A 193,618-nucleotide genomic window follows, 5' to 3' on the forward strand; every position below is an offset into this window, starting at 1 on the left:
TGATTCGGCGGGTAGGGCCTCGCGGGCGGCAACCGAGGGCGCTGCCGGTGTCTGCGCCTGTTTGACCGCCGTCGCGGATCGGGTTGCGGGCACCGCAGGCAGAGGGGCCGGTGCGGGAGCCGGTGCAGGCGTGTTATGCGCCGTTTTCATATCGATGGCGCCGTACGCGCTTTGCCCGGCCGGCGTTTCGGAGCGGGTGGTGGCGTTGTCGCCGTGCTGGGAATAGATCACGCCGCCGGCCACCAGCGCCAGCGCCACGGCGCCCAGCGTGACGGTCTTCGACATATCCCAGCGCTGCTCGCCGGTGCCGGCCAGTTCCTCTTCTTCGGGCACGCTCGGGTAGGGCGAGGGTGTGCTCAAGGCTTCGCGGCGTGCGCCGAACGGCAGGCGCATGCCGCTCGCGAACGATGCCGACTTCGTGGCGGCGGAGGTTCCGCCATGATCGGCGCCGCAATGCGGACAGGTATCGGCGTCGCTAGACATGGCGTTGCCGCAACGCCTGCAGGTCACTGAATCGGGGGATGAGGAGAAAAAAAGACGGGCCATGCCAAAAACCTCCCGGGACACAAGGGTTGTCCTTTCCGCTTGCGTGTCCGGTTTAATCGGACAAAATGATGACTCTCGTATGATGAAAATGCTTCGGACTCCCTAGGCTGGACATGCACCGGGGGAGCCGGAACCAATATGTGACATCTCCCGAGCCGCGTCAACACGTCCGGGAACGGCCGCGCAACACCCGCGCGATGCCGCCTAAATGCCTGCTTTGGCCTCGCCGGTCTAGGCGCTGGCGAACAGGTAAAAGCGGCCGGTGGTTTCGTCGGAAGGAGGCTAGGTTCTGTCCGAATATGGCGCTTCGCCGGGGTCCAAAACAGGCCGCCATGACGCTGGATTACGGCCGAAGCCTATTAATTTTGAGGTGTTTACGCCGATATACACTCTTGGCAATAAATTTGAGACAAACTCGCAATTTGATAGGATGTAAGCGCGCTGCGAGGGCCGCGTGCAGTAGTGCGAAAACGATCAAAAATACAAATGACTCACCATCCGATGCGCGCCGCCTGAGATCGGCAGTTCACCCCGGCGTCGGGCCTGGACAAGGGACATACCGATGGACATGCCGTCTAAGGGCGAGAATGTGCAGCTCATACGGATCACCTGGCCGTTTCTGGTCGTCATTCTTGTCCTCGTTTCGCTCGCCATTTTCAGTATCGACATCATGTCGTCGGTACGGGCGTATATCGGCGGCGAAAGTATCTGGTCGAAGGGCCAGAAAGACGCGGCGTTCTACCTGAACCTGTATGCCGAAACCGGCTACGAACGCACGTACGAGCAATATCTGACGGCCATGAAAGGTCCGCAGAACCTGCGCACGGCTCGTCTGGCGCTCGACCAGAAGCAGCCCGATCCGACGACCGCGCGCCGCGCGCTGATCGCGAGCGGCGTGCATCCCGACGATGTCAGCGACGTAATCTGGACGTTCCACATGTTTCGCCACGTCAGTTATTTCGAGAAAGCGGTCGACTACTGGACGCGTGGCGACGCCGAGGTGGAGAGGCTGGAACGTGTGGCGAACGAGCTACACGCGCGGGTCGCGGCCGGCGCGTTGCCAATGTCCCTGGTAGCCGCCTATAAAGCGCAGATATTGACCATCAACGAGACCATCGCGCCGCTGTCACGCGGTTTCTCCGAGGTCTTGAGCAGTGCGTTTCGCAAGACGGCTTCGCTGCTGCTGACCGTCGATCTGGTCGCCGCGCTGCTGCTCGTGTGCCTCTCGACCGTGCACGTGCGGCGCCTGATCCAGCAGCGCGGGCGGGTCGAAGCCGCGCTCAAGCAGAGCGAGGCGCGCGCCAAGGCGACGCTCGGTTCGATCGGCGAAGCGGTGATCGCGACGGGGCCGTCCGGGCATATCGAGTTCATCAACCCGGCGGCCGAGCGGATCGCGGGGCGTCCCGCCAGCGATTGTCTCGGGCGGCCGCTGGCCCAGACTTTCAGGCTGCTGCACGCTGATAGCCGCCAGCCGCTCAACCCGATCGAGGAAGCGCGTGCGGGCGTGCGCCATGACGGCGAAGCCGCCGAAATGCTCTTGCAGCGGCGTGACGGCGCCGAGATCCGCGTGCAGGCGGTGACCTCGCGCATCAGCGCTTCCGCCTCGAGCACGAGCGCGGCCGCCACGGAATCCGGCTTCGTGGTGATCCTGCGCAACATGACGCGCGAGTACGAATACATTGAAAGCCTCGCCTGGCAAGCCACGCACGACGGGCTCACGGCGCTCGTGAATCGTGCGGAATTCGAGCGGCGCCTGCAGCACGCGCTAGGTACGCGCTGGAGCGATGTCGCGTCGTGGCTGCCGGCCGCATCGGCGCTGCTGTTTCTCGATCTCGACCGCTTCAAGGTGGTCAACGACACGTGCGGCCACGCTGCCGGCGACGCCATGCTGCGTGAAGTCGCGCTGCGTTTCGAAGCCAGCCTGCAGCCCGACGACACGCTCGCGCGGCTTGGCGGCGACGAATTCGGCGTGCTGCTGCAAGGCTACGACACCGCCGGCATCCAGGCGGTCGCCGAACGTCTGCGCGCGTGCCTGAACGACTTCGTCTTCGACTGGGAAGCGCAGCCGTTCACCACCAGCGTGAGCGTGGGCGTAGTGGACCTGCGCAATACGGAAATGAGCGTGGAGGAGGCCATGCGGCTCGCCGATATCGCGTGTTACATGGCGAAGGAACGCGGCCGCGACCGCGTGCAACTGGCGGACCTGGGCGATCGTGAACTCGCGCGCCATGCGAGCGAAGTATCGTGGGGACGGCGGCTCAAGCAGGCGCTCGAACACGATCACTTCTGCCTCTACGTGCAACCCATCGTCGCCGTGGGCGACGGCGTGCCCGCCTCCACGGACGGGCAGCGCGCCGAACTGCTGCTGCGGATGATCGACCCGAACGTGAGCAACGACGTGATTGTGCCGAGCCTGTTCATCCCTGCAGCCGAACGTTACGGGCTGATGACAGCCATCGACCGGTGGGTTATCCGCAACGCCCTCGATACACTGTCACGCGCCCGCCACAAGCGTTTTAGCGAATACGCGATCAACCTCTCGGGCGCCTCGGTGGGCGACGAACGGTTCCTCGGATTCGTGCGCGAGCAGTTCCTGCGCACGGGCGTGTCCCCTGGCATGATCTGCTTCGAAATTACGGAAACGACCGCGATTGCCAACCTGGCGTCGGCGGCGCGGTTCATGCACGAACTGAATGCGCTCGGCTGCCATTTCGCCCTCGATGACTTTGGCGCGGGCATGTCGTCGTTCGGTTATCTGAAACATCTGCCGGTGGAGTACTTGAAGATCGACGGCAGTTTCGTGACCGACATGGTGCTCGATCCGGTGAGCCGCGAGATGGTCGCGGCCATCAACGAGATGGGCCATTCAATGAAATGCCGGACCATTGCGGAATACGTGGAAAGTGAAGGAATCCTGCGGGCGTTGCATGCGCTCGGGGTGGATTATGCGCAGGGGTATTACATCGGAAGGCCGATGCTCTGGACAGAGCCAGCCGTTCTGCCAATGGCCAAGGAGGCGTGAATGGGGAGTGGGTTTACAAGAGAGGGCGACCTCAAAAATACAGCAAGTTACCCACTTTGGTTACAGGAAGTTTTGTTGGAAACCGGCGCTGCAAAAAGCCGTGTGTCGAGTCATCCGCTGTTTCCGGCCTTGCGTGACGGCCAGCTCGGTCCGCGTGAAATGCGTGCGTTCCTGATCAACGGCTGGCCGGTTATCAACCAGTTTCCGCAGTACATGGGCATGAACCTGCAGAAGATCGGACCCGAAGAAACGTCCGGTTCGCGTCTGGCGCGGCGGTATCTGACACGCAACATTCGCGTCGAGCAGAATCACGCCGATTATTGGGTCGACTGGGCCGCGGCCCACGATGTCACGCGAGAGGATCTGCAAGCCGGCGAGGCGCCCGCGCTTGCGTTTGCACTGAGCCACTGGTGCTGGAAAAGCAGTAGCGCGGACCCGCTGCATTCGGCGATCGCAGCCACGAATTTCGCCGTTGAGGGCGTGACCGGAGAATGGTCGACGCTGCTGCTCAGCCGCACCACGCTCGAGCTCGGCTACCCTGAATCGATCCGCAAGAAGACGCTGCGCTGGCTCAGGATGCACGCGCATTACGACGATGCGCACCCGTGGGAAGCGCTCGATATCGTCGCCACGTTGCTGGGCCAGACGCCGCGTGTAGCAGACATTCGCCACGTCAAGCGCAGCATCCAGCGCAGTTATGAATACTTCGAGGTCAGCCTGAACTGCTGCCTCGAAGGTTGAGCACTCGCCGCCTTTTACTTCGATAACTGCAGTTTGCCGTCCAGCCGCCGGTTCAAGCCGAGCGGATTGGCGGTTTTCAGCGCATCGGGCAACAGGCCTTCGGGCATGTCCTGGTAGCTCACCGGCCGCAGGAAGCGGTCGATGGCGAGACTGCCTACCGAAGTGGAACGGCCGTCGGCGGTGGACGGGAAGGGGCCGCCGTGGACCATGGCGTGACCAACTTCCACGCCGGTACCGAAACCGTTCACAAGAATCCGCCCCGTACGGCGCTCAAGCGCAGGCAGGAAACGGCGAGCATCGGCGTAATCCGCTTCGTCGATATGCAGCGCCGCCGTCAACTGGCCTTCCAGTTGTTCCACCAGGTCGAGCACGGTTGCCAGATCCGGGCAGCGCACGATCAGCGAAGCCGCGCCGAAAATCTCCTCATGCAATTCCGGATTAGCGCGGAAGGCTTCCGCAGTGGTCGAGAACAACGCCGCCTGGCCTTGTGTCGCCCCTTTCGCCGCGCAGCCGCGTGCGAGCGTCTTGACCTCGCCATGTTCCGCGGTTTTGTTGACCGCCGATTCGTAGGCTTTATGAATGCCTGGCGTCAGCATCGTCGCAGCGGGTGTTTCGCTCAACGCGGCAGCGGTTGCTTCGATGAACGTATCGAGTTCAGGACCGTCGATGGCGAGCACCAGACCGGGATTCGTGCAGAACTGGCCGGCGCCGAGCGCGAGCGAGCCGGCGAAGGCCTTGCCGATTGCCGCGCCGCGATTTTTCAGCGCGTGCGGGAACAGCAGGACCGGATTGATGCTGCTCATTTCGGCGTAGACCGGAATCGGTTCGCGACGTGCTGCCGCGAGCTTCATCAACGCCGTGCCGCCGCCGCGCGAGCCGGTGAACCCGACCGCCTTGATGCGCCGGTCCGACACCAGACCTTGACCAATATCGCGGCCGCTATCGAAGAGCAGGGAGAACGTGCCTTCCGGCAAACCGCAGTCCGCCACTGCTTTCTGCACGGCGCGTCCGACCAGCGCCGATGTGCCCGGATGCGCCGAGTGCGCTTTGGCGATCACCGGACAACCCGCGGCAAGTGCGGACGCCGTGTCTCCGCCTGCAACCGAGAACGCCAGCGGGAAATTGCTCGCGCCGAACACGGCGACGGGGCCGAGCGGCACGTAACGCAGACGCAGGTCGACGCGCGGCAGCGGCTGGCGCTGCGGTTGCGCCGGGTCGATGCGCACGCCGAGAAAATCGCCTTCACGCACGACGGCCGCGAACATCCGCAACTGGCCGACGGTCCGGCCGCGTTCGCCTTCAATGCGTCCGCGCGGCAGGCCGCTTTCGGTCACGCAGCGTTCGATCAGGACATCGCCGATATCGAGGATGTTCTGCGCGATCGTTTCCAGGAATTTCGCGCGGGTTTCGAGCGGCAGTTCGCGATAGATGTCGGATGCTTGCCAAGCGAGCGCGCAGGCTTGTTCCAGTTGCTCGAGCGTCGCGCCGCCGAAGGCGGGCGCAAGCGCTTCGCCCGTGGCTGCGTCGATGCCCTTGATCGAGCCGTTCGTGCCGCGGACGGTGTGTTTGCCGATCAGCAGATCGCCAGAAATTTCCATGATGGTTCGAATCCTGTGGGTGTAATTAAAGTGTCCGGATTGCCTTACTTGCCCCAGCTCAGCACGAGCGGATCGAGGCGGCGCGCGACTTTCATCAGGCCGGCGCGGGTTGACGGATGCATGGCCGCGAACGGATGGCGCGTGGTGTCGGAATGGATCACGCCGCCTTCCTTCATCAGCGCCTTGCAGGCGGCGAGCCCGCATTGGCGGTTCTCGTAGTTGATCAGCGGCAGCCATTGCTGGTAAAGCGCCGCGGCGCCTTCCGTGTCGCCGCTGGTATAGGCGTCGACGATCTTGCGAATCCCGTCCGGATAACCGCCGCCGGTCATGGCCCCGGTCGCGCCGGCATCGAAATCCGGGATCAGCGTGATGGCTTCCTCGCCATCCCACGGGCCGACAACCGCATCGCCGCCCAGTTCGATCAGTTCGCGAAGCTTCGACGCCGCCTGTGCCGTTTCGATCTTGAAGTACGACACGTTCACGATTTCCTTCGCCAGCTTCGCCAGGAACGAGGCGGAGAGCGGCGTACCGGCGACCGGTGCGTCCTGGATCATGATCGGGATGCCGATGGCGTCGGACACGCGGTCGAAGAATTCATAAATACCGCGTTCGCCCACGCGGATGGTCGCGCCGTGATACGGCGGCATGACCATGACCATCGCCGCGCCTGCGTCCTGCGCGGCGCGGCTGCGTGCCACGCAGACATCGCTGCTGAAATGCGTGGTGGTCACGATCACCGGTACGCGGCCAGCCACATGTTCCAGCACGGTTTTCTGCACCGAGGCGCGCTCGTCGTCGGTGAGCGCGAATTGTTCGGAGAAGTTGGCGAGGATACACAGGCCGTGCGATCCGGCCTCGATCATGAAGTCGATCGCACGTCGCTGGCCATCCAGGTCGAGGCGTCCGGCGGTGTCGAAGATGGTCGGCGCGACCGGAAACACGCCGCGGTAGATCGGGGTGGCCATAGAAAGTCTCCATTGTGATTTGGGGGAACTATAGGGGCTGGCAGAAGGCGCTGTATAGTGAAACCTTTCCATCTAGTGATCGCTTTTGCGACTCACCCTACGGTTTGACTAGCACGCCATGAAAACGACGCTGGACGTATTAATGGGCCGCTTGCGCATGAAGCAGCTGCAGTTGCTGATTGCGCTCGATGACCATAAATCGCTGCACAAGGCGTCGAGCGCGATGTCGATGACTCAATCGGCGGCGAGCAAGGCGCTGGCGGAGCTCGAGTCGATGCTGGAAGCGCCGCTGTTCGAGCGCGCGAAGAAAGGACTGGTGCCGAACCAGTTCGGTTTTTGCGTCATCCGGTATGCGCGCTTGCTGGCTGCCGACCTGACTTCGCTGTGCCAGGAAGTCGCCGATATCCGCTCGGGCACCGGCGGCCGTCTGGCGGTTGGCGCGATCATGGGATCGGTGCCGGATCTGGTCGTGCCGATCCTGAGCGAGTTGCAGGCGCGCAACCCGGGCTTATCGATAGAAATCGTGGAGGACACGAGCGCGCGGATGCTGGCGTTGCTCGATGAAGGGCGGCTGGATCTGGTTGTCGGCCGCTCGATCGTCAGCGATGAACCCTCGCGTTATCACTATCAGCCGCTTGGGGACGAGCCGTTGTCGGTGGTGGTGGGTTACGACCATCCGCCGTTTGCGGCTGGCGAGCTGACATTTGCCGATCTTGGCGGGCATCGATGGGTCACGTATCCGAGCGCCATGCCGATGCAGGCGCTATTGCAGCGCGAGATGGATCTGGCGGGCGCGCAGGTGCCGGTGAGCGCGATTTCGACAGCGTCGACCTTTGTTACGGTTGCGTTGCTTCAATGTAGTGCCGACCTGGTTTCGGTGCTGCCGGCGGGTGTCGCCAGGCTGTTTTGCAAGCATGGCATGCTGCGCACGCTGCCGATCGGATTCAAGTCGAAGTCGCAGACGTTCGGGATCGTGACGCGGAAGGTGGGGGTGTTGTCGCCGTCGGCGCGGCAGTTTGTCGAGCGATTGATGGACGTCAGCAGGTCCATGTCGCTGGCGCTGGCAACCGGGGACTGACGCCCGCCAGCCACGGGTAAAACCAATCGGGCCACTCCCGGCATTGGGTCGTCCTATACCGTCCTATACTTTAGGCACTCGCGTCGAATGCCCGGACCGAGCGTTCCGGTCAGTTCAAGCAGCCGGCATCAGCACTACCCCCAGGCGCCGATCGGGCGCACCACAGCTTAGGGATCTCGGGCATGAGCCAACTCACCGCCGGCGCCCTGAAGGGCCTTGCTACCGCCTTGCGTCAGCAGCAGAAGCCGCTTACCGAACACTGGATGCAACTCGTGTTTGGTGACGCCGACGTAGAGCATTCCGACGATCTCACCTACCGGCAGCTTGCCGACCACATTCCGCGCATCTTCGACGAAATCTGCCTCGTACTCGAATCGCAGGATATGGATTCGCAGGAGCACGCAATAGAGCAGGACGCCCGCCAGCACGGAAAATGGCGCTGGCAGCAGGGTTATCGTATTGACGAACTGGTTCGCGAACTCGATTTGTTGCGCCAGGTCCTGCTCGCCGCCATTGGCGATTACGCGCAGAATCATCCTTCGTTCGACCGCAAGCGCGAGGAACGTGCGCGTCTGATCACCGATCAGGCGCTCAGTTTCGTCACGCTCACCTCCATTCGCGAGGCCGTCGGCGAACGCGACCGGAAACTCGACGAATACACCCGCATGCTGGAGCGCGCGAATCAGGAACTGACCTTGCGGCAGCGGCTGATCAGCGACCTCTACGAAACGCGCATGCAGGTCGCCCGGCGCGTCGCGCACGATCTGCGCAACTTCCTGAACGTATTCGCCACCGCGCTGCAATTGATCGGCCGCTCGCAGGCGAAAAACGACAGGGCGCTCGCGCTCGCGAAACGGCAGGTCGCCGACATGGCCACGCTCGTCGATGAAATGGGCGAATACTCGAAAGTGCTTGGCGACGATTCCATCCTGACAGTCGAGCGTTTCGACCTGGCCGAACTCTTCGACGAACTCACGCAGCTCTGCCAGGCGTCCGCCGCAGCGAAGGGGCTGGCGCTGAAGGGACGCGTGGATCCGGCGTTGAGCATGATCACGTCCAACCGCCTGAAGATGAAGCAGATCGCGTTGAACCTGCTGTCCAACGCCATCAAATACACCGCGACGGGCGAGGTGGAACTGGCGATGGTCACGTCGGGCGCGAAGCACTGGACGCTACGCGTGTCGGACACCGGCATGGGCATCAGCGAAGAGGATCGCGAACGGGTATTCGAGGAATTCGAACGCGCGGCTTCCGACGAAATTCCCGGCACCGGACTCGGACTGGCGATTGTGAAAGAACTCGCACGCGAACTGCACGGCGTGATTCGGTTTGAATCGTACAAGGGCCGCGGCAGCGTGTTCGAAGTGCGCTTTCCGTTGGTGCTCGAAATCGATGGCGCGGCTTCGGTGATCTGAGGCTTCGCGGTGACACGAGCCGCTGCCCGATGTCACCGCGTTCGTTCAGGCCTGAACCGTTTCGAGTTCCTTCGCTTGAGTCTTGCTGTCTTCACGCGCAACTGCTGCGTGCACCAGCGGCAACAGATCGCGGCCATAGCCCAGCGCATCTTCCAGCGGATCGAAACCGCGGATGAGGAACGTCGAGATACCCAGGCGGTAATACTCGATCAACGCTTCGGTTACCTGCTCGGGAGTGCCGACCAACGACGTGGAGTTGCCCGCAGCCTTCGTCAGCGCGGTGATGCCGGTCCATAGACGCTTGTCCACCACGGTTCCCTTCGCCGCTTCAGCAAGCAGGCGTTGCGCACCGACGTTCTTCGGTTCGCTAGGGCGCCGCGTGAAGTTAGGATTGCTCTTCACCACTTCTGTCGCGCGTTCGAGGATCGATTCCGCGCGTGCCCATGCAGCCTCTTCCGTCGAGGCGATGATCGGCCGCAGCGAAAGGCTGAAGCGGATGGCATGCTCGCGTCCATACGGCTTGGCGGCAGCACGCACTCGTTCAACGGTCTCGGCGACTTGAGTCAGCGACTCGCCCCAGAGCGCGAAGACATCGGCATGTTTGCCCGCCACCTGGATCGCAGCTTCCGACGAACCGCCGAAATACACCGGCAAATGCGGCTTTTGCACGGGCCGGACGAGCGACCGGTGACCCTTCACGCGATAGAACGCACCTTCGTGATCGAACGGTGTTTCGCTCGTCCATGAGCGCTTCACGACATCGAGGTATTCATCGGTGCGCTTATAGCGGTCGTCGTGGTCGAGGAAGTCGCCGTCGCGTTGCTGCTCCGTATCGTCGCCACCGGAGATGATGTGCACTGCCGTGCGCCCCGCGCTGAAATGATCGAGCGTGGCGAGCTGGCGCGCGGCGAGTGTCGGTGCAACAAATCCCGGCCGATGGGCGAGCAGGATACCCAGGCGCTTCGTCTGCTGCGCCACGAACGACGCAATCTGAAAACCATCCGGCGATGCGCTCGAATGAGCAATCAACACGCGGTCGAAGCCGCCGTATTCATGCGCCTGAGCAACGGCGGCAATGTACGGCGGATTGACTGCGGGACCGTGCGGCAAGTGGATCTCGCTCGATTCCTGATGGCTCACATAACCGATGAATTCAACGCTCATAGTGGTGCTCCCTTAAGAGATTGTTTGGCTTGAAGCGTGGCAAATCCTGCCCGTCCGAATGCGCCGAGCAGCGCGTCGTTTTGCGGTGTATGAATGCGCGAGCACAGTACGTCGCGATGATGGCGTTCGAGCGCGTTGTTGCGGCTCAACCCCGGATTGCCGCTTGCCTCGACCGCAAGTTCGACCGCGGTGATGGCGTTCTGCGTGACGAGGTACTTGATGGCGGGCGCTTCGTGCAGCGGAATGTTGCCGTGCGCACCGGCATCCAGCAGCACGCGATTGTTGAGCAGCAACGCATCGATACGGCCAAGCGCCTGCTGGAAGCTGCCGAGACTCGAGAGCGGCGCGCCGAGATTGGCGGGCTTGCGATCCTCGGCCCAGTGTGCAAACCAGTCGCGCGCAGACCGGGCGACGGCGTCATAGATCGACGAGAGCAGCACGTTCATCCATAGCGTGGTGAGCGGGTCCATGCCGCTCGCGGCAATCTCGGGAGGATTCAGGTCGACTGCATGAGCCGTCGGCACGCGCACGTTCTCGAAGATCACTTCGTGACTGCCGGTTGCACGCATGCCGAGATGATTCCAGGGCTCGCCGAAACGAATGCCAATTGTGTCGCGATGCACGAGGAACGTGCCCACGCGCGGCGAGCTTTCGTCGGTGCGGCCCCACACGGCAAACCATGTCAGGCCAGGACTGCCGGTTGAATAGATCTTGCTGCCGTTGAGAATCCAGGCGTCGCCGTTGTCAGTCAGACGCCCGATCGTGCCGGGCAAACCGCCGCGTGACGGCGAGCCCAATTCCGGTTCTACGCGCAACGAGTTGATGAGCGCACCGTTTTCCACCGCGTCGCGCGCGACTTGTTCCTTTAGTGCCTGCGGCCAGTTTGGGTTGGCCTGCAGGCGCAGATGATAAAGACACTGCATCACGAGGATCAGCGCGGTCGACGGCTCTCCGCGCGCAACAGCGTGGATCACTTTGCGCACTTGCGGGAGCGTCGCCTGTCGGCCGCCTAGCGCTTGCGGAACCGTCAACGCGAGCAAGCCGGCGCTTCGCAGCCGCGCGAGGTTATCGTGGGGAAAGATCGCGTGACGATCCAGTGCGCCGGCACTCGCAGCGAAATCCTGCGTGAGCGCGGCGAGCCATTGGTCGGCGGCGGCGCTGTCGAGATCGGCGAGGGCGTCGATAGCGCTCGGGTCTTGCAAGGCAGTGTGCGGGTGCCGTACGGTCATCGGAAGGTCCGGGGATAACAGGTGTTAATGCGCCGTGAACTGGGTGTCGAAACTCGGTGTCACGTCGAGCGTCGTCTTGATCACGCCTGCGCGAACGTAGAGATCGGCGGTGCGTTGCTGCTCGGCGATCACGGCGCTGTCGATTGCGATCGGCTTTAATTGCGCCCGTTGATAGACGACCTTCAGCACATCAGCCGGCAGGTGCGTGACGCGCGACTGAATGGTCGCGACCTCGTCAGGATGCGATAGCGCCCATCGCTGACCGGCTGCTACACGACGCAGGAAGTCATCGATTTGCACGCGTTTGGTCTTGATCGATTCGTCAGTGGCGGCCTGAAAGCTGAGTCCCGATGAAAGTCCCACACCGTTCGCCACGCTGCGGTTGTTATCGCGCAATTCGCCGAGCGCGACATACGGGTCCCACGTCGACCATGCATCGACGTTGCCGGACTCCAGCGCGGACTTGGCATCGGCGGGTTGCATGAATTCCAGCGTGACGTCGGAGAGTTTGATCCCTGCGCGTTCAAGGGTCGCGATGGCGAGGAAGTGGCCGATGGAACCGCGCGTCGTCGCAATGCGTTTGCCCTTGAGATCCGCCGCGCTCTTGATGGACGATCCGGCCGGCACGAGGATCGCGAGATCGACCGGTTGCGAGCGGGTGGCCGCCACCGCACGCACGCGCGCACCTGCGGCATAAGCGAAGATCAGTGGGGCGTCGCCGAGACCGCCTACATCGATTGCGCCTGCATTCAAAGCTTCACCGAGCGGCTGCGCGGCGGGAAAGTTGAACCACTCGATCTTGTACGGCACGTCCTTCAACTGGCCCGAGGCTTCAAGAATGCCGCGAGTCTGCAACTGCTGGTCGCCGACTTTCAGAACAGGGTCGGCTACCGAAGCGAGAGAATGAAACGCGCTGAATGCAGTGAATGTAGTCAGTGCGCCGATCAACAGGAGACTGCGTCGTTTCATGAATCGTCCATGCTGGATAAAGGATTCACGATACGGTTCGCCGCGGCATTAGACAAACGCATTGTTCTGCTTTGCTAAGCGCTTGAATTGGAATGACGCGGCTCGGTGCGGACCGCGTCAGACTGGGTGCGTCAGATCACGAAAAAGCCATGCGTGCCGTCACGTTCGAGTTGCGCGACGAGGCCGTATTCCCATTCGAGGTACGCGTTCATCGCTTCGTGCGGTGCGTCGGTGCCTTCATACGGCCGCCTGTATCGATCGATGCGCGGCGACGCCAGATGGGTCTCGCCTTTGGCAATCGGCAAGCCTGCCGCGATCCACGCAGACGTACCACCTTCGAGCAGCAGCACGGGCTTAGATGTCAGCGCCGCCACTTCGGGCCCGGCGAAGGCAGCAAGTGCGCTCGATCCGCACGTGACCACGTATTGCTTCGCGTCCGGCAACGCGGGCAGGTCGATGGCGAGCCGCGAGCGCACCGCCCACCATGCGCCGGGAATGTGTCCCTTTACGTGGTTGGCGCTCGGCGTGCAGTCGAGCACGATGGTCTGGCTTGCTGGGTCGTCGAGCAGGGTAGCGAGGTCTTTTGCGGTGATCGTAGGCGTTGGTGCGGGTTGCGGTTTTGCGCCGCGCCACGGCCCTTTTTCTGTTAACGCGGCGCTCGTTGCGGCATCAATCACATAGGTGTCGATATTCATCTGCGCTAGCCATGACGCCGTCATGTTGGCACGCACGCCGTCGTCGTCGAAAAGGACTACGCGAGCACCGCGAACCGGCGCGAACATCTCCGTTTCCTGAACGAGCTGGCCGCCCGGCGCGCCTTGAAAACCCTTGGCATGGGCTTGTTCGTATTCCGTGGGCGTGCGGACATCGAAGCGATAGGTGGTACGCGATGTGTCTTCTGCCCAGCGTTGCGCTTCTGCGAGCGTCGTACGTTTCACGCCTGCACGATCGGCCACCGCACGAGCGGATAAACGCGACTCGGTGTCTGTGCGTCCATCGTCCACCGCGAACTGCGTTGCGCTGCCGTGGGCAAGCGACTGACCCGCAAGCAGCCAGCCGATCGTGCCGTTGCGCAGCGCAGCCACCGGGTTAGGAAGCCCGGCATTCACCAGCGACTGCGTGCCGATGATGCTGCGCGTGCGCCCCGCGCAATTCACGATCACGCGCGTCTTGGGATCGGGTGCGAGCGCGCGGGCGCGCAATACCAGTTCAGCGCCCGGCACGCTGATGCTGCCGGGGATGTTCATCGTCTGATATTCGTCGTAGCGGCGCGCGTCCAGCACGACCACATCCTCGCCGCTTTTCAGCAACGCATCCACTGCTTCCGCCGATAACGCCGGTGTGTGCTGCTTCGCTTCCACGAACTCGCCGAATGCCTTGCTCGGTACGTTGACGTCGCGGAACACTTCACCGCCCGCGCGTTCCCAGCCTTGCAGACCGCCTTCGAGCAACGTGACATCGGTGTAGCCGAGCGCTTCAAAACGCCGCGCCGCACGTTCTGCTAGTCCTTCGCCGTCGTCAAGCAAAACGATCGGTACACTTTTGCGCGGCAGCTTCGTAAAGGCGTCGAGTTCAATCTTCGACAACGGCAAGTTCGCCGCAAACAAGGGATGACGTTGCGCGTGCGGATCTTCTTCGCGGACATCGAGGAACGCGATTTCGCGCTTTGAAAGCAGGGCGTCGCGCACGTCGTTGAAGCTGCGCTGGGGGGTGGCGCTCATGAGTCGAGTCGTTCCTTCGAGAGGTTCCAGAGGTTGGGAAGCGTGTCGTTCGTATAGCCGGAGACGAATGGTTTCGGTGGGCCATCGGCGGGATAAACGTGTCGCGAGATGCCGCCGATGTTCGCACCGTACACGTGAATGCTGATCGATACGCGGTCGTCGAACGCATTGCTCACGCGATGAATATCGCCAATGGACGGTGACACCGCCGCCACTGCGCCACGTTCGAGTAGCTTGTCTTCACCCGATGTGACGAGCGTGCCGTGTTCGTCGTGTACATAGGAGCGCGCGACTTCCGCGCCGCGTAACACGCCGACGAGACCCCACACGGTGTGATCGTGAACGGGCGTTTGTTGCCCCGGCCCCCAGACAAAGCTGACGACCGAGAAGCGTTGACGGGCATCGGCGTAAAGCAGGAATTGCTGATAGCGATTCGGCGATGGTTGCGCGTAGGTATCGGGTAGCCAGTCGTCCTCGGCTATCAGCTTGCTTAGCGAAACCGCGCCTTGTTCGAGTAATTGCGCTTCGGGCAAATGGTTATCGACGAGTTGCGCAATCTCGCTTATAAACCCGCGCAATTTTTCATGACTCATCGTGGGTGAAGGTTCAAGCCGCGTGCGCAACACGTGAGGTCAGTTCACGCGTGGCCGGAATCAACTCGCGGCCATAATCGAGCGCATCTTCTAACGGATCGAAGCCGCGAATCAGGAACGTGGTCACGCCGAGCGCGTGATATTCGGCCAGCGTCTCGGCCACTTGTGCTGGCGTGCCGACGAGTGCCGTCGAATTCGAACGGCCGCCTATCTCCTTGGCCACGCCGGTCCACAGGCGATCGTCGGCGCGCACGCCGTCGCCTGCAGCAGCGAGCAGGCGACGGGCGCCTTCGCTTTGCTGCGGCGTTGCTTCACCAAGACCTTGCTCCGCGCGCAGCCGCCGCGTTTCAGCAAGGATGTGTTCGGCGCGTTCCCACGCGGCCTTTTCGGTCGCCGCGAGAATCGGTCTGAACGATACCGAGAAGCGCACGTTGCGTCCGTGTTTTGCGGCTTCGGCGCGAACTCGGGTGACCTGTTCGCGCACCTGTTCCTTCGATTCACCCCACAGCGCATAGACGTCCGCATGTTTGCCCGCTACTTCGATAGCCGGTGCCGACGCGCCGCCGAAATAGATCGGTACGTACGGTGCCTGCTTGGGTTTTACTTCGGAGAAAGCCTGTTCGAAGCGGTAATAGCGGCCTTCGTGATCGAAGGGTTCGGATTCGGTCCACACGCGTCGCAGGATCTGCAGATATTCGTCGGTGCGGGCATAGCGTTCATCGTGCGAAAGATAGTCGCCGTCGCGGCGTTGCTCGACGTCGCTGCCGCCCGAGATGAAGTGAACCGCGAGGCGCCCGCCGCTTAGCTGATCGAGCGTGGCGAGCTGGCGTGCGGCTAGCGTCGGCGCGACAAAACCGGGCCGGTGTGCGAGCATGAAATGGACGCGCTGCGTGACGCCGGCTGCGTAGGCAACGGTCAGCATGGCGTCGGGACTGGTCGACTGATAGGGCACGAGAATGCGGTCGAAGCCGGCTTTTTCGTGGGCCTGAGCGAAGTTGCGCGTGTAGTTGATATCGATAGCCGGACCGCGCGCCAGATGCGTCTCCGACACTTTTTGCTGCTGGATCATGCCGATGAATTCGACGCTCACGAAAGACACTCCTCGTTGAATCACGCTGTGAGGCAGTGCGTGAAGAACGCTTCGTGACGCCTGCCGATTGCTTCAAAGGCTAACATCGGCTTATGCAAATCTTAAATATCAAAACGAGCTAAAGATATGGGGCGGGCGTCATTGGGGGAGAGTGAAATGAACGGGCGGCGTTCTCCGGCGCCGGACAGCGACCGTAGTTTGTGTCGACGCGGACGGGCTTCGACGTCACACCAGGCGCATGGTGAGTCGGGCAGGGAGTTCAAACAGGCACGTGATGTTGATGTAATAGGGCGCGACAGCATAAGCCGCGCGATCATCGCCCACGACTTAGCTCGTTCGACAGCCGCCATCCTAAAGCCCGCACCTCGTCGCTGTTACGAACCCTTGCTTGAAGATGAACTCGACTTCGCACTAGCCGGCGACCGCGCTCTCCACCGGCTCGTCGTTTCCTTACCCACAACTTCATCCATAGCCACGGCAATCAGCTCGACGCGTTGCTCGCGAGTAAAACTCGCGTACGCAACGCCATCCACCACGCCATGTTTTTTCAAAAGATGAATCGCGGCCGACCGGTTCGCCTTCTCGAGTTCCAGGTTTTCCTGAGCCTCCAGCAGCGCCGTCGTCAAACTCGCAACCGATGCCTTTTCCTGCGCGACATCGAATTTCATCAGGTCCATCTTGACCTCGATGTCCGGCGGTATCGCCGATACCCTGGCCTGCAACTGCGTCAGTTCGCGTTTCAAATCGCCTTCGCGGCGAAGTGCACGCTCGAGCTTTTGCGCCATGCCGGGGGCCGACCGCCCGTTGCCGCGAAAGAGCGTGGTGAAGGTGTTTCCGAGAATTCCCATACCGTTATAACCTCGAGGTGATTGTTCATCAGCGAGTGCGTCCTGACGTCCGCGGGAGGGCACTCGACGTGAGAACCGAGTCTCACTTTGGGTATCTACGGCATCTTCAGACAAATCTTTAGGCTTTTTATGGACCGCATAATTAACGGTATTTTTTACACGTTAAAAGTGTCGGAGGAAGACGAAAAAACGCCCGATAATCAACGTTTATCGGGCGTTCTATTACAGCAACCGGATCGCTGCTTTAACAACGATCCGGGCAGTCGAATCGCTTCAGGCGACCGCTTCCTCGGCTGCCGCTTCCGCCGTTTCCTCGACCGAATTGCGGATCAGGTAATCGAACGCGCTGAGCGAAGCCTTGGCCCCTTCGCCGACCGCGATCACGATCTGCTTGAACGGTACGGTGGTGACATCGCCGGCCGCGAATACGCCCGGCACCGACGTCGCGCCTCGCGCATCTACAACGATCTCGCCATGACGGGACAACTCGACCGTGCCTTTGAGCCATTCCGTATTCGGCACCAGCCCGATCTGCACGAACACGCCTTCCAGTTCAATGTGCTTCGCTTCGCCTGAACTCAGATCCTTGTACGAGAGGCCGTTGACCTTCTTGCCGTCGCCGGTGACTTCGGTGGTTTGTGCCTGCGTGATGATCGTGACGTTCTTGAGGCTGCGCAGCTTACGTTGCAGCACGGCGTCGGCACGCAGTTCCGTGCCGAATTCGAGCAAGGTCACCGCGCTGACCAATCCAGCCAGATCGATTGCCGCTTCAACGCCGGAATTGCCGCCGCCGATAACCGCAACGCGCTTGCCCTTGAACAGCGGGCCGTCGCAATGCGGACAATACGCCACGCCGTGATTGCGATATTCCTTTTCACCCGGCACGTTGATTTCGCGCCACCGTGCGCCCGTGGCAAGCACGATCGTCTTTGCTTTCAACACGGCGCCGTTAGCGAGGCGCACGTCGTGAATCTTGCCTGGCACAAGCGCTTCGGCACGCTGCACGTCCATGATGTCGACGTCATAGCTCTTCACGTGCTGCTCGAGCGCCGTGGCGAATTGCGGTCCTTCGGTCTCTTTCACCGAGACGAAATTTTCGATCGCAAGCGTATCCTGCACCTGACCGCCGAAGCGCTCAGCCGCCACGCCGGTCGAGATGCCCTTGCGCGCCGAATAGATCGCCGCCGCCGCGCCAGCGGGGCCGCCGCCGACGATCAGCACATCGAATACGCCTTTCTTTTCCAGTTCCTTCGCAGCCCGTGCGCCGGCGTTGCTATCGAGCTTGGCGAGGATTTCCTTCACGCCGGTGCGGCCCTGACCGAAGACTTCGCCGTTCATATAGACGGTCGGCACGGCCATGATCTGGCGCTGCTCGACTTCGTCCTGGAACAACGCGCCGTCGATGGTGACCTGACGGATGCGCGGGTTGATAAGCGCCATCACGTTCAGCGCCTGCACGACTTCCGGGCAGTTCTGGCATGACAGCGAGATATACGTTTCAAACTGATAGTCGCCGTCGAGCGCGCGGATCTGTTCGATCACCGCGTCGTCGAGTTTGACCGGATGACCGCCTGTCTGGAGCAGCGCCAGCACCAGCGAGGTGAATTCATGGCCCATCGGAATGCCCGCGAAACGGATGCCTGTAGGCTTGCCCGGTTCGCCGATGGAAAACGAGGGCTTGCGTTCTGAGTCGTCGCGCTTTTCGATCACCGCAATGCGGTCCGACAGCGTGGCGATTTCATGCAGCAGGCCTTGCAACTCAACCGATTTCGGCGAGTTGTCGAGTGAAGCGACGATCTCGATCGGCCGGCTGACCTTTTCCAGATACGCTTTCAACTGAGTCTTGAGGTTGGCTTCCAGCATGGCGATTCGAGTCCGTGTGACGAGGGTTTTTATCAAGGCGAGGAATGCGAGGCGAGCGTCATCCGGACCGCAAGCGGCCCGGACTTACAACGCTTTACAACTAGGATCTAAAGCAGCGAGGATTTAAAGCTTAGATCTTGCCGACGAGGTCGAGCGACGGGGTCAGCGTTTCAGCGCCCGGCGTCCACTTGGCGGGGCACACTTCACCCGGATGAGCGGCGATGTATTGCGCTGCCTGAACCTTGCGCAGCAACTCGCCAGCGTCACGGCCGATGCCGTTGTCGTGGATTTCGCACAACTTGATCTCGCCTTCCGGGTTGATCACGAACGTGCCGCGCAGGGCCATGCCGTCTTCTTCGATCAACACGTCGAAGTTGCGCGAGATAGCCAGCGTCGGATCGGCAATCATCGGATACTGGATCTTAGCGATCGTTTCCGACGTGTCGTGCCATGCCTTGTGCGTGAAGTGGCTGTCGGTCGACACGCCATAGATCTCCACGCCCAGCTTCTTGAATTCTGCGTAACGGTCGGCCAGATCGCCGAGTTCCGTCGGGCAGACGAACGTGAAGTCAGCCGGGTAGAACACCAGGACGGACCACTTGCCCTTCAGGCTTTCGTCGGTCACGGTGATGAAGTCGCCGTTGTGGTAAGCATTGGCTTTGAACGGTTTGACCTGGCTGTTGATAATCGGCATTGCTATGTCCTTGTGTTGAGGTGTTGAGGCGGTTAAGGAAGTGAACGAAGTATGCGGGTAATCCCGTAATTAGGAAAATCGAATGAATCAATGAGGCCGATGCGAAACGCCTATCAGGCGTCGCGCGGCGGCATTCTAGCAAGTCCGCCGGATTGAGGCATACGCGTTGCGCGCCTTGAGCGGCGTCCATCACACGAACAGGAGGGTGTATGAAAATCGGCATCATTGGCGCGGGTAATATCGGGCGGGTGCTGGCGCTGCGCTGGGTCGAGCATGGGCATGAGGTGCTGATCGGCAACTCGCGAGGGCCGGATACGCTTGGCGACGTCGCCCGCGAAACCGGCGCGAAGCCGGCCGAACTCGCGGATGTGGTCCGCGGCGCGGCGGTGATCGTGGTCACGATTCCCGAAAAGAAAGTGCTGAATCTGCCCGCGGGCTTGTTCGACGACGTGCCGGAAACCACGGTTGTGATCGATACGGGCAATTATTATCCGCGCGAGCGCGACGGCCGTATCGAGGGCATCGAGTCCGGGATGATGGAAAGCGCTTGGGTCGCGCAGCAGGTCGGGCGGCCTGTGATCAAGGTGTTCAACAACATCTACGCGGATCATTTGCGCAATCTTGGCAAGCCGGAAGGCACGCCGGGGCGGATTGCGTTGCCGGTATCGGGCGATAACGCCGATGCCAAGGCGGTAGTCGTTCAACTGGTCAACGAAGTGGGCTTCGATGCCGTCGATAACGGCGGTATCGAAGACTCCTGGCGTCACCAGCCCGGTACGCCGGTCTACACGAAGGACTTCGACAAGGAGGGTGTGAAGGCAGGCTTGCAGAACGCGGAACGAACCCGCACGCCGCAGTGGACCGGCACGGACAAGAGCCCCGGCAGCTTCGATCACCCTGCATGAAACAACGCGGCGACGGGCCCGTCAAAGCCCGCCGCCGCGTATGTCAGGCAGACGCGATCAGTCCAGCGAGATACCGTCGAAACGGTGTCCGCCGAGCGGGCTGATCTCGTAACCCTTGACGTCCTTCGTCATCAACTGAAACGCGTTGGCGTGCGCAATCGGCGTGTAAGGAACCTGATCCTTGAACACGACCTGCGCCTCCTCGTACAGCTTGGTGCGGGTTTTCTGATCCGTGATCAGCCGTGCTTTGCCGAGCAGATCGTCGAATTGCTTGTTGCACCACTTCGCCACGTTGCTGCCATGCACCGCGTCGCAGCCGAGGGTCGTGCCGAGCCAGTTGTCCGGGTCGCCGTTGTCGCCCATCCAGCCGTAGAGGATGGCGTCGTGCTCGCCGTCAACCTTCGCGCGCTTGTTATATTCGGCCCACTCGTAGGTCACGATGTTCGCCTTCACGCCGATTTTCGCCCAGTCCGACTGAATCAATTGCGCCATCAGGCGTGCGTTCGGGTTGTAACCGCGCTGCACGGGCATGGCCCATAACGTGATCGAAAATCCGTTCGGAAAACCCGCTTGTTTCAGCAGGTCGTGCGCCTTCGCAGGATCGTAAGGCGCGTCTTTCAACGCCTTGTTATACGACCATTGCGACGGCGGCATCGGATTCGACGCTATGGTCGCGGCGCCTTCGTAGACGCTCTTCAGGATGGCGGGTTTGTCGACGGCCATGTCCAGCGCGCGTCGCACCAGCACGTTATCGAGCGGCTTGTGCGTGGTGTTGTAGCCGACGTAAGCCACGTTGAAACCCACTCCCGACAGCACCGCGAGTTTCGGATTGCTGCGGGCTGTCTGGATGTCGGCGGGGCGCGGGAAGGCCGTCATCTGGCACTCGCCGCTGGCGAGTTTCTGCATGCGCACGGCGGCGTCCGGCGTGATCGCGAACACCAGTTTCGCGATATGCACGTCCTTCTTGTTCCAGAAGTCCGGATGCGCGTCGTAACGGATGGTCGCGTCCTTCTGATAGTCGCGGAATACGAACGGCCCCGTGCCCACGGGCTTCTGGTTCAGGTCCTCCGTCTTGCCGGCCTTCAGCAACTGATCAGCGTATTCAGCCGAGACAATGGAGGCGAACTCCATCGCGATGTTGCGCACGAACACCACGTCCGACGTATGCAGCGTGAAGCGCACCGTGTAGTCGTCGAGTTTTTCAACCGATGCAATGTTCTTGTCATAACCGAGGTCGCTGAGATACGGGAAGCTGACCGGATGCGCCTTCTGGAACGCATTGTCCGGGTCGATCATGCGTTTGAAAGTGAAGACGACGTCGTCGGCATTGAAGTCGCGCGTGGGTTTGAACCAGGGCGTGGACTGGAACTTGACGCCGTGTCGGAGATGAAACGTGAAGGTCTTTGCATCTGCCGACTCGTCCCATGTCTCGGCGAGACCCGGCACCAGATCGAGCGAACCGCGCTTGAATTCGACGAGCGTGTCGTAGACTGCGTGCGCGCCGGCATCGAAGTCCGTGCTGGTGGTGTATTGCGCCGAGTCGAAGCCCGCCGGACTGCCTTCTGAACAGAACACCAGAGTCTTGCCTGCCGCGTGGGCCGTGCCGGCGAGAACGCCGAAGGCGACAAGCACACAAGCCGCGGTGCGGGCCAGCTTGCGGGCTGGAGTGAAGAACGAGTCGGTCGGCAGGCTTTTATGTGGCATGTAGGGTTGGGAAAGGTTGAAGGACGGGGCTCGAAGGCGGATAGGCGCGCCTAAGTAATCGCCTACTTTACCAATCAGGGAATTTTGGACGAAGCGATACGTTCTTCTTTCGATATGCCGGAATCGACTAGGTTAGCGGCAGTCCCAATCCGCTTCTCAACCCGCGGGCTGCAAATATTTCCCGGCCGTTTTAACATGTCGGACCAGGCGCTCCCGCTTCTTGCTAAAGTTGCCGATTAAATACCGGTATGCGGCTCACGCCCTTCTATGCAGTACAAGAGAACATGAAAAACGTTTCTGATTCACCGGCAGCCACTGCCGAAGCAGCCCACGAAGAATGCGTCGAACTCGTGGCGAAGGCCACGATTCCCACGCGTTACGGCGTTTTCGAGTCGCATGTGTACCGCGTAAAGAGCACAGGCGCCGAGCATCTGACGCTCGTCATGGGCGACGTCGCCCATGGCGAATCCGTCCTGTGCCGGCTGCATTCCGAGTGTGTCACGGGCGACGTGTTCGGCTCATATCGCTGTGATTGCGGCGAGCAGTTGGACCTTGCCATGCGTTATATCGCTGCTGAAAATCGCGGTATTTTGCTGTATCTGCGCGGTCATGAAGGCCGCGGTATCGGGCTGGCGAACAAGATTCGCGCGTATGCGCTGCAAGAGCAGGGCTACGACACGGTCGACGCCAACCTGCATCTCGGCTTGCCTGACGATGCACGGGAATACGATTCGGCCGCCGCCATCCTGCGCGCGCTCGACGTGCGTTCGGTGCGCCTGATGAGCAACAATCCGTCGAAGTTCGACACGCTGCTCAAGCACGACATTCCGGTGTGCGAGCGCGTGGCGCTGGCTATTCCTGTGCGCGAGGAAAACGAGCGCTACATCAAGACGAAGCAGGTCCGTTTTGGTCATTACTTCGACGAAAACGAGTAACTCCATTTGCGCGGGCCTCCCGTGAGGATGACCTTGCGCGCTATTCCACGCCTTTATCCATGTTGCTCGCGATGAGCCGCGACCGCTTGCCGCGTCGCGCGATCTGCTCGCGTTATGCCGGCGTACCTTTGCCGCGCCCTCTGCATGTGCACTGAGACGTGCCCGGTTATCCGGCGATGCTTCTCGCCACTTTCCGATCGGGCATTGAACTCAGCGTAGAACAGGTTCAGCGCGAAAACTGAACCGCCTTTCGCGCAACAAAAAACAACATTTTTGTTGCGTTACCCCGTCAAATAATACAACATATATGTTGTATTATGGCTTCCGCTCAACGATAACCGGAGGCCTATGAAATACAGCGAGTTCAGAAAGTGGCTCAAAAACCAGGGCGCAGAATTCAAACCAGCCAAAGGTAGCCACTTCCGGGTAATTCTTAACGGCAAGACAACGATTTTCCCGGACCACGGCAGCAGGGAGATGGGAACGGGCTTAGTGAGCAGATTAAGAAGCAGCTTGGATTGAAGTGAGGTGGTGGCCCCCCGAGGGGTTGCCCTCACACATTCGTTGTAGTTGGCGGGTCGTAAGATCGTTGCAATGCAGGACATCGCACTTCGGTTTTGAAGTGTGAAAATTATCGGAGAATCAAATAGCCATGTTGTCTTATCCAGTGAAATTGGAGCTAGATACGAACAACACGTATCTGGTGACTTTCCCGGATATCCCCGAAGCCGTATCTGTCGGAGACGATGAAGGCGAGGCGCTACTTAATGCACTGGACGCACTGGAAAGTGCTATCGAGATCTATTTTGACGATAAGCGGGAGGTTCCGCCGCCTTCAAAACCGAAGAAGGGACAGCCTGTCGTGACGTTGCCGGCACTCGTTGTTTCCAAGGTTTTACTCGCCAACGAAATGATCCGTCAGGGTGTCAGGAAGTCGGAGCTCGCACGTCGCCTGGATGTACATATGCCGCAGGTCGATCGGCTGCTCGATCCGCGGCATTCTTCCAGGCTGGACGCTATTGAAGCGGCGTTCAACAAACTCGGCAAGCGGTTGGAAGTATCCATCTCATAGCCAATGGCTGCTGGAATTCAGCTCCGGGGCACATTGACGCTTCCTGGGCTTTTTGTCAGTCCGCGCCGCATGGGCGCGCGCTGGGGGGGAGCAAACCCACTAAGTTGATCGCAAGCGGAGGTATCTCAGGCCGCGTCGTGGAAAATGATGCCCACCGTATGCCGGTGCCCCGATCTCAGCCGGCTGACCCCATGCCTCAGATTCACGCGATATGCCCCGCGTGTCCCGTTCACCGGCCGGTTATGCACAGCAAAAATCACGGCGTTCCTTTGCGCTAACGGCACGACTTCGGCCCGCGATTGCATGCGCGGCCGCTGCTCGGTCATGACAAACTCTCCGCCTGTAAAGTCCCGTCCCGGCACCGACAGCAAGATTGCGAGCTGTAGCGGAAAAACGTGCTCGCCATACAGGTCCTGATGCAGGCAGTTGTAATCGCCTTCGCCGTATTGAAGGATCAGCGGCGTTGGCCGCACCTGCCCGGCCGCATGGCACCGGTCGATGAATTCGGCGTGGTCCGGTGGATAACGCGTGTCGATACGCATGATCTCGTTCCATCGATTCGCGATCGGGACCAGATGCGGATAGACCGCTTCGCGCAAGTTACCGATCACCTCGGGCAATGCATAACCGTAGTACTTGTATTCGCCGCGCCCGAAGCCGTGTCGCGCCATGACCACGCGGCTTCGGTATAGCTCGTCGTGAGAGTAGAGCGCTTTCAACGAGTCGCATTCCGTGGGCGTAAGCAAATGCGCGACCGTTGCGCAGCCGAATTGATCCAGCTCTTCTTCAACCGTGTGCCAGTCGATGGCGCTCACGCGCGCTTCTATACCGGTAGCCAGGACATCCATAAACGGTTTCTCCATGCAGGTTCGAATGATCCAGTGTCTGCCGGTCAGCGTGTGAGAACACTCCGGATATTGCGTTCACATTGGCGCACTATAGTCAGGAGGAATTTTTTACTTGAAGTTGAAGTTAAAGGTAATAGTTACTTGTCGCGGGTTACTTAATCGATTTATGTGGTTGTACGCGGATAGCGCGGGGTGAACCTGTGGCAGGTTCAGTCACTGGTGGCGAAGCGTGTGGGTATCGGTGTTCGGAGAGGTCGGGCTTCAAACATCCTCCAATCTGGCGAGCACCGTGCTATCAGGTGCCAAAAACTTCTAGCCTGCACGCTAGGGACACTAACTTGCCGATGGTTGGAACGCGTTTCTTTGCTTCGTTTCTTTGCGCGTTTGCAAAGTCAGAAATGACGTGCCGCCACGCACAGTGGCTAATAGTGATAAAGAAATCAGCTAACTCACGCAGACCACTAAGGCCAAAAGCAGCAACCCGGCATCAACCCCTCACCGCTAACCCCAAAACCACCAAACCCCGTCCACCGGCGCGAGCGAAAACCACTCCTCAGTGTTCCAAAGGCGGCGACTGCACGTCGGCGGCGTCGCGCGATGCCGCGTCGCGCAGCCGGATGATGGTTTGCCTCGACGTACTGAGCACCCGTGCGATTGCCGTCACGGTACTGCCCGCAGCCAGCGCTTTCAGCGCTTGCTGCCGCTGTGAATCGGACAAGGAGGCAGGACGCCCCTGCTGCGTGCCGACCTTCTTCGCAATGGCTGCCGCGTCGAGCGCGCGGGCGCGTTTTGCATCGCGTTCCAGTTCGGCGGCGAGCTGGAGCATGCGGATGGGCGAGTCGTCGCCGCTCGTGCAAAGATCGGTTTTGCCCGCATCGAGGCAGATAGCGTGCGCCTGTCTGGCGGCCAGCGTGGTGAGCGTCGAGACGGCGTCGCTGATACTGCTTCCCAGGTAACCGAGGCGTGCGATCACCAGTGTGTCGCCGGGCTTGAGACGGCGGATTGCCCGCTGAAGCGCGGGGCGTGACGCGGCGCTGGCGGCATGGCTGCAGTGATCGACCAGCACGGAACCCATGTCAACCAGAAAACCGGCCGCGTCGATTTCGAACAGGTCGTTGTCACGAACGTCCGGGTTGCCGCCGGTATTGATGTACACGATGAGGGTCACGAGGCGCGCTCCGATAGTGCCTTCGCCCGGCTCGCCGGCAGGGCACGCCGGTCGGCGGTGGCATGCTCATGGTAGCAAAGCTGCCGGCTGCACTGCCCGGCAGCGTCCTGAATACGTCCAGAACAAATGCCGCGTGAATATAATGAGCGCCGCCTATTCCCCTGCAGATAAAACCGGATGATCCGGTGTCGCCGCGGAGCGTCCGCCCGACGGCGGCCCACCCTCTGGCTGGACCGCTTCAAAGCGCGTTTGGTCGAAACGGTGTAGTGGTATCTTTCACCATCGAAGCACCTCGAACCGAGGCCCCTGGAGTGAGCGAAACTACAACATCAACGGTGCCGCCGGAGAGCAATGACGGGCCGGACGCAGCCCATCGCTCGAGTTCGCTGGATTTTCCGGTGGTCGGGATCGGTGCGTCCGCAGGGGGCGTGCAGGCGCTGCTGCGCTTCTTCGAGAACGCGCCGGCCGACATGGGCATGGCGTTCGTCGTGGTGCTGCATCTGTCGGCGAAGCATGTCAGCAGCGCGGACAAGGTCCTGCAGCACGTGACCCGCATGCGCGTGTCGCAGGTCAGTGGGCCAACGCCGATAGAAGCGAACCACGTCTACGTCATCGCGCCGGGCAAGAGCCTGACGATGACGGATGGTTATCTAAACGCGCGCAACGCCGAGCCCATGGCGGGCCGGCCGGTCACCATCGACCGGTTCTTCAGGAGCCTGGCCGAGGCGCATGGCCAGCACGCGATGTGCATCGTGATGTCCGGGACGGGCAGCGATGGCGCAGTCGGTATTGCCAGCGTGAAGGAGCGCGGCGGCGTGACGCTGGCGCAGGAGCCGAACGACGCCGAATACGCCGAGATGCCGCAGAACGCGATCCTGACTGACCAGGTCGACCTGGTCATGCCCGTGGTGGAGATGCCGCAACGGCTGCTGGATATATGGAATAACGCCAAGCGCATCGCGCTGCCCGAACTGGAACCTGCTTCGCTTGTGACGAACGAGCGGGCCGACCGCCACAGCGAAGCTGAACTCGCATTGCAAGCCATTCTGTCGACCTTGCGCGTCCGCACCGGTCACGATTTCCGTTTCTACAAGCGAGCGACTATGTTGCGCCGGATCGAGCGGCGCCTGCAGGTCAACGGCGTACCGGACCTCATTGCTTACCGCGACCTGCTGCGGGATAACCCGCGCGAAACTGGCGCTTTGCTCAAAGACATGCTGATCGGCGTGACCAGTTTTTTCCGCGACAGAGAAGCGTTCGAGTCACTCGAACGCGACGTGCTGCCGGCGCTGTTCCACGGCAAGACCGAGGGCGATCAGGTGCGCGCGTGGGTCGCGGGGTGTTCATCGGGCGAAGAAGCGTATTCGCTTGCCATGCTGTTGTGCGAGCAGCGCGAAGCCTTGCGTTCCACCGTCAACATCCAGGTGTTCGCCACCGACATAGACGAAAGCGCCGTCGCACGGGCACGGGCCGGACTGTACCCCGAGTCGATCATGACTGATGTCCGCCCCGCCATGTTGCGGCAATTTTTCGTCAAGACCGACTCGCGCTACGAGGTGGTGAAAAGCGTGCGCGAAAAGATCCTGTTCGCCATGCACAACGTGCTGCGCGATCCGCCATTTTCTCGGCTCGACCTGGTCTCCTGCCGCAATCTCCTGATCTATCTGGATCGCGGCGTGCAGAACCAGGTGCTGGAGATGTTCCACTACGCGTTGTACCCCAACGGGTATCTGTTCCTGGGCAGTTCGGAATCAGCGGACTCGGTCGAAGACCTGTTCAGCGTGGTCGACAAGAAGAACCGCGTGTATCGGGCGAAGTCGGCGAAGCTGCCGAACCGCCCGTCGCTGAGCTCACCGTCGTTGCTGATGCAAGGGCGTTATACGCATGACGACGAGGCGGGGTCCGCGTTGGTTCCGGGGCGCCGCAATTTCTCGTTCAGCGCGTTACACCAGCGTGTGCTCGAGCAATATGCGCCGCCCAGCGTGATCGTCAATCGCGACTCGAAGATCGTGCATATGTCGGACAACGCGGGACGTTTCCTGCGTTATGTCGGCGGCGAGCCTTCCAGCAACATGATCGCCGTCGTGCTGCCCGAGTTGCGGCTCGACCTGCGTACGGCCTTGTTCCAGGCAGCGCAGACAGGCAATAGCGTGGAGGCGCGGCGAGTGAAGCTGCAGCGCGACGGTCACCCGTCCTACGTGAACATGACCGTGCGCCCCTTCCACGACGCCGCCGCCGACGCCGACTTTCTCCTCGTCTTGTTCGACGAGGTCCAGGAAGCGATGACGGAAACCAAGGTGGTCGCGGAGCATCCGGCGGGCAATGACACCGTGATGCAGCAACTCGAACAAGAGCTGCATTCGAGCAAGGAACAACTGCAGACTACGATCGAGCAATATGAAACGTCGACGGAAGAGTTGAAGGCGTCGAATGAAGAATTGCAGGCGATCAACGAAGAGTTGAGATCGGCGACGGAAGAACTCGAAACCAGCAAGGAAGAGCTGCAATCGGTCAACGAGGAACTCATCACGGTCAACGCGGAGCTGCAGGCGAAGATAGAGGAGACCGGCAAGGCCAATGACGACTTGCAGAACCTGATCACGTCTACCGACATTGCGACCATTTTTGTCGACCGCGCGATGTGCATCAAACGCTATACGCCGAGCGCGGCGACGGTGTTCAACGTGATAGGCGCGGATGTCGGGCGCTCGCTGTTCGACATCACGCACCGGCTGGTCTATCCGGAACTCGCCGACGACGTAAGCGCGACGTTCCAGTCGCTGCGCCTGACCGAGCGCGAAGTCGCCACCACCGACGGCCGCTGGTTTTTCGCTCGCGTGCTGCCTTACCGGACGGCGGACGATCGTATCGACGGCGCGGTGCTGAGCCTCGTCGAAACCACGGCGCGCCGTCGCGCGGAGGCGAGTGTGCGTGCAGGCGAAGAACGTCTGAGACTCGCGGCGCAGACGACCAACGACTTCGCGATCATCGTGCAGGACCCCGAAGGCTGCATCGTCAGCTGGAATGCCGGGGCCGAACGCGTGTTCGGTTATAGCGAAGACGAAGCTGTCGGGCAGAACATCGACGTGATCTTTATGGCGGAGGATCGGGAACAGCACATGGCGGCGCACGAACGCGAGGCCGCGCAACATGACGGCCGCGCCGACGACGATCGCTGGCATGTCGCGAAGGGCGGCCGCAAGGTGTATTGCAGCGGCGTGGTGACACCGCTGTCCGATCCGAAATTCACGGGCTTCGTGAAGATCGTGCGGGACCTGACGGATCGCAAGACGCAGGAAGATGCGCGTCAGTCGCAACTCGCTGAGGAGCGCGCGGTGCGGGCGCAAGCGGAGGCGGCGAACCGGCTCAAGGACGACTTCCTCGCCGTGCTCTCGCATGAGTTGAAGCACCCGCTCAACCTGATTCATGTGAAGGCGGAGATGTTGCCGCGGATACCCGAGGCACGTGGCGTACCCGCTATTCAGCTCGCGGCGGACGCTATTCAGCGGGCCGTGCTCGCGCAGGCAAAGATTATCGACGACCTGCTGGATCTGTCGCGCGTGCGCACCGGCAAGCTGGCGTTGAACCTTGCGATGGGCGACGTCGCGCACATGCTGAGGACCATTGCCGACGCGATCGAGGCGGACGCGGCATCGAGAGGCATCGTGCTGTCGTTCGAAGGGCTGGAGGAACCGATATGGACCAAGGTCGATCCCGTACGCTTCGATCAGATCGTGTGGAACCTGCTGAGCAACGCGCTGAAGTTTACGCCGCGGGGCGGTTCGGTTTCGGTTCTCCTCACGCACGACGAGGACGAGTTGCGTATCGATGTAACGGATACCGGGATGGGGATCGAAGCGCCGCTATTGCCGCATATCTTCGAGATGTTCTCCCAGGGAAGCGAAGCGCGTCGGAAGACGGGCGGTGGCATGGGCATCGGCCTGGCGCTCGTCAAGCAACTCGTGGAGATGCATGCGGGACGCGTGCTTGCGCACTCGGACGGTCCAGGGCACGGCACTCGGATGAGCGTCTGGCTGCCGCTGGTCGACGGCCGGCCGGCGGGGGAGCAGACGCAAGAAGAGCGTACCGGGTCGCTTGCCGGCGTGCGTTTGCTCGTTGTCGACGACGACTCCGAGACCGCGAGTGCATTTGCGGCCTTGCTGCAGCTCGAAGGCGCGCTGGCCGCCACCGCGCACAACGGCAAGGAAGCACTCGCGCTGCTCGAACGCAACCACGTGGACCTGCTGGTCTGCGACATCAGCATGCCGGGCATGGACGGCTATGAACTCATCGCTCAGGTGCGTGCAAATCCCCGGCTGGGCCTGTTGCCTGCTATCGCGTTGACAGGCTACACCGCAGGCGCCGACGATCAACGCGCACGCGCGTCGGGCTTCGACCTGACGCTCACCAAGCCGGTGTCGCTCGACACGCTGATTGCCGCCGCCGAGCAGGTGTTCTTCTGGCGCGGGGCACATGGCGGCGGCACGCATGAACATGGCTGAAGGTACAAACGCGTTGTTGCCCGATGTCTTCTGACTGAGCGCTTTCAGCCAGCGGCTCCAGCGAGCAGCGTGCGGCAATGACGTGCGATCTGCCGTTCTTCCTGCGTCTCGATCACCTCGAATTGAACATCGAGAAATTCGAGTCCTTCGCAGATGCGTTCACGCACAGTCTGCGCATGCTCGCCGATACCCCCGGTGAACACGACCCTGTCGAGACCGCCCATCAACGCGGCATAGGCGCCGATCGTCTTGCGTACCGCGGTGCAGAAGATATCGATGGCGAGCTCCGCATCTGCGTCGTTGCGTTGCAGAAGCGTCTGCATGTCGTCGTTCGAATCGGAGAGGCCCTTGAGACCGCTTTCGTGATTGATCAGATGTTCGAGCGCATCGGCATCCAGGGAACCGGTCCGCATGAGATACACGGACACGCCGGGGTCGAGGTCGCCGGTGCGGGTTGCCATCGGAATGCCGCCAGTGGGTGTGAGCCCCATGGTCGTATCGATGGAGCGGCCATCGCGGATCGCGCAAAGGCTGGCGCCGCTGCCAAGATGCGCGACCACGAGGCGCGGGGGAAGATCGCTGCCGAGCGTTGAGACGATGGACTCGTACGAGAGGCCATGGAAACCGTATCGAACGAGACCTTCGTCAGCGTAGTGTTTCGGCAGCGCGAGGTGAGTGGCCCGCGTGGGCATGGTCTGGTGGAACGCGGTGTCGAGGCAGGCGTAATGCGGCACGTCGCTAAAGATTTGCTGTGCCTGATCGAGCAGTTCAAGTGCCTGAGGCAGATGCAACGGTGCGAATGGCACCGCATCGCGTAAGGTCTGCTTGACCTCGGTTGTGATGAGCGTGTGTGCAGTCAGATGCGGACCGCCATGCACCACACGATGACCCACCGCGGCCAGAGGCTGGTCGAGATGCTCGTGCAGCGTGTCCGCCACGCGCCGCAACGCGTCGTGTTGCGACTCCATCACGTGGCTTTGCTTCACATCGATAACACCATCCGACGAGCGCATGGTGAGCGAGCCATCGTCGCGGCCGATGCCCTTCGCGCTGCCGGTCAGCCACGCGGTTTCGTCGCCGCTGTCCGGCACATACACGCCGAATTTAAGCGACGACGAGCCGCTGTTCAGCACCAGGATACCCAGTGTCATGGTCTCAGCCTTTCCATGCCCAGTTGCGGATTTCATCGCGGTCGATGCCTTCCGCATGCGCGTAAGCGATGCTGTCGTTGATCTGGTCCTTGAGCCAGTTCTTCGTATGCGCGCCGGTATCGCGAAGCCGCGGGACACGATCGATCACGTCGATACACAGCGAAAACCGGTCGACCTGATTGATGATCGCGAGCTCGAACGGCGTATTGATGTTGCCGCGTTCGCGATAGCCATGCACGTGCATGTTCTCGTGATTCGTGCGGTTGTACGTGAGCTTGTGAACCAGCGACGGATACGAGTGGAAGTTGAAGATGACCGGTTTCTCACGCGAGAAAATGGAGTCGAAATCGCGGCTGGATAACCCGTGCGGATGATCGGTGTCGGGCATCAGGCGGAACAGGTCCACCACGTTCACAAAGCGGATCTTGAGATCGGGGAAACGTTCCTTCAGGATCTCGACCGCGGCGAGCGATTCCATTGTCGCTATATCGCCGGCGCAAGCCATGACTACGTCCGGTTCGCTGTTCTGGTCCGTCGATGCCCAGTCCCAGATGCCGATACCCTTGGCGCAGTGCGCAAGCGCATGCTCCATGTCGAGGTACTGCAAGTGCGGCTGCTTGTCCGCGACGATCACGTTGATGTAGTCGCGCGAGCGCAGGCAATGATCCATTACGCTCAGCAGGCAGTTGGCATCGGGCGGCAAATAAATGCGCACGACTTCGGGACTCTTGTTCGTGACGACATCGAGGAAACCCGGGTCTTGGTGCGTGAAACCGTTGTGATCCTGACGCCATACCAGCGAGGTAATCAGCAGGTTCACCGAAGGCACCGGAGCACGCCAGTCGAGTTCCTTCTTCGCTTTCTCCAGCCACTTGGCGTGCTGGTTGAACATGGAATCGATCACATGCACGAACGCTTCATAGGTCGCGAGCAGCCCGTGCCGGCCCGTGAGCACGTACCCTTCGAACCAGCCTTCCAGCGTGTGTTCGCTGAGCATTTCCATCACGCGGCCATCAGGCGATAACGCGCCGCCGTCGCTGTCTTCCGGCTTGATCTCGGCAATCCAGCGTTTGCCCGATGCGTCATACACGCCATCGAGTTTGTTGCTGGCGGTTTCATCGGGACCGAACAGCTTGAAGGTGCTCATGTTGCGTTTGATGACGTCGCGCAGCCAGCTCGCAAGCACCGCGGTGGGTGACTGATACGTGCTGGCGGGATCGTTGACATCGAACGCGTAGTCGCGAATGTCGGGCAGATCCAGCGAGTGCCTGAGCCGGCCGCCATTCGCATGCGGATTGGCGCTGATGCGGCGGTCGCCCTTCGGCGCGATCTCTCTGAGTTCTTCAATCAGCGTGCCGTTCTCGTCGAAGAGTTCTTCGGGCTTGTAGCTGCGCATCCACGCTTCCACGACCTTCAGGCTCTTCGCGCTGGTCACCGGATCGAGCACCGGGACCTGATGCGCGCGCCAGAAATCTTCGACCTTGTGACCGTCGACCTCCTTCGGGCCGGTCCAGCCCTTGGGCGAACGCAACACGATCATCGGCCAGCGCGGACGTGTGGTGTCGCCGGTAGAACGCGCATGAGCCTGAATTGCACGAATCTCGCCGATACAAGTCTCCAGCGTCTCTGCCATCAGTTGATGCATGACGGCGGGATCATGGCCCGACACGAAGTGAGGCTTATAACCGTAGCCCGTCATCAATGCTTCGAGTTCTTTTTCGGGAATGCGCGCGAGGATGGTCGGGTTCGCGATCTTGTAGCCGTTCAGATGCAGGATGGGCAGCACGGCACCGTCCACCACCGGGTTCAGGAACTTGTTCGAATGCCATGAGGTGGCGAGCGGGCCGGTCTCGGCTTCGCCGTCGCCGACCATCACAGCCACGATCAGGTCGGGGTTGTCGAACGCCGCGCCGAATCCATGCGAGAGGCTGTAGCCGAGCTCGCCGCCTTCGTGTATCGATCCCGGCGTTTCGGGGGTGCAATGCGAACCAATGCCGCCCGGCGATGAAAACGATCGGAACAAGCGCAGCATGCCGGTTTCGTCGGCGCTGCGATCCGGATAGACCTCGGAGTAATAACCTTCCAGGTACGAGTTCGATAAGGTTGCAGGTGCGCCATGCCCCGGGCCGGAGATGAACATGACGTTCAGGTCGTCCCGCATGATCAGGCGGTTCAGGTGCACCCACGTGAACGACTGGCCGGGGTCCGATCCCCAATGTCCCAGCAAGCGGCGCTTGATGTGTTCCGTTTTCAGCGGTTCGCGCAGGAGGGGATTGGCGCGTAGATAGATCATGCCGACCGACAGGTAATTGCAAGCGCGCCAGTAAGCATCGATCTTGCGCAATTCGTCGGGGGAAAGGCGAGGGGAGCTGGAAGTTGCCTGTGTGTCCATGTCGTGTCCGTTGTATCCGTTGGGTGGAAGGGCGGTGTCACTCGATGCGGGTCACTGTCACTTGTGGTGAGGCATGCGTCCATTGTGCCGCGTGTGGCGGAATCACGGTCAGCTTCGACCATGACATGGATCAAAGGCAATGCTATGACTTGCCGCCGACGGTACGAAGCTGCAGCGCGGTGTTCCAGTCGATCGCACTATGCGATGCAATTACCCTCACGCCGCGATCCGGTCGAACGATGCCGACCCGCCGCGCACGGATTCGAGAATGAGCGCTGCGAGCTGCTGCACTGGCGGCGTCGAGGTGACCGATGCGCGCACCAGCGAAAGCGGCACCGACGGCAGCGCGGGCAAGCCGATGTCGCGGCCGTCGAACGCGCTCACCGAGGCGGGCAAGCCATAGCGGGTGCGCACGGTAAGGCCCAATCCGGCAGCGGCGGCAGCCCACAAACCGGAGAGACTCGGGCTCGTAAAAGCCACCCGCCAAGGGATATTTGCGCGGTCGAGCGCCTCGGTTGCTGTGCTGAAAAACAGGCAGGCCCGGTCGAACGCCACCAGCGGCACCGGCTCTGCCCTATCAGGATTCCACGGCAGGGTCGATGAACCGATCCAGCACATGGCAGGCCTGGCGATTTGCTCACGGCGGACCCCGTTTCGAAGCTCCGGCGCCGAAGCGACGGAATCGTCCCAGACCAGGGCGAGGTCGAGGTCGTTCGTATCGATGCGGCCGAGCAGTTCCGTATTGCGCGCCACCCGCGCCTCGATCCGCACCTTCGGATGCGCGCGCGAGAAACGGCCCAGTATGTCGGGCAGCATCACTTCGCCAAAATCTTCCTGTAGCCCGAGCCGGATCCAGCCTTCGAGGTCGGGGCCGCGCATGGCCACGGCGGCTTCGTCGTTGAGATCGACCAGCCGGCGCGCGAACCGGAGCATGGTTTCGCCAGCTTCGGTCAGCGCCAGGTTGCGCCCGGCTTTCTTGAACAGCGGCGCGCCCGATTGCTCCTCCAGCTTCTTGATCTGTGCGCTCACGGCCGACGTCGAGCGCCCGACGCGGTCCGCCGCTTTCGCGAAGCTTCCCAGCTCCATGCCGACCACGAAGGTCCGCAATGACGCGACATCGAAATTGGTTTGCGACATGGTTGATCGTCCTGTTTTATAGAATTGTTGTTTCGATATTACTTGATATTCAGGACAATCATAAAGCGCGACACTGGCTCCGTCAAAGGCATTCAAGAGAGAAAAAGCATGGAAACTCAATGCGCAGTCCCCTTGCCGGCAACGGTGCGCCGCGAACTGGGCGCTTCCCATCGATGGAAAGTGCTGGGCGTCGGCGTGGCCGCGAACGTCAGCTTTTCGGCCGCTGCCGCAGGCATTCCCACGACCGCCGTGTGGCTGCGGGCGGACTATCACCTCGGCAACGCAGCACTCGGGCTGGCGCTTGGCGCAATGGGGCTGGGCGTCGCGCTGTCGGAATTGCCGTGGGGCGTCGCGACCGACCGCTGGGGTGACCGGCCAATCTTGCTGACGGGATTGGCCACCACCGCTGCCGCGCTGTTCGCGATGATGCTGTTCGTCGTGCCGTCGCACGCGGCTGTCCCCGGCTTGTTGTGGCTGGTGATGTCGATGTGCCTGGTCGGGCTGGTTGGCGGAAGCGTGAACGGATCGAGCGGACGCGCGGTCATGCGCTGGTTTCAGGAAGGCGAGCGCGGTCTGGCGATGAGCATCCGTCAGACTGCCGTGCCGCTGGGCGGCGGCCTGGGTGCGTTAATCCTGCCCTGGCTTGTGTCCACGGGCGGGTTTCGCCCGGTCTATGGGGTCCTGGCGGCCATGTGCGCGGTGTCGGGTCTGCTCGCGTGGCAATGGTTGCACGAGCCGCCGGAGGCGCCCGTTGCGGCTCATCCAGGTCCGCGTGTTCCGCCCGCGCCCGCAGTCGGTCCGCTGCGTGACCGGATGATCTGGCGCGTCGTGCTGGGCATCGCCATCTTGGCCATTCCGCAGTTCGCGGTGCTGAGCTTCGCCACGGTGTTCCTGCATGACTTCGGGCATGTCGGCATAACAGGCATTACCGCCACGATGGTCGCAGTGCAGCTCGGCGCGATGGTCATGCGCGTGGGGAGCGGGCGGTTCACCGACAAGCGTGGCAACCGGCGTGCTTATCTGCGAGGGTCGACGCTGGTTGCGGTCGCTTCATTCGCGGTGCTGGCAACTGCGGTGGGCTCGGGTCATCGGTTACCAGAAGCGTGGCTCATTTCTGTCGTCGTCTTTGCCGGGATCTGCGTGTCCGCGTGGCATGGCGTGGCCTATACCGAACTCGCGACGATGGCCGGCAAGGAGCGCGCGGGTACGGCGCTCGGGATGGCGAATACGGCCGTGTATTTCGGCTTTTTCCTGACGCCGCTGTGCATTCCGCATCTGCTCGCGATCGGGTCTTGGGGCGTCGTCTGGCTCGTTGCTGCGGGTTGCGCGCTGTTTGCTTATCCGCTGTTTCCGAAGCCGGTGGCGCGGGTTGTGTGATCAGGGGGAGGGCGGTTTATCGTGTCCTTCCACCTTCGTTGGTTCCCATAGCCGACGATACGGATCGAACCATTCGCTGGCATCTTTCAACGCCGCGGCGGCGAGCCGGCAAGGACGCCGTTGCGCGTCGCGGTCGCGCACGATCAGTCCGGCATGCTCGAGCACCCTGAGGTGCTTGGACACGGCAGGGAGCGTCATGTTGAACGGCTCGGCAAGTTCCGACACCGATGCCTCGCCTCGGGCAAGCCGCGCCAGGATGGCGCGCCGGGTCGGATCGGCGAGCGCTGCGAAAGTCGAGTTGAGGAGGTCGGAAGTCACGAGGGTACCTGGCGGTTCGTTGGTTCCGTTAGTGCGTTAGTTAGTGCGCTAACCACTAGGTATGGTCGAAACAGACAACCGTGATGTCAAGGTACGGAAGGGGAGGAAAGCCGTACGCGTCTGAGGTGCGTGGGGTATTCGTCTACAAGTTAAAGCCTATATTTTACAAATACAATTTGTACCCTGTATTTGTGAAACACAAATTAAGGGCAGTAGATTGACGCGCTACGGTGTGCGCATGGATGATCCCGGGCAAGGTCCTGAAGAAACCGTGGGCAAAAGTCCGGTGGCATGCGGCCCGGCTCGATCCAAAAAGATCGCGCTCAAGCAGAGAAAACGGCTTGCCGCTACTATCCCGAAGATGAAAAACCTGCCAGCCCGCGCGTCTCGGACGCTTTCAAACCCTCTCTACGATTTCGTCGAACGGCATCCGCGGCTGTTCGTTTTGTCTGGTGCGGGAATTAGTACGGAATCCGGAATACCTTGCTACCGTGACACCGAAGGGCAACGGACCGGCCGTGCCCCCATCCTGCTGAAAGACTTCATGGGTTCAGCGTTCGCGCGCAAACGATATTGGGCACGCAGCATGATCGGCTGGCCGCTGGTTGCCGGCGCTGCGCCGAATGCTGCGCATGTCGCGGTGGCACGACTCGAGCGCCTGGGCATTTTCGAGCGGCTCGTCACGCAGAACGTCGATGGACTGCATACGAGCGCGGGCAATACGGACGTGATCGAATTACACGGCAATATCGGCCGCGTGCGCTGCATGGAGTGCGGTAACGAGACAACCCGCGCGGCTCTTCAGCAAACGCTGATAGCCGATAACCCGAGCTTTGTCGGCCTGGCCGCGCTGCCGGTGGCGGACGGTGACGCGCAACTCGAGGGTTACGACTTCAACGCTTTCCACGCGCCGTCCTGTACACGTTGTGGTGGCCTGCTCAAGCCGGACGTGGTGTTCTTCGGCGAAGGTGTGCCGCGGACCCGCGTGGACGCGGCGGCGGCCGCGCTCGACCAGGCCGATGCAATGCTCGTGCTCGGTTCGTCGCTGATGGTGTATTCGGGTTTTCGCTTTTGCGAGTGGGCCGCACGCGCCGGCAAGCCGATCGCGGCGGTCAATCTCGGGCGGACGCGGGCCGACGCGCTGTTGCAATTGAAAGTAGAAGCGCCGTGCGGGCCGACGCTCGATGGGCTCGCGAACGAACTGGAGCTGGAACGAAAGGCTTAGCTGTCGAGTTCCTGCTCGCGTCTCACCCGGGCTTCCTCTTCAAGCCGGATATCCTCGATCTCCTGCATCACACTTTCAAGATCCACCGGCGTGGTGTCGACTTCGACGTGACCCGTGAGTTTTGTATCGACGGTAAGCAGACCCGCTTCATACAGCGCCCACATTTCCTTGCCGTAGCTCGCCTTCAGCAACTCGGGCGCGAACTGGCCGAAGTAGGTCGCGAGATTATCGACGTCACGTTGCAGCATGGACGCCGCTTCGTTATTGCCGGCAGCATCGACCGCCTGCGGCAAGTCGATGATGACCGGACCGTCGGCGGCCAGCAGGATGTTGTACTCGGACAGGTCGCCGTGAATCATGCCGGCGCACAACATGCGCACGACCTGACTCAGGAGCAGTTCATGCAGCTCGAGCGCGCGCGCGTGGCTCATGTCCACGTCGTTCAGACGCGGCGCGACATCGCCTGCTGCATCCACCACCAGTTCCATCAGCAACACGCCATCCGTGCAGATGTACGGTTGCGGCACACGCACGCCGGCGTTGGCGAGCCGGAACAGCGCATCGACTTCGGCGTTCTGCCACGCTTCTTCCTGCATCTGGCGGCCGTAGCGCGTACCTTTTTCCATCGCGCGCGCTTGCCGGCTGTTTTTCACCGTGCGGCCTTCGCGGTATGAAGCCGCTTGCCGGAAGCTGCGCTGCTTCGCGTCTTTATAGACCTTCGCGCAGCGCGTGGAATCGCCGCTGCGCACGACGTAGACGGTCGCTTCCTTGCCGCTCATCAACTGGCCGATCACTTCGTCGATCAGGCCTTCTTCCAGCAGCGGCAGCAGTCTTTTGGGAGTTTTCATACGGCCACCGCATAGGAGATGACTTCGCGGAAGCCGCAAAGGGGGTGGCAAGCGTGGAGACAGGAAATTGGAATCATGGCGGATTATAAAGGCAACGCGGATTTGCCCGGGCAGAAGCGCTTGTACGCTCAAGCGACCGTCGCGATCTGCCTGCTGAAGAAGGCGGCTTTGCGCCGGGCGCCGATGCGCGCTACCTCGTGCACTTATATGCCGGATGCGTTGGCCTTAACCACGTCATCGTTTCGAACGCAGCGTGTGCGAGATTAGAGCGGCACTGCGTAAATGATGGGCTTCAGGCAGCGGGTTTTTCACGACGGGGCTAATGATCGCCACATCGTTCGGATAGGGATAGAAAAGAGAATTTTCAACGTATTTCCGTGCGAATTTCTATTGATTCGTGCGAGCTGATCATCCTGGATCGCACCCAGGCGATCCCGTCGTCACCCCCGTCGTCACCCCTTTTGCAGCATTGGAAATCCGGGCCAATGACCGCGTCTGGGCGGATCAAAAAAATGCTTCGATTTTGATACACGTCTCTAAAGACGGAGGGCAGTATTTGTCTAATCAATCCCTTATTACGTTAGATCGTTGTGACAATTCAACCCTTTCAGAGTCTTTAATTAGGATTTATTAGTTAGACAATATTCCGAATTACCGATTAATAATCAGACGTTACAACGTGTTACGTCTTTTTTACTGTCTCAAAACGTTTCGTCTGTGTAACATTCATTCCGGCAAGTAGGGCAGAACTATGTTCTTTTAGTTGCGGCGTTTTGGCGTTGCATGTAAGCGACCCTGCAAGTCCTTCCTCCTGATTCAATCGTTGCCGAGTTCCTCCAGGGCGCTTGGGGGAGAAGGTTTGCCCGGTTCAAGTCCATCGCTACGATCAGGCAGCCACTCAAAAATGAAATCACACCCCTTACTCAGTTACTCAATTTATTCAGTTGTGCTAGCGTTGGCGGCCTGCGGCGGCGGTGGATCCGGCGATCCCGCCAGCTCAGGTTCCACCGCAGCAACCAGCGGTGGCGGCGCGGGCACGACCGCGAGCGCGTCCAGCACAGCGTCCGGCTCTGCGGCAACCGGCTCTACCAGTGGGTCTGGTGCTACTACAACGTCGGGGACGACAGCAAGCACAACGACAGGCACCACGGGTTCGACAGCAGTGGCGAGCCCCGCGGCAGTCGTTTCACCCTCCACGGTGGCGACCGCCGCATTACGCATGGCGTGCGCTTCCCCGGTCACGGCCACGAGTTCATCGGCGAGCGGCGTCATCACGGTCGATACCCCAAGCGCCGACGGCACCCGTATGTTCGCCTCGGGCAGCACGTTCCCGCTTGCGATTACCGCCAGCCCTTCGAGCGCCGATACGCTCGCGTGGGCCGTCAACGACAGCCTCGGCAATACGGTTGCCAGCGGCAGTTTCCCCACGCCAGCCGGGGCGAGCACGACAACCCTCAGTTGTACATCGACGGTGGCGGGTTACTTCGCGGTATCGGCGACGCTTGCCAAGGCCGGCGGCAGTGTACAGACAGCCGGCACGCGCCCGACTGGCTTTGCGACCTTCGGTGTCCTGCCCAACGTGACGGCAAGCGTGCCCACACCGACCTATGCACATCAGGAGCAGCATCGTTTCGGCATGCAGGGTTTCAACGGCTGGACCGCGATGCTCAACGCGCTTGGCATCAGCTCGACCATCGACGACCGTGAGCTGTCCACGACGGAGCCAAACGGTCCGAACACCTGGACAGCGACGGCAACGACCACCGACACGGGTTATTCGTCCGGCCAGATCATGCGGCTGGTGCGGCTCGACGGCATTCCCGGATGGGACAGCCCGACAGGCGCGACCACCGACAGTGCCTATCTGCCGACGGATCAGGCGGGTTACCAGACGTACATGAGCCAGGTCGGTGCAGAAACTGAAGCGATGCGCCAGAAATACATGCCCGCGATGGCGAACAATTATTACCAGGTGACCTGGGAGCCGGACCAGACCTGGCTGGATACAAACGCGAATTTCGTTCAGCTCTACAAGCTGGTGCATGCAGGCTTGCACGCGACTGATCCGAACGCGGTTGTCATGGGTCCCACGGGCGCGTTTCCGTCGCTGACCACGGCGCGCCTCAAGACAATGGCATCGCTCGGTCTGGCCCAGTATGTTGACGGCATCGCGACGCATGGTTACTACGATGCGGGCACGTCGCCGTCGCATCCGCCGGAGCGTCTCGCGACCGATCCGAGTGCCGCGAACGCCGCGAACGCGCTGATGAACGAGATGCGCAACCTGCGCCAGGAAATGCAGGCGGATTATAAGTCGGGCATGAAGCTGTTCGTGACGGAAACGGGTATCAGCTATGACCTTGGCACGTCGTACGGTCCCAACTATCCAACGTCGAATGTCCTGTTCGCGCAGGGCGCGGTGGTGGCACGGACGCACATCATCCTGCTGGGCGAAGGGGCCGACCAAACCTATGTGTTCTACGGCGCCGACTATCCGGGCGAGCCGGGTTACGGCACCTTCTTCGATCTGAGCGATGCGCAAGGCGCCTTCGGCGCGACCAACGTGAGCCCGAAGCCCTCGGCGCTGGCGGTAGCGGCAATGACGCGCGTGCTCGACGGTACGACCACGCTCGGCCCCGTGAACGGCACGCCCTCGGGTGTCTATGCCTACGGATTCCAGCAACGCGGCACGGGTATTCCGATCACAGCGCTATGGACCCACAACAACGCTGTGTGGAGCGCGAGCGCCGGCTTCAGCCAGACCTATAGCGTCAGCTACAACCTCACGGTCGACGCTGCGGGAACGAGCGGCACGGTGCAAGTGCTGGACTGGATGGGCAACGCTTCGACGGTGGCCTACAGCAACGGCGTCGTGACGCTGAACCTGACCGAGATGCCGATGTACGTGGTCTCGAAGAATGCGAGCGTCGCGCAATCGAACTCGACAGTGCCGCTGGGGTATCTCGGTACCTGAAGTTTCGTTATGCCCTGAATGAAAAAACGCGGCAGCGAGGTCAACTCGCTGCCGCGTTTTTCATGGGTGCTCCCGCTTCAGCTTCCGAGTGCCGGGTCCGACATGCTGCTCTTGCCTGTCTCCACGTGTCCTGCGAGACGCCGCTTGAACGTGCTGTCCGAGTCTATGGTGATGCTCAGGTCGTACCAGCCATACGACGCGCGCAAGTCGAGATAAAGGTTTTCTGTGTCGCCGCCTCGCACCTGGCGCGTAATGACCGTGCCGGGCGTGTAAGCGTTCGACACGCTGAACGTGCAGCGCGACGTGCCCAGGTTCTTCAACCGCACTTGCAGGTTGCCGTTGGCGACGTCGTAACCCTCGACCACTTCCGGCAGTGCCTGCTTGTCGCTCCACCAGTGCTGCTGGACCGCCGTACCGGTAAAGCGGCGCAGGAAGCCGTTCGGACCGTACACGATGAAGTCGTACGTATTGGTCGCGCTCAGCGGGAATTGATCGTGCAGGCGCTTGCCGGCTTCGACCGTATAGCAGCTCGGCGCGGTCGTGCTATTGGCCGTGTACACGAGGAAGGTCGCGCCGGCATCGCCTGTGTTGATGAAGTCGAAGGTGACCCCGTTGCCCGAATTCGTGTGCGCGTGAACGAAGAATTCGTAAGGCAGCGCACGGGCGGGGCGCACGCCGGGTTCCTGTTTCGGCAGGGCCTGGGTCGTGGGTGGCACCGGCACATAGTCGGGATGACGAACCTTTTGCACGGGGGCGTAACCGCTCGTATCCGGCAAGGCGGGAACGGTGGCATTCGGGTTCTTGAAATTGAACGCGGAGGTCAGGTCGCCGCAGATCGCCCGGCGCCACGGCGTGATGTTCGACTCGGTAACGTTTGGCCCCGAGCCGAAACGCGTTTCGATAAATTGAATCACCGAGGTGTGGTCGAACAGTTCCGAGCACACATAACCGCCTTTCGACCAGGGCGAGACGACCAGCATCGGCACGCGGGTTCCGAGACCGTACGGGCCTGCCTGATAGCTGCTGCTGCCCGGGAAGATTTCATTGATGGTGCTGACTGTCGATTTCCCGTTAGCGGCAGACGACGGCGGGAACGGCGGCACGACGTGATCGAAGAAACCGTCGTTTTCGTCGTAGTTGATCAGCAGTACCGTCTTGCTCCATACCGCCGGATTCGACGTGAGGATCTGCAGCACCTGATCGACGTACCACGCGCCGTAGTTAGCCGGCCAGTTCGGGTGTTCGGAGAACGCTTCGGGCGCGACGATCCACGAGACCTGCGGCAGCGCGTTGTTTTGCACGTCGCGTTTGAGGATATCGAAATAACCGTCGCCGGCCGCGGCGTTCGTGCCGGTACGCGCCTTGTCATACAGCGGATTGCCGGGTTGCGCATTGCGATACTGATTCAGATACAGCAGCGCGTTGTCGCCATAGTTGCCGATGTACGCGTCGTTGGTCCAGCCCCATGAGCCTTGTGCGTTGAGCCCGGTGCCGACGTCCTGATAGATCTTCCACGAGATGCCCGCGCTTTCGAGCACTTCCGGGTACGACGACCAGCTATAGCCAACCTCGGCGTTATCGATCACCGGGCCGCCGCCGTTGCCGTCGTTGCCCACCCAGCCGGTCCACATGTAATAGCGGTTCGGGTCCGTCGATGAGTTGATCGAGCAGTGGTAAGCGTCGCAAATGGTGAAGGCGTCGGCGAGCTGGTAGTGGAACGGAATGTCCTGGCGCGTGAGATACGCCATCGTCGTCGTGCCTTTGTAGGGCACCCACTGGTCGTAACGGCCCTGGTCGTATGCACCCTTGCCCGAGGTCCAGTCGTGCGGCAGATCCTGGATGAACTGGTTGCCGAGATCGGACGCGCCCGGGTGGAACGGCAGCAGTTCGCCGAGTCCGCCGGCGAGCGGCTGGTTGAAGACCGGCTGGCCGTTCGGAAGCTGCACGGCGCGGGTATCGCCAAAACCGCGTACGCCCTGGAGCGTGCCGAAGTAATGATCGAAGGAGCGGTTTTCCTGCATCAGCACGACGATGTGCTCGACGTCCTTGATACTGCCGTGCTGGTTGTTCGCGGGTATCGCGAGTGCGTTGCGGATGCCAGCCGGCACGATGCCCAGTGCGGTGGCGGAACCGGCGGCCTGTGCGGCAGCCCTGAGAAAGTCACGTCGGCTTTTTAAGGTCATGGGTCTTTGTCGGTCGTGGGGGGAAGGCTTGATCGGGCTCGCCGGCCGCTTTCGGGTCATTCAGCCGCGTGTATGACAGGCGACAACAGGGGATCGGAAGCGGCGGCGGGCGGGGTTTCTTGCGTGAGACTGGACGTCGATGTTGCCCGCTGGGTTTGCTGCAAGGCCCAGCGTTGGATGTCCGATGATCCCGGTAAAGCGGACGCATCGGTTTGCTGCATGGAAGAGGGCGATGAAGAAGCTGTGGAGGCGATGGACTGCGAAGACGTGGATGCCGCGGGCTGGTCGTGGTCACCGCACGCGGCTAGCATCGTGCACGCGAGCACCGCGCCGCACATCCAGTCGATACTGATTAGTCTGCTGAGCACAGCGTCCTCTGGACGGATTGCGAGTCGACGCCACGCGCATAGGGATGGTGTCGGGAAAGGGCAACCCAGAGGATAGAAATTACACGTGTAGGATTTATTAAATAAGGCAAATAACTTCGCGGACGTAATGAACAAGTAATAAGTAAGCGAAATGAATCTATAGATAACGACACCGGTCATTCGGCAATCAGGGACGACATCCTGCCTCGCCGCGCTTGCCCATAGACGTTGCGTTGTCTACTGTTTGTCGAACACCGTGACTTCGCAGAAACCGGTGAATATGAAAAATTCGTTAAAGCTTGCGATTTACATGCCGTAAAGGAGAAGGTTATGGCGGCTGATTGACTGCCATCAGATGTCCCGCAACGGCGACTCCTGCGTGCTCGATCAAGGAACGCCGGCCGGACCATAAAAACATTGTTGCGGTCCGGTCGCGTCAGATCGTGCTTTCAGCGCGTTCCTCGTCAGCTGGACGGCACAGGGAGAACACGATGTTCACCGATACGGCGCAGCGGGTCTTGCAACTGGGCGACTATGCCGGGCGCCTTGCCGCCGCACGTGACCGGAGCTACGGGCTCGCGCGCGACGTCGAGAAGTCGCAGGCCGCACTGAATGTGGTGGCGCAGGATCCCGCAAGCGATGCTGCCCTCTGCCAGTACGCGGCCGATGCCCTGGAATCGTTGTGCGAGAACCTGGTGCGGCTGTGTGCGCTAACCGACCAGGCGTCGGCGAATGCAGGAGCGCTTGCAGCCTTGCCCCTGAAATTTTTCTCCGATAACGACGGCGCTGCCGCTGAACTCGACGCCGCGGTGCTGTCGCTCGCCGACGCAACCTTGACCGCCGAATCCCAGCTTGCCGAGCTCGCCCAAGTCGTGGCAGAGGCGTGCGGTGCCGTCGACGAAATGCGGCGGCCTGCTCAAATCGGGTAAACCCCAAATCAGGTTTTTTGACACGGTAATATCCGGGTATACGCGAGACGGAAACACGCTTCGCGTGCGTCTCCCTGCATTGCGCTCGTCCGGCGATCCCGGTTCGAACGCTTTGTCTGACGCACAAAACAGGAGGGTTCGCCGCGAGGCGGACTCGTCGTATCGGGACCGGCCACAAGCCGCTGCCGACACTTGCCTCGGGTATTACACATGTCCATTGCAACATCCCTATGCTCTCGCGCGCGAGGTTTTCGCCATGCGCGTTTCAACCGGTCTGCGACCCGTCGCGCCGTCTCCCCTTCGTCTCGTCTACTGACCCGTCTGCTCGGTTCCGATCCGGGCCTTCTGCGTTTTCACACCGCGCTTCGCAGTGCGATTGCCTGCTTGCTGACAGGTGTGGTGACGATCGGCTGGACGGTTCAGGCACATCGTCCGCCGACGCTGGCCGCGTTCGCGTTGCTGTTCGCGATGGTCGCGCCGCTGTTCCTCCGTGATGCCACGCCGCGTGGCTGGTTCCGGTCGCTTGCGGTTATCTATGGCACCGGGGGGGTGTGTTTCATCGCGGCGAGCGCGCTTGCCGCGTGGCCGCTCGCCGCCGACGCTGCGTTCCTTGCCGTGTTGTTCGCGGCGATGCTGGTCCAGGCATGCGGGCCGCGCGCGCTCGGCGGCGCGATGACGGGAGTCGTTGCGTTCTACCTTGGGCTCTATCTGCATCCGACGCTCGCGCATGGGTTCACGATGCTTGGTTTATCGATGGTCGCACTTGTGATTGTGGCGTTCACCGGCCGCGTACTCGTGCCGACGCGACCCGACGCTACGTTGCGACGCGCACTGACTGCCGTGATGCAGCGTGCCGCGACGGTGCTCGCCGATCGTCGTGCCGATGAGCCCGAGGCCATGCGTCATTTGTCGCTGTTGAACGAAGCTGCGCTGGCTGTTGAAGAGCAGCTTGGGTTGCTCGATTTCCCGGGCGCGCAGCGAGTGCGCGCGTGCCTGATCGATGTCGAGGTCGTGGCGGGCCAGCATGCTGTTGATTCCAGCCGGCTTGATCGAAGCGATGTCCGTTTGCGGATCGCGCTAAGGCGCCTGTCGCGTGCGGGCCGTGACGCGGTGGCTTCGACCGCACGCGCAGCGAAGACGGGCGTGAAACGACCAGCCGGCGCTGCGCTCGCATGGCGCGATGCCCTCGCATGGCTGCCTGCTTGCCGGGCGACGACGGCTGCGCTGATCGCCATGCTGATCGGCCATTCCGTGTCGCCGGAGCGCTGGTTCTGGGCGGTCATCACCACGTTCGTGGTGTTCCTCGGCACGCGGTCTCGGGGCGACACGATCCGCAAGACCGGCGAGCGCGTGCTTGGAACGCTCGCCGGCGTGGCAGTCAGCGCGGCGCTCATGGGAGCGCTTCATGGCATGCCGTGGCTGCTTGTTGCCGCAATGGCCGCGTGCGTGTTTGGCTGGGCGTACTTCATCCTGACGTCGTATGGACAGGGCGTGTTTTTCATCACCGTGCTGGTCGGGCTGGTCTATGGCGAATTGGGCTTTGCCATCGGGCCGTTGATTGAAATGCGCCTGGAGGAAGTGTTTGTGGGCTGCGTGGTGTCGATTGCGGTGGCTGTGTCGATGATGCCGCTGCGCACATCTCGTCACGTCGATACCAAAGTAACCGGCGTGCTCGATGCCCTCGATGAAGTCTTGCGCGTCTGCAATACGAGCGTTGAAGCCATGCATCCGCTCACGGCCATCCGCGCGCTCGACCGGCGCTGGCATGAGTTGCGGATTGCGTTGCGGCCGTTGCAGACGCAGCGCGTGTTCGCGTGGAATACGCAGGTGGAGCTCGCCGTCGGGCCTTTGTTTGCCTGCGTGCAGGCGGCGCGTGAATTGGCACGGGAGACTGCGCGCGGCGCGGCAGCCGATGAAGCTCGCGCGCGCCTGACCGGGGCGCTGGCGATGTTCGCGGCACGGTCCGGGCGCAACACTACGGAACCGGACGCGGCAGTCGCGGGCGGACTTGCTGCTGCTCGTTAGCGCTTAGGGTGCGCAATCAAGCCACCGCCGCTGCTATGCGCTGCCTCATCGATTCATCCGGATAACTACCGAATCCGGCGCGCACGTTGTCCTGCATATATTCAGGCCGTCCGGTGCCTGGAATCACGCACGTCACCGCCGGATGCGCAAGCACGAACTTGAGCAGCAGTTGCGCCCAGGTCGTGCAGCCGATCTCCTTGCTCCACGCGGGCACGGGCTGTCCCTTGAGTTTGCCAAGCAAACCGCCACCGCCGAACGGCTGGTTCACGACCACGCCAATCCCGCGTTCCCTCGCAAGCGGCAGCAAGCGTTGCTCGGCCGCGCGGTCATCGGCGGCGTAGTTGATCTGCACGAAATCGAGTGTCTCCGAGCGCATCACGGCTTCCACCTCGGCGAATGCGCCCGACGTGTAATGCGTTATGCCGAGATAGCGAATCCGGCCCTGTGCTTTCCATTCACGCAAGGTGGCGAGCTGCGTGCGCCAGTCGAGCAGATTGTGAATCTGCATCAGGTCGATGCGGGGTTGTTGAAAACGCCGCATCGATTCTTCCATTTGTGCGATGCCCGCGTCGCGGCCTTCAGTCCATACCTTGGTCGCGACAAACGCGCGGCCGTGGCCGCCGATGCGCGTCAGCACCGCTCCCGCGACCGCTTCCGACGATCCGTACATCGGCGATGAATCGATTACCGAGCCGCCGTTGTCGAACAGGATGCGCAGGACCTCGGCGAGCGCGGCTTGCGCTTGGGGGCTGTCACCAACGTCGAAGGTGCGCCAGGTGCCGCAGCCGACAACCGGCAGCGGTTCGCCCGTGGACGGAATAGGGCGTGTGTTCATGTGCGGCAGCGGTGCGACGGTAGAGGGCGTTTGTGCGAAGCCTGCCGGCAGGCTCAAAGGCAACAACGTGCCGCTGGCGGCAAGGAGCAGGAGGCGTCGACGACGGGCGTCGGCGGAAGTGGGGCGCATGAAAAGCCTCGCCATGACGGATCAGCTCACAGCATAGGCGAAGTCACGAAGATGCGTAGTTGCCGCGCTAACCGTCTCTCAAGGCTCTTGCGTCAGCACCTGCAAGCGAGACGCAAGGGTGGTCAGCAGGAGTTCTTCCAGTGGCATCGGCTCGGCGAAGTAATAACCTTGCGCCTGCGCGGCACCCATCTCGCGCAGCGCCGCCAGCGTTTCAGCGTTCTCCACGCCTTCAGCCACGAGCGTCAGGTCCAGCGACTCCGCCATCCGCACGATTGCCCGTACGATCGCGCTGCTGCGCGGACTGGTGGTCAGTTCGAAGATGAACGACTGGTCGATTTTCAGGCCGCTGAAGCGATACTGATGCACATAACTCAGCGACGAAAATCCCGCGCCGAAGTCATCGAGCACGACCGACATGCCGTGGTCGGCGAGACGCTGCATCGAGCGCCTTGCGAGATCGGGCTCGGCGACAAGCGCGCCTTCCGTGAGCTCCAGGCAGATCCGCGACGGCGCGACGCCGTGGCGTGCGAGCAGGGCAAGGACATCGTCGGCGAATTCCGGGCGCGTCATGCTGTAGCTCGAACAGTTCACATGCACCGGCGGCCAGTCCGCGTGTTCCGGCTTCGCGAGGATGGCCGCGACGCGCGTGAGCATGTAGAGATCGAGCCGCCCGATCAGACGCAAGCCTTCCACCGCCGGAAGGAATTGCCCCGGCCCGATCACGCGGCCGTCGGGCTGGCGCCATCGGATCAACGCTTCCAGCGCCATAAGCTGGCCGCTGTTCACGCAGACGATAGGCTGAAAATACGGCACCAGTTCGTCGTCGCGTTTGAGCGCATTACGTAACGCTCCTTCGCGTTCGACCTGATCGGACACCTCGCGCCGCAGCGCATGATTGAACACGACGAAACTATCGCGGCCACCGTTCTTCACGCGATACATCGCGGTATCGGCGTCGCGCAGCAGATCGGCCGGCTCTTTATGAAACTGGCTATCCGGACCCACGATGCCGATGCTGCACGACGAAAACACCACATGGTCGTCTATATGGAACGGCAGGTCGAACGCCGCCAGGATCCGTTCCGCGATAGCCACGGCGGCATCCAGCGGCGCACCCGGCGACAACACGGCGAACTCATCGCCACCGAGGCGCGCGAGCAGATCGTGCTCGCCCAGGCAGCTACGCAGGCGGGCCGCTGCCTGCACCAGCAGCAGGTCGCCGAAATGATGGCCGAGGCTATCGTTCACCACCTTGAAGCGGTCGAGATCGATAAACATCACGGCCAGTTGCTGACCTTCACCGTGATGACCCAGCCACGCTTCCTGCAGCCGCTGCAACAAGTGACTGCGATTCGGCAGGCCGGTCAGCGCATCGTGCGAATTCTCGTGCTGCAGCCGCGCGTTGGCCTGGTCGAGCTCGCGGGTGCGGTTCTGCACGCGTTCCTCGAGTTCCAGGTTGGCCGCATGCAGTGCTTCGGCAGCACTGCGTCTTGAGAGGGCGGTATCGATGTGGCGCGACACGAACGTCAGCAGTTCCTGGTCGCGCAACGAGTAACGCACCTGCGTGGAATAGCTTTGTACGGCGAGCACGCCGCGCACGACGTCGCCGTCGAAGAGCGGAATGCCCAGCCACGAGCGCAGCTTGATGCTTTCGCCCGCGCGTTCGATCTCACCCGTCTCTACCAGCCGCGTGGCTTCGGCGAGATCGATCAGACACGGACGGCGCTGCCTGATCACGTACTCTGTCAGGCCACGCCGGTTGCATCGAGGCGTGGGATGAGTGTTCAGCAGTTCATCGACATAATACGGAAAGGACACTGTCGCCGTCGTGCTGTCGACTAGCGCAATGTAGAAGTTTTGCGCATACAGCAACTCGCCGACAATGCCATGCAGGCTGCGGAAAAACTCCATCATGTCGCCGTGGCGGCTCGACAGCTCGGCAATCTGGAACAACGCGCCCTGCAGGTGCTCGGCACGCTTGCGTTCCGCGATCTCCTGCCGCAACGCCTGGTTCAGTTCAGATAACTCAGCAGTCCGGCGCGATACCGTTTCTTCCAGATCGGCGCGATGCAGGATCCGGTCGAGCGCCATGGCCACATGCCGGGCGACGACCAGGAAAAGCGCGCGATCCTCCACGCTGTAGACGCGCGAGATGTCGTAGACCTGCATGGCAATCATGCCGAAGACTTCGTCCGACGCATTCTTGAGCGGTGCGCCCATCCAGAATTCCGGGCGATCCCCCATGCAATAGAAACGGCCTTCCCGCTCGGCGGCGCGGATGCCGGCGGCGTCGATGAGAAGCGGCTGGCCCGTGGTCAGCACTTGCCCGGTCAGCGACAGCCGCGACGGATCGAGTGTGTCGTAGATCGCTGTTTCGCGCGCGAGGGTATCGATCACATCGACGTAATACGGGTACGTGATCTTGCCGCTCGATGGGTCGTAAAGCGCGAGATAGAAGTTCTCTGCGTCGATCAGCGTGGCGAGTTGCTGGTGCACGCCGAGCAGGAACGCCGATCGTTCGCGCATGGAGCTGGCGAGATAGGCGATTTCGTAGAGCACGCGCTGGGTGTTTTGCGCGCGCGCCAGGGCGTCGGTTTGCAGGGCTTCGCCCAGGCTGCGGGCGAGGTTGGCAAGCGTAGGACTTCCCGCGTGGGCGGCGGGCGCGAGCAGCCAGCCCAGGATGCTTTCGCCGCTGCCCGTCGGCCAGAGACACAGGCGGCGGGTCGTGCAAAAGGCGTGGAAGTTGTCGGCGGTGAGCATGGCGGGCCACACCTCTGCCGCGTCGCCCTGAGCCGTCAGATGCAGGTCCTCGCCGACCTGATACCACGCCCAGGCGTTTGTATCGACTTGCGCGCGGGCATTGCGCAACAGCACGTCGACTGCACTGTCCGTGACCGTCCACCTCGCCGGTTCAGCGGCCGCGCGTGCGACGGCCGCAGCGGTTTCATCGCTGCTGTCGTCGGCTATCGGCCTGGCATGGTTTGCAGGAGGGACGTTCATCGGTGCTCCGAGCCGAAGGATGCTCCGGCTCCTGATTCAATCTCGTTCGATGTCGATGCTATTGACCATTCATCCTGACACTGGAGGGATTGAAACGAGCCCGCTCCTTGGTTTGTGCGCGTGTAGACGGCTGATTGTTATAACGGCAGCGCAGCTTGGGGCTTGAGGGCTTTGCGTAAGCAATCCGTCCGTTCCACCCTTACCGGGCGTTTTTGGCGCGACGCATGACAAGCATCGTTCATGCGCCCGACGAACCGCATACCGTCGCGGGTCCCGACGCCATCGAGCGCCGTTCCACCGCGACGGAAACACCCAACAGCACGATACCACCGCATGCGAGCAGCGCACCCGTCCAGCCCGTGGCCTCGAGTCCGAAGCCCATCGCCACCACTACGCCGCCCGCCCACGCACCCAGGGCGTTTGCAATGTTGAAGGCCGAATGATTGAGCGCGGCGGCCACGGTCTGCGCGTCGCCGGCCACATCCATCAGGCGCGTCTGCACCGCCGGCACCACGGCGATGCCGAGTCCCATCGCGAACAGGTTGAGCGTCGCGGTCCATTCGTTTGCCGAAGAATACGCAAAAGCAGCCAGCGCGGCGGCGTTCCAGATCAGCATGCCGAAGATGGTCCAGAGCCGCGACTTGTCAGCCAGCACACCGCCGATCAGGCTGCCCGCCGTCATGCCGACACCCAGCGCGCCGAGCAGCAGCGGTACGCGCCAGGGCGCCACGTGGGTCACGTTCAGCAGCGTCGGCGTGATGTAGGTGTAGACCGCAAACAGGCCGCCGAAGCCGACCGCGATCACCGACAGCGTCAGCCAGACTTGCAAGCGCCTGAACACGCCGAGCTCGCGCCGCGGCGTGGCGCCGCCTGCGTGAATAGGCGGGAGAAAGATGCGCACGCCAATCATCGTAAGAATGCCGAGTGTGCCAACCAGCAGGAAATCCGCGCGCCAGCCGAGCCATTGCCCGAGCCAGGTTGCGAGCGGTACGCCAAAAATATTGGCGATTGTCAGGCCCAGCATCACTCGTCCCACTGCTCGCGCTCGCCGGTCGGGCGGCACGAGCGATGCCGCCGTCAAAGCCGCCACCCCGAAATAGGCGCCATGCGGCACGCCGGAAATAAAGCGCGCGATCAGCAGCATGGGGTAATTCGGCGCGAGCGCGCTCAGCAAATTACCGAAGGCGAACATCAGCATCAGGCCGATCAACATCGCACGGCGCGGGATCTTCGCGAAGAAAATGGTGATGAGCGGTGCGCCGATCACTACGCCGAGCGCATACGCGCTGATGATGTGGCCCATGGTGGGCAGCGACGTATCGAGGCCGTTCGCGATAACGGGCAGGATCGTCATGGACGCGAATTCGCCCGTGCCGATAGCCAGGCCGCCGACGGCGAGCGCGAGTTCGGCGGGACCCGCTCCATAGGGCGCGATCACGCGCGTGAGCGGGTCATTGGGGACATCGATAATGGACATTTTGGGAAAATTGTGGATTTTTGGCGGAGCGCAATGCAGCATTATCGCGAAAGAATAAGTCTTTCGCATCCACGAAGGCTCGAACGGATGTGCTGAACCGGGTTGGTGCGCTGCCGTAGCCGCTAGTCGTGCGTGAGAGTTCCGTGGGAGGACTCACCCTCGCTTTCGCCGCGGCCGCCTGCCGAGAAGCGTTCGCGGTAAGCCTGCGGCGTGACCCCCGTTGAACGCAGGAAGCTGCGCCGCATGGTTTCCTCCGATCCGAACCCACAACGCGCGGCCACCCGCTTGACCGGAAACGACGTATCGCCCAGCAGGCGGCGCGCCGCTTCCAGGCGCAATTGATCGATGGCGCGCGCCGGCGTGACCCCCGTTTGCGCGCGATAGTGCCGCACGAAGCTGCGCTCGCTCATGCCGGCGCGCTCGGCCAGTGTCGCGATCGACAGGTCGGCTGCCATGTTTTCCGCTATCCACGCGTGCAGATCGCCGAAGCGGTCACCCGCTTTTTGCAGCGACAGCGTCGCGCTGAACTGCGCCTGGCCGCCCGGCCGTTTCAGGAACACCACCAGTTCGCGCGCCACGTCGAGTGCGAGCGCGCGCCCGAGATCGTCCTCGACCAGTGCCAGCGCGAGATCAATGCCGGCTGTCACGCCCGCCGATGTCCACACCGAGCCGTCGCGAATAAAAATGGGCGCGGGATCGACGTGGACCGCCGGATAACGGTGCCCGAGTTGTTCGCAATGCGCCCAGTGCGTGACCGCGCGGCGCTCGTCGAGCAAGCCAGCGGCCGCGAGCAGAAACGCGCCCGTGCACACCGACGCTACTCGCCGGCACTGCGACGCGCGCTCCCTGACCCACGCCACTTGCGCCGCATCTTTCGATGCCGCGTGTACACCGCGTCCGCCCGCGATGATCAGCGTATCCGTCGCCTGGTCTGCAGTCGGCAAGGGCTGGGCGAACAGGCCGAGACCCGCGGTGCTCTGGATTTCCCCCGCGGCTGTGGCAACCACGCGCGCCGTATAGGGCGCGCTTGCGCCACTTGCCAGGGAGAGTTCGTTGGCGGACGCGAAAACCTGAAGCGGCCCGGAAACGTCGAGCAGTTGGACATCTGGAAACGCGAGGATATCGATACGGCGAGGCGTGTCATTCATGGTTCATGACTCGATTGGCGTGAAACGAGGGTTGATTGATGACTACGCCAAAGCGTAGCGGGGTATCGTCGGCACGTCTACTTCCTTTTAAGGCTCATCACCATGACATTGCATATCGGTTTCCTCGTCTTTCCGCGCGTCCAGCAACTCGACTTGACCGGCCCGCACGACGTCTTCGCGATGGTCCCGGGCGCAACCGTTCACCTGATTGCAAACACCCTCGATCCGGTCAAGGCGAGCAGTGGCCTCGTGTTGACGCCCACCATCACGTTCGCCGATTGCCCCGCGCTCGACGTGTTGTGCGTGCCGGGTGGGGTGGGCGTCGGCGACTTGATGGAGGACGACGCCGCGCTCGATTTCATCAAGCGCCAAGCTGGGGAGGCGCGCTTCGTCACGTCGGTCTGCACCGGTTCACTGGTTCTCGGAGCGGCCGGTTTGCTGCGCGGCCGGCGCGCGACCACGCACTGGGCGTTCCATCATTTGCTCGAACGGTTCGGGGCAATTCCCGTGAAAGAGCGCGTGGTTGAGGACGGCAATCTGATGACGGGCGGCGGTGTGACGGCGGGCATCGATTTTGCGCTGACGCTTCTCACTGGTTTGATCGGCGAAACAGAAGCGCAGGCAATTCAACTTCAACTGGAATATGCGCCCGCTCCGCCCTTTAATTCAGGTACACCCAATACCGCACCGAAGGCGGTAGTGGATCTGGTGTGGAATCGCGGTGAATCGGGGCGTGCTCAACGCACAGCAATAGTTGAGCGTGCCGCGGCGCGATTGAATTCGTAGCAGACCTGGCGCAGTGCCGACGCGGGTGACTCGGATCGACGGGCCTGCTTCTTACAGGAGACGGGTGTCATGTCATGCGCTCGGGTTCGTTCGATCACCGTCCTGGCCTCGCTCGGCATAGTGTTGGGCGCGACTCCTGATTCATTTGCTCAAAGCGCGGATGCGACGCCGGCCACGCCACCGTCGACGCCGGCGTTGACGTCCAAACAGGCGCAGAAGGCACAACGCAAGGCCGAGAGAAAAGCAGCGCGCGCGAAGAATTCGGCCGAACTGGGGCAGTTGGAGAAGAACGGGTATAACCCGGCGGCGGATCGTAACGACTACCCGGATAACTTGCGGAAAGCGGAAGACAAGGCGAACGGGCAATGAGTGCGGGGTAGCGGTTGTTGCTTGAAGCGGCGACGGACGCGTCTCCGCTTCAAGCCTTGATGCAGTTCAATGTGCTTCGCCGCGACCGGCCGGGCGAATCGGCGCGTTGTTGTCGAGCGCCTTGGGCTCAGGTGGCGCCACGTCTGCAGTCTGAGCGTACTGGAATGCCGCGATGGGGTCCCGCGCCTCTTGCACCACGCGTGCTTCGTGAACCTCGCGGGTTTCACGAAGCACGCGCGGTGCAAGAGGCGCGTGCGTGGGCGGATTCGCAATCGTGTGCGGTGCGCTGTTGCCCGTTGTCGACGTGCTACCCGTGCTTGCAACCGTGGCCGTGGCCGTGCGCGGGACCGGCTCGGCCTCGCGGAGCGGCGCTGGATAAGTGACAGCGCGCGGCGTGGTGGCGGCTATCTGAGCTGCCGCGCCTTCTGCGGCCTTCTTTGCCTCAGCTACTTTAATAGCGACATGCCTGAGAAATGCGCGCGAGTCGGTGTAGCTCGAATCGATGGCAAGCGCGTCCTTCGCGTAGCGCCGTGCACATCGCCATGAAGCTGTCGCGTCGCATGCGCGGGCGTGTTGCATCGCGGCATCGCGTGCGGCTTCGCGTTGGGCCAGGTCGTCGCGAAGCCGCTGGACGTCGGGGCTGCTGGCCTGATTCGCGGGCACGTTGGTCAGGTTCTTGCGCGCGGCGCTCAGGTCGCTCGTGGCCAATGCAAGGCGTGTGAAGTAGATGCTTTCGCCCGGGCTGCCCAAGGGCGGACGCTCCGTGGCAATGACCGGCGAGACGGGCGGTAACGACAGCTTCGGCAATTCCTTTGTAACGGGCGTGGACGGCTGCGGTGCGTGGCTGGCGATAGGGACATCGGCGACGGCGGCAGGGCTGGGGGCGGGCGGTATGGCGGCGAGCTTGGCTGCGGCGGGTGAGGGCGGTGTGTTGGTTGCAGGCGTCGGGTTCGGCGCGGTGGCGGCGCTTTTCGGGGCCGGCGCAGGGATTGTGTTCTGCGCGATCGTGACGGTCGTCGCGGGCGTCGAGCTCTTTGGTGGTGCTGCCGTTACCGAGCTTTGCGCGGTTGTGACGGGCGTTGAGCTCTTCGATGGTGCTGCCGTTACCGGGCTTTGCGCGGTTGTGACGGGCGTTGAGCTCTTCGATGGTGATGCCGTTACCGGGCTTTGCGTGGTCGTCGCGGCCATCGGGCCGGATGGGTTCGTGGAACCCTTTGAAACCGGTCCGGTAGCCGGACTCAGTGCGACCGTTGAACTTGCCGTGCGCATGGAGGCAATGGCATTCGTTACGTTCCTTGTGATCGTCGCGATCATCGCCATTGCGGGATTCGGTGCGTGTGTCGGTGCCGCAGCGATCGAGCTCGCGGGATTCGCTGCCGCAATGACCGTGGTCGCACTCGCCGGGGTTGCTGCTGCAATGACCGTCGTCGTGCTTGCCGGTGCAGCCGCGTTCGCGGCATTCTCAGGTGCTATCGGAACGAAGGCGGGCGTCTTCGCGGGCTCCGGTAGTGCAGCCAGCCGCTGAACCACGGGCGATCTCAGGCCGGGGGCATAAGTCAGCGCGAGCGCTATGGCGAGCAGCCCGCCGCTCGCCACGCCGAACGCCACGCGCCTGGCGATCCGGGCGCGTGCACGGGCTATATTCATCGCCGTGTCGACTTCCTCGGGCACGCTCGGATACGGCACGAGCATGCGCCCCGGCATCAGCATGACACTGCTGTTATTGAAGCCCACGGAGTTCAGTGCGCGCATTTCACGCGACTGATTCGTGCCGCAATGCGGGCATTCTTCTTCGCCGTGGGTCAGCGCATTGCCACAGCGAAGGCAAGTCGCATAAAGGACAGGCGTGCGAAAAGATAACAGGTTCATGCCGAACCCCTCGGGCAGGTGTCGATGCCGGTTCATGATGCGGCCGGATCGTTCGTATAAGAATAGTGCAATTAATTCAGAAGTTAGTACCCCGGTATGTTTTGTAGACCGCATTGATGCATATCGGCGACACTTGCATGCGCCCGCATCACGCTATATAGGGCCTCGCCCCGAGGTGCTTGTCCGAATCCGACTTGGGTGTGGCGGATAAGAGCGGAGATCAAGGCCAGGCTCTCAAATGGCAGAGGCGGCGCACCAGGAAACAGTGCGCGGCCTGGACATCCATCTACAAAGGGTTAGAACCTGTAGGCAACGTCGCCTGACAGCGTGAACGTACCCACGCTCGTGCCAACCGACTTGCGATAGGTGTGACTTCAAAACCATCGGTCGTCAGCGTGCCCAAGTTCGCATGGGTAGTGTTCACATAGGCGATCGTCCCGTCCGGGTTGTTCGCATTCACTTCACCCTGGATGAGTCCCGTGCCGATCGCGTTGTTGATCTTGATCTTGTAGAAGTCGAAGCCGAAGCCGGCCGTCGTATCCGGTGACAACTGGAAGCCGATGTTGTAGTTCTTCGTGCGTTCAGGCTGCAGATTCGGATTGCCGTTGGTCAACTCGCTGATGGACTGCGGCACACCGGGCTGAAACGGATCGAGCGGGTCGGATGCAGTCTGGATAGACAACGTCTTCGACTGCGAGTTTTCGACCAGCGTTGGCGCCCAGAAGCCACGGCTGTACGAGCCGTACATCGTCTACATCGAGATCGGCTGATAACGAAGCGCGAAGCGCGGCGAGAACGCGCCGTCGAAATCGCTTAGTGATCTTAACGACTTGAATGGCTGAACGTCAGGTTGCGAATGATGGACACGTCGACTTGGTAGTGGAGCGCCGCAATATTGCGTTCACCGGCCACCTGCTGCAACGCAGCCGGTGAACGGGTTGTCTACTGGCCGGCCTGCGTATGGTCGTAGCAGGCGACTCCACAGACCGGCCAGTAGACAACCGGCAGTCCCAGGAGATTTCCTTCTTCACATAGCAGAATTTTTCCATTCAACAGGGCTGAACTTTCAATACTCCATAGAAAGCGGATTTATTATGCTTTATAACAGGATGTTATTGGGCAGCAAAGAAGGCGGATTTATTATGCTTCATAACAGGATGTTATGAATCAGCAAATGTGAGTTCTATGAGCACTAATTACCGAGCGTCCTGAAAATCAAAGCGGACCATTATGAATGCCGTATGCTTTATGTAATTATTTGAAATACTCTTGTAATTTTAAAATGGTGTAATTCAAATGTGCATTTAGAGTTTCGTAAATACCGCTAAAATTTTTTTCAAACGAAGTCTTCCTTCTTTCATTTTCCCGCTTTCGACGCTGGCCTCTAGTCGGCGCTCGATCATCACTCGCCAGAGGTGCTGTGAAACCGTCTCAAAGGCCCGCCCAGTAGGCTTTTGCGCCATGCACTATCTGCCATTCGACGGCAGCTCATGGCGTGCCATGGAAAGCCGGAATGGCGGTTGCATCCCAATTGGCGAGTTATCAAAGGCGCGCGCGTATCCGTTCGAACATCCGCTTATTCTTTTAAAGCGACGCAAGCACAGCATTAGTTAGAGTATTCCCTCTAAACTTGGTATGCTGCCATCAAATAAAGTTTGACCGTGCATTTTGTCCTGCTATCGTCGCATCCCATGAAACGCCGGTGACAATCGCGCAAAAAGTTCAGAAGCCGTAGTGCGCTTCGTTCAAATTGTCTCCGGGTGTTAATGCCAGACCAAAATGAGCGAGTCGGATTTAATCTATCGTGGTTCTAGTCAGATGATCGTTCGGCGGGCGTGAAGTACCGCTGGGCGTCTCACAGCCGCATCCGTGTCATCGCATCAGGTTTGCGCGCTGCGGCATAAATTCGGAGTGCAAATCAAGGGTCGGAGCGAAGGAAGCGGTTGTCCGAAGTGAACGTTGGTTGCGGTATGTACGCGCACTGCAGTTACAGAAATGGACGGTTCACGCCGGAGGAGTAAAGGTGGGTACGAAAGTCGAAGGACAATTTCCGGCAGCAACAGCTCGTATGGGAAGGCCAGGGCGCCCGCGTGAGTTTGGGCGCAAGCAGCAAAACCCGGTACGCCGCTTTGGCGGTATCGCGGTTGTTCTGCTCCTGCACATCGTGCTGATCTATGCACTTATCAACGGCCTTGCCACCAAGGTCGTACAGGTTATCCAGCATCCTATCGAAACGAAGATCATCGAGCCGGTGAAGCCACCGCCTCCGCCGCCGTTGCCCACCGTGCAATTGCCACCGCCGAAGTTCGCACCGCCGCCGCCGCCGTTCGTACCGCCGCCGGAAGTGCAGGTGCAAACGCCGCCCCAGCCGACCATCACGCACCAGGCCGCACCGGTCGTGTCGGCACCCGCCGTGGCGCCTCCCGCACCGCCGGCACCTCCCGCGCCGAGCAAACCCGTGAGCGTCGAAGTCGGGGTTGTATGCCCGAACTCGGATCAGATCCGTTCGTCGATTCGCTACCCGAAGGAAGCGCAGGAGAACAACGTGACGGGTGATGTGTTGATTGAATTCGTAGTCGACGCGCAGGGCCATATTACGAATGAACGCGTTGCCAAGTCTGCAGACGATTCCTCACTCGATCGCGCTGCGTTCAACGCGGTCAAGCAGTTCACGTGCGTTTCCCAAGGCCAACCGGTCCGTGTGCAAGTTCCGTTCTCGTTTAACCTGAACTGAAACCCACTGGCTGTTCGGTACCGGTAGCGATTTATCAGTCTTAGTTTAGAAGTTGTACTAATGAACTTGGAGCAGGCATGAAAAAGCGTACTCTCGCCGCATTGGCGGCAACCCTGTTGTTCGCCGTAACCACGGTGGATACCTTTGTGGCACCGCACATGGCCCACGCGCAAGCTAGCGACGCGACCGCGTCGGCTACGGCACCCGCCACCGCAGCACCGCAAATGGCCGGCCCGGCCACAGACCAAGCGGTACCGCCGCCGGAACCGGCTACGTCCGAAACCGTCAACAACCCCTACGGCCTCGGCGCGCTCTGGAAGAACGGTGACTTTGTTGCACGCTTCGTGCTGATTCTGCTGGTGCTCATGTCGATGGGCAGCTGGTACATCATGATCACCAAGTTTTTCGAGCAGTTCCGTGCCAACCGCCGCGCGAAGAGCGCCGACGAGCAGCTGTGGACCGCGCCGTCGCTAGCCGAAGGCGCGAAGATGCTCGACGAAGCCTCGCCGTTCCGCTTCATCGCCGAAACAGCCATCGAGGCAGGCGAACACCACGACGAAGCACTGCTCGAAGCCGTCGACCGCAACACGTGGATCGATGCCTCGGTTGATCGTGCCATCACCAACGTATCGAATCGTCTGCAGGACGGTCTGGCTTTCCTCGGCACAGTCGGCTCGACAGCGCCGTTCGTCGGTCTGTTCGGTACCGTGTGGGGGATTTATCACGCGCTGACGGCAATCGGTATCGCCGGCCAGGCTTCGATCGACAAGGTCGCGGGCCCGGTGGGTGAAGCGCTGATCATGACCGCGATCGGTCTCGCCGTGGCCGTGCCGGCGGTGCTCGGCTACAACTTCCTGGTTCGCCGCAACAAGTCGGTGATGGAGCGTGTTCGTGCGTTCGGCGCACAACTGCACACCGTCCTGCTCGCCGGCAGCCGGCGCTCGGCGCGCGCTACGGCTCGCGAAGCAGCGCTGGCCCAATAAGCGGAGTTCGTCATGGCTATGAGCGTTGGGCAAGATGATGACGACGAGGTCATCTCCAATATCAACACCACACCGCTCGTCGATGTGATGCTGGTCCTGCTGATCATCTTTCTGATCACGATTCCGGTGGTGACGCATACGGTGCCGGTGCAACTGCCGAAGGAGACGATCCAGCCGCTGCAGACCACACCCAAAAGTATCGTCATTGCGGTCAACCGCGACGGCGATTTCTTCTGGAACGAGAAGCAGGTGGATGGGCCGACGCTGCTGGCACGCCTGAAAACCGTGTCGGTCATGACGCCGCAACCGGAAGTGCACGTTCGCGGTGACCAGAACGCGCGTTATGAATTCATCGGCCGGGTCATTACCGAGTGCGAACGCGCCGGTATCGCCAAGGTTTCGTTTATTACTGAGCCGCCTGCGCGCGGCGGCTAGCTTTGCATGGGATCGGACTAAGCGCTAAAGCGCCAAGTCCGATCGACAGGAGACGACTATGGGAATGAACGTATCGTCGGGCGGCGGCAACGCTGAACCGGATGTGATGGTCGATATCAACACCACGCCGCTGATCGACGTGATGCTGGTGTTGCTGATCATGCTGATCATCACGATCCCGATCCAGACGCACGCCATCAAGATGAACTTGCCGGTCGGCAATCCGCCGCCGCCAATCACGCAGCCGGAAGTGGTGCAGATCGATATCGACTTCGACGGCACCACGACCTGGAACGGCCAGCCGGTGCCGGATCGTGCGGCGCTCGAATCCAGGCTTGCACAGGTGGCCGCCGAACCTGTGCAGGCGGAAATCCATCTGCGGCCTAACAAGCTGGTGCCGTATAAGGATGTTGCAACGGTGATGGCGTCCGCTCAACGACTGGGCGCGACGAAGATCGGCCTGATCGGCAATGAGCAGTACATGCAATAGGGAAGTGGAATGCTAACGATCCATCAACGGTTCAAACGCGCCGTCATTGCGGCCGCTGTCGGAGGACTGTCTGCGCTTGTCGTGTTGCCGGTCACGTCTCATGCCGCGGACACCTTGCGGCCGGATGTGGCGAAGCCGCTGAACGCCGCGCAGGATCTGTATCGCGCGCACAAGTACAGGGATGCATTGACGAAAATCGATCAGGCGGCTGCCATGCCGGGCAAGACGCCGTATGAAAGCCTCATGGTCGAAGAGATGCGCGGCGCTGCAGCGGCGGCGGCGGGCGACAACGGTGTGGCCGCCCAGGCCTATGAAACGTTGCTGAGCTCAGGGCGCCTTGCCGGCGCCGACGAACAACGCACCACGGCGGCGCTTGCAGGCATCTACTTCGAGCAAAAGAACTACGCACAGGCTATCAAGGTCGCGCAGCGCTATCAGAAGTCAGGCGGCAGCGATCCCGATATGCGCACTTTGCTTGTGCAGTCTTACTACCTTTCGAACGACTGCGGCAATGTAGTGAGCCTGCTCAAGCCTGGGGTCGATGCGCAAGCGCGTGCCGGCCATGCGCCCGACGAGTCGCAACTGCAATTGCTCGGCACGTGCGCGCAGCGTGTAAAAGATGACACGACCTACCGCGGTGCGCTTGAGAAACTGGTCGCCTATCACCCGAAGCAGTCCTACTGGGACGATCTGTTTCAAGCGATACGCGCGAAGCCGGGCTATTCGTCGGTGCTCGATATCGACACCTATCGGCTGCGGCGTGCGACCGGTTCGCTCACTACCGTCGACGATTACATGGAGATGACCCAGCTCGCGATCGTGGCGGGTACCACGGCTGAGGGCAAGCAGGTGATCGATCAGGGGTTCGCATCGGGCGTTCTGGGCCACGACGCACAGGCGGATCGCGAAAAGCGGTTGCAGGCACTAGCCGCGAAGCGGGCGCAAGCGCCGGTTGATCCGGCGAACCCTGTAGCGCCGATCGACGTCGGCTTCAACCAGGTCTTCGCGGGGCAAGCCAAGCAGGGTTTTGCAGCAATGGAGGCGGCGATCGCGAAGGGTGGGCTCGATCACCCTGACCAGGCGCAGCTGCATCTCGGCGTGGCCTACTACGTGGCAGGCGACAAAGCTCGCGCAGTGCAAACCTTCCGTGCGGTGAAAGGCTCCGACGGTTCAGCCGACCTCGCCCGATTGTGGGTGATGGTGGCGTCGAAGTAACGGCATCCCGGGTCCAGCGTGTCCCACCCTGCGAAGTGCCGCCGAGCTATGCGTGCATTGAACCGGGCGGCGCATCCTCGCCGTATGGAACACAGATCTTCGACAGTAGACGGGGTTGGTTGCGTATGCAACCATCGCCAGGTTTTAGGCAAGTGCGAAAGTATCCCGACGATCGCATTGATTGAACCACGCATCGCGGCAACTAACCGGGCATATGGCACGTGTCTTAGGGAGGATGTTGCATCCGATAAAACATAGTTTGGTATACAAACTAATTTTGACACGGGATTCTGTCTTGCTATGGTTTTGCCACACGATAACAAGGCACAGGTCGCAGTTTCCATAGGAAGCAAAATTCGCGCGCTGCGCCAACGATTCAAGCGCACGCTGGATGAAGTGGCGACGAGTGCGGGGATTTCCAAGCCCTTTTTATCGCAGGTGGAACGAGGTCATGCAACGCCTTCTATTACGTCGCTAGTTGGCATTGCGCGAGCGCTAGGCGTCACGGTGCAGTACTTCGTCGACACGCCAACGGAAGACAAGTCAGTGCGTAGAGGAAGTGAGCTGAAGTACTTCGGGTTCGACGGAACCGCAAATCTTTTTGGATGGCTGACGAACTTGTCGGTCGGCGGCAAGCTGGAAGCGATTCTCGTCAGGATGCCGGTGGGACAGAACCCATCGGAAGTCACGACACATGCAGGGGAAGAGTTTTTATACGTGATGAGCGGCCAGTTGTCGCTCACGTTAGAAGGTACGACGTTTGTATTGCAGGCAGGTGACACCGCGCATTTCGAGTCCACCGTGCCTCACGCCTGGTGCAATACCGCTCGCGAAGAAGCGGTGGTTATATGGGTGGGCACGCCAAGATTGTTCTAGGTGCTTTTGCTCCGTGCTTTCGTTAAAAACACTATCTCTGTATTTGTAAGCATTACTTATGGTTTTATGTAAGGTTGATCTGATGGAAGGGGTGTTGTCCATCCATCATGCAAAGTAGTGGAAGTGAAAACAATTAGAAAGCGCTGCGCATTTCGTTTGTAATAAATAAGTAGTCCGATATTGAAGTATCTGAAGAGTCCCGTCTTCCTGTCTGTATTTGCAAGCTGGTGCGCTATTGACCCGTTTGCCGGGCAGTAGGAGCGCGGGTCGGCTTTAACGGAGCGCGGCGCAAGAACGCCGTATATCGAGTGGAGAGGTCCACAAGACCTCTCTTCACACACAGCTGTGGCCTTACTTACGAGCGGAAAGGGGAAAAATGAAACAAAGGGCATTGGCGCAGGCCATCAAAAGAATAGTCTGGGCTGAACTAGCATTGTCAGCCGCAATCGCCGTACCGGCGTTTGCGCAAAGCCAGCCGGCCACCACTGGTACGGCGGCGGGCGCAACGACAACGGAAAGCACGCCGGCAGCAGCGGCGGCGCCGGCATCGGGCACCGCTGCAACACCGTCCGCGGACAACAACACCGCGACACCGACTGCTGAAAAGGGCGTCCAGCAAATCAAGAAATTCGAAGTGACCGGGTCGCTGATCCGCAGCGCCGACAAGGTCGGCTTCAATGCGGTTCAGACGATTTCGCAGAAAGATATTGTGAACAGCGGCGCCACGACCGTCGCCGATTTTCTGCGCACGACCTCAGCCAACTCGGCGAATAGCTGGAGCGAAGGCCAGTCCGGCAACTTTGCCGCAGGCGCTGCGGGTATCGCTCTGCGCGGTCTCAGCGAAAAATACACGCTCGTGTTGGTGGATGGACAGCGCGTTGCGCCGTTCGCGTTCTTCTCGAACAGCGTCGACTCCTTCTTCGACCTGAACACGCTGCCACTGAACTCCATCGATCGCATCGAGATCGTGAAGGCCGGTGCCGTGTCGCAATACGGCTCGGACGCCATCGCGGGCGTGGTCAACATCATCACGAAGCACGACTTCCAGGGGCTGCAACTCGACGGCAGCTACGGCAGCGCCATCAGCCAAGGCGGCGGCGCGGGCACGACCAAATTCGGTGTGCTCGCCGGCTTTGGCGATCTCAACGCCGATCGCTTCAACGTGACGGCCGCCGCGAGCTACTACAAGTCGAACGGCTTCACGCTCGCTGACCGCGACGCGACGAGCGCTCAGGATTTCACCAATCAGCCGGGCGGCCATTCGTTGCTCGCGCCGTCGTACTGGAATATGCCCGACGGCAGCGTGCAGGCATTGAGCGGCTGTGCGAACGGCGGATCCGTTCATCCCGCAGGCACCAACTCGCTGACATCGGGATTGGCGGGCACGGTCTGCGGCTTCAACTCCGCAGAAAGCACGTCTATCGCGCCGATGACCGAGCGTTTGAACGCGAAGCTTCACGCTGATTTCAAGATCAACGATACGACGACGGCGTTCGGGGACTTCCTGATCAGCAGCAACAAGACCACCACCAACGACGGTCTGTGGAACAACGTTGTCGGCAATCCGCAGGTCCCCGCACTCGTGTGGAATCCGCAGACCAAGCTGCTTTCGCCGTTCAACTTCACTGTGCCGGCGAGCAATCAGTACAATCCGTTCGGGGTAGCCACGCCGCTCACGTATGCTTTCCCGAACGCGGTAGCGGAAGACACGTATTCCACCTACTGGCGCGCGTCAACGGGCATCAAGGGCTCGTTCAACCTGCCGAACGGCGAGTGGGATTGGGCGACGTCGGTCAGTCACTCGCAAAGCACGGTTTCGAACACCTATACGAACCAGCTCAACACCGCGGCACTGACCAATATTTACCAGAACGGGACGTTCGATTTCTCGAATCCCGCGGCTACGCCGAACGGCCTCAATGGGCTGTACATGGACGCGAACAACCTGGCTATCTCGAAGCTCGATACCGTTGACGCGACGCTGTCGACGCCGGACCTCTTCCATCTGCCGGCGGGTGACGTGGGTCTCGGGTTTGGTGCGCAGTTCACGCACCAGAGCGAAGTGATGAACCCGGGTTACGCATTTGAACAAGGCCTGGTCATTAGCCCGAATCTCCAGACGGTGAACGGCCAGCGCAACGTGGCCGCTGTGTACTACCAGGTGGACATTCCGATTGTGCGCGCCCTGACGTTCAGCCAGTCGGGCCGTTACGACCACTACAGCGATGTCGGCGGTGCGTTCTCGCCGCGCTTCGCGTTGCGCTATCAGCCGGTTCAGGCGCTCACGATGTACACCTCGTACAACCGCGGCTTCCGTGCGCCGACGTTCGTTGAGAACAGCAACTCGCAAACGATGGGTATTCAGGTGGACCAGGCCACCGGCCAGAACTACACGTCGATCACGGAGGGTAATCCGGCCCTGAAAGCCGAGCGCACGCGTAACCTCACCATCGGCTTCGAGCTGTCGCCCACCCGTACGACCGATGTCGGTTTGGATTGGTACAAGATTCGTGTCGATAACGTGATCGGCCAGGGCTCGCCTTCCCAGGTTGTCACCGACCCGGTAACGGGTGCCCTCCTGTACAAGGTCATCCCGTACCAAAACCTCGGCTATCTCGACACGAACGGTTTCGAAGGCACGTTCCGCCAGTCGCTGCCGACGAAGACCGGGACGTTCACCTTGTCCGCAGACTGGGCTTACGTGAACAGCTTCAAGCTCGGCACCCCGGGTGCGTCACCGATTAATGGTGCGGGTAACGACTACACCCTCACACAGCCGTTCGGCGGCAGCTTCCCGCGCTGGAAAGGCAATACCACCCTGGACTGGGCGTACAACAAGTTTGACGCAGCGTTGACCTGGCAGTTCACAGGTCCGTATGCGCAGAATCTGGTTGCCGGGGGGCCATCCCACGTGGGATCGTACAGCCAGTTCAACCTGATGATGACGTACACGGGCTTCAAGCACTGGACGATCTTCGGCGGCATCGACAACATCTTCAACCGTGCGCCGCCGTACGATCCGATCTTTGCAAACGGCACGCTGGATCAGAATGGCTACGACCAGTCGATATACACGAACATTGGCCGCTTCGCGCAGGTCGGCGCAACGTACAAGTTCTGATGTCGCTGTAGTTGTTTGACTGATGGAATGGTCGCTCCGGCGCGTGTCATGCGGCGCTGGAGCGACCTTGGTTTTGGGCGTACACAGATCGATCTTTCGACGCCTCACCGCATGACGCGCTCAAGGCCGCAGTCAACGCCGGGCGCGGAAGTAACGAATACCAGGAGTTTCCAGATGTTTTTCGCACCACCTCCTTATCCTTCGATCCGTCTTTGCCGTGCATCCGCGGCACTTGCTCTTGGCGGCGTCATGCTCGCTGGCGCCGTGCAGGCCGCAGTCGTTCCTCCCGGCGTGCAACTCGCCGCGAAGCAGGAACTGGTGCGCAACAACGGCACCGAAGTCGAGACACTCGATCCGAACGTGGCGGAATCGGTGCCGGCCAATACGGTCGCGCGTGATTTGTTTGAAGGACTGACTGCGACGCGTGCCGACGGCGAGACTGTCCCCGGCGTCGCGGAAAAGTGGGAAATGAAGGACCCGACCACGTGGGTCTTTCATCTGCGAAAGAATGCGAAGTGGTCTAACGGCGAGCCGGTTGTTGCCGGTGACTTTGTCTACGGATGCCAGCGCCTCGTCGATCCAAAAACGGCTTCGCCGTACGCAACCACCTACGGCATGTTCCTGCTGAACGGAGCAGACATTGTTGCAGGCAAGAAACCGGTGGCGTCGCTTGGCGTGAGCGCACCCGACCCGTACACGGTCGAAATCAAGACGCCCTATCCGGTGCCGTTCCTGCCCGACCTGATGTCGAATACGAACCTCGGGCCGGTGAACAAGGAGGCGGTCGACAAGTACGGCCACGACTGGACCAAACCCGGCAAGCTGGTCAGCAACGGCGCATTCACGCTGAAGGACTGGCAAGTGAACAACCGCCTCGTGCTGGCGAAAAACCCGCAATACTGGAATGCCGCTAACGTGCAACTAAACCAGGTCACGTACCTGCCTGTGGAAGACGAAAACACGGACGTGGATCTGTACAAGTCGGGCGGTGACGACTGGGTGAACCAGCTTCCCTCGGGCACCTATGCCCGCTACAAACAGGCGTACCCGAACGAGATGCGCGCGGCGCCCATGCTCGGCTTGCGCTATTACTCGTTCAACAACAAAGACCCGCTCCTGAAGGACGTACGTGTGCGCAAGGCGCTGTCCATGGTCATCGACCGGGACATCCTGGCTCAGCGCGTGACGGCCGACGGCCAGATCCCGGCGTATGGCGTGATCGTGAAGGGCGTAAAGGGCGCCGACGTCAGTGCGTACGACTGGGCCTCGTGGCCAATGGCGAAACGCGTGGACGAGGCGAAAAAGCTGCTGGCCGAGGCGGGCGTGAAACCCGGCACCAAGTTGCAGTTCGCCACCAACACGAGTGAATATCACAAGAAGATGGCGATCTTCGCGGCTTCCGAATGGAAGACCAAGCTGGGCCTGGATACGGAAATCCAGGCGATGGAATTCAAGGTGCTGCTCAAGAAGCGGCACGACGGCGACTACCAGATAGCACGCAACGGCTGGGTGGCGGATTACAACGACGCAAGCACCTTCCTCACGCTGGTTCAATGTGGTTCCGAGCAGAACGACAACCAGGCGTGCAACCCTAAAGCCGATGCGCTAATGCGCCAGGCGTCCAATTCCACCGACCCGGCCACGCGCCAGACATTGCAGACCGAAGCAGCCAAGGTGGCGATGGAAGATTACCCGATGCTGCCGCTGTTGCAATACACGCTGGTGCGGCTGGTGAAGAGTTACGTGGGCGGTTATTCCACGAAAAACCCGATGGACCATTACCGCAGCGAAGACATTTACATCATCAAGCATTGAGCGCGGTGCGCGGCCCGGCCACTCGACATGCGCACGGCGAGGGTCCAGCGCTACGTTTTCATCCGGACGCACGCGCCCGTTTTATTCTTCAGGCCTTGTTATGAACGAACCGCATCATCCCCTGAAAGACACACTGTGGGCGCCGGCAGCAAGCGACGATGAATAGAGGCTTTTTCACGCTGGGCTTTGCCGCATTGCTCGTTACATCGCAAGCGTTCGCCAGGCCATCGATCGCGCAATACGACGAACCGAAGTACCCGGCGAACTTCACGCATTTCGACTATGCGGACCCGGACGCGCCGACTAACGGCGACCTGAATTTCCAGAACTACGACGAACTGCAAAGCTACGATTCGATGAACCCCTTCCTGGTCCGCGGCGCACCGGCCCCCGACCTGAAGCACCTGATGTTCGATACGCTGATGCAGCGAAGCTGGGACGAACTGGCATCGGAGTATCCATTGATTGCGGACGACGTGGAGGTCGCCCCGGACGGCAAGTCGGCCACGTTCCATATCAATCCGAAGGCGCGTTTTTCCAATGGCGACGCGATCACCGCTGCCGATGTGAAGTATTCATGCGACACGTTGTCCAGCCATCAGGTTTCGCCGATCCACAACTCGCAGTTCGCCAACATCAGCCGCGCGACCGTGGTCGATCGCCTGACGGTGCGCTTCGATTTCAAGGAGGCGCGCCGCGATGCACCGCTGATCGCGGGTGATCTGCCGGTTTTTTCGCCGAAGTGGGGCATGAAAGCGGACGGCACGCGGCCGCCGTTTGATCAGATATCAAATGTGCCGCCGGTGGCAAGCGGCCCTTACCTGATCGAGCAGCGCAAGAACGACAAGCAGATCACTTACCGGCGCAACCCGGATTACTGGGCCGCTGACCTGCCGTCGCGACGCGGCATGTACCGCTTCCAGCGCATTACGTTCCGGCTCTTCACCGACTTCTACACGTCGCGGGAAGACTTCAAGGCCGGTCATACGGATATGCGGGTGGAGTATTCGTCGTCCGCATGGACACGCCAGTACGTCGGCAAGAACTTCAGCAACGGGTCGCTCAAAAGGGGTGAGTTCCCCGATGGCCCGGCGCAGATGCAGGGCATGGTCATCAACACGCGCAAGCCGCAGTTCGCAGACGCTCGAGTGCGGCGCGCACTGACGCTCGCCTTCGATTACGACTGGCTGAACCGGCTGACTTTCTACGGTCAATACCGCCGCACGGGAAGTTACTTCCAGGACTCCCCGTTCGGCGCGACGGGCGTGCCGGATGCGAAAGAGTTGAAGCTGCTCGAACCGTATCGCTCGATGCTTCCCGCCGCCGTGTTCGGCCCGATGCTGAAGCCGCCCGACACTTTGCCGCCACATTCGTTGCGTGCCAATTTGCGTGAAGCCCAGGTGCTTCTGAACGAAGCGGGCTGGCAGTATCGTGACGGTGCATTGCGTAACGCAAGCGGCACGCCGATGACCATCGAGATCATGGACGACCAACCCGGCATGGACAAGGTCATCCTGCCGTATATCCAGCAGTTGCAGACTCTCGGCATACATGCGCATCTGCGAGAACTCGACAGCGCGTTGTACGAGAAGCGCATGGACGCGTTCGACTTCGATATGACCACGTATATCTACGAACCGGTCACCATTCCGGGCGGCGAACTGACACGCCGATTCGGCAGCGCGGCAGCCTCGCAGCCGAGCTCGGAAAATTTCCCGGGGGTCCGCTCGAAAGCCGCCGACGCGATGATCGACGCTGCGTTGAAAGCGCAGACACTAAGCGATCTCGAGACCGCCACGCACGCGCTCGATCGCATCCTGATCAACGGGTATTACATTGTGCCGGAGTACTACTCGCCGGATACGCGCGTGGGGTATCGGGCGCGAATGGGTTTCCCACGGGTCTCGCCGCTTTCTTACTATGCGGAGGACTGGCTGGTCGACTACTGGTTCGTGAAGGCGCCGTCCGGTGCCACTACGGCTGCTTCAACACACTGAGATTGCCATGGCCGCTTATATCCTCAGACGTCTGTTGCTGATGATTCCCACGTTGATCGGCGTGGTCACGTTGACTTTTTTCGTGACGCAGTTTGTGCCGGGTGGACCGGTCGAGCAGATCCTGATCCAGATGCGCCATGGCGGGAGCCGCGGCGAGGCGGGCGGGGCCGGCGGGTATCATGGCAGCCAGGGAGTTGACCCGCAGCAGGTCGAGCAACTCAAGAAGCAATTCGGCTTCGATAAGCCGCCGCTTGTGCGTTACGCAAGCATGCTCAGGAATTACGCAAGCTTCAATCTCGGTCAGTCGTATTACCAGCATCAAAGCGTCTGGGCGGTGATCCGTTCGAAGCTGCCGGTGTCCATTACGTTGGGACTCTGGACCGTGCTGCTGACCTACCTCATTGCGGTGCCGCTGGGGATATCGAAGGCCGTGCGAAACGGCTCCCGCTTCGACACCGCCACGAGTGTCCTCGTGCTGACCGGCTACGCCATTCCGGGTTTCGTACTCGGCGTGTTGCTGCTGATGCTGTTTGGCGGCGGTACGCTGTGGCAGGTGTTCCCGATGCGCGGCCTTACCTCCGACGACTTCGACCAGCTCAGCATTGCCGGCAAGATACTCGATTATCTGTGGCACATCGCGTTGCCGGTGACGGCTTCCGTGGTCGGCAACTTTGCGATCGTCACGATCTTGACCAAGAACACGTTCCTCGAGGAGATCAGCCGGCAATACGTGCTGACCGCACGCGCGAAGGGCGCGCCGCAACGCGATGTGCTCTGGAAGCACGTCCTGCGCAACGCGATGATTCCGCTTCTGACCGGCTTGCCCGCGGCGTTTGTCGGCGCGTTCCTCAACGGCAACCTGCTGATCGAGACGTTATTTTCACTCGATGGCATGGGCCAGCTTTCCTACGACTCGGTGATCCGCCGCGACTATCCCGTCGTGCTCGGCTCGCTTTATCTGTTCACCCTGATTGGTCTCGTGACCAAACTCATTGCGGACGTCTGTTATGTCCTCGTCGACCCCCGTATCCAGTTCGACCGGCTGGACCGGTGAGCGAGTGAATGTGCCCGGAAGCGGCGCGCCAGCGAGTGCACCGGTACCGCCGCCGTCGGAGTCGCCCGGCCGGCGCGTGTGGCTGCGTTTCAAGGCGCAGCGCCTAGGCTATTGGAGCACGATCGTGTTCGGGGCGTTGTTCGTCATCAGCCTGCTGGGCGAGGTGCTGGCGAACAACAAGCCGCTCCTGATCCGCTACGAAGGGCATTATTATTTCCCGATCGTGAAGGACTATTCGGAGAAAGTATTCGGTGGCGATTTCCCGGCGCGTGCGAACTATCTCGATCCGTATATTCGCGACCGGCTGGAATCGAAGGGCAATTTCGCGATCTATCCACCGAATCATTTTCACTACGACACGGTCGACTATTTCGCGACCACGCCCAATCCCGCGCCGCCCTCGGCCGCCAACTGGATCGGCACCGACCAGTTCGGCCGCGACGTGTTTTCGCGCCTGCTGTACGGTTTCCGGCTCTCAGCCCTCATGGCGCTTGCACTCACGGTCTCGGGCGTCTTCCTGGGCGTCCTGACGGGCGCCGTGCAGGGGTTTTATGGCGGACGCACCGACTTGATCGGGCAACGCCTCATCGAGATCTGGAGTTCGATGCCGGATCTCTACCTGCTGATCATCTTTGCGTCGATCTTCGAACCGACCTTGTGGCTGCTGTTCATCCTGCTCTCGGCGTTCGGATGGCTCACGCTGTCGGACTACGTGCGCGCCGAGTTCCTGCGCAACCGTTCGCTCGATTATGTGCGCGCGGCACGCACGATGGGTTTGTCGAACTGGCAGATCATGTGGCGTCACGTGTTACCCAACAGCCTCACGCCGGTGATCACGTTCCTGCCGTTCCGCATGAGCGCGGCGATCCTCGCGCTGACCAGTCTCGACTTCCTGGGGCTTGGCGTGCCCGCCCCAACACCGAGCCTCGGCGAATTGCTCGCCGAAGGAAAAAACAATCTCGATGCGTGGTGGATCTCGGGCGCGGCGTTTGGCGGACTCGTGGTCACCTTGCTGCTGCTGACCTTCATGGGCGACGCATTACGCAACGCGCTCGATACCCGCACGCGCGGTTCCGCATTCGGAGGGGCGCAGAAATGACAGCCCCTCTGTTGCAACTCGACGGTTTGTCGATCGGTTTCGGCGACAAGACCGTCGTGCAGGACCTGAATCTCTCGATCGCGCGCGGTGAACGCGTCGCGCTGGTCGGTGAATCGGGATCGGGCAAGAGCGTCACGGCGCTTTCGATTCTCGGTCTCGCGGATCAGGCGCGCCAGACGGGGCGCATCCTGCTGGACGGCGAGGATCTCTTGCAAAAGACTGAGCAGCAGATGCGCGGTATCCGCGGCCGCGACGTCGCGATGGTCTTCCAGGAACCGATGACCGCGCTCAATCCGCTATTCACTATCGGTAAGCAGATCGCGGAGAGCCTGCGTCTTCACGAAGGTTTGCGGCCCAACGCTGCACGCGAACGCGGTATTGAATTGTTGAGGCGTACGGGCATTCCCGAACCGGAACGGCGTATCGACAGCTTTCCTCATCAACTTTCCGGCGGTCAGCGGCAACGCGCGATGATCGCGATGGCACTGGCATGCCGCCCGCGCCTGCTGCTCGCCGATGAACCGACCACGGCGCTCGATGTGACCGTGCGTCAGCAGATAGTGGAGTTGCTGATTGGCTTGCAGGAGCAGGAAGCGGCTGAGCGGGGCATGGCGGTGTTGCTGATCACGCACGACCTGAATCTGGTGAAGCGTTTTGCGCACCGCGTGGCGGTGATGGAGAAGGGCGTGCTGGTTGAAACCAATACGACCTCGGACTTGTTCTCGAATCCGCAGCATCCTTACACGCGCCGCTTGCTCAACAGCGAGCCTGAACGTGCTATCGATCCGATCGCTTCGAATGCGCGGCGGTTGCTCGAAGTGCAGGGTTTGTCCGTCGACTACCGGACCTCGGTGAAGGGCTGGCGCTCTGCGTTTTCGAAGTCTTCATTCCGCGCTTTGCAGGACGTCGGCATCACACTGCGACGTGGCGAAACACTCGGCATAGTGGGCGAATCCGGATCGGGCAAGTCCACGCTTGCGGCTGCAATCCTGGGATTGCAGCGCCCGTCGGAAGGGTTGATTCATATCGATGGGCAGCCTTTGTCCACGCTCAAAAGCACGAACTCGCGGCGAATGGTGTCGTCGCGGCTGCAGGTCGTGTTCCAGGACCCGTACGGATCGTTGTCGCCGCGCATGACGATCGAGCAGATCGTGGGCGAAGGGATTGCGTTGCATCGGCCGGAGGTGACGACGGCCGCGCGCCGTCAACGCATGGTAGCGCTGCTCGATGAAGTCGGCATGCCGGCCGACGTCCTGCCGCGCTATCCGCACGAGTTTTCCGGTGGACAGCGGCAACGTATTGCGATTGCGAGAGCGCTTGCGGTAGAGCCGGAATTGCTCGTGCTTGATGAACCCACCAGTGCGCTCGATGTGTCGATACAGCAGCAGGTGCTCAACCTGCTCACGCGGCTGCAGAAAAAGTACACGCTGAGTTATTTGTTCATCACGCACGACCTTGCCGTGATGCGCGCGATGGCGCACAGGGTGGCCGTGATGAAGGCGGGGCAGATCGTGGAGATCGGCGACACGATGGACATTCTGCGAGCGCCCGCGCATCCCTATACGCAGGCGTTGCTTGCGGCTTCAATGGTCGCGGGCGCGGCGGCATGAACGCGGTTTTGCCTCAAGCACCGTTAGTTCAGGATACCGGCTCGTCGCTTTTTTCGTTCACGGGACGTTTTACGTGCGGCGCGCTAAATGCACCGGGCTCTGGTGAGTCCGGCCCCGAACCCGGTTTGGCGTTCGACGCTGCGGGCTTGCCCGGGACGATCATCTTGCGCAGTTGCGGCGCGATGGACGTCGCTTCGAAACACAGCTTGATACCGAAGCGCGCGCGGTTGAGAAGGTGCGCCGTCGTCACCGCTCGCCAGAAGCGGTTCGGGTTGAAGCCGGGATAACGCGACTCCCGTTCGATCAACGCCTTGCCATCGGGCAAATGGACGAAGCAGCAGTGCTGAAACCATCGAAGGTCGCGATGCGTGTTGCCGGTCCAGTGCCGGCCGATGGCCTGATACGCGCCTAGCTCCACGATCTGCTGCCCTTCGTCGGCGAGCGTGTTGAGCGCGGCGGAAACAAACGATTCGTCGCCATGATGCTGGAGGCGCTCGATCTCGTCGACATAACGCTCGCAGTGCGCGCGTGCGCGCGGCACCAGCGTCCTGAGGAACGCGGGCGTGCTGAGGAGAAACTCGCCGCCATACCAGCGTGGATTGAGCAGATGCCGGCCGGCTACGATCTCGAGATCCTTGATGACGTTGGCGCTGCCATAAGCGGGAAACACTTGATCCGAGATATCGAACGCGCCGACTCCGGCGTCGGCACAGAGCTTGAGCAACTCGTCGCCCAAAGAACGGATGGCGACAATGTCGCTATCGAGCAGCAGTAGCAGCGTGTCGGGCGAGAGCATGTTGGCCACTTGTTCCAGCAGGTCGAGCTTGAAATGCGCCCCGTAGAATGCCGTGTTCCTTGGGACGTTGATGCTGGTGAGGAGTGTGTGAACGAGCGGGCGCCGCTCTTCCGGCACGGCGGAAAAGCATGCGTTGACCGCGTCCGGAGCGTTCGTGAAGACGTTGAGCCGGGGCATGCCTGCATGAAGCAAGGTCTTGTTTAAGCAAAGCGCCTGGCGGGCGTAGGACAGCGGATCTTTACTCGTGCTGTTGGGACTGGCCGTTGCGTTGACATCGACAAAGACCAGCGTACAAGGAAAAATTTCCATTCTTTTGTCGTCCAGCTCCTTAATCGAGAATTTGTTGCTGATTGGAGTCGGGTCATTTGAATAATCAACCGTTATAAGCATCGTGGAAGATACAAATACTATGTGTCCGCCAAAATGCCGGACATGTGAGACATAGATGACCGTATTAGCGTGATTCGGTTAACTCGCAATGAGGCGTGCGGATTTACATGCACGCATGCGTGCAAGGCCCAGCACGGCGCCAAGTCTTGAGGCAACCGGCCATGAGATGTAATGCGGGTTGCGGCACCATTATTAGACGGCAAGAGATACCGCGGTTTTGACTTAACAGTAAGCTTGACCGTCTTGTTTATGACAATGACGATATGTGCATTTGATCGAATCGCCGGCTTTCTTGATGCTTAGATAATCAAGAGGATTTTGGTGCGCGGTCTGGACCTTTACCGGACACGCGATTAAAAAGCTCCCGGAGTATTCGACGTAACAGTCGCCGATCGAAGGCTAACCCAGAACCTCAACCCCGGCCGCGCCGTGCTCGAATCACGTATCGCGAGTAAGCTTTAGCGGGAATTTCCATGCGGGCATGGTTTTAGCGAAGCAACCCTGACGCTTCGGCCCGCAACAGACCCACCTCATTCCGCGCATCAATACAACTGACTTTCTGACTGATAGACAGGAGCTTTCCATGATGAATCGAGACAACCCTGTGTGGCTTATCACCGGCTGCTCGACTGGCTTTGGCCGTGAACTGGCGAAACTCGTGCTGGAACGTGGCTGGCGCGCGGTCGTGACGGCCCGTGATCCGTCGAAGCTCGCAGACTTGGCCGAAGGCCACAAGGACCGTGCACTCGTGCTGCAACTTGACGTTACCGACCGCAAGCAGATCGCCGATGTCGTCGCGCAGTCGCAGAAACATTTTGGCCGTATCGACGCGCTCGTGAACAACGCAGGTTACGGTTATCTTGCGGCGATCGAGGAGGGTGAAGACGACGCTGTGCGGGCGATGTTCGAGACCAACGTGTTTGGCCTGGTCGACATGACGAAGGCTGTGCTGCCCATCATGCGCGCGCAGAAGAGCGGCATCATCGTGAACATTTCGTCGATAGGCGGGATCACGAGTTTCGCTGCCACCGGCTACTATCACGGCACCAAATACGCGGTGGAAGGTATTTCGGAGTCGCTGGCTATCGAAGTGAAGCCGCTGGGGATTGACGTGCTGGTGGTCGAGCCTGGACCGTTCCGAACCAACTGGGCGGGGCCGTCGATCAAGCAGTCGGCTACGCGCATTGATGCTTACGCGGAGACAGCGGGCGAACGCCGGAAGCAGACCGCGGCGCGCAGCGGCAATCAGGCGGGTGATCCGGTGCGTGCGGCGCAGGCGATCATTGATGCTGCGCTCTCCGATAATCCGCCATTGCGTTTGTTGCTTGGCAAGACCGCGCTTGAACTGGCGCGCAAGAAAGTTGCTTCGCTGACTCACGATTTCGATGCGTGGGAGAAGACGACTATTGGAGCCGACTTTCCGGAAGGCTCGAGCTAGACGAAGCTATTGCGCGACGCATGGCGTACGGGCGTGCGTCGCACAGGGATCTTTCCAATCCCTTGCGACAACTTGAAACCGTGGCATGGATCCCGGCCTTCGATATCCGCGAACAACCACGCACGAAAATAACTACGCGGATCACTTAGCCAACCCACCCGGAAATGAGGCAACCAGCACACGTGAGGCCGTGCTGGTATGGGGGTCATGGTGCTTGCCCGAGAGCGTTGGGGGCGAAGCGTGTTCGTGTCAGGATTCGCGAGAAGGAGGGGTTCAAACATTATCGAGTCTGGCGAGCACCGTGCTATCAGGTGCCAAAAACTTCTAGCCTGCACGCCAGGGACACTAACTTGCCGATGGTTGGAACGCGTTTCTTTGCTTCTTTTCTTTGCGCGTTTGCAAAAATGACGTGCCGCCATGCACAGTGGCTAACTGTGATAAAGAGAACAGCCAGCATAGACCGGCCACGGACGCAGAAAGCAGCAACCCGGCATAGACCCAGCCCCACGAGCGCCAGCAGACCCCGTCCAACCCCAAGTGCGAACGAAAACCAACCGCCGCTTCCGCGAACATTTTGCATAAGGCAAACTTATGGACATCGACGGAAAACGCTGCAGCTTTGCACAGCCCTCGCCCGCACGGGCATGCTGAAAACCAAGCGCGGCACCGCGCCACCCCGGAGCGCCCATGAGACGACCGCGTCACCCCATCGACCTGCGCGCGCTGCAGGCGTTCGTTGCCGTCTGCGATACCGGCTCGATGACCGCCGCTGCGAAGCAACTCGGCGTGAGCCAGAGCGCCATCAGCCAAGCTGTATCCGCGCTCGAACGCGAGCAGGGTACGAGTTTATTCGACCGCGACAGCCGTCCGCCGCGTGCCAACAGTGCCGGGCGTGCGTTGCTCGAACTCGCCGCCCCCTTGCTCGATCATGCGCAACGGGTGAGTGCGCGCATTGACGAGGCATCGGATGCGGGTAACGCTTCGGTGCGGCTTGGCTGCGTGGACTCGTTCGCGGCCACGGCCGGCCCGGAACTGATTCGCGCGCTATCTGGTTCGACGCGGCAGATGGCGCTGTGGTCGGGACTGACGCCGGGGCTGACGAAGCAGTTGCACGATCGCGAGATCGATCTGGCCGTGTGCACCCAGACTGTCATTTCAGATCCGCGTATCGTGGAGATTCCGCTGTTCTCCGAGGCGTTCGTGGCCGTGGCGTCGCGGCGTTTTCTGGCGTCGCGCCCGGCGGCGGACTGGCGCACGCTTGCGGCCAATCTTCCGTTGATTCGTTATACGGCGCGCTCGGTCATTGGCCAGCAGGTGGAGCGCTTCGCGCGGCATCTGGGCATCGACAGCCCGCGGCGTTATGAATTCGATGCCACCGATCCCTTGCTTAGCCTTGTTGCCGCGGGTCTTGGATTTGCGATCTCCACGCCGCTTTGCTTGTGGCAGGCGCGTCATTATCTTGACGAGATCGATGTGTTGCCGCTGCCTCCGGGCGGCCTCGCGCGCCGCGATTTTTTCCTGCTGCATCGCGAGAGCGAATGGGACGGTTTTGCGGCCGAACTTATCTCGCTGACGCGCGGCGTGCTCGACCAGCGCATTCAGCCGGCGCTGCAGCAGGCGCTGCCCAACCTGCCCGGCGATGCGATTCGATAACCGCTCATTGACCTGTGTTTCTAACTTTCATTTCGTCCGGAATCCACCATGACCGATCTCTACACCTTGCATCGCGGCGACGCTCCGCTGCTGATTTCCATCCCCCATCTGGGCACTGAAATTCCTGCGAGCCTGCGGCCGTTGTACACGGACATAGCGCTGAGCGTTGCCGATACCGACTGGCATCTCGACCGCCTGTATGACTTCGCCAGCGAGATGGGCGCGACGATTCTTGGCGCGCGCATCTCGCGTTATGTGATCGACCTGAACCGTCCATCGAACGATGAAAGCCTTTATCCGGGCCAGACGACAACCGGCTTGTGCCCCGGCGAAACGTTCCGGGGCATGCCCTTGTATCGCGATGGCGCGGCGCCTGATGCTGCTGAGAAAGCGCGGCGCGTAGTGACCTACTGGCAGTCGTATCACGATGTGCTTGAAGCTGAACTGGCGCGGTTGCGGGCATCGCATCCGAACGTGTTGTTGTGGGAAGCCCATTCCATTGCGAGCGTGTTGCCACGTCTTTTCGAGGGCAAGCTTCCTGATCTGAACATCGGTACGCAGGACGGGCGGACGGCGGCGCCGGGCGCCTTGCAGGCCGTCACCGATGCTGCCGCGCGTAGCGGTTACACCTGGATCGCCAACGGGCGTTTCAAGGGTGGTTACAACACGCGTCACTATGGTTCACCGGAGACGGGCATTCACGCGATACAACTCGAGATGTGCCAGTCGACTTATATGCATGAGACCGCGCCGTTCGACTACGCGCCCGAGGCGGCCAATAAGGTTCAGGTCACGGTGAAGGATATGGTGGGGGCAGCACTGGATGTGATCCGGGGGCTGTAGCCGCTCGCGAAGAGTGGGTTTGCTGGCGCTTTGAGACGGTTCTGCCAGCGGCCAAGCGCGATTTCCGACGATCTCTTAACATGATGCAAGCATCAACGATGCCGCCTGCCCGCGTCGCCGACTCGGCTGCGGCTCATCGGCTTCCAATGGAAATGAAAGGAGAGAGTATGGAATATCGTTTACTGGGCGAGACGGGCTTTAAGGTGCCCGTGCTGAGTCTCGGCACTGCCACGTTTGGCGGCAGCAATGACTTTTTCAAAGCGTGGGGCTGCACCGATGCCGACGGCGCGCGCAGCCTCGTCGACATTGCGCTAGAGGCAGGCGTCTCGATGTTCGACAGCGCCGACGTCTATTCGGACGGCATGGCAGAGGAGATTCTCGGCAAGGCGATTGCCGGACGCCGCTCGCAGGTGATCGTATCGACGAAGGGGACGTTTCAGTTCGGCTCGGAGGTGAACAGCGTCGGCTCGACGCGGCACCATCTGACCGAAGCCATCAATGGCAGCCTGAAGCGCCTGAATGTCGACTACATCGACATCTATCAGCTGCATGGTTTCGACGCGCTTACACGCGTGGAAGAGACCTTGCGCACCCTCGACGACTTCGTGCGCGCCGGCAAGATTCGTGTAATCGGCTGTTCGAATTTCTCCGGCTGGCACTTGATGAAATCGCTGGCGGTGTCGGACCGTGAGGGCCTTGCCCGGCATTCGGTGCATCAGGCGTATTACTCGCTGGCGGGCCGTGATTTCGAGCATGAACTGATGCCGCTCGGACTGGACCAGAAGGTCTCGACCATGGTGTGGAGTCCGTTGGGCTGGGGACGTTTGACCGGCAGGGTCCGTCGCGGCAGTCCGGTGCCCGCGAACAGCCGCTTGCACAAGACGGCGGACATGGGGCCGCCGGTTGCCGATGAATATGTCTACGGCATTGTCGATGCACTGGATGCCGTGGCGAAAGAAACGGGCAAGAGCGTGCCGCAGATTGCGTTGAACTGGTTGCTGCAGCGGCCGACGGTGGCGAACGTGATTGTGGGCGCCCGCGACGAGAAGCAGTTCCGCGAGAACCTGGGCAGTGTCGGCTGGTCGTTGAGTGCGGAGCAGATTGCAGCACTGGATAAAGCGAGCACGTTGCCGCTGCCGTATCCGTACTGGCATCAACGCGGATTTGCCGGCCGGAATCCGCCGCCGGTGTAGAGGAGGGGACGGGGCGTGGTTGGGTGAACACGCGGTTTTTCATACGCGGGGTTGCGAGCGTCGAGCGAGCAACCTTCCGTCCTTTCGCGGCTTAACGCAGTGATGCAACAGCTTTGTTTGCTACGCCGTTGCGCCTGATTTGCGTGAGTCGATCGCCGAGTTTCTCACGCGCCTGTTCGGTATCGTAATGCGTTTGGAGGTTCATCCAGTTTTGTGGATCGACGCCAAAAAACGCACCGAGCCGAACGGCTGTGTCGGCGGTAATGGCGCGTTTCCCTTGCACGATTTCATTGATGCGACGTGCCGGCACATCGATCGCTTTTGCGAGTGCGTACTGAGTGATGCCCATTGGGGCGAGCCATTCTTCAGCGAGGATCTCGCCTGGCGTATCGAGTGGAATTTCGCGAGTCATAAGTAATCCTAGTGGTAGTCGCAGATTTCGACCTGCGTGGCACTGCCCAACTCGAAGCAGAAGCAAACACGCCATTGATCATTGATGCGCACGCTGTATTGTCCCTTCCGATTACCCTTCAACGCTTCAAGAGTCAAGCGTTAATAGAATTGCGGTTTCTCGCCGCACCCTTTTAAACCAGCGCCACTTTCGGGATCACCTGTCCTCGACCGTCTCCCCACGCTCCGCAATCAGCCGCCCCAACTCGCGCGTGGACGGCACGCGGCGCATTGGATTCATGGAGCCGGATTCATCGTCGGCCAGGTTTTCTATCACCGCCAGCAACACCTTCCGCGCGGTCTTGATGTCGCGCTCGCTCAACCCCGCCACGCTGATCTCGTTGACTTCCTCGGCGAGCGGGATGAGCTTTTCCTTCAGTGCCCGGCCCTCGGCAGTCAGGAAGACGTGCACGTTTTTCTTGTTGTCGGGCATCTGCTGACGCTCGACATAACCCAATGCCTCCATGGCCTTGACGGCAGCAAAGGTCGTGGGTTCCATCACCCCCACCTGCACGCTCAACTCGCGCTGCGTCAAACCATCTGTCTCCCACAAGATCCGCAGGAACGTCCAGTGTCCGAACGAGACGGCGTGCTCGGCAAGCCGCATCTGCAGCGCACGCACCAGCGCACGCGTGGCGTCCTTCGCGAGGTGTGCCAGACGGTCGTTGGGTATCGCGTCGTGCCAGTGACGCAGCATCTCGGCGGTTTCGCGTGGCGCGCTCTCCACAGTTTTCTTTCGTGTCATGACAGTGTTTCCCAAAGCTCGAGGTAACCTCGACCGACATGATAGCCGGTAAAAACGAACCGGAAGAACCGCGCCACGGGGCAACCTCTAACGACCAGGCATGCCTGTGAAAACGGGAAAAGCACTGTATTCATGGTGTCTCGACGGCATGAATCATTGAGGACGGGAAACTAAAAATGTCCTAAGCGGAAGCCTGGTCCAAAGTCTATCTATCGGTTGAACCGGACGTGCCGTTCTAGGCAGCGTCGAGTTGCACGTCTAAACTTCATGCGAAAATTGTCGTTATAGACTGGATGAAGTTGCTCCCGGCCACCGTCGACAGAACTGGATATGCTGGCTCCCGCTAAACCCGACGACAAAAGAACCCAGCTTCATACGGAAAGATCGCCCGACGTCGCGGACGAACGATTCGACGGCCTCACTCGCCTTGCCAGACGTCATTTCAGCGTTGCTGTCACGCTGATCGTGCGAGTTGATGCAGAGCAGCAATGGCTTGCCTCGTGCGACGGTATTCCCTTTGCACAAACGCCTCGCGTTCTATCGTTTTGCGAACAAGCAACCGATAGCGACGACTTGCTCGTCGTGCCGGATATCCTTGCCGACAACTGCCTTCACGATCATCCGCACGCTATCCACCCCCCCTGTATCCGCTTTTATGCCGGATGCCCGCTAAGGACTTCGAACGGAGAAACGCTAGGCGCCTTTTGTTTGCTCGATACCACGCCACGCGAACTGGACGACGGACAGCGTGAATGCCTGAGGGATTTTGCCCGGCTGGCAACGGCCATCGTGGAACGCGATGACGTGGTAGCCCGATTGAAAGAAGACGAAGACGCGCTGCGTGAGCGCGAAAAAAGAATGGCGCTTGCCATCGCAGGCAGTGGCACCGGCATTTGGGACCGCAACATCCCGACGAATGAGATCCACTATTCCGAGGGATGGAAAGCGATCCTGGGTTATGCGGACTGGGAACTGACCAACCAGATCAATGACAGCTACAAACGCGTCCATCCCGATGATCTCGCTTACGTTCAGGCGACTATCCAGGCGCATTTCGATCAAAAGACGCCAAGTTATGAAGTCGAACATCGCATCCGGTGCAAGGATGGCAGCTACAAATGGATCTCGAGTCGCGGCAAGGTCGTGAGCCGTGACAGCGAGGGCAAGCCGTTGCGCATGATCGGCACGACCACCGACATCACGGCCATGCGCGCAATGTCCGAACGACTGCAGGAGACTGTCGACCTGATCACCAGCCTGACCAATGAAGTCCCAGGTCTCGTCTTTCAATACCGGTTACTGCCGAACGGCGAGTCGTTCTTCTCGTACGCAAGCGCGGGCATTAAAGATATCTACGAGATCACGCCGGAGCAGGTTGCCACGAGCGCGGCGGTGATCAACGAGATCGTTCATCTGGATGATCTCGCGGCTTATCGTGCTTCGCTGGAAGTGTCCGCGGCCACCCTGATGCCGTGGCACCTTGAATACCGTGTCCAACTGCCGGGACAGGGTCTGCGCTGGCGGCAAGGGGATGCACAGCCCCGGCGCCTGGAAGACGGCAGCACGTTGTGGCATGGCTTCATTACCGACGTGACGGAACGCAAGCGCATAGAGGTCGAACTGAAGGAGTTCGCGACTATCGACTTTATGACGCAGTTGCCCAATCGCCGCTATTTCATGGTCCAGATCGAGGCAGAGTTGGCGCGGATCCAGCGCGCTAAAGAGGGTTTCGCGGCCATTCTCATGTGCGACCTGGACCATTTCAAATCGATCAACGACACATGGGGGCACGCGGTCGGCGACCGGGCGCTCAGGCATTTCGCGACCATTCTGCGTGGTCAGTTGGGCGAGAAGGACATAGCGGGCCGTGTAGGCGGCGAAGAGTTTGCCGTGGTGTTGCCTGATGCCGATATCACCGAGGCAAGAGCCTTCGCCGAACGATTGCAACAACGGATTGTGGAAGCGTCGCTGGTGGAAGGCGATCGGCGAATTGCGCTGACGGTCAGCATCGGCATTGCCGTCATGAACGCGGCCGATGCAAGCGCCGACGCACCGCTTTCTCGCAGCGACACCGCTCTATACCGCGCCAAGGAGCGCGGGCGCAATCGCATCGAGTGTCATTGACCAGAAGTCCCACCTGTCGCGCTAGTCCCGGGCAGCATCCTCGCAAACGATACAGCCATTGACGCAAGCTCCTGCGCGACCGGCGTCAACGGAACACCGGCACGACGCAGCAGACACACGCGCGTACTCGGCGCGTGTTCCTTGATCGGCACGATCGCCACGTGCTCACTAAAGAACTGATGTTCCGCAAGACGCACAGGTTCGAGCGACAGATAGTCGCTGTTCGCCACGCAATGCAGCGTATCGAACACGGCCTCGGTGGTCGCCGCAATACGGGGCGGTTCAAGCCCTGCATCCTCGAACAAGGTGGACAACCGGTTGGCGACATCGCCTGCATGGCGAGGCCGCGTGCTGACCCACTCGCAGTGCTGCAGCGCCCGCAACGACCTCGCACGACCGAGAGGATGACCACGCCGCGCGATCACGGCGACCGGCGATTCAAACAGCGTGGTCGCATCCAGGTCGTGGATATCGGCTTCATGTGATACAAGCGCCAACGCGAAATCCAGGCTGCCGTCGCGCACCCACGAAGTCAAAACCCGCGACGTGGCGCTAGTCAGATGAACGTCGATACGCGGGCAACGCTCGCGAAAACTCGCTAGCAGCGCGGGGAATAATCGCATCATTGCCTCAGCCGCAGCGCCTAGCGAAACCTGGCCGGTCAACTCGCCGCGTAACTGACGCATCTCGTCTTCGGTTCTGACACACTCGCCGAGAATCACGTCGGCACGAATCCGCAAGCGTTCGCCGATCGAAGTCAGGCGCGCGCCGCGATGACCGCGCTCGAACAGCGGCCCGCCCGTGCTGGTCTCGAGCTTCCTCAACTGTTGCGTCACACCGCTTTGTGCGATCCCTAGCCGGCGCGCTGCCGCCCTGAGACTGCCCGCTTCAGCGACTGCGACGAATATGCGAAGTTGCGTCAAGGTCAGGTCCACGATAATCGCCCAGGTGATAGGTAAAAGTGATCATGATAAGTAAAACGGCCCTGTTTGGTGGCATTTTGCGCTCGTACCATGCAGGCGTGTTGTCCCCATCACCGTCTTGACCACTGAGTGAGCGCCGATGAAAACCTTCCCTTCGTTGCTGGCCGCAGCCTTGATCGCGGCCGTGACCGTCTCCACGCCGGCCTTCGCAAAAGATGCGAATGTCTTGCGGCTTGGCATCGATCCGACCTATCCGCCCATGGACGTCAAGATGCCCGACGGCCACGTGACCGGTTTCGACGTCGATCTTGCCGACGAGATCTGCCGCCGTATCGCGATGCATTGCGAATGGGTCGAAATGGAATTTTCCGGCATGATCCCGGCGCTTCAGGCGCGCAAGATCGACGCGATCATCTCGTCGATGGCCATTACCGAAAAGCGCATGCAGCAGATCGCGTTCTCGACCAAGCTGTTCCAGTTCAAGTCACGTTTGATCGCGAAGACCGGCGCGCCGCTGACCGTGAGTGCCGAGGGTTTGCGCGGCAAACGCATCGGCGTGCAGAGTGGCACGCAGTTCGAAACCTATGCGCAGAAAAACTGGCAGCCGGGCGGCGCGGAAGTGGTCGCGTATCAAAGCCAGGAAGGCGTGTTTAACGACCTGATGGCTGGCCGGCTCGACGCTGCGTTGCTGGGGTCGGTGGAGGCGGATAACGGCTTCCTGAAGACGCCGAGAGGGCAGGGTTTTGGTTTTGTCGGCGGGCCGCTCGAGATGGGCGACCATGGTACGGGCATCGGTCTGCGCAAGGACGATGTTGCGCTCAAGGCGAACATCGATCGTGCGATAACCAGCATGCGTGCCGACGGCACCTACCAAAAAATCTCCCGCAAGTATTTCGACTTCGACGTGTACGGCAATTAACAAGATTTTCAGGAGCATTCGATGCAAACCCAAAGCAGGCCGCTGGTTTCTACATCCATCGGCACGCGCCGCGAGTTCGTCAGTTTTCACTTCGGCACGCCGGGTGCGGGCGAGAAGATCTACGTGCAGGCCTCGCTGCACGCAGACGAAATTCCCGCGATGCTGACCGCCTGGCGTCTGAAGCAAAGGCTAATCGAACTGGGGAACGCGGGGCGCATTCGTGGCGAGGTGATCCTGGTGCCAGTTGCCAATCCGATCGGGCTTTCGCAACACGTGCTCGGACAGTTCCTTGGGCGCTTCGAGTTGAATAGCGGTCACAACTTCAATCGCAGCTTTCCGCTGCCGGCTGCGGCTACCTTGATCGAGCGGATCGGCGGGCAGTGGACGCAGGATGCCGACAGCAACACGCGTTTATTGCGCCGGGCCGTATGCAAGATGCTCGCCGAGGTAAAGCCCAAGAACGAGTTTGAGTCCTTGCGCCGCGAGATGCTGATCATGGCAGCCGATGCCGACGTCATCCTGGACCTGCATTGTTCGCTGGAAGCCACCATGCATTTGTACACAAGTCCTGCGAGCTGGCCGGCGGTCGAGCCGCTCGCACGTTATCTCGGCGCGAGTGGCGTATTGCTTGCCGCAGACTCGGGTGGCCAGTCATTCGACGAAGTGCATACGCAACTTTGGAACGAGGTTCGGGAGCTTCTCGGCCAGGGCACGCCGCTTGCCGCGCCTAACGTTGCGCTGACGGTCGAGCATCGTGGCCAGCGCGATGTGTCGTATGAATTTGCGCAGCAGGATGCCGAGGCGATTGTCGATTACCTCGTGTATCGCGGCGTGATTGAAGGCGAGCCACGCGAGTTGCCGCCGCTCAATCATCCTGCGACGCCGCTGGCCGGCAGCGAGCAGTTCATTGCACCTGCAAGCGGCGTGGTGGTGTATCGCGCGCAGGTCGGGGCGCATCTGAAAGCGGGAGACCCTGTCTTCGATATCGTCGATCCGATCACGGACGAAGTGACCACACTTACTACGAAGAACGACGGCGTCTTTTATATGCGTCGCGCAATCCGCTTTGTGATCGCAGGTGCGCCGATGGGGCGCGTAACGGGTGCGGTGCCGTTCAGAACCGGTGTGTTGATCGGGGCTTAAAGCGCCTTACTTGACCTAGCCAGCGCGCCCACGTGCCGATCCCCGGGAAGCAGAGATCCCGGCGCCGGCTTCAGCGGGCATGCGCATGAACATTGGATAAGAAGTAATGACAACGAGTGCGGTAACAATGAAGGCAGAGGCTAGTTGCCACCGTTCGGCATGCGCTCCCGGCGCCACGATCATGGTGACTTGAATCGTCCCCGCCGCAACTGTCACGCCGACTGCCTTCATCAATTGCTGAGCGGTGCCTTGGAACGAGGTAGCGGCAGCAAGCTTTGCCTTGGGTACATCGGCGAACGCTAGCGCTCCCATCGTGGCGAAGCTAAGCGAGCGCGACAATCCGCCAACGAGCAGCAACAGGAAAATGCCGCTGGCGGGCCAATCCTGCGACATGAACGAGCACGCCACGAGCACCGCCGCAAACGAAACGCTTCCTGCGCACAATACGGTCCGAACCGAAAACCGCCTTAGCGCAAGCGATGTCATCGGCCGCATGCAAAACGATCCTAGCGCGCTAGCAAAGGTAACGAGTCCGCTAGCGGTAGCGCTATAGCCAAAGCCGGCTTGCAACGTCAGCGGCACGAGAAACGGCAATGCGCCGGCACCGGCACGAAACAGACTCCCTGCGATAGTCGCCGCATGAAAGGTCGGAATAGCGAGCAGGGAAAAATCGACTGCCGGATCGTCGACACGGCGGCAATGCCTGACGGCCATCCAGAATATCAGCACGCCGGCGGCGACGCATGCGGGCGACGCAAACGGCGGCAGTACCCCGCGTCCGGCGCATTCGATCCCGATCATGAACAGCGTCAGCGACCCGCCGATCAACATCATTCCGCGCACATCGGGTGGTGCATGATGTTCGGGGGGCGAGGCCGGCAGCAAGCGCCAGGTCAGCAGCAGACCCACCATACCCACGGGTACATTGACCCAGAAGATGCTGCGCCACGAGAGCGCATCGGTGAGAAAACCGCCTAATGGCGGACCCATTAACGGGCCGATAAGAGCCGGCATCGTGAGCCATGTCGTCGCCTGCAACAGCTCCTCGCGCTTGACGCCACGAAACAGGATCAGACGTCCGACCGGCACCATCATTGCCCCGCCGAGTCCTTGCACGATGCGCGCTGCAATGAGCTCAGGAAGATTCGCGGCCGCGGCGCACGCCAGCGAGGCAAGCGTGAACGTTGCGATGGCCCACATGAAGACGCGCTTGGAGCCGAAACGATCGGCAACCCAGCCGCTAGCGGGAATGAACACCGTCAGCGCGACAAGGTAAGCGGTGATGGCGCTACTAAGGTGCACCGGGTCGACACCAAGATCGCGCGCCATGGCGGGTAGCGCCGTCGCGACGATCGTACCGTCCATGTTTTGCATAAAGAGCGCGCTTGCTACGACGGCAGCGGTGATGCGGAAGTTGGCTGATTTCACGAGGCGGCGAGCGTATTTCCGGTAAAGCCGACGACGTTCGTGCTTGCTCGTACAAGCAAGGCGTCGCGGGTTCGATCGATTGCGTGGCACCAGAGTCTACTTGAAGCGAGGCTGGCGATGTGAGAGCGTCGCCGTGCTGGTTTGATTACAAAAACCGTACGGGTTAGGCGCAAGCTTAGGGTTTCAGCGCTTGGTTTAGTTTTGGGCGCAGCTTTAAGCCGCAACTCGGCAATTGATTCGGGGCCTTAACGCAGAGCATCGCGGATAGGGCGAGATCAGGGTAATTACTATGAATAACACCGTGTCGCGGACCACACGAATAGGACTAGGATGGCGTATGAAACTCAATTTCCCGAATCCTAGCCGTTCCTACGACGACTCCAGGCACTGCGTGTGCTTCTGGGGGTATGACGGTTCGCGCGAGATCGCTTTTCAGATAGGCGACGCGGCGCTGTCGAGTTTCAATCCGCAAATGGGCTCGGGCGAATCCGCCGTGCTCGCCGCCTTCGATCTTTACCGCGAACGCATTCTGCTTAAAGCAGAGGACCTGTACGTACGCGGCTCACAAAATATCTTCAAGATATCCTGAGCGAGCGTAGTACGGCGGGCTAATGCCTGCCCGCGTTCGCTCTGCAGATCTATTTAGCCGCGTATAAAATCGCGGCATGTCCAAACCGATTTCTTCGCCACCGCAAAGCGAGCTGCAGCCGGGGTCAGAGCACGTGCTGCCTTTGCATACGCCTGGTACGGCGTCATTATTGCTGGCCGCGTGTATTGCGACGATTGCGTGGTTGTCACTCGCCGCGCAAACCGATATCACGGTGCACCGGATGTTGGCACGCGGCTTAAGCGTCTTCGATGGCATCGAACGCCTTAGCAGCTATCTGACGAATCTGACCGTATTTGCTGTAGCCCTTTCTTTTTCATGTGTCGCCGCGCTTGGCTGCTCATCGCTAGGACGTTTTTTTCGCAAGCCACCGGTGGTGACGGCGGTAGTTGTGTACATCGTGTTCGTCGGGCTTGCTTATAACCTGCTGCTACGCCATCTGTGGACGCCGTCGGGTTATCGGGCAGCACTTAACGAATGCCTGCATACCGTCCTTCCGGTGTTGTCGGTGATCTACTGGGTGTTGTTCGTGCCGCGCTTTCATCTGACCTTGCGGCAATGTCTGCTGTGGCTCGTCTATCCGCTAAGTTACTTGTGCATCACGCTTTGGCGCGGCAGCACGTCGGACTTTTATCCGTATCCCTTCATCGATGTCGGCGAGCTTGGGTATCCGCATGTGCTGCTCAATGCAAGCTTGCTCGTGCTGGCATTTATTACGCTGATGGGTCTGTTCATCGCCTTGAATCACCGGCGTCCGCACTAGGTTGTAGTCTGGCTGCCGCCGGTGGCATACGCAAGCAGGCTGTTACTTTGGGGCGTAGTGCATGTCGCCGTTCCCGAACGACCAGTCTTCGCGATTCACCTCGACCAGGCTGATCCAGACATCTTCCTTTCGCACGCCCGTCTTCGCGTGTATGCCGTCCGCCACCGCGCGGTAAAACGCCTTCTTCATCTCGATCGTCCGGCCGGTGTTCCACGTGACCTGAATGAATACGATCCCGGGCGTGTAGGTCACGCCAAGATATCCCTCTTCCGGATAGATCAATTCGTCCGGTGCATGACGGGTGATGATCTGAAACTTGTCGTTCTTGGGTACGTTGACGACATCGATCATTGCTTCGTACACGACGTCGCTGATCGCCTTAACCACTTCCGGCGATGTTGTCTGGGCGAGATTGATTCGAACGAGTGGCATGACTTGACCTCAGGCTTAAGTGGGGAATCGGGAAGCGCTGGCTACGACCTACGCGACGTGCTGGAAGACGGTGCAGTCGCATAGTTCACCATCGAAGAGTAGATCAGGTGAAAAATTCCTGCCTCGCCGACGCTGCGCCGCAGCCGCTTACTCGCCCGACTTCTCAACCTCTCGCCGATACGCGGCTGCAGTGGCGCAGCGTCTTCGCGGTGAGGTGCCTACGGTTTGACGAAGCGCAGTGTCATGCGGTCCGACTCGCCGATGGCAGCGAAGCGCGCGCGATCCGTATCGCCGCCCCGGTAGGTCGGCGGCAAGGACCACACGCCGTGCGGGTAGTCCTTCGTATCGCGGGGATTGTCGTTGATCTCGCTGCGCGCGGCGAGCTTGAAACCCGCTGCTTGTGCGTGCTGGATAACGTAGGCTTCAGTCAGATAGCCGGTGTCGATCATCTGCTGAACCGACGTACCCGGTACAGCACGATGCTCTTCCACACCCAGTACGCCACCGGGTTTCAGCACCGAATAAAACGCGCGCAGGTTGGCATCGACCTGACCGTCTTCTATCCAGTTGTGAATATTACGGAACGTCAGCACACGATCGACCTGCAACCCCGAAGGTAAGCCGCTGAATTGCCCCGATTGCAAGCTGCCGACAACAACCGTGCCGTAAATATCGGGCTTCGCAGCGAGCTTGCGTTCGAACGCGGCATTGCCCTTCGCTTCGCCCTCAGGCAACGCCCCTTGCGGTGGCAGGTACTGCGCTTCGTAAAGCGTGCCACGTCCTCGCAGATACGGCGCGAGGATGTCCGTGTACCAACCGCCGCCCGGCGCGATTTCCAGCACGCTTTGGGTTGGCGCCACGCCGAAGAATTCCAGTGTTTCTTTCGGGTGCCGGTAGACATCGCGTGCTTGCGCTTTCTCCCCTCGATACGGCGCCGCGATGGCGGTATCGAGCGACGTCGATGCGGTAGGCGTCGCGCAGGACGCTAGCAGCAAGGCTGCGGGCAGCGCCAGGAAAGCACGCCGCATGAGTCGGGGAGTAAGGAGCGTTTTCATGCGGGCCATTATCGGGCAAAGCGCGCCGCTTGTCAGAGCGCGTCGGTTTTACCCCGTGCTTCAAAGGCCCGCACGCGTAACCGGTTTAAAAATGGACCGCGTGCTCAAGCCTCAAAGCAGCGTCCTGACATGCCATAACTCGGGGAAAAGCACTACGTCCAGCATCTTTCGCAAATAAAGCGCGCCGCTGGTTCCCCCCGTGCCTTGCTTGAAGCCGATGATCCGCTCGACCGTCGTGACGTGGCGAAAGCGCCATTGCCGGAACGAGTCTTCGAGATCGACGAGTTCTTCCGCCATCTCGTAGAGTTCCCAATGCTGCGTCGGCTCCTGGTACACCTTGAGCCAAGCTGCTTCCACGCTGGCGTCGTGCGTGGTCGGCTGGGTCCAGTCGCGCTCCAGCCGTTCCGGCGCGATCGGGAAACCCCGGCGTGCGAGGAGGCGGATGACTTCATCGTAGAACGAGGGTGCTTCAAGTGTCGCATTTACCTCAGCGAGCACGGCCGGCCGATGCGCATGCGGCTTCAGCATCTGCACATTCTTGTTGCCGAGCAGGAACTCGATCTGCCGGTACTGATGCGACTGGAATCCCGACGACGATCCGAGATAAGGCCGCATGGCGGTGTATTCGGAAGGCGTCATGGTCGCGAGGACGCTCCATGCCTGCACGAGTTGATCGAGTATTCGCGAGACGCGTGCGAGCATCTTGAACGCGGGCGGCAGGTCATCGCGACGCACGGCAGCAAGCGCTGCATGCAACTCATAAAGCGCGAGCTTCATCCATAACTCGCTCGTCTGGTGCTGCACGATGAACAACATTTCGTTGTGATCGGGCGAGAGCGGATGCTGCGCCGAGAGGAGCGTGTCGAGCGAGAGATAATCGCCATAGCTCATCGAATTGGAGAAGTCGAGCTGCGCGTCATGCCAGCCTTCCGGCTTCGACGCAGCATCGCCTGCCGGCCCATAACCCATGGGACAGCCGCCCGTGCCTTCGCTTTCATGTGATTGTGTCATCGCGCGTTCTCCACGTGTGTCAGGTGACGGCGCCACGTTCGGCGAACTCAGGCGCACGCCACGCTTCGGTCGCAAGCACGTCGCGCAGTGTTTCAACGGCGTCCCATACATCCACATAGCGCGTGTAAAGCGGCGTGAAGCCGAAGCGCAAGATACGCGGCTCGCGGTAGTCGCCAATCACGTTGCGCGCAATCAGCGCCTGCGTGACCTCATAACCGTGCGGATGTTCGAAGCTAGCTTGCGATCCGCGTTCAGCGTGCGCCCGAGGCGTGACGAGCTGCAACGGAAATTCGCTGCAGCGCGTCTCGACCAGTTCGATGAACAAGTCACTCAGCGCCAGCGACTTGCGGCGCAGCGTTGCCATATCGGTTTGCCCGAACACGTCGAGACCGCATTCAACCAGCGACATCGAAACGATGGATTGCGTGCCGCACAAGAACCTGCCGATACCGTCATCGGGCTGGTACTCCGGGCTCATTTCAAACGGCTTCTTATGCCCCCACCAGCCGGAAAGCGGTTGTGAGAAAACGTTCTGCAGCCGCTTCGGCACCCAGATGAACGCGGGGGAACCCGGTCCGCCATTCAGGTACTTATAGGTGCAGCCAACGGCGTAATCCGCGCCGGCGCTGTTGAGATCGACGGGAACCGCACCCGCTGAATGCGCGAGATCCCACACGGCGAGCGCGCCCGCCTGATGGATGATGCGGGTCAACGCGGCCATGTCGTGCATCGCGCCCGTGCGGTAGTTGACGTGCGTGATCATGGCGACAGCCGTGTTCTCGTCGATAGCGCTGGCGAGTTCCGATGCATGATCGACGAGACGTAGTTCATAACCGCGATCCAGTTGCTCGATCAAGCCTTGCGCAATGTAGAGATCGGTCGGGAAATTCGAGCGCTCGGAAACGATGACACGGCGCTTCGGATCGCGTTCGTTGGCTACCCGCAGCGCTGCCGACAGGATCTTGAAGAGGTTGCTTGAAATGGTGTCGGTGACAACCACTTCGTCCTCCGCAGCGCCGATCAGCGGCGCTAGCTTGTTGCCTAGGCGCTTAGGCAACGCGAACCATCCTGCCGTATTCCATGAGCGGATCAGACCGTCGCCCCATTCTTCGGCAATGACGGCCGCGGCGCGCGAAGCCGCGGCCTTGGGCGGTACGCCAAGCGAGTTGCCGTCCAGATAGATCGTGTCGCGGCCGAGCGCGAACTGGTCGCGCAAACTGGCTAGCGGATCGTCGCGGTCGAGTGCCGCGGCATCGTCTCGATGGTTCATTAAAGCGTATCCCGGTAAGTCGTCGTAGCCGTTCTGGACGGAAATCCGCATTTCGCCGCCGGTCTGGCGGAGCGCGTGCACATGCCTGAAAGCTTAGCCGAGAACGGACCTTAATTGATTGCAAAACAAACGCAGCGCTTAGGGTCCTGTGCAATATTCTTCGATGAAAACCGGGCTTAAGCGCGATAAATTGATTGCGATCTGTTATGGGCGGAATTCGGGCGCGCTTACCAAGCCGCGCGTCAGGTCCGCTAAGCTGGTGCTGCTCGGCTGCAGCAGTGTTACTCGTTACCATGCAGCCAACCTCAGCTCGTTACCTGGACAACCGCACATGACCCAACACGTTCTTGCCTCGACCTTGACCGACTGCGTCGACAATCACTTCGACCAGGAGGTCCAGTTTCTTTCCGCGCTTGTGCAAAAGCCATCGGACAATCCGCCGGGCGATTGCGCGGGCCACGCCGAGATGGCGGCGCAATGGCTGGAACGGATCGGCTTCACGGTTGAACGCCATGCGGTACCGGCCGACGATGTCACCCGCGCCGGCATGATCAGCGCGACGAACCTGGTGATTCGCCATCGTTTTGGCGCGGGGCCGGTTATCGCGTTGAACGCACACGGCGACGTGGTGCCGCCGGGCGACGGTTGGAGCGCCGATCCATACGGCGCCGAGATCCGCGATGGGTTCATGATCGGGCGTGGTGCGGCGGTATCGAAGTCGGATTTCGCAACCTATGCGTTTGCGTTGAAGGCATTGATCGACAGTGGCGCAACGCTGGCAGGCACGGTGGAACTGCACCTGACCTACGACGAAGAAACGGGTGGTCTGATCGGGCCGGGGTGGTTGTTGAAGCAGGGCATCGTGAAGCCCGATTACGCTATATGTGCGGGCTTTTCTTATTCGATTACGACCGCGCACAATGGCGCGATCCACCTTGAAGTCACGGTGCGGGGCAAGTCGGCGCACGCGGCGCGACCCGATACCGGGCGTGATGCGCTCGAAGCCGCTACGGCGGTACTGAATGCGCTGTACGGGCATCGCGCGGCATTGCGCGAGATCCATTCGGCGACGCCGGGTATCGATCATCCAACACTGGTGGTTGGTCTGATCAAAGGCGGGATCAACACGAATGTGGTGCCTGACAAGGTGAGCTTGCGGCTCGACCGGCGGGTGGTGCCGGAAGAGAATCCGCAAGACGTGGTGCAGCAATTGAAGGCGCTGATCACGGCAGCCGTGGAGGGGATGCCCGGCATTAGCGTGGAGATAGAAGAGGTTCTGGTTACATCGCCGTTGCGTTCGCTTGCGGGTGCCGAGCGCTTGTCGCAAGCGTTACAGCGCGCGGCTTTGATCACGCTGCAGCGTGATATTCCTACCGAGGGTGTGCCGCTTTATACCGATGCCCGTTTGTATTGCGAGGCGGGCGTGCCGACGGTGATTTACGGCGCGGGTCCGCGGACGCTGCTTGAGGCCAATGGTCATCGGGCGGATGAGCGCGTCGCGCTCGGGGACCTAAGAGGAGTGACGAAAACGGTTGCTATTGCTCTTGCCGATTTGCTCGGACGACCCTAAGCGTTTCTTGGCTTCGTTTCTTTGTGCGCCAGCAAAGAAACGAAGCGCCGTCGGCGGCAAGACTAACGAAAATATATCCAGCTTAAGCCGGCCGTTGCGCCCGGCGATCGACAGCCCGAACCACCCGCCAGCATCCCCAGCCACTGCAATCAGCACGTCTTCAAAAACTCGAAGATAATCGCGCATGTCGTTATTCTGAGCCTCGCCGCGGCGCCCGGTCGCCACGAGGCGCGACAGATCGAACCTCATTTCGAGTCCAACCACTATGAAAACATCCGAAGAGACAAAGCATTCCTGGCTTTGGCTGGCCCTGCTTATTCCCTACGTCGCGCTGCTCTGGCTACCTTTCTATAACGATATCCGCCCCTCTTTACTAGGCTTCCCATTCTTCTACTGGTATCAGTTCCTATGGGTGCCGCTGACCTCGCTCATCATTTACTTCGTGTATAGAGGTGTCAAATGAGCGACCTTGTTCCGATCGATCCGGTAGCCATGACCGTCTTCATCGCGTTCTTCGTGCTGGTGACGGTAGTGGGATTTTTCGCAGCGCGCTGGAAACGCGGCGACCTGACGCAACTTCATGAGTGGGGTCTGGGCGGGCGCCAGTTCGGCACCGTGATTTCGTGGTTCCTAGTAGGCGGCGATTTCTACACCGCCTATACCGTGATCGCCGTACCCGCACTCGTGTATTCAGTGGGCGCATACGGCTTCTTTGCGCTGCCTTACACGATCATCGTGTATCCGTTTGTCTTTGCCGTCATGCCCAAGCTATGGAAGATCGCTCACGCGAAGAACCATATTACGGCGGCTGACTATGTGCATGGCGAGTACGGCGGAAAGTGGTTCCCGGCGGCTGTGGCGCTGACCGGTATCGTTGCGACCATGCCGTATATTGCGTTGCAACTGGTGGGCATGCAGGTAGTGATCAAGGGTCTGGGCGTGAGCGGCGAGATGCCCCTGATCGTCGCGTTCGTGATCCTCGCGCTCTATACGTACACCAGCGGCTTGCGCGCGCCGGCCATGATTGCGTTCGTGAAAGACATCATGATCTACATTGTGGTGATCGCGGCGGTGTGGCTGATTCCATCGAAACTCGGCGGCTACGCGCACGTTTTCGATGCCGCCGATACGTTCTTCAAAGCCAAGGGCGGTGCAACCGGCATCATCCTCAAGCCGACACAATTCACGGCCTACGCTTCGCTCGCGCTCGGTTCGGCGCTTGCCGCATTCATGTATCCGCACACCATGACAGCGGTCTTGTCGTCGTCGTCGGCTGCCACCGTGCGCAAGAACGCCATCTTCCTGCCGGCGTACACGCTGCTGCTGGGCTTGATCGCGTTGCTCGGCTATATGGCAATCGCCTCGGGCATCAAGGTGCAATCCGCATCCGACGTCGTGCCCGCGTTGTTCGGCAAGCTATTCCCGTCGTGGTTCGTCGGCTTTGCGGCTGCGGCCATTGCGATCAGCGCGCTTGTGCCGGCCGCGATCATGTCGATCGGTGCGGCGAATCTGTTCACGCGTAACCTGTGGCCGCTGATGGCGCGTGACATCACGCCCGAGAAGGAAGCCAAGACAGCGAAGCTGGTGTCGCTCATTGTGAAGTTCGGCGCGCTGCTGTTCATCGTGTTCCTGCCGACGCAATACGCGATCGATCTGCAGTTGCTCGGCGGCGTATGGATCCTCCAGATCTTCCCGGCCATTGTGTTCTCGCTGTACACGCGGCGTCTGAATACGCCGGGCCTGTTCCTCGGATGGGTCGTCGGGCTCGTGCTCGGGACCGGCATGGCGATCGCGCAGGGATTGAAGCCGGTGTTCGCGCTGCATGTGGGTGGAGCGACGTATCCGCTTTACATAGGGCTGATTGCGCTGGTGGTGAATATCGTGGTCGCGTTTGTCGTGTCGGCGGTTACGCCGCGTCGCGTACAGGTTCATCAGGTAACGTAAGAAGACATGCGCGCGTCATCGCCTTGAGCCATGTGCAAGATTTTTTTCGCATGAATCGAGCCGTTTTTTGCGGCGCTGACGCGCGCGGCCCTGACCTTTCTCTGACCTTTCGATGACATCTTTGTCATCAATCTTCCACACGTCGCCGGGCGCGCTAACATAAGGCAAGGGGACGACGCCTGGGCTCTCTGTCAGCGGTTTGCTGCCGGAAACCAGACAGCATGCGTCGTCCTGAAACCCGGAGGCCTGCCATGATTTCCCAGAAGCAAAATCCCGCAACGTTCCTGCGTTCGCGCGGCGTTGCGCTGTTGACTGCCATTGGCGTGGGCGCCAGCATCCTGTTCGTGTCGATGCATCCGGCGCATTCTTCCGAGGCCGCGGTCGCCGTAGCGCCGCCGGCGCTCGACGAACCGGTGAACGGAGCACACCAGGAAACCGCCGTGCTGGCCGGTGGCTGTTTTTGGGGCGTGCAAGGGGTCTTCCAACATGTGAACGGCGTGACGAAGGTCGTGTCGGGTTATGCCGGCGGTCAGGCACAGACCGCGCAATACGAAACCGTGAGCGGCGGCCAGACCGGTCATGCAGAGTCCGTGCAGATCACTTACGACCCGACGAAGATCACCTATGGAAAATTGCTGCAGATCTATTTCTCGGTCGCGCATGATCCGACGGAACTGAACCGGCAAGGTCCGGACAGCGGCACGCAATATCGTTCGGCAATTTTTCCCGCCAACGACATGCAGAAACACATTGCGCAAAGTTATATCGCGCAACTCGACAAGACACACGCTTTCCCCGCGCCGATCGTGACGAGAACAGACCCGCTCAAGGGCTTTTATCCCGCGGAGTCTTATCATCAGAACTATTTGACGCTGCATCCGGATGCGCCGTATATCGCGATCAACGACTTGCCGAAGGTCGAGAACCTGAAGCGCCTTTTTCCGACGGTCTATCGTGACAAACCGGTGCTGCTGAGCGTGACATCGCAACAATAAAAAAGCGGCGGTGGACTTAAAAATCCACCGCCGCTTTCGCTAAGACCAATGCAGGCTTACTGCGATGCTTGCGTCGTCTTGCGCAACTTCGCGACATCCCCCACCGCGACCGCCGGCGCACCGTTGTTCCATCCAGCGCGAATGAACGTCAGGACGTCGGCGATCTGCTGATCGTTGAGCACCGGCGCATAGTGCGGCATCGGATACGCGGCGGGAATGCCTTGTATCACGAGGTCGTGCGTGCCGTTCAGCGTGACGTTGATCAGCGACGAGGCGTCCTTCTCCAGCACGTTCGGATTACCCGCCAAAGGCGCGAGCAGCGGGGCGAAGGCTCGGCCATCCACGCCGTGGCAATGCATGCAATACGCGGTATAAACCTTCGCGCCTGCGTCATTGGCCGGATGCTGCAGCAGCGCCGTGGTGGCCTTTGGATCGTATGCATACGCCGGCGCATTCGTGCCGCCGGCCGGCGGCAACGACTTCAAATACGCTGACATGGCTGCCAGATCCTGATCGTTCATGCCTTGCGTGCTGTGGTTGATCACGTCTGTCATCGACCCGAACGCCGATGCATGCGCATTCGCTCCAGTCTTGAGGAACGTGGTCAGGTCAGCATCCGACCAGCGCCCGAGTCCGACGTTCTGCTCGCTCGTGAGGTTGGATGCAAACCAGCCGTCGAGGACACCGCCTGTGAGCCACGCGCCGCCGCTTTCATCGAGCGCCTTCTCCTGGAACGCAATACCGCGAGGCGTATGGCATGAACCGCAGTGGCCCAGGCCCTGGATCAGATACGCACCGCGATTCCACGCGACGTCCTTGCCGTCCTTGTCGCGATAAGCGCCTTTATCGAGGAACACCATGTTCCAGAATTTGAGCGGCCAGCGCATGTTCAGCGGGAATGGAATATCCGACGGTCGGTTCGCCTGGTTCACGGGCGCAACGCCTTTCATGAAGTACGCATAGAGCGCCTTCACGTCGTCGTCCTGGACCTTGGCATAGGACGGGTAGGGCATCGCCGGATAGAGGTTGTGGCCATCCTTCGCCACGCCCTGACGCAAGGCCTTCTCGAAGTCCTCCTCGCTCCATTTACCAATACCCGTATCCGGGTCGGGCGTGATGTTGGTCGTGTAGATCTTGCCCATCGGCGTGGTCATTGGCAGGCCGCCTGCGAATGGTTTGCCTTTGGGCGCGGAATGACAGGCCACACAATCGCCCGCTTTCGCGAGATACGCGCCACGGGCGACCAGTGGATCGTCGTTCGCGGCGGCATGAGCCAGCATGGGCAAGCTGAGCGTCAGCGCAAGGGAGGCTACAAGGTACTTGATCATTGTGTGTTCCCTCACGCGCTTTGCAGTTGACGGCCGACGGGCAACTGCCGCAAGCGCTTGCCGGTGGCAGCAAAAATCGCGTTGGTCAGCGCGGGCGCAAGAGCAGCCGTTCCCGGTTCGCCAATACCGCCAGGCGCTTCGCTGCTCTTCACAATATGCACTTCAATAGGCGGTGCCTGGTCGATGCGCAGCATCCGGTAATCCGTGAAATTGGATTGCTCGACGCGGCCATCCTTGATCGTGATCTCGCTATAGAGCGCTGCCGTGATGCCGAAGATAATGCCGCCCTGGATCTGCGCTTCGATGGTGTTCGGATTCACGACCATGCCGCAATCCACCGCACAGACCACGCGGTTCACGGCCACTTCGCCGTCGCCGTTCACGGTCACGTCCACCACCATGCCGAAGAAGCTGCCGAACGCGTGCATGACCGATACCCCGCGTCCCTGACCCTTAGGCGGCGTGTTGCCCCAACCAGCTTCGCGGGCGGCCACGTCGAGCACGTTCTGCGCGCGCGGCGTCTTGCCGAGCAGATCGCGGCGATACTTCACCGGATCGACCTTGGCTTGTGCCGCCAGTTCGTCCATGAAACTCTCGACCACGAAGGTGCCGCGTGTTGGACCGACGCCGCGCCAGAACGCGGTGGGCACGTCCATGGGCTCCTGGCGTACGTAGTCGATAAACTGGTTCGGGAGGTCGTAGGGCAGGTCGGCGGAGACTTCCACCGCGTCCGGATCGAGGCCGTTCTTGAACGCAGGCGGTGCGAACCGCGCGATCACCGACGACCCCACAATGCGGTGCTGCCACGCGACCGGGCGGCCGTTGGCATCGAGGCCGGCGGAGATGACGTCGTAGTAGTACGGGCGATACATGTCGTGCTGGACGTCCTCCTCGCGCGTCCACGTGACCTTCACGGGTGTGCCGACCTGCTTGCCGACCTTCAGCGCCTGGCTGATGAAATCGGTCTCCAGCCGGCGCCCGAAGCCGCCGCCGAGCAAGTGGTTGTGCACGGCGATCTTGTCGGCGGGCAGGCCGGTGATCTTCACGGCAGTGTCGACTGCACGTGTGGGCACTTGCGTGCCGACCCAGATATCGCAGCCATCGGCCCGCACGGACACCGTGCAGTTCACCGGCTCCATGGTGGCGTGCGCGAGGAAGGGCTGCTGGTACACGGCGTCAACGCGCGTCTTGGCGTCGTTGAAGCCCTTCTTGACGTCGCCGTCCTTGCGCGCCACCGCCCCGTCGCGCTTCGACGCATCGGCGAGTTGCTGGACCACCTTGGCCGTGGAAAAGTCCGCGCCGCGGCCTTCGTTCCATTTGATATCGAGCGCTGCCGCGCCGCGTTTGGCGGCCCATGTATGGTCGCCGATCACGGCCACGCCGTTGTCGATGTGAACCACCTGACGCACGCCGGGAATCTTCTTCGCGTTGGTATCGTCGACGGAGGCGAGCGTGCCGCCGAACACCGGGCTATTCACGATAGCCGCGTACACCATGCCGGGCACGCGGACATCGAGGCCGAACATTGCCGTGCCATCCACTTTTTCGGGCGAGTCGAGACGCTTGGCAGCCGTGCCGATCAGCTTGAAGTCCTTCGGGTCTTTAAGCGTCACGTTCTGCGGCGCGGGCAGTTTCGCGGCGGCATCCACGAGTTGTCCGTAACCAATGCGCCGGTTGCTCGCGGCATGCACGACTTCGCCGCGCTCCGCATGACACGACGCCGGATCGACCTGCCACTGCTGCGCCGCCGCAGAAATAAGCAGCACCCGTGCGGTCGCGCCGGCCTTTCGCATGGGCTCCCATGCGTAACGGATCGATGTCGATCCGCCGGTCAACTGGCCGCCGAGCAGCGGGTCCATGAAGAGCTTTTCGTTCGGTGGCGCGTGATCGATCACGACGCTGTCCAGCGGTACTTCCAGTTCTTCCGCGATCAGCATCGGGATGGACGTATAGATTCCCTGGCCCATTTCGACCTTGGGAATCACCAGCGTCACCTTGCCCGTTGCATCAATCTGCACAAACGCATTCGGCTCGAACACGCCGCTTTGCGGCGCTTCGTTGGCGTCACCGCCGATCACCGACTTACCCTTGGGCGCTTCGCCCTGGCTCGCGGCCGGCAGGCTGAAACCGAGCATCAGGCCGCCGCCTACCGCTGCGCCAACCGACACCCCCAGCTTTAAAAACGTTCGCCGGTTCAGGCCTTCGGGCGCGCGGCGGTTCTGGGCTTCCAGTAGTCCTCGCGACATGTCACGCCCCCTTGGCGGCTTGCTTGACCGCCGCCCGGATACGGTTGTACGTGCCACAGCGACAGATGTTGCCGGCCATGGCGGCGTCGATATCGGCATCCGAGGGATTGGGGTTCGAGGCGATCAGCGAAGCCGCCGACATCACCTGACCGGACTGACAGTAACCGCACTGCACAACGTCGAGCGCGACCCATGCGTCCTGCACTTTCTTGCCTGCGGGCGTAGTGCTGACGGCTTCAATGGTCGTCACCTTGCGCTCGCCCACTGCCGCAACCGGCAGCACGCAGGAGCGCACCGCCTGGCCGTCGAGATGAACCGTGCACGCGCCGCATTGTGCAATGCCGCAGCCGAATTTGGTGCCCGTGAGACCGACCAGATCGCGCAGCACCCAGAGCAGCGGCATGTCGGGAGGGGCGTCGACGGTGTGAGATTCGCCGTTTATGGAAAGCGTCGTCATCTGCAACTCCAGTTGTCGTGGGGATTTTTATGGTCTTTCTTAACTGAAAATCCTTATACAAGATTACGGCGATTCTTGCTGAGTTGCCGCCATGGCTCATGGCAGCGGGCCGGCCGATTTTCAGCCTTTCACCATGTCAGGAAAAAGTCGTGGAATAAACCGTTATCTGAAAGGGTTAGCGCTGGCATTGATGCCCTTCACGCCAGTTCTTCGAGGTGAATCACCATGTCTTCCAATTTAATTACAGCTCTGCGCGCGCGTTGTATGGCGGCTGCGGCGACATCCGTCGTCGCGATCGCCTTCGTTTCCGCCGGGGCCCCGGCTCGTGCGGCAGGTACTGCGAGCGGAGGCCCGGAAGCGCCGTTCCTCTCCGAAAACGACCAGGCGATGACGCGCATGATGGACGGCATGTCCATCAAGCCGAGCGGCGATGTCGATCGCGATTTTGTCGCGATGATGATTCCGCATCATCAAGGCGCCATCGATATGGCGCAGGCCGAATTGCGTTACGGACACAACGAGCAGTTACGCCGGATAGCGCAGGAAATCATTGTTGAACAGCAGCAGGAAATCACTGCCATGCGCCTCGCGCTCGGTCAGCCGTTGCCGCCCTCGGCACCGGCTCCGGACCAGGGGCAGGCACCGTCAAGAGCAGCCCCTTCCCAACCCATGTCCATCATGACAACCCCCATGCCGATGCGCATGAATCAGGAGACAAAATGAAACGAGCCACTCTATTTTCGAGCGCACTGACCGTCTTCGCGACAGCAGCACTAAGCGCCATCTCGCAGGTCGCCTGGGCAGGACAGGCACCGGGCCCGGCGTCTGCGCCGGACATAGCGATCAGCCACCATGACCGCGTCTACGCGGCCGAACAGTTCTCGAACACCGTCTCCGTGACGGATCCCGCCGATAACAAACTCGTGGGCGTGATTCGCCTCGGCGATCCTTCGCCGGGCAATTTCAGCCCCTTGTACAAGGGGCAGGTGCTTGTGCACGGGATGGGTTTCTCACCCGACCATCGCACGATTGCCGTGGTCTCGATCGGCTCCAATTCGGTTTCGTTTATCGACACGCAAACCAACACCGTCAAGCATGTGACTTATGTAGGCCGCGCGCCGCATGAAGCGTTTTTTACGCCTGACGGTAACGAGGTCTGGGTCACCGTGCGAGGAGAAAACTATGTGTCGGTTCTGGATGGACACACGTTCGAGGAGAAGACCCGCGTCATCACGCCGGCGGGTCCGGGCATGCAGATTTCCTCGCCGGACGGCAAGTACGGGTACATATGTTCGTCGTTCAATCCGGAAGTGGATGTGATCTCGGTCGCCGATCACAAGCTGGTCGGGAAGGTCACGCAGGTGAGCCCGTTCTGCCCGAACATTGCCGCGACGCCCGATGGCAAGCAGGTCTGGTTCACGCTGAAAGATACGGGGAAGACGCAGGTCTTCGACGCTCGTTCGCCATTCGCCACGCTGAAGGTGCTTGATACAGGTCCGATCACGAACCACGTGAACATCGTGCATAACGCTAACGGCACGTTTGCTTATGTGACGGTCGGCGGACTGAATCAGGTGAAGGTGTTCCGCACCGACGACTTCTCGCAAGTGGCAACCATTCCGGTCGGTAAACTGCCGCACGGCATCTGGCCGTCAGGCGATGGCAGCCGCGTGTATGTCGGTCTGGAAAACGCCGACGCTTTGACCGCTATCGATACCCTGACTAATAAGGTCATTGCTACCGTGCCGATCGGGCAAGCGCCTCAAGCGGTCACTTATGTTCCGAACGCGGTGCCTGAAGGCGACGGCACTCAAAACACGCAACCGCTCGGGCTCGCAGGCGAGACTACGCACCTGAGCATGGTGCCGGTCGGGGCGAGCCCGGCGACGGACTCGGCGCCTACCAGCGTCGCGTTGTTCGATCAGGGTTTGCTGCAGGTGTTGCAGGCATCGGCTACCGGCTTACAGCCGAAAACGCCGTACGTGCTAGGCCTTTCCGATAACGCCGATGGCAGCGGCAATATCGAATCGCTCGCAAGGTTCATGACCAACCCGGCAGGCTCGGCGATCGTCAATGCGATTGGGCAGATCCGTCAGGTAGTCGTGCCGGGGACCAACACGGCCGGCGACAAGCGGCGGTACCTTGTGATTGCTCCGCAGGTGTCGGGCAAGCCGGGTGCGCCTGTCCAGGTGCAGGCCCTCTAGGCGTTTTCGTTGTGCTCCAAGCAGTTTTTTCAGCCGCCGGATTTGATTCTCCGGCGGTTTTTTCTTGTGCGCTGATGTTTGTGTTAAGTGCTTGCGGTGTCGGTATCGTGCCTGCTTGCCTCGATCTATTTTCGATTTTTCAGGAATAAACCCGGTGAAAAAATGGTTTGCCCTTGTACCAACCCGTTAAACACACTGGAGTCGAAAATGAAGATACTTGCCTTGCTTACCGTGTCAGCCGCCGTCCTCGTTTCCTCGAGCGCTTTCGCGCAAGGATTGACCCGCGCTGAAGTTCACCAGCAACTCGTGGAAGCGCAGCAAAATGGTTCGGAGTACGTGACTGATGCTTCGTATCCGGATGTCAGCCCGGCGTTTCAAAACCAGCTCGCACATCGGCAGCAAAACGCGAACGCGTATGGCGGTGTTTCGGCCGGATCGAGCGTGAGCGCACCGCGTGTCCCAATGACGGGGACGCAAAGTCATGAAGCATGTGTCGGTCCTGTCAGCTTCTGCAATATCTATGCGGGGTCGTGAGCGATGCGGGCCAGATTGTTGGCAGTTTCCTTCGGGTCGGGCGCCGGTCGTGTGACTGGCGCACGCCTTTATTGTGAAGCAACGCGCCATGTCTGGTCACTGACGGCTCGATTGTTTAGGCAGGCATCTTGCGGAAGGCGATAGCAAAGCGGTTCCAGCTGTTGATCGCCGAGACAAGCAGCGTCAGGTCCACGATTTCCTCTTCGGTGAAATGCGGTTTGACGGCTTCCCAGACGGTATCCGGCACGTGATCTTGCGAGACCAGCGTAACTGCTTCGGTCCATTCCAGCGCGGCACGTTCGCGGTCCGTGAAGAACGGCGTCTCACGCCATACCACCACGGTTGAAAGCCTGCGGTCCGTATCCCCACCCTTGCGAGCGTCGGTCGTATGCATGTCGACGCAGAATGCGCAGCCATTGATCTGCGAAGCACGCAGACGGACCAGTTCAGCGAGCGGCTTTTCTATCGATGACTTACCGATGTACTCTTCCAGCGCAATCAACGCCTTGATAGCGGACGGCTTGGCTTTGTAGAAGTCGAGACGGGTTTGCATGATGGTTCCTTGTGGTTTCAACGATGCGCGTTGCGGCGCGACATGAGCAAGATTAGGCGTTTGACTGGACCTTATAAATAGCCGATTTTGGCTATTTTCAGGTAACCAGTGTTCGGGCCAATACTGTTGCTGGCGGGCGCGGCCCGCTAAGTGGCGGGCATCGTTGGCATAAGCGCGCTAGCCGAGGGTGGTCCGCTAGCTTAAGAGCCGTCCCGGCAATCTACAGCCCTTAACCCAAGCCATCCGTTAGTGAAATGCTTAGCGGAAAAAAACAGGATTCTCCAAAGAAACAGTACGATTTATTGATCTGGATCATTGAACAGTCAAGCTCATTATTTCGGCATGTTGAATCATCTCAATATTGATTAATAATGCGCGAAATCATGTGAATCTTAGCGCTCGGCAAATCGGCTTAAGTGCTTTAAGCTGGCTCGTCAGTGCAGTCGCGTAGGCATAAAAAATCAACTGCAGCTTAATACTGCGGACACAAAAACCCGATCGAGGACACAACGGTGGGCATACGCAGCGTCGTCATCACACTAGTGCTGCTCGCAGTTTCAAGCCTGGATGCATTCGCTGCTGGCGAGGCTCCGGCGGAGAAGGCACCTGACACTATGCAGGCGCGCGTGCTTGGTTGCGCGGCTTGCCATGGCGCGCAAGGCGAAGGCACGAGCAACGACTATTACCCGCGGCTCTCAGGCAAACCCGCGGGCTATCTCTACAACCAGTTGCTGGCCTTCAGGGATGGTCGGCGCAAGTACCCGCCAATGAACTATCTATTGGCGTATCTCCCCGATCCATACTTGCTGAAAATTGCCGAATACTTTGCCGCTGAACATCCGCCATTTCCCGCACCGTCACCCATCACCGCTGATGCAGCGACGCTTGCGCTAGGTAAGACCATAGTGAATAGCGGCGCTGCGTCGCGCAAGATTCCCGCATGTATCGCCTGCCACGGTGCAGCGCTGACCGGCATGGAGCCGGCTATCCCAGGCTTGCTGGGCTTGCACTCCGACTACATCAGCGCGCAGTTGGGCGCGTGGCGTTACGGCACGCGCACAACGCTTGCCCCCGACTGCATGCATGACATTGCCACCAAACTAGCCGACCGCGACATCGCGGCTATCGCGGCGTATCTGGCCTCGTTACCCGCGCCGGAGAATCCGGTGCCGGTGGCGGCAGGGTCACTCAAGATGCCGCTGGCTTGCGGCACTGTTCCCAATCACTAGGCGAGGAAATAGACGTGTTCAGTTTCCGGACCCTAACGCTTTTTTGCGCTTGCATCGTGACGATGAGTGCACGAGCCGCCGATCCTTCAGTGATTGCCCGCGGTGAATATCTTGCTCGCGCCGGCGATTGCATCGCCTGTCATACGGTGCCGGCCGGCAAATTATTCGGTGGCGGCCGACCGATGGAAACACCATTCGGCACGCTCTATACGCCGAACATTTCATCGGATAAGGAGACCGGCATCGGCAAGTGGACCGCGGCCGAGTTCTATACCATGATGCACACCGGCAAGGCGCGCGACGGCGAGTTGCTTTATCCCGCCATGCCGTTCGCCTCTTATACCAAGGTCACGCGCGACGACTCCGACGCCATCTATGCCTACCTGTTGTCGACGCCACCCATTCATCAGCCTAATCGCGCGCACGAATTGCGGTTTCCATTCAACCAGCGCTCATTGCTGTACGGGTGGCGCATGTTGTACATGAAGCCCGGCGAATACCAGCCGGATACCACGCAATCTGTTGAATGGAATCGCGGCGCTTATCTGGTCGAAGGGCTCGGCCATTGCACGATGTGCCATACCGCGATCAACGCGCTAGGCGGCAATTCAGCGTCCAAGCGTTTCGAAGGCGGGTTGATTCCCGTGCAGAACTGGTATGCGCCTTCGCTGACGTCGAATAAGGAAGCGGGGCTGGGCGACTGGAGCATCGAGGACATATCGAACCTGCTGCAGTCGGGCGTATCGAACCGGGGCGCAGTGTATGGGCCCATGGCCGAGGTCGTGTACGACAGTTTCCAGTATTTGTCCGATGAAGACATTCGCGCGGTGGCGGTGTACCTGAAGACCTTGCCCGCGCGTGCCGGCGAAAAGCTCGTACCGGCGACCGCGGCGGTCGCCGAACAAAAGAACAGTCTTTCACCGCTAGGCAAGAAGATCTACGACGCCCAATGTGCGCTGTGTCATGCGTCGCAAGGGCAGGGCAAGCTGCCGCATTTCCCGCCTCTCGCGAACAACCAGTCGATTCAGATGACGTCGTCGGTGAATCCGATCCGCATGGTGCTGAACGGCGGTTACGCGCCCGGTACGAAGAAGAACCCCATGCCCTACGGCATGCCGCCGTTTGCTCAATCGCTCTCCGATGTCGAGGTTGCGGCGGTCGTTACGTATATCCGCACGGCCTGGGGCAATCACGGCACGCCGGTTAGCGTCAAGGAAGTCAACGCGTTGCGCTCAGCCCCACTTTATTGAGGACGTCATGACTGATTCTGAGAATGAAGATGCTGTCGTCGATGAGATCGTGCGAGACGGTCCGCAGGGCGCCATTGCGCTAGCTGGAGTGGCTACGGCCATTGTGATCGGCTTGTGGTTTGCGTTCTACTTCCTGGTCTTCTTACCCCGCGGCGTTATCCAATGAGCACTGAACACCCGTCGCATGCGTCTGCCGACATTGCCGCGCGCATCGAGCGCAAGTGGGCGATTCTTGTCATCGGCATTCTTTGCGTGCTCGTTGCCATGACGATTTTTACCGGTCTGCATTGGGCGATGATGCCGCCGTCCCGCGTGGAGACCGTGCGGCCTGAAACGCTTAACGTAAGCGGTGAATTCATTGAGAGCAACCTGGGCAGCGCGGTTGAAGCGGATGGTTCGGTGACGGTGCGGATCGTCGCGCAGCAGTACTCGTTCACACCGCAATGCCTGCTCATTCCAACCGATACGCCCATTACATTCCGCGCCACCAGCGCGGATGTCGTGCACGGGTTCCTCATCACGAACACGAATATCAATTCGATGCTCGAGCCCGGTTATATCTCGACCTTCAAGACCACCTTCACGCAGCCCGCCGAGCACCTGATGCCATGCCATGAGTTCTGCGGCACCGGGCACCAAGGCATGTGGGCGCACGTCAAGGTGATCGATAAAACGGCTTTCCTCAAGATGGCAAACGCTAACGGTTCGCGGAGACTCAGCTGTGTTAAATAGCAAGCGACTCGTTCTCGCGCATTTCTGGCTGGGTTTCGTCAGCTTCGGCGGCGCGTTGCTCCTCGGCGCGTGGCAAATGTGGGTGCGCAGTCCGCTGCATCCGTGGCTGCAGAATCCGGAACTCTACTATCGCTCGGTAACGGCGCACGGTTCGGCAATGGCCTACGTGTTCCCCACGTTGATCGCAATGGGCTTTGGTTACGCGGTCACCGAACTGGCGCTGAAGAAACCGCTGGTCGGTGTGCGCTGGGCGTGGGCCGGTTTCATACTCGTGGCCGTCGGCACGGTCACGGCGATGGTCCCGGTCGCGATGGGGTTGGCCTCGGTCCTCTACACTTTCTACCCGCCGATGATCGGCAATGCGTTCTATTACATCGGCATCGTCCTGGTAGTGGTCGGATCATGGATCTGGGTAGCGCTGATGTCGATCAACCTGGCCGCATGGAAACGCGAGCATCGGGGCGTGCCAGTACCCCTGGCCATGTTCGCCAGCGTGGCAGGGGCCTATTTATGGGGCTGGACAGCGGTCGGTGCGGCCGTCGAGATCCTGTTCCAGATCCTGCCTGTGGCGCTTGGCTTCAAGACGACGATCGACGCCGGTCTCGCTCGTGTGTTCTTCTCGTGGTCGCTTCACGCGATCGTCTACTTCTGGCTGATGCCGGCCTACATAGCGTATTACACGATCCTTCCACGCGCGATCGGCGGCCGTCTGTACAGCGATTCGATGGCGCGCATCTCGTTCATCCTGTTCCTGGTGGTCTCGATGCCGATCGGCATCCACCATCTGTTCGCCGATCCACAAGTTGGCTCGGGCTTCAAGTTCATGCATTCGGTGTTCACGGCGCTGGTCGCAGTGCCGACCTTGCTGACTGTGTTCACCATCTGTGCATCGGTTGAAATTGCGGCGCGTTTGCGAGGCGGCCGGGGCAGCTTCGGCTGGATCAAGGCGTTGCCTTGGGACAATCCTTTGATGCTTGCGCTCGCGTTTTCGTTCGTGATGCTCGGCTTCGGCGGCGCGGGCGGCATCATCAACATGAGCTACCAGCTCGACTCGACCATCCACAATACGCAGTGGATCACGGGCCACTTTCACCTGATCTTCGGGGGCGCGATCGTCATCATGTATTTCGCGATTGCCTACGATCTCTGGCCGCATCTCACCGGCCGCGCCATGACGCAATTCAAGCTGATGCGCCAGCAGCTGTGGCTGTGGTTCATCGGCATGATCGTTCTGACGTTCCCATGGCATTTCGCCGGCATTCTCGGCATGCCGCGACGCATGGCCTTCTTCGACTACACGGATCCAGAGATTGCCGAGCAGGCGGTATCGGTGATTATTTCGACTATTGGCGGCGCCATTCTTGTCGTCTCGGCAGTGATGTTCTTCGTCGTGCTGATTCGGGCGCACCGTGCACCGCGCGTGGTACTTGAAGAGTACCGGTTCAGCACGGCGGTGCATGAATCGAAGACCATTCCGGTCGCGTTGAACAGCTTTGGCTTGTGGCTTGCGCTGATGATTGGCCTCACGCTCTTCAACTACGGCTATCCGGTCGCTTCGCTGTTATTGCGCTCCGATACGTCCGTTCCCGCGATTCCGATTGGAGGGCCCCAGCGATGAGCGATGAACGCCTGTTCTCGTTACGTAACCGGTGGTTCACGGTCACGGTCGGCGGCACGCTTGCGCTTGCCGCGTTCTCGGCGGCCGTGGGGTTCATATGGTTGCCGTCGGCGCAAAGCGATCAACCCTTCCAGGGCATCTGGAACGCGATCTGCAGCGCAGCGGGCGTACCGCAACAATGGTTGCGTGCTTCATCGGCCACGCCTGTGCCGCTGATGCAAACCAGCGCGGTCGCCATGACACCGCAACTGCTGGCCGACTCGGGCAGCACGTCGATAGGCCGTGGAGCGACCTTGTCCCTGCGCTGCACGATGTGTCATGGCGTGCGTGGCATAAGCGACGCCAACTCGCCGAATCTCGCGGGCCAATATGCCTCAGTGGTCTACAAGCAGTTGGCCGACTTTCAGTCGGGCGCGCGCCGCAACGCTGTGATGTCGCCGATGGCATTGAACCTGAGCGACCAGGACATGCGCGATCTCTCCGCTTACTACGCTTATCTGCCGAGGCCAGAGGCGTTGCGTGCCAGCGCGTCTTCGTCCATGCCTGCGCCTGACATCGTGTCCCACGGCGCGCCGATGCGAAACATTGCGTCCTGCGCGTCGTGCCATGGTGGCATCGATCATAAAGCGGGGAGCCCGTGGCTCGAGGGAATGCCCGCCGCGTACACAAGAGGGCAGTTGCAGGCGTTCGCTAACGGCACGCGTCATAACGACATCAGCGAGCAGATGCGCAACGTTGCGCGCAACATGACGCCGGACGAAATTGACGCGGCGGCGACCTACTATGCCGGGGCGCAACCATAGCGCTTATTTGGCGAACTTCATCTTCGACAAGCGTGTCTTGAGTTTCTTCATGGCAGTTTCGATGTCGTTAGACTCGATCCCGCCATAGCCGAAAATCAGCCCTTCGTGCGCGGGCCGATTCATGTAGAACGCGGAGATGCCGTACAAGCCAATGGACGGATCCATAGCGCCGCCGGTCAGGTGTTTCTCCGTCAACGATCCTTTCAGACGCGCTGTCATGTGAATTCCCGCAGCGGGAATTCGCGGTTCGAACCATTCAGCGAGTTCGTTTTGCAGGTGCGTGGCGAGTGTCCTGCGCCGATCCTCGTAATGCTTGTGCATGCGTCGCAGATGCTTGGCGAAGTCGCCATCGAGAATGAATTTCGCCAGCGCTGTTTGCGTCAGCGAGCAGGTATGCCAGTCGCTGATCTGCTTGGCCTTTTGTATCGATTCATTCAGCGACAACGGCGGTACGACATAACCCACGCGCAGCTCGGGAAAGATCGTCTTTGAGAACGTGCCGACGTACGCCACCAGACCCGCGCGGTCCAGGCTCTTGAGCGGTTCCATGGGACGGCCTTCGAAGCGGAACTCGCCGTCGTAGTCGTCTTCAATAATGACCGCGCCTCGATGCTGCGCCCATTCAAGCAACGCGACGCGGCGCTCGAGACTCATTGGCATGCCTAGCGGAAACTGATGCGATGGGGTCACGTAGACAAGCCGGGCCTTCTTGGGCAATTGCTCGACGATCAAACCTTGTTCATCGACGGGCACGCCGACTACCTTGGCGCCTGCCGCCACGAACGCCGCGCGCGCCGGTGGATAACCCGGCTCCTCGACTGCGACCACATCGCCGGGACGCAGCACCACGCGCGCGACCAGATCGATTGCCTGCTGTGCGCCATGCGTGACGATCACGTCTTGCCAGTTGCTGACCACGGCGCGGCTAAACGACAGATACCGCGACACGGCGAGTCGCAATTCCTGTTCGCCGGCCGGATCGTGATATTGCCCGCGTCCCCGCGCCTGCAATCGCACCGCGTGATTGATGCAGCGACGCCAGGCGTCGAAGGGGAACAGGCGCTTGTCGGTTACACCGCCCATAAAATCAAGCGGGTACGGGGGGCCGTGTCTGGGCATCGAAAGCTGCACGGGCATTGACGACCAGATGGCTTGCGTCCTCGCCTGATGTTTCATTGCATCGGCGGGATGGGTCGGAACGCGGGTCAATCCAACGGCCACGAACGTACCGTCGCCGGGACGCGAACGAAGATAGCCTTCAGTAGTGAGGCGTTCGAAGACATCAAGCGTGGTTTTGCGCGAGACGCCGAGTTGCGTGGCGAGATCGCGGGTGGAGGGCAGGCGTTCGCCCGCTGCCAGCCGCCCTTCGACAATACCGCTGCGCAACTGCCGGTAGATCTGTCCGCTCAGGTCGTCGCGGCCGCGAATGGTCACATGAATTTCCATTGCAGCGGTATCCTCGAATATGATCAATTGATCGATTCTGACATACCAGTGAGGCTGATGACCCGGCGTCACCAAGCCCGGTTATTTACATTTTCCTGACGCCGTGATCGATCGTGATAAATCTACCTTGACAGTATCTGACTTATCAAATAATATGTGTTTCATCAACGGAGGCAGCGATGAATCACTACAGCAGGGACAATTTTCGTTTGACCCAAAGCATCGGTTTCATGATCAACAAAGCACGCAACATCCTGATAGTCGAGATGGACGCGGCGCTGAAGGAGCTGGATATCTCCAGTCAGCAGATGGGTATTTTGCTGTCGCTCACGCTCGAGCTTGCTGCAACGCCGTTCGAGTTGTCGAAGGTGTTGGGGATCGATACCGGTCTGATGACACGCATGCTTGACAAGCTGGAAGCGAAGGAGTTGCTGCAACGCTCGCGCAGCCTTGAAGATCGCCGTGTCGTCAATCTGGCGTTGACGGAAAAGGGTGAGAAAGTCGCCGCCCAGATTCCGGAGATCGCACCGGATGTGTTGAACGCGCACCTGAAGAATTTCAGCAAGGTCGAGTTCGAAGAGTTGCGCCGTCTGCTTCGTAAATTTCTTGATGAGTAAGTGAGCCGAATGAGTGAGCCGTTTTTTTTTGTCCAATTATCTGACAGGTCAGAAAATGAAATCACAGTTAAATCGGAAGTCGATCGGATCGAGAGTATCGGCTGTGGGCGTATCGGTGATGTTTGCCGCGGTGCTGTCGGCGTGCGCGAATTACTCGGGCATTCACAGCGACCAGCACATGGCGCAACCGCAGTCGTATGAGACGACACAAAGCATTCCGCCGGAAAGCGGCCATTGGCCGGCGGCCGGTTGGGCCGATCAATTCGGCGACGCGCAGTTGAAGGCGCTGCTTGCCGAAGCGCTGAAGAACAGCCCGTCGCTCGATCAGGCACGCGCCCGGGTTGCTTCGGCCAATGCTTATAGCGAAACGGCGAAGGCCAACACAATGCCGAAGGTCGGCGCGGATTATTCGATGACCCGCCAGCAGTATTCCGGCACCGCGCTCGTGCCACCGCCTTACGCGGGCTCGTGGCAGACCGAAAACAAGCTGCTTGCTTCCGCTTCGTACGACCTCGATCTGTGGGGCAAGAATCGTGAAGCGCTGAAGGCGGCGGTGTCTCAAACGCAGGCAAGCGAAGCGGATGCTGAAGTCGTAAAGCTGACGCTGACTACGTCGATTGCCCGCGCTTATAACCAGCTTGCTCGTTTATACGATCAACGCGATATCGCCGTTAAGGAAATCGCGCAACGCGATCAGATCGAACGTATTGCGGCGGGCCGGATTGCGACCGGGCTGGATACCGAAGTGGAGCGCAAGACCGCGCAGGCGAACGTTGCGACAAGTCATGCATCGTTGACCGCGCTCGACGGCCAGATTCTCACGACGCGCTATCAAATCGCCGCGCTGCTTGGCGCAGGACCGGATCGCGGCTTGACGATTCAACGCCCGGCGCTGGGCGTGGGAGATCAGGTGCTGCTCCCCGATAACCTGCCCGCCGATCTCGTCAGCCGCCGGCCCGATCTGGTCGCCGCGCGCTGGCGTGTGGACGCCCTCACGCATGACGTGAAGGAAGCGAAGGCCGAGTTTTATCCCGACATCAATCTGAGCGCAGCGATTGGCCTGGACGCATTCGGCTTTGGCCGTTTCCTGACGGCAGCAAGCAGAACCGCGTCGGTAGGTCCGGCGGTCCACTTGCCGATCTTTGATGCCGGCGCATTGCGCGCCCAGCTCAAAGGCCGTTATGCCGATTTCGACTACGCGGTCGCAACCTATAACCAGACGCTCGTCATCGCACTAAGCGATGTCGCCACGCAACTCGCGCAGATTCGGTCGACCGATGCACAACTCGTCGATGCACAAACCGCGCAGGAAGCCGCGCATCGCGCCGATGAACTCGCGATCGTCCAGTACAAGGGCGGCCTCACGAATCAATTGACGGTACTCAACGCCGACATGAACGCGTTGTCAGCAGACCAGGCCGTGGTCGATCTGAAAATGAACCGTCGTGACCAGCAGATCGCACTCGCCGCGGCACTCGGCGGCGGTTATATCGATACCAGCACCGACACAAGCACCCCTTCGTCTTCACAAACTGTTGCCGCGCGCTAAGCCGGCATTTCACGGACCTGTCAGGAGAAGTTGAAATGAGCGATACCATCCAGTCTGACCGCGCGACGGCGGATTCAAATGAAACAACCAAAGGCGCGTTACCCCAAGAGACTGCACCGCGCACGAAACGCAAGTTGCTGCTTTCCTTGCTTGGCGCAGCAATCGTTATCTCGGCCGCAGCCTATGGCGCGTATTACTACAGCGACGCACGCTTCTACCAGTCGACGGACGACGCCTACGTCAGCGGCAATCTCGTGCAACTCACGCCGCAAGTCAGCGGTACGGTTGTCGCGGTGAACGCCGACGATACGCAGATCGTCAAGGCCGGCGACCCGGTCGTCACGCTGGATTCAGCCGATGCAAAAGTTGCGCTCGGCAACGCGGAAGCCATGCTCGGTCAGACCGTGCGGCAAGTGAGCAGCCTCTACGTGAACAATGACTTTTATGCGGCGAGCATCGCGCAACGCGAGTCGGATCTCGCCCGCGCCAACTCGGATCTGCAGCGTCGTCAGGCCGTGGAAAACACCGGGGCGGTATCGGCGGAAGACGTGTCGCATGCCCGCGATGCCGTCAAAAGCGCGCAAGCCGCACTCGACGCCGTGCGCCAGCAAGCTGAAGCGAATCACGTGCTGACCGACCGCACGTCCATCGAACAACACCCGAATGTGCAGGCCGCGGCGAGCAAGGTTCGCGACGCTTATCTGAGCTACGCCCGCAACACCTTGCCCGCGCCGGTCACGGGCTACGTCGCGCGCCGTTCGGTGCAGGTCGGGCAACGTGTCGCCCCGGGCACGCCGCTGATGGCGATCGTGCCGCTCGACGGTGTCTGGGTCGACGCCAACTTCAAGGAAGGGCAGCTGAGGCGCATGCGCATCGGTCAGCCGGTCACCTTGACAGCCGACGTGTACGGTTCGAGTGTCAAGTATCACGGCCGCGTGGTGGGCTTTTCCGCGGGCACGGGCAGTGCGTTTGCGGTGCTGCCTGCGCAGAACGCGACAGGCAACTGGATCAAGGTAGTGCAACGCTTGCCCGCACGCATCCAGCTCGACCCGCATGAGCTTCAACAGCATCCGTTGCGTATCGGCTTGTCGATGAACGTCGAAGTCGAAACCCGCGACGAATCCGGTACGCAACTGGCCGCTGCGACCAACACGTCGTATCGGACGGATGTATTCGAGCAATACGGCGCACAAGCCGATGCGGAGATTGCAAAGGTGATCGCCGACAACATGCCGATAGTTCCGGCAGCTGCTCCCAAGACCGTGGCGAAGCGCGATCAGGCGCAAGCCCATCGCGCCGGCTAAGCGCATTTTTTTAACCAACTATCTGACAAGTCAGATTTAAAGTGTCCTTGGGAGCAGCCATGAATACGTCGTCTCAATCCGGCGCGCTCGCGCCACTCACTGGCGGGAAGCTGGTGCTTGCTACGCTTGCCGTTGCGCTTGCTACCTTCATGAACGTGCTGGATTCATCGATTGCGAACGTTGCGATCCCGACCATCTCCGGCAACATGGGCGTTTCGGTCGATGAAGGCACGTGGGTCATCACCTTGTTCGCCGCGGCCAACGCCATTTCGATTCCGCTGACTGGCTGGCTCACGCAACGCATCGGGCAGGTCAAGCTGTTCGTGTGGGCGATCTTGTTGTTCGTGTTGTCTTCGTGGCTGTGCGGCATTGCGCCGAATCTTCCCATGCTGCTCGGCGCGCGGATTCTGCAAGGCGCGGTGGCGGGCCCGTTGATCCCGCTGTCGCAAGCAATCCTGCTCGGTTCGTATCCGAAGGAAAAGAGCTCGCATGCGCTGGCGTTGTGGGCCATGACCGCGACGGTAGGCCCGATCGTCGGACCGGCGCTGGGCGGCTGGATCACCGATAGCTACTCGTGGTCGTGGATTTTCTACATCAACATTCCGGTCGGCCTGTTTGCCGCCGGCGTGACGTGGGCGATCTACCGGACGCGCGAAACGCCGGTGAAGCGGATTCCCATCGACAAAGTGGGTTTGATCTCGTTGATCGCATGGGTCGGTTCGTTGCAGATCATGCTCGATAAAGGCAAGGACCTCGACTGGTTCACGTCGCCGGTGATCGTCGGGCTGGGGATTTTTGCGTTGGTGAGCTTCGTGTTTTTCATGGTCTGGGAGTTGACTGAAAAGAATCCGATCATCGATCTCCGGCTCTTCAAGGGGCGTAATTTCCTGGGCGGGACCGTCGCGATTTCAATCGCTTACGCGGTCTTCTTTTCGAACCTCGTGATCTTGCCGCAGTGGATGCAGCAGTACCTGAACTACCGTTCCGTCGACGCGGGTCTTGCTACCGCGCCGCTGGGTATCTTTGCTGTGCTGCTCGCGCCGGTGATGGCCAAGATCATGCCGAAGAGCGATGCGCGGGTGCTTGCCACGCTGGCCTTTCTCGGTTTTGCCGGTGTGTTTTTCATGCGTTCGTTCTACACGACAGGCGTCGATACATGGACCCTGGTCGTTCCGACCTTGCTGCAAGGGATTCCTACTGCGCTGTTTTTTGTGCCGCTTACGGCGATCATTCTGTCGGGCTTGCCGGGAGACAAGATTCCCGCTGCTGCAGGGCTTTCAAATTTCTCCCGGGTCTTTGCGGGCGCCGTTGGAACGTCGCTGGTGAGTACCGGGTGGAACGATCGGACGATCCTGCATCATGCGCAACTGGCTGAGCAAACGAGCGTCAATAATCCGAACTTCGTCGCGAGTATCGATGCGTTGCAGAACACGCTTGGCGGCAGTGCGTCGCAAGCGATGGCATTCTTCGAATCTTCGCTTAATACGCAAGCCGCCATGCTTGGGCTCAACGATATCTTCTGGCTCTCGGCGGTGATTTTCATCGCGATCATCCCGCTGATCTGGCTGACAAAGCCGGGCAAGGACGGAAGCGCGGCGGCTGCCGGGGCAGGGGGGCACTAGGTTTTAAGTCGATCGGATATCGCCGGCGTCGGCGTTCATCACGGGCGTGATGTTGCCCGTGGATGGAGGTTATGCAACCGGGGTGTAGAACTCGCGGCGTGAGCGGCAGGAATGAAACAGACGGCTTTAGTCGCCTGACTTTTAGGGCTTGGATGGCCGAACGCGCCAAGGCACTGTGTGTGCCTTGGCGCGCTCATGTCAGCACGGCTTGTTCAACTTGCCTTCGGCCTCCGCGCGCAGGCGCTCCTCCTGGGCCTGCAATTCCGGTGTGAATTCAGCGCCGAAATCGGCGGCCTCGTACACCCGGCGAATTTCGATTTCGGACTCGCCTTCCATGGGGTTGGGGCAGCGCCTGACCCATTCGACCGCTTCCTCCATCGACTTGACTTCCCACAGCCAGAACCCGGCAACGAGTTCCTTGGTCTCCGCGAACGGTCCGTCGATTACTGTCCGTTGGCTGCCCGAGAAGCGCACCCGTTTGCCCCTGGCGCTCGGGTGCAAGCCCTCGCCCGCGAGCATGACGCCTGCCTTGACGAGTTCTTCATTGAAGTTGCCCATTGCTGTAAGCAGCTCCGTACTGGGCATTTTGCCGGCCTCCGATTCGCTCGTAGCCTTCACCATTACCATGACACGCATCGTCGTTTCTCCTTGAGTGGGTTGTGGGAGCCGCGCGGCTCCGAAGTCGATTCAGGATCGACGGGCGGCTCTGATACTACGACGAATCGGGACACCGGAAATCGACACCGGCTTCAAAAGATTTCGCGCACGTCGTTCAAATAACGCCGGTAGAAGTAAGGCTTGACCGGGGTCATCGACGAGGATGGGCGAGCCGTTGGAGACGATCATGGCGACACCGCGTGCAACGGTCATCATCGCGGGCGTGACGACGATCGCCCACGCCTTTCCCATCCCTTCGAATTTGTCTTTCCGTGCGTTTCAATATTATGGAATACCATAATATTGAAACGCTTGATTTGCGGAATTCGATGGAATACCGTAATACCAGCCGCAACGTTCCAGCGGTCGACACGAAGCGGGGCGCTGTGTTCATCGCGCTCGCAGCAAGACGGACTGATTTCCTGCACATAGGTCGATCATGAAATTCTCGTTGTTTCTCCATATGGAACGGTACGACGCGCAGACGCCGCACCGGCAGCTCTTCGACGAACTCACCGAGCTCGTCCAGATCGCGGAAAAGGGCGGCTTCGAAACCGCGTGGGTCGGCGAGCACCACGCGATGGAATTCACGATCGCGCCGAACCCCTTCATCAACCTTTCGTACCTGGCTGCGCGCACCGAACGCATTCGCCTGGGGACCGGCACGGTGATCGCGCCGTTCTGGCATCCGATCCGCCTCGCAGGGGAAGCCGGCATGGTCGATGTCGCGAGCAACGGGCGCCTCGATCTCGGCATTGCGCGCGGTGCATATTCCTTCGAATACGAGCGCCTGCTACCGGGGCTGGACGCGTTCGGCGCGGGTGCGCGGATGCGCGAACTCGTGCCCGCGCTGCGGCAACTGTTCAAGGGCGACTACGCGCATGAGGGCGAGTTCTGGTCGTGGCCTTCGACCACGCCAGTGCCGCGCCCGGTCCAGCAGCCCAATCCGCCGATGTGGCTGGCCGCGCGCGACCCCAATTCGCATGAGTTCGCGGTGAGGAACGGCTGCCATGTGCAGGTCACATCGCTTGCCGCAGGGGACGGCGAAGTCGTGAACCTGATGGATCGTTTCAACGCGGCCTGCAAGGCGAACCCTGACGTGCCGCGCCCGCAGATCATGATGCTGATGCACACCTTCGTGGGGGCGGACGCTGCGGAAGTCGACGCCGCCGTGGAAGACCTGAGCCGCTTCTATTGCTATTTCAGCAAGTGGTTCAAGAACGAGCGGCCGGTGCAGCAGGGTTTCATCGAACCCCTGACGCAAGCCGACATTGCGTCGTTCCCGCAATACGCCCCGGAACAGATTCGGAAGAACCTGGTGATCGGCCAGCCCGCCGATGTCATCGGCCGCTTGAAACAGTATGAAGAACTCGGCTTCGATCAATACAGCTTCTGGCTCGACAGCAACATGAGTTTTGAGCGCAAGCGTCGGTCACTGGAATTGTTTATATCGGACGTGATGCCCGCGTTCGATGCAGGCTGAACCGGAGCCGATGACATGTTGAAGTCATTCCAGCATTACATCGACGGCGAATTCAGCGACGCCGCGCAGATCTTCGACAGTATCAACCCGGCGACCGGCGCGGTTTGGGCGACCATGCCTGCAGCGAGCACGGCCGATGTGGATCGTGCCGTGCGGGCTGCGGATCGCGCGCTGTTCGCGCCCGAGTGGGCCAGCCTGAACGCAAGCCAGCGCGGCAAGCTGCTGTACCGGCTCGCCGACCTTGTTGCGGCGAACGCGCAGGAACTGGCTGAACTTGAAACCGCCGACACCGGCAAGATCATCCGCGAGACGCGCAGCCAGATTAGCTATGTTGCCGAGTACTACCGTTATTACGCGGGCGTCGCGGACAAGATCCAGGGAGCGTATCTATCCGTCGACAAGCCGGACATGGAAGTCTTTCTTCGACGCGAGCCGGTCGGCGTCGTCGCGGGTATCGTGCCGTGGAACTCGCAGTTGTTCTTATCCGCGGTGAAGATCGGGCCGGCGCTTGCCGCAGGTTGCACGATCGTCATCAAGGCATCGGAAGAGGGGCCTGCGCCCTTGCTCGCGTTCGCGCGTCTCGTACACGAGGCTGGTTTCCCGGCGGGCGTGGTGAACATCCTGACAGGTTTCGGTGCCGATTGCGGCCATGCGCTCACGACACATCCGCTCGTTGCGAAGATTGCTTTCACGGGTGGCCCCGAAACGGCGCGCCATATCGTGCGGAACTCGGCGGAGAACCTCGCCGCCACGTCGCTGGAACTAGGCGGCAAATCGCCCGTACTGGTCTTCGACGACGCCGACGTGGAGAGTGTCAGCAATGCGGTCATCGCCGGGATTTTTGCAGCCACGGGGCAGAGCTGCGTCGCGGGGTCGCGGCTGCTCGTACAACGCGGCATTCGCGACCGCCTGCTTGCGAAGCTCGTCGAAAAAGCGCGGGCAATCAAGATTGGCGATCCGCAGAACATCGACACGGAGATGGGTCCGCTCGCAACACGCAAGCAGCGCGACCATATTGAATCGGTGCTTGCGGCAAGCCTCGGCGCGGGCGCAAAACTGCTGACCGGCGGTCATCGTCCCGAAGGCCTGGGCGAAGGGTTTTTCTTCGAGCCGACCATTGTGGAATGCGCTACTTCAGACGTGCCGAGCGTCGCGCAGGAGTTGTTCGGGCCGGTGCTCAGCGTGATGAGTTTCGATACCGAAGAAGAAGCAATCGCGCTCGCGAACGATACGCGCTACGGGCTTGCATCAGGTGTCTTTACGCGCGACCTGACGCGTGCGCATCGGCTGACACGCAGGCTTCGCGCCGGCATCGTGTGGGTGAATACCTATCGCGCGGTCTCGCCAATCGTACCGTTCGGCGGTTACCAGTTGAGCGGACTCGGCCGCGAAGGCGGGCTCGACGCCGTGCTCGACTACACCCGCACCAAATCCGTATGGATCCGTACGTCGGACGAGCCTATTGCCGATCCTTTCGTCATGCGTTGAAGAAACTTCAAGACTCCATGTACTACGAAATTCGCACTTACAAGATCCGGACCGGCGCGGTCCCCGCGTATCTGAAACTGGTCGAGGAAGAAGGCATCGCGTTGCAGAAACATCACCTCGGAGAACTCGTGGGCTACTTCTTTTCCGAGATTGGGCCGCTGAACCAGATCGTCCACATGTGGGCCTATACGAGCCTCGACGATCGCGAGGCGCGCCGCCAGCGGCTGGCAGAAGATCCCGCGTGGCAGGCTTTCGCGCCGAAGATCCAGGCGCTACTGGAAACCATGGAAAGCAAGATCATGAAGCCGGCTGCATTTTCGCCGCTCAAATAAAACCAGCCGTTCACCGTTAGTCCTCTCGAAGTCAGCCGTTTCCTTTCAAGGAGCAGTCGTCATGCAGCAACCGTTACGTTTGCACGCCCTGGTGCGCGCATTGGTCGTCACCGCTGTCGTTTCGGTTACGGCACCTGTGTTCGCGGCCGCCGCGCCGATCGTGTTCGCCAGTTGGGGCGGCACGACACAATCGGCTCAACAGAAAGAGTGGGCGATACCGTTCACGCAGGCATCGGGAGTTCAGGTGCTGATGGACGGGCCGACCGATTACGGCAAGCTCAAGGCCATGGTCGACAGCGGCAACGTGCAATGGGACGTGGTCGACGTGGAAGGCGACTTTGCCTATGCCGCGCTGCGCGACGGACTGGTCGAGCCGATCGATTATTCGGTGGTGAACAAGAGCCAGCTCGACCCGCGTTTCATGTCGGCGGGTGCGGTCGGGAGTTTCTATTATTCGTTCGTGCTCGGGTACAACAAGGCTACGTTCAAGAACGACAGTCCTGCTAACTATACCGACCTCTTCGACACCAAGCGTTTCCCCGGAAAACGCACGTTCTACAAATGGTCCGCGCCGGGCGTGCTGGAAGTCGCGTTGCTTGCCGACGGCGTCGCGCCCGACAAGCTGTATCCGCTCGACCTCGACCGCGCGTTCAAGAAACTCGACACCATCAAGAGCCAGATTGTCTGGTGGAGCGGCGGCGCGCAGTCGCAGCAGTTGATGGCGTCGGGCGAAGCGCCACTCGGCGTGTTCTGGAACGGGCGCCTGCATGCGTTGCAGCAAACCGGCGTGGATGTGGGCGTGTCGTGGAACCAGAACCTGACGGCGGCCGACATGCTAGTGGTGCCGAAGGGCGCGAAACACAAGGCTGAAGCGATGAAGTTCCTCGCCACCGCGACCAGTGCGCAGGCGCAGGCGAATTTCGCCGCTGAAACCGGCTACGCGCCTGTCAACCTGAAGTCGGCGGCGCTGCTGTCCGCCGATGTCGCAAAGACGCAGCCGGACCAGTACAAGGCGACGCAGATCAACCTCGACATGAAGTACTGGGCCGATCACCGCGATGAAATCGCCAAGCGCTGGTACGCGTGGCAATCGAAGTAAAGCAGTGGCGGCCGATCACCTTGAAGGAGTTGCCGTGCCGAACGCAATGAGCACCGTCGCGGAGCCTCCGGAGCCTCCAGTCTCGCTGCCGAAGGTGAGCGCCGGTTTGCGGACTGCGCGGCTGGTGTTGCCGGCCTTGCTGCTGCTGATCGTGTTCTTCCTGTTGCCGGTACTCTCGCTGCTGCTGCGCAGCGTGCTGGACCCGGCGCCCGGTGTCCAGAACTACGCGCAGTTGTTCGGTTCGACGACCTACCTGCGGGTCTTCGGCAACACCTTCTTTGTGGCGTCGGTGGTGACGGCGGTGACGCTCGCGATCGGCTTTCCGACCGCGTGGCTGCTGGCCATCGCGCCGCGCTGGGTCAGCAAGCTGGTGTTCGCGATCCTGTTGCTTTCGATGTGGACCAACCTGCTCGCGCGCACCTTCGCCTGGATGGTCCTGTTGCAGCAGACAGGGCCGATCAACCGCTTGCTGATGTGGTTGGGTGTGATTCATGAGCCGTTGATTCTGGTTAACAACCTGACCGGCGTCACCGTGGGTATGACTTACATCATGTTGCCGTTCCTGGTAATGCCGCTGCACGCGACCCTGCGCGCAATCGATCCCACCACGCTGCGTGCCGCCGCCATCTGCGGTGCAAGCCGCTGGCAGGCCTTCTGGCGGGTGCTGGTGCCACTCGCAATGCCCGGCATCGCCAGCGGTGCGTTGATGGTGTTCGTGATGGCGCTCGGGTACTTCGTGACACCCGCGCTGCTCGGCGGTCCGGAATACATGATGCTCGCCGAACTGATCGCGCAACTCGTGCAGCAATTGCTGAACTGGGGGCTTGCGGGCGCCGCTGCGTTTGTCTTGCTGCTCGTGACGCTGTCGCTCTATGCGGTGCAACTGCGCTTTTCCGGCCGCGCGCCGGGTGCTTCGGGAGCCCACTGACATGCTGCTCGATTTCGATCGTCTGGGACCGTTGCGCTGGGTCCTGCTGAGCGTCGGCGCCGCCGTGTCGCTGTTCCTGCTGCTGCCGGTGCTGTTCATCGTCGCGTTGTCGTTCGGCAGTTCGCAGTGGCTGCTGTTTCCGCCGCCGGGATGGACGTTGCACTGGTACAGCATGCTGTTTTCCGATCCGGGCTGGTTCGACTCGCTGATTACCAGCGTCGAGCTGGGGCTGGTCGTCATGGTGTTGTCGGTGGTGCTGGGTCTCCTGGCTTCGCTTGCATTGACGCGCGGCACGTTCCGCGGCCGCGCGATCCTCAAGGCGTTTTTCCTCACGCCGATGGTGCTGCCCGTGGTCGTGCTAGCGGTCGCGTTGTATGGCTTTTTCCTGCGCATCGGCCTGACCGGAACGCTGGTCGGATTCGTGATCGGACACCTGATCATCGCGTTGCCGTTTTCGATCATCGCTATCAGCAATTCGCTGGAGAGCTTCGATACCGCGCTTGAAGACGCCGCGCTGATCTGCGGCGCGAGCCCGTTCGAAGTGAAATGGCGCGTCACGCTGCCGGCGATTCGCCTCGGCGTGTTTGCCGCCGCGATCTTCTCGTTCCTCGCGTCGTGGGATGAAGTCGTGGTGTCGATCTTCATGGCGAGCCCGACCTTGCAAACGCTGCCCGTGCGGATCTGGAGCACTTTGCGGCAGGACCTGACGCCGGTGATTGCCGCGGCGTCGTCACTGCTGGTCGGCCTGACTGTCATTCTGATGTTGCTGGGGCTTGTCCTTAAGAGAGGTAAATCGTGAGCGCACCGTTCCTGCAAATCCAACGGCTTCGTAAAACCTATGACCAGGTAGTCGCCATCGACCACGTTTCGCTCGATATCAAGAAGGGCGAATTCATGACGTTTCTCGGACCGTCGGGCTCGGGGAAAAGTACGACGCTATACATTGTCGCGGGGTTTCAGTCGCCCACCGAAGGGCGCGTGCTGCTCGATGGCAAGTCGCTGCTGTCGGTTGCGCCGAATCGCCGCAACATCGGTATGGTGTTTCAGCGCTACACGCTGTTCCCGCATCTTACGGTCGGCGAGAACGTCGCGTTTCCGCTGCGTGTGCGGCGTCTGCCCGATGCGCAAGTGAAGTCGAAGGTCGAGCAGATGCTCAAGCTTGTGCATCTCGCCGATTGCCGCGACCGCATGCCGGACCAGTTGTCGGGCGGCATGCAGCAGCGCGTGGCGATCGCGCGGGCGCTCGCCTACGATCCGCCGGTCCTGCTGATGGACGAACCGCTCTCCGCGCTCGACAAGAAACTGCGCGAGGAACTGCAGACAGAACTGCGGCGCATCCACCAGCAGACCGGCGTGACGATCCTTTATGTGACCCATGACCAGGAGGAGGCGCTGCGCCTGTCCGACCGGATCGCGGTGTTTAACAAGGGGCGCATCGAGCAGGTCGGCAGCGGCGAAGAGCTGTATGCGAAACCGGCATCGCGCTTCGTCGCGAGTTTCATCGGCAACTCCAATTTCCTGCCGGTCACACTGGCCGGCAGCAACGGTGCGTCGCAGGCCGTGTTTCCGAACGGCAAGCCGGTGTCGGTCGGCGGTTTCGATCACGCTCTGAACGCGGGCGACAACGGCGCGCTGATGCTGCGTCCGGAACAGATCCGCATTCGCGCGCAGCCCTCGGCGGAGGCTGCGGAGGGCGGCTTGCAGGTGGTCGTTCGCGATGTCACCTATCTCGGCGACACAATGCACTACGCGGTCGCCACGCCCTGGGAACAGGAGATCGCGGTGCGGACATCCATCAGTTCGCGCGAGCCGAGCCTGGCGATCGGTGCGCGGGCGTGGCTCGATTGGGAGCACGAGAGTGCGCGGGTTTTTGCGGCCTGATAAAGACCTGCCGTATAACGTCAGCGGATGGGTGTGCAATACTATGGGATTCCAAAAACCAGGGATTCCGGATTTCGGACCGGAGACAAGAAACCATGATCGATCAAATGCGTGTCGACCGAAGTGCACCGACGTTGCGCGAGCTGACGCTTACGAAATTGCGCGACGCAATTTCGCAGGGCTTCTATCGTCCAGGCGACCGCCTGATCGAGCGCACCTTGTGCGATCAACTCGGTGTCAGCCGGACCGTGGTGCGAGAAGTGCTGCGCCACCTGGAGACCGAGGGCCTGGTCGAAACCGTGGCGCATTCCGGGCCGATCGTCGCGCGGCTCGACCCGGAGCAGGTCCAGGAGATCTACGAAATCCGCGCGTTGCTCGAGTCGGAAGCGGCACGCGCTTGCGCCGAACACGCGACCCCGGCGCTGGTTAAGCAATTGCGCGAAATTCGCAAGGAGATCGAGGACGCTTTCGACAAGTCGGACTTCAAGCGCGTGCTGACCTACACCGAGCGCTTTTACGAAGCCATGTTCACCGGCGGCCACAAGCTGATGATGCACCAGGTGGTCAAGTCGCTGAACGCACGCATCAACCAGTTGCGATCCTTGACGATTGCTTCGCCGGGACGAGGCACGGACTCGAATCGCGAGATGAACAAATTGCTGAGCGCTATCGCCAAGAAAGATGGCGATGCGGCCGCGGCGGCATCGCTCGAACACGTGCGGCGCACGGCCGGCATCGTGATGGCCGTGCTTGCTGAAAGGACTGCGGAAGCCAGCGTGTGATTGCTGCGCGACAGCGGCCCGCGAGCCACGAAAGCCGTCGACTCTGACGGCTTTTTTTCGCCCAAAGCTTTTCAAGGGTGCTCTCGTAAACCCCTCAATCGTCAAAAATTCTTGCATCCAGTAATATGGAATACCATAATATTCAAACGACGCCATCGCATGGAGCCACGGCGTTTTGCCTACGGAGAAAAGTCCCATGAAACTCGAGATTCGCAAGCTGGTTACCTATGTGGAAGACACCTTCATCGAGGGCGGTAAAGCGGCCGAGCGGCCGTTGAAGCTGTTCGCCGCGGCGGCAGTGTTGCGCAATCCATGGGCGGGGCGTGGTTTCGTCGATGACCTGCGCCCAGAGATTCATGGACTCGCGCCGCAACTGGGCGAGCTCCTGACTGGCGAGATCCTGCGCATTGCAGGCTCGGGCGCGGCAGTGGAGGGTTATGGAAAAGCCGCGATTGTCGGGACGTCGGGCGAGGTCGAACATGCGTCGGCTTTGATCCATACGCTGCGCTTTGGCAACAAGTTCCGCGAAGCGGTTGGCGCGAAGAGTTATCTGAGTTTCACGAATCTGCGTGGCGGTCCTAACTGCCCCGTCACCATCCCGCTGATGCACAAGGGCGACGAAGGCATGCGCTCGCATTACCTCACCATCCAGTTCTCGATCATCGATGCCCCCGGGCCCGATGAGCTGGTGATCGCGCTCGGTGCGTCGATTGGCGGACGGCCGCATCATCGCATCGGTGACCGTTATCAGGATCTGAAGGAGCTTGGGTCCAATGAAGCCTGAAACGGTGACTAGCCGTGCGTCGATGAGCGGCATGTTCGACGGCACGGCATACAGTGTGGCGGGTGAGGGGCCGGCGCTTGTCCTGATCCATGGCGTGGGGATGAACCGCAGTGTGTGGGCGCCTCAAGTGGACCCACTGCAGTTGTGTTTCAGGGTGGTGTCGTATGACATGCTGGGCCACGGCGCCAGCCGCTTGCCGACGGCGTTGCCCGTGCTCGATGAATACGCCGCCCAGCTCGCTGCATTGCTGGACCATTTGCAGATCGATGTAGCGCATGTGGTCGGTCACTCGATGGGCTCGCTGATCGCGCTTGAGTTCGCGTTGCAATATCCGGAGCGGGTTGCGAGCGTGGTCGCGCTGAACGCGGTGTACGACCGCACGCCGACGCAACGGGCCGCCGTGATGCAGCGCGCTGCGTCGCTGGAGGGCGGAGGGCTGGAACAACCGAGCATCGACGCCACGGTCGCGCGCTGGTTCGACGATCCCGTGCCGGGTCATCTTGCGCAAGTCGCGGAGCTCGTGCGTTCGTTACTGGAGACCGTGAACCCGGAAGGTTATGCGCGGACGTACCGGTTGTTTGCAAGCTCGGATCAGGCGCATGTCGGCCGCTTGCCGCAACTCACCGTGCCCACGCTGTTCATGACTGGCGAGTGTGATCCGAATTCAAGTCCTGCGATGTCGCATTCGATGGCCGCCGCCGCGCCTCGTGGACGCGCCGAGATCATAGCGAACGAGCGGCATATGATGAACGTCACCGCGCCGGCGATCGTGAATCAGCGGCTGGTGCAGTTCATTCGTGAGGCGGGTTGTTCTTGAGGAATTGATAGCTCGCGTTTAGCCGCTAATTTAAGGAGCAAAAGCATGAACGAACCTGCCTTCGATACCACCGAATTTCGCCGTGCGCTGGGCGCATTCGTCACTGGCGTGACTGTCGTGACGACGATCCAACCCGATGGTTCTCCGCGTGGTTTTACTGCGAACTCGTTTACGTCGGTGTCGCTGGATCCTGCGTTGATCCTGGTGTGTATTGCGAAGACCGCTTCGAGCCATCCGGTGTTTTCAGTGACGCAGCGTTTTGCGGTCAGCGTGCTTGCTGAAGATCAGCGGCCTGTGTCGGGTGTGTTTGCTTCCAAGAGCGCGGACAAGTTTGGGCAGGTTGGATGGCACGCACGCCGCACGGGCAGCCCGGTGATGGATGGCGCTGCGGCGAGTTTCGATTGCGAGACCGATCAGGTGGTGGACGCGGGGGATCACATCATCCTGATCGGGCGCGTGGTGGATTTCACGCACACGAGCGCGACGCCGCTTGGTTATTGCCGTGGCGCGTATGTGGATTTCAGCTTGTCGCAGGACGCGTTGGCGGCCACCGGGCAGCGTGCTCAGGTGGGTGCGATTTTGGAGCATCCGGCGGGACTTGTGTTGATCGAAACAGCGTCGGGGGCGTTGCAATTGCCGATTGGGACGCGGTTGGAGCCAGCTTCGGATGCCGCTAGTTTGCGGGGCGTGCTGGGCGGGTATCGGCTGAATGCGAATCTGGATTTTCTGTTCGCGGTGTTTGAGGAGAAGGGGATTACGCATATCTATTATCGCGGCCGCATTGTTGATGATGCATCTGCGGGAGCGGATGTACGGTACGTGCCGCTTAATGCGATTCCCTGGGACATGATTCGTGATTCCGCCGTTACGGCAATGCTGCGCAGATATGTGAAGGAGAGAACGGAGGATGCATTCGGCATCTATGTGGGGGATGTTGAGACGGGGACTGTGCAAGCACTAGGGGGATTCTGATTCGTTCGCACTCGGGGTTCTGTTTGGTGGGGTTTTGGGGCGTAGTGGTCGGGGTCGATGCCGGGTTGCTGCTGCTCAGATTGGCGGTCGGTTTAAGTTAGTTATTCTATTTATCACTATTAGCCACTGTGCGTGGCGGCACTTCATTTCTTTTTCCGACGACGGCGAAAAAGAAACAGAAGCAAAGAAAACGCATCCCAACAATCGGCAAGTTAGTGTCCCTAGCGTGCAGGCCTCAGTTTTTGGCACCTGATAGCACGGTGCTCGCCAGACTCACCGATGTTTGAACCCCTCCTTCTCGCGAATCCTGACACGAACACGCTTCGCCCCCAACGCTCTCGGGCAAGCACCGCAGCCCCCAGACCATGACGGCCTGACGTGTGCTGCTTGCCTCATTTCGTGGTGGGTTGGCTACGTGGTTGCGCCGTGCGTATCTATTCGGAGGTCGGTTGTTCGCGTTCAGCACGGGGTGTCCCTTGGGCAGATTCAGTCACTGGTGGCGAAGCGTGTGGGTATCCGTGTTCGGAGAAGGAGGGCTTCAAACATCCTCAAGTCTGGCGAGCACCGTGCTATCAGGTGCCAAAAACTTCTAGCCTGCACGCTAGGGACACTAACTTGCCGATTGTTGGAAAGCGCTTTCTTTGCTTCTGTTTCTTTTTCGCCGTCGGAAAAAGAAATGAAGTGCCGCCACGCACAGTGGCTAATAGTGATAAAAAATACTGCCAACATATAACGACCGCAGACCTAAGCAGCAGCAACCCGGCATTGACCCCGACCACTAACACCGAAAGCCCCAACCCGGCATCGACCCAAAATCCACAGCCATTGGCAATCCCATCTGTCCACGGGCAAGAGGTCAGGACGCAGCGCCCGTCAGCTCGCGGCAATACGCACAAAAAGCGCGACTAGCTGCGCCGGCAGGGTAGAAGGGTCGCTCACAATACGACAGTACTCACGTCCGACAATGCGGCGCATATAGCCGGCACCGCCTTCGTCGAGAGCGATCCCGCAGGTCACCATGCCCGCTCGCCGGGCGTCCTCTGCGGCGACCTGTGCGTCATGAATCAGATAGGCGTCGTCAAAGACATCGATATCCGAAGGCGTTCCATCCGTAATCACGATGATCACACGACGTTCACTTGTTTCGAGCGACATAAGGGACGTTGCATGACGGATCGCAGCCCCCATGCGCGTAGAGTAGCGTGCGGTGCACGCCCGAATCGACGCGCTGCTGACCTCATCGAGCGTCGTATCGAAATCCAGCAGGCGATAGTAATTCACGCACTCTCGTGTATCGGAGGAAAATCCGTGCGCCGCAATACGATGACCCACCGAGCTTGCCGCTTGCACCAGCACCTGTGCGGCCTCTTTTTCGACATCGAGGATCGAGCGGCCCGCATCCGGGACGATATCGCCTGCTGATGCGGACAGGTCCAGCAGCAACAGCAAACTCATTGAACGTTGTCTTGTACCTGGGCGCGTGAAGACGCGATGCTCGGGCGAATGGCCGCGCCGGCGATCGATTGCGTGTTCAATCGCGGCATCGAGATCGAGTTCCTCGCCCTCAGGTTGGCGGCGAAGCCGCGCATTGCGCGTCAGGCTGGCCGTCACCGGGAGCTTCACGCGCGCAAGCGGTATTTGGGCCTGCAGGCGGTGAGGTGCACTTGGGCTGGGCGACCTGCGTTCGATTACCGTGCACCAGTCCGAGCGCAATAGCCCTAGCCGATAGTCCCACTCGGGATAGCGCAAGCGACGTATCTCCTGCTCGGTCGCGACTTGTTCGTCAATGCTGTCTGAACGCGATGCACCTGCCGAACTAGACTCTACTTGCAGCTCTTGAATGCTTTGCGGCGTAGTCGTATCCGGATAGGTCCAGAGAAACGAGTTGTCGTCACGGTAAGGCGCGGGCACCACATACTGTTGCGGATGAAAGCGCACACGCATCTGACCCAGGTCGTTAGCCAACACGGAAGCAATCTCGCGGAACGACGCGTAGTCGTGAAGCGAAGTCGTGAGCGTGTCGAACAAGCTGCGCGCCTTGTTCACCCAGTAGTTGTCGTCCTGGTAAGCCGGGTCGATCAATGCATAGTTCATGCGTGACACTAAGGCCGCGAACGAAAGTCCCTCAGGGTGAAGACTTGTTTTCAGGAACGGTACAAACCACGCCCTCGTGCCCGGAAGGTCCCGCATCAGAAGCTGCTCCACGCGCGCATCTTCTACCGCTGAAATCACAGCCAGACTCATGGGCTTGAGCGTTCCGACCGGTTGTGCCGCGGGCGAATGCATCAGGTGCGCCGCCGCGTGGGCAACCGACGCGCGAAAGAGCAGCTCCGGCTCGGGCGAATCAAGCGATGAGTAATCCGAGGGCAACAGCAGGTGCATCGACGAGAGGATCGGTCTCATCGGCGTGACGTCGATCGAGTCAAGCGGCTGTGCCTGAATGCCGATCCGGCGCAGCGAGAGTCCTTCAATCAGCAACGAAAGCGACGGAATCGAGGCAGCGAGACTCGGCGCACGTGCTTCGTTTTCGAGTGCAAGCCATGCGCTTTTGTTCTGCAATCCAAAATAGTGAAGTCGCTTTTGCGGTTCGTTCGGATAGAGGCGCATGCCGGTCAGCATCCAGCGGACGAGCGCGTCGGCCGGAAGCCGGTCTAGCAGCCTTTGCATGTTGACGCGCAAGGCGCTGGCGCTTGCGGGGTCGTGTTCCTGCAACTTTTCCGTAGCGCGTCGAAGAGCTGCTTCATGCTCCGCACTTACCCGGTATTCGTCGATCACGTCCGCCGTTAAACCCGTGTCCGCAATTGTCATGGCGTTAAGCGAAGTGCGCATCCACAATGCCGCGTAGCGCGCGAATCACATCCGGCTCGTCCGTTAGCGCCTGCGTCATGGTCGCTTCGCAACTTTCACGGGGCTCAACGCCGGCACGGATCAGCGTGGCCGTGTAGATCAGCATGCGTGTCGACACGCCTTCTTCCAATCCGCGATCTTTAAGCGCCCGCGTGCGGTGAGCGAGCTTTACAAGTTGCGCGGCGAGTTCGATCGGCACGCTCGCTTCCTTCGCGACAATGGCAGCTTCGACTGCTTCGTCGGGATACTCAAAATGCATGGCGACAAAGCGCTGTCGCGTGGATGGCTTCAAGTCCTTCGTGCGACTCTGATACCCCGGGTTATACGACACCACGAGCTGGAAGTCCGGATGGGCGCGTACCACTTCGCCTCGCTTGTCGAGCGGCAGGATGCGGCGCCCGTCGGTGAGCGGATGAATGACAACAGTGGTATCTTGCCGCGCCTCCACGATCTCGTCGAGATAGCAGATCGCACCGGAGCGCACGGCAGTAGTAAGCGGTCCGTCATGCCATGTCGTGCCATGCGCATCGAGTAGATACCGTCCAACCAGATCCGACGCGGTCATGTCTTCGTTGCAGGCAACCGTGATCAGCGGACGCCCGAGTTTCCAGGCCATGTGCTCGATGAAGCGTGTCTTGCCGCAGCCTGTCGGCCCTTTGAGGATTACGGGCAAGCGGTGTGTATAGGCGTGCTCGAAGAAGGCGACTTCGGTGCCCGCAGGCCGATAGAAAGGCTCGTCGGTCAGTCGATACGAATCGAGATCGGAGAACACGGGGCAGCGGTCCTTTATATGAAGGGAGCGAACAGGCCACCGTCTTGGCAGTGACCATTTTCCCGGGCTTAACGATGCTCCACCGGCTCGTGCGGGATACCCTCGATCGGACATTCAGGCGTGCCGATGGTCGAGCGGGTCAGCGCCTCTACCTCTTTGCGCGTGCCGTCCGGGTCGTTCACCCATTTGCCGTAGAACTCGAACGGACAGGCCGCCACGCCGAGTGCGCCTTCGCCTGAATTGAGCTTGCCGGTGTAGCCGCGGTGCAGCAGCTTGAACAGGTGGTTGTTCGACTGCATGTTCTTGCGCGCATCGCGGATCAGGCTGATTGACAGTTCACCATAGTTGATGCCCATCTCCTCGGTGCCGCATTCGCCAAGCGCGCGGCCGTCAAAGCCGATAATCGACGAGCCGCCGAAGTACGAATAGACGCCGTCAAAACCCGTGGCATTCGCGACTGCAACGTACGAATTGTTCATCCACGCCATGGTCTTCGCCACCATTGCCTGCTGTTCCTTGGCGGGATACATGTAACCCTGGCACCGGACGATCAGTTCTGCACCGCGCATTGCACAGTCGCGCCAGATCTCCGGGTAGTTGCCGTCGTCGCAGATGATCAGGCTGATCTTCATGCCCTTTGGTCCTTCGGAAACGTACGTACAGTCTCCCGGATACCAGCCTTCAATTGGTGCCCACGGCATGATCTTGCGGTACTTCTGCACAATCTCGCCCTGGTTGTTCATCAGGATCAAGGTGTTGTAAGGCGCCTTGTTTGGATGTTCCTCGTGCCGCTCGCCTGTCAGCGAGAACACGCCCCACACGTTGGCCTTGCGGCAGGCCGCCGCGAAGATTTCTGTCTCCTCGCCCGGAATGGTTGCGGCTGTCTCATACATTTCGCGGGCGTCGTACATGATGCCGTGCGTCGAATATTCGGGGAAGATCACGAGGTCCATGCCAGGCAGACCCTGCTTCATTCCAACCAGCATGTCGGCGATCTTGCGGGCGTTCTCAAGCACTTCCGCTTTCGTGTGCAGGCGCGGCATCTTGTAGTTGACGACGGCCACGCCCACGCAGTCTTTGGTGCTTCCAATATCCCCATGTCTCATGTCGATACTCCTGATGTAAGGTGGTAATAGATACTGCAATACGATGCGTAGACACCCATGCGCTGCAGAAAAAAAGAACAAAAAAAGCCCGAGCCGGAGTGATCCGGGTCGGGCTTCTTTGCCTTGCATCTGGCTGGCGACGTTGGCAGTCAGGTGCGATTGTCAGGACGGCTACTTGTCCTTGATGGTTTTATAGCACATCAAAAAATTTGCAAAAAGACATTCTTCAAGTGTCGGATGCTAGAAGTCCAGGACCGCGTGCGCTTGAATAATGGCCTGGGCCATCACCTCGATCGGTTGGCGCTTGGCCATTGCTTGCGCTCTTAAGAGATCGTAAGCGTCCTGCTCCGACAGCTTGCGGGTTTCCATCAAAATGGTCTTGGCTTGCTGGATTTTTCGCTGATCCGCGAGCTTGTCTTCAAGCCGCCCTACATAGTGTTCAAGGGTTCGCTTGGACTTGTGCTGATACAACGAAATTGCAATGGCGGTAAGCAAGCCAAACGAGCGCACCGGCGATGGCACCAGACAGTAAGGATTAAGCTGCAACACGGCTTCTATGACGATCGGGTTCTCGTAGCTTACAACCGGTATGACGGGAGGCGTTCCTTTTGCGTCGAGCCAGGGAAACTGGATAGACAAGGTTTCCGGACGTACAGCCAGGAACACGACATCGGTTCCGTCCGGCAGCGCGTCAAGAGAAGGCCAGACCATTTGAACCTCGCATCCGATCCGGCGAAGTTGTCCACGGAGCTCCTCTCCGTCCTGGTCGTCGGGGTGGATGGCGACGACCTTTAAAGAGCGAATGTCTTTGAGCGCCTGAGACGTTCGGGACGATCCCTGTGTCATCCCCGTGCTCCGCCCTGAGCCGGCCCGGAGACAGTCTCCGCGTCGATCAGCGTATGCGATATCTGGAATGGCGCGGCCGGCGTCCAGCCGGCGCTTTCGCTAACAATGTCGAATTGCCCGCTCTTGTTCAAACGTCCTATGCGCGGATGCAGATAGGTATGGTGATTGTGCTCGTCGATCCTGACGCGTCCTTGCGGTGCATCGATCTCCAGTCCAGGCAACGTGTTGAGCAAGGCGTTCGGGTCGTCGCTGCCGGTGATGGTCATGGCGCTCGCCAGCAGATGCATCTGGAAATAGGCCGCTTCCCAACATGTGTCGGTCTGCATCGTATCCCCGAAACGGCGCTGATAGTTTGCGATAACCTTTCTATTCAGCGGGCTGTCGATGGACTGGAAATACGTCGCCGCGGTGATATGTCCTTCGCCAATGTCGGCACCCATGGCAGCCACCTCTGTCTCGCTCGTGCTCAGGCTCGCGATAGGTGTCTCATAGGGATTCATCCCGACCTCGGCAAAGGCCCGGTAAAGATGCGAGATCCCGGTGCCGACCACCGTGGAGAAGATGAAGTCGGGTTGCAGGGCGGCGATTTTTTGAGCGACGTGAAGGTAGCTTTCCCAGCCGGCATCCAGCGGTATGTATACTTCTCCCAGCTTTTCTCCACGCTGCTCGAAAACCAGGTCGCTCATGATGCGATTTGATTCGTAAGGGTAGACGTAGTCGGAACCCACCATGAAAACGCGCGATCCGAAATTGCTCAGCATGTAGCTAGCCAAAGGCACGCTGTTTTGATTAGGCGTTGCCCCGGTATATATGACGTTGCGGCTATATTCGAATCCCTCATAGAAGGTCGGGTAAAGCAGTAGCGCATTGTGCCGCTCAACGATCGGGATCACCGCCTTTCGTGTGCTCGACATATAACAACCGACCACGACCCGAACCTGCTCCTCGACAATCAATTGCTCGATCATCGTGGCGTATCTGTTAGGTATGGAAGCCGGGTCGCGAAAGATCAGCTCTAGCTGACGGCCATTGATACCGCCTGCCGCGTTGATCTCTTCAGCCGCGAGTATGGTCGCTCGCTGTTGAGACTGTTCGATGGGCGCGGTGAGTCCCGATGATGAAAACAGGACGCCGATCTTGATAGGCGCGTTGTGGAGTGCGGTCATATTCGGTCCGGGATTCTCTCTGGTTCAACGTCGCTCCGGTGCCTCCTGCTGCACCGTCAGCGTGTCTCATGCACGGCATCAGTGCGCCCGTTGTCCCACTTTGGGAAAGCGCACTGACAAAGAATTGCATTGCTCGAGGTCTGCGCATTCAATGCGATCCCTACTCGCGCGTTACCGGGCAGGGATCCGTGCTTCGAGCCTGCGTCATTGCAAGCCGTTTGGCATACCTCTTGCATTGCTTAAGCATGATCAGGGAATGGCGTCGTGAACCCCACACCTGAATCGTACCCACTTTCGTTGTTAGAGACAAAGACGTCTTAAACAACACCGGCCAAAAAAGCCCGCAACCTCAAGGAAACTTGGGTGCGGGCTTTTTTTTGTCCTCAATTTTTTGGAAGGGCATTATGAAAAAGACCAGACGCGGTTTTCTGAAGACTGCACTTGCTACTACCGCGGCCACTGCACTGCCAGGATCGATGCTCCTGCGGGCGCCCTCGGTCAATGCAGCCGAACCGGTGAAGGTGGGCATCCTGCACTCGCTGACCGGTACCGTTGCGATTGCCGAAGCACACGTGGTCGACGCGGAAAAGCTCGCCATCGATGAGATCAATGCGGCAGGCGGCGTGATGGGGCGCCCGATTCAACCGGTGGTGGAGGACGGCGCGAGCGACTGGCCTACCTTCGCGGAGAAAGCGCAAAAGCTCCTTGAGGGAGATAAGGTCTCCACCGTGTTTGGTTGTTACACGTCGGCCTCGCGCAAGGCTGTGTTGCCCGTGTTCGAGCGCTACAAGGGCTTGCTGTATTACCCGACCTACTATGAAGGCCTCGAGATGTCGAAGAACATCATGTACACGGGCCAGGAAGCCACGCAGTCGGTGATCCCGGCAGTCAACTGGCTTGCCAAGAACAAGGGCAAGAAGTTCTATCTCGTTGGTTCGGACTACATCTGGCCGCGCACGACAAACCGGATTGCCCATCCGACGATCGCGAAAGCGGGCGGGTCGGTCGTCGGCGAGGACTACTTTCCCCTGGGCACGGTCGAGTTTTCATCGGTCATCAACAAGATCAAGGCCGCGAAGCCGGATGTCATCCTGTCGACAATCGTCGGCGGGTCGAATGTCGCTTTCTTCAAGCAGCTGAATTCGGTGGGCATCACGGGCAAGAATCAGGCAATCATGGCTCTGGCCGTGACGGAAGAAGAGGCTATCGGGATTGGCCGCGAAAACATCACGGGCGTACTGTCCTGCATGGGTTATTTCCAGAGCGTGGAGAACCCGCAGAACAAGAAATTCGTCGCTGCGTTCAAGGCCAAATACGGGCAGGACCGCGTTGTCGGCGACACCATGGAAGCCGGGTATTTGTCCGTCTACATGTGGAAGCTCGCGGCTGAGAAAGCGAAGAGCTTCGACGTGGAGAAGGTGGTTGCCGCCTCGTCTAATCTTGCCTGGGACGCCCCGGAGGGCGCGATCAAGTTCCACGCTAGCAACCACCATCTCTGGAAGCATGCGCGCATTGGCGAATTCCAGCCCGACGGGCAGGTGCATATCCTGTATGAGTCGCCGCTGATCGAGCCGAATCCTTTCCCCAAGCTTTGATTCACGCGGGTTTGCTCTAACTCACTGAGGACGGGTTGCAGCGCAACGCGACCCGTTCAGAAGGGACCTCAATGTCTTTCGATACCTTCGTCACGCAGGTTTTCAACGGCCTGTCGTTATTCACGGTGCTTGCATTGATGTCCATCGGGCTGGCGATCGTTTTCGGCCTGATGGGTGTCATCAACATGGCGCACGGCGAGCTGATGGCGCTTGGTGCCTACATGACGTATCTGACATCGGTCGTGTTCACTCGTTTTCTGCCATCCATGACCGGTGCTTATTTCTTCGTTGGCATCATGGTCGCGTTCGCGGTGACGAGTGCGGTCGGGTTTGTACTGGAGCGCGTGATGATCCGCTTCTTGTATAAGCGCCCGCTCGACACGATGTTGGCAACGTGGGGTCTTTCACTGGTGTTTCAGCAGCTTTTCCGGCAGATATTCGGTCCTATCGATGTAAGCGTACCGACCGTGTCCTGGCTGCAGGGCGCATGGAACGTCACACCCGGAATCGCCATTCCGTTAAGCCGTATTTTCATTATCGGACTGACGTTTGCCGTGGCCTTGTTTGTCTACCTGTTTCTATTCAGGAGCCGGTGGGGGCTGCGAATTCGATCCGTCATGCAAAACCGCGCCATGGCGGGAGCTGCCGGCATCAACACCGAGCGAGTGGACGCCGTTACGTTTGCAGTGGGATGCGGCCTTGCCGGAATCGCGGGAAGCGCGCTCACCATGATCGCGTCCACGGGTCCAGCCACGGGGCAACAGTACATCGTGGACACGTTCATCGTGGTCGTATTCGGCGGCGTCGAAAGCCTGGTCGGCACCTTCCTCTCGGCCTTCTCGATTGGCGAATTGCAGTCAATGTTCGAGATAGCGTTGAGCGGTTCAATGGCAAAAGCAGCCATCCTCATGCTGGTCATCGTTGCGCTTTACTTCAGGCCTAACGGGCTCTTTGCGATCAAGGTTAGGCGGTAATCATGAAAGACCTTCCGGTTGTTTCCCAGGGGAAAGAACGGCTACCGTCGGCGGCGCCGTCGATCAGCGGCGCAGTGCGGGCAACAGCGCTGCTCGAGCGGTACTCAGTGGTCTTGCTGGCCTTGTTGATACTCGTGGCCGTGCCTGCTGTATGCGGTGCCTTTCGTCTGGGCCTCTTTGCCAAGTATCTGAGCTTCGCATTCTGTGCGGTCGGCCTCGTCCTGACCTGGGGGTATGGCGGAATCCTGAGCCTCGGGCAAGGGATATTCTTTGGACTCGGCAGCTACATGATGGCGATGTACATGAAGCTCGAGGCAACATCCAACGACCCGGCGGCAGCCGTCTTCGGGTCGGGCGGGCCCCCTGTGCCTGACTTCATGACATGGAACAGCATCGACAAACTGCCGTGGTGGTGGACGCCATTTCAGCACGCGTGGTTTGCTATTCCCGCCATCATCGTGTTGCCGACCCTGCTCGCATTTATTATTGCGTATGCGAATTTTCGCAAACGTGTTGGCGGCGTCTATTTCTCGATCGTGACCATGGCGCTCGCGTCCATCATGTCCATTGTCATTATCGGGCAACAGGGCGTCACGGGCGGCATCAACGGGATCACGAACCTGCCGACTTTCATGGGCTACAGCGTTCAATCCGATACAGCAAGCTATGTGATGTACTACGTCACCGCGTGTCTGCTGCTTTGCGCGATCCTGGTTGGCCGGTTCATTCTGAAAAGCCGCCTGGGGAACGTACTGATCGCCATTCGCGATCGCGAGGATCGGATCCGTTTTTCGGGCTATGACCCGGCGTTGTTCAAAGGCTTCATTTTTGCCGTCGCCGCGTTGTTCTCGGCAATTGGCGGAGCGATGTTCACGCTCCAGGTCGGCTTTGCCTCGCCGTCCGTCAGCGGCATCGTGCCGTCTATTGAAATGGTGATCTACGCAGCCGTCGGTGGACGTCTCTCTCTAGTGGGGGCCGTCTATGGAACGGTGCTGGTGGGTGCCGCGAAGAGCTTCCTGTCAGAGCACTTCGTCGGATTCTGGCTGTACCTGATTGGCGCCTTGTTTATCTTCGTTCCCATGTTCTTGCCGAAAGGTCTTGCGGGTGTCATCGAATGGCTGCGTGAGCGGCAGGGAGCCGCGAAATGAACCAGATGATCTTGTCCGTTGAAGACCTGACGGTGTCGTTCGACGGCTTCAAGGCGGTCAGCGACCTTAACTTCTACGTTGAGAAAAATGAGTTGCATGTGGTCATTGGACCGAACGGTGCGGGGAAAACAACGCTCCTCGACATGATCTGCGGCAAGACCAAACCCACGCACGGAACGATCAAGTTCAATGGTTTGCATCTCGAACGCCTGCTCGAGTATCAGATCACGCGTGCCGGCGTCGGGCGGAAATTCCAGAATCCGATGGTCTATGAAGACCTGTCCGTTGCCGAGAATCTCGAGATTTCGTACCCGCATAAGCGCGGTGTATTCGGTTGCCTGTTTTTTCGCCGCGACGATATCGTTCAGGATGAGATCGATCGCATCGCCGCGTTGATTTTTCTTGGCGATCAACTCGACCGGAAAGCGGCCTTGCTTTCGCACGGACAGAAGCAGTGGCTCGAGATCGGCATGCTGCTGATGCAGGATCCTGAACTGCTGCTTCTCGACGAGCCGGTGGCAGGGATGAGCGCCAAGGAGCGCGAGCAAACGGGTGCGCTGCTGCGCGAGATTGCCAAGGGCCGGTCGCTGGTCGTGATCGAACATGACATGGAGTTCGTCAAGGCGATTGCCGACAAGGTTACGGTTCTCCACCAGGGCAAGACGCTTGCCGAAGGATCGATGGAGAAAGTCCAAAGCGATCCGAGGGTTATCGAAGTTTATCTGGGGCACTAGACATGTTATCGATCAGGGGACTCAACGTTTTCTACGGCGAGAGCCAGGTACTGCACGACCTCAACTTCGATCTTTCGGCCGGCGAGACGGTAGCCGTGATGGGGCGCAACGGCATGGGGAAAACCACCCTTCTCAAGTCGCTCATCGGGATGATCCCGGTTCGCAGCGGTGAGATCCTGCTTGGCGAGAAAAACCTCGCGGGGCTAAAGAGCTACGAGCGGGTAGCAGCAGGATTTGGTTACGTGCCGCAAGGCCGCATGATATTTCCGTATCTGAGTGTCGAGGAAAATATCCTCAGCGGAATGGACAGGATCAGCAAGCCTGTGATTCCGGAATATATCTTCGAATCCTTTCCGGTCTTGTGGGAGATGCGCAATCGCCGTGGGGGCAACCTCTCGGGCGGGCAGCAGCAACAGCTTGCGATAGCGCGTGCACTGGTTTCCAACCCCAAGGTCTTGATACTCGATGAACCAACCGAAGGGATACAGCCGTCAATCATTAAAGACATTGCGCGGGCGCTGAACAAGTTGAAGAAGGAGCGTGATTTCGCACTGGTTGTCTCCGAGCAGATCCTTACTTTCACGCTTGAAATTGCCGACCGGTTCCTGATCATCGAGAAAGGCCGCTTCGTTCATGCAGACCGGCGTGAGAATGTGGACGCCGAGCGAATCATGCGCTTCCTGACTATTTAAAAGACGCGTTGCCAATTTTCGCCAAAAGGCGATTTCATGTCATTAAGTTAGTGTAACTAACAAATTAGAAATTGTCTTCCAGTAAAGCATAGGAGTCGATCCATGAACGTTTACACTGCCATTGTCGGAAGTGCAGCCGAGCCTCGTATTTCCGATCTCGTTCACAACCTCGAACACCACGGTCGCGTTGATTACCTGACCCTCAACGCCGACGATATCCAGCGACACCGCCTGCGTGCGACAACCGATGGCGGCGACGAATGCGGCGTTGCGCTTGACCGCGATGCGCAACTGTTTGACGGTGCGGTCCTGCGACTCAGTTCCGACTATGCGCTGATCGTGCGCACAAAGAACACCGCTTGGCTGAGCCTTGTCCCGCGAGATATCAGCGCGGCGCTGGAGCTCGGGTATTTTTCCGGAAACATGCACTGGAAGGTTCAATTCGACGGAGAGGTTTTAAAGATCGCCCTGAAGGGTGCGGTCGATGACTATCTGGCGCGTTTGCACCCGTTCATCGAGTCCGGCCGGGTGGTGCTTGCCGATCCTGCCCATGCTTGAGCCACCATCTACCCTGGGGCAAAAAGCGGCTGGTTTGCTGGCATCGCTACAGCACGCAGACACATTCTTCCCTAGTGGATCCATGGCATTTTCATGGGGACTGGAAGGGCTTCTTCGCGATCGGCTCGTAACGAACGCAATCACGCTGGCGGCTTTCGTCGAATCGCAGGCGCTGACGCGGTGGGCGACTTTCGACCAGGGCATTGTTTGCGCGAGCTGGGATGCGTTCGAGTCTCGTGAAGCGTGGCGCGAGGCAGATGCTTACGCGGAAGCCATGACACTGCCGCTGTCTTTGCGAACCGGCTCTCGGCGACTCGGCAGAACGCTGTCCGATGTACACGCGCGCCTCGGATCGCAAACCGCCAGCGAGCTGCTGCAGGAAATTGCCACCGGCGTTTCTCCCGGGCACCTCGCAGCCGTTCAGGGAATCCTGTGGCGCAGCTTCGGCATCAGCAAACTCGAGACACGCGTCATGTCGGCACATACGACATGTACCGGCGCGGTCAGCGCTGCGGTCAGGCTCGGGATCGTCGGGCACCTGGACGCGCAACGCATTCTGTCACGACTCAGGCAGCCGATCGCCGATGTACTGGACCGTCCGCCCCCAGCCTTGTCAGACCTATCCTCCGCGACATTTGCCGCTGACATCGCGTCAATATGCGGCGACGCGGTCGATGCCCGGATGTTCGCCAACTAGAGAGATACACCATGCTTTTGACACCGACAGAGTACGAGCGCCTTACTTTGTACACGGCAGCCGAATTGGCCCGGCGCCATCGGCACAAGGGGCTTCAGCTTAATCATCCTGAAGCGGTCGCCATCATCGCCGACGAGATATTGGAAGGCGCACGGGAGGGGCGCACGGTTGCTGACCTCATCGCCTTCGGGTCGACCTTGCTGACCCAGGACGATGTCTTGCCCGGCGTGGCCGAGATGCTGCCCATGCTGCAGGTTGAGGGGTCATTTCCGGACGGGACAAAACTGGTGACCATTCATCAACCGATTCGGCCGGGCAAGCTTGGACTGCCGGCGGATACCGTGGTACCTGGGGAGATCCTGGCTGCGGACGGGAATATCGAGCTCAACGTCAACCGGCAGACGGCGGTCGTGAAGGCAATGAATACGGGTGACCGGCCGATCCAGATAGGAAGTCACTTCCATTTCTTCGAGGCGAACAAGGCACTCCGGTTCGATCGGCAGGTGGCGTTCGGTATGCGCCTGGACATCCCTGCGGGAACGGCGGTCCGGTTCGAACCAGGCGACGTGAAAGAAGTGAATCTCGTGGCGTTCGGCGGGACGCAGGAAATTTTCGGCATGAATGGCCTGACCGCCGGTTCGATATCGGATCCGGACGTTCGCAAAGCCGCGATTGAACGTGCAAGAACGAACGGCTTTCAAGGAGCATAAATGGTCACGATGACGCGAAAGGCTTATGCGGAGATGTTTGGCCCGACGACCGGTGACGCGGTCCGCCTTGGCGATACGTCGCTGCTGGCTGAAATCGAGCATGACTACGCGGTTCCCGGCGATGAATGCCTGCATGGCGGCGGCAAGACCTTGCGTGACGGCATGGGGCTGATGTCAGGGCACGACAGCGCGGACGGCGCGCTCGACATGCTGATCTGCAACGCAATGATTATCGATCCGGTGCTTGGGGTCATCAAGGGCGATATCGGTATCAAGGGTGGCCGGATTGTCGCCGTCGGCAAGGCAGGAAATCCCCAGACCATGGACGGCGTGCATCCTCGCCTGATCTGCGGCGTCGCGACTACCGTCAAGGACGCCGAGGGTTTGATCGCGACGCCCGGCGGTATCGACGTCCACGTCCATTTCGATTCCGCCCAGCTTTGCGAGCACGCGATTTCGTCGGGATTGACCACCCTTATCGGCGGATCGCTAGGTCCAATCACGGTTGGCATCGACTGTGGCGGTTCCTGGAACGTCGGGCGAATGATGGAAGCGTCCGAGCAATGGCCGATCAACTTTGGCTTCCTGGGTCGGGGGAATTCCAGCAAACCCGGCTCGCTTGTGGATCAACTGCGCGGTGGTTGCCTGGGTCTGAAAATTCACGAGGACTGGGGTGCGACGCCGTCAGTGATCGACACCTGTTTGTCCGTGGCCGATGACTACGATTTCCAGGTGCAGCTTCATACCGACACCCTCAACGAATCGGGATTCCTGGAGGACACGGTCGCTGCCATGAAGAACCGGACCATCCATATGTATCACACGGAAGGCGCAGGCGGTGGCCACGCGCCTGACATTATCGCGGTGGCTGGCCGGCTCAATTGCCTTCCCTCGTCAACGAACCCGACCAACCCGTTCACGGTGAATACTTTCGACGAGCACCTGGACATGATCATGGTGTGCCATCACCTCAACCCGGCCGTCCCTGAGGATGTCGCGTTTGCAGAGTCCCGAATCCGTGCGCAGACCATATCAGCCGAGGACGTCCTTCACGACATGGGGGCGATTTCGATGCTGGGATCGGATAGCCAGGGGATGGGGCGCATCAATGAAGTGATTTCGCGGACGTGGCAGCTTGCCTCGAAAATGAAAGATCAACGCGGACGCTTATCGGAAGAGATGTCTGCTCGTGGCGACAACGAGCGGATCAAACGCTATATCGCCAAGTACACGATCAACGCAGCGCGGACCTTCGGAATCGCCGATACGGTCGGCTCTCTTGAGGATGGTAAGTTAGCGGACATCGTCTTGTGGCGGCCTGCGTTCTTTGGCGTCAAACCCGAGGTCGTGGTCAAGGGCGGTTTCATCGCCTGGGGCGCCATGGGCGACTCCGCCGCATCCCTCATGACGTGCGAGCCGCTTGCGCTGCGGCCGCAGTGGGGTGCGTTCGGCCGGGCGCCCGCAACGCTCGCGGTCAACTTCGTCAATCCGCTGGCGATTGAATCCGCGCTTGCCGCGCGGCTTGGGCTTTCCCGGAAGCTCGTCGCGTCTGGCGGGACCCGCAAGCTGACCAAGCGCGACATGCTGCACAACGACGCGTGCCCCGCCATAAGCGTCAATCCACAGACATTCGATGTATTGATCGACGGTCAGGTCATTCGCTGCGACCCTGCGCGTGAAGTGCCCTTGAGCCGTCGATACATGTTGCGTTGAACCAGAGGAGAAGTTCGCTATGGGTTTCGTTTCGCATTCTTTGGCCCTCGATTCAGCGACCGTTCCAGAGCCACGGCGGGGAGTAGCTCGGGCTGCGCGCGTCGGGATCGGCGGGCCTGTGGGCTCAGGCAAGACGCGCCTGCTCGAGCAACTCATCCCGCGCTTTGCGGCACGTGGCGTTGATCTGGCGGTCATCACCAACGACCTCGTCACCCGCGAGGATGCGGAACGCGTCAGGCGCAGCGGCTTGATCGATCCGGAGCGCGTGCTAGCTGTCGAAACAGGCGCTTGCCCGCACACGGCCATCCGCGAAGATCCAACCTTGAATTTGCAGGCTGCCGACTCGCTCGACGAGCGTTATGCGGGACTTCAGCTAGTCCTGATCGAATCCGGCGGCGACAATCTGGCATCTTCGTTTTCGCTGGATCTGGTGGACTACTGGCTCTTCGTTATCGACGTCGCGGCAGGTGACGACATCCCGCGCAAGCGTGGGCTGGGCGTCATCTCATGCGATCTGCTGGTCATCAACAAGTTTGATCTCGCGCAGTATGTTGGCGTGAACCTGGAGCGGATGGTGGCTGAAGCAAGAGAGGTGCGAAACCAACGGGCGGTGACGTTGACAAATTGCGCGACAGGGGACGGCGTTGACGCCGTGGTCGACGAGATCATTGAGAAAGTCCTGTTCGATGTTCATTGAATCCCGTTGTTCCCTTGAAGATACGGCGCAACTCGACCTGCGTTTTGACGCGAGTCCGACGGGTGAAACGTACCTGTCGAAGCAGCGCGCAGGCTATCCGTTTCACGTGGGCCGATTGCTCCAATGTGAAGAACCGGCTTGCCCCCAAGCGAGCGTTATCGTCCAGTCTTCGTCGGGGGGAATATTCGAGAACGATCGCCTGCACCAACGATTCGAAACAGGCGCGCACGCGGTAGCTCACGTGACAACGGCAGCCGCGACCATCGTGCATACGATGACAGCAGGCCGCGCCACTTCAAACGTGTATATCGAGGCACATCGCCACGCTCGTTTTGATTATGTGCCGCAGCCGACCATCCTGTTCCCGCACGCTGTTTTTTCCAGTGCAATCGACGTGATGCTGCATCCCGGCGCCGTCGTGTTCGTTCTCGATGCTTACCTGTCTCATGATCCAGGCGGCCGAGAAACAGCCTTCGGCCACCTTGAAACGTGTATCACGATCTGGGACTCGGAAGGCGGGCTTCGCGCAAGGGACCGATTCACGATAGAGGGCCAGTTGACGGGCAGGCTGGGGCTCGGTGGGGTCGCGCAACCGTGGCGCTCGCATGGTGGATTGCTGGTATTGACTCTCGATGGCGACGCGGACGCAATCGCTCGAAGCATGAATCGCGTCTTTCAGAACGAAGGTCCCGATTATTCGAGGGTGTACGCAGGCGCTGGCGAACTACCCGGTAGTTGCGGTGCCTTCGCGCGTGTCCTTGCTCACGATGGCCAATTGCTGCAAAAGACGTTGCGCATGGCCTTGAATGCGGCGCGTCAAAACATGGGCGGGGCGGACCTGCCGTCGCTCAATCAATCAAGCCACGAACTCGCTCAGGAGAAGGAGAAGACATGCTGAAGCTGGATGCCTTGGGAGAAAGCGGCCCGCTGCGCCTCAGAATAGCTGTCCTTTATGCGGCATTGCTAGCGTTCAATCTGGGAGCGTGGCTCTGGGCGTTCATTGCATTTCACGACTATCCCTTGCTATTGGGAACCAGCTTTCTTGCCTATTCTTTCGGCCTTCGGCATGCCGTGGATGCCGACCATATCGCCGCGATCGACAACGTGACACGTAAGCTGATGCAGACCGGCAAGCGCCCGATCAGCATCGGCTTGATGTTCGCGCTCGGCCATTCAACGATCGTTGTGCTGGCGTCGGTTGGCATAGCGGCGACGGCAATGGCTTTGGAAGGGCGATTGGCGGGGTTGAAGGAAATTGGCGGCCTGATCGGGACGATTGTTTCCACACTGTTCCTGTTCGCCATCGCCACGATGAACCTGTTCGTTCTCCGATCGATAGTTGAGGCGTTTCAGCGTGTGCGAAGGGGAGAGCCTTGCGCAGAAGACGAGATCAACAGGCTCATGGGAGATCGGGGATTTCTTGCGCGTATTTTCAAACCGCTCTTCGGGGTGGTGACTAAAAGCTCGCACATGTATTTTCTCGGATTTCTATTCGGCCTTGGTTTTGATACCGCTACGGAGGTTGGACTACTGGGAATGTCGGCGGCGGGGGCGACACGAGGCATGCCGATCTGGTCGATCCTGGTTTTCCCCGTATTGTTCACGGCGGGTATGACCTTGGTCGACACGACCGACAGCATCCTGATGTTAGGCGCGTACGGGTGGGCGTTCACCAAGCCAATCCGCAAGCTCTACTACAACATGACGATCACGACACTGTCCGTCGTCGTTGCTTTCTTCGTAGGCAGTATTGAGGGCCTTGGGCTCTTGGCGGAGAAGTGGCAATTACACGGCGTATTCTGGAGTGCAATCGGCAGTTTGAACGACAATTTCGGGACCGTTGGTTATGTAATCGTCGGCGTTTTCGTGCTCAGTTGGGCTGTCTCCGCAGCGGTCTACAAGTGGAAGCGCGTTGAGAAAGCAGCAGCACGGACCGATTTTCTTTAATTTTCCTTTCAAGTTCCGCGCCGGGCATTCCCGGGTTCACGCCGTAGTGCCTTTCAGTTAAGACTTACTTGGAAAAGAGCCGCCCTTAGTAATGAGCGCGGCCTTTTGCATTTTTAGCACCAAGCGTGCGTATCCCGCGATGTGCTTCCGGCGCCGATCATAGTTGACGCCCTGTACAACAGCAGCCCTTCAATTGTTCGTTAAATCCCGCCAGTCAATTCGTTTTTTGCCGCTTTATCGCGGCTGAAGAGATGTCTACATTTGCACGGACGCAAGCCGATTGGTTCCAGAAACAGCCAGTCATTTCCCACGGTACCTAATCTCTTCAAGGAAACGATTATGAGCAAGCTCGCAGGTAAGGTGGCCGTCGTCACGGGCGCATCCAAGGGTATTGGAGCCGCTATCGCCAAGGCACTCGCAGCAGAGGGCGCTTCGGTGGTCGTCAACTATGCAAGCAGCAAGGCCGGCGCCGATGCCGTTGTCGCAGCGATTATCGCGGCCGACGGTAAGGCAGTTGCTGTCGGCGGCGATGTTTCGAAGGCGGCGGACGCGCAAGGCATTGTCAACGCGGCCATCGAAACGTTTGGGCGCCTCGACGTCCTCGTCAACAACTCGGGAATCTACGAGTTCTCGCCCATCGAAGAGATCACCGAAGAACACTTCCACAAACAGTTCAATACCAACGTATTAGGCGTGCTGCTCACCACGCAGGCCGCCGTGCGCCATCTCGGCGAGGGAGCGAGCATTATCAATGTCAGTTCGGTCGTCACCAGCGTTACGCCGCCGGCAAGTGCCGTCTATAGTGGCACGAAAGGCGCGGTCGATGCGATCACCGGCGTGCTCGCGCGTGAACTCGGGCCGAGGAAAATTCGCGTGAACTCAATCAATCCCGGCGTAGTGGTGACCGAGGGTACCCAGAGCTCAGGGATAATCGGGTCTGACCTTGAAACGTGGGCGCTCAGCCAGACTCCGCTCGGCCGGCTGGGTCAGCCGGATGACATCGCGTCGATCGCAGTGTTTCTTGCGTCGGACGACGCGCGCTGGATGACGGGCGAACACGTTGTCGCGAGTGGCGGCATGCGCTGATCTGGACGGACGATTCTGCCTGGCGCGGACCCGCTGTGGTCCCGCCGGGCGCTTTTGGCGTCGTAGACTCTAAAGTCTGGCTTGCGCGCAGTTGAGTGGACTTATCGGTAGTGAAGGAGGCCTGCTATTTGCGATGCCGACTTCGTAGGGATTCGCACAAATTCGATGAAACGCGCAACCACGGCATCGCTGCGAGCTGCCTGCCACGCTAACGTGATGGTGAGCTTGAGTCCGATCTGTGCGTCGCAGATCGGTCGATTCTGTTGAAAAACAGCTGTTTTTTAGCATGACGAAAAAATCCAGCGCGGCGACTTTGCCTTTTATATCGTCAGCAAACATGGGAATTTGATCAAAGCTGCGACTTCGTCGTTCGTCACGCAGTCGCAATCTCCGACTTGTCATCTCTAGCCATGAGTCGAATCGCCATTCGCCGTAGGTTTTGCGCCGTTGCTGCCAGCAAGAACTCATCATGCGCACCGCTTGGCCCGCGCAACCGCAAACGGTCAAGCTTCAGGATGCGTTTGAGGTGCGCGAAGAGCATTTCCACCTTCTTTCGCTCTCTTCGAGATTGCTTGTAGGCGGATGTTGTCGCGATGCGTCTTGCCTCATCGCGCGCAGCTTCGTGGATGCTGCGCGTGACTTTGCGAAACGGGGTCTTCGGACAGCAGCGTTCTTTCATTGAACAGCCAGCGCAGTCGAGTTGGCTTGATCGATAGATAATCGTATCGGCCTTGGTGACGTGCGTACGCGAATTCTTGAATTGGCGACGCTCACTGCGCAGCGCCTTCCCAGCAGGACAACGATACTCGTTGGCCGTCTCATTCCACTTAAACTCGCTAGTGGAGAATGCGTCGTCCTTGCGCGCGTACCTTTCCCAAACTGGGACGTGCGGTGCGATCTCTTTCTGCTCGACCATCCAGCCAAGCATCGCTGCAGTGCCGTAGGCGGTGTCGCCTACAAGGCGAGCGGGCTTGAGACAAAGCCGTTGTTCGACTCTATCAATCATCGTTTTCGTTGATTCGACCTCGTGGGATCGGTTTGCGGGCGTCGCCTCAACGTCCATGATGATCCCCGCTTCCAGGTCGATCAGATAATTGGTCGAGTAGGCGAAGAACGCAGGGCCACCAGGCGCAGCGGTCCAGCTCGAGGCAGGATCGCTCAGGGATATCATCTTCGGGGGAGTAGACGACTCTGCGGATTCGGCTGCGTCGGAAGCTACTGGATTGCTCTCTTCGAGGGCCTGGAGATACTCCCGCACGGCGCGACTCTGTTTTGCGGTAGGCCCCCAGTCGATGGGATCTGTTCCCGGCACCGCGCTTGAACGACTTGCATCAGCCTTGATAATACTTGCATCGATAGCGAATCCCTCACCCCTCACAAGCCCCTCAGCCATGCAACGGCCCAAGACGGATTCGAACACATGGCGTAAGACGTCGCTATCGCGAAAGCGTCCGTGGCGATTCTTAGAGAACGTCGAATGTTCAGGTACCGCGTCATCCAAACCCAGGCGGCAAAACCAACGATATGCCAGATTCAGATGGACCTCTTCGCATAGCCTGCGCTCGGAGCGAATGCCGAAGCAGTAGCCCACGATCAGCATGCGGATCATGAATTCTGGATCAATCGAAGGTCGACCGATCGGACTGTAGAAAGGCGCGAGGTGTTGACGCAAGTCGCCGAGATCGAGCGCCCGGTCGATGCCTCGCAGCAGGTGAGTTTGAGGCACGTGATTGTCGAGGTTGAACGAGTAGAAAAGCTTGTTCTGCCCGCTATCCAGTTGACCCATCATGACGATCTTCTCCTCGTCGATCAATATCTAAAGGATACCTAACCATAAACATAAAGGCGACTTTTTCAACAGAATCGGCCATTTTGAGTCACTCAGCAAAGATTCGCTAACGTACGCTCGAAGAACGACAAAAGACATTCATCGATGACGCTTCGACCTTTCGCTTGAACTTACGCTCCGAGTTCGACAGGTCCAACGCGGCCGACGTTGTTCCGGACGGGGCCAAGTGATATTGCGGGGGATGAAAGGAATCACAGATGTTTGGAAATAGAACTCACCAACTTCCGTAGTTCGTCGAACTGCGTGATCAACTCGAGACACAGGACGAACGCCAGCATCGAAGACGGTCCTGGGTAGCGTTCAATCCATCGCAACGATTGAGTCGCATAACGCGTTCTAACGGAGTCGCGCGTCATGACGTAAGTAATGGCGATCCCAATCGCGGCCCCCGCGAGCAAGTCGGTCGGGTAGTGAAAGCCGAGATAAGCGCGCGGAACGCAAATGAAGATCGCGGTGTATAGGAGAGCCAGCACACCAACTCGGCGCCAGACAATAAAAATGCCCGCCGCGACCGACATCCACAGCATTGCGTGATCGCTCGGAAACGAACTCCACGTTGGCAGCATGGCGTCCGGTAGCGAGCCAGATGCAAAGTGCAGATGCAGGTTGGGGTCGTAGAGAGGACGCACCCGGAATGGCAACAAATCAGCGAGAAGTCTTCCAGTGGCGAGTGCCAACAGACTGCTCACGATCGTTGCGATGACCATTTCGCGCTGCCGCTCGCGACGCTCGCCAGGTTGGAACCATATCCACCACAAAACGGGGATGAGCACGAGGCCCTTGAACGTGTACAGATCTGTGAGGGCTTTTATTGCATGGTTAAATACGAAGCCAAAGCTCAGTTTTGTAAGAAATGTCTCGATGGCCGTATCAAAGCTGTTCATTTTTTGTAGGCAATATGGAAGCAGGGCGAGCAAAACGGGAACCGCGCCCGTTCTCGGGGGCGCTTGGATGGCGAGTCACCGCGAACATAAAAGCGAGAGTGCGAGCAAAAACCATTCCCTGAGATCCGATAACCGGCGCTGACAATGGACGGGGACTTCGCCTCATAGGCTGTCCTAACGAGCTTGCTCAAGGCATCAAGGAGGTCGCAACGCTCCCTGTGGCTCTGGTACGACTGGGTGGCGAGCGTCGCCTCGAGGGCGTTTGATCACGGGTCGACTACTGAAGTTCGACATCGGACCGGGTCCGGCCAGATTGCGGCCATCGCGACCGTCGGATCGGATGACCGCTATTAACGAGAACGCGGACTGCTCAAGCGTTTCCAATTTCAAGCCTCAGCCCGTTGTTTCGGCAATGCGGAAGTGACCAGCTCGACCTGACCATAGCAATCGAGAAGCGGTTGCGATAATCTCCAGCGTGCGCGCCGGGCGGACCGTCGCTGCCGAACAAGTTCAGGAACATAACCAGGGGGTTCGTTCCACGATGTCTGACCAAAGCGGTAGTCAATCCGTCACGATGTCTGACCGAACCGGTAGTAAATCTGCCTTGCGTCAAGTTGCAGCTTCGAGGCTTTTTCTCGGCGCAGCGATTGCGATGTTTCTGTCGGGTCTCGGCGCGTCAGCGGCTGCACCACAGATCGTTCTGTTCTTGGTGAAGGAGCTCGGCGCCTCGCTGCCGTTGGCGGGATTCTATTACTTGACCAGCCTTGCAGCTCCAGTCGCGGGGTATTTCGTCGGCCGCTACTCCGATCACACAGGGAATCGCCTCGGTCTTTTTCGCATGTGTGCTGCGGCGGGCTTTGTGGGCTGGGCGGGGCTGGCCCTCGCTACTTCGGTCTGGATGCCCTTCATCATCGCCGTCGCTTTGCTGGCCGTTTCCGGTGCTACCGCCTCGCAAATTTTTGCGGCTGTCCACGATGAACTCAGCGACAAGCCCGACGACGCAAATGAAAGTGTCGTTGCCATCATCCGTATGGCGCTTACCGGCGGATGGATCGTTGGGCCTGTCTTAGGAGCGTGGGTGGCGGCTGCCTATGGCCTGCGCCCCATGCTTTGGATGACCGCCATCTGCATGCTTCTACAGATCGCACCTCTCGGAACGCTGAACCCAACGGTCAAGCTCAAGCCGGAGTCGGCGAGCGAGCCCGCGCGTCACTCCAGCCTACGTGCCATGCTTCCACTGCTGACGTTCACAGGACTCTTCGTCTTGGTCTACACAGGGGAGCCGGTGAAGTACGGATTCCTGCTGATCTACATGGAAGAACACCTCAAGCTAAGTCCGGCCGTACGGGGAGCGGTCATCGGGATACAGCCATTCATCGAGCTACTCATCATGCCCTTCAGCATCGGGCTGGGCCGCAAGCTTGGCAACGTGTGGTTGATGTGTATCGCGGCCGCCATCGGGGTGTTTGCCAATCTTTGCTTTGCGCTCTGGTCGTCCGCAGCGGGCATGCTCGCCGGACAGATCCTCATGGGTGGTGTTTGGGGCATATTTATGGTTCTGGGCATCATCGTCGCTCAACGCCTGCTTCCCAACGCGGTAGGGACGGCGTCGGCAATCTTCATGAGCTCGACAGCTCTCGCCTCGGCGTTAGGAGGCGTCGCGGGCGGTTTCGGGGTCGCATTCTTGGGCCTTCCCAATGTCTTCCTGCTGCCAGCGCTCTTCGCGGGTATCGCAGTTATTGGACTGGCATTGATGGCACGCGCTGAAAGCTTCAAGGTGTATTGATCTCGGCCAGTCTCTTCGCGCGCTTCACCATCCCGTTAAGGCAGTCCTTCGACGATTAGGGGTAGCCCCGAAAATCGAAATTCACCCTTGCGAATAATGCACTTAATTATCAGCGACCGTTTTCCTAAACTTGATATCACCTGCAACGGACTCGATCCCGCGCTGTCGGCGCACTGTATGTCGTCAATACTGTGCAATACCGGCCTGAGAAGCCTTATTGCGCGTCGCGTGAGCTGATTGAGACCTAGAGGGTATCGTGGGCCTAAACGAGGTGCCGGTCACCTAGGTAGGCCTTAGGCGGGCGTAGATTCTTTCCAAGAATGAAGTACGTGTCTCGTGCCAGCCCTGGGCGGCGATCTGCGGTTTGCTTCACGTGCACCACTGCGAACGGTCGCGCGAGTTTGATCGCCACGAGCCAAGCGTACAACGACCGCTATGGAGAAATACGAATGGATCGTTTGCGTCGAAATTCCAGTCCAATCAAGGAGGAACGGGTTATGAACAAGGCAACCAGCACATTAATCGCGGCCGTCGCGGCACTCACGTTGTCGGGCGGCGCTTATGCACAGAGCAACAACACGCTGGCGACCCCGACGACCGTGTCGCCGGCCAATGCAACGAGCGGCTACGGCACGCCTGGCGTCACCAACTCGGAAAGCGGCAAGGCCGCCGGGTCGCCGAACTCGGGCCTGCCGAATAGCACGAACAATAGCTCGACGTCCCTCACCAACCCTCCCGGGAGTCACAACACGCTGGCGACCCCGAGCGTAGTGTCGCCGGCTGCCGGCCAATAACAGTTGTTAAAGATGATAACCAGGCGCAAATAAGCGCAAAGCGACTAAGCGCTGCAATCGCGTAAGGCGCAGTTGCAATTGTGACCGGTGTCACAACTTCGTGACGAAGCGCCGTCATGGACGCGCAAATGCTGACGGGCGCGTGAGCAGTTCAAGCCCCGGCAGAGCGAGACATCGAGACGCTTAGCGTGTGTCGTAACGGACTATCCTCACGAAATCCGCAAATCCGGAGTTCGAGTCCCTCGTTCGCCACCCATCGTAAGAAAGACCGCTGCCCTCACGGACAGCGGTCCTTGACCGCTTCCTGGCAGCGGCTTGCGGCACACCGACTGGTTGCATGCCCGTAGGGTGACGGAATAACAGCGACTGGCGACACAGTTCGCGACTGTAGGAAAAAGTTAATGCGACTGGCCTAGCCTGCCATAACGCGCCAGATGGCCGAATTCGCCCCAACGTTGAATGACCGCTTCGCGGAAAAGCGAAGGACCGAAATGGGTCGAGATGACCGTGTGAAAATGCAAAACTACGTGGTTTTCGGGTGTCGCTTTACTCCTCCCGGGGTGTCGCGAAGCCGATATAGCGCGATTTGAAGGGCCGATTTTTTGAATATCACGTTCGGCGCGTGTTTTCACACGATCTCGGTCGGGTGCGGCGCGCGAACGTGAAGCGATTGCGGCTGCTGTGACGTCATGCGAGGCGGGAAAGAAGATAGACCCGTGACGGGATTCGCATCTCAGAGCTCTATGCGCCCATCGGCTCGCACAGACAGCACGCGCGCTACCGACGATTCGGTACCGCTGACAGAATCCGCTCACCGGTGCCGAATGAATTGGCGGCTGGTCTTTCCCGGCGGCTTCGGCGACTTTGCCGTCGACGTCGCCGGCAACAACAATGCAGGGAGGACAAATGTCGAAACGCGTGTTGTTTGCGATTTTGCTGCTGACACTTAGCGTGATCGGGCATTGTGCGGCGGCGCAGCCCATGATCGAACTTACGATAGGCGGCAAGACCCAGTCGTTTAGCCGAGCGGCGTTGCTGGCGCGTCCGGGTGCTGCCGAGATTCACGTTCCGCGAGATGTCGCCTACGGTACGTCGATGACCTACCGCGCAGTGCCGCTGGCCGACCTGCTCGACGGTGCGGCGTTACCTGCGGACAGCGTGCTCGAGGCACGTGCGACCGACGGCTTCGCCGCGCAACTGCCAATGGACCTCGTGCGCAACCGTGATCCTGCGACAGCCGTGGCATGGCTCGCGGTCGAGGACCCGGCGCAGCCATGGCCAAAGCTGCCGGGCAAGCCGGTCAGCGCGGGACCGTTCTACTTGGTCTGGGTTGGCAGGGAAGCGGCATCCGTGCGCAGCGAGCAGTGGCCATACCAGATCGCGCAACTTGCTGCGCAACCATCTCCATCCACGCGTTGGCCGGTGCTCGCCGTCGATCCGGCGCTGCCGGCAACCGATCCGATCCGCGCGGGCCAAAGCCTGTTCATCACTCAGTGTCTCGCCTGTCATCGGCTCAACCACGCGGGCAGCGCGGACACCGGCCCCGACCTCAACGTGCCGATGAATCCAGTGGAGTACTTCCAGCCCGCTGCATTGCGCCGCTACATTCGCAATCCGGCATCGGTTCGAGACTGGCCCGGCCGGACCATGCCCGCTTTCCCGCAGGACCAACTGAGCGATCGCGAGATCGATCTGATTGTCGCTTATCTTGCGTACATAGCGCAGCGGAAGGTTGGACGGTAAGGCATACGAGTTAAGGTTTGGACGATGCGGAATAGTCTTTCACCGGCCTGTGCAAAGTGGAATTTGCTTCGTGAGGCGGCCGCTGTAGCGGACAGAGATCAGCCATCAACGGCCATTCGGCTGCGCGTTCAGGTGGTCATTCGCACGCCTGCTGCTTAGTTAGCAGACGTTCGAAGCACATCAGTCCGCGCAAACGGTTTCGGGTGATTCGACCGATTGCTTGCCCCATCCATTTGGGGAATGTCAACGGGCTGCTGAGATTGGCACGGCGATCATTCTCTGTTCGCTAGCGCACAGAGTGCCGCACGACCGCTTGACCTTTCAATTGCTTGCTATACCTTACACAAGCGCTCGGCACCGAACACGTTTCTCTGCGACGTCTCAGTCCGATCGCGATAAAGATTCCCCTTCGCAAACACATCGAGTGTGTGGAGGTCAGACTTCGCAGTTACCGCCTCGCTATACGCAGGTTTGCGAGGCGCATCGTTCAATAGACGTCCAAGCGAATGGAGATAGGCATGGGAGTAGAGCTAGCGATTCAAGCATCGAACCAGTCCACGTTTTCGCTGCATCACTTCGCAGATACCGTTATGGTGAAAATGGAACTTACCCGTGGCGGCAAGTGGGTGATTATGGGCAGGGCGACCATGTGGAATTTCGACGGAGACGTTCAGGGTGCGACTGCCAAGATAATACATGACACGAACGTCGTGATTGACCAGGTCCAAATGTGGCTCTTGGGCGGCGAAAGGACTTGCATGTATCTGCAATCATGCTTTGTTGCAAAAGAACGTGAGGTCATTGCGCTTGAGTGCAATACCTATAAGGGCGAGGCTTCTTTCGGTTCATTGATAGCGTTCAGAGTCGACGACATTCAATTCCAATAGGCGGCCGCACATTTATAAGTCCTAGCGGGTTCTATTCTGGCGTCGAAGGAGGCTGTGGGCTGCACATTTCAGAGCTAAAAGTGCGAATCTCATAGACCGCCGCAGCGGACGATCGGAGGCCATATGGTTTCGTTCGAAAGCGAGCTATTTCGTGCTGTGCGAGCCGAACAGATAGCACGGGGTCACACGCGCGCGGCCTCTTTAACGCGATCGGCACGCCCGCGACGCAAAGCGATTTCGCTCGGTGGGGTTACCCGCGCTGGTGGGGCCGTTTTACCGGTGGACTGGAGATGATGAGCGCCGTTCTGATTGCGCTTCCTGTCAGTCGCATTGTTGGCCTGGCGCTTGGGGCGGTAATCATTGCGGCTGCGGTTTTGACCGTTCTGCGCCACCGCGAATTTACGCACCTTGTGCCACTTAGTGTCTTTGTCGCCGTGATCGCGCTCGCAGAGATCTCGTTTTGAGAGCGCGGCACGGAAAGAACCATGCGACGTCCGAATGGTTGACCCAAGGCGGGATCTTGCCGTCGCTTAGCTTTTTAAAGCTTGGCGGTCCGTGTCGGAACACCGAGAGTTCGCTGGGAGGAATGCGTGCTGCGCACACGCATTTGACTTTCAGCCCTCATGAGACGCCGGGCTCGATGATCACATGGTCAAGCGAGTCGACCAATCGGCTCTGCAACGAAGCTTGAGCGAATTGCGACATTACAAGTAAATCTTAGCTGAGCGGCATTAGGGTTCACTCCGCGCTTTGTATAAGCGGTTGTGATGAACGTTATAAGTGGCCCACCCGAGAGCGTGCGTCGACGCACCAACCAAGGCAAACAGCGCACCGCCGTAAGGCGGTTGTGATCCTGATAGCGCCGAAGAAATAATCCCTCATACCCTCCAGAAGGTTTCCTGCCATGAACTTTTAGTTCTCTAAGGGAAACGTGGCACGATCGTTGCATTGATATGCCGAAGATCGTTTGAAGCCTTCATTCGGCTGCAGTCGGCGGGTACAGGATGATCGACAGGAACTGGATGGGCATTTTGATGAGCTTTTCCGGACCGTGCGGAACATCGCCCTGGAACGTGAGGGTGTCGCCCGGATGCAGCACATAGGTTTGCTGGCCGTGCCTGTATTCGATCACGCCCTTCAGCATATGAATGAACTCGGTGCCGGGGTGCTCGAAGATCGGGAAGCGTTCAGCTTCATCGTCCATCGTGATGAGAAACGGTTCGAAGATTTTTCTGGGACCTTGGTCATACGCAAGCAGGTGGTAGGTGTGACCGCGTTTCGTACCCTTGCGGACAACCTCCATGCCGGCCCCTTTCTTGACAAACTGGGCGCTGCCGTCGGGAACGTCGTAGTTGCGAAACAGGGTCGACATCGACACGCCGAGGGCCTGGGCAATCCGGTTGAGCACGTCGAGCCCGGTCGAAGTCTGGGCATTTTCGATCTTCGACAGCATGCCGCGACTGATGCCGGCCTGTTCGCAAACCTGGGCGATGGTCAAGCCATGGCGCAGGCGAAGCTCGCGGATGGTCGCACCAAGGTAATGCTCAAGCGGATTCTTGCGGTCGTCCTCGGTTTGCATTGCACGCCTCATGAGAAAACGGCAGGTTAGCAGATCAGTTGAAGGCGGTACGTGTCATAAGTTTCATGACATGAATTATTGTTGCATGTCAATAAATTCATGAACATACTGCGAACTTGCTTGTGGAGCGCCGGGATGGGTGACTTTCGAGTGGGTCGTAATCGGGCCATGTGACAGGAGCATGGCTTTTTCAACCAACGACAGACGGTGCAAGGAGTCACGATGAACCTGAACGATAGCCGCAACGCGCCGGTAACGGAGCTTGGCACCGTGCCGCGCTTCGAATCCGCGCAGGACGCGCAGGGCTGGCTGGTGCAACAAGGCGTGAAATACGTGCTGGCGCAGTTCGTCGATATTCATGGCGTGGCCAAGGCCAAGTCGGTGCCGGTCGCGCACCTCAACAGCATCCTTACAGCGGGCGCCGGGTTCGCGGGTTTTGCGATCTGGGGTGTGGGCATCGAGCCGAACGGGCCCGACTTCATGGCCGTTGGCGATCTCTCCACGCTCACCACTGTGCCCTGGCAAAGCGGCACGGCGCGCATTGTCTGCGAGGGGCATGTCAAGGGCGAACCCTGGGCCTACGACGCGCGCGTGACGCTGAAAAAGCAGGTGGCGCGCCTGACGGAGCGCAAATGGACCTTGTTTACCGGGCTTGAACCGGAGTTCTCGCTGCTCAAGCGGTCGGTGACCGGCGTTATCGAACCGTGCGACGCCAGCGATACGTTGGCCAAACCCTGCTACGACTACAAGGGTTTGTCGAGGACACGCGCGTTCCTGGAAAAGCTCACCGAGTCGATGCGTGCGGCCGGAATCGACGTCTATCAGATCGATCATGAGGACGCGAACGGCCAGTTCGAGATCAACTACACGTACACGGATTGCGTGACGTCCTGCGATCACTATGTGTTCTTCAAGATGGCGGCGTCGGAGATAGCGAACGAGATGGGCCTGATCTGCTCGTTCATGCCGAAGCCGTTCGCGAACCGGCCGGGCAACGGCATGCACATGCACATGTCGATCGGCGATGGTGAAAGCAATCTGTTCTCCGACAAAAGCGATCCGTCGGGCATGGGCTTATCGAAGCTTGCGTATCACTTCACGGCCGGTTTGCTGGCTCATGCCCCGGCGCTTACTGCGCTGTGCAATCCGACCGTGAACTCATACAAACGACTCGTGGTCGGCCGTTCACTGACAGGCGCGACCTGGGCACCCGCATACATCAGCTACGGCGATAACAACCGCTCGACCATGGTTCGCGTGCCGGGCGAGCGCATCGAGCTGCGTCTTCCCGATGGCGCGTGCAATCCGTATCTGGCGACGGCCGCGGTGATCGCGGCAGGTCTCGACGGCGTCGATCGCGAGTTGTCGCCCGGCGCTCCGGCCAATGAAAACCTCTACGAGTGGTCGCCGGCCAAGCTGCAGGAACATGGCATCGGCGTCTTGCCGCAGAACCTTGAACATGCGCTCGACGCGCTCGAAAGTGACCGGTTGATCTGCGATGCACTCGGTCCCGTCGCCGATGAATTCCTCAAGCTCAAGCGCATGGAGTGGCTCGAATACATGCGGCATGTGTCGGATTGGGAAATGAAAAGCTATCTGGAATTTTTCTGAGGAGAGACAAGATGTGCGGAATCGTAGGTTTGCTGGTGAAAACGCCGGCACTGCGCGAGCGGCTTGGGGCATTGATGGTACCGATGTTGATTGGCATGACGGAGCGCGGCCCGGACTCGGCCGGCCTCGCGGTGTTTGGCCAGCAACTGGATGCGACCAAGCGAAAACTGAGCCTGTATTCGGGCTTCACGCCCGAGGGCGATCGCTTCGACTGGAGCGGCCTTGCGGCCGCGTTGAACGGCGCCATGAACGTGGACGCGCAAGTGGAACCGCAAGGCAATCACGGGATCCTGACCTTGCAGGGTGACCCGGAAGTTGTGAAGACCTGGCTGCGCGCCACGTATCCGAAGGTGTATCTGCTTTCCACCGGACGTTCTATCGATCTGTACAAGGACATTGGTACGCCGGCGCAGGTGGCCGCGCGCTACGACTTCGCGAACCTGAAGGGCTCGCATCTCGTGGGCCATACGCGCATGGCGACCGAGTCGGCGGTGACGCCCGATCGTGCGCATCCGTTCACGGCCGGTGAGGATTTTTGCCTGGTGCATAACGGCTCGCTGTCGAATCCCTACGGCGTGCGCCGCATGCTCGAACCGCAAGGGATTCACTTCGACACCGACAACGACACCGAAGCCGCCTGCCGCTTTCTCGAATGGCGCCTGCGCGAAGGCGATGAATTGCCGGTAGCGCTGCAAAAGGGCTTCGAAGAGCTCGACGGTTTCTACACCTTCCTGATGGGCACATCGACGGAACTTGCGTTGATTCGCGACCCCTTTGCGTGCAAGCCCGCGGTAGTGGCCGAGACCGACGACTACGTTGCGATCGCATCGGAATTCCGGTCGCTTGCGCACTTGCCCGATATCAAGCATGCCAAAGTGTTTGAACCTGCACCCGAGGAGATGTATGTATGGAAAGCGTGATCTTTGACCTGGAGAAGGCGTCGGTCCGCGAGGTCAACCAGTTTCTTCACGGCGCGTCCGAGACGCTCGAAGGCAGGCAGGTGACCGTGGTGTCGCCCAACGGCGCACACAATCTGGCTGTCGGCGTGGACGCGCCGGTACAGATCCTGATCGACGGACACGCCGGTTATTACGCGGGCGGCATGAACAAACACGCGACGATCATCGTGGAAGGCAGCGCGGGCACCGGCGTCGCGGAGAACATGATGAGCGGCAAGGTTCACGTGAAGGGTTTCGCGTCGAATGGCGCGGGGGCATCGGCGCATGGCGGCCTGCTCGTGATCGACGGCGATGCCGGCCTGCGCTGCGGCATCTCGCTCAAGGGCGGCGATATCGTGGTCGGCGGGTCGGTCGGCAGCTTCTCGGCCTTCATGGCGCAGGCGGGCCGCATGGTGATCTGCGGCGATGCAGGGGACGCCCTTGGAGACTCCCTCTACGAAGCCGTGCTGTATGTACGCGGTTCGGTGAAGTCGCTAGGCGCCGACGCGCAGTATGAAGAGATGACCGACGCCGACGTATCGACTGTTCGCGACCTGCTGAAAGCTGCGGGACTGAGTCACGATCCGATGTCGTTCAAACGCATCGCTTCGGCGCGCACCCTCTACCACTGGAACGCCGACGCGAACCAGGAATATTGATATCCGTTCCTCTGAGAAGGTCCCCATGGAAGCCAAACCGGTTCATTTCGCCCGCCTGCAGCAAGAAGAATCAGCAGGCTATAACCGCAGCACGATCGACTATATCCACACCGCGGCACAGCGTGGCCTGTACGAAATTCGCGGCCTTGGTGCCAAGCGCAAGGTGCCGCATTTCGACGACCTGCTGTTTCTCGGCGCGTCGCTCTCGCGTTATCCGCTCGAAGGCTATCGCGAGAAATGCGTGACGAAGACCGTGCTCGGCACGCGCTTTGCGAAGAAGCCCGTCGTTCTGGATATCCCGATCACCATTGCCGGGATGAGTTTCGGTGCGTTGTCGGCGAATGTGAAGGAGGCGCTGGGGCAGGCTGCGACCGCGGCGGGAACGTCGACCACGACCGGCGATGGCGGTATGACAGAGGAGGAACGGCGCTCGTCGAAGACGCTGGTGTATCAGTGCTTGCCGTCGCGTTATGGCTGGAATCCCGACGACGTGCGCCGTGCCGATGCGATCGAAATAGTGATCGGGCAGGGCGCGAAGCCGGGCGGCGGCGGCATGTTGCTGGGGCAGAAGGTCAACCCGCGCGTCGCCGCGATGCGCACGTTGCCGGCTGGTATCGACCAGCGTTCGGCGAGCCGTCATCCTGACTGGACCGGTCCTGACGATCTCGCGATCAAGATCCAGGAACTGCGTGAGATCACGGATTGGGAGACGCCGATCTATGTGAAGGTCGGCGCAACGCGTACGTTCAACGACGTGAAGCTTGCCGTCCATGCCGGCGCGGATGTGGTTGTGATCGACGGCATGCAGGGCGGGACGGCCGCGACGCAGACGTGTTTTATCGAGAACGTCGGTATCCCGACACTGGCGGCTGTTCGTCAGGCGGTGGACGCGCTCGAGGACCTGAATATGAAGGGGCAGGTGCAGTTGATCGTGTCGGGCGGGATTCGCACGGGTGCCGACATTGCGAAGGCCTTGGCGATGGGCGCTGATGCAGTGGCGATCGGGCAAGGCATGTTGATGGCGCTTGGATGCAACAGCGATACGTATTTCCAGAATGGCGGCCTGCATTCCGCTGCGCCCGACTATGCGGCGCTGGGAACGTCGGCGGGTTTTTGCCATCACTGTCATACGGGCAAATGCCCGGTCGGCGTCACGACCCAGGACGTGCTGCTTGAACAGCGCGTGCAACCGGAAGAAGGATCACGCCGGGTGCGTAATTACCTGAAGACGCTGAACATGGAACTGACGACGATTGCGCGAGCTTGCGGCAAGCAGAATGTCCATCATCTGGAGCCCGAGGATCTGGTTGCCCTGACGGTTGAAGCGGCTGCCATGGCACGGGTGCCGCTGGCCGGTACTTCGTGGATTCCGGGTTTGACCTGAGCATGGACAGGTGAACGAAAATCTGAAGTGATGCTGCCATGCGTGGTTGTCTTAGCGAAGGCAGACCACGCAAGCCGCCTGCCACTGCCGATGGTTGCAGGCACAACGTGTCTCGCTTGCTGTGACAGTCTGTTCCTCAATTGCGCCTGGGCCAGCCTCGGGCGCTCTCTCCGCGCCGCTTCCTCATGGCGCAACGCTCACTCCTGAATCATCTCCACCCTCCATACCCGCTCGGTACGACTTATGCGTTCAGTCGTACCGGTGCCGCATGCTGCGGCGCAGTGCGTCGATCAGCCTTGTGGAGAGCAAGCCAATGGCTTTGGAAGAGCAGCTTCAGGACTGGCGCGAGAACGCAGCACGCGTGGAGCAGAGCGTTGCCACGGCTGTCATAGGCCAGCGTGAAACCATCCGCCTGATCAACGTGGCGCTGTTCGCTCGCGGTCACGTGCTTCTGGAAGGCGGAGTCGGGGTCGGTAAAACGACGGTGCTGCGTGCATTCTCGCGCGCCATAGGCGGAGACTTCGGGCGCGTGGAAGGCACCATCGACATGATGCCGGGCGACCTGATCTATCACACCTATGTGGATGCCGAGGGTAAGCCGCGTATCGATCCCGGGCCATTGCTGCGCCACGGCGAACGCCTGACCACGTTCTTCTTCAACGAGATCAACCGGGCGCGCCCACAGGTTCAATCGTTGCTGCTTCGGGCAATGGCCGAGCGTTCGGTCTCCGCGTTCGATCGTGAGTACCATTTCCCGCACATGATCGTGTTCGCCGATCGCAACAAGGTCGAACGCGAAGAGACCTTCGAGTTGGCCTCCGCGGCGCGTGACCGTTTCCTCTTCGAACTGAATATGCCCACGCCGTCCGAGCCGGACGTGCGGCGTGCGCTGGTCTTCGATCCTGTCTTCCACGACGTCGACACGCTGCTCGAACAGGTGACGCCCGGCGTCGCGCGCTGGGAGCAACTGAACGCCATCGGTGCGACCATCCAGCGGAACGTGAGCGCCAGCGCGACCATTGAGCGCTACGTGCTGGACATCTGGCAAGCGACCGAAAATCCGCAGCAATTCGATATCGCGCTCGAAGGCGTGGACATGCAGCGGCTGATCCTGGTCGGCGCCAGTCCGCGCGGCATGAGCGCGCTGCTGCGCGCGGCTCGGGTGGTGGCATGGCTCGCCGGCCGCGCGCATCTGATACCCGAGGACATTCATGCCGTGCTGTTGCCTGCGCTCGGCCATCGGGTGTTCTTCACGCCCATCTACGAACTGCGGCGGCAAGAGCTTGCCGAAGCGCTGATCGCGCAGATCATGGCGAAGGTCGCGGTGCCTTGAGTTGATGAATGTAACCAGCGGAACGCCATGAACGTAACGAACGTCATGCCCGAGTTTCACTATCGACTGCCGATGCGTGCCGGCGGTTCCCGGCCCGGTTCGCATCCGGGTTCAAGCTTCGGCGCGGGTCAGGCGTTCGCCATGCACGCACGGCTCTTCGATCATCCCGATCCGCGCCGCGTCGACTTGCGTGCGAGCTTGCGCGCCATCCCTGCCGAGTGGCTCGTGCGGGTTCATCTGCAACGTGTCGCGGTGCCGGTGTATGTGGTGATCGATGTCTCGGCGTCGATGTACTTCGGCCTGCTCAAATCGAAGCTGCATGTAGCCGCCGATTTCGTGACCGCGCTCGGATACAGCGCGTTCCGTGCGGGCGATCAGGTGGGTATGGTCGCGTTCGATAACACCGAGCGTGAAGAACTTTATTCACCGGCACGTTATGGCCAGGGTGTCGGCGACGTGATGGCCGGCCTGCTCCGGGACTGCACGCTGACGCCGGGTGTGGCGGGCGGTATCGGCGGGCTGGAACAGGCGGTGGCGAAGCTGGCAGGGCGGCAGGGGCTGATCTTTATCGTGTCGGATTTTCACTGGCCGCTCGCGCGGCTGCCTTCGGTACTCGATACATTGACGCATGCTTACGTCATACCGATGGTCGTGTGGGATCAAGCCGAAATCGAGCCGCCTGCGCAAGGCTCGCTGCTGGCCGTCGACGATGCGGAAACCGGTGGACGCCGCACCTTATGGCTGCGCGGCAAAACGCGTCAGGACTGGCGCGACGCTGTCGCCCGGAGGCGCTTGGAGATCAAGTCTCTATTCGATAAACGCGGTTTGCGGCCGTTTTACGTCCAGGGTACATTCGACGCTGAAGCACTGTCGCGGTATTTTCTGGAAGCGGTCGTATGAGGCCGCTCCTTAGTCAACGAAGCTTGTTGGTCGTAGCGGGCCTCATGCTGGCATCGGCAGTTAGCGCCGCACCCGCAACAGTCGAGCAGCCGCGAGCGTTCGGCCATGTGTTGGGCGATGTGCTGACTCAACGCATCCTGCTTCAATCAGGCAGCCCTGACGCCGACACTATCGCCATGCCTTCCACAGGGCGGATCGGTGTCTGGTTCGAGCGCCGTAATCCCCGGGTCGAAACCGATGCCGACGGCCGGCGATGGATGGTTATCGACTACCAGATCACCAACGCGCCGCAAACGCTGACCACCGTCGCGTTGCCGGCGCTGACTCTGACCTCGCAATCCGGCGCCTTGCTGCAAGTGCCTGAATGGCCCGTGAGCGTGGGGCCGTTGACGCCGCAGACGGCGTTCACCACCGGCGACCTGCAGGCGCTGCGACCGGACCGGCAGGCAAGAGGGGCAGCCATCGCGCCGCTTCGCCGGGAGATGACGTGGGCAGTGAGCTTGCTCGCGCTGACCTTGCTCGCATGGTTGGGCTGGTGGCTGTGGCGCAACCGGCGCGAAGCCGCGCGATTACCCTTCGCTCGCGCATGGGGCGAAATGCGGCGCTCAACAACCCCTGACGCCAAACACAACGAGCACGCATGGCTCAGCCTGCATCGTGCGCTGAACGAGACGGCGGGACAGGTGGTGCATGCCGGTTCGCTGCCGGTCTTGTTCGAAAAAGCCCCTCATTTGCAGCCGCTACGGCCACAACTCGAACGCTTCTACCAGCAGTCGGGCGAGCGTTTTTTCGCGGCCGCTTCACCCGATGCGTCTTTCCCGTTGCTCGACCTATGCCGTGATCTTTATCGCGCGGAAAGGCGCTGGCAGCGATGACTTCGCCCATCGATTTCGCCCAGCCCTGGGCACTCGCCCTGCTGCCGCTCGCGCTGCTACCCCTGCTGCGTCGGCGCGGCGACACGCTGAGTTTTTCCCACGTCACGTGGTTGCCGGTCGATCGCGCTGGACAGGCGATCGGTGCTCTATGGCGCGCTTGCGCGGTGCTGACGATTATTGCAATTGTCATTGGCCTGGCAGGTCCGGGACGCTCGAATCTACAAGTAGTACGCACGGGCACGGGTGCTGAAATCCTCATCCTGATGGACCGCAGTTCGAGCATGGACGACACCATGGGGCATCAGCCTATCGACACCAGGGGCATGTCGAAGAACGAGGTGGCGCGCCACTCGCTGACGCGTTTCGTCGATGAACGTCCCAACGACCGGCTCGCATTCATGATGTTCGGCATCAGCCCGGTGCCGGTTGTGCGCTTCACGGCCAATCACGAGATCATCCAGGACGCGATTGCCGGCACGGGCATCGGCCGCGGCATGCCGGACACGCAACTCGACCGTGGATTGCGTGCGGCGATCGGCCAGTTCGACGGGCGTCGTTACGAAGCACGCCGCGCGATCGTGCTCGTCTCTGACGGCGGGGCGCGGCTGGACGTACAGGCTCGACGGGATATCGAGGATGGACTCGCGCGCAATCAGATCGACCTCTACTTTATCTATCTGCGCAGCGGGGTCTATAGTCCTGACCTCCGCGCGATCGCTGCCAATGACACTTCCGAGGAAGCCGAACTGCACCGGTTTTTCGTCACGCTGAAGTCGCCGTATCACCTCTATCAAGCCGGCGATGCCGACGCGATGGCCGCCGCCATGGCCGACATCAATCGCCGGCAAAAATCCGAGGTGTCGTTCGTGGAGCGGCTGCCGCGTCAGGACCGGAGCGCCTGGTGCTACGCCGCGGCGCTGGTGTCCTGCGTCCTGCTTTTGGCGCTGCACACCATTCAAGTCAGGAGTTGGGCATGAGGCGCGCTTCGACTCACCTGGCATTCGGCGTGATCGCGCTCTGCTGCGCGGCTGTTGCGGCCTATGACGGGCTGAAACTGAAGCACGCCCACGACGTAGCGCAAGCCGTTGCGGTGACGCTTGCCGACACGGGCAACATCGTCAGGACGCGGGGCGGTAGCGGCGATGCTTCCGATCCTCCCGAAGTGCAACTGGCACGCGCGATGGTGTTATCGAAAGCGGGCGCTTATGCGGACGCACAAAAGCTCTACGACGGCCTGATACAAGACGAGGGGAACAGCGACCTGACGCATGCCGCGCTGTTCGATCTCGGCAACATGTATGTCCATCAGGCGACCGGCGGCAGCAGCTCCGGGCCCGTCAGGTCGCTGCCGTTGCTCGAACAGGCGAAGCAGCGTTACCGCCAACTGCTGCGTGTCTCACCCGGTGACTGGGACGCCCGCTACAACCTCGAGCGCGCCTTGTGGCTTGCGCCGGAAGCGTCCGAAGGCGCGGATGAACCCGACGTCAAGGAGCAGCACGACGTCAAGTTGCGCGGCGCCGAAGCCGAGGATCTGCCGTGAAGATCGCTGCCCTCATGCGAGGCTGGTTCGACCGGCGGCAGTGGCCGATCGCGGCCGCGCTGCTATTGCTGATCGCCGCGCTGGCGATGCCGCCCGTGACGCTGCCACGCGATACCGCGAGTTACATCGTCACGTTCGACATCACGCAGAGCATGGATACCGAGGACGTCGGTCTGGGCAACGCACCGACGAGCCGGCTGGAGTTTGCCCGGGCGATGGTGCGCGAGACAATGGGCCAGCTACCGTGCGGCTCGAAAGTCGGATGGAGTGTGTTCACGGGCCAGCGCACCTTGCTGCTGATGATGCCTGCTGAAGTGTGCGGCAACTTCGACGCGCTGCTTTCATCGCTCAATGAAATCGATGGGCGCATGCGCTGGACCAACTGGAGTCGCATAGCCGAAGGCGGCATCTATTCGGCGGTGCGCACGGCGCATGACGTCGGGAGCAATACTGCAGTGATTTTTATCACCGACGGGCAGGAAGCGCCGCCTGTGCTGCCGTCGAACGACAGGGTGCGCGAGATCGCGGAAGGCAAGGTGCACGGCTGGCTCATCGGCGTGGGAGGCGATCAGCCCGTCAACATCCCGAAGACCGATGCGAACGGCAACCGGATCGGATTCTGGCGTGCCGACGAGGTGATACAGGTGCCGACCGTACCGGGCAAGCCGACCACGGCAGAAAGCCATGAAGAGCTATCCCAACTGCGGGGGCAATATCTGGCTTCGGTTGCTGAACGAATCGGTTTTGGGTATCGAAGGCTATTGAATCCGGCGTCCTTGACAAGCGCCATGCGAGACCCGCGACTGACGCATCGCGAGCCGGCGAAGACTGATCTGAAATGGTGTCCGGCGCTGCTTGCATTGTTGCTGCTGACGTGGCGCTTTTTCCCGGGCCTGCGAAGTGCGTGGCGCTCATGGGTCGCCAAACCGGAGCCGTCGATCATGGGCCGCGTCTCGCCATCGAACATCCATTCTGGATGACTATGTAAAAGCAGGCGCACATCAATCGATGCACGAAGGGTCGTGAATAGCCGCTATCAGCAGTTCGAGGAACGCGCTAACGGCTTTAGGCAACGTACGTCCCGCCATGGTCTGAACCTGCAATGTCCGCTGATGCAATTCGGGGTTGCTGATGGGCACAGCAGCCAGTTTGTCCGGCTTGAGGCGGCTGCGAACCGTCAGGTAACCAACCAGTGTGACCGCCTTCGTTTGCTGAACAAAAGTCTGCAGCGCGCTACCATAGTTGCTCACGAATACAGGCTCGAAGGTCAGGCCTTCGAGACTGCAGGAGATATCGAACAATTGTCTGACGGTTACGCCCTCGCCGAAGATCGCGAGTGGCCACGGCGTCAGGTCGGCAAGCGACACGGACGGCCGCTTCGCGAGCGGATGGTCTTGTGCGACCAGCGCAAAAATCGGCGCGCGCTGCGCGTAATGCACGTTGACGTCTTTCTCCGGCGCGACGCTGAAGCACACGGCAATGTCGGCGGTGCCGTCGCGCACTCGCTGCGTTGCCTCGGACGGCGCCTCGACATCCAGTTGAAAATGCGCAGCCGGCCAGGTCTTCAGGAAGTGCACGAAAACCTGCGGCAGGAAATCCCGTGCGACGCCTTCGGAACTCGACACGCGGATCGTGGCGCGCCGGTCCGTCGTCAAACCGCGAATCTCCTCGGTCACGCGATCCTGCTCCATCAGGCTGCGATGCGCGTGCGCCGCCAGCAGGCGTCCCGCTTCGCTCAGCACCATGCCTCGCGGCCGCCGCTCGAAAAGAGGCACGCCCATCTCGTCCTCCAGCTTTGCTATCTGCCGGCTCAATGCCGATACGGCGACGAACAGCCGCTCGGACGCTTTGCTCAGCGAGCCGCTTCGGGCGACTTCCAGGAAATAACGCAGCGCGGTGGTTTGCATGACACATGCCTCGTGGGAGCTTTGCCTTTTCGGCAACGGAAACTGCCAAATATTGTCATTGTCCATAAATATCGGCGGTATCAAGATCGCGTCATCGATTTTCCAGACCAGAAGACCCAGCGCCTGCGGGCGTGCTTCATCGGAGACAAGAAGTGATACGCGAGTCTGCTATTCAAGCTGCGGCCGATCTGTACGATTCCGGCGTTTTTCTCGAAGACCTTCGTCGCCGTGTCGCGATGCGCACAGAAAGCCAGGAGCCGGAAAGCGGCCCGATGCTGACGGCGTATCTCAACGACGAGATAGCCCCCGTTCTTGCTGAACTCGGTTTTACGTTCCGGCTGGTCGACAATCCCGTGCCGGGCGCGGGGCCGTTCCTGATTGCTCATCGTAAGGAAAGCGATGACGTCCCCACGGTTCTGACCTATGGGCACGGAGACGTCGTGCTGGGTTACGACGCGCAGTGGCGCGATGGCTTGTCGCCGTGGGAAGTCACCGTTGCCGGCGATCACTGGTATGGACGCGGCACCGCCGACAACAAAGGTCAGCACAGCATCAACCTGGCCGCGCTGAAGGCCGTGCTCGACGCACGCGGCGGGCGGCTCGGCTTCAACCTGAAGCTGTTGTACGAAACCGGCGAGGAGGTGGGTTCGCCCGGTCTGCATGCGGTATGCGAGGCGCTGCGCGACGAACTGCGCGCCGACGTCCTGATCGCCTCGGATGGCCCGCGCCTTGGCGCAGCGCACCCGACCGTCTTTCTCGGTTCGCGCGGCGTCGTGAACTTCAAGCTCGATGTCAACCTGCGCGAGGGTGGCCATCATTCGGGCAACTGGGGTGGCTTGTTACGCAATCCCGGCGTGGTGCTGGCGAGCGCAATTGCATCGATGGTCAATGCCAACGGGCGCATCCTCGTTGAAGGCCTGCGGCCGCCGGAAGTGCCGCAAGCGGTGCGGCGCGCGCTGGACGGTATTACCGTGGGCGGCAATCCGGGCGAGCCGGAAGTCGATACCGATTACGGCGAACCCGGCCTGACACCGGCTGAACGCGTGTTCGGCTGGAACAACCTGGAGGTGCTGGCATTCCGCACCGGCAACCCCGAGAAGCCGGTCAATGCAATACCGCCGCACGCGTTCGCCCATATGCAGATCCGCTTCGTGGTCGGAACGGACTGGAAAAACCTCGAACAGATCGTGCGCCGTCATCTGGATGAGCGAGGCTTCGGGATGGTTCGCGTCGAGGTGGATCGGGGCACGCCCGCCACGCGTGTGGACCCCGACAATGCCTGGGTTCAATGGGCCGTGCGCTCGGTTAAACAGACGACCGGCCGCGCGCCTATCCTCTTGCCGAATCTGGGCGGCACGCTGCCCAACGATGTCTTCGCGGACATCCTCGGCATGCCCACGTTATGGGTGCCGCATTCCTACCCCGGCTGTTCGCAGCACGCGCCCAACGAGCATTTGCTCGGACCGGTCGTGCGCGAGGGCTTGCGGATCATGGCGGGTTTGTTCTGGGACCTGGGGGACGGACACGACCCGCACAACGATCACGCCACAACACGGAGGGCTGCGCGATGAGCACGGATTCCGCGGCCACCGTCATACCCGGCGCAAGGCGGCATGCCAGCATCTACAAGCTGATCGTCGCGACATCGATTGGCAATGCGCTCGAATTCTACGATCTCGTCGTCTATGGCTATTTCGCGTCGACGTTATCGAAACTGTTCTTCCCGACTACCGATAAAACCGTGTCGCTGCTGCTGACGCTCGGCACCTTCGCGCTCTCGTATCTCGCGCGTCCGGTGGGCGCGTTCGTGCTGGGCTCGTACAGCGACCGCAGGGGCCGCAAGGCATCGCTAACGCTCTCTATAGCCATGATGACGCTCGGGACCGGCATGGTCGCGCTGATGCCGAGCTACGCGGCCATTGGCATGCTCGCGCCTATCGGCATCTTCGCGTCGCGGCTGTTGCAAGGGTTCTCGGCCGGCGGCGAATTCGGCAGCTCGACGGCTTTCCTGACCGAGCATGCGCCTGCCCGCAGCGGGTTCATGGCGAGCTGGCAGTTCGCGAGCCAGGGGGCGAGCGTGCTGGTGGCGTCGGCGTTCGGCGCGGTGCTGACCAGCACGCTCACGCCGGCGCAACTCGAAGGCTGGGGCTGGCGTATCCCGTTCCTGTTCGGCCTGCTGATCGGCCCGGTGGGTCTGTATATCCGCCGTCATGTCGATGAAAGCCCGGAGTTCGAACGCACGGAACGGTCCGTTTCGCCCATCCGCGAAGTGCTGGCTACGCAGAAGGAACGGCTGCTGGTGTCAATCGGCTCGCTCGTGCTGACGACGACCGCCAACTACATGCTGCTCTACATGCCGACGTATGCATCGAGGCAGCTTGGGCTTGCGCCGTCGTATGGTTTTATCGCGACGCTGGCGGCGGGTTTTATCGTCATGGTGCTGACGCCGATGGTCGGCCACTGGTCCGACAAAGTGGGCCGGACGCGCATCATGCTCGGTGCAGGTTCGCTCTTCTTCGTGACCATCTACCCGGCGTTCATGTTCATGAATGCGCATCCCTCGCTGCTGACGCTGCTGGCTGCCGTCATCTGGGTCGCGGTGCTCAAGGCTATCTATTTCGCGCCCATTCCCGCGCTCATGTCGGACCTGTTTCCGGTCCGGACGCGTACCACCGGCATGGCGGTTGGCTACAACCTCGGCACCACGATTTTCGGCGGTTTCACGCCGCTTGCGGTGGCTTCGCTGATCGCGGTCACCGGCAATAACCTTGCGCCCGGCTTCTATCTGATGCTCGCGGCCATCATCAGTCTCTTCACGTTGCTGTGGGCGCGCACGCGCCTGAAAGTGCATTAAACCGCTGGATGGATTTTCTGGATATGACGACCGATATGAAGGATTTGCAGCAAGCCATACAGTTCGCGATAGATCACGAATCGCTCTGGGACCGCAATGTCGATGGCGCGTGGGGCGTGCATGTGAATGACCCGCCGCCCTGGAACCGGTTGCTGGGTCCCGTGCACGATCGTGGTCCGGTGTCCGGTGCGATCTCCGTCGACGGCAGGATGCTCACATCATGGGGCGAACCGGATCGCGCGGACCTGACTTTCAGTATTGCCAAGACCTACCTCGCCCTGCTGGCGGGCGTGGCGTTTGACCGTGGCCTGCTGTCCGATGTGAACGAACCGGTGCATAAACGGGTACCGGGCATCGGTTTCGACGATGAACACAATGCGCGCGTCACGTGGGCGCATTTGCTCCAGCAGACAAGTGAATGGAGCGGTGAGTGTTTCGGGCTATCGGACCAGGCCGATCATTTTCGCGCCGTCACGTTCGGCCGTGCGCCCGATGGAAAGAAGGGCGATCTGCGGCGCGTGCAGGCCCCCGGCACGTACTGGGAATACAACGATGTCCGCATCAACCAGTTTTCGCTGGCGCTGCTGCATCTGTTCGGACGGCCGTTGCCGGAGGTGTTTCGCGAGGCGATCATGCAACCGCTCGGGGCGAGTGAAAACTGGCAGTGGGTCGGATACGACAACGCATGGGTCGATATCAACGGGCAACGCACGCAGTCGGTACCGGGTGGAACGCATTGGGGCGGCGGGCTGTCGATCAGCGCGAACGACCAGCTCAAGGTGGCTAGTCTCTTCGTCAATGACGGGAAAGTAGGCGGGCATCAGATCATCTCGAGCGAGTGGCTTGCGCGTATGCGAACACCTTGCGCCCTTGCTCCTTATTACGGTTATCTTGTGTGGCTCAATCACGAGGGCCGCGTGTTTCCGAGCGTGCCGGCGTCCAGCTATTTCGCGGTTGGTGCGGGCAGTTCGTTCACGTGGATCGAACCGGAGCGGAAGATGGCGGTGGTGGTCCGATGGTTGAATTCCGCTCACGCCGATGAATTTTTCGGGCTGGTGCTGAAGTCGGTCGACGGGTTCCTGGGGCGCTGAAAAGCGGCGGATGAGGCTGAGCTGTTTCGGCTTGCCTCACCCGCTATCTTGACTTAACCCGTCGCAATCCCCTGCAGCCACGCAAGCAGCGGCTTCAGTTTCTCGCGATACTCATTGCGGGGCGGATGCACCAAGTAATATCCCGAGCCCGTCTCAAGCACGCGTTCGAACGGCGCCACGAGCGCGCCGCTTGCCAGGTTCTCCTGCACCAGATTCAAGTCCCCCAGCGCCACGCCATGACCTCGCACCGCCGCGCCGAACGCGAGGTCGAGCGTGTCGAACACCTGCTCGCGATACGTATGCGACGCCAGTTCATCGCTTTCCTGCTGTAGCCATAACATCCAGCCGCGCCGGCCGAAGCTGGAATGCAGCAGCGTGTGATGTTTCAAATCGGCAGGGTCGACCAGCGGATGCGCGCCACGCGCTGTCTGCGGCGAACACACGGGCGTCAGTCGTTCGCGCATCAGGCAGGTCGCCTCAAGTCCTTCCCAGCGGCCGGTGCCGAACAGGATCGCCGCGTCGAGCGTGCCCTCGCCGAAATTGGTTGGCAGGAACCACGCGGTGTCGATGTTCAGCTGCGTCCCGGGCACGTCGGCATAGAAATCGGGAAGACGCGGCAGCAACCAGCGTGCAGCGAGCGTCGGCGTAACCCGCAGCGTGATGGTCTGGCCGCCCGTGCTGATGATGTGCATCGACCGGCGCGCGGTTGCAAGCAACTCTTCCACGATCGGCACGAGCCGCTGGCACTCCGCCGTGGGCACCACCATCCGAGTGTGCCGCACGAACAACGCGCAGCCGAAATACTCCTCGATCTGCTGGATATGGCGGCTCACCGCGCTCTGGCTGAGGAACAACTGCTGCGATGCCGCCGTGAAATTGCCGCAGCGAGCCACGACCAGCAGCGATTGCAGCACGTTGAACGGCGGATAGCGTTCGATTTTCATTTATGCAAGTTGTGCATGGTAACCATGAGATTTTACCGTTTGTCGCTTAAAAATTGGCGTTCATAAAATCGCCTTGAAAGTTAAGGTTTTTTGCCTGCTCGACAGCGCAAGAGGCCTTTGGCGAGCACAGCGCCAAGCGGTAAACAACCCATCCACTTCCAGGGAGTTTTTGCATGACCCAACATTCAGACCGGCTGTGGGGTGGACGCTTCAAGACGGGTCCTTCCGCTGCATTGACCGCGCTTTCGCGCTCGGACCCGAGCTTTTTCCGGCTTGCGCCTTACGACCTCGCGGGCTCTCGTGCCCATGCGCAGGAACTGCGGCGTGCGGAAATCCTGACAGCCGATGAGCTGCAGCAACTGCTCAGCGAGATGGACCGGCTGGAAGCGCAGTTCCTGGCAGGCGAAGCGGGTCCGGCGCTCGATGACGAAGATGTACATACGTTCCTCGAGCGCGAACTGACGCAACGCCTGGGCGCGACCGGCGGCAAATTGCGCGCCGGCCGTTCGCGCAACGATCAGGCAGCGAACGACCTGCGCCTCTTTCTGCGCGACAAAGCGCGCACGCTGACGCAAGCGGTCATCGATTTGCAGAATGCATTAATCGAACAAGCTAACGCACACGTCCGCAGTGTGACTGCGGGTTTTACGCATTTGCAGCCGGCGCAGCCGATCGTGTTCGCGCATCACCTGCTCGCGCATGCGCAGTCGATCTATCGCGACATCGATCGTTTAGTGGACTGGGATCGTCGCAGCGCGCGTTCACCGCTGGGTGCTGCGGCGCTCGCGGGATCGGCGATCTGCCTGCGGCCGGAGTTGTCGGCGGCTGAACTGGGTTATGACGGCCCGTGCGAGAACTCCATCGATGCCGTTGCTTCGCGCGATCACGTGGCGGAGTTCGTGTTCGTGACGAGCATGCTGTCGGTGAACCTGTCGCGGCTCTCGGAGGAAGTCATTCTCTGGACCTCGCGCCAGTTCGGCTGGGTTGTGCTCGACGATGGTTATGCGACCGGCAGTTCGATCATGCCGCAGAAGAAAAACTCGGATATTGCAGAGTTGACGCGTGGTAAAGCGGGGCGCTTGATCGGCAACCTGAGCGGCTTGCTCGCCACGCTCAAGTCTTTGCCTTTGGCTTATAACCGCGATCTCGCGGAAGACAAGATCGCGGCCTTCGATAGCATCGATACCCTCGAACTCGTGCTGCCCGCCATGGCCGGCATGATCCGCACGATGCGCGTGAACGTGGATGAAATGCGTCGCCAGGCGCCGCTCGGGTTCACGCTGGCCACCGAAGTCGCCGACTGGCTCGCGTTGCGCGGCGTGCCGTTCAGCGAAGCGCACGAGATCACGGGCGCCTTGGTGCAAGCCTGCGAGGAACAGGGCATCGAACTCACCGACGTATCCGTCGCGACGCTGGCAAAGGTCGACGCGCGGCTTGAACCCACCGTGCTCGACCATGTGACACTCGACGCCGCCGTAGCGGCACGCAGCGGTTACGGCGGCACTGCGCCGGCGCGTGTGGCTGAGCAGATCACGCGTCTGCGGACGGCCCTTGATCAGCAACTGGCGTGGGCCACTTCATACGGTGGACCAACATGCTGAGCGTTTCAAAAGAGATAACATCGGACGATGCGACGGTTGCCGATTCGACGCAACTGGAATACGTGCGTCGACGGCATTGGGGGCGATATCTTGCATCAGCCGTGATTCTCGCGATAGTGGTTTATATCGGGCTCGCGTTTGCGCATGGGCAGATTGAATGGACTTATGTGGCCCGTTTCCTGACGGCCAAGTCGATCCTTACCGGCCTCGTCAATACCATCGTGATGACCGTGCTTGCAATGGCGCTAGGCGTCGCCCTTGGCGTCATCACCGCGATCATGCGGCTCTCGACCAACCCGGTGCTGCAGACGGTCGCGCAAGCCTACGTGTGGCTGTTTCGCGGCACGCCGGTGATCCTGCAACTGCTGTTGTGGTTCAACCTCGCGCTGGTGTTTCCGTCGATAGGCGTACCCGGCCTCTTCGAGTTCCGCACCGTCGACATCATGACGCCATTCCTCGCGGCGCTGCTCGGGCTTGGCATCAGTCAAGGGGCGTACACGTCAGAAGTAGTGCGGGCAGGTTTGCTCTCCGTCGATACGGGCCAGTACGAAGCGGCCAAGTCCATCGGCATGCCACGGCTGCAAGCGCTGCGCCGCGTGATTCTTCCTCAGGCCATGCGCGTGATCGTGCCGCCTATCGGCAATGAACTGGTAGGCATGGTCAAGCTGACCTCGCTCGCGAGCGTGATCCAGTATGCAGAGATGTTGCACAACGCGGAGAACATCTATTACGCGAACGCTCGCGTGATTGAACTGCTGATGGTCGCGGGTATCTGGTATCTCGTGGTGGTGACGGTGCTGTCGTTCATGCAGTCGCGCGTGGAGCGGTTTTACGCACGCGGCGCAGGTCGTGCATGGGGACGGCAATGAACCTGGCGACTCAAAAGGAAACAACCAACATGAGTTCAATCGTTCGTGCCGTCGACGTACGCAAGTCCTACGGCGATTTCAAGGCGCTGCAAGGCATCACGCTCGATGTGCCCAAAGGTGAAGTGCTGTGTGTGATCGGGCCATCGGGTTCAGGCAAGAGCACCTTCCTGCGCTGCATCAACCAGCTCGAAGAGATCAACGACGGCGCATTGTGGGTCAACGGCGAACGCGTGGGTTACAAGCGCGTGGGCAACAAGCTGTATGCGCTGTCGGAGAAGCAAGTGGCTCGTCAGCGGCTGGCGACTGGCATGGTGTTCCAGCGCTTCAACCTGTTCCCGCACAAGACGGCGCTGGAGAATGTGATCGAGGGGCCGGTGCAGGTGCTCAAGCGACGTCGTTCGGAGGCTGTCGAAGAAGCGCGTACGTTGCTCGAACGCGTTGGATTGGGTCACAAGTGCGATGCCTTCCCGGTGGAATTGTCGGGCGGTCAGCAACAGCGTGTCGCGATTGCACGCGCACTGGCCATGCATCCTCAACTGATGCTCTTCGATGAACCCACCTCCGCGCTCGACCCTGAACTGGTGGGCGAAGTGCTCGCCGTCATGCGCGATCTCGCCAAGACCGGCATGACGATGATCGTCGTCACGCATGAGCTCGGGTTCGCACGCGAAGTGGCTAATCGCATCGTGTTCATGGATCAGGGGCAGGTGGTGGAGAGCGGCACGCCGGAACAGGTGTTGTCGAATCCACAGCATCGACGCACGAAGGACTTCATATCCGCGGTGCTGTCCTGATTTTTTATTCGAGGTTCCAGCACCGCTCGAACCCGGTCTGACTTTTATCTTTCGCGAGTTTCCATGAACGTTTCTCTTCACCTGACGCGGCTTGCCGCGCTCGTCACCGGCGCGATGGCGTTGACTATGCCCCTGGCGCACGCCGAGACCGCACCGTCGATCGGCAAGACGACGCTGGTAGCAGCCATTGTGCCGAACTATCCGCCGTTCGAATACAAGGACCCGGCTACCGACAAGCTGATGGGTTTCGACGTCGATCTCGGCGAAGCGATTGCTGCGAAGCTTGGCGTCAAGTTGCAGTGGGAAGAGACCGGCTTCGACCAGATGATGAGCGCACTGACTACGCATCGTGTCGATGTGATTCTGTCGGGCATGACCGACCTGCCGTCGCGCCGCGAGGCGGTGAACTTTCTCGACTACGTTACGGGTGGCCCGCAGTTTTATACCGTCAAAGCGCGCGCCGGTGAGTTCGCCAGCATGGACGCGTTGTGCGGCAAGACGGTGGGCGCGAGCCGCCGCACGTCGTGGCCCGACGACATCACGGCCTGGAGCAACGAGCATTGCGTGAAGGCGGGTAGAAAGCCGATCAATGTGAGCGGCACCAACGGCTCGGCGGATGCCCGCGTGCAGTTGCGTCAGGGCCGTATCGACGCCGCGGTGCAGGGCGGTGAAACACTGCCGTATCAGAACTCGGTGGAGCAGAACGCGTATGCGCCTATCGGCAAGCCGTTCCTGTCGCAGTACAACGGCATCGGCATGGCGAAGGGCAACGCTGCGTTGAATGCAGGACTGACGACCGCGCTCAACCAGCTTATCGCCGACGGCACGTATCAGAAGATCCTCGTGAAGTGGGGGCTGCAGGAACACGCGGTTCAAAAGGCGCAGATCGATGCCAGCAACTGACATGAATCCGGATGCGCCGCGCTGGCCTGAGAGCAATCGCTCGTGCGTCGCACTGGCCTTCGATCTCGACGGCCCGACCGGCGACGCAATGCTCGACGGCTCGATCTGGAACAACCCTTCGTACTTCACGCTCGGTAGCTACGGCCCCTGGCGTGCGCTGGGGCGCCTGCTCGGCATGCTCGCCGACCGCAACGTCCCGGCAACGTTTTTTGTACCGGCATGGGTCGTCGAAAACTGGCCGAAGCAGTGCGCGGCGATTGTGGAACGCGGTCATGAGATCGGTTACCACGGGTATCGGCACGAAGCGTTCTGGACGCTTGATCGCGATGGACAACGCGCCGTGATGGAGCGCTCGGCGGAAGTCTTCGATAGGTATCTCGGCATCCGCCCGGTCGGCTTTCGTACGCCGTCGGGCGACTGGGGACCGGACACGATCCGCGTATTGATGGAAGCGGGCGTGCGTTATTCGAGTTCCATGCGCGGCGACGACCGCCCGTATCTGCTGCACGCGCCGGGCATTGCCGAGCCGATGGTCGAGATTCCGGGCCGCTGGGAAATGGACGATTACGCGTCGCTTGCGTACCACCGCAATCCGAATTTTCCGGCGAGCCTGGACCGTATTGCGAGCTACGACACGACGCTCGATAACTGGCGGCGCGAGTTCGACGGTTCACATCGCGACGGGCTTTGCCTGACCACGCTGTTTCATCCGAAGGTGTCGGGCAAGCCAGGCAGGATCGCGCTGCTTGAAAGCCTGATCGATCACATGCACGCGCAGGGCGGCGTGTGGTTCGCCACGTGCCGTGACGTCGCGCAATGGTGGCTCGACAACCATGCTTCACCGACTCCGCAGGAAGCTCGCAGATGAACTCTTTACGCTGGCCGCAAAACGCGCGATGCGCAGTCGTTGTCACGGTCGACTTCAACGACGAACACGGCATCCTCACGCAGGAGCCTCGCATTGCGGGGCGCGAGAAATCGCTTTCCGTTTGGCGCTATGGGGCGAAGCGCGGCGTGGATCGCGTGCTCGATGCACTGGAAGAATTCGATGTGCGTTCAAGCTGGTTCGTGCCGGGGCGGGTCGCGCAAACGCACGCGGAACTCGTGAAGCGGATCGATGCGCAGGAGCACGAGATCGGTAACAGCGGGTATCGATGCGAGGACTTCGATACGCTAACACTCGATGCGCAGAAAGAGGCGTTCAGGGCCGGACAAGCGGCGCTGGAACAAGCGCTCGGACGACGCGCGCGAGGCTTTCGCTCGTTCACCGGCAACTGGGCGCCCGGCTTCGCGGACTTCCTGCGAGACGAGGGTGTGACGTGGTCGTCATCGTGGCGCGGTGACGACCTGCCGTACTTTCATCTACCGGATACGGACGTAGTGCGCACAACGCCCCCGCTCGTCGAACTGCCGTTGCACTACGAACTGGAAGACGAACCGTACTTCGCTTATAACCTTTCGCCAGCGGTTCCGGTCGGGCAGCCGCGCATTCCTTCGTATCGCGAAGTGCTGGCGAACTGGAAGCATGATTTCGCAGCGTTTCACCGCTTCGGATTGTGTTTTGTGCTGAGGCTGCATCCGGAGATTATCGGCACGGCGGGGCGTATCGATGTGCTGCGCGAACTGCTCGCCGACATCCGCGCGCGCGACAACGTCTGGTTTGCAACCGGTGCCGAGATGGCGGCTTGGTGGCAGCAGAGTGTCGATGGCAACGAGCCCGGTCATCCGGTGGAAGTGTATGCACGGCATCGGCAGGAGGCGCAATGAACGCGCGCGATTTGACGTTGTCGGAGCAACTGGCTGGGTTTGTCGCGAATACTTCCTGCGATGCGATTCCTGCCGCAGTCGTGCATAGAGCGAAGCGCCATATCCTCGATACACTCGGCGCTGCCTTGGCCGGCGCGACCGCGCTGGAAGCGCGCAGCGCACGTGCGGTCATGAGTGTGGGCAGTCACGGCAACGTGCTGGCATGGGGCACGGAGCAGACGTTCGGCGCACGCGACGCGGCCTTCGTGAACGGCGTCGCGGCGCATGCACTCGAACTAGACGACTCAGGCGGCTGCGATCATTCCGGTGCCGTGGTGTTGCCTGCGGCATTCGCCGCGCTCGCCTGCACGGAGCGGCCGGTGTCGGGCCGCGAGTTCCTGGCGGCAGTCGTAATGGGTTATGACGTCGGCCGTCGCGTGCTGGAAGCGTGTGGCGGTTATTCGCCCCACAACGGTCGCGGCTGGCATTCGACCATGACTTGCGGGGTGTTCGGCGCAGCGGCTGCCAGCGCGCGATTGCTCGGACTCGACGCAGCGCATACGGCCGCTGCGCTCGGCCACGCGGGAAGTTTCAGCGGTGGGTTGTGGGGCTTTATCCACGATGCATCGCAGACCAAACGCATGCATACGGGCCGCGCGGCGGAAGGCGGATTGCTCGCGGCGCTGCTCGCGAAACAAGACGTCAGCGGTCCGACGCAGGTGTTCGAGAACGTATGGGGCGGCTTCTTCAATGCATTCGCGCCGGACACGCAGCAACCGGAAGCGCTGCTCGCGGATCTGGGCGTGACATGGAAGATCGTGCGCTGCTCGATCAAGCCGCACGCATCGTGCCGCAGTACGCATGCAGCCGTGGATGCCACGCTGCAACTGCGCGGCCATCAGACGGACCTCGATCTCGACAAGCTACGCGGCGTCCATGTGCGTCTCAGCGCATTCGTCAACAACATGTGCGGCGGGCGCGACCTGGACAAGCTCGCTTCTGCACAAATGAGCATGCCGCATGCGATCGCCGCGGTACTCGTGCATGGTCATGCGGGTATCGGCGCTTATCTTGAGGCTCAGCGGCACGATCCTCGCATCGCGGCCGTGATGGCGCGCGTCACGCTCGAAGTCGACCCCACGATGTCCGATCTGGACGAGCCCGTCATCACGCTTTCAATGGCCGATGCCGAGCCCCGCTCGCAACAAGTCCTGGTGCCGCTCGGCGATCCGCGCAATCCGGTATCGGATGCAGACCTTGCCGCGAAATATCGCGTGCTGGCCGGCATGACGATCGCCCAAGTGCCGATGAACGCGCTTGAAACCGCCGTGCTGGATCTGGACAATCTCGCCGATGTGCGCACGCTGATGCCGTGGCTCAGCGGCGATGCCGATGCGAAACCCGTGCTGCGTTAACCAACATTCGCCAACATTCACCAACATTCCTTGCTTTAACAATTCCATGGCTTCGACCTTTATAAGGGTGTGTGTTCAATGAACAAGCTGAAATCGCTTAGTGCCGTGTCCGGTCTGATGGCAATCTGCCTGTCGACGTTTCTTTTTGTGAGCGGCGCTCACGCGCAAGCGCTGCCTGACGCTATCGCCAAGTCGAAGGTGATCAAGATCGCGGTCAACTCGATCTATCCGCCGATGGAATACAAGGACCCGGAAAGCGGCGATCTGGTTGGCTTCGATATCGATCTCGGCAATGCGATTGCGAAGGAACTGGGCGTGAAACTGGACTGGCAGGAGTCGGCGTTCGAGCAGTTGCTGCCGTCGTTGGCGACAGGTCGCGTCGACATGATCCTGAGCGGAATGAGCGATCTCCCCACACGTCGCGATACCGCCGATTTTATCGACTACCTGAATTCGGGCGCGCAGTTTTATATCCTCGCGTCGCGCGCGAACGAGATCAAGCAGGCGACGGATCTCTGCGGCAAGTCGGTCGGCACGAGTCGCAGCACGTCGTTCCCGGCGGATACGGCCGCGTGGAGCGCGAAGAATTGCGAGGCAGCAGGCAAGCCGGCCATTACGGTGTCCGGGACCGAGGATACGTCCGCGGCACGCATGCAACTGAAGCAGGCACGGATTGCGGCGGGCGTGCAGGGCAGCGAGACGCTGCCGTATGCGATGAAGCTCGAACCGAATACCTACAAGCCGATCGGCGAGCCATTCGCGACATCGCCTGAAGGCATGGCGTTCGCGAAGTCGAACCCGAAGTTGCGCGATGCCGTGCTGGGTGCGATGAATAAGCTGGTCGCGAATGGGACCTATGGGGCGATCGTTGCCAAATGGAATTTGCAATCGAGCGCGGTCAAGCAGGTGACCCTGAACGAAGTGGCGGCGCGGTAAGTGGTTTGTCGCTTCAGGCATCGATGCACGGTAATTTGCCGGGTGAAGTTCATGGTACGGTAGCCCCTGTCAGTTCCACTCAGGAGCCCAGGTGTCCAGAACCACTCGTCTTCTAACCCTGCTGGAAATGCTTCGCTCGCGGCGCGTGCCGGTCACGGCTTACGAGCTGGCGTTGGAGCTGGGCGTGTCCGAGCGCACGCTCTACAGGGACATCGCTACGCTGATCGATCAGGGCGCGCCGATTCACGGCGAGGCGGGAATAGGGTATGTGCTCAAGCCGGGCCTATTCCTGCCGCCGCTGATGTTGAGCGAAGACGAGATCGACGCCGTAGTACTGGGTCTGCGTTATGTCGACCAGCGTGGTGACGATGTTTTGCGCAAGGCCGCCGCTCAGGCATTAGCCAAGATCGATGCTGTACTGAACGCGTCGGGCAAGGATGCAATGCGCGCTCCGACCGTCTCGTCCGGCCCTCCGGTGCAGGAATTTCCTGTCAATGCCGTGCCGCTCACCAGCCTGCGCGCGGCCATTCGCGGCCAGTGCAAACTGCGGATCGCTTATCTGGATGCGCAAGGTGAGCCATCGAACCGTGTGGTCTGGCCGGTCGTTCTGGGCTTCCTCGACAACGTCAGGATTCTTGGCGCATGGTGCGAAAAACGCCATGATTTCCGCAGCTTTCGTACCGATAGGATTGCTGCCGCGGACGAGACGGGGGAGCGTTATCCGGGAGTGCGCTCGGTGTTGATCAGCCGTTATCGGACGCATCTTGCGAAGTCGACGCGGTGGTAGTGGTGAGGGGGCGACCCTTGTATAGTCGCGTTAATCCCGTTGATGGACGATGGTTGTTCGTCAGGCGCAGATTGTGATGATCTGATTCAGTTGTTCGCAGGCCGCTGAAAATACGTCATCCGAGACATGCTTCCAGGGGTGAGCTTTGGCTCCTCGCGCGCGCCAGTCGAATGACTTTGGCTGGTGGGCTAAAACGTAGCTCGTCACATTCTTCGGACCTTGAAACTTGATTGCGAAAGGGTTGGTTTCGTTGAATGCCGCGGTCGTCATGGGCAAGCCGATTACGATACCTGTTCGTTCGTTGAACGCCTTCGGGGATAGCACCAGCATAGGATGGAAATCCTTCATCTCGCGACCGAGCTGCGGGTTGCAGTCAATCCATATGACGTCGCGCCGGTCTGGTAGCCATGAGGCGCGCACCATCAAAACACCTCCGCGCCAATGGGGTGGGTTTCCATTGCCTCGCCGCCGTGTTTCGCTGGATCGAATTGCTCCAGTTTTTCCGCCAACGTCAGCTTGCGCCGCCCGACCGGTTTGACGGATACGCCGACTTCTTCAGTCGTTACTTCAACTTCCTGTCCCACCTCGAAGTGGGCCGAACGAGCGACGGCAGCGGGGATGCGCACGGCAAGGCTATTGCCCCACTGCTGGATCGTGAGTGTCGCGGTCTTTGGCATGATTTGAACCTCGTATATGTATCAACAAGTATATACGAGATGGAGGAATGTTTCAACGTGTAGATACGTCGTGATTTTTACGTCTTTCCCCCACCCCGATCGCCCGCACCACTTCCTCCGCGCTCCGCGCCACCTGCCCGAAGTAAAGTCCGAAGTTCATCATGGCCGCGTCGTGCATCGCTGGAATGCAATCCGCGCATGCATCCGACACCAGCATGCAACCGAAACCACGGTCCGCAGCGTCCCTCGCCGTCGTCTCCACGCAGCAGCTTGTCACCACTCCCGCGAACACCAGATTCCTGATCCCCGCACGGTCCAGCACGTTCTGGATCTCGCTGCCATTAAACGCGCCCTGAGTAGTCTTCCGGATAACAGTCTCGCCCTCCATCGGTGCAACTTCCTTACGAAACGCGTAGTCGGGATTGCCGGTCCACCACATGTCGTCAATACCCGCTGCCCGTTCCAGCCTGTGCGTCCAGTCGCGAAAACGCGGTGGGCAATCGCGCATGTCGCGGTAAGCCGAACCCGTCGAAATATGCACGACCGGCATCCCGGCCGCGCGGAATGCGCCGAGTAACTGGCGGATGGCGGGGAGGGTGGTCTGTTCCAGGCGCTCCAGGTAATAACGCATCGAACCGGGCTCCACCGCTTCACATGCCTTCACCCAACCGCGGTCAGGCGCAGCATCGCTGTATTGAACGTCGACGACGACTAGCGCCGTAGCACGGCGATCCGTCAGATCGACGGACGGAATGGTCGATGAAAGATCTTCGAATGCAGCGGACGTTTTCTCTGACTGGTTCATGCCGGACGATCCTCGATTGCGGTTGACGTGCTGTCATTGTGAATAGGTGAACCCTCGACCGCCCACACGAAAGCGACACCCGCTTACGTTCCCGCGACGCGGCTCGATACGCTCATGCATTGCCGACAAAACCCGCGCCGCAAGTGTCGCAAAACATCAAGCGTGCGATTTATGACTCAGTAAATTGAATTGGTCGCGCTTGTGCAAACCGGCTCTCGAAGCCTCCCCGCCGCTGTCGCGACGCGCTACCGCGACGCGCTTTCGTCACGCGTTTTTCGGCACGGTATCCGGCCTTACAGCTAACGCAGCGCAGTCTGCGAACGCCGCAGAGCTGGCCCACCGGTCGCCCCAAAATCGATTTTCCTGGAGAAGAAACGATGAAAGCCCCCGCACGCCTCGCCTGTCTGGCGTTGACTGCCTGTTGCAGCATGACTGCCCACGCGCAAGACCCGGAAGCGTGCCGGACTGTCCATTTTGCGGACATCGGCTGGACCGATATTGCCGCGACCACGGCACTTGCGTCGACCGTGTTCGACGGGCTCGGCTACAAACCGGTGAAGACGGTGGCATCGATTCCTATCGCGCTCACCGGCATCAAGTCGAAGCAGATCGACGTGTTCCTCGGAGACTGGCAGCCTTCGATGGATCCAGTCGCCGAGCCGTTCGTCAAGGCGGGCACCGTGAAGGTCCTGAGCACGCCGAATCTGACCGGCGCGAAATACACGCTTGCCGTACCGACCTATGAATACGATGCGGGCCTCAAGTCCTTCGCCGATATCGCCAAGTTCGGGGATAAGTTGCAGCACAAGATCTACGGCATCGAACCGGGCAATGACGGTAATGCGCTGGTGAAGAAGATGATCGACAGCAATCAGTTCAACCTGAAGGATTTCAAGCTGGTCGAATCGAGCGAGGCGGGCATGCTGGTCGAGGTGAACCGCGCGGTCAGGAACAAGGAGTGGGTTGTCTTTCTCGGCTGGGACCCGCACCCGATGAACATCCAGTTGAAGATGACCTATCTCACGGGCGGCGACGACGTGTTCGGTCCTAACTATGGTGAAGCGAAGGTCTACACCATGGTGCCGCCGGATTACCTGACGCGTTGTCCCAACGCCGGGCAAGTGGTGACGAACCTGAAGTTCACGCCGGGTATCGAAAACCAGGTCATGGAGTCGATCACTACCGACAAGAAAGAGCCCAACGTTGCGGCGAAGGAGTGGTTGAAACACAATCCGGGTGTGCTTACGCAATGGCTCGCCGGCGTCAAGACGTTCGACGGCAAGGAGGCGTTGCCTGCCGTGAAGTCGTATCTGGCCACGCCGTAACGGTTCACGGTTCGGGCATTCAACGCGGCGCCGGTGTTTCATCCGGCCGCCACGTGGGTGTCGGCGTCGACACGCGTTGCCGCATCACCGGCGCCTCCCACGACTGCGACCGGTCTCGGCTTGGCGGACAACCGAACTTAGTCTTATAGACCCGCGAGAAATGTTCGAGCGAGTCGAAGCCGGTTGCAGCCGCGACTTGCGAGACGCTGAGTTCGGTTTGCTGCAACAGCTTATGCGCGGTCGCCAGCCGCAAGCTGACGTAGTAGCGGAGCGGGGCGGTCGCGGTGTAATGTTTGAACTGCCGCTCAAGTTGTCTTTTAGATAGCCCGACTGCTGCCGCCAGATCTTCACACGAGATTGGCGCGGCAACTGATTCCTGCATCAATCGTATGGCGTGGCTCACCTGCTCGTTCATCGGCGCGGCGTCGAGGTCGGTGCGTGCAAGCTGCACTTCACTGGTTCCCCGAATGCGCGCGTGCAACAGATGCTGTGATATCTCCGCCGCCAGTTCCGTCCCTGCATGCTGGCCGATCCACTCCAGCATCATGTCGATAATGCCGCTGCCGCCCGCGCAAGTAATCAGCCTGGGCTCGATGGTATAGAGCTGCGTGGTCGCCTTGACGTTGGGATATGCCTCCTGGAATCCTTCCAGATTGTCCCAATGCACGGCGGCTGGGCGACCATCGAGAAGCGATGCGGCCGCGAGCATTTCCGTGCCGGTTTCGATCCCGCCAATCTGCGCGCCGAACACGCTTTCGCGTCGGAGCCAGGCTTTGACCTTGCGGTTCTTCGCGTGCTTCTTGGGCTCGAAACTCGCGATAACAAAGATGGTCGAGAACTCACCGGTTTCACCCGACACGGGCCGCGCAGGCGCGATCATGCCGTTGGTCGCCTGCACCGGTTCGCCGTCGATGGACAGCACGGTCCATTCGTAAAGGGTGCGCTGGCTGAGCCAGTTCGCGATGGCCATCGGTTCGATCACGAGCGCAAGGCCGAGGTTCGAGAACTGCGGCAAAACGAGGATGCCCACGCGCCGCGGCGATCGAAGATCTCCGGTCGAGCTCATTTCAAAAGCGGATTTGCTCAGCGTGCTCATGGGGCTCCCGAGTCTTTTACCGGCCTGACGACATTACGCGCAGTGTGTTGACAGGCTAAAGGTCGAGCACGAGCCGTGCAGATCGCGCTCTTGATACGCAGACGTAAATTACCGTATTTTGATTTTTTTCCGTATCGGTCTGGATCACATCCCGATGCTCGGCTTCACCGGCCAGAAGCGGCACTGCGCAGGTCCCACAGATTCCTTCACGACATACCGAGTCGATGCGCACGCGTTCCTGACGCAATGCCTGCATGATCGACTGATCCGGCCTTACGGTGATTACTTTTCCGCTTTTGGCCAGTTCGACTTCAAACGATACGGCCGCCGACGCTGTTGCAACCGGCGCTGGCGCTGCGAATCGTTCGAAATGCAGGGTATCGCGTGGCCAGTCACTGGCCGCCTCAAGCACGCCATCGATCAACCTGCCGGGGCCGCAGACATAAACGTGAGCGCCTGGACGCGGCGCTCTGATCAGTCCGCGCAGATCGGCTTCGCCGTGCTCGTCGCTGAAGTGGAGCCGGGCGATATCCTTGAGTGGACCGGCATCGATAACATCAAGCAAGGCGGTTCGCTGACGGCCCCGGCCGAGATAGTTAAAGCTGAATCGCTTTCCGGTCTTGGCGAGTCGCATGGCCATCGGAAGAATGGGCGTGATACCGATTCCGCCCGCAATCAGGATGGTTTCGTCGTGGCTCTCGTCCAGCGCGAAGTTGTTTCGCGGCCCCGATACATGGATGCGTTGCCCCACGCGAAGTTGATCGACAACATAAGCCGAGCCACCCCGCGAGGCCGGTTCGCGCAGAACCGCAATGCGATAGGCGGAGCCATCGGCGGCGCGTTCGATCACCGAATACTGGCGAACGTTACCGTCCGGCAGCCATAGATCGATGTGCGCGCCGGGGTCGGCCGGCGGCAGCACTGCACTGTCCGCAGCAGCGAGGCGGATGCCTTTGATATCGGCGGTAAGCAGGGATGTTTCGATGACGATCGCATCGATCCTGCCCATCGGTTCGTTCAAGTTCGACATGGCGTCTCTCCGCTCAACGCTGCTGCGTACGCCAGTTGGACGCGGCCCAGACCGCTGCCGTCGACGGCCTCAAAGGCGCACGATCCAGCACGAGATCGCTGCCTTTCTCTCCGATCATCACCGTCGGTGCATTGGTGTTGCCGCTGACGATGACCGGCATGATGGACGCATCGATCACGCGCAGCTTGTCCAGACCGTGCACGCGCAGGTCCGGTCCCACTACAGCTTCCGGATCATTGGCGGGACCCATCTTGCATGTGCCTGCCGCGTGATAACCAGTCTCGATGACTTGCCGCGCCCAGGCGTCGAGGGAGGCGTCGTCGTTCGCAGCCGGCCCCGGCGTCAGCTCTTTCCCGACCAGATCGCGGAACGCATTCTGCGCGATGATCTCCCGCACAAGCCTTGCGCCCGCGCGCATGTCGGCGCGATCACGGTCGGTTTGCAGATAGTTGAAGATAATCTTCGGCGCATGGCTCGGGTCGTTTGACGCGAGCGTCACCGAGCCGAGGCTGGTCGGCCGCATCAAATCGATATGCACCTGGAACGCATGCGCCGGCACGCTTGCTACGCTGCCGGGCTGAACCGCGAGCGGCATGAAAGTCAGTTGCAAGTCGGGGTGTTCAACCCCGGCACGTGAACGAATGAACGCCCCCGCTTCGAAGTGGTTACTGGCGGCAAACCCTGACCGGTTCATGAACCATTGCGCGCCGACCCACCACTTGCGCGGTGCAACGGTCCACGGATAGATGGACACCGGCTTCTTGCATAAGTACTGGACCACCGTGTCAGGGTGGTCGGATAAACGCCGCCCGACACCCGGCAGATCATGAAGCGGCCTGACGCCGGCCCGACGCAGTTCGTCGGCGGGACCTACGCCCGACAGTTGCAGCAGTTGAGGCGTATTGATCGCGCCGCCGCACAGCAGGACTTCGGTATCGGCATGCACGGTGACGGTCTCGCCATTGCACGCATACTCGACGCCGACTGCACGGTTGCCGCTCAGGAGCACACGCAGGGCGAGCGCACCGGTCACGACTGTCACGTTGCTGCGGGTCAACGCTTCGGCGAGATAACCCCGTGCCGTGCTCCAGCGTTCGCCTTTCCATGTAGTCCGGTCAACACGTCCAAAACCTTCTTGCCGGTAACCGTTGGGGTCGTCGGTATGACCGTAACCTGCTTCAACGCCGGCTTCGATGAACGCACGCGTCAACACCGTATCCGTATTGCCGGCAGTCACACGAAGATGACCGCCGTCGCCGTGATACGCATCGGCGCCGAGTTGATGTTTCTCAGAGCGGATGAAGTAGGGCAGTACATCGCGATAACTCCACCCGGTGCAACCTTGTTCAGCCCACGCATCGTAGTCGCGCGCATGGCCGCGGATATACACCATGCCGTTGATTGACGATGAACCGCCGAGCACGCGGCCTCGCGGCGTACCTATGCGACGCTGGTTCAGGAACGGTTCCGGCTCCGACTGATACTGCCAGTTATAGCGGTCCCCGCCGACCACAATACCCATCGCCGAGGGCATGTCGATCGACCAGTTGCGGTTCACAGGGCCGGCTTCGAGCAGCAGCACCCGCACCTGCGGATCGGCGCTCAGGCGGTTAGCCAGTACACATCCTGCCGAGCCTGCGCCAACAATCACATAGTCGTAGCTACGGCGAATGCTTTCTGTCGACATAGATGGCTTCGCGCTCATTTTATTCCTCGAAATAACGGGGACAGTCCTCTCATTCGCCATGAATGCCGTTATGAACCAGCGTGTGAAAGTGATGCACCAGATGCTCGCTTTCATTGCTGCGGTCTGCGTCGATGACATAACGGCCCTGGTTGTATCCGACCGAATGCAGACCCTTTTGCACCGAGATATTCAGCTTGATATCTTCGGGTCCGAGATCCGTGTTCATCCAGTCCATACAGGCCTTGGTCACTTCGGGGACGGTGTCGTGCGTGGTGTAATAGCCGAAGCGCAGCAGCGTTTTCTCGGCCGCAAGCGGGATGATCAGGAAGGTCGCGAGGAACTGGGAAAAGGGAAACGTGTAGAACGTGTTATGCGGCCAGATGCCGATGTTGAAGAAACATTCATCCGGGTTTTTATCCGCACTTAACGGCACGCCGTATGCACTGGTCGCGTCCTTGTTCGCCGGCGCAGCGTAGGTCCACCACTTGTCGCGCTGCGTGAGCTTGTAGCCTTCGAAGTCGATCAGGTCGGCAAGGTCGACATGGCACGGACCTGAAAGCGAAAAGTGATAACCCTCGATGGAGTTGTCCATGATGACCTTCCAGTTCGCCGGGACGATCACGTCCTTTTCCTCCAGCAACTTATAGTCGTCGAGCGTCGGGAACACGCGCTTCATTTCCGCGTCGGCGCCGGGGAACAGATCGCTCATGGACGGCGCGTTCGGGTCGAGGTTGAAGTAATAGAACCCACCCACTTCTTCTACGCGAACAGTGGGGATGTTGTAGCTCCCCGCGCTGAAATTCTTGATGCGCTCGCTGCGCGGTGCGTGGCGAAGATTGCCGTCGAGTCCGTAACACCACGAATGATAAGCGCAGCGGAACACACCTTTTTGCACGCCGCGCCGTTCTTCGACCAGCCGGTTGCCGCGATGCTGGCAGACATTGTGGAACGCGTGAACGACGCCATCCTTGCCGCAGGTCGCGATGATGCTTTGATCGAAGATATCGGTCATGACGAACTGGCCGGGCGTGCTGAGTTCGCTCTTGTGGCCGATCACATGCCAGGCCGACATGAAGATCCGGTCGCGCTCCGAGCGGAAGATCGTGTCGTCGAAGAAATATCGCGAGGGCAGGGTTAGCGCTTCGTCGGGCGACTGCGCGAGCCAGCTATCCGGTGCGACGATGTCTGCCTTTTTCACAACACGAATGGTTTGCATGTGCGGGTTCCTGTCGGTTTATGGAGGACGGGGCAGCATTTAGCGCTGTTTGCGCTCGCCGTTAGACCAAACTGTAGGGCCGCAAATTTTCGTGGACTTGATGAAAGACGACGTGATGATGGCGTATTTCGTCGTTGAACCGATTGCCGGTCTGCGTGTGACGAGCCTGATCGTTTGCGTCTTCGTTACGTCGCTTTCGATCATGTAGCCGGAAAATGGCGAGCTTATAGTCCGCTTCGAATGCCGGCGTTTCATGCATCCGATGACCTGAATGTGGCCCCTTGAAGGAGACTTCATTCAACTTCGAACCCAAAGCCATGGGCTGGTTTTGATAGCCCGAAAAGGAGATGTTGTCATGCCTGAACACCGTCAGCAACGCGTCGATCTTGCGTGCGCCTTTCGCTGGGCTGCGCGACTTGGCATGCACGAATAGATTGCCAATCACTTCAGCATCGCGGTCTCGGACGATGGAACAAAATTTCTGATTAACCCTCGTGGCAAGCACTTTTCTCGCATCAAGTCGAGCGATCTCCTGTTCGTGGATGCAAACGACGCGCGGACAATCGATCGGCCGGACGCGCCCGATATCACCGCATGGGCGCTTCATTCGGAGATCCATAAGCGGCATCCCTACGCGCGTTGCATCATGCACGTCCATTCGAAATATGCGACGGTGCTCGCCTGCCTGCAAGACCCGGTGCTGCCGCCACTTGATCAGAACTGCATGCGTTTTTTTGAACGTGTCGTGATCGATACGGGCTTCGACGGCATGGGTCTCGGCGACGAGGCGCAGCGGGTGAGTCAGGCGCTGGATGGCAAGCCCGTGATGCTCATGGGGCAGCATGGCGTCCTCGTGGCATCGGCGACGGTCGCGCAGGCATTTGACGATCTCTATTATTTCGAGCGTGCGTGCGAGACCTATGTCACCGCGCTGATGACGGGGCAGCCGTTACGTATTGCCTCGGCGTGCGTCGCGCAGAAAACGGCGCGGCAATGGACGGAGGATTACAAGAGTTTCGCCGATCAGCATCTGGCTGAGTTGAAGGCGATACTCGATGAAGAGGGGGCTTCATACGCTGAGTAGTTCCGCTGTGACGCCAACCCTCCAAGCACCCGTACCCCGTCCGCTCGTGTTATTTTCTGGAAATCTCACCTTTCGCCACGACCTCCAGGAGAATGCCGATGACCGCCTTAGCCGCCGTTGCAGCCATCCTTGCCGCGCTATTAATGGGCGCGATGAGCCCCGGTCCGAGCTTCGTGCTGGTTGCGCGCAACGCAATCGGTTTGTCCCGGTCCGACGGGCTGGCGACCGCACTGGGCATGGGCGTTGGCGGCGTTTTCTTCAGTGGCATTGCGCTTGCCGGGCTTTATACGCTGCTGTCCGCTGTTGAATGGCTCTATGTCTCGCTGAAAGTTGCGGGTGGGCTCTACCTGATCTACATCGCCTCGAAAATCTGGCGCGGAGCGTCAAGCCCGTTGGTCGTGGACGACGAGCGTGCCGCGCAAAACCATAACTTGCGTAAGTCGTTCTGGATCGGTCTTACTACGCAACTGAGTAATCCCAAGACTGCCATCTGGTACGGCAGTATCTTCGCTGCCCTGTTGCCGCATCATCCGCCGCTCTGGTGTTATCTGATCCTGCCGCCCATGATCTTCGCGATAGAAGCAGGGTGGTACACCGTTGTCGCGTTGTGCTTTTCAAGCCGCCGTCCGCGTGAGGTTTATCTGCGCGCAAAGAAATGGATCGATCGGGTTGCGGCGGGCGCTATCACCGTGCTGGGTCTGCGATTGATTTTCACCGCGCATAAAGCGGGTATCTGACGGCTGCTTTGCGTGCCTAGTGGCTGATCATCCACGGTCGGCCACCGGCTGTACGGGGTGCCGCTTGCGCCTCGGCCGAGCGCGGCAGTTTGATCTTGCCCGAGCAGCAACCACACCCCGAACCGTGCCCAGACGAGCGAACGGGTTCATGGGCCGAACGTTCGTTTATTGCATGCGCCGATCGCGTTGTCTGGCCAAGCGAGGACAACTGCGGCGCGCTGCGCATGACCCGGGTTGAAAAGGTTTCGCACGAGGGGCAGCTTGCGGGCGTGTCGCGCTCGGCGATGGCACGCCTTGCGTCGAAGGGACCGCAATAAGCACATTCGTATTCATACGTTGGCATGTCATGTCCTCGTTTTCGCGACTCCCGGATTGCCGCCGCAAGCCGGGACCGCATTCCAAATGATCGGCTAGAGATCCAGCGACAACGGCAGGTCAACTCCCCCCTTGATATGCTTGATCGGTCCGGCAGCATTCGGGCTAATGTCGAAGTCGAAGATTTGCGTCGGCAGCCATAGGGTTGCACAGGCGTTCGGGATATCGACGACCCCGCTGATATGCCCCTGCACTGGTGCCGTGCCGAGTATCGAATAAGCCTGTGCTCGCGAGTAGCCGAACTTGGTCATGTATTCGATCGCATTCAGGCACGCTTGCCGATACGCCACGTGTACGTCGAGGTAATGCTGTTGCCCGGCTTCATCGACGGAAATGCCTTCGAAGATCAGGTAGTCGTTGTAGTGGGGCGTGATTGGACTCGGCTTGAAGATCGGATTCTTGATACCGTATTTCGCCATGCCGCCTTTGATCAGGTCCACTTTCATGTGCACCCAGCCGGCCATTTCAATCGCGCCGCAGAACGTGATTTCGCCATCGCCCTGGCTGAAATGCAGGTCGCCTACTGAGAGGCCCGCGCCATCCACGTACACCGGGAAGTAGATCTTCGAGCCGCGCGAGAGATCCTTGATGTCGCAGTTGCCGCCGTGCTCGCGCGGGGGCACGGTGCGCGCTCCGGTCGCGG

The 193,618-nt window shown here is 60.3% G+C and carries 173 protein-coding genes and 2 pseudogenes; 111 read left to right on the forward strand and 64 right to left on the reverse strand.

Going from position 1 to position 193,618, the window contains the following annotated elements; translation table 11 throughout:
- Positions 1-483: pseudogene (locus EOS_RS07660) on the reverse strand (hypothetical protein); the annotation flags it as partial.
- Between the two features lie 625 nt (positions 484-1,108).
- Here EOS_RS07660 and EOS_RS07665 point away from each other — a divergent pair.
- Together EOS_RS07665 and EOS_RS07670 are read left to right on the forward strand one after the other, a co-directional pair.
- Positions 1,109-3,568: a putative bifunctional diguanylate cyclase/phosphodiesterase gene (locus EOS_RS07665; RefSeq protein ID WP_047846016.1), complete on the forward strand. Its 2,460-nt coding sequence runs from the start codon at positions 1,109-1,111 to the stop codon at positions 3,566-3,568.
- Positions 3,569-3,643: 75 nt separating this feature from the next.
- Positions 3,644-4,309, forward strand: a complete 666-nt coding sequence (locus EOS_RS07670) for a TenA family transcriptional regulator (protein ID WP_235442733.1) — start codon at positions 3,644-3,646, stop codon at positions 4,307-4,309.
- A 14-nt stretch (positions 4,310-4,323) separates the two neighbouring features.
- Here the strand turns inward: EOS_RS07670 and EOS_RS07675 are convergent, their stop codons facing one another.
- Complete coding sequence (locus tag EOS_RS07675; RefSeq protein ID WP_047846018.1) at positions 4,324-5,907, reverse strand: aldehyde dehydrogenase (NADP(+)); 1,584 nt, start codon at positions 5,905-5,907, stop codon at positions 4,324-4,326.
- Positions 5,908-5,951: 44 nt separating this feature from the next.
- On the reverse strand, positions 5,952-6,872 hold the full coding sequence (locus EOS_RS07680) for a dihydrodipicolinate synthase family protein (protein ID WP_047846019.1): 921 nt from the start codon (positions 6,870-6,872) through the stop codon (positions 5,952-5,954).
- A gap of 118 nt (positions 6,873-6,990) precedes the next feature.
- Here EOS_RS07680 and EOS_RS07685 point away from each other — a divergent pair, with 118 nt between their 5' ends.
- A complete protein-coding gene (locus EOS_RS07685) occupies positions 6,991-7,950 on the forward strand; it encodes a LysR family transcriptional regulator (protein WP_047846020.1) in 960 nt (319 codons plus the stop codon).
- 182 nt (positions 7,951-8,132) lie between these two features.
- The gene (locus tag EOS_RS07690) at positions 8,133-9,365 is read left to right on the forward strand and encodes a sensor histidine kinase (RefSeq protein WP_047846021.1); all 1,233 of its coding nucleotides are present in this window, start codon (positions 8,133-8,135) and stop codon (positions 9,363-9,365) included.
- Between the two features lie 45 nt (positions 9,366-9,410).
- Here EOS_RS07690 and EOS_RS07695 read toward each other — a convergent pair whose 3' ends face one another.
- From EOS_RS07695 to ahpC, 9 genes are all read right to left on the reverse strand, one after another.
- Positions 9,411-10,529, reverse strand: coding sequence for an LLM class flavin-dependent oxidoreductase (locus EOS_RS07695; protein ID WP_047846022.1), 1,119 nt, complete (start codon positions 10,527-10,529; stop codon positions 9,411-9,413).
- Complete coding sequence (locus EOS_RS07700; RefSeq protein ID WP_047846023.1) at positions 10,526-11,758, reverse strand: acyl-CoA dehydrogenase family protein; 1,233 nt, start codon at positions 11,756-11,758, stop codon at positions 10,526-10,528. The genes EOS_RS07695 and EOS_RS07700 overlap by 4 nt, the downstream gene beginning before the upstream one ends.
- Positions 11,759-11,782: 24 nt before the next feature.
- Positions 11,783-12,727 carry an ABC transporter substrate-binding protein gene (locus tag EOS_RS07705; RefSeq protein ID WP_047846024.1) on the reverse strand — a complete coding sequence of 315 codons (945 nt, stop codon included), beginning with the start codon at positions 12,725-12,727 and terminating at the stop codon, positions 11,783-11,785.
- A 131-nt stretch (positions 12,728-12,858) separates the two neighbouring features.
- Positions 12,859-14,448 (reverse strand): rhodanese homology domain-containing protein, encoded by a 1,590-nt coding sequence (locus EOS_RS07710; protein ID WP_047846025.1) that lies wholly within the window; start codon positions 14,446-14,448, stop codon positions 12,859-12,861.
- A complete protein-coding gene (locus EOS_RS07715; RefSeq protein ID WP_047846026.1) occupies positions 14,445-15,041 on the reverse strand; it encodes a cysteine dioxygenase family protein in 597 nt (198 codons plus the stop codon). The genes EOS_RS07710 and EOS_RS07715 overlap by 4 nt, the downstream gene beginning before the upstream one ends.
- A gap of 13 nt (positions 15,042-15,054) precedes the next feature.
- Entirely contained in the window at positions 15,055-16,131 is a 1,077-nt protein-coding gene (locus tag EOS_RS07720) for an LLM class flavin-dependent oxidoreductase (RefSeq protein ID WP_047846027.1), read from the reverse strand.
- Positions 16,132-16,505: 374 nt separating this feature from the next.
- A complete protein-coding gene (locus tag EOS_RS07725) occupies positions 16,506-16,979 on the reverse strand; it encodes a hypothetical protein (protein WP_047846028.1) in 474 nt (157 codons plus the stop codon).
- A 273-nt stretch (positions 16,980-17,252) separates the two neighbouring features.
- On the reverse strand, positions 17,253-18,842 hold the full coding sequence (gene ahpF / locus EOS_RS07730; RefSeq protein ID WP_047846029.1) for an alkyl hydroperoxide reductase subunit F: 1,590 nt from the start codon (positions 18,840-18,842) through the stop codon (positions 17,253-17,255).
- 130 nt (positions 18,843-18,972) lie between these two features.
- The gene (gene ahpC, locus EOS_RS07735; protein ID WP_047846030.1) at positions 18,973-19,536 is read right to left on the reverse strand and encodes an alkyl hydroperoxide reductase subunit C; all 564 of its coding nucleotides are present in this window, start codon (positions 19,534-19,536) and stop codon (positions 18,973-18,975) included.
- Positions 19,537-19,745: 209 nt separating this feature from the next.
- On the opposite strand from ahpC, the gene EOS_RS07740 reads away from it, so the two are divergent.
- Positions 19,746-20,441 (forward strand): NADPH-dependent F420 reductase, encoded by a 696-nt coding sequence (locus EOS_RS07740; protein WP_047846031.1) that lies wholly within the window; start codon positions 19,746-19,748, stop codon positions 20,439-20,441.
- 57 nt (positions 20,442-20,498) lie between these two features.
- Here the strand turns inward: EOS_RS07740 and EOS_RS07745 are convergent, their stop codons facing one another.
- Entirely contained in the window at positions 20,499-22,145 is a 1,647-nt protein-coding gene (locus EOS_RS07745; RefSeq protein WP_082163258.1) for an ABC transporter substrate-binding protein, read from the reverse strand.
- A 284-nt stretch (positions 22,146-22,429) separates the two neighbouring features.
- On the opposite strand from EOS_RS07745, the gene ribA reads away from it, so the two are divergent.
- The 3 genes from ribA (at position 22,430) to EOS_RS07760 (ending at position 24,152) form a co-directional block, all read left to right on the forward strand.
- Complete coding sequence (gene ribA, locus EOS_RS07750) at positions 22,430-23,080, forward strand: GTP cyclohydrolase II (RefSeq protein WP_047846162.1); 651 nt, start codon at positions 22,430-22,432, stop codon at positions 23,078-23,080.
- A gap of 348 nt (positions 23,081-23,428) precedes the next feature.
- Entirely contained in the window at positions 23,429-23,602 is a 174-nt protein-coding gene (locus EOS_RS07755) for a type II toxin-antitoxin system HicA family toxin (protein ID WP_047846032.1), read from the forward strand.
- 130 nt (positions 23,603-23,732) lie between these two features.
- Positions 23,733-24,152 carry a type II toxin-antitoxin system HicB family antitoxin gene (locus EOS_RS07760; RefSeq protein WP_047846033.1) on the forward strand — a complete coding sequence of 140 codons (420 nt, stop codon included), beginning with the start codon at positions 23,733-23,735 and terminating at the stop codon, positions 24,150-24,152.
- Positions 24,153-24,277: 125 nt separating this feature from the next.
- Here EOS_RS07760 and EOS_RS07765 read toward each other — a convergent pair whose 3' ends face one another.
- Together EOS_RS07765 and EOS_RS07770 are read right to left on the reverse strand one after the other, a co-directional pair.
- Positions 24,278-25,000: a 2OG-Fe(II) oxygenase gene (locus EOS_RS07765; RefSeq protein WP_047846034.1), complete on the reverse strand. Its 723-nt coding sequence runs from the start codon at positions 24,998-25,000 to the stop codon at positions 24,278-24,280.
- A 553-nt stretch (positions 25,001-25,553) separates the two neighbouring features.
- Positions 25,554-26,168, reverse strand: a complete 615-nt coding sequence (locus tag EOS_RS07770) for a recombinase family protein (protein ID WP_053063795.1) — start codon at positions 26,166-26,168, stop codon at positions 25,554-25,556.
- Between the two features lie 335 nt (positions 26,169-26,503).
- On the opposite strand from EOS_RS07770, the gene EOS_RS07775 reads away from it, so the two are divergent.
- Positions 26,504-30,670 carry a CheR family methyltransferase gene (locus EOS_RS07775; protein ID WP_047846035.1) on the forward strand — a complete coding sequence of 1,389 codons (4,167 nt, stop codon included), beginning with the start codon at positions 26,504-26,506 and terminating at the stop codon, positions 30,668-30,670.
- Between the two features lie 44 nt (positions 30,671-30,714).
- Here the strand turns inward: EOS_RS07775 and EOS_RS07780 are convergent, their stop codons facing one another.
- From EOS_RS07780 to EOS_RS07790, 3 genes are all read right to left on the reverse strand, one after another.
- Positions 30,715-31,821: an acetate/propionate family kinase gene (locus EOS_RS07780; protein WP_082163260.1), complete on the reverse strand. Its 1,107-nt coding sequence runs from the start codon at positions 31,819-31,821 to the stop codon at positions 30,715-30,717.
- A 4-nt stretch (positions 31,822-31,825) separates the two neighbouring features.
- Positions 31,826-34,213: a phosphoketolase family protein gene (locus EOS_RS07785; protein WP_047846036.1), complete on the reverse strand. Its 2,388-nt coding sequence runs from the start codon at positions 34,211-34,213 to the stop codon at positions 31,826-31,828.
- Positions 34,214-34,429: 216 nt separating this feature from the next.
- Complete coding sequence (locus tag EOS_RS07790) at positions 34,430-35,350, reverse strand: LysR substrate-binding domain-containing protein (protein WP_047846037.1); 921 nt, start codon at positions 35,348-35,350, stop codon at positions 34,430-34,432.
- Positions 35,351-35,458: 108 nt separating this feature from the next.
- Here EOS_RS07790 and EOS_RS07795 point away from each other — a divergent pair, with 108 nt between their 5' ends.
- A complete protein-coding gene (locus EOS_RS07795; protein WP_047846038.1) occupies positions 35,459-36,727 on the forward strand; it encodes an MFS transporter in 1,269 nt (422 codons plus the stop codon).
- On the opposite strand, the gene EOS_RS07800 is transcribed toward EOS_RS07795, so the two are convergent.
- Entirely contained in the window at positions 36,728-37,045 is a 318-nt protein-coding gene (locus tag EOS_RS07800; protein WP_047846039.1) for an ArsR/SmtB family transcription factor, read from the reverse strand.
- A 361-nt stretch (positions 37,046-37,406) separates the two neighbouring features.
- On the opposite strand from EOS_RS07800, the gene EOS_RS07805 reads away from it, so the two are divergent.
- Positions 37,407-38,270, forward strand: a complete 864-nt coding sequence (locus EOS_RS07805) for an NAD-dependent protein deacetylase (RefSeq protein WP_047846165.1) — start codon at positions 37,407-37,409, stop codon at positions 38,268-38,270.
- Here the strand turns inward: EOS_RS07805 and EOS_RS07810 are convergent.
- Positions 38,267-39,118 (reverse strand): PA4780 family RIO1-like protein kinase, encoded by an 852-nt coding sequence (locus EOS_RS07810; RefSeq protein ID WP_047846040.1) that lies wholly within the window; start codon positions 39,116-39,118, stop codon positions 38,267-38,269. The genes EOS_RS07805 and EOS_RS07810 overlap by 4 nt on opposite strands.
- 936 nt (positions 39,119-40,054) lie before the next feature.
- Positions 40,055-40,420, reverse strand: coding sequence for a hypothetical protein (locus tag EOS_RS47950; RefSeq protein ID WP_152693092.1), 366 nt, complete (start codon positions 40,418-40,420; stop codon positions 40,055-40,057).
- Between the two features lie 4 nt (positions 40,421-40,424).
- Here EOS_RS47950 and EOS_RS07820 point away from each other — a divergent pair, with 4 nt between their 5' ends.
- Positions 40,425-42,092 (forward strand): hypothetical protein, encoded by a 1,668-nt coding sequence (locus tag EOS_RS07820; protein ID WP_087881901.1) that lies wholly within the window; start codon positions 40,425-40,427, stop codon positions 42,090-42,092.
- A 77-nt stretch (positions 42,093-42,169) separates the two neighbouring features.
- On the opposite strand, the gene EOS_RS07825 is transcribed toward EOS_RS07820, so the two are convergent.
- Positions 42,170-44,275: a phosphocholine-specific phospholipase C gene (locus EOS_RS07825; protein ID WP_047846043.1), complete on the reverse strand. Its 2,106-nt coding sequence runs from the start codon at positions 44,273-44,275 to the stop codon at positions 42,170-42,172.
- Positions 44,276-44,452: 177 nt separating this feature from the next.
- On the opposite strand from EOS_RS07825, the gene EOS_RS46130 reads away from it, so the two are divergent.
- The 3 genes from EOS_RS46130 to EOS_RS07835 all read left to right on the forward strand — a co-directional run bounded on the left by EOS_RS46130 (position 44,453) and on the right by EOS_RS07835 (position 47,597).
- Positions 44,453-44,719 (forward strand): hypothetical protein, encoded by a 267-nt coding sequence (locus tag EOS_RS46130; protein ID WP_152693093.1) that lies wholly within the window; start codon positions 44,453-44,455, stop codon positions 44,717-44,719.
- Positions 44,720-45,134: 415 nt separating this feature from the next.
- Positions 45,135-45,572, forward strand: coding sequence for a hypothetical protein (locus EOS_RS07830; RefSeq protein WP_047846044.1), 438 nt, complete (start codon positions 45,135-45,137; stop codon positions 45,570-45,572).
- 210 nt (positions 45,573-45,782) lie between these two features.
- Positions 45,783-47,597, forward strand: coding sequence for an FUSC family protein (locus EOS_RS07835; RefSeq protein WP_082163261.1), 1,815 nt, complete (start codon positions 45,783-45,785; stop codon positions 47,595-47,597).
- A 16-nt stretch (positions 47,598-47,613) separates the two neighbouring features.
- On the opposite strand, the gene EOS_RS07840 is transcribed toward EOS_RS07835, so the two are convergent.
- From EOS_RS07840 to EOS_RS07855, 4 genes are all read right to left on the reverse strand, one after another.
- Entirely contained in the window at positions 47,614-48,561 is a 948-nt protein-coding gene (locus EOS_RS07840; protein ID WP_047846045.1) for an aldo/keto reductase, read from the reverse strand.
- A 78-nt stretch (positions 48,562-48,639) separates the two neighbouring features.
- A complete protein-coding gene (locus tag EOS_RS07845; protein ID WP_047846046.1) occupies positions 48,640-51,561 on the reverse strand; it encodes a bifunctional diguanylate cyclase/phosphodiesterase in 2,922 nt (973 codons plus the stop codon).
- Between the two features lie 238 nt (positions 51,562-51,799).
- Positions 51,800-53,038: an MFS transporter gene (locus tag EOS_RS07850; protein WP_047846167.1), complete on the reverse strand. Its 1,239-nt coding sequence runs from the start codon at positions 53,036-53,038 to the stop codon at positions 51,800-51,802.
- Positions 53,039-53,160: 122 nt separating this feature from the next.
- On the reverse strand, positions 53,161-54,186 hold the full coding sequence (locus EOS_RS07855) for a GlxA family transcriptional regulator (RefSeq protein ID WP_047846047.1): 1,026 nt from the start codon (positions 54,184-54,186) through the stop codon (positions 53,161-53,163).
- A gap of 102 nt (positions 54,187-54,288) precedes the next feature.
- On the opposite strand from EOS_RS07855, the gene EOS_RS07860 reads away from it, so the two are divergent.
- Together EOS_RS07860 and EOS_RS07865 are read left to right on the forward strand one after the other, a co-directional pair.
- Entirely contained in the window at positions 54,289-54,972 is a 684-nt protein-coding gene (locus EOS_RS07860) for a DJ-1/PfpI family protein (RefSeq protein WP_047846048.1), read from the forward strand.
- Positions 54,973-55,041: 69 nt separating this feature from the next.
- The gene (locus EOS_RS07865) at positions 55,042-55,341 is read left to right on the forward strand and encodes a hypothetical protein (protein WP_047846049.1); all 300 of its coding nucleotides are present in this window, start codon (positions 55,042-55,044) and stop codon (positions 55,339-55,341) included.
- A 66-nt stretch (positions 55,342-55,407) separates the two neighbouring features.
- Here EOS_RS07865 and EOS_RS07870 read toward each other — a convergent pair whose 3' ends face one another.
- Positions 55,408-56,091, reverse strand: coding sequence for a hypothetical protein (locus EOS_RS07870; RefSeq protein ID WP_047846050.1), 684 nt, complete (start codon positions 56,089-56,091; stop codon positions 55,408-55,410).
- Between EOS_RS07870 and EOS_RS07875 the strand changes: the two genes are divergently transcribed.
- Together EOS_RS07875 and EOS_RS07880 are read left to right on the forward strand one after the other, a co-directional pair.
- Positions 56,069-56,866 (forward strand): hypothetical protein, encoded by a 798-nt coding sequence (locus EOS_RS07875; RefSeq protein ID WP_152693094.1) that lies wholly within the window; start codon positions 56,069-56,071, stop codon positions 56,864-56,866. The two genes, EOS_RS07870 and EOS_RS07875, sit on opposite strands and share 23 nt — an antisense overlap.
- Before the next feature lie 45 nt (positions 56,867-56,911).
- Positions 56,912-57,106 (forward strand): hypothetical protein, encoded by a 195-nt coding sequence (locus EOS_RS07880; RefSeq protein ID WP_047846052.1) that lies wholly within the window; start codon positions 56,912-56,914, stop codon positions 57,104-57,106.
- A gap of 390 nt (positions 57,107-57,496) precedes the next feature.
- On the opposite strand, the gene EOS_RS07885 is transcribed toward EOS_RS07880, so the two are convergent.
- Positions 57,497-57,958, reverse strand: a complete 462-nt coding sequence (locus tag EOS_RS07885; RefSeq protein ID WP_047846053.1) for a TonB-dependent receptor — start codon at positions 57,956-57,958, stop codon at positions 57,497-57,499.
- Positions 57,959-59,233: 1,275 nt separating this feature from the next.
- Between EOS_RS07885 and EOS_RS07890 the strand changes: the two genes are divergently transcribed.
- The 12 genes from EOS_RS07890 to EOS_RS07945 all read left to right on the forward strand — a co-directional run bounded on the left by EOS_RS07890 (position 59,234) and on the right by EOS_RS07945 (position 74,639).
- Complete coding sequence (locus EOS_RS07890; RefSeq protein WP_075645295.1) at positions 59,234-59,944, forward strand: energy transducer TonB; 711 nt, start codon at positions 59,234-59,236, stop codon at positions 59,942-59,944.
- Between the two features lie 77 nt (positions 59,945-60,021).
- A complete protein-coding gene (locus EOS_RS07895) occupies positions 60,022-60,927 on the forward strand; it encodes a MotA/TolQ/ExbB proton channel family protein (protein WP_047846055.1) in 906 nt (301 codons plus the stop codon).
- Between the two features lie 12 nt (positions 60,928-60,939).
- Positions 60,940-61,362 carry an ExbD/TolR family protein gene (locus EOS_RS07900; protein ID WP_047846056.1) on the forward strand — a complete coding sequence of 141 codons (423 nt, stop codon included), beginning with the start codon at positions 60,940-60,942 and terminating at the stop codon, positions 61,360-61,362.
- A 58-nt stretch (positions 61,363-61,420) separates the two neighbouring features.
- Entirely contained in the window at positions 61,421-61,852 is a 432-nt protein-coding gene (locus EOS_RS07905) for an ExbD/TolR family protein (RefSeq protein WP_047846057.1), read from the forward strand.
- A gap of 9 nt (positions 61,853-61,861) precedes the next feature.
- Positions 61,862-63,067: a tetratricopeptide repeat protein gene (locus EOS_RS07910; RefSeq protein ID WP_047846058.1), complete on the forward strand. Its 1,206-nt coding sequence runs from the start codon at positions 61,862-61,864 to the stop codon at positions 63,065-63,067.
- A gap of 300 nt (positions 63,068-63,367) precedes the next feature.
- The gene (locus EOS_RS07915; RefSeq protein ID WP_047846059.1) at positions 63,368-63,943 is read left to right on the forward strand and encodes a helix-turn-helix domain-containing protein; all 576 of its coding nucleotides are present in this window, start codon (positions 63,368-63,370) and stop codon (positions 63,941-63,943) included.
- 376 nt (positions 63,944-64,319) lie between these two features.
- The gene (locus tag EOS_RS07920; RefSeq protein WP_047846060.1) at positions 64,320-67,064 is read left to right on the forward strand and encodes a TonB-dependent receptor; all 2,745 of its coding nucleotides are present in this window, start codon (positions 64,320-64,322) and stop codon (positions 67,062-67,064) included.
- A gap of 174 nt (positions 67,065-67,238) precedes the next feature.
- Positions 67,239-68,879 (forward strand): peptide ABC transporter substrate-binding protein, encoded by a 1,641-nt coding sequence (locus EOS_RS07925; RefSeq protein ID WP_047846061.1) that lies wholly within the window; start codon positions 67,239-67,241, stop codon positions 68,877-68,879.
- Between the two features lie 158 nt (positions 68,880-69,037).
- Positions 69,038-70,876: an extracellular solute-binding protein gene (locus EOS_RS07930; RefSeq protein WP_047846062.1), complete on the forward strand. Its 1,839-nt coding sequence runs from the start codon at positions 69,038-69,040 to the stop codon at positions 70,874-70,876.
- 7 nt (positions 70,877-70,883) lie between these two features.
- The gene (locus tag EOS_RS07935) at positions 70,884-71,930 is read left to right on the forward strand and encodes a microcin C ABC transporter permease YejB (protein WP_047846063.1); all 1,047 of its coding nucleotides are present in this window, start codon (positions 70,884-70,886) and stop codon (positions 71,928-71,930) included.
- Positions 71,884-73,029, forward strand: coding sequence for an ABC transporter permease (locus EOS_RS07940; RefSeq protein WP_047846064.1), 1,146 nt, complete (start codon positions 71,884-71,886; stop codon positions 73,027-73,029). The genes EOS_RS07935 and EOS_RS07940 overlap by 47 nt, the downstream gene beginning before the upstream one ends.
- A complete protein-coding gene (locus EOS_RS07945) occupies positions 73,026-74,639 on the forward strand; it encodes an ABC transporter ATP-binding protein (protein WP_047846065.1) in 1,614 nt (537 codons plus the stop codon). Before EOS_RS07940 ends, EOS_RS07945 begins: the two co-directional genes overlap by 4 nt.
- Before the next feature lie 28 nt (positions 74,640-74,667).
- Here EOS_RS07945 and EOS_RS07950 read toward each other — a convergent pair whose 3' ends face one another.
- Positions 74,668-75,744, reverse strand: coding sequence for a hypothetical protein (locus EOS_RS07950; RefSeq protein WP_063779065.1), 1,077 nt, complete (start codon positions 75,742-75,744; stop codon positions 74,668-74,670).
- A 664-nt stretch (positions 75,745-76,408) separates the two neighbouring features.
- Between EOS_RS07950 and EOS_RS07955 the strand changes: the two genes are divergently transcribed.
- The 4 genes from EOS_RS07955 (at position 76,409) to EOS_RS07970 (ending at position 80,952) form a co-directional block, all read left to right on the forward strand.
- Positions 76,409-77,263 (forward strand): oxidoreductase, encoded by an 855-nt coding sequence (locus EOS_RS07955; protein ID WP_047846066.1) that lies wholly within the window; start codon positions 76,409-76,411, stop codon positions 77,261-77,263.
- Positions 77,264-77,950: 687 nt separating this feature from the next.
- Positions 77,951-78,916, forward strand: coding sequence for a LysR family transcriptional regulator (locus tag EOS_RS07960; protein WP_047846067.1), 966 nt, complete (start codon positions 77,951-77,953; stop codon positions 78,914-78,916).
- A 48-nt stretch (positions 78,917-78,964) separates the two neighbouring features.
- On the forward strand, positions 78,965-79,759 hold the full coding sequence (gene hutG / locus EOS_RS07965; RefSeq protein ID WP_047846068.1) for an N-formylglutamate deformylase: 795 nt from the start codon (positions 78,965-78,967) through the stop codon (positions 79,757-79,759).
- A 167-nt stretch (positions 79,760-79,926) separates the two neighbouring features.
- A complete protein-coding gene (locus EOS_RS07970; RefSeq protein ID WP_047846069.1) occupies positions 79,927-80,952 on the forward strand; it encodes an aldo/keto reductase in 1,026 nt (341 codons plus the stop codon).
- A gap of 91 nt (positions 80,953-81,043) precedes the next feature.
- Here EOS_RS07970 and EOS_RS07975 read toward each other — a convergent pair whose 3' ends face one another.
- From EOS_RS07975 to EOS_RS07980, 3 genes and pseudogenes are all read right to left on the reverse strand, one after another.
- The gene (locus EOS_RS07975; RefSeq protein WP_047846070.1) at positions 81,044-81,364 is read right to left on the reverse strand and encodes a HigA family addiction module antitoxin; all 321 of its coding nucleotides are present in this window, start codon (positions 81,362-81,364) and stop codon (positions 81,044-81,046) included.
- Between the two features lie 8 nt (positions 81,365-81,372).
- Positions 81,373-81,495: pseudogene (locus EOS_RS44240) on the reverse strand (type II toxin-antitoxin system RelE/ParE family toxin); the annotation flags it as partial.
- Between the two features lie 64 nt (positions 81,496-81,559).
- Entirely contained in the window at positions 81,560-82,147 is a 588-nt protein-coding gene (locus EOS_RS07980; RefSeq protein WP_047846071.1) for a MarR family winged helix-turn-helix transcriptional regulator, read from the reverse strand.
- A 330-nt stretch (positions 82,148-82,477) separates the two neighbouring features.
- Here EOS_RS07980 and EOS_RS07985 point away from each other — a divergent pair, with 330 nt between their 5' ends.
- On the forward strand, positions 82,478-84,271 hold the full coding sequence (locus tag EOS_RS07985) for a sensor domain-containing diguanylate cyclase (protein WP_047846072.1): 1,794 nt from the start codon (positions 82,478-82,480) through the stop codon (positions 84,269-84,271).
- On the opposite strand, the gene EOS_RS07990 is transcribed toward EOS_RS07985, so the two are convergent.
- The gene (locus EOS_RS07990) at positions 84,265-85,206 is read right to left on the reverse strand and encodes a LysR substrate-binding domain-containing protein (RefSeq protein WP_047846073.1); all 942 of its coding nucleotides are present in this window, start codon (positions 85,204-85,206) and stop codon (positions 84,265-84,267) included. The two genes, EOS_RS07985 and EOS_RS07990, sit on opposite strands and share 7 nt — an antisense overlap.
- Positions 85,207-85,333: 127 nt before the next feature.
- Between EOS_RS07990 and EOS_RS07995 the strand changes: the two genes are divergently transcribed.
- Both EOS_RS07995 and EOS_RS08000 read left to right on the forward strand, forming a co-directional pair.
- A complete protein-coding gene (locus EOS_RS07995) occupies positions 85,334-86,113 on the forward strand; it encodes a transporter substrate-binding domain-containing protein (RefSeq protein WP_047846074.1) in 780 nt (259 codons plus the stop codon).
- A gap of 21 nt (positions 86,114-86,134) precedes the next feature.
- The gene (locus EOS_RS08000; protein ID WP_047846075.1) at positions 86,135-87,256 is read left to right on the forward strand and encodes a succinylglutamate desuccinylase/aspartoacylase family protein; all 1,122 of its coding nucleotides are present in this window, start codon (positions 86,135-86,137) and stop codon (positions 87,254-87,256) included.
- 15 nt (positions 87,257-87,271) lie between these two features.
- Here the strand turns inward: EOS_RS08000 and EOS_RS08005 are convergent, their stop codons facing one another.
- On the reverse strand, positions 87,272-88,684 hold the full coding sequence (locus EOS_RS08005; RefSeq protein WP_047846076.1) for an MFS transporter: 1,413 nt from the start codon (positions 88,682-88,684) through the stop codon (positions 87,272-87,274).
- 337 nt (positions 88,685-89,021) lie between these two features.
- Here EOS_RS08005 and EOS_RS08010 point away from each other — a divergent pair, with 337 nt between their 5' ends.
- Positions 89,022-89,273: a DUF1488 family protein gene (locus tag EOS_RS08010; protein WP_047846077.1), complete on the forward strand. Its 252-nt coding sequence runs from the start codon at positions 89,022-89,024 to the stop codon at positions 89,271-89,273.
- Positions 89,274-89,349: 76 nt separating this feature from the next.
- Positions 89,350-90,054, forward strand: coding sequence for a Pr6Pr family membrane protein (locus tag EOS_RS08015; protein ID WP_047846078.1), 705 nt, complete (start codon positions 89,350-89,352; stop codon positions 90,052-90,054).
- Positions 90,055-90,096: 42 nt separating this feature from the next.
- On the opposite strand, the gene EOS_RS08020 is transcribed toward EOS_RS08015, so the two are convergent.
- The 4 genes from EOS_RS08020 to kynU all read right to left on the reverse strand — a co-directional run bounded on the left by EOS_RS08020 (position 90,097) and on the right by kynU (position 93,822).
- Entirely contained in the window at positions 90,097-90,486 is a 390-nt protein-coding gene (locus EOS_RS08020) for a tautomerase family protein (protein WP_047846079.1), read from the reverse strand.
- A gap of 218 nt (positions 90,487-90,704) precedes the next feature.
- Complete coding sequence (locus EOS_RS08025) at positions 90,705-91,550, reverse strand: class I SAM-dependent methyltransferase (protein ID WP_047846080.1); 846 nt, start codon at positions 91,548-91,550, stop codon at positions 90,705-90,707.
- 102 nt (positions 91,551-91,652) lie between these two features.
- Positions 91,653-92,510, reverse strand: coding sequence for a tryptophan 2,3-dioxygenase (gene kynA / locus EOS_RS08030; RefSeq protein WP_235442739.1), 858 nt, complete (start codon positions 92,508-92,510; stop codon positions 91,653-91,655).
- Positions 92,511-92,571: 61 nt separating this feature from the next.
- Complete coding sequence (gene kynU / locus EOS_RS08035) at positions 92,572-93,822, reverse strand: kynureninase (protein ID WP_047846169.1); 1,251 nt, start codon at positions 93,820-93,822, stop codon at positions 92,572-92,574.
- Positions 93,823-94,153: 331 nt separating this feature from the next.
- Between kynU and EOS_RS08040 the strand changes: the two genes are divergently transcribed.
- Positions 94,154-95,392, forward strand: a complete 1,239-nt coding sequence (locus tag EOS_RS08040; protein ID WP_047846082.1) for a M20/M25/M40 family metallo-hydrolase — start codon at positions 94,154-94,156, stop codon at positions 95,390-95,392.
- Here the strand turns inward: EOS_RS08040 and EOS_RS46135 are convergent.
- Positions 95,333-95,641, reverse strand: coding sequence for a hypothetical protein (locus EOS_RS46135; protein WP_152693095.1), 309 nt, complete (start codon positions 95,639-95,641; stop codon positions 95,333-95,335). The genes EOS_RS08040 and EOS_RS46135 overlap by 60 nt on opposite strands.
- Positions 95,642-95,657: 16 nt before the next feature.
- Here EOS_RS46135 and EOS_RS08045 point away from each other — a divergent pair, with 16 nt between their 5' ends.
- The 3 genes from EOS_RS08045 (at position 95,658) to msrA (ending at position 98,331) form a co-directional block, all read left to right on the forward strand.
- Positions 95,658-95,855 carry a DUF3311 domain-containing protein gene (locus EOS_RS08045; protein WP_047846083.1) on the forward strand — a complete coding sequence of 66 codons (198 nt, stop codon included), beginning with the start codon at positions 95,658-95,660 and terminating at the stop codon, positions 95,853-95,855.
- Positions 95,852-97,336: a monocarboxylate uptake permease MctP gene (gene mctP, locus EOS_RS08050; protein ID WP_047846084.1), complete on the forward strand. Its 1,485-nt coding sequence runs from the start codon at positions 95,852-95,854 to the stop codon at positions 97,334-97,336. Before EOS_RS08045 ends, mctP begins: the two co-directional genes overlap by 4 nt.
- Positions 97,337-97,587: 251 nt before the next feature.
- Positions 97,588-98,331 carry a peptide-methionine (S)-S-oxide reductase MsrA gene (msrA, locus tag EOS_RS08055; protein ID WP_047846085.1) on the forward strand — a complete coding sequence of 248 codons (744 nt, stop codon included), beginning with the start codon at positions 97,588-97,590 and terminating at the stop codon, positions 98,329-98,331.
- 56 nt (positions 98,332-98,387) lie between these two features.
- Here the strand turns inward: msrA and EOS_RS08060 are convergent, their stop codons facing one another.
- Genes EOS_RS08060 through EOS_RS08070 form a run of 3 tightly spaced genes read right to left on the reverse strand, consistent with a single transcriptional unit; the run spans position 98,388 to position 102,362 of the window.
- Positions 98,388-99,659, reverse strand: a complete 1,272-nt coding sequence (locus EOS_RS08060; RefSeq protein WP_047846086.1) for a cytochrome c — start codon at positions 99,657-99,659, stop codon at positions 98,388-98,390.
- Between the two features lie 11 nt (positions 99,660-99,670).
- Positions 99,671-101,905, reverse strand: coding sequence for a xanthine dehydrogenase family protein molybdopterin-binding subunit (locus tag EOS_RS08065; protein ID WP_047846087.1), 2,235 nt, complete (start codon positions 101,903-101,905; stop codon positions 99,671-99,673).
- Position 101,906: 1 nt separating this feature from the next.
- Entirely contained in the window at positions 101,907-102,362 is a 456-nt protein-coding gene (locus EOS_RS08070; protein ID WP_047846088.1) for a (2Fe-2S)-binding protein, read from the reverse strand.
- Positions 102,363-102,587: 225 nt separating this feature from the next.
- Here EOS_RS08070 and EOS_RS08075 point away from each other — a divergent pair, with 225 nt between their 5' ends.
- The 3 genes from EOS_RS08075 to EOS_RS08085 all read left to right on the forward strand — a co-directional run bounded on the left by EOS_RS08075 (position 102,588) and on the right by EOS_RS08085 (position 105,100).
- Positions 102,588-103,085, forward strand: a complete 498-nt coding sequence (locus EOS_RS08075) for a DUF305 domain-containing protein (RefSeq protein WP_235442735.1) — start codon at positions 102,588-102,590, stop codon at positions 103,083-103,085.
- Positions 103,082-104,566, forward strand: a complete 1,485-nt coding sequence (locus tag EOS_RS08080; RefSeq protein WP_047846090.1) for a YncE family protein — start codon at positions 103,082-103,084, stop codon at positions 104,564-104,566. Before EOS_RS08075 ends, EOS_RS08080 begins: the two co-directional genes overlap by 4 nt.
- A gap of 207 nt (positions 104,567-104,773) precedes the next feature.
- Positions 104,774-105,100 (forward strand): DUF4148 domain-containing protein, encoded by a 327-nt coding sequence (locus EOS_RS08085; protein ID WP_047846091.1) that lies wholly within the window; start codon positions 104,774-104,776, stop codon positions 105,098-105,100.
- A gap of 115 nt (positions 105,101-105,215) precedes the next feature.
- Here EOS_RS08085 and EOS_RS08090 read toward each other — a convergent pair whose 3' ends face one another.
- A complete protein-coding gene (locus EOS_RS08090) occupies positions 105,216-105,653 on the reverse strand; it encodes a carboxymuconolactone decarboxylase family protein (RefSeq protein ID WP_047846092.1) in 438 nt (145 codons plus the stop codon).
- 614 nt (positions 105,654-106,267) lie between these two features.
- Here EOS_RS08090 and EOS_RS08095 point away from each other — a divergent pair.
- From EOS_RS08095 to EOS_RS08120, 6 genes are all read left to right on the forward strand, one after another.
- Positions 106,268-106,882 (forward strand): c-type cytochrome, encoded by a 615-nt coding sequence (locus EOS_RS08095; protein ID WP_087881903.1) that lies wholly within the window; start codon positions 106,268-106,270, stop codon positions 106,880-106,882.
- Between the two features lie 62 nt (positions 106,883-106,944).
- Entirely contained in the window at positions 106,945-108,132 is a 1,188-nt protein-coding gene (locus EOS_RS08100) for a c-type cytochrome (RefSeq protein ID WP_082163266.1), read from the forward strand.
- A 7-nt stretch (positions 108,133-108,139) separates the two neighbouring features.
- Positions 108,140-108,298 carry a hypothetical protein gene (locus EOS_RS47455; protein WP_047846094.1) on the forward strand — a complete coding sequence of 53 codons (159 nt, stop codon included), beginning with the start codon at positions 108,140-108,142 and terminating at the stop codon, positions 108,296-108,298.
- The gene (locus tag EOS_RS08110; RefSeq protein WP_047846095.1) at positions 108,295-108,864 is read left to right on the forward strand and encodes a cupredoxin domain-containing protein; all 570 of its coding nucleotides are present in this window, start codon (positions 108,295-108,297) and stop codon (positions 108,862-108,864) included. The genes EOS_RS47455 and EOS_RS08110 overlap by 4 nt, the downstream gene beginning before the upstream one ends.
- Positions 108,854-110,482 carry a b(o/a)3-type cytochrome-c oxidase subunit 1 gene (locus EOS_RS08115; RefSeq protein ID WP_047846096.1) on the forward strand — a complete coding sequence of 543 codons (1,629 nt, stop codon included), beginning with the start codon at positions 108,854-108,856 and terminating at the stop codon, positions 110,480-110,482. Before EOS_RS08110 ends, EOS_RS08115 begins: the two co-directional genes overlap by 11 nt.
- Entirely contained in the window at positions 110,479-111,285 is an 807-nt protein-coding gene (locus tag EOS_RS08120; RefSeq protein ID WP_047846097.1) for a c-type cytochrome, read from the forward strand. Before EOS_RS08115 ends, EOS_RS08120 begins: the two co-directional genes overlap by 4 nt.
- Positions 111,286-111,288: 3 nt before the next feature.
- Here EOS_RS08120 and pdxR read toward each other — a convergent pair whose 3' ends face one another.
- Positions 111,289-112,731, reverse strand: coding sequence for a MocR-like pyridoxine biosynthesis transcription factor PdxR (gene pdxR, locus EOS_RS08125; RefSeq protein WP_047846171.1), 1,443 nt, complete (start codon positions 112,729-112,731; stop codon positions 111,289-111,291).
- Positions 112,732-112,910: 179 nt separating this feature from the next.
- On the opposite strand from pdxR, the gene EOS_RS08130 reads away from it, so the two are divergent.
- Genes EOS_RS08130 through EOS_RS08145 form a run of 4 tightly spaced genes read left to right on the forward strand, consistent with a single transcriptional unit; the run spans position 112,911 to position 117,823 of the window.
- Positions 112,911-113,348 carry a MarR family winged helix-turn-helix transcriptional regulator gene (locus EOS_RS08130; protein WP_047846098.1) on the forward strand — a complete coding sequence of 146 codons (438 nt, stop codon included), beginning with the start codon at positions 112,911-112,913 and terminating at the stop codon, positions 113,346-113,348.
- Between the two features lie 55 nt (positions 113,349-113,403).
- A complete protein-coding gene (locus EOS_RS08135) occupies positions 113,404-114,897 on the forward strand; it encodes an efflux transporter outer membrane subunit (RefSeq protein WP_047846172.1) in 1,494 nt (497 codons plus the stop codon).
- A 35-nt stretch (positions 114,898-114,932) separates the two neighbouring features.
- The gene (locus EOS_RS08140; RefSeq protein WP_047846099.1) at positions 114,933-116,201 is read left to right on the forward strand and encodes an HlyD family secretion protein; all 1,269 of its coding nucleotides are present in this window, start codon (positions 114,933-114,935) and stop codon (positions 116,199-116,201) included.
- 59 nt (positions 116,202-116,260) lie between these two features.
- Positions 116,261-117,823 carry a DHA2 family efflux MFS transporter permease subunit gene (locus EOS_RS08145; protein ID WP_047846100.1) on the forward strand — a complete coding sequence of 521 codons (1,563 nt, stop codon included), beginning with the start codon at positions 116,261-116,263 and terminating at the stop codon, positions 117,821-117,823.
- 198 nt (positions 117,824-118,021) lie between these two features.
- On the opposite strand, the gene EOS_RS08150 is transcribed toward EOS_RS08145, so the two are convergent.
- Positions 118,022-118,459 carry a YciI family protein gene (locus tag EOS_RS08150; protein WP_047846101.1) on the reverse strand — a complete coding sequence of 146 codons (438 nt, stop codon included), beginning with the start codon at positions 118,457-118,459 and terminating at the stop codon, positions 118,022-118,024.
- Positions 118,460-118,919: 460 nt separating this feature from the next.
- Between EOS_RS08150 and EOS_RS08155 the strand changes: the two genes are divergently transcribed.
- The 11 genes from EOS_RS08155 to EOS_RS08205 all read left to right on the forward strand — a co-directional run bounded on the left by EOS_RS08155 (position 118,920) and on the right by EOS_RS08205 (position 129,046).
- The gene (locus EOS_RS08155) at positions 118,920-119,963 is read left to right on the forward strand and encodes an LLM class flavin-dependent oxidoreductase (RefSeq protein WP_047846102.1); all 1,044 of its coding nucleotides are present in this window, start codon (positions 118,920-118,922) and stop codon (positions 119,961-119,963) included.
- Positions 119,964-119,978: 15 nt separating this feature from the next.
- On the forward strand, positions 119,979-121,451 hold the full coding sequence (locus EOS_RS08160) for an aldehyde dehydrogenase (RefSeq protein WP_047846103.1): 1,473 nt from the start codon (positions 119,979-119,981) through the stop codon (positions 121,449-121,451).
- A 17-nt stretch (positions 121,452-121,468) separates the two neighbouring features.
- On the forward strand, positions 121,469-121,783 hold the full coding sequence (locus EOS_RS08165) for an NIPSNAP family protein (protein ID WP_047846104.1): 315 nt from the start codon (positions 121,469-121,471) through the stop codon (positions 121,781-121,783).
- Between the two features lie 61 nt (positions 121,784-121,844).
- The gene (locus tag EOS_RS08170; RefSeq protein WP_082163262.1) at positions 121,845-122,882 is read left to right on the forward strand and encodes an ABC transporter substrate-binding protein; all 1,038 of its coding nucleotides are present in this window, start codon (positions 121,845-121,847) and stop codon (positions 122,880-122,882) included.
- 34 nt (positions 122,883-122,916) lie between these two features.
- Positions 122,917-123,810 carry an ABC transporter permease gene (locus tag EOS_RS08175; protein ID WP_047846174.1) on the forward strand — a complete coding sequence of 298 codons (894 nt, stop codon included), beginning with the start codon at positions 122,917-122,919 and terminating at the stop codon, positions 123,808-123,810.
- A 1-nt stretch (position 123,811) separates the two neighbouring features.
- A complete protein-coding gene (locus EOS_RS08180; RefSeq protein WP_047846105.1) occupies positions 123,812-124,609 on the forward strand; it encodes an ABC transporter permease in 798 nt (265 codons plus the stop codon).
- Positions 124,606-125,691 (forward strand): ABC transporter ATP-binding protein, encoded by a 1,086-nt coding sequence (locus EOS_RS08185; RefSeq protein WP_047846106.1) that lies wholly within the window; start codon positions 124,606-124,608, stop codon positions 125,689-125,691. The genes EOS_RS08180 and EOS_RS08185 overlap by 4 nt, the downstream gene beginning before the upstream one ends.
- 95 nt (positions 125,692-125,786) lie before the next feature.
- Complete coding sequence (locus EOS_RS08190) at positions 125,787-126,473, forward strand: GntR family transcriptional regulator (RefSeq protein ID WP_047846107.1); 687 nt, start codon at positions 125,787-125,789, stop codon at positions 126,471-126,473.
- 196 nt (positions 126,474-126,669) lie between these two features.
- Positions 126,670-127,257 (forward strand): amino acid synthesis family protein, encoded by a 588-nt coding sequence (locus EOS_RS08195; protein WP_047846108.1) that lies wholly within the window; start codon positions 126,670-126,672, stop codon positions 127,255-127,257.
- Positions 127,247-128,074, forward strand: a complete 828-nt coding sequence (locus EOS_RS08200; protein ID WP_047846109.1) for an alpha/beta fold hydrolase — start codon at positions 127,247-127,249, stop codon at positions 128,072-128,074. Before EOS_RS08195 ends, EOS_RS08200 begins: the two co-directional genes overlap by 11 nt.
- A 45-nt stretch (positions 128,075-128,119) precedes the next feature.
- On the forward strand, positions 128,120-129,046 hold the full coding sequence (locus EOS_RS08205; RefSeq protein WP_047846110.1) for a flavin reductase: 927 nt from the start codon (positions 128,120-128,122) through the stop codon (positions 129,044-129,046).
- A gap of 873 nt (positions 129,047-129,919) precedes the next feature.
- Here EOS_RS08205 and EOS_RS08210 read toward each other — a convergent pair.
- From EOS_RS08210 to EOS_RS08230, 5 genes are all read right to left on the reverse strand, one after another.
- The gene (locus tag EOS_RS08210; protein WP_053063797.1) at positions 129,920-131,875 is read right to left on the reverse strand and encodes a nitric oxide reductase activation protein NorD; all 1,956 of its coding nucleotides are present in this window, start codon (positions 131,873-131,875) and stop codon (positions 129,920-129,922) included.
- The gene (locus EOS_RS08215) at positions 131,859-132,665 is read right to left on the reverse strand and encodes a CbbQ/NirQ/NorQ/GpvN family protein (protein WP_235442736.1); all 807 of its coding nucleotides are present in this window, start codon (positions 132,663-132,665) and stop codon (positions 131,859-131,861) included. The genes EOS_RS08210 and EOS_RS08215 overlap by 17 nt, the downstream gene beginning before the upstream one ends.
- Positions 132,666-132,733: 68 nt before the next feature.
- The gene (locus EOS_RS08220; protein ID WP_047846111.1) at positions 132,734-133,771 is read right to left on the reverse strand and encodes an aliphatic amidase; all 1,038 of its coding nucleotides are present in this window, start codon (positions 133,769-133,771) and stop codon (positions 132,734-132,736) included.
- Positions 133,772-134,011: 240 nt separating this feature from the next.
- Positions 134,012-134,617 (reverse strand): ANTAR domain-containing response regulator, encoded by a 606-nt coding sequence (locus EOS_RS08225; RefSeq protein WP_047846112.1) that lies wholly within the window; start codon positions 134,615-134,617, stop codon positions 134,012-134,014.
- The gene (locus tag EOS_RS08230; protein ID WP_047846113.1) at positions 134,614-135,783 is read right to left on the reverse strand and encodes a transporter substrate-binding domain-containing protein; all 1,170 of its coding nucleotides are present in this window, start codon (positions 135,781-135,783) and stop codon (positions 134,614-134,616) included. Before EOS_RS08230 ends, EOS_RS08225 begins: the two co-directional genes overlap by 4 nt.
- Positions 135,784-136,187: 404 nt before the next feature.
- On the opposite strand from EOS_RS08230, the gene urtA reads away from it, so the two are divergent.
- From urtA to EOS_RS08295, 13 genes are all read left to right on the forward strand, one after another.
- The gene (gene urtA / locus EOS_RS08235) at positions 136,188-137,378 is read left to right on the forward strand and encodes an urea ABC transporter substrate-binding protein (RefSeq protein ID WP_047846114.1); all 1,191 of its coding nucleotides are present in this window, start codon (positions 136,188-136,190) and stop codon (positions 137,376-137,378) included.
- A 71-nt stretch (positions 137,379-137,449) separates the two neighbouring features.
- A complete protein-coding gene (gene urtB / locus EOS_RS08240; RefSeq protein ID WP_047846115.1) occupies positions 137,450-138,352 on the forward strand; it encodes an urea ABC transporter permease subunit UrtB in 903 nt (300 codons plus the stop codon).
- A 2-nt stretch (positions 138,353-138,354) separates the two neighbouring features.
- Positions 138,355-139,500, forward strand: a complete 1,146-nt coding sequence (gene urtC / locus EOS_RS08245; RefSeq protein ID WP_053063798.1) for an urea ABC transporter permease subunit UrtC — start codon at positions 138,355-138,357, stop codon at positions 139,498-139,500.
- Positions 139,497-140,234 (forward strand): urea ABC transporter ATP-binding protein UrtD, encoded by a 738-nt coding sequence (gene urtD / locus EOS_RS08250; RefSeq protein ID WP_047846116.1) that lies wholly within the window; start codon positions 139,497-139,499, stop codon positions 140,232-140,234. The genes urtC and urtD overlap by 4 nt, the downstream gene beginning before the upstream one ends.
- A gap of 2 nt (positions 140,235-140,236) precedes the next feature.
- Positions 140,237-140,926, forward strand: coding sequence for an urea ABC transporter ATP-binding subunit UrtE (gene urtE, locus EOS_RS08255; protein ID WP_047846117.1), 690 nt, complete (start codon positions 140,237-140,239; stop codon positions 140,924-140,926).
- A 102-nt stretch (positions 140,927-141,028) separates the two neighbouring features.
- The gene (gene ureE / locus EOS_RS08260) at positions 141,029-141,484 is read left to right on the forward strand and encodes an urease accessory protein UreE (RefSeq protein WP_047846118.1); all 456 of its coding nucleotides are present in this window, start codon (positions 141,029-141,031) and stop codon (positions 141,482-141,484) included.
- Between the two features lie 82 nt (positions 141,485-141,566).
- Positions 141,567-142,181: an urease accessory protein UreF gene (locus EOS_RS08265; RefSeq protein WP_200908615.1), complete on the forward strand. Its 615-nt coding sequence runs from the start codon at positions 141,567-141,569 to the stop codon at positions 142,179-142,181.
- A gap of 11 nt (positions 142,182-142,192) precedes the next feature.
- Positions 142,193-142,891 carry an urease subunit beta gene (locus EOS_RS08270; RefSeq protein ID WP_047846120.1) on the forward strand — a complete coding sequence of 233 codons (699 nt, stop codon included), beginning with the start codon at positions 142,193-142,195 and terminating at the stop codon, positions 142,889-142,891.
- Positions 142,892-142,900: 9 nt separating this feature from the next.
- Positions 142,901-144,604: an urease subunit alpha gene (ureC, locus tag EOS_RS08275; RefSeq protein WP_407639115.1), complete on the forward strand. Its 1,704-nt coding sequence runs from the start codon at positions 142,901-142,903 to the stop codon at positions 144,602-144,604.
- Positions 144,605-144,644: 40 nt separating this feature from the next.
- Entirely contained in the window at positions 144,645-145,301 is a 657-nt protein-coding gene (gene ureG, locus EOS_RS08280; RefSeq protein ID WP_268760298.1) for an urease accessory protein UreG, read from the forward strand.
- Positions 145,291-146,199: an urease accessory protein UreD gene (locus EOS_RS08285; RefSeq protein WP_053063799.1), complete on the forward strand. Its 909-nt coding sequence runs from the start codon at positions 145,291-145,293 to the stop codon at positions 146,197-146,199. Before ureG ends, EOS_RS08285 begins: the two co-directional genes overlap by 11 nt.
- On the forward strand, positions 146,193-147,248 hold the full coding sequence (locus EOS_RS08290) for a HoxN/HupN/NixA family nickel/cobalt transporter (protein ID WP_047846123.1): 1,056 nt from the start codon (positions 146,193-146,195) through the stop codon (positions 147,246-147,248). The genes EOS_RS08285 and EOS_RS08290 overlap by 7 nt, the downstream gene beginning before the upstream one ends.
- Before the next feature lie 339 nt (positions 147,249-147,587).
- Positions 147,588-148,334, forward strand: a complete 747-nt coding sequence (locus tag EOS_RS08295; protein WP_047846124.1) for a glucose 1-dehydrogenase — start codon at positions 147,588-147,590, stop codon at positions 148,332-148,334.
- Between the two features lie 373 nt (positions 148,335-148,707).
- Here the strand turns inward: EOS_RS08295 and EOS_RS08300 are convergent, their stop codons facing one another.
- Together EOS_RS08300 and EOS_RS08305 are read right to left on the reverse strand one after the other, a co-directional pair.
- A complete protein-coding gene (locus EOS_RS08300) occupies positions 148,708-150,123 on the reverse strand; it encodes an IS1182 family transposase (protein ID WP_047846125.1) in 1,416 nt (471 codons plus the stop codon).
- A 251-nt stretch (positions 150,124-150,374) separates the two neighbouring features.
- Positions 150,375-151,067 (reverse strand): phosphatase PAP2 family protein, encoded by a 693-nt coding sequence (locus EOS_RS08305; protein ID WP_047846126.1) that lies wholly within the window; start codon positions 151,065-151,067, stop codon positions 150,375-150,377.
- A gap of 541 nt (positions 151,068-151,608) precedes the next feature.
- On the opposite strand from EOS_RS08305, the gene EOS_RS08310 reads away from it, so the two are divergent.
- The 5 genes from EOS_RS08310 to EOS_RS48720 all read left to right on the forward strand — a co-directional run bounded on the left by EOS_RS08310 (position 151,609) and on the right by EOS_RS48720 (position 156,741).
- Complete coding sequence (locus EOS_RS08310; RefSeq protein WP_047846127.1) at positions 151,609-152,853, forward strand: MFS transporter; 1,245 nt, start codon at positions 151,609-151,611, stop codon at positions 152,851-152,853.
- Between the two features lie 497 nt (positions 152,854-153,350).
- Positions 153,351-153,647 (forward strand): hypothetical protein, encoded by a 297-nt coding sequence (locus EOS_RS08315; protein ID WP_047846128.1) that lies wholly within the window; start codon positions 153,351-153,353, stop codon positions 153,645-153,647.
- Between the two features lie 906 nt (positions 153,648-154,553).
- Positions 154,554-155,390: a c-type cytochrome gene (locus EOS_RS08320; RefSeq protein ID WP_047846129.1), complete on the forward strand. Its 837-nt coding sequence runs from the start codon at positions 154,554-154,556 to the stop codon at positions 155,388-155,390.
- Between the two features lie 518 nt (positions 155,391-155,908).
- Complete coding sequence (locus EOS_RS08325; protein WP_047846130.1) at positions 155,909-156,277, forward strand: hypothetical protein; 369 nt, start codon at positions 155,909-155,911, stop codon at positions 156,275-156,277.
- A gap of 146 nt (positions 156,278-156,423) precedes the next feature.
- A complete protein-coding gene (locus tag EOS_RS48720) occupies positions 156,424-156,741 on the forward strand; it encodes a DoxX family protein (protein ID WP_047846131.1) in 318 nt (105 codons plus the stop codon).
- A 512-nt stretch (positions 156,742-157,253) separates the two neighbouring features.
- On the opposite strand, the gene EOS_RS08335 is transcribed toward EOS_RS48720, so the two are convergent.
- The gene (locus EOS_RS08335) at positions 157,254-157,856 is read right to left on the reverse strand and encodes a helix-turn-helix domain-containing protein (RefSeq protein WP_047846132.1); all 603 of its coding nucleotides are present in this window, start codon (positions 157,854-157,856) and stop codon (positions 157,254-157,256) included.
- A 222-nt stretch (positions 157,857-158,078) separates the two neighbouring features.
- On the opposite strand from EOS_RS08335, the gene glnT reads away from it, so the two are divergent.
- From glnT to EOS_RS08385, 10 genes are all read left to right on the forward strand, one after another.
- Positions 158,079-159,467: a type III glutamate--ammonia ligase gene (gene glnT / locus EOS_RS08340; RefSeq protein WP_082163264.1), complete on the forward strand. Its 1,389-nt coding sequence runs from the start codon at positions 158,079-158,081 to the stop codon at positions 159,465-159,467.
- 11 nt (positions 159,468-159,478) lie between these two features.
- Positions 159,479-160,387, forward strand: a complete 909-nt coding sequence (locus tag EOS_RS08345) for a class II glutamine amidotransferase domain-containing protein (RefSeq protein ID WP_047846133.1) — start codon at positions 159,479-159,481, stop codon at positions 160,385-160,387.
- Positions 160,375-161,064 (forward strand): GltB/FmdC/FwdC-like GXGXG domain-containing protein, encoded by a 690-nt coding sequence (locus EOS_RS08350; protein ID WP_047846134.1) that lies wholly within the window; start codon positions 160,375-160,377, stop codon positions 161,062-161,064. Before EOS_RS08345 ends, EOS_RS08350 begins: the two co-directional genes overlap by 13 nt.
- Before the next feature lie 25 nt (positions 161,065-161,089).
- Positions 161,090-162,448 (forward strand): FMN-binding glutamate synthase family protein, encoded by a 1,359-nt coding sequence (locus EOS_RS08355; protein WP_047846135.1) that lies wholly within the window; start codon positions 161,090-161,092, stop codon positions 162,446-162,448.
- Between the two features lie 313 nt (positions 162,449-162,761).
- Positions 162,762-163,781, forward strand: coding sequence for an AAA family ATPase (locus EOS_RS08360; RefSeq protein ID WP_047846136.1), 1,020 nt, complete (start codon positions 162,762-162,764; stop codon positions 163,779-163,781).
- A gap of 27 nt (positions 163,782-163,808) precedes the next feature.
- Positions 163,809-164,681: a DUF58 domain-containing protein gene (locus tag EOS_RS08365; RefSeq protein WP_047846137.1), complete on the forward strand. Its 873-nt coding sequence runs from the start codon at positions 163,809-163,811 to the stop codon at positions 164,679-164,681.
- Positions 164,678-165,556: a hypothetical protein gene (locus tag EOS_RS08370; RefSeq protein ID WP_047846138.1), complete on the forward strand. Its 879-nt coding sequence runs from the start codon at positions 164,678-164,680 to the stop codon at positions 165,554-165,556. The genes EOS_RS08365 and EOS_RS08370 overlap by 4 nt, the downstream gene beginning before the upstream one ends.
- Positions 165,553-166,533: a vWA domain-containing protein gene (locus EOS_RS08375; protein WP_047846139.1), complete on the forward strand. Its 981-nt coding sequence runs from the start codon at positions 165,553-165,555 to the stop codon at positions 166,531-166,533. Before EOS_RS08370 ends, EOS_RS08375 begins: the two co-directional genes overlap by 4 nt.
- Positions 166,530-167,096, forward strand: coding sequence for a hypothetical protein (locus EOS_RS08380; protein ID WP_047846140.1), 567 nt, complete (start codon positions 166,530-166,532; stop codon positions 167,094-167,096). The genes EOS_RS08375 and EOS_RS08380 overlap by 4 nt, the downstream gene beginning before the upstream one ends.
- A 14-nt stretch (positions 167,097-167,110) precedes the next feature.
- Positions 167,111-168,076, forward strand: coding sequence for a vWA domain-containing protein (locus EOS_RS08385; RefSeq protein ID WP_047846180.1), 966 nt, complete (start codon positions 167,111-167,113; stop codon positions 168,074-168,076).
- 21 nt (positions 168,077-168,097) lie between these two features.
- Here the strand turns inward: EOS_RS08385 and EOS_RS08390 are convergent, their stop codons facing one another.
- Positions 168,098-169,003, reverse strand: a complete 906-nt coding sequence (locus tag EOS_RS08390) for a LysR family transcriptional regulator (protein WP_047846181.1) — start codon at positions 169,001-169,003, stop codon at positions 168,098-168,100.
- Between the two features lie 152 nt (positions 169,004-169,155).
- On the opposite strand from EOS_RS08390, the gene EOS_RS08395 reads away from it, so the two are divergent.
- The 3 genes from EOS_RS08395 to EOS_RS08405 are packed head-to-tail and all read left to right on the forward strand — an operon-like array spanning position 169,156 to position 172,948.
- Positions 169,156-170,574, forward strand: coding sequence for a M20 family metallopeptidase (locus EOS_RS08395; protein ID WP_047846141.1), 1,419 nt, complete (start codon positions 169,156-169,158; stop codon positions 170,572-170,574).
- Complete coding sequence (locus EOS_RS08400) at positions 170,571-171,857, forward strand: MFS transporter (RefSeq protein WP_047846142.1); 1,287 nt, start codon at positions 170,571-170,573, stop codon at positions 171,855-171,857. The genes EOS_RS08395 and EOS_RS08400 overlap by 4 nt, the downstream gene beginning before the upstream one ends.
- Positions 171,858-171,880: 23 nt before the next feature.
- Complete coding sequence (locus tag EOS_RS08405) at positions 171,881-172,948, forward strand: serine hydrolase domain-containing protein (protein ID WP_047846182.1); 1,068 nt, start codon at positions 171,881-171,883, stop codon at positions 172,946-172,948.
- Positions 172,949-173,001: 53 nt separating this feature from the next.
- Here the strand turns inward: EOS_RS08405 and EOS_RS08410 are convergent, their stop codons facing one another.
- Positions 173,002-173,892, reverse strand: coding sequence for a LysR substrate-binding domain-containing protein (locus tag EOS_RS08410; protein ID WP_053063800.1), 891 nt, complete (start codon positions 173,890-173,892; stop codon positions 173,002-173,004).
- A gap of 173 nt (positions 173,893-174,065) precedes the next feature.
- Between EOS_RS08410 and argH the strand changes: the two genes are divergently transcribed.
- The 9 genes from argH to EOS_RS08455 all read left to right on the forward strand — a co-directional run bounded on the left by argH (position 174,066) and on the right by EOS_RS08455 (position 182,943).
- The gene (gene argH / locus EOS_RS08415; RefSeq protein ID WP_047846143.1) at positions 174,066-175,493 is read left to right on the forward strand and encodes an argininosuccinate lyase; all 1,428 of its coding nucleotides are present in this window, start codon (positions 174,066-174,068) and stop codon (positions 175,491-175,493) included.
- A complete protein-coding gene (locus EOS_RS08420; protein ID WP_047846144.1) occupies positions 175,487-176,362 on the forward strand; it encodes an amino acid ABC transporter permease in 876 nt (291 codons plus the stop codon). Before argH ends, EOS_RS08420 begins: the two co-directional genes overlap by 7 nt.
- Before the next feature lie 29 nt (positions 176,363-176,391).
- On the forward strand, positions 176,392-177,156 hold the full coding sequence (locus EOS_RS08425) for an amino acid ABC transporter ATP-binding protein (RefSeq protein ID WP_047846184.1): 765 nt from the start codon (positions 176,392-176,394) through the stop codon (positions 177,154-177,156).
- A 63-nt stretch (positions 177,157-177,219) separates the two neighbouring features.
- Positions 177,220-178,059 (forward strand): ABC transporter substrate-binding protein, encoded by an 840-nt coding sequence (locus EOS_RS08430; RefSeq protein WP_047846145.1) that lies wholly within the window; start codon positions 177,220-177,222, stop codon positions 178,057-178,059.
- Positions 178,046-178,927, forward strand: coding sequence for a polysaccharide deacetylase family protein (locus tag EOS_RS08435; protein ID WP_235442738.1), 882 nt, complete (start codon positions 178,046-178,048; stop codon positions 178,925-178,927). The genes EOS_RS08430 and EOS_RS08435 overlap by 14 nt, the downstream gene beginning before the upstream one ends.
- Positions 178,924-179,826, forward strand: a complete 903-nt coding sequence (locus EOS_RS08440; RefSeq protein WP_047846147.1) for a polysaccharide deacetylase family protein — start codon at positions 178,924-178,926, stop codon at positions 179,824-179,826. The genes EOS_RS08435 and EOS_RS08440 overlap by 4 nt, the downstream gene beginning before the upstream one ends.
- Entirely contained in the window at positions 179,823-181,220 is a 1,398-nt protein-coding gene (locus EOS_RS08445) for an MmgE/PrpD family protein (RefSeq protein WP_047846148.1), read from the forward strand. The genes EOS_RS08440 and EOS_RS08445 overlap by 4 nt, the downstream gene beginning before the upstream one ends.
- A gap of 78 nt (positions 181,221-181,298) precedes the next feature.
- On the forward strand, positions 181,299-182,156 hold the full coding sequence (locus EOS_RS08450) for an ABC transporter substrate-binding protein (protein WP_047846149.1): 858 nt from the start codon (positions 181,299-181,301) through the stop codon (positions 182,154-182,156).
- A 91-nt stretch (positions 182,157-182,247) separates the two neighbouring features.
- A complete protein-coding gene (locus tag EOS_RS08455) occupies positions 182,248-182,943 on the forward strand; it encodes a helix-turn-helix transcriptional regulator (protein ID WP_047846150.1) in 696 nt (231 codons plus the stop codon).
- 60 nt (positions 182,944-183,003) lie between these two features.
- Here EOS_RS08455 and EOS_RS08460 read toward each other — a convergent pair whose 3' ends face one another.
- Genes EOS_RS08460 through EOS_RS08470 form a run of 3 tightly spaced genes read right to left on the reverse strand, consistent with a single transcriptional unit; the run spans position 183,004 to position 184,425 of the window.
- Entirely contained in the window at positions 183,004-183,366 is a 363-nt protein-coding gene (locus tag EOS_RS08460) for a type II toxin-antitoxin system PemK/MazF family toxin (protein WP_047846151.1), read from the reverse strand.
- Positions 183,366-183,620 carry an AbrB/MazE/SpoVT family DNA-binding domain-containing protein gene (locus EOS_RS08465; RefSeq protein ID WP_047846152.1) on the reverse strand — a complete coding sequence of 85 codons (255 nt, stop codon included), beginning with the start codon at positions 183,618-183,620 and terminating at the stop codon, positions 183,366-183,368. The genes EOS_RS08460 and EOS_RS08465 overlap by 1 nt, the downstream gene beginning before the upstream one ends.
- 52 nt (positions 183,621-183,672) lie before the next feature.
- Positions 183,673-184,425, reverse strand: a complete 753-nt coding sequence (locus EOS_RS08470; protein ID WP_047846153.1) for a cysteine hydrolase family protein — start codon at positions 184,423-184,425, stop codon at positions 183,673-183,675.
- 428 nt (positions 184,426-184,853) lie between these two features.
- On the opposite strand from EOS_RS08470, the gene EOS_RS08475 reads away from it, so the two are divergent.
- Positions 184,854-185,750: a choline ABC transporter substrate-binding protein gene (locus EOS_RS08475; RefSeq protein WP_087881905.1), complete on the forward strand. Its 897-nt coding sequence runs from the start codon at positions 184,854-184,856 to the stop codon at positions 185,748-185,750.
- 19 nt (positions 185,751-185,769) lie between these two features.
- On the opposite strand, the gene EOS_RS08480 is transcribed toward EOS_RS08475, so the two are convergent.
- Genes EOS_RS08480 through EOS_RS08495 form a run of 4 tightly spaced genes read right to left on the reverse strand, consistent with a single transcriptional unit; the run spans position 185,770 to position 190,779 of the window.
- Positions 185,770-186,846, reverse strand: a complete 1,077-nt coding sequence (locus tag EOS_RS08480) for a GlxA family transcriptional regulator (protein ID WP_047846155.1) — start codon at positions 186,844-186,846, stop codon at positions 185,770-185,772.
- Between the two features lie 55 nt (positions 186,847-186,901).
- Complete coding sequence (locus tag EOS_RS08485) at positions 186,902-187,876, reverse strand: PDR/VanB family oxidoreductase (RefSeq protein WP_053063801.1); 975 nt, start codon at positions 187,874-187,876, stop codon at positions 186,902-186,904.
- 13 nt (positions 187,877-187,889) lie between these two features.
- Entirely contained in the window at positions 187,890-189,563 is a 1,674-nt protein-coding gene (locus EOS_RS08490) for a choline dehydrogenase (protein ID WP_047846156.1), read from the reverse strand.
- Positions 189,564-189,612: 49 nt separating this feature from the next.
- Positions 189,613-190,779 (reverse strand): aromatic ring-hydroxylating oxygenase subunit alpha, encoded by a 1,167-nt coding sequence (locus EOS_RS08495; RefSeq protein WP_047846157.1) that lies wholly within the window; start codon positions 190,777-190,779, stop codon positions 189,613-189,615.
- A gap of 484 nt (positions 190,780-191,263) precedes the next feature.
- Here EOS_RS08495 and EOS_RS08500 point away from each other — a divergent pair, with 484 nt between their 5' ends.
- Together EOS_RS08500 and EOS_RS08505 are read left to right on the forward strand one after the other, a co-directional pair.
- A complete protein-coding gene (locus EOS_RS08500; protein ID WP_235442741.1) occupies positions 191,264-191,863 on the forward strand; it encodes a class II aldolase/adducin family protein in 600 nt (199 codons plus the stop codon).
- A gap of 98 nt (positions 191,864-191,961) precedes the next feature.
- On the forward strand, positions 191,962-192,600 hold the full coding sequence (locus EOS_RS08505; protein WP_047846158.1) for a LysE family translocator: 639 nt from the start codon (positions 191,962-191,964) through the stop codon (positions 192,598-192,600).
- A gap of 16 nt (positions 192,601-192,616) precedes the next feature.
- Here EOS_RS08505 and EOS_RS44245 read toward each other — a convergent pair whose 3' ends face one another.
- The gene (locus EOS_RS44245; RefSeq protein ID WP_326972909.1) at positions 192,617-193,075 is read right to left on the reverse strand and encodes an FmdB family zinc ribbon protein; all 459 of its coding nucleotides are present in this window, start codon (positions 193,073-193,075) and stop codon (positions 192,617-192,619) included.
- Positions 193,011-193,618 (reverse strand): acetamidase/formamidase family protein (locus tag EOS_RS08515; RefSeq protein ID WP_047846160.1); only part of this gene is annotated, 608 nt, incomplete at its 5' end. The genes EOS_RS44245 and EOS_RS08515, both read right to left, overlap by 65 nt.

Source organism: Caballeronia mineralivorans PML1(12), from assembly GCF_001028175.1.
Lineage (GTDB): Bacteria > Pseudomonadota > Gammaproteobacteria > Burkholderiales > Burkholderiaceae > Caballeronia > Caballeronia mineralivorans.

Excerpts from the sequence above, each read along its gene's own strand:
- EOS_RS07665 (WP_047846016.1), top strand. The coding sequence starts at position 1,109 with ATGGACATGCCGTCTAAGGGCGAGAATGTGCAGCTCATACGGATCACC.
- EOS_RS07675 (WP_047846018.1), bottom strand. The coding sequence starts at position 5,907 with ATGGAAATTTCTGGCGATCTGCTGATCGGCAAACACACCGTCCGCGGC.
- EOS_RS07680 (WP_047846019.1), bottom strand. The coding sequence starts at position 6,872 with ATGGCCACCCCGATCTACCGCGGCGTGTTTCCGGTCGCGCCGACCATC.
- EOS_RS07685 (WP_047846020.1), top strand. The coding sequence starts at position 6,991 with ATGAAAACGACGCTGGACGTATTAATGGGCCGCTTGCGCATGAAGCAG.
- EOS_RS07690 (WP_047846021.1), top strand. The coding sequence starts at position 8,133 with ATGAGCCAACTCACCGCCGGCGCCCTGAAGGGCCTTGCTACCGCCTTG.
- EOS_RS07695 (WP_047846022.1), bottom strand. The coding sequence starts at position 10,529 with ATGAGCGTTGAATTCATCGGTTATGTGAGCCATCAGGAATCGAGCGAG.
- EOS_RS07700 (WP_047846023.1), bottom strand. The coding sequence starts at position 11,758 with ATGACCGTACGGCACCCGCACACTGCCTTGCAAGACCCGAGCGCTATC.
- EOS_RS07705 (WP_047846024.1), bottom strand. The coding sequence starts at position 12,727 with ATGAAACGACGCAGTCTCCTGTTGATCGGCGCACTGACTACATTCACT.
- EOS_RS07710 (WP_047846025.1), bottom strand. The coding sequence starts at position 14,448 with ATGAGCGCCACCCCCCAGCGCAGCTTCAACGACGTGCGCGACGCCCTG.
- EOS_RS07715 (WP_047846026.1), bottom strand. The coding sequence starts at position 15,041 with ATGAGTCATGAAAAATTGCGCGGGTTTATAAGCGAGATTGCGCAACTC.
- EOS_RS07725 (WP_047846028.1), bottom strand. The coding sequence starts at position 16,979 with ATGGGAATTCTCGGAAACACCTTCACCACGCTCTTTCGCGGCAACGGG.
- ahpF (WP_047846029.1), bottom strand. The coding sequence starts at position 18,842 with ATGCTGGAAGCCAACCTCAAGACTCAGTTGAAAGCGTATCTGGAAAAG.
- ahpC (WP_047846030.1), bottom strand. The coding sequence starts at position 19,536 with ATGCCGATTATCAACAGCCAGGTCAAACCGTTCAAAGCCAATGCTTAC.
- EOS_RS07740 (WP_047846031.1), top strand. The coding sequence starts at position 19,746 with ATGAAAATCGGCATCATTGGCGCGGGTAATATCGGGCGGGTGCTGGCG.
- EOS_RS07745 (WP_082163258.1), bottom strand. The coding sequence starts at position 22,145 with ATGCCACATAAAAGCCTGCCGACCGACTCGTTCTTCACTCCAGCCCGC.
- ribA (WP_047846162.1), top strand. The coding sequence starts at position 22,430 with ATGAAAAACGTTTCTGATTCACCGGCAGCCACTGCCGAAGCAGCCCAC.
- EOS_RS07755 (WP_047846032.1), top strand. The coding sequence starts at position 23,429 with ATGAAATACAGCGAGTTCAGAAAGTGGCTCAAAAACCAGGGCGCAGAA.
- EOS_RS07760 (WP_047846033.1), top strand. The coding sequence starts at position 23,733 with ATGTTGTCTTATCCAGTGAAATTGGAGCTAGATACGAACAACACGTAT.
- EOS_RS07765 (WP_047846034.1), bottom strand. The coding sequence starts at position 25,000 with ATGGATGTCCTGGCTACCGGTATAGAAGCGCGCGTGAGCGCCATCGAC.
- EOS_RS07780 (WP_082163260.1), bottom strand. The coding sequence starts at position 31,821 with ATGACACTGGGTATCCTGGTGCTGAACAGCGGCTCGTCGTCGCTTAAA.
- EOS_RS07785 (WP_047846036.1), bottom strand. The coding sequence starts at position 34,213 with ATGGACACACAGGCAACTTCCAGCTCCCCTCGCCTTTCCCCCGACGAA.
- EOS_RS07790 (WP_047846037.1), bottom strand. The coding sequence starts at position 35,350 with ATGTCGCAAACCAATTTCGATGTCGCGTCATTGCGGACCTTCGTGGTC.
- EOS_RS07795 (WP_047846038.1), top strand. The coding sequence starts at position 35,459 with ATGGAAACTCAATGCGCAGTCCCCTTGCCGGCAACGGTGCGCCGCGAA.
- EOS_RS07805 (WP_047846165.1), top strand. The coding sequence starts at position 37,407 with ATGAAAAACCTGCCAGCCCGCGCGTCTCGGACGCTTTCAAACCCTCTC.
- EOS_RS07810 (WP_047846040.1), bottom strand. The coding sequence starts at position 39,118 with ATGAAAACTCCCAAAAGACTGCTGCCGCTGCTGGAAGAAGGCCTGATC.
- EOS_RS07820 (WP_087881901.1), top strand. The coding sequence starts at position 40,425 with ATGTTCGCCTCGGGCAGCACGTTCCCGCTTGCGATTACCGCCAGCCCT.
- EOS_RS07825 (WP_047846043.1), bottom strand. The coding sequence starts at position 44,275 with ATGACCTTAAAAAGCCGACGTGACTTTCTCAGGGCTGCCGCACAGGCC.
- EOS_RS46130 (WP_152693093.1), top strand. The coding sequence starts at position 44,453 with ATGTCCGATGATCCCGGTAAAGCGGACGCATCGGTTTGCTGCATGGAA.
- EOS_RS07830 (WP_047846044.1), top strand. The coding sequence starts at position 45,135 with ATGTTCACCGATACGGCGCAGCGGGTCTTGCAACTGGGCGACTATGCC.
- EOS_RS07835 (WP_082163261.1), top strand. The coding sequence starts at position 45,783 with ATGTCCATTGCAACATCCCTATGCTCTCGCGCGCGAGGTTTTCGCCAT.
- EOS_RS07840 (WP_047846045.1), bottom strand. The coding sequence starts at position 48,561 with ATGCGCCCCACTTCCGCCGACGCCCGTCGTCGACGCCTCCTGCTCCTT.
- EOS_RS07845 (WP_047846046.1), bottom strand. The coding sequence starts at position 51,561 with ATGAACGTCCCTCCTGCAAACCATGCCAGGCCGATAGCCGACGACAGC.
- EOS_RS07850 (WP_047846167.1), bottom strand. The coding sequence starts at position 53,038 with ATGTCCATTATCGATGTCCCCAATGACCCGCTCACGCGCGTGATCGCG.
- EOS_RS07855 (WP_047846047.1), bottom strand. The coding sequence starts at position 54,186 with ATGAATGACACGCCTCGCCGTATCGATATCCTCGCGTTTCCAGATGTC.
- EOS_RS07860 (WP_047846048.1), top strand. The coding sequence starts at position 54,289 with ATGACATTGCATATCGGTTTCCTCGTCTTTCCGCGCGTCCAGCAACTC.
- EOS_RS07865 (WP_047846049.1), top strand. The coding sequence starts at position 55,042 with ATGTCATGCGCTCGGGTTCGTTCGATCACCGTCCTGGCCTCGCTCGGC.
- EOS_RS07875 (WP_152693094.1), top strand. The coding sequence starts at position 56,069 with ATGCTTTCGCCCGGGCTGCCCAAGGGCGGACGCTCCGTGGCAATGACC.
- EOS_RS07880 (WP_047846052.1), top strand. The coding sequence starts at position 56,912 with ATGGCGAGCAGCCCGCCGCTCGCCACGCCGAACGCCACGCGCCTGGCG.
- EOS_RS07885 (WP_047846053.1), bottom strand. The coding sequence starts at position 57,958 with ATGTACGGCTCGTACAGCCGTGGCTTCTGGGCGCCAACGCTGGTCGAA.
- EOS_RS07895 (WP_047846055.1), top strand. The coding sequence starts at position 60,022 with ATGAAAAAGCGTACTCTCGCCGCATTGGCGGCAACCCTGTTGTTCGCC.
- EOS_RS07900 (WP_047846056.1), top strand. The coding sequence starts at position 60,940 with ATGGCTATGAGCGTTGGGCAAGATGATGACGACGAGGTCATCTCCAAT.
- EOS_RS07905 (WP_047846057.1), top strand. The coding sequence starts at position 61,421 with ATGGGAATGAACGTATCGTCGGGCGGCGGCAACGCTGAACCGGATGTG.
- EOS_RS07910 (WP_047846058.1), top strand. The coding sequence starts at position 61,862 with ATGCTAACGATCCATCAACGGTTCAAACGCGCCGTCATTGCGGCCGCT.
- EOS_RS07915 (WP_047846059.1), top strand. The coding sequence starts at position 63,368 with ATGGTTTTGCCACACGATAACAAGGCACAGGTCGCAGTTTCCATAGGA.
- EOS_RS07920 (WP_047846060.1), top strand. The coding sequence starts at position 64,320 with ATGAAACAAAGGGCATTGGCGCAGGCCATCAAAAGAATAGTCTGGGCT.
- EOS_RS07925 (WP_047846061.1), top strand. The coding sequence starts at position 67,239 with ATGTTTTTCGCACCACCTCCTTATCCTTCGATCCGTCTTTGCCGTGCA.
- EOS_RS07930 (WP_047846062.1), top strand. The coding sequence starts at position 69,038 with ATGAATAGAGGCTTTTTCACGCTGGGCTTTGCCGCATTGCTCGTTACA.
- EOS_RS07935 (WP_047846063.1), top strand. The coding sequence starts at position 70,884 with ATGGCCGCTTATATCCTCAGACGTCTGTTGCTGATGATTCCCACGTTG.
- EOS_RS07940 (WP_047846064.1), top strand. The coding sequence starts at position 71,884 with ATGTCCTCGTCGACCCCCGTATCCAGTTCGACCGGCTGGACCGGTGAG.
- EOS_RS07945 (WP_047846065.1), top strand. The coding sequence starts at position 73,026 with ATGACAGCCCCTCTGTTGCAACTCGACGGTTTGTCGATCGGTTTCGGC.
- EOS_RS07950 (WP_063779065.1), bottom strand. The coding sequence starts at position 75,744 with ATGGAAATTTTTCCTTGTACGCTGGTCTTTGTCGATGTCAACGCAACG.
- EOS_RS07955 (WP_047846066.1), top strand. The coding sequence starts at position 76,409 with ATGATGAATCGAGACAACCCTGTGTGGCTTATCACCGGCTGCTCGACT.
- EOS_RS07960 (WP_047846067.1), top strand. The coding sequence starts at position 77,951 with ATGAGACGACCGCGTCACCCCATCGACCTGCGCGCGCTGCAGGCGTTC.
- hutG (WP_047846068.1), top strand. The coding sequence starts at position 78,965 with ATGACCGATCTCTACACCTTGCATCGCGGCGACGCTCCGCTGCTGATT.
- EOS_RS07970 (WP_047846069.1), top strand. The coding sequence starts at position 79,927 with ATGGAATATCGTTTACTGGGCGAGACGGGCTTTAAGGTGCCCGTGCTG.
- EOS_RS07975 (WP_047846070.1), bottom strand. The coding sequence starts at position 81,364 with ATGACTCGCGAAATTCCACTCGATACGCCAGGCGAGATCCTCGCTGAA.
- EOS_RS07980 (WP_047846071.1), bottom strand. The coding sequence starts at position 82,147 with ATGACACGAAAGAAAACTGTGGAGAGCGCGCCACGCGAAACCGCCGAG.
- EOS_RS07985 (WP_047846072.1), top strand. The coding sequence starts at position 82,478 with ATGCTGGCTCCCGCTAAACCCGACGACAAAAGAACCCAGCTTCATACG.
- EOS_RS07995 (WP_047846074.1), top strand. The coding sequence starts at position 85,334 with ATGAAAACCTTCCCTTCGTTGCTGGCCGCAGCCTTGATCGCGGCCGTG.
- EOS_RS08000 (WP_047846075.1), top strand. The coding sequence starts at position 86,135 with ATGCAAACCCAAAGCAGGCCGCTGGTTTCTACATCCATCGGCACGCGC.
- EOS_RS08010 (WP_047846077.1), top strand. The coding sequence starts at position 89,022 with ATGAAACTCAATTTCCCGAATCCTAGCCGTTCCTACGACGACTCCAGG.
- EOS_RS08015 (WP_047846078.1), top strand. The coding sequence starts at position 89,350 with ATGTCCAAACCGATTTCTTCGCCACCGCAAAGCGAGCTGCAGCCGGGG.
- EOS_RS08020 (WP_047846079.1), bottom strand. The coding sequence starts at position 90,486 with ATGCCACTCGTTCGAATCAATCTCGCCCAGACAACATCGCCGGAAGTG.
- EOS_RS08025 (WP_047846080.1), bottom strand. The coding sequence starts at position 91,550 with ATGGCCCGCATGAAAACGCTCCTTACTCCCCGACTCATGCGGCGTGCT.
- kynA (WP_235442739.1), bottom strand. The coding sequence starts at position 92,510 with ATGGGTTATGGGCCGGCAGGCGATGCTGCGTCGAAGCCGGAAGGCTGG.
- kynU (WP_047846169.1), bottom strand. The coding sequence starts at position 93,822 with ATGAACCATCGAGACGATGCCGCGGCACTCGACCGCGACGATCCGCTA.
- EOS_RS08040 (WP_047846082.1), top strand. The coding sequence starts at position 94,154 with ATGACCCAACACGTTCTTGCCTCGACCTTGACCGACTGCGTCGACAAT.
- EOS_RS46135 (WP_152693095.1), bottom strand. The coding sequence starts at position 95,641 with ATGAGGTTCGATCTGTCGCGCCTCGTGGCGACCGGGCGCCGCGGCGAG.
- EOS_RS08045 (WP_047846083.1), top strand. The coding sequence starts at position 95,658 with ATGAAAACATCCGAAGAGACAAAGCATTCCTGGCTTTGGCTGGCCCTG.
- mctP (WP_047846084.1), top strand. The coding sequence starts at position 95,852 with ATGAGCGACCTTGTTCCGATCGATCCGGTAGCCATGACCGTCTTCATC.
- msrA (WP_047846085.1), top strand. The coding sequence starts at position 97,588 with ATGATTTCCCAGAAGCAAAATCCCGCAACGTTCCTGCGTTCGCGCGGC.
- EOS_RS08060 (WP_047846086.1), bottom strand. The coding sequence starts at position 99,659 with ATGATCAAGTACCTTGTAGCCTCCCTTGCGCTGACGCTCAGCTTGCCC.
- EOS_RS08065 (WP_047846087.1), bottom strand. The coding sequence starts at position 101,905 with ATGTCGCGAGGACTACTGGAAGCCCAGAACCGCCGCGCGCCCGAAGGC.
- EOS_RS08070 (WP_047846088.1), bottom strand. The coding sequence starts at position 102,362 with ATGACGACGCTTTCCATAAACGGCGAATCTCACACCGTCGACGCCCCT.
- EOS_RS08075 (WP_235442735.1), top strand. The coding sequence starts at position 102,588 with ATGTCTTCCAATTTAATTACAGCTCTGCGCGCGCGTTGTATGGCGGCT.
- EOS_RS08080 (WP_047846090.1), top strand. The coding sequence starts at position 103,082 with ATGAAACGAGCCACTCTATTTTCGAGCGCACTGACCGTCTTCGCGACA.
- EOS_RS08085 (WP_047846091.1), top strand. The coding sequence starts at position 104,774 with ATGAAGATACTTGCCTTGCTTACCGTGTCAGCCGCCGTCCTCGTTTCC.
- EOS_RS08090 (WP_047846092.1), bottom strand. The coding sequence starts at position 105,653 with ATGCAAACCCGTCTCGACTTCTACAAAGCCAAGCCGTCCGCTATCAAG.
- EOS_RS08095 (WP_087881903.1), top strand. The coding sequence starts at position 106,268 with ATGCAGGCGCGCGTGCTTGGTTGCGCGGCTTGCCATGGCGCGCAAGGC.
- EOS_RS08100 (WP_082163266.1), top strand. The coding sequence starts at position 106,945 with ATGAGTGCACGAGCCGCCGATCCTTCAGTGATTGCCCGCGGTGAATAT.
- EOS_RS47455 (WP_047846094.1), top strand. The coding sequence starts at position 108,140 with ATGACTGATTCTGAGAATGAAGATGCTGTCGTCGATGAGATCGTGCGA.
- EOS_RS08110 (WP_047846095.1), top strand. The coding sequence starts at position 108,295 with ATGAGCACTGAACACCCGTCGCATGCGTCTGCCGACATTGCCGCGCGC.
- EOS_RS08120 (WP_047846097.1), top strand. The coding sequence starts at position 110,479 with ATGAGCGATGAACGCCTGTTCTCGTTACGTAACCGGTGGTTCACGGTC.
- pdxR (WP_047846171.1), bottom strand. The coding sequence starts at position 112,731 with ATGGAAATTCATGTGACCATTCGCGGCCGCGACGACCTGAGCGGACAG.
- EOS_RS08130 (WP_047846098.1), top strand. The coding sequence starts at position 112,911 with ATGAATCACTACAGCAGGGACAATTTTCGTTTGACCCAAAGCATCGGT.
- EOS_RS08135 (WP_047846172.1), top strand. The coding sequence starts at position 113,404 with ATGAAATCACAGTTAAATCGGAAGTCGATCGGATCGAGAGTATCGGCT.
- EOS_RS08140 (WP_047846099.1), top strand. The coding sequence starts at position 114,933 with ATGAGCGATACCATCCAGTCTGACCGCGCGACGGCGGATTCAAATGAA.
- EOS_RS08145 (WP_047846100.1), top strand. The coding sequence starts at position 116,261 with ATGAATACGTCGTCTCAATCCGGCGCGCTCGCGCCACTCACTGGCGGG.
- EOS_RS08150 (WP_047846101.1), bottom strand. The coding sequence starts at position 118,459 with ATGCGTGTCATGGTAATGGTGAAGGCTACGAGCGAATCGGAGGCCGGC.
- EOS_RS08155 (WP_047846102.1), top strand. The coding sequence starts at position 118,920 with ATGAAATTCTCGTTGTTTCTCCATATGGAACGGTACGACGCGCAGACG.
- EOS_RS08160 (WP_047846103.1), top strand. The coding sequence starts at position 119,979 with ATGTTGAAGTCATTCCAGCATTACATCGACGGCGAATTCAGCGACGCC.
- EOS_RS08165 (WP_047846104.1), top strand. The coding sequence starts at position 121,469 with ATGTACTACGAAATTCGCACTTACAAGATCCGGACCGGCGCGGTCCCC.
- EOS_RS08170 (WP_082163262.1), top strand. The coding sequence starts at position 121,845 with ATGCAGCAACCGTTACGTTTGCACGCCCTGGTGCGCGCATTGGTCGTC.
- EOS_RS08180 (WP_047846105.1), top strand. The coding sequence starts at position 123,812 with ATGCTGCTCGATTTCGATCGTCTGGGACCGTTGCGCTGGGTCCTGCTG.
- EOS_RS08190 (WP_047846107.1), top strand. The coding sequence starts at position 125,787 with ATGATCGATCAAATGCGTGTCGACCGAAGTGCACCGACGTTGCGCGAG.
- EOS_RS08195 (WP_047846108.1), top strand. The coding sequence starts at position 126,670 with ATGAAACTCGAGATTCGCAAGCTGGTTACCTATGTGGAAGACACCTTC.
- EOS_RS08200 (WP_047846109.1), top strand. The coding sequence starts at position 127,247 with ATGAAGCCTGAAACGGTGACTAGCCGTGCGTCGATGAGCGGCATGTTC.
- EOS_RS08205 (WP_047846110.1), top strand. The coding sequence starts at position 128,120 with ATGAACGAACCTGCCTTCGATACCACCGAATTTCGCCGTGCGCTGGGC.
- EOS_RS08210 (WP_053063797.1), bottom strand. The coding sequence starts at position 131,875 with ATGCGCACTTCGCTTAACGCCATGACAATTGCGGACACGGGTTTAACG.
- EOS_RS08220 (WP_047846111.1), bottom strand. The coding sequence starts at position 133,771 with ATGAGACATGGGGATATTGGAAGCACCAAAGACTGCGTGGGCGTGGCC.
- EOS_RS08225 (WP_047846112.1), bottom strand. The coding sequence starts at position 134,617 with ATGACACAGGGATCGTCCCGAACGTCTCAGGCGCTCAAAGACATTCGC.
- EOS_RS08230 (WP_047846113.1), bottom strand. The coding sequence starts at position 135,783 with ATGACCGCACTCCACAACGCGCCTATCAAGATCGGCGTCCTGTTTTCA.
- urtA (WP_047846114.1), top strand. The coding sequence starts at position 136,188 with ATGAAAAAGACCAGACGCGGTTTTCTGAAGACTGCACTTGCTACTACC.
- urtB (WP_047846115.1), top strand. The coding sequence starts at position 137,450 with ATGTCTTTCGATACCTTCGTCACGCAGGTTTTCAACGGCCTGTCGTTA.
- urtC (WP_053063798.1), top strand. The coding sequence starts at position 138,355 with ATGAAAGACCTTCCGGTTGTTTCCCAGGGGAAAGAACGGCTACCGTCG.
- urtD (WP_047846116.1), top strand. The coding sequence starts at position 139,497 with ATGAACCAGATGATCTTGTCCGTTGAAGACCTGACGGTGTCGTTCGAC.
- urtE (WP_047846117.1), top strand. The coding sequence starts at position 140,237 with ATGTTATCGATCAGGGGACTCAACGTTTTCTACGGCGAGAGCCAGGTA.
- ureE (WP_047846118.1), top strand. The coding sequence starts at position 141,029 with ATGAACGTTTACACTGCCATTGTCGGAAGTGCAGCCGAGCCTCGTATT.
- EOS_RS08265 (WP_200908615.1), top strand. The coding sequence starts at position 141,567 with ATGGCATTTTCATGGGGACTGGAAGGGCTTCTTCGCGATCGGCTCGTA.
- EOS_RS08270 (WP_047846120.1), top strand. The coding sequence starts at position 142,193 with ATGCTTTTGACACCGACAGAGTACGAGCGCCTTACTTTGTACACGGCA.
- ureC (WP_407639115.1), top strand. The coding sequence starts at position 142,901 with ATGACGCGAAAGGCTTATGCGGAGATGTTTGGCCCGACGACCGGTGAC.
- EOS_RS08285 (WP_053063799.1), top strand. The coding sequence starts at position 145,291 with ATGTTCATTGAATCCCGTTGTTCCCTTGAAGATACGGCGCAACTCGAC.
- EOS_RS08290 (WP_047846123.1), top strand. The coding sequence starts at position 146,193 with ATGCTGAAGCTGGATGCCTTGGGAGAAAGCGGCCCGCTGCGCCTCAGA.
- EOS_RS08295 (WP_047846124.1), top strand. The coding sequence starts at position 147,588 with ATGAGCAAGCTCGCAGGTAAGGTGGCCGTCGTCACGGGCGCATCCAAG.
- EOS_RS08300 (WP_047846125.1), bottom strand. The coding sequence starts at position 150,123 with ATGATGGGTCAACTGGATAGCGGGCAGAACAAGCTTTTCTACTCGTTC.
- EOS_RS08305 (WP_047846126.1), bottom strand. The coding sequence starts at position 151,067 with ATGAACAGCTTTGATACGGCCATCGAGACATTTCTTACAAAACTGAGC.
- EOS_RS08310 (WP_047846127.1), top strand. The coding sequence starts at position 151,609 with ATGTCTGACCAAAGCGGTAGTCAATCCGTCACGATGTCTGACCGAACC.
- EOS_RS08315 (WP_047846128.1), top strand. The coding sequence starts at position 153,351 with ATGAACAAGGCAACCAGCACATTAATCGCGGCCGTCGCGGCACTCACG.
- EOS_RS08320 (WP_047846129.1), top strand. The coding sequence starts at position 154,554 with ATGTCGAAACGCGTGTTGTTTGCGATTTTGCTGCTGACACTTAGCGTG.
- EOS_RS08325 (WP_047846130.1), top strand. The coding sequence starts at position 155,909 with ATGGGAGTAGAGCTAGCGATTCAAGCATCGAACCAGTCCACGTTTTCG.
- EOS_RS08335 (WP_047846132.1), bottom strand. The coding sequence starts at position 157,856 with ATGCAAACCGAGGACGACCGCAAGAATCCGCTTGAGCATTACCTTGGT.
- glnT (WP_082163264.1), top strand. The coding sequence starts at position 158,079 with ATGAACCTGAACGATAGCCGCAACGCGCCGGTAACGGAGCTTGGCACC.
- EOS_RS08345 (WP_047846133.1), top strand. The coding sequence starts at position 159,479 with ATGTGCGGAATCGTAGGTTTGCTGGTGAAAACGCCGGCACTGCGCGAG.
- EOS_RS08350 (WP_047846134.1), top strand. The coding sequence starts at position 160,375 with ATGGAAAGCGTGATCTTTGACCTGGAGAAGGCGTCGGTCCGCGAGGTC.
- EOS_RS08355 (WP_047846135.1), top strand. The coding sequence starts at position 161,090 with ATGGAAGCCAAACCGGTTCATTTCGCCCGCCTGCAGCAAGAAGAATCA.
- EOS_RS08360 (WP_047846136.1), top strand. The coding sequence starts at position 162,762 with ATGGCTTTGGAAGAGCAGCTTCAGGACTGGCGCGAGAACGCAGCACGC.
- EOS_RS08365 (WP_047846137.1), top strand. The coding sequence starts at position 163,809 with ATGAACGTAACGAACGTCATGCCCGAGTTTCACTATCGACTGCCGATG.
- EOS_RS08370 (WP_047846138.1), top strand. The coding sequence starts at position 164,678 with ATGAGGCCGCTCCTTAGTCAACGAAGCTTGTTGGTCGTAGCGGGCCTC.
- EOS_RS08375 (WP_047846139.1), top strand. The coding sequence starts at position 165,553 with ATGACTTCGCCCATCGATTTCGCCCAGCCCTGGGCACTCGCCCTGCTG.
- EOS_RS08380 (WP_047846140.1), top strand. The coding sequence starts at position 166,530 with ATGAGGCGCGCTTCGACTCACCTGGCATTCGGCGTGATCGCGCTCTGC.
- EOS_RS08385 (WP_047846180.1), top strand. The coding sequence starts at position 167,111 with ATGCGAGGCTGGTTCGACCGGCGGCAGTGGCCGATCGCGGCCGCGCTG.
- EOS_RS08390 (WP_047846181.1), bottom strand. The coding sequence starts at position 169,003 with ATGCAAACCACCGCGCTGCGTTATTTCCTGGAAGTCGCCCGAAGCGGC.
- EOS_RS08400 (WP_047846142.1), top strand. The coding sequence starts at position 170,571 with ATGAGCACGGATTCCGCGGCCACCGTCATACCCGGCGCAAGGCGGCAT.
- EOS_RS08405 (WP_047846182.1), top strand. The coding sequence starts at position 171,881 with ATGACGACCGATATGAAGGATTTGCAGCAAGCCATACAGTTCGCGATA.
- EOS_RS08410 (WP_053063800.1), bottom strand. The coding sequence starts at position 173,892 with ATGAAAATCGAACGCTATCCGCCGTTCAACGTGCTGCAATCGCTGCTG.
- argH (WP_047846143.1), top strand. The coding sequence starts at position 174,066 with ATGACCCAACATTCAGACCGGCTGTGGGGTGGACGCTTCAAGACGGGT.
- EOS_RS08420 (WP_047846144.1), top strand. The coding sequence starts at position 175,487 with ATGCTGAGCGTTTCAAAAGAGATAACATCGGACGATGCGACGGTTGCC.
- EOS_RS08425 (WP_047846184.1), top strand. The coding sequence starts at position 176,392 with ATGAGTTCAATCGTTCGTGCCGTCGACGTACGCAAGTCCTACGGCGAT.
- EOS_RS08430 (WP_047846145.1), top strand. The coding sequence starts at position 177,220 with ATGAACGTTTCTCTTCACCTGACGCGGCTTGCCGCGCTCGTCACCGGC.
- EOS_RS08435 (WP_235442738.1), top strand. The coding sequence starts at position 178,046 with ATGCCAGCAACTGACATGAATCCGGATGCGCCGCGCTGGCCTGAGAGC.
- EOS_RS08440 (WP_047846147.1), top strand. The coding sequence starts at position 178,924 with ATGAACTCTTTACGCTGGCCGCAAAACGCGCGATGCGCAGTCGTTGTC.
- EOS_RS08445 (WP_047846148.1), top strand. The coding sequence starts at position 179,823 with ATGAACGCGCGCGATTTGACGTTGTCGGAGCAACTGGCTGGGTTTGTC.
- EOS_RS08450 (WP_047846149.1), top strand. The coding sequence starts at position 181,299 with ATGAACAAGCTGAAATCGCTTAGTGCCGTGTCCGGTCTGATGGCAATC.
- EOS_RS08460 (WP_047846151.1), bottom strand. The coding sequence starts at position 183,366 with ATGGTGCGCGCCTCATGGCTACCAGACCGGCGCGACGTCATATGGATT.
- EOS_RS08465 (WP_047846152.1), bottom strand. The coding sequence starts at position 183,620 with ATGCCAAAGACCGCGACACTCACGATCCAGCAGTGGGGCAATAGCCTT.
- EOS_RS08470 (WP_047846153.1), bottom strand. The coding sequence starts at position 184,425 with ATGAACCAGTCAGAGAAAACGTCCGCTGCATTCGAAGATCTTTCATCG.
- EOS_RS08475 (WP_087881905.1), top strand. The coding sequence starts at position 184,854 with ATGACTGCCCACGCGCAAGACCCGGAAGCGTGCCGGACTGTCCATTTT.
- EOS_RS08480 (WP_047846155.1), bottom strand. The coding sequence starts at position 186,846 with ATGAGCACGCTGAGCAAATCCGCTTTTGAAATGAGCTCGACCGGAGAT.
- EOS_RS08485 (WP_053063801.1), bottom strand. The coding sequence starts at position 187,876 with ATGTCGAACTTGAACGAACCGATGGGCAGGATCGATGCGATCGTCATC.
- EOS_RS08490 (WP_047846156.1), bottom strand. The coding sequence starts at position 189,563 with ATGTCGACAGAAAGCATTCGCCGTAGCTACGACTATGTGATTGTTGGC.
- EOS_RS08495 (WP_047846157.1), bottom strand. The coding sequence starts at position 190,779 with ATGCAAACCATTCGTGTTGTGAAAAAGGCAGACATCGTCGCACCGGAT.
- EOS_RS08505 (WP_047846158.1), top strand. The coding sequence starts at position 191,962 with ATGACCGCCTTAGCCGCCGTTGCAGCCATCCTTGCCGCGCTATTAATG.
- EOS_RS44245 (WP_326972909.1), bottom strand. The coding sequence starts at position 193,075 with ATGCTGCCGGACCGATCAAGCATATCAAGGGGGGAGTTGACCTGCCGT.